This window comes from Pseudomonas sp. TKO26 (assembly GCF_003225665.1).
GTDB classification, from domain to species: Bacteria; Pseudomonadota; Gammaproteobacteria; order Pseudomonadales; family Pseudomonadaceae; genus Aquipseudomonas; species Aquipseudomonas saponiphila.
Genome location: NZ_QKLN01000004.1, coordinates 165,946 through 390,569 on the forward strand (window position 1 = coordinate 165,946; position 224,624 = coordinate 390,569).

190 protein-coding genes and 3 pseudogenes (1 of these 193 running past the window's edge) are annotated in these 224,624 nt (G+C 64.8%); 94 read left to right on the forward strand and 99 right to left on the reverse strand.

Features of this window, described 5'->3' with window-relative positions; translation table 11 throughout:
- Positions 1–199, forward strand: the end of a protein-coding gene (gene gorA / locus DNK59_RS07905; protein ID WP_110722834.1) for a glutathione-disulfide reductase. 1,160 nt of this gene lie to the left of the window's left edge; 199 of the gene's 1,359 nt are visible here — the last part of the coding sequence; its start codon lies beyond the left edge, outside the window; its stop codon occupies positions 197–199.
- Here gorA and DNK59_RS07910 read toward each other — a convergent pair whose 3' ends face one another.
- Entirely contained in the window at positions 200–1,207 is a 1,008-nt protein-coding gene (locus DNK59_RS07910) for a DNA-binding protein (RefSeq protein WP_110722835.1), read from the reverse strand. It lies immediately after the preceding gene.
- Positions 1,208–1,387: 180 nt separating this feature from the next.
- Here DNK59_RS07910 and DNK59_RS07915 point away from each other — a divergent pair, with 180 nt between their 5' ends.
- The 3 genes from DNK59_RS07915 (at position 1,388) to ahpF (ending at position 4,729) form a co-directional block, all read left to right on the forward strand.
- The gene (locus DNK59_RS07915) at positions 1,388–2,326 is read left to right on the forward strand and encodes a site-specific integrase (protein WP_110722836.1); all 939 of its coding nucleotides are present in this window, start codon (positions 1,388–1,390) and stop codon (positions 2,324–2,326) included.
- Between the two features lie 151 nt (positions 2,327–2,477).
- A complete protein-coding gene (gene ahpC, locus DNK59_RS07920; protein ID WP_011061677.1) occupies positions 2,478–3,041 on the forward strand; it encodes an alkyl hydroperoxide reductase subunit C in 564 nt (187 codons plus the stop codon).
- Between the two features lie 122 nt (positions 3,042–3,163).
- Complete coding sequence (gene ahpF / locus DNK59_RS07925; protein ID WP_110722837.1) at positions 3,164–4,729, forward strand: alkyl hydroperoxide reductase subunit F; 1,566 nt, start codon at positions 3,164–3,166, stop codon at positions 4,727–4,729.
- Positions 4,730–4,818: 89 nt separating this feature from the next.
- On the opposite strand, the gene gloA is transcribed toward ahpF, so the two are convergent.
- Positions 4,819–5,340 (reverse strand): lactoylglutathione lyase, encoded by a 522-nt coding sequence (gloA, locus tag DNK59_RS07930; protein WP_092314220.1) that lies wholly within the window; start codon positions 5,338–5,340, stop codon positions 4,819–4,821.
- A 199-nt stretch (positions 5,341–5,539) separates the two neighbouring features.
- Between gloA and DNK59_RS07935 the strand changes: the two genes are divergently transcribed.
- On the forward strand, positions 5,540–6,067 hold the full coding sequence (locus DNK59_RS07935; RefSeq protein ID WP_092314222.1) for a DUF4946 domain-containing protein: 528 nt from the start codon (positions 5,540–5,542) through the stop codon (positions 6,065–6,067).
- Between the two features lie 250 nt (positions 6,068–6,317).
- Here DNK59_RS07935 and DNK59_RS07940 read toward each other — a convergent pair whose 3' ends face one another.
- From DNK59_RS07940 to DNK59_RS07950, 3 genes are all read right to left on the reverse strand, one after another.
- Positions 6,318–6,683 carry a histone-like nucleoid-structuring protein, MvaT/MvaU family gene (locus DNK59_RS07940; protein WP_060839599.1) on the reverse strand — a complete coding sequence of 122 codons (366 nt, stop codon included), beginning with the start codon at positions 6,681–6,683 and terminating at the stop codon, positions 6,318–6,320.
- Between the two features lie 244 nt (positions 6,684–6,927).
- Positions 6,928–8,466, reverse strand: coding sequence for an EAL domain-containing protein (locus tag DNK59_RS07945; RefSeq protein WP_110722838.1), 1,539 nt, complete (start codon positions 8,464–8,466; stop codon positions 6,928–6,930).
- 79 nt (positions 8,467–8,545) lie between these two features.
- On the reverse strand, positions 8,546–9,439 hold the full coding sequence (locus tag DNK59_RS07950; RefSeq protein WP_110722839.1) for a LysR family transcriptional regulator: 894 nt from the start codon (positions 9,437–9,439) through the stop codon (positions 8,546–8,548).
- An 85-nt stretch (positions 9,440–9,524) separates the two neighbouring features.
- Here DNK59_RS07950 and DNK59_RS07955 point away from each other — a divergent pair, with 85 nt between their 5' ends.
- From DNK59_RS07955 to hpaR, 3 genes are all read left to right on the forward strand, one after another.
- Positions 9,525–10,481, forward strand: a complete 957-nt coding sequence (locus DNK59_RS07955) for a DMT family transporter (RefSeq protein ID WP_110722840.1) — start codon at positions 9,525–9,527, stop codon at positions 10,479–10,481.
- A 251-nt stretch (positions 10,482–10,732) separates the two neighbouring features.
- Positions 10,733–11,809 carry a 4-hydroxyphenylpyruvate dioxygenase gene (gene hppD, locus DNK59_RS07960; protein WP_092314230.1) on the forward strand — a complete coding sequence of 359 codons (1,077 nt, stop codon included), beginning with the start codon at positions 10,733–10,735 and terminating at the stop codon, positions 11,807–11,809.
- A gap of 129 nt (positions 11,810–11,938) precedes the next feature.
- Positions 11,939–12,361 carry a homoprotocatechuate degradation operon regulator HpaR gene (gene hpaR / locus DNK59_RS07965; protein WP_011061668.1) on the forward strand — a complete coding sequence of 141 codons (423 nt, stop codon included), beginning with the start codon at positions 11,939–11,941 and terminating at the stop codon, positions 12,359–12,361.
- 51 nt (positions 12,362–12,412) lie between these two features.
- On the opposite strand, the gene rarD is transcribed toward hpaR, so the two are convergent.
- The 3 genes from rarD to DNK59_RS07980 form a co-directional block, all read right to left on the reverse strand.
- The gene (rarD, locus tag DNK59_RS07970; protein WP_092314232.1) at positions 12,413–13,294 is read right to left on the reverse strand and encodes an EamA family transporter RarD; all 882 of its coding nucleotides are present in this window, start codon (positions 13,292–13,294) and stop codon (positions 12,413–12,415) included.
- A gap of 202 nt (positions 13,295–13,496) precedes the next feature.
- Complete coding sequence (locus DNK59_RS07975) at positions 13,497–14,510, reverse strand: aldo/keto reductase (protein WP_110722841.1); 1,014 nt, start codon at positions 14,508–14,510, stop codon at positions 13,497–13,499.
- 221 nt (positions 14,511–14,731) lie between these two features.
- Complete coding sequence (locus tag DNK59_RS07980; protein ID WP_110722842.1) at positions 14,732–15,631, reverse strand: LysR family transcriptional regulator; 900 nt, start codon at positions 15,629–15,631, stop codon at positions 14,732–14,734.
- A gap of 100 nt (positions 15,632–15,731) precedes the next feature.
- On the opposite strand from DNK59_RS07980, the gene DNK59_RS07985 reads away from it, so the two are divergent.
- Both DNK59_RS07985 and DNK59_RS07990 read left to right on the forward strand, forming a co-directional pair.
- Complete coding sequence (locus DNK59_RS07985) at positions 15,732–16,463, forward strand: SDR family oxidoreductase (RefSeq protein ID WP_092314238.1); 732 nt, start codon at positions 15,732–15,734, stop codon at positions 16,461–16,463.
- Positions 16,460–16,870 (forward strand): hypothetical protein, encoded by a 411-nt coding sequence (locus DNK59_RS07990; protein ID WP_092314240.1) that lies wholly within the window; start codon positions 16,460–16,462, stop codon positions 16,868–16,870. The genes DNK59_RS07985 and DNK59_RS07990 overlap by 4 nt, the downstream gene beginning before the upstream one ends.
- Positions 16,871–16,934: 64 nt before the next feature.
- On the opposite strand, the gene DNK59_RS07995 is transcribed toward DNK59_RS07990, so the two are convergent.
- Positions 16,935–18,245, reverse strand: a complete 1,311-nt coding sequence (locus DNK59_RS07995; RefSeq protein WP_092314242.1) for an MFS transporter — start codon at positions 18,243–18,245, stop codon at positions 16,935–16,937.
- 155 nt (positions 18,246–18,400) lie between these two features.
- Here DNK59_RS07995 and DNK59_RS08000 point away from each other — a divergent pair, with 155 nt between their 5' ends.
- Complete coding sequence (locus DNK59_RS08000; protein WP_110722843.1) at positions 18,401–19,531, forward strand: sugar diacid recognition domain-containing protein; 1,131 nt, start codon at positions 18,401–18,403, stop codon at positions 19,529–19,531.
- Positions 19,532–19,753: 222 nt separating this feature from the next.
- Positions 19,754–20,896, forward strand: a complete 1,143-nt coding sequence (locus tag DNK59_RS08005; protein ID WP_110722844.1) for a glycerate kinase — start codon at positions 19,754–19,756, stop codon at positions 20,894–20,896.
- A gap of 58 nt (positions 20,897–20,954) precedes the next feature.
- Here the strand turns inward: DNK59_RS08005 and hpaI are convergent, their stop codons facing one another.
- The 8 genes from hpaI to DNK59_RS08045 form a co-directional block, all read right to left on the reverse strand.
- Positions 20,955–21,755, reverse strand: a complete 801-nt coding sequence (gene hpaI / locus DNK59_RS08010) for a 4-hydroxy-2-oxoheptanedioate aldolase (protein ID WP_110722845.1) — start codon at positions 21,753–21,755, stop codon at positions 20,955–20,957.
- Positions 21,756–21,765: 10 nt separating this feature from the next.
- Positions 21,766–22,569 carry a 2-oxo-hept-4-ene-1,7-dioate hydratase gene (gene hpaH / locus DNK59_RS08015; RefSeq protein WP_110722846.1) on the reverse strand — a complete coding sequence of 268 codons (804 nt, stop codon included), beginning with the start codon at positions 22,567–22,569 and terminating at the stop codon, positions 21,766–21,768.
- Positions 22,570–22,571: 2 nt separating this feature from the next.
- Entirely contained in the window at positions 22,572–23,879 is a 1,308-nt protein-coding gene (locus DNK59_RS08020) for an MFS transporter (protein ID WP_092314252.1), read from the reverse strand.
- A 148-nt stretch (positions 23,880–24,027) separates the two neighbouring features.
- The gene (locus DNK59_RS08025) at positions 24,028–24,417 is read right to left on the reverse strand and encodes a 5-carboxymethyl-2-hydroxymuconate Delta-isomerase (protein ID WP_092314254.1); all 390 of its coding nucleotides are present in this window, start codon (positions 24,415–24,417) and stop codon (positions 24,028–24,030) included.
- Between the two features lie 135 nt (positions 24,418–24,552).
- Positions 24,553–25,404 (reverse strand): 3,4-dihydroxyphenylacetate 2,3-dioxygenase, encoded by an 852-nt coding sequence (hpaD, locus tag DNK59_RS08030; RefSeq protein ID WP_110722847.1) that lies wholly within the window; start codon positions 25,402–25,404, stop codon positions 24,553–24,555.
- 54 nt (positions 25,405–25,458) lie between these two features.
- Positions 25,459–26,919 carry a 5-carboxymethyl-2-hydroxymuconate semialdehyde dehydrogenase gene (gene hpaE, locus DNK59_RS08035; protein ID WP_110722848.1) on the reverse strand — a complete coding sequence of 487 codons (1,461 nt, stop codon included), beginning with the start codon at positions 26,917–26,919 and terminating at the stop codon, positions 25,459–25,461.
- Positions 26,920–27,720: a fumarylacetoacetate hydrolase family protein gene (locus tag DNK59_RS08040; RefSeq protein ID WP_110722849.1), complete on the reverse strand. Its 801-nt coding sequence runs from the start codon at positions 27,718–27,720 to the stop codon at positions 26,920–26,922.
- Positions 27,721–27,729: 9 nt separating this feature from the next.
- The gene (locus DNK59_RS08045; RefSeq protein WP_110722850.1) at positions 27,730–28,389 is read right to left on the reverse strand and encodes a fumarylacetoacetate hydrolase family protein; all 660 of its coding nucleotides are present in this window, start codon (positions 28,387–28,389) and stop codon (positions 27,730–27,732) included.
- A gap of 197 nt (positions 28,390–28,586) precedes the next feature.
- On the opposite strand from DNK59_RS08045, the gene hpaA reads away from it, so the two are divergent.
- Together hpaA and DNK59_RS08055 are read left to right on the forward strand one after the other, a co-directional pair.
- Positions 28,587–29,516: a 4-hydroxyphenylacetate catabolism regulatory protein HpaA gene (hpaA, locus tag DNK59_RS08050; RefSeq protein ID WP_110722851.1), complete on the forward strand. Its 930-nt coding sequence runs from the start codon at positions 28,587–28,589 to the stop codon at positions 29,514–29,516.
- 125 nt (positions 29,517–29,641) lie between these two features.
- Entirely contained in the window at positions 29,642–30,733 is a 1,092-nt protein-coding gene (locus tag DNK59_RS08055) for a DUF1176 domain-containing protein (RefSeq protein WP_110722852.1), read from the forward strand.
- Positions 30,734–30,742: 9 nt separating this feature from the next.
- Here the strand turns inward: DNK59_RS08055 and DNK59_RS08060 are convergent, their stop codons facing one another.
- The 5 genes from DNK59_RS08060 to DNK59_RS08080 are packed head-to-tail and all read right to left on the reverse strand — an operon-like array spanning position 30,743 to position 36,704.
- Positions 30,743–32,416: a GMC family oxidoreductase gene (locus DNK59_RS08060; RefSeq protein ID WP_110722853.1), complete on the reverse strand. Its 1,674-nt coding sequence runs from the start codon at positions 32,414–32,416 to the stop codon at positions 30,743–30,745.
- Positions 32,417–32,451: 35 nt separating this feature from the next.
- Positions 32,452–33,753, reverse strand: a complete 1,302-nt coding sequence (locus tag DNK59_RS08065) for a carbohydrate porin (RefSeq protein ID WP_110722854.1) — start codon at positions 33,751–33,753, stop codon at positions 32,452–32,454.
- Between the two features lie 51 nt (positions 33,754–33,804).
- Entirely contained in the window at positions 33,805–34,869 is a 1,065-nt protein-coding gene (locus DNK59_RS08070; RefSeq protein WP_110722855.1) for a 2,3-butanediol dehydrogenase, read from the reverse strand.
- Positions 34,866–36,137: an MFS transporter gene (locus DNK59_RS08075; RefSeq protein WP_110722856.1), complete on the reverse strand. Its 1,272-nt coding sequence runs from the start codon at positions 36,135–36,137 to the stop codon at positions 34,866–34,868. Before DNK59_RS08075 ends, DNK59_RS08070 begins: the two co-directional genes overlap by 4 nt.
- Before the next feature lie 33 nt (positions 36,138–36,170).
- Entirely contained in the window at positions 36,171–36,704 is a 534-nt protein-coding gene (locus DNK59_RS08080; RefSeq protein ID WP_092314276.1) for a 2,4'-dihydroxyacetophenone dioxygenase family protein, read from the reverse strand.
- Between the two features lie 317 nt (positions 36,705–37,021).
- Between DNK59_RS08080 and DNK59_RS08085 the strand changes: the two genes are divergently transcribed.
- Positions 37,022–37,990: a helix-turn-helix domain-containing protein gene (locus DNK59_RS08085; RefSeq protein WP_110722857.1), complete on the forward strand. Its 969-nt coding sequence runs from the start codon at positions 37,022–37,024 to the stop codon at positions 37,988–37,990.
- A gap of 9 nt (positions 37,991–37,999) precedes the next feature.
- Here the strand turns inward: DNK59_RS08085 and DNK59_RS08090 are convergent, their stop codons facing one another.
- The 5 genes from DNK59_RS08090 to DNK59_RS08110 form a co-directional block, all read right to left on the reverse strand.
- Positions 38,000–38,251 carry a hypothetical protein gene (locus tag DNK59_RS08090; RefSeq protein ID WP_110722858.1) on the reverse strand — a complete coding sequence of 84 codons (252 nt, stop codon included), beginning with the start codon at positions 38,249–38,251 and terminating at the stop codon, positions 38,000–38,002.
- 357 nt (positions 38,252–38,608) lie between these two features.
- Complete coding sequence (locus DNK59_RS08095; protein WP_177431216.1) at positions 38,609–39,730, reverse strand: class II histone deacetylase; 1,122 nt, start codon at positions 39,728–39,730, stop codon at positions 38,609–38,611.
- 57 nt (positions 39,731–39,787) lie between these two features.
- Entirely contained in the window at positions 39,788–40,951 is a 1,164-nt protein-coding gene (locus tag DNK59_RS08100) for an MFS transporter (protein WP_110722860.1), read from the reverse strand.
- Between the two features lie 24 nt (positions 40,952–40,975).
- Positions 40,976–41,848 (reverse strand): transporter, encoded by an 873-nt coding sequence (locus DNK59_RS08105; RefSeq protein WP_110722861.1) that lies wholly within the window; start codon positions 41,846–41,848, stop codon positions 40,976–40,978.
- Between the two features lie 136 nt (positions 41,849–41,984).
- Entirely contained in the window at positions 41,985–42,962 is a 978-nt protein-coding gene (locus DNK59_RS08110; protein WP_092314288.1) for a helix-turn-helix transcriptional regulator, read from the reverse strand.
- A gap of 214 nt (positions 42,963–43,176) precedes the next feature.
- Between DNK59_RS08110 and DNK59_RS08115 the strand changes: the two genes are divergently transcribed.
- Positions 43,177–44,019, forward strand: a complete 843-nt coding sequence (locus DNK59_RS08115; protein WP_158288744.1) for a helix-turn-helix domain-containing protein — start codon at positions 43,177–43,179, stop codon at positions 44,017–44,019.
- Positions 44,020–44,111: 92 nt separating this feature from the next.
- A complete protein-coding gene (locus tag DNK59_RS08120; protein ID WP_146249891.1) occupies positions 44,112–44,456 on the forward strand; it encodes a VOC family protein in 345 nt (114 codons plus the stop codon).
- A gap of 86 nt (positions 44,457–44,542) precedes the next feature.
- Here DNK59_RS08120 and hpaC read toward each other — a convergent pair whose 3' ends face one another.
- Positions 44,543–45,055 carry a 4-hydroxyphenylacetate 3-monooxygenase, reductase component gene (hpaC, locus tag DNK59_RS08125; protein ID WP_110722864.1) on the reverse strand — a complete coding sequence of 171 codons (513 nt, stop codon included), beginning with the start codon at positions 45,053–45,055 and terminating at the stop codon, positions 44,543–44,545.
- 197 nt (positions 45,056–45,252) lie between these two features.
- Positions 45,253–46,815 (reverse strand): 4-hydroxyphenylacetate 3-monooxygenase, oxygenase component, encoded by a 1,563-nt coding sequence (hpaB, locus tag DNK59_RS08130; protein ID WP_110722865.1) that lies wholly within the window; start codon positions 46,813–46,815, stop codon positions 45,253–45,255.
- 369 nt (positions 46,816–47,184) lie between these two features.
- Between hpaB and DNK59_RS32455 the strand changes: the two are divergent.
- From DNK59_RS32455 to DNK59_RS08140, 3 genes and pseudogenes are all read left to right on the forward strand, one after another.
- Positions 47,185–47,904, forward strand: a pseudogene (locus DNK59_RS32455) (MCP four helix bundle domain-containing protein); the annotation flags it as partial.
- Between the two features lie 306 nt (positions 47,905–48,210).
- Positions 48,211–48,810, forward strand: a pseudogene (locus tag DNK59_RS32460) (methyl-accepting chemotaxis protein); the annotation flags it as partial.
- A gap of 85 nt (positions 48,811–48,895) precedes the next feature.
- Positions 48,896–50,113: a pyridoxal phosphate-dependent aminotransferase gene (locus DNK59_RS08140; protein ID WP_110722867.1), complete on the forward strand. Its 1,218-nt coding sequence runs from the start codon at positions 48,896–48,898 to the stop codon at positions 50,111–50,113.
- Between the two features lie 111 nt (positions 50,114–50,224).
- On the opposite strand, the gene DNK59_RS08145 is transcribed toward DNK59_RS08140, so the two are convergent.
- The 9 genes from DNK59_RS08145 to DNK59_RS08185 form a co-directional block, all read right to left on the reverse strand.
- Positions 50,225–51,220 carry a D-glycerate dehydrogenase gene (locus tag DNK59_RS08145; protein WP_110722868.1) on the reverse strand — a complete coding sequence of 332 codons (996 nt, stop codon included), beginning with the start codon at positions 51,218–51,220 and terminating at the stop codon, positions 50,225–50,227.
- 19 nt (positions 51,221–51,239) lie between these two features.
- On the reverse strand, positions 51,240–52,535 hold the full coding sequence (locus DNK59_RS08150) for an MFS transporter (RefSeq protein ID WP_110722869.1): 1,296 nt from the start codon (positions 52,533–52,535) through the stop codon (positions 51,240–51,242).
- A gap of 152 nt (positions 52,536–52,687) precedes the next feature.
- Positions 52,688–53,650, reverse strand: coding sequence for a sugar kinase (locus tag DNK59_RS08155; protein WP_110722870.1), 963 nt, complete (start codon positions 53,648–53,650; stop codon positions 52,688–52,690).
- Positions 53,643–54,425, reverse strand: coding sequence for a sugar phosphate isomerase/epimerase (locus tag DNK59_RS08160; protein ID WP_110722871.1), 783 nt, complete (start codon positions 54,423–54,425; stop codon positions 53,643–53,645). The genes DNK59_RS08155 and DNK59_RS08160 overlap by 8 nt, the downstream gene beginning before the upstream one ends.
- A 65-nt stretch (positions 54,426–54,490) precedes the next feature.
- Positions 54,491–55,507 (reverse strand): LacI family DNA-binding transcriptional regulator, encoded by a 1,017-nt coding sequence (locus DNK59_RS08165; RefSeq protein ID WP_110722872.1) that lies wholly within the window; start codon positions 55,505–55,507, stop codon positions 54,491–54,493.
- A gap of 155 nt (positions 55,508–55,662) precedes the next feature.
- Positions 55,663–56,595, reverse strand: a complete 933-nt coding sequence (locus tag DNK59_RS08170; RefSeq protein WP_110722873.1) for an alpha/beta hydrolase — start codon at positions 56,593–56,595, stop codon at positions 55,663–55,665.
- 91 nt (positions 56,596–56,686) lie between these two features.
- On the reverse strand, positions 56,687–57,628 hold the full coding sequence (locus tag DNK59_RS08175; protein ID WP_110722874.1) for a choline ABC transporter substrate-binding protein: 942 nt from the start codon (positions 57,626–57,628) through the stop codon (positions 56,687–56,689).
- A gap of 213 nt (positions 57,629–57,841) precedes the next feature.
- Complete coding sequence (locus DNK59_RS08180) at positions 57,842–59,686, reverse strand: autotransporter outer membrane beta-barrel domain-containing protein (protein ID WP_110722875.1); 1,845 nt, start codon at positions 59,684–59,686, stop codon at positions 57,842–57,844.
- Between the two features lie 622 nt (positions 59,687–60,308).
- On the reverse strand, positions 60,309–60,950 hold the full coding sequence (locus DNK59_RS08185) for a DUF1345 domain-containing protein (RefSeq protein ID WP_110722876.1): 642 nt from the start codon (positions 60,948–60,950) through the stop codon (positions 60,309–60,311).
- A gap of 316 nt (positions 60,951–61,266) precedes the next feature.
- On the opposite strand from DNK59_RS08185, the gene DNK59_RS08190 reads away from it, so the two are divergent.
- The 6 genes from DNK59_RS08190 (at position 61,267) to DNK59_RS08215 (ending at position 69,130) form a co-directional block, all read left to right on the forward strand.
- A complete protein-coding gene (locus tag DNK59_RS08190) occupies positions 61,267–62,058 on the forward strand; it encodes an enoyl-CoA hydratase/isomerase family protein (protein ID WP_110722877.1) in 792 nt (263 codons plus the stop codon).
- A 216-nt stretch (positions 62,059–62,274) separates the two neighbouring features.
- Positions 62,275–63,435, forward strand: a complete 1,161-nt coding sequence (locus DNK59_RS08195) for an acyl-CoA dehydrogenase family protein (protein ID WP_092314322.1) — start codon at positions 62,275–62,277, stop codon at positions 63,433–63,435.
- Positions 63,436–63,456: 21 nt separating this feature from the next.
- On the forward strand, positions 63,457–65,556 hold the full coding sequence (locus tag DNK59_RS08200; protein ID WP_110722878.1) for an acetate--CoA ligase family protein: 2,100 nt from the start codon (positions 63,457–63,459) through the stop codon (positions 65,554–65,556).
- 10 nt (positions 65,557–65,566) lie between these two features.
- Positions 65,567–67,174: a 5-guanidino-2-oxopentanoate decarboxylase gene (locus DNK59_RS08205; protein WP_110722879.1), complete on the forward strand. Its 1,608-nt coding sequence runs from the start codon at positions 65,567–65,569 to the stop codon at positions 67,172–67,174.
- 27 nt (positions 67,175–67,201) lie between these two features.
- Positions 67,202–68,410, forward strand: coding sequence for a pyridoxal phosphate-dependent aminotransferase (locus tag DNK59_RS08210; RefSeq protein ID WP_110722880.1), 1,209 nt, complete (start codon positions 67,202–67,204; stop codon positions 68,408–68,410).
- 9 nt (positions 68,411–68,419) lie between these two features.
- Positions 68,420–69,130: an NAD(P)H-dependent oxidoreductase gene (locus DNK59_RS08215; protein ID WP_110722881.1), complete on the forward strand. Its 711-nt coding sequence runs from the start codon at positions 68,420–68,422 to the stop codon at positions 69,128–69,130.
- A gap of 57 nt (positions 69,131–69,187) precedes the next feature.
- On the opposite strand, the gene DNK59_RS08220 is transcribed toward DNK59_RS08215, so the two are convergent.
- The 7 genes from DNK59_RS08220 to DNK59_RS08250 all read right to left on the reverse strand — a co-directional run bounded on the left by DNK59_RS08220 (position 69,188) and on the right by DNK59_RS08250 (position 76,512).
- The gene (locus tag DNK59_RS08220; protein WP_110722882.1) at positions 69,188–69,973 is read right to left on the reverse strand and encodes a hypothetical protein; all 786 of its coding nucleotides are present in this window, start codon (positions 69,971–69,973) and stop codon (positions 69,188–69,190) included.
- A gap of 75 nt (positions 69,974–70,048) precedes the next feature.
- Positions 70,049–70,399 (reverse strand): DUF2493 domain-containing protein, encoded by a 351-nt coding sequence (locus DNK59_RS08225; RefSeq protein ID WP_060839003.1) that lies wholly within the window; start codon positions 70,397–70,399, stop codon positions 70,049–70,051.
- Complete coding sequence (locus DNK59_RS08230; RefSeq protein ID WP_110722883.1) at positions 70,387–72,102, reverse strand: Na/Pi cotransporter family protein; 1,716 nt, start codon at positions 72,100–72,102, stop codon at positions 70,387–70,389. Before DNK59_RS08230 ends, DNK59_RS08225 begins: the two co-directional genes overlap by 13 nt.
- Before the next feature lie 27 nt (positions 72,103–72,129).
- A complete protein-coding gene (locus DNK59_RS08235; RefSeq protein WP_092314340.1) occupies positions 72,130–72,330 on the reverse strand; it encodes a hypothetical protein in 201 nt (66 codons plus the stop codon).
- 139 nt (positions 72,331–72,469) lie between these two features.
- Positions 72,470–75,181 carry a magnesium-translocating P-type ATPase gene (gene mgtA / locus DNK59_RS08240; RefSeq protein WP_110722884.1) on the reverse strand — a complete coding sequence of 904 codons (2,712 nt, stop codon included), beginning with the start codon at positions 75,179–75,181 and terminating at the stop codon, positions 72,470–72,472.
- Between the two features lie 284 nt (positions 75,182–75,465).
- Complete coding sequence (locus DNK59_RS08245) at positions 75,466–75,753, reverse strand: hypothetical protein (RefSeq protein WP_092314344.1); 288 nt, start codon at positions 75,751–75,753, stop codon at positions 75,466–75,468.
- A gap of 408 nt (positions 75,754–76,161) precedes the next feature.
- The gene (locus DNK59_RS08250; protein ID WP_092314346.1) at positions 76,162–76,512 is read right to left on the reverse strand and encodes a hypothetical protein; all 351 of its coding nucleotides are present in this window, start codon (positions 76,510–76,512) and stop codon (positions 76,162–76,164) included.
- A 558-nt stretch (positions 76,513–77,070) separates the two neighbouring features.
- On the opposite strand from DNK59_RS08250, the gene ltnD reads away from it, so the two are divergent.
- The 6 genes from ltnD (at position 77,071) to DNK59_RS08280 (ending at position 83,504) form a co-directional block, all read left to right on the forward strand.
- Positions 77,071–77,976 (forward strand): L-threonate dehydrogenase, encoded by a 906-nt coding sequence (gene ltnD / locus DNK59_RS08255; protein ID WP_092314348.1) that lies wholly within the window; start codon positions 77,071–77,073, stop codon positions 77,974–77,976.
- A 10-nt stretch (positions 77,977–77,986) separates the two neighbouring features.
- Positions 77,987–79,279 (forward strand): 3-oxo-tetronate kinase, encoded by a 1,293-nt coding sequence (gene otnK / locus DNK59_RS08260; RefSeq protein ID WP_110722885.1) that lies wholly within the window; start codon positions 77,987–77,989, stop codon positions 79,277–79,279.
- Positions 79,276–79,914, forward strand: a complete 639-nt coding sequence (locus DNK59_RS08265; RefSeq protein ID WP_110722886.1) for an aldolase — start codon at positions 79,276–79,278, stop codon at positions 79,912–79,914. Before otnK ends, DNK59_RS08265 begins: the two co-directional genes overlap by 4 nt.
- A gap of 186 nt (positions 79,915–80,100) precedes the next feature.
- Positions 80,101–81,564, forward strand: a complete 1,464-nt coding sequence (locus DNK59_RS08270; RefSeq protein ID WP_110722887.1) for an SLC13 family permease — start codon at positions 80,101–80,103, stop codon at positions 81,562–81,564.
- 21 nt (positions 81,565–81,585) lie between these two features.
- Entirely contained in the window at positions 81,586–82,368 is a 783-nt protein-coding gene (gene otnI / locus DNK59_RS08275) for a 2-oxo-tetronate isomerase (protein ID WP_110722888.1), read from the forward strand.
- A gap of 68 nt (positions 82,369–82,436) precedes the next feature.
- The gene (locus DNK59_RS08280; protein ID WP_110722889.1) at positions 82,437–83,504 is read left to right on the forward strand and encodes an alpha/beta fold hydrolase; all 1,068 of its coding nucleotides are present in this window, start codon (positions 82,437–82,439) and stop codon (positions 83,502–83,504) included.
- 176 nt (positions 83,505–83,680) lie between these two features.
- On the opposite strand, the gene DNK59_RS08285 is transcribed toward DNK59_RS08280, so the two are convergent.
- From DNK59_RS08285 to DNK59_RS08295, 3 genes are all read right to left on the reverse strand, one after another.
- Positions 83,681–84,493: a DeoR/GlpR family DNA-binding transcription regulator gene (locus tag DNK59_RS08285; RefSeq protein ID WP_092314360.1), complete on the reverse strand. Its 813-nt coding sequence runs from the start codon at positions 84,491–84,493 to the stop codon at positions 83,681–83,683.
- 138 nt (positions 84,494–84,631) lie between these two features.
- The gene (locus DNK59_RS08290; RefSeq protein ID WP_110722890.1) at positions 84,632–84,901 is read right to left on the reverse strand and encodes a hypothetical protein; all 270 of its coding nucleotides are present in this window, start codon (positions 84,899–84,901) and stop codon (positions 84,632–84,634) included.
- 141 nt (positions 84,902–85,042) lie between these two features.
- Positions 85,043–85,771, reverse strand: a complete 729-nt coding sequence (locus DNK59_RS08295; protein ID WP_177431217.1) for an ABC transporter substrate-binding protein — start codon at positions 85,769–85,771, stop codon at positions 85,043–85,045.
- Positions 85,772–85,935: 164 nt separating this feature from the next.
- On the opposite strand from DNK59_RS08295, the gene DNK59_RS08300 reads away from it, so the two are divergent.
- From DNK59_RS08300 to DNK59_RS08330, 7 genes are all read left to right on the forward strand, one after another.
- On the forward strand, positions 85,936–86,970 hold the full coding sequence (locus tag DNK59_RS08300) for a lysozyme inhibitor LprI family protein (RefSeq protein WP_110722892.1): 1,035 nt from the start codon (positions 85,936–85,938) through the stop codon (positions 86,968–86,970).
- 276 nt (positions 86,971–87,246) lie between these two features.
- Complete coding sequence (gene fabV / locus DNK59_RS08305; protein ID WP_060839021.1) at positions 87,247–88,443, forward strand: enoyl-ACP reductase FabV; 1,197 nt, start codon at positions 87,247–87,249, stop codon at positions 88,441–88,443.
- Between the two features lie 335 nt (positions 88,444–88,778).
- Positions 88,779–89,477, forward strand: a complete 699-nt coding sequence (locus DNK59_RS08310; protein ID WP_110722893.1) for an AzlC family ABC transporter permease — start codon at positions 88,779–88,781, stop codon at positions 89,475–89,477.
- On the forward strand, positions 89,477–89,788 hold the full coding sequence (locus DNK59_RS08315) for an AzlD domain-containing protein (protein ID WP_177431221.1): 312 nt from the start codon (positions 89,477–89,479) through the stop codon (positions 89,786–89,788). Before DNK59_RS08310 ends, DNK59_RS08315 begins: the two co-directional genes overlap by 1 nt.
- Positions 89,789–89,855: 67 nt before the next feature.
- Positions 89,856–90,845: an SMI1/KNR4 family protein gene (locus tag DNK59_RS08320; RefSeq protein WP_110722894.1), complete on the forward strand. Its 990-nt coding sequence runs from the start codon at positions 89,856–89,858 to the stop codon at positions 90,843–90,845.
- A complete protein-coding gene (gene nudK / locus DNK59_RS08325) occupies positions 90,842–91,801 on the forward strand; it encodes a GDP-mannose pyrophosphatase NudK (RefSeq protein WP_110722895.1) in 960 nt (319 codons plus the stop codon). Before DNK59_RS08320 ends, nudK begins: the two co-directional genes overlap by 4 nt.
- Before the next feature lie 197 nt (positions 91,802–91,998).
- A complete protein-coding gene (locus DNK59_RS08330; protein WP_110722896.1) occupies positions 91,999–94,569 on the forward strand; it encodes an EAL domain-containing protein in 2,571 nt (856 codons plus the stop codon).
- A 43-nt stretch (positions 94,570–94,612) separates the two neighbouring features.
- Here the strand turns inward: DNK59_RS08330 and DNK59_RS08335 are convergent, their stop codons facing one another.
- The 4 genes from DNK59_RS08335 to DNK59_RS08350 are packed head-to-tail and all read right to left on the reverse strand — an operon-like array spanning position 94,613 to position 100,729.
- Complete coding sequence (locus tag DNK59_RS08335) at positions 94,613–96,031, reverse strand: ATP-binding protein (RefSeq protein ID WP_110722897.1); 1,419 nt, start codon at positions 96,029–96,031, stop codon at positions 94,613–94,615.
- Entirely contained in the window at positions 96,019–97,833 is a 1,815-nt protein-coding gene (locus tag DNK59_RS08340) for a DAHL domain-containing protein (protein WP_110722898.1), read from the reverse strand. The genes DNK59_RS08335 and DNK59_RS08340 overlap by 13 nt, the downstream gene beginning before the upstream one ends.
- Complete coding sequence (locus tag DNK59_RS08345) at positions 97,830–98,816, reverse strand: cytochrome-c peroxidase (RefSeq protein ID WP_110722899.1); 987 nt, start codon at positions 98,814–98,816, stop codon at positions 97,830–97,832. Before DNK59_RS08345 ends, DNK59_RS08340 begins: the two co-directional genes overlap by 4 nt.
- Positions 98,813–100,729 carry a bifunctional diguanylate cyclase/phosphodiesterase gene (locus DNK59_RS08350; protein ID WP_110722900.1) on the reverse strand — a complete coding sequence of 639 codons (1,917 nt, stop codon included), beginning with the start codon at positions 100,727–100,729 and terminating at the stop codon, positions 98,813–98,815. Before DNK59_RS08350 ends, DNK59_RS08345 begins: the two co-directional genes overlap by 4 nt.
- Positions 100,730–100,927: 198 nt before the next feature.
- Between DNK59_RS08350 and DNK59_RS08355 the strand changes: the two genes are divergently transcribed.
- Both DNK59_RS08355 and DNK59_RS08360 read left to right on the forward strand, forming a co-directional pair.
- Positions 100,928–102,283, forward strand: coding sequence for an HD domain-containing phosphohydrolase (locus tag DNK59_RS08355; protein WP_110722901.1), 1,356 nt, complete (start codon positions 100,928–100,930; stop codon positions 102,281–102,283).
- A 180-nt stretch (positions 102,284–102,463) separates the two neighbouring features.
- Positions 102,464–103,120 carry a ribonuclease T2 gene (locus DNK59_RS08360; RefSeq protein ID WP_110722902.1) on the forward strand — a complete coding sequence of 219 codons (657 nt, stop codon included), beginning with the start codon at positions 102,464–102,466 and terminating at the stop codon, positions 103,118–103,120.
- Between the two features lie 154 nt (positions 103,121–103,274).
- Here DNK59_RS08360 and dapA read toward each other — a convergent pair whose 3' ends face one another.
- The 4 genes from dapA to DNK59_RS08380 all read right to left on the reverse strand — a co-directional run bounded on the left by dapA (position 103,275) and on the right by DNK59_RS08380 (position 106,394).
- The gene (dapA, locus tag DNK59_RS08365; RefSeq protein ID WP_110722903.1) at positions 103,275–104,138 is read right to left on the reverse strand and encodes a 4-hydroxy-tetrahydrodipicolinate synthase; all 864 of its coding nucleotides are present in this window, start codon (positions 104,136–104,138) and stop codon (positions 103,275–103,277) included.
- 350 nt (positions 104,139–104,488) lie between these two features.
- Positions 104,489–105,193, reverse strand: coding sequence for an anti-sigma factor domain-containing protein (locus tag DNK59_RS08370; RefSeq protein ID WP_110722904.1), 705 nt, complete (start codon positions 105,191–105,193; stop codon positions 104,489–104,491).
- On the reverse strand, positions 105,190–105,747 hold the full coding sequence (locus DNK59_RS08375) for a sigma-70 family RNA polymerase sigma factor (protein ID WP_371920266.1): 558 nt from the start codon (positions 105,745–105,747) through the stop codon (positions 105,190–105,192). The genes DNK59_RS08370 and DNK59_RS08375 overlap by 4 nt, the downstream gene beginning before the upstream one ends.
- 107 nt (positions 105,748–105,854) lie before the next feature.
- Positions 105,855–106,394 carry a DUF3455 domain-containing protein gene (locus DNK59_RS08380; RefSeq protein WP_110722906.1) on the reverse strand — a complete coding sequence of 180 codons (540 nt, stop codon included), beginning with the start codon at positions 106,392–106,394 and terminating at the stop codon, positions 105,855–105,857.
- Between the two features lie 303 nt (positions 106,395–106,697).
- Between DNK59_RS08380 and DNK59_RS08385 the strand changes: the two genes are divergently transcribed.
- From DNK59_RS08385 to DNK59_RS08410, 6 genes are all read left to right on the forward strand, one after another.
- Complete coding sequence (locus tag DNK59_RS08385) at positions 106,698–108,389, forward strand: bifunctional diguanylate cyclase/phosphodiesterase (protein WP_110722907.1); 1,692 nt, start codon at positions 106,698–106,700, stop codon at positions 108,387–108,389.
- A gap of 46 nt (positions 108,390–108,435) precedes the next feature.
- Positions 108,436–112,890 carry a PAS domain S-box protein gene (locus DNK59_RS08390; protein ID WP_256596312.1) on the forward strand — a complete coding sequence of 1,485 codons (4,455 nt, stop codon included), beginning with the start codon at positions 108,436–108,438 and terminating at the stop codon, positions 112,888–112,890.
- A gap of 279 nt (positions 112,891–113,169) precedes the next feature.
- Entirely contained in the window at positions 113,170–114,735 is a 1,566-nt protein-coding gene (locus tag DNK59_RS08395; RefSeq protein ID WP_092314401.1) for a PAS domain-containing methyl-accepting chemotaxis protein, read from the forward strand.
- A gap of 69 nt (positions 114,736–114,804) precedes the next feature.
- On the forward strand, positions 114,805–115,737 hold the full coding sequence (locus DNK59_RS08400; RefSeq protein ID WP_110722909.1) for a chemotaxis protein CheV: 933 nt from the start codon (positions 114,805–114,807) through the stop codon (positions 115,735–115,737).
- A 62-nt stretch (positions 115,738–115,799) separates the two neighbouring features.
- Positions 115,800–116,129, forward strand: a complete 330-nt coding sequence (locus DNK59_RS08405) for a DUF6388 family protein (RefSeq protein ID WP_110722910.1) — start codon at positions 115,800–115,802, stop codon at positions 116,127–116,129.
- Between the two features lie 92 nt (positions 116,130–116,221).
- Positions 116,222–116,806: a LysE family translocator gene (locus DNK59_RS08410; protein ID WP_110722911.1), complete on the forward strand. Its 585-nt coding sequence runs from the start codon at positions 116,222–116,224 to the stop codon at positions 116,804–116,806.
- On the opposite strand, the gene DNK59_RS08415 is transcribed toward DNK59_RS08410, so the two are convergent.
- From DNK59_RS08415 to DNK59_RS08435, 5 genes are all read right to left on the reverse strand, one after another.
- On the reverse strand, positions 116,803–117,636 hold the full coding sequence (locus DNK59_RS08415; RefSeq protein WP_110722912.1) for an AraC family transcriptional regulator: 834 nt from the start codon (positions 117,634–117,636) through the stop codon (positions 116,803–116,805). The genes DNK59_RS08410 and DNK59_RS08415 overlap by 4 nt on opposite strands.
- A gap of 36 nt (positions 117,637–117,672) precedes the next feature.
- Positions 117,673–118,176 (reverse strand): VOC family protein, encoded by a 504-nt coding sequence (locus tag DNK59_RS08420; RefSeq protein WP_110722981.1) that lies wholly within the window; start codon positions 118,174–118,176, stop codon positions 117,673–117,675.
- Between the two features lie 83 nt (positions 118,177–118,259).
- Positions 118,260–120,740, reverse strand: coding sequence for a TonB-dependent receptor (locus DNK59_RS08425; protein ID WP_110722913.1), 2,481 nt, complete (start codon positions 120,738–120,740; stop codon positions 118,260–118,262).
- A 101-nt stretch (positions 120,741–120,841) separates the two neighbouring features.
- Positions 120,842–121,819 carry a FecR domain-containing protein gene (locus tag DNK59_RS08430; protein ID WP_110722914.1) on the reverse strand — a complete coding sequence of 326 codons (978 nt, stop codon included), beginning with the start codon at positions 121,817–121,819 and terminating at the stop codon, positions 120,842–120,844.
- A 6-nt stretch (positions 121,820–121,825) separates the two neighbouring features.
- Positions 121,826–122,359, reverse strand: a complete 534-nt coding sequence (locus DNK59_RS08435; protein WP_016965158.1) for a sigma-70 family RNA polymerase sigma factor — start codon at positions 122,357–122,359, stop codon at positions 121,826–121,828.
- Positions 122,360–122,681: 322 nt separating this feature from the next.
- On the opposite strand from DNK59_RS08435, the gene DNK59_RS08440 reads away from it, so the two are divergent.
- The gene (locus DNK59_RS08440) at positions 122,682–124,769 is read left to right on the forward strand and encodes a PTS sugar transporter subunit IIC/EAL domain-containing protein (RefSeq protein WP_110722915.1); all 2,088 of its coding nucleotides are present in this window, start codon (positions 122,682–122,684) and stop codon (positions 124,767–124,769) included.
- 9 nt (positions 124,770–124,778) lie between these two features.
- Here DNK59_RS08440 and DNK59_RS08445 read toward each other — a convergent pair whose 3' ends face one another.
- Positions 124,779–127,223 carry a hypothetical protein gene (locus DNK59_RS08445; RefSeq protein ID WP_110722916.1) on the reverse strand — a complete coding sequence of 815 codons (2,445 nt, stop codon included), beginning with the start codon at positions 127,221–127,223 and terminating at the stop codon, positions 124,779–124,781.
- 283 nt (positions 127,224–127,506) lie between these two features.
- On the opposite strand from DNK59_RS08445, the gene DNK59_RS08450 reads away from it, so the two are divergent.
- Entirely contained in the window at positions 127,507–128,679 is a 1,173-nt protein-coding gene (locus tag DNK59_RS08450) for an NnrS family protein (RefSeq protein ID WP_110722917.1), read from the forward strand.
- 97 nt (positions 128,680–128,776) lie between these two features.
- Positions 128,777–129,733 (forward strand): sensor domain-containing diguanylate cyclase, encoded by a 957-nt coding sequence (locus tag DNK59_RS08455; protein ID WP_110722918.1) that lies wholly within the window; start codon positions 128,777–128,779, stop codon positions 129,731–129,733.
- 263 nt (positions 129,734–129,996) lie between these two features.
- On the opposite strand, the gene DNK59_RS08460 is transcribed toward DNK59_RS08455, so the two are convergent.
- The 7 genes from DNK59_RS08460 to gloB all read right to left on the reverse strand — a co-directional run bounded on the left by DNK59_RS08460 (position 129,997) and on the right by gloB (position 139,843).
- The gene (locus tag DNK59_RS08460) at positions 129,997–131,607 is read right to left on the reverse strand and encodes an ABC transporter ATP-binding protein (RefSeq protein ID WP_110722919.1); all 1,611 of its coding nucleotides are present in this window, start codon (positions 131,605–131,607) and stop codon (positions 129,997–129,999) included.
- A gap of 1 nt (position 131,608) precedes the next feature.
- Positions 131,609–132,628, reverse strand: coding sequence for an ABC transporter permease (locus DNK59_RS08465; RefSeq protein ID WP_110722920.1), 1,020 nt, complete (start codon positions 132,626–132,628; stop codon positions 131,609–131,611).
- 1 nt (position 132,629) lies between these two features.
- Positions 132,630–133,703, reverse strand: a complete 1,074-nt coding sequence (locus DNK59_RS08470) for a microcin C ABC transporter permease YejB (RefSeq protein WP_092314419.1) — start codon at positions 133,701–133,703, stop codon at positions 132,630–132,632.
- Between the two features lies 1 nt (position 133,704).
- A complete protein-coding gene (locus tag DNK59_RS08475; RefSeq protein ID WP_110722921.1) occupies positions 133,705–135,555 on the reverse strand; it encodes an extracellular solute-binding protein in 1,851 nt (616 codons plus the stop codon).
- Complete coding sequence (locus DNK59_RS08480) at positions 135,552–137,381, reverse strand: extracellular solute-binding protein (protein ID WP_110722922.1); 1,830 nt, start codon at positions 137,379–137,381, stop codon at positions 135,552–135,554. The genes DNK59_RS08475 and DNK59_RS08480 overlap by 4 nt, the downstream gene beginning before the upstream one ends.
- A 164-nt stretch (positions 137,382–137,545) precedes the next feature.
- The gene (locus DNK59_RS08485; protein ID WP_092314425.1) at positions 137,546–138,976 is read right to left on the reverse strand and encodes a LysM peptidoglycan-binding domain-containing protein; all 1,431 of its coding nucleotides are present in this window, start codon (positions 138,974–138,976) and stop codon (positions 137,546–137,548) included.
- Between the two features lie 99 nt (positions 138,977–139,075).
- On the reverse strand, positions 139,076–139,843 hold the full coding sequence (gene gloB / locus DNK59_RS08490; protein WP_110722923.1) for a hydroxyacylglutathione hydrolase: 768 nt from the start codon (positions 139,841–139,843) through the stop codon (positions 139,076–139,078).
- A gap of 65 nt (positions 139,844–139,908) precedes the next feature.
- On the opposite strand from gloB, the gene DNK59_RS08495 reads away from it, so the two are divergent.
- Entirely contained in the window at positions 139,909–140,667 is a 759-nt protein-coding gene (locus DNK59_RS08495; protein WP_060839060.1) for a methyltransferase domain-containing protein, read from the forward strand.
- Between the two features lie 108 nt (positions 140,668–140,775).
- On the forward strand, positions 140,776–141,225 hold the full coding sequence (rnhA, locus tag DNK59_RS08500; protein WP_110722924.1) for a ribonuclease HI: 450 nt from the start codon (positions 140,776–140,778) through the stop codon (positions 141,223–141,225).
- A 5-nt stretch (positions 141,226–141,230) separates the two neighbouring features.
- On the opposite strand, the gene DNK59_RS08505 is transcribed toward rnhA, so the two are convergent.
- Positions 141,231–141,566: a DUF2388 domain-containing protein gene (locus DNK59_RS08505; protein ID WP_110722925.1), complete on the reverse strand. Its 336-nt coding sequence runs from the start codon at positions 141,564–141,566 to the stop codon at positions 141,231–141,233.
- A 181-nt stretch (positions 141,567–141,747) separates the two neighbouring features.
- On the opposite strand from DNK59_RS08505, the gene dnaQ reads away from it, so the two are divergent.
- The 3 genes from dnaQ (at position 141,748) to DNK59_RS08520 (ending at position 145,647) form a co-directional block, all read left to right on the forward strand.
- Entirely contained in the window at positions 141,748–142,500 is a 753-nt protein-coding gene (gene dnaQ, locus DNK59_RS08510) for a DNA polymerase III subunit epsilon (protein WP_110722926.1), read from the forward strand.
- Positions 142,501–142,789: 289 nt separating this feature from the next.
- The gene (locus DNK59_RS08515; RefSeq protein WP_110722927.1) at positions 142,790–145,045 is read left to right on the forward strand and encodes an Orn/Lys/Arg decarboxylase N-terminal domain-containing protein; all 2,256 of its coding nucleotides are present in this window, start codon (positions 142,790–142,792) and stop codon (positions 145,043–145,045) included.
- A gap of 14 nt (positions 145,046–145,059) precedes the next feature.
- Entirely contained in the window at positions 145,060–145,647 is a 588-nt protein-coding gene (locus DNK59_RS08520) for a GNAT family N-acetyltransferase (RefSeq protein WP_110722928.1), read from the forward strand.
- On the opposite strand, the gene DNK59_RS08525 is transcribed toward DNK59_RS08520, so the two are convergent.
- A complete protein-coding gene (locus tag DNK59_RS08525; RefSeq protein ID WP_110722929.1) occupies positions 145,644–146,537 on the reverse strand; it encodes a LysR substrate-binding domain-containing protein in 894 nt (297 codons plus the stop codon). The genes DNK59_RS08520 and DNK59_RS08525 overlap by 4 nt on opposite strands.
- 121 nt (positions 146,538–146,658) lie before the next feature.
- Positions 146,659–146,895 (reverse strand): hypothetical protein, encoded by a 237-nt coding sequence (locus tag DNK59_RS08530; protein WP_060839066.1) that lies wholly within the window; start codon positions 146,893–146,895, stop codon positions 146,659–146,661.
- 216 nt (positions 146,896–147,111) lie between these two features.
- Between DNK59_RS08530 and DNK59_RS08535 the strand changes: the two genes are divergently transcribed.
- Both DNK59_RS08535 and DNK59_RS08540 read left to right on the forward strand, forming a co-directional pair.
- Complete coding sequence (locus DNK59_RS08535) at positions 147,112–147,669, forward strand: NADPH-dependent FMN reductase (RefSeq protein ID WP_092314441.1); 558 nt, start codon at positions 147,112–147,114, stop codon at positions 147,667–147,669.
- 148 nt (positions 147,670–147,817) lie between these two features.
- Entirely contained in the window at positions 147,818–149,104 is a 1,287-nt protein-coding gene (locus tag DNK59_RS08540) for an arsenic transporter (RefSeq protein WP_110722930.1), read from the forward strand.
- A gap of 90 nt (positions 149,105–149,194) precedes the next feature.
- Here DNK59_RS08540 and DNK59_RS08545 read toward each other — a convergent pair whose 3' ends face one another.
- On the reverse strand, positions 149,195–150,166 hold the full coding sequence (locus DNK59_RS08545) for a DUF1853 family protein (RefSeq protein WP_177431218.1): 972 nt from the start codon (positions 150,164–150,166) through the stop codon (positions 149,195–149,197).
- 162 nt (positions 150,167–150,328) lie between these two features.
- Between DNK59_RS08545 and DNK59_RS08550 the strand changes: the two genes are divergently transcribed.
- The 8 genes from DNK59_RS08550 (at position 150,329) to pepN (ending at position 158,822) form a co-directional block, all read left to right on the forward strand.
- Positions 150,329–151,219 (forward strand): NAD(+) kinase, encoded by an 891-nt coding sequence (locus DNK59_RS08550; protein WP_007920913.1) that lies wholly within the window; start codon positions 150,329–150,331, stop codon positions 151,217–151,219.
- Positions 151,216–152,190: a metallophosphoesterase gene (locus DNK59_RS08555; protein WP_177431222.1), complete on the forward strand. Its 975-nt coding sequence runs from the start codon at positions 151,216–151,218 to the stop codon at positions 152,188–152,190. Before DNK59_RS08550 ends, DNK59_RS08555 begins: the two co-directional genes overlap by 4 nt.
- A gap of 74 nt (positions 152,191–152,264) precedes the next feature.
- The gene (locus DNK59_RS08560; protein ID WP_256596314.1) at positions 152,265–153,578 is read left to right on the forward strand and encodes an AAA family ATPase; all 1,314 of its coding nucleotides are present in this window, start codon (positions 152,265–152,267) and stop codon (positions 153,576–153,578) included.
- A complete protein-coding gene (locus tag DNK59_RS08565; RefSeq protein ID WP_110722933.1) occupies positions 153,578–154,063 on the forward strand; it encodes a hypothetical protein in 486 nt (161 codons plus the stop codon). The genes DNK59_RS08560 and DNK59_RS08565 overlap by 1 nt, the downstream gene beginning before the upstream one ends.
- Positions 154,063–154,986, forward strand: a complete 924-nt coding sequence (locus DNK59_RS08570) for a lipopolysaccharide assembly protein LapB (RefSeq protein ID WP_110722934.1) — start codon at positions 154,063–154,065, stop codon at positions 154,984–154,986. The genes DNK59_RS08565 and DNK59_RS08570 overlap by 1 nt, the downstream gene beginning before the upstream one ends.
- Positions 154,987–155,064: 78 nt before the next feature.
- Complete coding sequence (locus tag DNK59_RS08575; RefSeq protein WP_110722935.1) at positions 155,065–155,325, forward strand: YeaC family protein; 261 nt, start codon at positions 155,065–155,067, stop codon at positions 155,323–155,325.
- The gene (locus tag DNK59_RS08580; protein ID WP_092314451.1) at positions 155,322–156,152 is read left to right on the forward strand and encodes a DUF2797 domain-containing protein; all 831 of its coding nucleotides are present in this window, start codon (positions 155,322–155,324) and stop codon (positions 156,150–156,152) included. Before DNK59_RS08575 ends, DNK59_RS08580 begins: the two co-directional genes overlap by 4 nt.
- A 12-nt stretch (positions 156,153–156,164) precedes the next feature.
- A complete protein-coding gene (gene pepN / locus DNK59_RS08585) occupies positions 156,165–158,822 on the forward strand; it encodes an aminopeptidase N (protein ID WP_110722936.1) in 2,658 nt (885 codons plus the stop codon).
- A 44-nt stretch (positions 158,823–158,866) separates the two neighbouring features.
- Here the strand turns inward: pepN and DNK59_RS08590 are convergent, their stop codons facing one another.
- Positions 158,867–160,525 (reverse strand): SulP family inorganic anion transporter, encoded by a 1,659-nt coding sequence (locus DNK59_RS08590; RefSeq protein ID WP_110722937.1) that lies wholly within the window; start codon positions 160,523–160,525, stop codon positions 158,867–158,869.
- A gap of 394 nt (positions 160,526–160,919) precedes the next feature.
- On the opposite strand from DNK59_RS08590, the gene DNK59_RS08595 reads away from it, so the two are divergent.
- The 6 genes from DNK59_RS08595 (at position 160,920) to DNK59_RS08615 (ending at position 166,382) form a co-directional block, all read left to right on the forward strand.
- The gene (locus tag DNK59_RS08595) at positions 160,920–161,969 is read left to right on the forward strand and encodes a YCF48-related protein (RefSeq protein WP_110722938.1); all 1,050 of its coding nucleotides are present in this window, start codon (positions 160,920–160,922) and stop codon (positions 161,967–161,969) included.
- A gap of 32 nt (positions 161,970–162,001) precedes the next feature.
- Positions 162,002–164,377: an RND family transporter gene (locus DNK59_RS08600; RefSeq protein ID WP_110722939.1), complete on the forward strand. Its 2,376-nt coding sequence runs from the start codon at positions 162,002–162,004 to the stop codon at positions 164,375–164,377.
- Between the two features lie 47 nt (positions 164,378–164,424).
- Entirely contained in the window at positions 164,425–164,586 is a 162-nt protein-coding gene (locus DNK59_RS31790) for a hypothetical protein (protein ID WP_158288745.1), read from the forward strand.
- Positions 164,587–164,591: 5 nt separating this feature from the next.
- On the forward strand, positions 164,592–164,885 hold the full coding sequence (locus tag DNK59_RS08605) for a DUF5629 family protein (protein ID WP_110722940.1): 294 nt from the start codon (positions 164,592–164,594) through the stop codon (positions 164,883–164,885).
- The gene (locus DNK59_RS08610; RefSeq protein WP_060839078.1) at positions 164,872–166,047 is read left to right on the forward strand and encodes a lactonase family protein; all 1,176 of its coding nucleotides are present in this window, start codon (positions 164,872–164,874) and stop codon (positions 166,045–166,047) included. The genes DNK59_RS08605 and DNK59_RS08610 overlap by 14 nt, the downstream gene beginning before the upstream one ends.
- Positions 166,048–166,202: 155 nt before the next feature.
- On the forward strand, positions 166,203–166,382 hold the full coding sequence (locus DNK59_RS08615; RefSeq protein WP_092314463.1) for a hypothetical protein: 180 nt from the start codon (positions 166,203–166,205) through the stop codon (positions 166,380–166,382).
- Between the two features lie 177 nt (positions 166,383–166,559).
- Here the strand turns inward: DNK59_RS08615 and DNK59_RS08620 are convergent, their stop codons facing one another.
- Genes DNK59_RS08620 through DNK59_RS08630 form a run of 3 tightly spaced genes read right to left on the reverse strand, consistent with a single transcriptional unit; the run spans position 166,560 to position 168,904 of the window.
- On the reverse strand, positions 166,560–167,039 hold the full coding sequence (locus DNK59_RS08620; protein WP_110722941.1) for a YbaK/prolyl-tRNA synthetase associated domain-containing protein: 480 nt from the start codon (positions 167,037–167,039) through the stop codon (positions 166,560–166,562).
- Between the two features lie 16 nt (positions 167,040–167,055).
- On the reverse strand, positions 167,056–167,814 hold the full coding sequence (locus tag DNK59_RS08625; RefSeq protein ID WP_110722942.1) for a TSUP family transporter: 759 nt from the start codon (positions 167,812–167,814) through the stop codon (positions 167,056–167,058).
- A gap of 4 nt (positions 167,815–167,818) precedes the next feature.
- Positions 167,819–168,904, reverse strand: a complete 1,086-nt coding sequence (locus DNK59_RS08630) for a TauD/TfdA family dioxygenase (RefSeq protein WP_110722943.1) — start codon at positions 168,902–168,904, stop codon at positions 167,819–167,821.
- Between the two features lie 109 nt (positions 168,905–169,013).
- Here DNK59_RS08630 and DNK59_RS08635 point away from each other — a divergent pair, with 109 nt between their 5' ends.
- Positions 169,014–169,946 (forward strand): LysR family transcriptional regulator, encoded by a 933-nt coding sequence (locus tag DNK59_RS08635; protein WP_110722944.1) that lies wholly within the window; start codon positions 169,014–169,016, stop codon positions 169,944–169,946.
- Between the two features lie 200 nt (positions 169,947–170,146).
- Positions 170,147–170,272: a hypothetical protein gene (locus tag DNK59_RS32070; RefSeq protein WP_256596315.1), complete on the forward strand. Its 126-nt coding sequence runs from the start codon at positions 170,147–170,149 to the stop codon at positions 170,270–170,272.
- A gap of 68 nt (positions 170,273–170,340) precedes the next feature.
- On the opposite strand, the gene DNK59_RS08640 is transcribed toward DNK59_RS32070, so the two are convergent.
- Together DNK59_RS08640 and DNK59_RS08645 are read right to left on the reverse strand one after the other, a co-directional pair.
- Positions 170,341–173,439, reverse strand: coding sequence for an efflux RND transporter permease subunit (locus tag DNK59_RS08640; protein ID WP_110722945.1), 3,099 nt, complete (start codon positions 173,437–173,439; stop codon positions 170,341–170,343).
- A 10-nt stretch (positions 173,440–173,449) separates the two neighbouring features.
- Positions 173,450–174,598, reverse strand: coding sequence for an efflux RND transporter periplasmic adaptor subunit (locus DNK59_RS08645; RefSeq protein WP_110722946.1), 1,149 nt, complete (start codon positions 174,596–174,598; stop codon positions 173,450–173,452).
- Between the two features lie 199 nt (positions 174,599–174,797).
- On the opposite strand from DNK59_RS08645, the gene DNK59_RS08650 reads away from it, so the two are divergent.
- From DNK59_RS08650 to nudC, 4 genes are all read left to right on the forward strand, one after another.
- The gene (locus DNK59_RS08650; protein WP_110722947.1) at positions 174,798–175,499 is read left to right on the forward strand and encodes a response regulator transcription factor; all 702 of its coding nucleotides are present in this window, start codon (positions 174,798–174,800) and stop codon (positions 175,497–175,499) included.
- Between the two features lie 4 nt (positions 175,500–175,503).
- The gene (locus DNK59_RS08655; protein ID WP_110722948.1) at positions 175,504–176,802 is read left to right on the forward strand and encodes an ATP-binding protein; all 1,299 of its coding nucleotides are present in this window, start codon (positions 175,504–175,506) and stop codon (positions 176,800–176,802) included.
- Positions 176,803–177,071: 269 nt separating this feature from the next.
- Positions 177,072–177,884 (forward strand): crotonase/enoyl-CoA hydratase family protein, encoded by an 813-nt coding sequence (locus DNK59_RS08660; RefSeq protein ID WP_092314482.1) that lies wholly within the window; start codon positions 177,072–177,074, stop codon positions 177,882–177,884.
- Between the two features lie 6 nt (positions 177,885–177,890).
- Positions 177,891–178,721: an NAD(+) diphosphatase gene (gene nudC, locus DNK59_RS08665; protein ID WP_110722949.1), complete on the forward strand. Its 831-nt coding sequence runs from the start codon at positions 177,891–177,893 to the stop codon at positions 178,719–178,721.
- Here nudC and DNK59_RS08670 read toward each other — a convergent pair.
- Together DNK59_RS08670 and DNK59_RS08675 are read right to left on the reverse strand one after the other, a co-directional pair.
- The gene (locus DNK59_RS08670) at positions 178,689–179,468 is read right to left on the reverse strand and encodes a TSUP family transporter (RefSeq protein ID WP_092314486.1); all 780 of its coding nucleotides are present in this window, start codon (positions 179,466–179,468) and stop codon (positions 178,689–178,691) included. The genes nudC and DNK59_RS08670 overlap by 33 nt on opposite strands.
- Positions 179,469–179,625: 157 nt before the next feature.
- Positions 179,626–180,870, reverse strand: a complete 1,245-nt coding sequence (locus DNK59_RS08675) for an acyl-CoA dehydrogenase family protein (RefSeq protein WP_110722950.1) — start codon at positions 180,868–180,870, stop codon at positions 179,626–179,628.
- Positions 180,871–181,261: 391 nt separating this feature from the next.
- Here DNK59_RS08675 and sfnG point away from each other — a divergent pair, with 391 nt between their 5' ends.
- Positions 181,262–182,356: a dimethylsulfone monooxygenase SfnG gene (gene sfnG / locus DNK59_RS08680; protein ID WP_110722951.1), complete on the forward strand. Its 1,095-nt coding sequence runs from the start codon at positions 181,262–181,264 to the stop codon at positions 182,354–182,356.
- 185 nt (positions 182,357–182,541) lie between these two features.
- On the opposite strand, the gene DNK59_RS08690 is transcribed toward sfnG, so the two are convergent.
- Both DNK59_RS08690 and DNK59_RS08695 read right to left on the reverse strand, forming a co-directional pair.
- On the reverse strand, positions 182,542–183,021 hold the full coding sequence (locus DNK59_RS08690; protein WP_092314492.1) for a nuclear transport factor 2 family protein: 480 nt from the start codon (positions 183,019–183,021) through the stop codon (positions 182,542–182,544).
- Positions 183,022–183,079: 58 nt separating this feature from the next.
- A complete protein-coding gene (locus DNK59_RS08695) occupies positions 183,080–183,643 on the reverse strand; it encodes a TetR/AcrR family transcriptional regulator (protein WP_110722952.1) in 564 nt (187 codons plus the stop codon).
- Positions 183,644–183,883: 240 nt separating this feature from the next.
- Here DNK59_RS08695 and pssA point away from each other — a divergent pair, with 240 nt between their 5' ends.
- Entirely contained in the window at positions 183,884–185,227 is a 1,344-nt protein-coding gene (pssA, locus tag DNK59_RS08700; protein WP_092314496.1) for a CDP-diacylglycerol--serine O-phosphatidyltransferase, read from the forward strand.
- Positions 185,228–185,307: 80 nt separating this feature from the next.
- Here the strand turns inward: pssA and DNK59_RS08705 are convergent, their stop codons facing one another.
- From DNK59_RS08705 to DNK59_RS08740, 8 genes are all read right to left on the reverse strand, one after another.
- On the reverse strand, positions 185,308–186,513 hold the full coding sequence (locus tag DNK59_RS08705; protein WP_110722953.1) for an MFS transporter: 1,206 nt from the start codon (positions 186,511–186,513) through the stop codon (positions 185,308–185,310).
- A gap of 197 nt (positions 186,514–186,710) precedes the next feature.
- Positions 186,711–187,535: an iron uptake system protein EfeO gene (gene efeO, locus DNK59_RS08710; protein WP_092314500.1), complete on the reverse strand. Its 825-nt coding sequence runs from the start codon at positions 187,533–187,535 to the stop codon at positions 186,711–186,713.
- 35 nt (positions 187,536–187,570) lie between these two features.
- The gene (gene efeB, locus DNK59_RS08715) at positions 187,571–188,881 is read right to left on the reverse strand and encodes an iron uptake transporter deferrochelatase/peroxidase subunit (protein ID WP_110722954.1); all 1,311 of its coding nucleotides are present in this window, start codon (positions 188,879–188,881) and stop codon (positions 187,571–187,573) included.
- A gap of 15 nt (positions 188,882–188,896) precedes the next feature.
- Positions 188,897–190,096, reverse strand: a complete 1,200-nt coding sequence (gene efeO / locus DNK59_RS08720) for an iron uptake system protein EfeO (protein ID WP_110722955.1) — start codon at positions 190,094–190,096, stop codon at positions 188,897–188,899.
- 9 nt (positions 190,097–190,105) lie between these two features.
- Complete coding sequence (gene efeU / locus DNK59_RS08725) at positions 190,106–190,954, reverse strand: iron uptake transporter permease EfeU (protein ID WP_110722956.1); 849 nt, start codon at positions 190,952–190,954, stop codon at positions 190,106–190,108.
- A 266-nt stretch (positions 190,955–191,220) separates the two neighbouring features.
- Positions 191,221–192,126 carry an AraC family transcriptional regulator gene (locus tag DNK59_RS08730; protein WP_110722957.1) on the reverse strand — a complete coding sequence of 302 codons (906 nt, stop codon included), beginning with the start codon at positions 192,124–192,126 and terminating at the stop codon, positions 191,221–191,223.
- Between the two features lie 183 nt (positions 192,127–192,309).
- Positions 192,310–193,608 carry a glycosyltransferase gene (locus DNK59_RS08735; RefSeq protein WP_110722958.1) on the reverse strand — a complete coding sequence of 433 codons (1,299 nt, stop codon included), beginning with the start codon at positions 193,606–193,608 and terminating at the stop codon, positions 192,310–192,312.
- 68 nt (positions 193,609–193,676) lie between these two features.
- Complete coding sequence (locus DNK59_RS08740) at positions 193,677–194,036, reverse strand: response regulator (protein ID WP_092314512.1); 360 nt, start codon at positions 194,034–194,036, stop codon at positions 193,677–193,679.
- A gap of 254 nt (positions 194,037–194,290) precedes the next feature.
- Between DNK59_RS08740 and DNK59_RS08745 the strand changes: the two genes are divergently transcribed.
- From DNK59_RS08745 to DNK59_RS08765, 5 genes are all read left to right on the forward strand, one after another.
- Entirely contained in the window at positions 194,291–197,785 is a 3,495-nt protein-coding gene (locus tag DNK59_RS08745) for a response regulator (RefSeq protein WP_110722983.1), read from the forward strand.
- Positions 197,785–198,600 carry a protein-glutamate O-methyltransferase CheR gene (locus DNK59_RS08750; protein WP_016964143.1) on the forward strand — a complete coding sequence of 272 codons (816 nt, stop codon included), beginning with the start codon at positions 197,785–197,787 and terminating at the stop codon, positions 198,598–198,600. The genes DNK59_RS08745 and DNK59_RS08750 overlap by 1 nt, the downstream gene beginning before the upstream one ends.
- On the forward strand, positions 198,597–199,202 hold the full coding sequence (locus tag DNK59_RS08755) for a chemotaxis protein CheB (RefSeq protein WP_110722959.1): 606 nt from the start codon (positions 198,597–198,599) through the stop codon (positions 199,200–199,202). The genes DNK59_RS08750 and DNK59_RS08755 overlap by 4 nt, the downstream gene beginning before the upstream one ends.
- Positions 199,196–200,380 (forward strand): hybrid sensor histidine kinase/response regulator, encoded by a 1,185-nt coding sequence (locus DNK59_RS08760; RefSeq protein ID WP_092314516.1) that lies wholly within the window; start codon positions 199,196–199,198, stop codon positions 200,378–200,380. Before DNK59_RS08755 ends, DNK59_RS08760 begins: the two co-directional genes overlap by 7 nt.
- 126 nt (positions 200,381–200,506) lie before the next feature.
- Positions 200,507–200,884, forward strand: coding sequence for a response regulator (locus DNK59_RS08765; protein ID WP_092314518.1), 378 nt, complete (start codon positions 200,507–200,509; stop codon positions 200,882–200,884).
- Here DNK59_RS08765 and DNK59_RS32075 read toward each other — a convergent pair.
- The 3 genes and pseudogenes from DNK59_RS32075 to DNK59_RS08775 all read right to left on the reverse strand — a co-directional run.
- Positions 200,844–201,056 (reverse strand): annotated as a pseudogene (locus tag DNK59_RS32075) (hypothetical protein); the annotation flags it as partial. The gene DNK59_RS08765 and the pseudogene DNK59_RS32075 overlap by 41 nt on opposite strands.
- A 65-nt stretch (positions 201,057–201,121) precedes the next feature.
- Positions 201,122–202,177, reverse strand: a complete 1,056-nt coding sequence (locus tag DNK59_RS08770) for a lipopolysaccharide assembly protein LapB (RefSeq protein ID WP_110722960.1) — start codon at positions 202,175–202,177, stop codon at positions 201,122–201,124.
- Between the two features lie 74 nt (positions 202,178–202,251).
- Positions 202,252–203,151, reverse strand: a complete 900-nt coding sequence (locus tag DNK59_RS08775) for a bestrophin family protein (protein ID WP_110722961.1) — start codon at positions 203,149–203,151, stop codon at positions 202,252–202,254.
- A 368-nt stretch (positions 203,152–203,519) separates the two neighbouring features.
- Between DNK59_RS08775 and DNK59_RS08780 the strand changes: the two genes are divergently transcribed.
- The gene (locus DNK59_RS08780) at positions 203,520–204,191 is read left to right on the forward strand and encodes a DUF3313 domain-containing protein (protein ID WP_110722962.1); all 672 of its coding nucleotides are present in this window, start codon (positions 203,520–203,522) and stop codon (positions 204,189–204,191) included.
- Positions 204,192–204,233: 42 nt separating this feature from the next.
- Here DNK59_RS08780 and DNK59_RS08785 read toward each other — a convergent pair whose 3' ends face one another.
- Together DNK59_RS08785 and DNK59_RS08790 are read right to left on the reverse strand one after the other, a co-directional pair.
- Entirely contained in the window at positions 204,234–205,214 is a 981-nt protein-coding gene (locus DNK59_RS08785) for a DUF3829 domain-containing protein (RefSeq protein ID WP_110722963.1), read from the reverse strand.
- Positions 205,211–206,836, reverse strand: a complete 1,626-nt coding sequence (locus DNK59_RS08790; RefSeq protein ID WP_110722964.1) for a J domain-containing protein — start codon at positions 206,834–206,836, stop codon at positions 205,211–205,213. Before DNK59_RS08790 ends, DNK59_RS08785 begins: the two co-directional genes overlap by 4 nt.
- 387 nt (positions 206,837–207,223) lie before the next feature.
- Here DNK59_RS08790 and DNK59_RS08795 point away from each other — a divergent pair, with 387 nt between their 5' ends.
- The 9 genes from DNK59_RS08795 (at position 207,224) to DNK59_RS08840 (ending at position 221,829) form a co-directional block, all read left to right on the forward strand.
- Positions 207,224–207,667: an SRPBCC family protein gene (locus DNK59_RS08795; protein WP_110722965.1), complete on the forward strand. Its 444-nt coding sequence runs from the start codon at positions 207,224–207,226 to the stop codon at positions 207,665–207,667.
- Between the two features lie 55 nt (positions 207,668–207,722).
- On the forward strand, positions 207,723–208,400 hold the full coding sequence (locus tag DNK59_RS08800; RefSeq protein ID WP_092314532.1) for a type 1 glutamine amidotransferase domain-containing protein: 678 nt from the start codon (positions 207,723–207,725) through the stop codon (positions 208,398–208,400).
- A 313-nt stretch (positions 208,401–208,713) separates the two neighbouring features.
- Positions 208,714–209,214: a thiol peroxidase gene (gene tpx, locus DNK59_RS08810; protein WP_110722966.1), complete on the forward strand. Its 501-nt coding sequence runs from the start codon at positions 208,714–208,716 to the stop codon at positions 209,212–209,214.
- A 178-nt stretch (positions 209,215–209,392) separates the two neighbouring features.
- Positions 209,393–210,715, forward strand: a complete 1,323-nt coding sequence (locus DNK59_RS08815; RefSeq protein WP_110722967.1) for an MdtA/MuxA family multidrug efflux RND transporter periplasmic adaptor subunit — start codon at positions 209,393–209,395, stop codon at positions 210,713–210,715.
- Positions 210,712–213,804 (forward strand): MdtB/MuxB family multidrug efflux RND transporter permease subunit, encoded by a 3,093-nt coding sequence (locus tag DNK59_RS08820; protein WP_110722968.1) that lies wholly within the window; start codon positions 210,712–210,714, stop codon positions 213,802–213,804. The genes DNK59_RS08815 and DNK59_RS08820 overlap by 4 nt, the downstream gene beginning before the upstream one ends.
- A 243-nt stretch (positions 213,805–214,047) precedes the next feature.
- Positions 214,048–217,155, forward strand: coding sequence for an efflux RND transporter permease subunit (locus tag DNK59_RS08825; RefSeq protein WP_110722969.1), 3,108 nt, complete (start codon positions 214,048–214,050; stop codon positions 217,153–217,155).
- Complete coding sequence (locus DNK59_RS08830) at positions 217,152–218,645, forward strand: efflux transporter outer membrane subunit (protein ID WP_110722970.1); 1,494 nt, start codon at positions 217,152–217,154, stop codon at positions 218,643–218,645. The genes DNK59_RS08825 and DNK59_RS08830 overlap by 4 nt, the downstream gene beginning before the upstream one ends.
- A gap of 221 nt (positions 218,646–218,866) precedes the next feature.
- Positions 218,867–220,942, forward strand: a complete 2,076-nt coding sequence (locus tag DNK59_RS08835; RefSeq protein WP_110722971.1) for a bifunctional diguanylate cyclase/phosphodiesterase — start codon at positions 218,867–218,869, stop codon at positions 220,940–220,942.
- A gap of 140 nt (positions 220,943–221,082) precedes the next feature.
- Positions 221,083–221,829, forward strand: a complete 747-nt coding sequence (locus DNK59_RS08840; protein ID WP_060839453.1) for an SDR family oxidoreductase — start codon at positions 221,083–221,085, stop codon at positions 221,827–221,829.
- A 181-nt stretch (positions 221,830–222,010) separates the two neighbouring features.
- On the opposite strand, the gene DNK59_RS08850 is transcribed toward DNK59_RS08840, so the two are convergent.
- The 3 genes from DNK59_RS08850 to DNK59_RS08860 are packed head-to-tail and all read right to left on the reverse strand — an operon-like array spanning position 222,011 to position 224,476.
- A complete protein-coding gene (locus tag DNK59_RS08850) occupies positions 222,011–222,565 on the reverse strand; it encodes a hypothetical protein (protein ID WP_110722972.1) in 555 nt (184 codons plus the stop codon).
- Between the two features lie 58 nt (positions 222,566–222,623).
- A complete protein-coding gene (locus DNK59_RS08855) occupies positions 222,624–223,406 on the reverse strand; it encodes a PoNe immunity protein domain-containing protein (protein WP_110722973.1) in 783 nt (260 codons plus the stop codon).
- Between the two features lie 14 nt (positions 223,407–223,420).
- Positions 223,421–224,476 carry a hypothetical protein gene (locus DNK59_RS08860; protein WP_110722974.1) on the reverse strand — a complete coding sequence of 352 codons (1,056 nt, stop codon included), beginning with the start codon at positions 224,474–224,476 and terminating at the stop codon, positions 223,421–223,423.
- Between the last annotated feature and the right edge of the window lie 148 nt (positions 224,477–224,624).

Sequence of the window (224,624 nt, forward strand, 5' to 3'; positions counted from 1 at the left end):
GATGAAGCTGGTGGTGGATGCCGATAGCGACAAAGTGCTGGGTTGCCACATGGTGGGGCCGGACGCCGGTGAAATCGTCCAGGGGCTGGCGATTGCTCTGAAGGCCGGGGCGACCAAGCGTGATTTCGACGAAACCATCGGCGTGCACCCGACCGCCGCCGAAGAGTTCGTTACCATGCGCACGCCTGTCGCCGACTGATCAGGAGTCGGCTTTCTTGCCTGCCTTCGCCTTGCTGGCGGAGGCCAGGCGCAGCGCCTCGAGGCCGGCCTCGGCCTTGGCGGCGCGCAATTCCATCTGCTTGCTCAGGCGAGTCTGCTCGTCGGCTGTTTCCCTGAGTGCCTGGGTCTCCTGTGAAGCCACACGCAAGCGTTCCTGCAGCAGGGTGCTGGCGTTCTCCAGGCGCGTCAGCTGTTCGCGCAGTTGTGCCTGCAGGGCTGCGCTCTTGCTGGCGGCATCCAGGGCTTGCTGGAGCTCCTTGTGGCTGGCCCGTTGTTCGCTGAGCAGGCGTTCGTTGTCGCGATGCAATTGAGTGATTTCGTCCTGGCGAACCAGGGCGCTCTGCTGGGCTTGCCGCAGTTCGGCCTGCAACTGCTGTAGCTGGCCTTCGTGACGGCGCTGCTCCTGCTCGCGCTGTTCCTTGCTGGCAGCGCGGTAGTGTTCCAGGGCATCCCGGGCGTGCAGGTGCTTGTCTTCCAGGGAGCGGATCTGCTGCTCCTTGTCTTCCAGGCGCAGGTCGTAGTCCTTCAGTGCCTGGTTGAGCTCGGCATTGCGGGTCTGTTCGCTCTGTAGCATCGAGCGGGTGTCTTGCAGTGCGGCACTTTCACCGGCCAGGGCGCTGGCCTGGATTTGCAGTTGCTGTTGCAGCTGCTCCTCTGTGCGCCGGGCTTGCTCCAACTGTTGCTCGAATGCCTGCTTCTGCTGTTCGGAGTGGGCGAGGGCCTGTTCCAGGGGCTCCTGGGCTTGTTCCTGGAGGCGCTGCGCCAGGCGCCCGACCAGTTCGCCGAGCTCCTCGTCCAGCGCTACCGGGCCGGCCTCCCGGCGAGTGCTGCCATCGTCGAGCTCTTTCAGGTAGCGGTGGATGGTGGTTTTTGAGCCGGTATTGCCCATTTCTATGCGTACTGCGTCGATGCTCGGGTGCTCGCCGCGGGCAAGAATCGCCTGGCGCGCCTTTTTCACCACCGCTTTGTTAATGCCTCCGCGAGCCATGTGTCCTCCGACGATTTAATACTGTTATACGTGGTATGTAATTATCGATAATTGTACAGGTAGAAATGCGCATCAGATAGCGTAAATTTGACATTGGATATTGTAGTATTACCCCTTGTGATGGGCGCGGCGGTCGGTTTTCGCTCCGGGTCGCCGTACATCTGTCTCAGGGGAGTTGCCATGAGTGAGCTGGATCGTTACCTGCAAGCCGCCACCCGCGATAACACCCGCCGCAGTTATCGGGCGGCCATCGAGCACTTCGAGGTGCAGTGGGGCGGATTCCTGCCGGCCACCGCGGACAGCGTGGCTCGCTACCTGGTGGCTTACGCCGGTGAGCTGTCGATCAATACCTTGAAGTTGCGCCTCTCGGCCCTGGCCCAATGGCACAACAGCCAGGGCTTTGCCGACCCGACCAAGGCGCCGGTGGTGCGTCAGGTGTTCAAGGGGATTCGCGCGGTGCACCCGGTTCGCGAAAAACAGGCCGAGCCATTGCAATTGCAGCATCTGGAGCGGGTGATTGCCTGGCTCGATGGCGAGGCAGCGGCGGCCCGAGGCGACGAACGTCAGGCCGACCTGTTGCGGGCGCTGCGCGATCGGGCGTTGATCCTGCTGGGTTTCTGGCGAGGCTTTCGCAGTGATGAGCTGTGTCGCCTGCAGATCGAGCATGTGCAGGCCAGCGCCGGATCCGGCATCAGCCTGTATGTGCCGCGCAGCAAGAACGACCGCGACAACCTGGGTCGTACCTTTCACACGCCGGCCTTGCAACGCTTGTGTCCGGTGCAGGCCTACATCGAATGGATCAATGCCGCGGCCCTGGTGCGCGGACCGGTGTTTCGCGGGATTGATCGCTGGGGCCACCTGAGTGAGCAGGGCTTGCATGCCAACAGCGTGATTCCCCTGTTGCGCCAGGCCCTGGAGCGCGCCGGTATCGCCGCCGAACACTACACCAGCCATTCCCTGCGCCGGGGCTTTGCCACCTGGGCGCATCGCAGCGGATGGGATCTGAAGTCGCTGATGAGCTATGTCGGTTGGAAGGACATGAAGTCCGCCATGCGTTACTTGGAGGTCAATCCGTTCATGGGCATGGCACGGATCGACGAGAAACCTGTGCGCCAGTGATCAAAGGTTTCTTCTATCAATACGGTGGTCTTATAGCCAAAACCAATCGTTGGCATCAGGTTTGCCAATGAGCCAAGCGGCGACTGATTGGCTAGGATTCTCCCCATCAAGTTTTCACCCAACGTTTTCAACCACTGATGGAGAGTCAACGATGCCTATCATCAACAGCCAAGTTAAACCGTTCAAAGCCACTGCATTCAAAAACGGCGCATTCGTCGAAGTGTCGGACGCGGATCTGAAAGGCAAATGGTCCGTCGTATTCTTCTACCCGGCCGACTTCACCTTCGTCTGCCCGACCGAGCTGGAAGACCTGGCCGACAACTACGCCGAATTCCAGAAACTGGGCGTTGAGATCTACAGCGTTTCCACCGATACCCACTTTGCCCACGCTGCCTGGCACAACACTTCGCCAGCCATCGGCAAGATCCAGTACACCATGATCGGCGACCCGACCCTGGCCATCTCCCGCAACTTCGACGTGCTGATCGAAGAAGCCGGTCTGGCTGACCGTGGCACCTTCGTGATCAACCCTGAAGGCCAGATCAAGATCGTTGAAATCAACGATGGCGGCGTAGGTCGTGACGCTTCCGAGCTGCTGCGCAAGATCAAGGCCGCCCAGTACGTCGCTGCTCACCCAGGCGAAGTCTGCCCAGCCAAGTGGAAAGAAGGCGAGGCCACCCTGGCTCCGTCCCTGGACCTGGTCGGCAAGATCTAAGTCCATGCTTCATTCAAGGGCGGTCATCCGCACTTAAGTCAACCGCACCGCCCTCAAATAACGCCCGGGCGAGATTCGCTCGGGCGTTGTTTTTTATACCGAATCAATAGGAAATCGCCCGTATGTTGGACGCCAATCTTAAAGCTCAGTTGAAGTCATACCTGGAACGGGTCACCCAGCCGATCGAGATCGTCGCCTCCCTCGACGACGGTGCGAAATCCCAGGAAATGCTTGCGTTACTCAAAGACATTGTCAGTCTTTCCAACCAGATTACCTTGCTCGACAACGGCACCGACGCGCGCAAGCCGTCGTTCTCGTTGAATCGCCCGGGGAGTGATATCAGCCTGCGTTTCGCCGGTATTCCCATGGGGCACGAATTCACTTCCCTGGTGCTGGCCCTGTTGCAAGTAGGGGGGCACCCCTCCAAAGCCAGTGCTGAAGTGATCGAGCAGATCCGCTCGCTCAAGGGCGAGTTCAATTTTGAAACCTACTTCTCGCTGTCCTGCCAGAATTGCCCGGACGTGGTCCAGGCGCTGAACCTGATGGCGGTGCTCAACCCCAATATTCGCCACGTGGCCATTGACGGTGCGCTGTTCCAGGCCGAAGTCGATGAGCGCAAGGTGATGGCGGTGCCGAGCATCTATCTCAACGGCGTGAACTTCGGCCAGGGGCGCATGGGCCTTGAGGAAATCCTCGCCAAGCTCGACACCGGCGCGGTGGAGAAACAGGCGCAGAAACTCAACGCCAAAGAGGCCTTTGACGTACTGGTGGTCGGCGGTGGCCCAGCGGGTGCCTCGGCAGCCATTTATGCCGCTCGCAAGGGCATTCGCACCGGTGTTGCCGCCGAACGCTTCGGTGGTCAGGTGCTGGACACCATGGCTATCGAGAACTTTGTCTCGGTCAAGGAAACCGAAGGGCCGAAACTGGCCGCGGCCCTGGAAGAACACGTCAAGCAGTACGACGTCGACATCATGAACCTGCAGCGTGCCAGCGCCCTGGTGCCGGCCAAGGAGGTTGGTGGCCTGCATGAGATCCAGTTCGAAAGCGGTGCCAGCCTCAAGGCCAAGTCAGTGATCCTGGCCACCGGCGCCCGCTGGCGAGAAATGGGCGTGCCCGGCGAGCAGGAATACAAGGCCAAGGGCGTGTGCTTCTGCCCGCACTGCGACGGTCCGCTGTTCAAGGGCAAGCGCGTGGCGGTGATTGGTGGCGGCAACTCCGGCGTCGAGGCGGCCATCGACCTGGCGGGTATCGTCAGCCACGTGACCCTGCTTGAGTTCGACAGCAAACTGCGGGCCGATGCGGTGTTGCAGCGCAAGCTCTACAGCCTGCCCAACGTCAAGGTCATCACCAGTGCCCTGACCAGCGAAGTGAAGGGCGACGGGCAGAAGGTCACCGGTCTGGCGTACAAGGATCGCGATTCCGGCGAGTTCCATACGGTGGACCTGGAAGGCATCTTCGTGCAGATCGGTCTGTTGCCCAACACCGATTGGCTCAAGGGTACGGTGGAGTTGTCGCCCCGCGGCGAGATCATTGTCGATGCTCGTGGCGAGACTTCGCTGCCCGGCGTATTCGCGGCCGGCGACGTGACCACGGTGCCGTACAAGCAGATCGTGATCGCGGTGGGCGAGGGCGCCAAGGCTTCCCTGAGTGCCTTCGATCACCTGATCCGCACTTCAGCGCCGGCATAAGCCGTCACCGGAAAAACAAAACCCCATGAGCCCAGGCTCATGGGGTTTTTTATTGTCGTGCAGCAGGGGCTCGTTCCAGCAGCAGGGTCTTACAACGGTGCTGGCTGAATGATTTCGACCCAGTAGCCGTCCGGATCCTTGATGAACGCCAGGCTCTTCATGCGGCCATCGTTCAGGCGTTTCTGGAAATCGCAGCCCAGGGCTTCGAAGCGCTCGCAGGCGGCGACGATATCCGGCACCGAGATGCAGATGTGGCCGAAGCCGCGTGGGTCGCTGTTGCCGTTGTGGTAGGCGAAGGCCGGATCGTTCTCGGTGCCGTGATTGTGGGTCAGTTCGAGAATGCCAGGGATCGATTTCATCCACTCGGTGCGCGCGGCTGCGTCGCTCGGGATCTGCGCCTTGTCCACCAGGGCGAGGAAGTACAGGCTGAATTCGGCTTCGGGGAAGTCGCGTTTTTCTACCAGGGAAAAGCCCAGGACTCGGGTGTAGAAGTCCAGGGAGCGAGTGATGTCCTTGACCCGCAGCATGGTGTGGTTGAACACGAAGCGGGCGGTGGCGGCGTCCGGTTGGGCGGTCACGCCGGGGAAAGTGTTGAGTTGCTCGAGGCTCATGGGCCCTCCAGGAAAATATGCGGCAAAGGTTGTTCGCGAAGGCGAAGCGGCCCTTGGCAGGCAAGGGTTCAGGCGTCGTTGGGATCGGGCAATGATACGCAACCGGACGCCATGACGCCAAACCCAAAGCTCCTGATCTATTGCCCATTCCTGGCGTCGGGCTCAGACTTCCAGGCCCGTTTCCCTGGTGTGCAAATCCATGATCGAATCGTTCAAGCCGCGGGTTGCGGCCCTGCTTCTGCTGGCGTTTGCCGGGCTGGTCCAGGCTGCGCCGCAAGTCACCTGGCCGCAAGGCTGGACGGTGGAGCCGGTGCCTGCGCAAGAAGGTGACCAGGCGGCCGAGGTTTCCCGCCAGCGCGCGGTGAAAAGCGATGCCGCGGGCAATCCGCAGGTGGTCATGGAGTTGACCATGACGCAAGTCGACAGCGGGCACGTAGTCAATCTTCAGGGGGTATTGCTGGAGATGCGCAAATCCGTGCAGAAGGACTTTGCCCGAGGCGGTTATCAGAGTGTCTGTAACAAGATTCATGCGGCGCAGTTGAGTCGGCTGCAAGCCCTGGAGACCACTTGCACCATTACCCAGAATGGCCGGCATGTGCTGTCGCAAACATTGGTGGCCGCTGTGGATGGGAATAAGGCTTATGTACTTTCATACGCTGGCCAGGCACAGGCTTATGCTGAGAGTCGGGACGAAATACTAGCTGTACGAAATAGCCTTAAACTTTGAGGAAAAATCTGAAGCTGCCGGTTTGATTTCCCATGTCGAGGGCGGGCTAACGGAAAGGTATTAAGCCTGAAGTTGTAGTGAGGGGGTTGTTGCAAGACACAATCCCCGGTGGGCTTGGTGTCGTCGGGTGCGCTGGGAAATACCGGTCATCCGTGCTGAAGCCGGTCTTAGATGCAAGTCGTAATAAGAATATTCTTATCAATGTAAAAAGCCCTGCATATGCAGGGCCTTTTTCAGGTTGCGGCTTTATTCAAGCGCGCAACCAGGAGTCTACAGTGGCGGCGCCATACTGTTCTTTCCAGGCTTTCAGGCCGCGATGGTTGCCGCCTTTGGTTTCAATCAGTTCGCCGGTGTGCGGGTTCTGATAAACCTTGACCACTCGCGCGCGCCGCTGTTTAGGGGCGTTGGCCGGTGGCAGGCCGGTTTTGCCCAGGTTTGGATCAAGAATTGCGATGATGTCACGCAGACTCTTGTCATAGGACTTCATCAGGGCCTGGAGCTTCTCTTCGAACTCGATTTCCTTTTTGAGTCCGGCGTCATTCTTCAGGGATTCAAGCTGCGCGAGCTGTTCTTGAAGTGCTTTTTCTGCAGCACGAAATTCAGCAAGTCTGGACAATATCTTCACTCCAATAGTCTATTTTGGCTGATACAAACCACAAACAAAGCTATAAGCCATGAGCCGATTAAGGTTCGATTAAGTGGCCTACCTGTGAATCTTGAACAGGCGTGAAAAATTGTAGTAGTTAATGGCTTCGGAGTAAATCAGGTTGTTCTTGTTTGCCTCGCTATTGGTCGATTGAATCAAATTGCTGCGCCTTGCGAGTTGTCGAATCGAGTACTTGTTGTTCTGGTATGGCTATTTAGTGGCGCGCTAGAACGGCAACAAATTCACTACTGGGCATCGGTCGGCCAAATAAATAACCCTGTAGGAAATCTACCCCTTGCGCGGTCAGATAGTCGCGCTGTTCGGTGGTTTCTATGCCTTCGGCGACTATACCCAGATCGAGTTTGGCCGAGAGTTGGATAATGCTGTCGAGTATATGCAGGGACAGGGCATCGGCCCCGATCATGGCCACGAAGCTTTGATCAATCTTCAAGTAGTCGACATTGAACTGACGCAGATAAGCCAGGCTGGAATGCCCGGTGCCAAAATCATCGATGGCGATCATCACCCCCAGTTCGTGCAAGGCAGCAAACAGTTGTTGGGTGATGGCCGTGGGTTTGATCAACTCGCGCTCGGTCAGCTCCAGCACCAGAATCACCTTGCCGGGCGCAAAGGCGGCGAGGAACTCTCGACAGTCGTCCAGTAACTGCAGATCGTGGCAGTGACTGGCGGTGATGTTGATGCCGATATGAAAGCCGTCGCTGAAATACCTGGCGTGGGGAGCCAGGGCTTGCCGGGTCTGCTGCATCAGCGAGCGGGTCATGGGCACGATCAGCCCGGAATGTTCGGCGAAGGGAATGAACAGGTCAGGACGCACCAGCCCCTCCTTGGGGTGTTGCCAGCGCATCAGCACTTCAATCCCGGCCCACTGCAGGTTGTCGCCGCGCACCACAGGCTGGAAATAGGCAATGAACTCCTGGGCGTCCAGCGCCCGGCGCAGCTCCTGGCTGGGGGAGGCAGAGCGCTTCTGCAGCCAGTGGGCAAGAACGCCGGTGGCGACGCCGAGGAATACCAGCAGGCTGAATAGCGCCGGGTATTGGCTTTTCATGTGGCGCCACACATCCCCTTCGGCAAAGCCGGCGCTGACGCTATAGGGATAGCGCGCCGAAGTCAGGTGCTGGCTGGCTACCGCCGCCTCGGGCGCAGCACCATCGTGGACCTGGCCATCGCTGGACAGCCAGTGCGCCCCCACCTGCAGTTGCAGGTCGGCAAAGCGGCTGATCAGGCGCAAGGCGTTGGTCAGGTGATAGCCGTCGATGGTGGCCAGGGCCGCGCGCTCACCCTCACTCCAGCGGTAGACCAGCAACGCGGTGTTGGGCGTGATGGGGTTGCCGTCCATCAGCCAGAGTCGGCCATCCACATAATCCCGGGGATCGAGGGGCACCGCATAACTGCCCAGCAACGAGCTGCAATAGTTGCTGTTGCGCCACACCAGATTGGTCGAGCGCACGAAGGGCCGTCGCGTGACCTGATCGCGCAGGGCCAGTTGCCGTGTGGCGTCACAATCCTCGCCCACCCGGGGCAGCAGTGCCCTGGCGGCGATATCGGTGTTGTCCAGCATCAGGTCGAATTGGCGAATGGCCTCTTCGGCGGTTTCCAGGCTGCTGCGTTCCAGGGTTCGCTCGGCCTGGGCATAGAGGATGACGGCTCCCAGGGCAATTGGCAGGACAACTGCCAGCAAGGTCCAGAGGGTACGAGTAGAGCGTTTCAGCGGACCTTTGGCGGTCAAGGGCATGGATCGGACCTTCGGCAGAGGAGGGGGCATGAAAATCCGACCGTGGCCGCGGGCGCGACGGTCTTGGGGCGTATTTCGATCACCGCAGGATAGACGGCTTTGCCTGACCATACAGGCGCTGCGCGTGACGAATGAAGGCCAGGGTCGCCGGTGACGACTGGCGCTGATCGAGCACGGCAATTCCCACCTGGCGCGGCACCGCTGGCGCCAGGGCCCGGCTGACATAGCGGGTATCGATGGCCGAAGGCAGGGACAGTTCGGCCAGGATGCTCACGGCCTCGCCCCGAGCCACGGTTTCCAGGGTACTGAGCAGCTGCGAGCTGCGGTAGCGGATGTTGGGGCGCAAGCCGGCACCGATGAACAGGCGTGACACCTGCTCCGCCGAACCGGCCTCGGTCAGCACGAACGGGTCGTGACACAGCTGATCCAGGCGCACCTGCTGCTCCCGGGCCAGGGCATGGGTCGCGGGAATCAGCGCCACCAGTTGGTCCTCCAGCAGGGGGAAAGTGTCGAAACGCTCCTCGGGCAGCACCACGAAGCCCAGATCGATCCGTCGTTCCTCCAGCCACTGCAGGACCTGGCGGTCCGGTCCCTCGTCAATATGCACCTCGATTCCGGGATACGCCTTGCGGTACTCCCCAAGGATGTGCGGCAGCAGACGCGTGGAGGAGGTGGGGCCGAACGAGCCGATGCGCAGGGTGCCGCGCTTCATGCCTCGGGCATCGGCGGCCTCCTGTTCCAGGGTCGCGGCCAGCCCCAGCATGGCCCGGGCCCGCAGCAGGAGCTGGCGTCCTATATCGGTGAGTTCGACCTGAGCCTGATGGCGACGGAACAGCTCCACCCCCAGCTCCTGCTCCAGAGACTTGATGGCGTGGGATACCGCCGACTGGCTGATACCCAGGCGCGTGGCGGCACTGGTGAAACCGGCAAGCTCGGCCACCCGGGAAAAGATTTCCAGTTGGGTCAGGGTCATGAGTAAAAGCTCATTTTACGATGATCGATCATTAGACAAAGAATAACCCGACGGCACAAATCCACCGACACAGAGCATCACGACCATGAGCGACAGCAGTATCAACGGCCCCTTGGCGGCCGACCACGGGGACCTGGCGGTCTATTGCAAACTGGCGGCGGTGAGCATGATCTGGGGCGGCACCTTCGTCGCCGGCCGCGATCTGGCTGGCGCGCTGTCACCCTTGCTGCTGGCCAGCCTGCGCTTCGCGCTCGCCAGCCTGGCCTTGCTTGGCTTCATGGTCGCGGCCGGCATTCCTCTGGTGCGTCCCGGCTTGCGCCAATTCGGCCATCTGGCCGTGCTGGGGTTTTGCGGAATCTTTTTCTACAACCTGTGCTTCTTTTTCGGCCTGCAACAGGTCAGCGCCTCACGCGCTTCGTTGATCGTGGCGTTGAATCCGGCGGTGATCGCCCTCGGCGCCTGGGCCTTGTTCAAGGAGCGCCCGAGCCGGCGCCAATTGCTGGGCATCCTGCTGTGCCTGAGTGGCGCCGCGCTGGTGATCTGCAGCCGTGACCCTGCGGCCCTGACGTCCACGGCCGGGGGCTGGCAGGCAGACTTGCTGATCCTCGGCTGTGTTCTGGGCTGGGGCCTGTACTCGCTGTTGTCCCGGGACCTCAACCAGCGCCTGGGGCCCTTGCAGACCGTCACCTACTCGATCCTGCTGGGCACCCTGATGCTGTGCAGCGCGACCTGGCTGCGAGGCGAGTTCGACCTGCCGGCCATCGCCCGGCTGAGCCCGGTTCAGGGCCTGAGCCTTTTGTACCTGGGCGTGCTGGGCTCGGCGCTGGCCTACATCTGGTACTACGACGGGCTGCGGCGCATTGGCGCCACCCGTGCCGGGGTGTTCATCGCCCTCAACCCGCTGACCGCGGTGATACTCGGTGCGCTGCTGCTGGGCGAGTCGCTGACTCTGGTGATGGGGTTGGGCGGGGTGCTGATTCTGGGCGGCATCTACCAGTGCAACAAACCCCTTGCGGGCAGGGCAAAAAAGGCGATTTTATAGAGAATGCGGACAAAGGCTTTTACGCTGTGTAGAATCCGGTTACGCATACAATAATAAAGTCTTCTGGCAGCAGAAGCCTCGCCCCCCAGCCTGTAAGACAGGGTCGAAATGAAGATTCTCGGGTTTCAACTGATCTACGGTGACTTCCTTGCCCGCAGCGTGCGAGGCATCTCCTGCGCGCCACCGGCCTTCCTCAGCATTGCTAGCAACTAACGATCCGTTAATTCTAAAAATATGATGAGGCGCCAACCATGGCAGATATCTTCGAAAACCCGATGGGCCTGATGGGCTTTGAATTCATCGAATTCGCATCGCCCACCCCCAACACCCTCGAACCGATCTTCGAGATCATGGGTTTCACCAAAGTCGCGACCCATCGTTCAAAAGACGTGCATCTGTATCGCCAGGGTGCGATCAACCTGATCCTCAACAACGAACCCCACAGCGTTGCCTCGTACTTCGCTGCCGAACACGGCCCGTCGGTGTGCGGCATGGCGTTCCGGGTCAAGGATTCGCAGAAGGCCTACAAGCGTGCCCTGGAACTGGGCGCCCAGCCGATCCACATTGAAACCGGCCCGATGGAACTGAACCTGCCGGCGATCAAGGGCATCGGCGGCGCGCCGCTGTACCTGATCGACCGTTTCGGCGAGGGCAGCTCGATCTATGACATCGACTTCGTGTTCCTCGAAGGCGTGGAGCGCAATCCGCAAGGCGCGGGGCTGAAGATCATCGATCACCTGACCCACAACGTGTACCGCGGACGCATGGCCTACTGGGCCGGTTTCTACGAGAAGCTGTTCAACTTCCGCGAGATCCGCTACTTCGACATCAAGGGCGAATACACCGGTCTGACCTCCAAGGCCATGACCGCTCCGGACGGCATGATCCGCATCCCGCTGAACGAGGAATCGTCCAAGGGCGCCGGGCAGATCGAAGAGTTCCTGATGCAGTTCAACGGCGAGGGCATCCAGCACGTGGCCTTCCTCACCGACGACCTGGTCAAGACCTGGGACGCGTTGAAGAAGATCGGCATGCGCTTCATGACCGCGCCACCGGACACCTACTACGAAATGCTCGAAGGCCGCCTGCCGAACCACGGCGAGCCGGTCAAGGAACTGCAAGCCCGGGGCATCCTGCTGGACGGTTCTTCGGAAGCCGGCGACAAGCGCCTGCTGCTGCAGATCTTCTCGGAAACCCTGATGGGGCCGGTGTTCTTCGAATTCATCCAGCGTAAAGGTGACGACGGTTTCGGTGAAGGCAACTTCAAGGCACTGTTCGAATCGATCGAACGCGACCAGGTGCGTCGCGGCGTACTGGCCACCGAGTAACCCTCGGCAGGCTTGAACCCAGAGCCCGATCAGGCCCCGCCTGATCGGGCTTTGTTTTGCCTGTCGGCTGGCGATAGTGAATGTGTTAATGTTCGCGCCTCTGTTTCCCAGCCCTCGATCGACGCCTTGATGAACACACCCAGACCTTCCCTGACCCTGACCCTGCTGCAGGCCCGTGAGGCCGCCATGGCGTTTTTCCGTCCCTCGCTGAACCAGCACGACCTGACCGAGCAGCAGTGGCGGGTGATCCGCATCCTGCGCCAGAACGGCGAGCTGGAGAGCCACCAGTTGGCGAAGATGGCCTGCATCCTGCCGCCGAGCATGACCGGGGTACTGACCCGCCTGGAGCGCGACCAGTACGTCAGCCGCCGCAAGTCCCCGGAAGACCAGCGCCGTCTGTTCATCACCCTGACCGACAAGGGCCAGGCCTGTTTCGAATCCATGAGCGGCGACATGGAAATCAACTACCAGAAAATCCAGCAGCAGTTTGGCGAGGACAAGATGCAGGCCTTGCTGGCCCTGCTCAATGAGCTCAAGCAGATCAAGCCCTGAGCCCCAACCACGGCCGCACCTGGCCCATCCGGGCCAATGCGGGCGCGTCCATCAGTTGCGGCGTTGGCGCATCAGGTGCCTGACCCCTTCGAGCACCAGCACCAGCACCGCCAGCCAGACCGGTATGTAGGTCAGCCATTCCCCGGCCTTGATGCTTTCCCCCAGCAGCAGCGCGACCAACAGCAGCAACACCGGTTCCACATAGCTGAGCAGGCCGAACAGGCTGAAGGCCAGCAAGCGACTGGCGATGACATAACACGCCAGCGCCGAGGCGCTGATCACCCCCAGCAGGGGAATCAGCAGGTACAGGCCGGGATGGCTGTGGACCACGGCAAATCCCTGTTCGCCGCCTTGTACGAACCACAGCGCCACTGGGATCAACAGCGCCATGTCCAGCCACAGGCCGCCCAGATGATCGGTGCCCAGGCGCCGACGCAGGACGAAATACACCGGGTAGCCCACGGCCACCACCAGGGTCGCCCAGGAAAAACTGCCCACTTGATACAGCTCGTTGAGCACCCCGAGGCAGGCCAGCAGCGTAGCGACTTTCTGCAAGCGCGACAGACGCTCGCCATACACGATGCGTCCGGTCAGGACCATGGTCAGCGGCAGCAGGAAATAACCCAGGGACACATCCAGGCTGTAGCCGTTGAGCGGCGCCCACATGAACAGCCACAACTGCACCCCCACCAGGGCCGACGACAGCAGCAGCGCCAGGCTCAGCAGCGGTTTGCTGGCCACTTGTCGCAGCACTTGGCCGACCCGCGGCCACTCGCCACTGAGGATCATGAACAGGGTCATGCAGGGCAGGGTCAGCAGCATGCGCCAGCCGAAGATCTCCACCCCGGTCAGGGGCGCCAGCAGCGAGGTGTAGAAATACATGACGGCAAACAGCACCGACGCCAAAACCGATAACGCGATTCCTTTAGACACACTGTCCTCGTAATACCCGAACGCTCGGGACACACAGAAATAAGGGGGGAGAAGCGAGGGGGAATATAGAGGGTCAGGCGCGAGTTTTTTGCTCTGATTGCGCCATCGTGGCGGGATTTTTTCTCGTCTATGGCCACAGTGCAGCAGAGCCTGCCGAGCCCGAGGCCGGTGGCGCGCGCCTTTGCGCCGCCACCGGCAGGGTTCAGCCCAGGTGCGGAAAACGACCGGAGACGAAATGACCCACATCGTTGAAGCCCGGGGTCGAGGCGTGCCCCGGGGTCACCAGGGCGTCGATGAAGGCTTCATCCTCAGGGCTGATCCGCACCTCCAGGGCCCGGGTGTAAGCATCCCACTGGGCCTCGGTGCGCGGCCCGACGATGGCCGAGCTCACCGCCTGATTGTTCAAGACCCAGGCAATGGCGAACTCGACGATATCGACCCCGCGGCCCTGGGCGTAGGCCTGGATCTGCTGGGCGATGCGCAGGGATTCCACTCGCCACTCGGTTTCCAGGATGCGCTTGTCCTGACGTCCGGCGCGGCTGCCGCTGTCCGGCGCCACGTCCGGGGCGTACTTGCCGCTGAGTACGCCCCGTGCCAGCGGGCTGTAAGGCACCACGCCCAGGCCATAGGCCTTGGCGGCAGTGATCTGCTCGGCTTCGGCCTGGCGATTGACGATGTTGTACAGCGGCTGGCTGATCACCGGGCGGTCCACCCCCAGCTGGTCGGCCAGGCGAATCGCCTCGGCGATCCGCCAGCCGCGGTAGTTGGACAGGCCCCAGTAGCGGATCTTGCCCTGGCGCAGCAGGTCGCCGATGGCCGAGATACTCACCTCCAGCGGGGTGTTGTGGTCCTCGCGGTGCAGGTAGTAGATGTCCAGGTAGTCGGTGCCCAGGCGGGTCAGGCTGGCCTCGATGCCGTTGAAGATGTGCTTGCGGCTCAGGCCGCTGCGGTTGGGCACCCCATCCGCCGGGCCGAAGCCCACCTTGGAGGCCAGTACCCACTCATGGCGGTGGCGGGCAATGGCCTCGCCGACGATCTCCTCGGAGCGGCCCTGGCTGTAGACGTCGGCGGTGTCGATGAAATTGATCCCCTGGTCCCAGGCCTTGTCGATGATGCGCAACGAGTCTTCGGTACTGGTCTGCTCGCCGAACATCATGGTGCCCAGGGTCAGGCTGGAAACCTTGAGACCGGAATGGCCGAGGATGCGATAGCTCATGGGCGAAATCCTTGTGCTAGAGGGGTGGCCAGGGTATTTCCGGCCATCGGGGCGACCATCAGATACCACAACGGCGGGCTTGCGCAATGCCTGAATGGCGCCTCCTCGCCGGGGCCGGCTTTTCGGCGAAGAGGTCCGTGAGATCGCCTGCCAGGACATTGCGTAGGAGCCCGCTTGCCGGCGAAGCGCGCAGTTGCCAGCCGCCTCAGGAGCGATGCTGTTCAGGGGCACAGCGCCCGGCAGCGCTGCAACACAAAGCTGTGCAGCAGGCGCACCCGCTCCGACACTTGCAGGCGATGGGGGCACAGCAGGTTGAACGGCGCCAGTTCCCCTTGCCAGTCGCTAAGCAGCGGCACCAGGCGTCCGGCGCGAATGTCCTCGGCCACATCCAGCCGGGCCTTGTAGACAATGCCGTGGCCGGCCAGGGCCCAGCGCCGGGCCACTTCGCCGTCGTCGCACAGGTAGTCGCCGCGCACCGGCACCTCGCGGGTGTCGTCGCCACGGCTGAAGCGCCAGCTGTCATAGGGCCGGTCGTTGCGCAGGTAGAGCAGGGCGCTGTGCTGCGAGAGTTCCTCGGGCGCCTGCGGGGCGCCGCAACGCGCCAGATAGGCCGGGCTGGCGCAGGCCAGGCGGCGATGCTCGGGAAGAATCGGCAGGGCCACCAGGCTCGAATCCTCGGGCACGCCAAAGCGCAGGGCCACATCCACGGCCTCGCGGAACAGGTCGGCGCGGCGATCGTTGAGCCGCAGCTGCAGGCGCAGTTGCGGGTGCTCGGCCTTGAACTCATCGAGCCAGGGCAGCAGCGCATTGCGGCCGAAATCCGAGGGCGCCGACAGTTGCAACACCCCGGCCAGGCCCTGGCCCTGTTGCTTGAGGGCCTGCTCGCCGTCCTCCAGGGTGGCCAGGGCCAGGCGCACGCTGCCCAGGTAGCGCCGGCCTTCTTCGGTCAGGCGCATGCTGCGGGTGGAACGCGCCAGCAGGCGACTGCCGAGGCGGGGTTTCAGGCGGTTGGGGGCGATGCTGGCGGCGGCTGCGGGCAGGCCCAGGGAGCGGGCGGCGGCGGGAATGCTCCCTGAGGCCGCTGTGCGCACGGAGATTTCCAGGTCGAGGATCGAGCTCATTAGTAAAAATCCTTTAAAGATCTTTGCGTTTTAGCTGGATTTTTCTGCGATTGGCAAGCTGGGAAGATGCAATCACTTTCAATAGCAACAGGTGATCGCAATGACTCTTTCCAACTCAAGCTTGGCCGGGCAGACCGTGGTAGTGATCGGCGCCGGCAGCGGCATTGGCGCCGCAGTGGCCCGCCGGGCCGCCGAACGTGGCGCCCGGGTGGTGCTGGCCGGGCGCAGCCTCGACGCCCTGCAAAAGCAGCAGGCGCAGTTGCCGGCGTCGGCCCGCAGCCTCGCCGTGGATATCACCGATGCCGCCAGCGTCCGCGATCTGTTCAGCAGCGTGGGGGCCTTCGACCATCTGGTGATCAGTGCCGGTCCGGCGATCGTCGCCAAGCCCCTGGCCGACACCGACCTGCTGGACGCCCAGCGGGCTTTCGAGGTGAAGTTCTGGGGCGTGTGGCGCGCGGTCCAGGCGGCGCTGCCGACGCTCGCGCCCCAGGGCAGCATCAGCCTCACCTCGGGCCTGCTGTCGCGCAAAATGGTCCCCGGGCAGGTGCTCAAGACCACCCTCAATGCCGCCCTCGAAGCCCTGGGCAAGCACCTGGCCAAGGAGCTGGCGCCACGCCGGGTGAATGTCATCAGCCCCGGGGTCACCGCCACCGAAGCCTATGCCGGGATGGCCGAGGAGGCTCGTCAGGCGATGTTCGCGCGCACCGCCGCCAGCCTGCCGGTGGGCCGTGTCGGCCAGCCGGACGACATCGCCGCGGCCTTTATCCTGGCCATGGAAAACGGCTTTATCAGCGGCAGCCTGATCGACGTCGATGGCGGTGGCCTGCTGTGAACTGGCGCTTCGACCACCTGGCGTTCAACGTTGCCGAGGGCGAGGCGTTGCAGGCGGCGTTTGCCGACTTGCTGGGCCTGCAAAGGGGGCGGCGCCCGCCGTTTCCCTTTCCCGGGCGCTGGCTGTATCAGGACCGCCAGGCGCTGGTCCACGTCATCGAACAGGCCGACAGCCCCGAGCCGCAACTGAGCCACATCGCCTTCAGCACCCAGGAGCCCGCCACCGCGGTGCTGCTGCGGGTGCAGGCCAGTGGCCTGGAGCATCAGGTGGCGCAAGTGCCGGAAGACGGCATCTGGCAGATCTTCGTCCGCCTGCCCGGCGGCCTGGTGCTGGAGCTGGATGCTCCGGCGGCGGGAGAGTTGGCCATCAGCCACGATTACACCCGGCACGCGGGTGCGCCGGACTGACACCGGCAATGCCAAAAGCCCGTTCCAGCCTGGGCTCGAACGGGCTTTTGGCGTTGCCGCAGGCTCAGCGGTTGAGGGTACGGGTCATGCGCAGCGCCAGCAGGCTACCGCCGACAATCACCGCCGCCAGCAGGTACAGCGCCGCGTCGGTGGAACCGGTGCTGTCCTTGACCCAGCCGACCAGGTAGGGGCTGAGAAAGCCGGCCATCTGCCCCATGGAGTTGATCAACGCCAGACCTCCGGCCGCCGCGCCGGCACTGAGCAGGGCGGTGGGCACTGGCCAGAACATCGGCAGGCCGGTGAGGGCGCCCATGGTGGCGAGGGTCAGGCCGAAGATGGCCAGGGCCGGGTTGGCGGCGAAGTTCACCGCGATCAGCAGGCCCGCGGCGCCCATCAGCATCGGCACGACAAGGTGCCAGCGGCGCTCCTTGCGCAAGTCCGCCGAGCGCCCCACCAGCAGCATGAACAGCGCCGCCAGCAGGTAGGGGATCGCACTCAGCCAGCCGATCACCAGATTGTCGGCAAAACCCAGGTTCTTGATGATCGACGGCAGCCAGAAGTTGATCGCGTAGACCCCGCTCTGGATGCAGAAGTAGATCAGGCCGAAGGCCCAGATCGCCGGGTTCTTGAACACCGCAGCCAGGGAGTCGCTGGCGGTTTTCGGCTGGTTGGCGGCGTCGCTGGCCTGGTCGGCGGCCAGCACTGCGCGTTCAGCGGGTGTCAGCCACTGGGCGTGGGCGAAGCTGTCGCTGAGCAGGAAAAACGCCAGGGCGCCCAGGACCACCGTGGGAATGCCCTGCAGCAGGAACATCCACTGCCAGCCGGCAAGACCGCCTTGCCCGGCGGCGAAATGGTTGAGGATCCAGCCGGAAAACGGGCTGCCGAGCAAGCCGGACACCGGGATCGCCGACATGAACAGGGCCATGATCCGGCCCCGGCGGAAGGTCGGGAACCACTGCGAGAGGTACAACACCACCCCGGGGAAGAAGCCGGCTTCGGCGGCCCCGGTGAACAGGCGCAGGGTATAGAACTGGGTCGGCGTGGTGACGAACAGCAGGCAGGTGGACAAGGTGCCCCAGGTGATCATCATCAGCGCGATCCAGCGCCGCGGGCCGAACCGGTTCAGCGCCAGGTTGCTCGGCACGCCGCACAGCACGTAGCCGATGAAGAAGATCCCGGCCCCCAGGCCGTAGACCGTTTCGCTGAACTTCAGGGCGTCGAGCATCTGCAGCTTGGCAAAGCCGACGTTGACCCGGTCGAGGTAGTTGAACAGGTAGCAGACGAAGATGAAGGGGATCAGGCGCAGGGTGATGCGCTTGTAGACGGCGTTCTTGTCGTCAGCCTGGGCCAGTGGGACAGCGGCGCTCTGTGACATGGTGTGTCTCTCTTTATTATGATTTTTCGCGGTGCAAGGGTAACGTTGACCGCCCCGAGAGTCTCGGTCACGCCACGGTCGCTGTCTTTGTGCCGGCGCACAGCGATTGGCCACGGCCCCTGTGCCACTGAACAATGCCCAAGGATCTTTCCCCTATGTTCGAACTCGATCATGACCTGGCGCAGGACATCGTCGACCGCGCGATGGCCATCCTGCCCTACAACGTCAATGTCATGGACAGTCAGGGCCTGATCCTCGGCAGCGGCGAGCCGGAACGCATCAATACCCGGCATGAGGGCGCGCAACTGGTGCTGGCCAACGGCCGGGTGGTGGAGATCGACGAGCCCACCGCGCGCCAGCTCAAGGGCGTGCAACCGGGAATCAACCTGCCGCTGCTGCATGACCAGCGGCTGATCGGAGTGCTGGGCATCACTGGTGATCCGGCCTTGCTGCGTACCTACGCCGAACTGGTGCGCATGACCGCCGAGATGCTGGTGGGCCAGCGTCACCAGCAGGCCGAGCAGCAATGGCGGCGCCAGCGTTGCGACGACTTGCTGGCCCTGCTCCTGAGCGATGGCGGCGACTCGCCGCGGCTGGTGGACGAGGCCCGGCAGATGGGCCTCAAGCCGCAACTGGCGCGCACGCCTTACCTGTTCGAACTGGGCCTGGAGCAGGCCGCGGGGCAGGGCGTCGAAACCCTGAGCAGTTGGCTGATGAGCCGTTACCCGGACAGCTGGTGCGTCAGTTCGTCGAAGACCTCGCTGCTCTGGTGTCGCCCGGCGAGCCTCAGCCTGGACAACCCGCGGCTGCTGGAAAAACTCGACGCCCAGGGCTGGAACATCCTGCGGGTCGCCGTCGGCGGGCAGGCCGATGGCCTGGCTGGCCTGCGCCGTTGCTACCGTCGAGTCGGCGACCTGCTGGCCTACGGCCGCGACATCCTGCCGGACTCGCGGCTGCTGACCCTCAACCGCTACCGCCTGCCGGTGATGCTCTGGCGCCACCGCAACGACGATGCCCTGGACGAACTGCTGACGCCTTTGCGCAAGGTCCTGGCCAAGGACAGCAATGGCCAGCTGCTGGCGACCCTGCGCAGTTGGTGCGAGCACGACGGCCAGAGCCAGGCCTGTGCCGACGCCCTGGGCATCCATCGCAACAGCCTGCGCTACCGCATGGAGCGCATCGCCGAGCTTAGCGGCGTCGACCCCTTGCGCCTGGACGGCATGCTGGCGCTTTATCTGGGGGTGCAATTGCTGCCCCATGACACGGCTCCACAGGCCCCCCTGTAACCGCTACCTCGCCTGCGCGAGGCTGCGGCAATTTCCAGCCAAACCTGTATCGCCTTCAAGGCCCTCGCGCCCGTTCGCCGCCTGCGGCAGCGGTTGCAACGCTAGGCGAGGTTGCGTGGTTGTAGCAATGAACAATAAAGCGCCCTCGGACTTGTGCAGCGGCCCGGGGTCAGCGCCGGCGCCAAGTGGCAGCATGGCGGCACAAGAACCGGAGAACACCCCATGAAGATCATCATCGCCCCCGACTCGTTCAAGGACAGCCTGAGTGCCGCAGGCGTGGCCCAGGCCATTGCCCAGGGTCTGGCCGAGGTCTGGCCCGACGCCGAACTGCGTCAGTGCCCGATGGCTGACGGTGGCGAGGGCACGGTGGAATCGATTCTCGCCGCCTGCGACGGGCAACTGCGCCGCCATCCGGTCCAGGGGCCGCTGGGGGCGACGGTCGAAGCGCGCTGGGGCTGGTTGCCCCAGAGTCACACGGCGATCATCGAAATGGCCGAGGCCAGCGGCCTGCAATTGCTGGCGCTGGACCAGCGCGATGCCTGCAACAGCAGCACCTTCGGGACGGGGGAGCTGATCCTGGCCGCGCTGGATGCTGGCGCCCAACGCATCATCCTGGCCATCGGCGGCAGCGCCACCAACGACGGCGGTGCCGGGGCCCTGCAGGCCCTGGGCGTGAAGTTGCTGGATCAGCAGGGGCGGATGCTGCCCCGTGGCGGCCTGGCCCTGGCCGACCTCGCCGCCATCGAGCTGGAAAGCCTGGACCCGCGCCTGGCCCGGGTGCGTTTTGAAATCGCCGCCGACGTCAACAACCCGCTGTGCGGCGAACAGGGCGCATCAGCGATCTTCGGCCCGCAGAAAGGCGCATCAGCGCAGCAGGTGCAGCAGTTGGACCAGGCCCTGGGGCATTTTGCCCAGCGCTGCGCCGAGGTGCTGGCCAAGGACGTGCGTGACGAACCCGGCAGCGGTGCGGCTGGCGGCCTGGGGTTTGCCGCCAAGGCCTTTCTGGGCGCACAGTTTCGCCCGGGCGTGGAAGTGGTGGCGGAACTGGTGGGCCTGGAACAGGCCATGCAGGGCGCCGATCTGGTGATCACCGGCGAAGGGCGTTTCGACGCCCAGACCTTGCGTGGCAAGACTCCGTTCGGTGTGGCGCGGATCGCCCGGGCGCAGGGCGTTCCGGTGATCGTGCTGGCCGGCACCCTGGGCGAGGGTTACCAGCAGATGTACGCCCACGGCGTGGACGCGGCCTTCGCCTTGACCAGCGGCCCCATGAGCCTGGAGCAGGCCTGCCGCGAAGCTCCGCGCCTGCTGCGCGAACGCGCGACCGACATCGCCCGCCTCTGGCGCCTTGGCAATCCCCACCGCTAAACACCCCGCGCCGCGACAACGCCTTCGCCGGCAAGCCGGCTCCTACGGCCAGCGCCTGTCAGTAGACCCCGCCGTCACGGGTGGGGGCATCCAGGGTCTTGTACTGCCCGACCAGGCTCTGCAAGCCCTTCATCAACACCGTGGTATCCACCCCCACGGCGACGAAGTTGGCCCCCAGTTCGATGCAGCGCCGGGCCAGGCGCTGATCGGCGCTGAGAATCCCTGCGGCCTTGCCCGCCCGGCGTATGCGCACGATGGCGTCCTCGATGGTCGCCACCACCTCGGGGTGCCCGGGGTTGCCCCGATGGCCCATGGCCGCGGACAGGTCCGCCGGGCCGATGAACACGCCATCGACGCCTTCCACCGCGAGGATCTCATCCAGGTTGCCCAGGCCTTCGAGGTTCTCGACCTGCACCAGCAGGCACATTTGTTCATCGGCCCGTTCCAGGTAGTCGGCGATGCTGTTCCAGCGCGACGCCCGGGCCAGGGCGCTGCCCACGCCCCGTACCCCCAGCGGCGGATAGTGCATGGCGCGCACCAGCTGGCGCGCCTGCTCGGCGCTTTCGACCATGGGGATCAGCAGGGTCTGGGCGCCGATGTCCAGCAGTTGCTTGATCAGCGCGGTGTCGCCAATCGGTGGGCGGATGATGCCCTGGGCTGCGTAGGGCGCGATGGCCTGCAACTGCGCCAGCAGGCTGCGCAGGTCGTTGGGGGCGTGTTCGCCGTCCAGCAGCAGCCAGTCGAAACCGGCATTGGCCGCCAGCTCGGCGCAGTAGCCGTCCGCCAGCCCCAGCCACAGGCCGATCTGCGGTTCGCTGTGTTGCAGGCGTTGCTTGAACAGGTTCAACGGCATGTCCATGGCAGTCTCCTCAGACAAAACGGCAGGCAATGCTGCCCAACTGATCGTAGTCCACATGGAAAACATCCCCGGGACGGGCGGCCACCGGGCGGGTAAAGGAGCCGCCGAGAATGATCTGCCCGGCCTCCAGGCCGACGTCATGGGCTGCCAGCTTGTTGGCCAGCCAGGCCACGCCCTTGGCCGGGTGATTGAGCACCGCGGCGGACACCCCGGATTCCTCGATCACGCCGTTGCGGTAGAGCACCGCCGGCACCTTGCGCAGGTCCACATCCCCCGGGCGCACGGCGCGGCCGCCCATCACCACCCCGGCGTTGGCGGCGTTGTCGGAAATGGTGTCGAAGACCTTGCGCGTGGCCTGGGTCTGCGGGTCCACCTGCTGGATGCGCGCGTCGATGATTTCCAGGGCCGGGATCACCCAGTCGGTGGCGTCCAGCACATCGAACAGGGTGCAGTGAGGGCCTTTCAACGGCTTGCCGAGGATGAACGCCAGCTCCACCTCGACCCGCGGCACGATAAAGCGCTGGAAGGGAATGTCCGTGCCTTCATCGAACAGCATGTCGTCCAGCAGAGCGCCGAAATCCGGCTCGGTGATATTCGACGACACCTGCATCGCCCGCGAGGTCAGGCCGATCTTGTGGCCCACCAGCTTGCGGCCATCGCGGATCTTCTGCTGCACCCAGCTGCGCTGGATGGCGTAGGCATCCTCGATGCTGATGTCGGGGTATTGCAGGGACAACTGGCCGATCTGCTCGCGGCTGCGTTCGGCGGCATTGAGGCGCGCGGCGGCCTCTTGGATATTCGAGGGGCTGAGCATGGTTATTTCTCCCGAGGGTTGACGATATGGGCCGGCACCCGCAGCACCAGCCAGGCGCCGAGGGCGATCAGCAGGGCCAGAGCGTAGAGGGCCAGGCTGGCGCTCTGGGTGGCGTCGCGCACCACGCCGATCAGGTAGGGCGCGAGGAAGGCGGCGACACTGCCGAAGGAACTGATCAGGGCAATGCCCGCGGCCTGGGTGCTGCTGGCCAGAAAGGCCGGCGGCAGTTGCCAGAACATCGGCAGCGCGGCACTGGCGCCCATGCCCGCCACCAGCAGGCCGAACATCACCAGCCACGGATCGCTTGGGGCCAGCCCGGTGAGGATCAGGCCGAGGCTGGACATCAGCAGCGGTATCGCCAGATGCCAGCGGCGCTCGCGCAGGCGGTCCGAGGAGCGGCCGATGCCCAGCATGAACAGGCAGCCGGCCAGGTAGGGCAGGGCACTGAGCAGGCCGACATTGCTGTCCCGGGCGATGCCGGCGTGATGGATCAGGGTCGGCATCCAGAAGGCGATGGTGTTCACCGCCAGCATCACCGCGAAGTAGATGCACACCAGCAGCCAGACATGGCGCTCCCTGAGGATGCCGCTGAAGCGGGTGATCGATTTGCGCTGTTCTTCCTGCTGCAGCGCCTGCAGCAGCCGGGTTTTCTGCGCCGGGCTCAGCCAGTCCACTCGTTCGATGCTTTCCGGCAGCGCCTTGAGCACCACCAGCCCCAGCAGCACCACCGGCAGGCCTTCGATGAGGAACATCCACTGCCAGCCGCGCAGGCCACCGAAGTCGTGGAAGCTTTCCAGGATCCACCCCGACAGGGGCCCGCCAATCACCCCGGCCATGGGCACGGCGATGGCGAACAGCGCGGTGACCTGCCCCCGGCGGCTGGCCGGGAACCAGCGGTTGAGCAGCACCAGGATGCCGGGGAAGAACCCCGCCTCGGCGACCCCCAGCAGAAAGCGCAGCACGTAGAAGCCCCAGGCGCTGTCCACCAGCATCAGGGCGCTGGACAGCAGGCCCCAGACCAGCATCAGCAGGGCGATCCAGCGCCGCGGGCCGACCCGCTCCAGGGCCAGGTTGCTGGGCACCCCGAACAGCGCATAGGCAACGAAGAACAGCCCGGCGCCGAGGCCGTAGACGCTGTCGCTGAAGCCCAGGTCCTGGGTCATCTGCAGCTTGGCGAAGCCGATATTGATGCGGTCCAGGTGGGCGAAGATGTAGCAGACGAACAGCAGCGGCATCAGCCGCCAGGTGATCTTGCGATAGCAGTCGTTGACCTCGGCCACAGGAGCTTCGGCGATTGCGGGATGGGACATGGGCAGATCTCGTTATTGTTCTTGTGTGGGGCGGCTTGCTCAGGCCTGGCACAAGGCTTGAGGGGCTGTTCGCTGGCAAGCCAGCTCCTACGGGTTGCGTGGGCGTTGTGTAGGAGCCGGCTTGCCGGCGAAAGGGCCGGCACAATGCTCAGCCCTGTCCGTGCAGAAACTGATGCACGTTGTTGAGCTTGAAGTTCAACTCGGCATCCAGCTCGCTCATCTCGAACGACAGCGCCAGCAAGCGCTGCGCCTGCAGCGCAGCGAAGTGCGCGGTGATGATCTCGAACAGGCCCTTGGCGACTTTGCGGCGGATGGCCAGGTCGCGCCCGGCGCCCACTTGCAGGCGCATATGGACGAAGGCGTAGTCATGCTTGCCGTCGGCCATGCGCCAGGTGTCCAGGCGCACCCCGCGGCTGCGAATGCCGCCCAGGGGAAACTCGCCAGTGGCGTCCAGGTAGTCATGAACCTTGGCGAACAGCCCGGGCAGATCGGCGGCCTGTTCGATGTTGTCGGTGTATTCAGCGATGAAATGCGGCACGGGAGCCTCCTTGGGAGGCAGCGGCAGGCGGCAAGCTACAAGCTGCAAGAGGGTTCTCTTGCGGCTGTAGGTTGGCGACTTGCCGCTGCTGTCGATGTGGTCTTGCAGCTTGTGGCTGGAAACTTGCCGCTGCTTCTAGAAGATGGCGTTGATCTGGCCGGTGCCGGAGCTGCCGAACAGCGGCGTGACGATCTCGGCCGGGCGGTTGTAGTCAGGCCCGCCCAACAGCCCCAGGAGCATGGCCGTGTCGTGCATGCCGCCCTCGCCATGGCAGCTTCTGGCGTAGTCCGGGAGCATGGCGCAGAACTCGCGAAAGCGTCCCTGCTGCCACAGTTCCACCACCCGCTGGTCCACCTGCTTGTCGAATTCCCGGGTCCAGTTGTGGATGTTGGCCTCGGCTTCGCGGTCGTTGGAGAAACGGTGGGACAGCGAGCCGGACGCCAGCACCAGGACCTTGCGCTGGCTCTTTTCGATCGCCCGGCGCACCGCGGCACCGAAGGTGAAGCTGTCTTCCAGCTTGTGCCAGGCGCACCAGGCGGCGATCGACACCACCTTAAAGTGCTCGGCGGCGGGCACGTCCATGTGCATGTAGCGCATGGGCACCAGGGTGCCGTACTCCAGCTCCAGGCTGGGGATGTTGTGGGCCAGGGTGCGCACATCGGCGGCGTTGGCCTCGGCGGCGATCAGTTCCCCCAGCTCCGGGCAGCCCTGGTAGTCGTAGGTCATGTTCTTGATGAAGTGCGGCAGCTCGTTGCTGGTGTAGGTGCCGTTGAAGGCTTCACCACAGTTGATGTGGTAACCGCTGTTGACCAGCCAGTGCACATCAAACACCACCGCGGTGTCGGCCCCCAGGGCCCTTGCGCGGCGGGCAATTTCCTTGTGCCCGGCAATGGCTGCCTCACGGCAACCGTGGTGTTTGCCCGGCAGTTCGGACAGGTACATCGATGGAACGTGGCAGACCTTGGCGGCCATGACGACTTCGCCCATGGTGCTTCTCCTGAAACATCTTCTTGTTGGCGTGATCCGGGACGGTGCTAAACCTTACACGCCCCAGCGCGGGATGTGATGGCTGCCCATGGAGAGGCAGACGTTCTTGATCTCGGCAAACACTTCGAAGCTGTACTCGCCGCCTTCGCGGCCGGTGCCCGAGCCTTTGACACCGCCGAAGGGCTGGCGCAGGTCGCGCACGTTCTGGCTGTTGATGAACACCATCCCAGCCTCGATGCCCCGGGCCAGGCGATGGGCCTTGCCGATGTCCTGGGTCCAGATGTAGGAGGCCAGGCCGTACTCGGTGTCGTTGGCCAGTTGCAGGGCTTGGGCCTCGTCCTTGAACGGGATCAGGCACACCACCGGGCCGAAGATCTCCTCCTGGGCGATGCGCATCCGGTTGTCGACGTCGGCGAACACCGTGGGCTGGATGAACTGCCCGCGGGACAGATGCGCCGGCAGGTTGGCCGGGCGTTCCAGGCCACCGGCCAGCAGGGTCGCGCCTTCTTCCAGGCCGATGCGGATGTAGCCGGTGACCTTGTCGTAGTGGGCCTGGGTGATCATCGAGCCGACCTGGGTCTTGGGGTCTTGCGGGTCACCGACGATCAGGCGCTTGGCGCGTTCGGCGAATGCCTTGACGAACTGCGGATAGACGCTTTCCTGGATGAAGATCCGGCTGCCGGCGGTGCAGCGCTCGCCGTTCAGGGAAAAGATGGTGAACAGCGCGGCGTCCAGGGCCCGCTCCAGGTCGGCGTCCTCGAAGATCAGCACCGGCGACTTGCCGCCCAGCTCCATGGAGTACTTCTTCAAGCCGGCGGTCTGCATGATCTTCTTGCCGGTGGCGGTGCCACCGGTGAAGGAAATCGCCCGCACGTCCGGGTGGCGCACCAGGGCATCGCCGGCGGTGGCGCCGTAGCCCTGGACGATGTTCAGCACCCCGGCGGGAATCCCGGCCTCCAGCGCCAGCCGGCCCAGCTCATTGGCGGTCAGCGGTGACAGTTCACTCATCTTCAGCACCGCGGTGTTGCCCAGGGCCAGGCACGGCGCAGTCTTCCAGGTGGCGGTCATGAACGGCACGTTCCACGGCGACACCAGGGCGCAGACGCCCACCGGTTGGTACAGGGTGTAGTTGAGCATCTGGTCGTCCACCGGATAGCTGTGGCCATCCATGCGGGTGCAGACCTCGGCGAAGAAATCGAAGTTGTGCGAGGCCCGGGGAATCAGCACGTTGCGGGTCTGGTGGATCGGCAGGCCGGTGTCCAGGGTTTCCAGCTCCGCCAGGCGCGGCACGTTTTCCTCGATCAGCGCGCCCAGGCGGCGCATCAACCGGGCGCGCACCGATGCCGGGGTATTGGCCCATTTCGGGAAGGCGTCCTTGGCCGCCGCCACCGCCTGGGCGATTTCCTCGCCGCCGCCGCTGGCCACCTCGCCAATGGCTTCACCGGTGGCGGGGTTGTAGTTGGTGAACACTTCACGGCTTTCGACTTCGCGGCCGTTGATCCAGTGCTTGATCATTTATGCGTGCTCCTTGGCCGCTGTGGTGGGTTGTGTATGGGCGTGCTGGGCGAAGAATTCGCTTTCGCTGACGATGCGGTTGGCCAGCCGGCCAATGCCTTCGATCTCCACCACCACCTCATCGCCGGGCACCACGTCGGACAGGCCTTCGGGGGTGCCGGTGGCGATCATGTCGCCCGGTTGCAGGGTCATGAAGCCGGACAGGTACTCGATCAGGTAGGGGACATCGAAAATCATGTCGGCGGTGCTGCCTTGCTGGCGCAACTCGCCGTTGACCCAGGTGCGCAGGGTCAGCCGGTTGGGCTCGGGCACCTCGGCGGCGTCGATGATCCACGGGCCCACCGGGGTGGTGGCGTCGCGGTTCTTCACCCGCAGGTTGGGCCGGTAGTAGTTCTCCAGGTAGTCGCGGATCGCGTAGTCGTTGCACAGGGTGTAGCCGGCCACGTACTCCAGGGCGTCCTCGCGCTTGACGTTGCGCGCGGTCTTGCCGATCACCGCTACCAGCTCGCACTCGTAGTGCATGTAGGCGACGTTGTCCGGGCGCCAGGTCACCTGGTTGTGGCCGGTGTAGGTGCCCGGCGACTTGATGAACACCAAAGGCTCGGTGGGCGGCGTGAAGGCCAGTTCGGCGGCGTGGTCGGCGTAGTTCAGGCCCAGGGCGAACATGGTCCCGGTGGCCGGTGGCAGCCACTGCACCTGATCCTCGGCCAGGGTCCGGCCGTCTTCCAGTTGCAGGGTGTTGGGGCCGGTGACCCGAGCGTCGTGGACCTGGCCCTGATAACGGATGCGCGCGTGTTTCATGTCGGTTCCTTATTCGGCAACGATGGAGTTGGCGAGGCGACCCAGGCCGCTGATCTGCACTTCGACCCGGTCGCCGGGGCGCACATCGACCCGGCCTTCGGGGGTGCCGGTGATCAGTACGTCGCCGGCATGCAGGGTCATGAACTCGCTGATCTCGGCAATCAGCTGGGGAATGCTGCGCACCAGGTTGGCGGTGCTGTTGTGCTGCACCCGCTCGCCGTTGACGAACAGTTCCAGGCTCAGGTCGTGGGGATCGCTGACCTCGGTGGCCGGCACCAACTGCGGACCGATGGCGCAGAAGCCGTCGCGGCACTTGGCCTTGACCGCCGGGCGGTAGTAGCTGTCTTCCGGCAGGCTGAATTCGTTGACGATGGTGTAGCCGGCGACATGCTCCAGGGCGTTTTCCAGGCGCACCCGGCTGGCGCGCTTGCCGATCACCACCCCCAGGGCCGGGCCCGGTTGCAGGCGTTCGACGTCCTTGGGAAACACCACCGGTGCTTCATGGTCGTTGCGGGTGTTGGGGGTCTTGATGAACAGCACCGGTTTCACCGGGGGCTTCTGGTAGGGCGGTTGGGTGAAGCTTTGCAGATGGCTGTTCAGCAACCCCTGGTAGTTCAGCGCAACGCCGAACAGGGTGCCGCCGGCGTGATCGTTCAGTGCACGGCTCATCGGGCTCTCCTGGTGTTGGTTCCCGTGGCGGCTTGCCGCTGGCGGGTCGAGTTCGTTAATGTATTAACGTTATATTTAATATGTTAACGATCGTCAAGCGACGAGCTTGCAGATTCCATGGCCAAGTGGCGGGCCAGCGGCGAATCCCGCAGGATGCCAAGGCTTTGCCTGCTGAAAAATAACAACAGAGGGGTGCCATGAACCCACGTCAACCGATTCCCAACATCAACATCGGCCAGGTCTACGACCAGCGTTACGCCGATGCCCAGGTGCACTACGACAAGCTCAGCAACCTGGCCGGCTTCTTCGGTCGCAACATGCCGGTGCACCGCCACGACCGCTTCTTTCAGGTGCATTACGTGCAAAGCGGCGCGGTGCGGGTCTACCTCGACGACCAGCAGTACCTGGAATCGGGGCCGATGTTCTTTCTCACGCCACCGACCATCCCCCACGCCTTCGTCACCGAGGCCGACAGCGAAGGCCATGTGCTCACCGTGCGTCAGCAACTGGTGTGGGAACTGATCGGCGCCGACCCGGCACTGGCCCCGGCGCCGCAGCTGCCGCCGGCCTGTGTGGCCCTGGCGCGGCTGGGGCCGGAATTCGCCAGTGAAGTACGGCGTCTGGAGTCTCTGTTCCAGGAGTTGCAGCAGGAGATCGCGGGGCAGGGAGCCGGGCGCGAGCCGGCCCTGGAAGCCCTGACCCGGCTGCTGATGATCAGCCTGCTCAGGCTCTCGGCCAACTCCCTCAAGGCCCGCCCGGCACGCCACGAAGACCTGCAGATCTTCCATCGCTTCAACGAGCTGATCGAGGCCCGCTACCTGGAGCACTGGCCCCTGGCGCGCTACGCCAGCGCCCTGGGCGTCACTGAAGCGCGGCTCAACGACGTCTGCCGACGCATCGCCGACCTGCCGTCCAAGCGCCTGGTGTATGAGCGGTTGATGCAGGAATCCAAGCGCCTGCTGCTGTTCACCGGAAGCTCGATCAACGAGATCTGCTACCAGCTGGGCTTCAAGGACCCGGCGTATTTCAGCCGGTTTTTCCAGCGTTACGCCAAGATCGCGCCGGGTGAGTACCGGGCGCGCCAGGGGTTGACCAACCCGCCTGTGGCCGAGGCGCCCGGGCCCTGAAAAGCGGTAAGGGCCGGGTTGACCGAGGGGGCCGCGTGGCTTTGCTCAGGCCGTCGCCAATGGCTGTATTCGGAGCCTTGCGACCATGGCAGAATCCGCGCCTTTGCCCGACAAGGAGCGTCGTCATGCTGCGTGCCGTTGTGTTGTCCCTGCTGGTGCTTGGCGCCGCGTCGTGCCGGGCCCGGGAGCTGCCGGAGCTGACGCCGCTGTGGCTGCAGCAGGAGGGCTGGATCAGCGCCTGCGACAACCGCCGCGACTGCCAACTGCTCTACGCGCCGAACATCGCCTTTGCCGAGCAGGTCAACCACCTGACGCTGTTGATCCGCAGCCAGGCCGGGCCCGAGGGCCAGCTGCAACTGCAACTGGAGCATCAGGGCGCACCCTTCGAGCCGGCCGCCCTGCGCCTTGATGGCCAGCCGCTCGAGCCTGGCTTGCTGGCGGCGTTGGTGCAGGAGCCGGAGGCCCCCGACAGTACCCGTGAACAACAGTACTACCGGGTTGACGATCAGGCGCTGGCCCGGCAATGGCTGGCGCGCCTGCGCACCGCGCAGGTGCTGGAACTGCTGGGAGAGGAACCGGCTCAGGTGCTGCTCAAGGGGCTGCCGGATTTGCTGCAACGGGTGGATCAGGTACAGCAACGCCTGGGCACGGTCAGCGCCCTGGCGGCACCCGGCGAACAGCGGGCAAGTGCGGTGCCCAGGGTCCAGGCGGCCAAGGCATTGCGGCCCTATCCCGGGGTGACGCCCCTCAGTGCCCGAGAGCGCAGCGGGCTGCGGGCAGCGGTGCAGAAAACCTTGCCGCCGCCCAAGTCTGCAGAGGACGACGACTACGTCATGCCGCCGAGGATCGAGCTCTATCCCCTGACCGCGCAGCATGCGCTGGTGGTCGAGTTTTCCGACTGCGGCGCCTATATCTGCCTGTTCGATATCAGCAGCCGCTCGCGCACCGCGCCCTATGCGCTGCAACCCCTGCAGATGCAGACATTGCCGGACGGCAGCGTCGACCATGCCGGGGGCCTCAATTATTACCCCGAGACCGGCGAGCTCAGCAGTTTCCTCATGGGCCGGGGGATGGGCGACTGCGGTGAAATGGCCAGCTGGCACTTCGACGGCCTGGCCTTCCAGCTCACCGACTACCGGCGCATGCCCAATTGCAGTGGCCTGGGCTACGACAACTGGCCGGTACTCTGGAGTGCCGAGGCGCCGAAGCGCCCCTGAGCCCCGGCTTCAAGTGCATGTTGCGCCTTGAGGCACGCTGTTCGGTTGCGCCAATGCCGTACCCAGCAATAGGTCCGCGGCCTTTTCCCCGATCATGATCGCCGCCGCGTTGGTGTTGCCGGTGATCAGGCTCGGCATGATCGAGGCGTCCGCCACCCGCAGCCCCTGCAGGCCGTGGACCCGCAGTTGATCGTCGACCACCGCCAGTTCGTCGTGGCCCATCTTGCAGCTGCCCACCGGGTGGAACACCGTGCCCAGGTGCTGGCGGATCCACTGTTCGATCTGCTCCTGGCTCTGCACCTGCGGGCCGGGCACCAGCTCGCCTCGCAAGCGTTTGGAGAAGGCCCGGGTTGCCGCCAGCTGGCGCACCAGGCGCAAGCCGGCTACCAGCTTGCGCAGGTCCTCGGGGTGGCTGAGGAAGTTGGCCTCGATCAGCGGCTTGTCGTGCGGGTCGGCGGAGTTCAGGCGCACCCGACCTCGGCTGTGCGGGTGCATCACCGCCACGTGCAGGCTGATGCCATGGCCCACGGGAATCAGGCGCTGGGGCTGGTTCTTCAGGGCCGGGGCGACGATCAGCCCCAGCTCCGGCACCGGGTCTTCGGGCGTAAGGCGCAAGAAGGCCCCGGACTCCACGGTGTTCGACGTCAGCGGGCCTTGGCGCCGGGTCAGGTATTGCCAGGGCGAACGGGCCAGGGGCAGCAGGCCCCTGGGCGAGAGGCCGTAACCCAGTTCGGGATCGCTGCGGTACATCAGCACGATGTCCTGGTGGTCCTGCAGGTTGAGGCCGACCCCTGGCAACGGGTGGCGCGCCAGGATGCCGTGGCGCTCCAGTTCCGCGGCCGGGCCGATGCCGGACAGCAACAGCAACTGCGGCGAGTTGATCGCCCCGGCGCAGAGGATCACTTCCCGACGCGCCTGCAACTGCCGGACCTCGCCGTTCTGGCTGATCTCCACGCCGCTGGCGCGGGTGCCCTGCAGCAGCACCCGGTGTGTCAGGGTGCTGCTCAGCACGGTCAGGTTCGGCCGCTGCAGGATCGGGTGCAGGAAGGCCCGGGCCGCGCTGCAGCGCTCGCCGTTGATCTGGGTGACATGGAAGGGTCCGAAGCCTTCCTGTTCCGGGCCGTTGAAGTCCGGGTTGTAGCTCCAGCCCAGTTCCGTGGCCGCTTCATAGAACACCTGGTTGACCGGGCTCGGGCTGCGCTGTGCGGCGACGTTGAGCTCGCCATGCCGGCCGTGCCAGGGCGAGTCGCCCGGTTCGACGCCCGGCTCGAAATGCTCCGAACGCTTGAAGTAGGGCAAAAGCTCGTCATGGCTCCAGCCCTGGTTGCCGGCCGCGGCCCAGCGGTCGAAGTCCTGGCGATGGCCGCGAATGTAGATCATGCCGTTGATCGCGCTGGAACCGCCCCAGACCCGGCCGCGGGGGCAGGGGATCGGCACCTCGCCGCTGCTGGGCTGGGGGCAGAACCTGTGCATCCAGTTCCAGCGCGGGTTGGCGATCAGGCGGATGATCCCCGCCGGTGTGCGCACATAGGCCGCCGGCAGCAGGCTGCGATCGCTGGGCCCGGCTTCGATCAGGCACACCTGGACCTTGGGATCGGCGGACAGCCGGTTGGCCAGCACGCAACCGGCGGAGCCGGCGCCGACCACGATGTAGTCGAAGGTTTGCGTGGTGTGTTCAGTCATGGGGATACCTCTTTGGGCAGTCACAGAAATCCATCTCACAGCCCCAGCAGCGAGCCAACGTCGAGGGTCACTTGCAGGCCGACGACAAAGCCGTTGCCGCTCAGCTCGCGGGCTTCGGGGTTGTAGAAGTTGTCCGGGTTGATCAGGTACTGGACGCTGGGTTCCAGGGCCAGTTGCCGGGTCAGGGCGATATGGGCGTTGGCTTCCAGGGCATAGACATTGCGCTCGCCCAGGCGCGGGTCGCCGCCGTTGGCGCTGCGGGTCTGCTGCTGGAAACGCAGTTGATGATCGTTGAGGCGCAGGTAGCTGGCCTTGAGGTTGAGCTTGTCCCGGGGGCGGTCGAAGGGCGCCAGATAGGTCAGTCCGGCCTCGGCAAACTGGCTGAAGGGCTGCTTGTCGTCAGCCGCCGCCGACAGCGAACCGAACAGCAGCAGAGCCTGGGGCGCAGTGCCGGTGCCAGCGTCGGCGCGCCACAGCGCCTGCTGGAACTTGAAGAAGGCGCCGCCGCTGCCGAAGGCCGTGGCCCCGGTCAGCGGGTCCACCTGCTTGGCGGTGTTGTAGTAGCCGTTGAGCTCGTAATGGGCGCTGTAGGCCTCTTGGTTCTGGTTGCCGATGCCCAGCAGCAGGCTGGTGCCGCTGGCGTCGTCGGTACTGAAATCCAGGCCCTTGCGCTCCTTGAGGTAGTCCTGCGGGTTGGATTCGAAGGCGCCGCCGTGCACGTACCACTGGGGCGTCAGCTGGTACTTCAGGTAGCCGCCCCAACTGCCGTAGGGCGGCGGCAGGATGCCGGTGGAGGCGTCGATGATCGGGTCGTTGCAGGTGATGGTGCTTTCGCAGTTGTAGATATAGAAGTAGCGCCGTGCGTTGGTCCGCCCCAGGCTCAGGTCGACCCGGCCGTCGAGCCAGGTCTGCTGGTAGGTCAGCAGGCTCAGCTGGTGGCTGGTGAGGTCGTTGTGGATCGGCGCGCCGCCGAAGTAGCTGCCGGCCGCGCCTTGCCAGTTGCGTGAGGTGGGTACGCCGGTCTGCTGGTCGAGGATGAACAGGGTCTGCTCGAAATGCAGCGCCGCGCCGTCCAGGCCGGCGAAGGTTCCCAGGTCGATATCGGCGCCGACGAACAGATCGCCGCTGTTGCCGAAGCTGTGGGGGCGGGGGCCGGTGTCGAGGTTCTTCATCGCCAGGCTGAGAAACTGCACATGGGGCGTGATGCCCCGGTCGGCCAGATAGTCGCCCAGGCCGGAGAGCGGGCCGCTGCGGGTTTCGGGCGGCGTATCGGCAAGGCAATCCAGGGGCAGCAGCAAGGCTGCCAGCAGCGGGCACAGCGCATAGGAAACATTCATGTCGGGTACTCGTTTCTTGTTGTTTTTGTCTTGAGTGTTGAAAGCGATGGGTCAGGCCTCGGCCAGGGCCGGTGTCGGGTTGACCAGCACCTTGATCTGACTCTTGTCTTGCAACAGCGCCTTAAAGCCTTGTTCCACCGCCTGCTCCAGGGCCAGGCAGCGGGTCACCACCCGGGACAGGTCCAGGCGTCCGCTGGCCAGCAGCTCGATCAGCTCTGGATACACATGGCGGTAACCGACGCTGCTGAGCAGGCGCAGCTCGTTGTTCAGCAGGTGGAAGGCGTCGAACTGCACGCTGCCCATCAGGCCCACCAATACCACTGCACCGCCCTTGCGCAGGCAGTGCAGGGCATGGCTCAGGGTCTGCTGGCTGCCGGCAGCCTCGAAGGCCGTGTCGCAGCCGCCGTCGCTCAGTTGCCGCAGACGCTCCGGCAACTGTGGGTCGGCGCCGTCCAGGGCGGCCGAGGCGCCGAACTCCAGGGCCAGGCGTCGACGCCCGGGGTCCAGGTCCACGGCGTAGATCCGCTCCACGCCCCGCAGCCGGGCCAGCAGCACCAGCAGCAGACCGATGGGCCCGAGGCCAAACACCACGCAACTGTCGCCGGCGATCAGGTCGCTCTGGTTCAGGGCGTGGCAGGCCACCGCGGCTGGCTCCAGCACGGCGGCCTGCTTGAAACTGACGCTGTCCGGCAGGCGGTGCAGCATGTAGGCCGGCACCAGCGCCTGCTCGGCAAAACCGCCGTCTCCCATCAGGCCGATAAAACCCATGGACTCGCACAGGTTGTATTGGCCGACGCGGCAGTACTGGCATTCGCCACAGCGATACTCCGGCTCCACCGCCACCCGCTGTCCCAGCAGGCCCGGCTCGACCCCGGGCCCCAGGGCCACGACCTGGCCGCAGAACTCATGACCCAGGGTCAGTGGCGCCTGGCAGCCGGACAGCGGATGGGCCACGTGTTGGGGAATCGAGTGCGGCCCATCGGCGTATTCGTGCAGGTCGCTGCCGCAGATACCGCAGTAGGCCACCTGCAGCAGGACTTCCCCGGGGCCGGGCTGGCGCAGTTGTACCTGGCCCAGGCGCAGGTCCCGGGCGGCGTGCCAACGCAATGCTTTCATGGCTGGTTTCCTTGCAGGACAGAAGAACCCTTGGGTTGTCGGCGTTGTTGACGGGCCAGCACCGCCGGGGCGGTTTCCTTGAGGAACAGCGCCAGCACCGCCGCCAGCAGGGCGCCGCCACAAGACATCCACATGACAATGGACAGGCCGAGGCGGTCGGCGGCGAACCCGGCGATGGTCGGGGCGACGAAGCCGCCCACCAATTCGCCGATGCCCATGATCATGCCCAGGGCGGTGGCCATGACTTCCCGGGGCACGGTTTCCGCCGGGATGGTGGCCATGAACAGGGTGAAGCAGCCCAGGCCGGTGTAGGTCAGCAGCATCAGAGCGCCGAGCATCCAGGGTGACGAGGCGTAGAGCAGGGCGATCGGGCAGCAGGCGGCGATCAGCGAGAACAGCACCAGGGTCGGTCGCCTGCCGAGGCGGTCGGAGATCGCCGGCACGCCGAAGCCCCAGAGCACCCAGGCGCCGCCCAGGCAGCTCATCACCGTGCCCATGCTGGCCGGGCTGTAGTCGCGGACCTTGACCAGGAAGGTCGGGGTAAAGGAGATGAGGATGATGAACCAGGTCAGGAACACGCAGCTGATCAGGGTGCAGAGCAGGATATTGCGGCTTTTCAGCAGGGCCAGCCGCTGTCCGCCGTTGTTGCCTGGCGCGGCGTGCGTCCGCGGCTCTGCCGCTGAAGGGTCGGGGTGCACGTAGCGCCAGATCAGCAGGGCGATCAGCAGGCCGGGAATCAGCGAGACGATAAAGGCATGGCGCCAGCCATAGGCCTCGGCCAGGGCGATCAGTACCGGCGGGCCGATCACCGCCCCCAGTAGCCCGGCCGCCGAGCCTTGCAGCAGGCCCATGTTCAGGCCCCGGCGCTGGGGCGACGAGGCTTCCACCATCAGCGATTGCGAGAGCGGCAGGATCGGCCCCTCCGCCAGGCCCATGATGGCGCGAAACAGCAACAGGCTGAGAAAACCGGTGACCAGCCCGGAAAGGGCCGAGCACAGGGAAAACAGCAGCACCGCAACGATCAGCAGCGGTTTGCGCCTGCCGCTGCGGTCCGACCAGGCGCCCACCAGGGCCCCGGACAGCGCCCAGGCCAGGGCCAGCACCGACGACAGCATGCCCAGGTGGCGGTTGCTCAGTTGCAGTTCGTCGGCCATGAACGGGAACAGGAAGGACAGCGCCAGACGATCGAAAAAGACGAAGCCGAAGGTCAGGAACAGCACCCCGAGCAAGGTGTTCTCGTAACCGGCCTTGTTGTTTTTATAAGCCATGGTGGTTCTCCGAGGAGGCGTGAGCGGCGCAGGTCAGCGAAACAGGGTGTCGATATGGGCCGCGCCCAGGCCGATCTTTTCGTAGTGCTCGCGGCACAGGGCGATGTAGGAATGCACGTCGAAATAGCCGTCGGGCTCGCCGTGTTCATCGAGCCAGATCAGCGGGCCCTTGACGATGAAGAACACCCGCATCGGTTGTTCATGCTCATAGGCCACCAGGGTGTGGCCTTCGCCCGGGGTTTCGTAGACGAAATCCCCGGCGCGGGCGGTCCATTCGTGTTCCAGGTAGCCCCATTTGCCGGACAGGGTGTAGGCGAAGACTTCGTGGGGGTGGTAATGGCGGTTCACCAGCCCGGCGCTGCGGGCCATGAGGATGTCGCACCAGCGGTTCTCGCTGGGGGAAATCCACAGGGGCCGCGAGGACACGGTTGCGGTGAAGGGCACGTACAGGCTCAGGTCGTCGCTGGCGGCGTCCGGCAGGTAGACCTCGGGCTTGGCGTCGGGCTTGAAGCAGTGGGCGATGGGTTGCAGGTCTTTCCAGAATTCACCGTGGGCGGCTTCGGGCATGGTCGGCCTCGTTTGTCGTTATGGGGGAGCCTGGGCCGCCGGGCAGGGCGGCCGTGGAGGTTGCGAGGACGACTGTAGGCCGGTTGCGGGGCGCCGGTTTGACCGGATCGGACCGGTTGCTTGCCTGTTTCAGACGGGCTGTTTTCCGGCCGCCGACAAGGCTGCCAGGGCCGCCTGTGGCCACCACGTTTCGAGTTGACAGGTCATATGGTTCAGATGTTAATGAATGGCCGTGGCCCGCAATGCATGTGGCCTCAGGTGTCCGGACGCGGCCTTGCCGTCCGGGGAATATCCCGCCGCCCATGAGAAGAACAACAATGTCTCCATGCGCCTTGCTCGAAACCCGGCATGCCAGCACCCAGGCCGTCGACCCGGAACAGCGCCTGAGTTTCTGGGAGGACTACAACGCCACGACCCTGGTGGGGCTCAAGTGCAACTCCTACGCCGAAGACGGCTTCGCTGCCTGCCAGGACAACCTGCAACTGAGCGCCATGCGCCTGGCGCGCATTGTCGGCAACGAACACGTGGTGGAGCGCGACAGCTCGATGATTCGCGGCGTGCCCAAGGAGTCGGTCTTTGTGTCCCTGGTCACCGGCAGCGGGTCGTTCTTCTACCAGGACGGCAGCTGCCAGGTGCTGCAACCGGGCGAACTGGTGGTCTATCGCACCGACAAACCCTACCTGTTCGGTTTCTCCGGGGCGATGCGCCAATTCATCTTCGACATACCCCAGGAGCAGTTTGCCGAGCGCTGCCTGAAACGCTTCGACCGGCCATTGCGGGTCAGCAGCGAAAGCGGGGTCCAGCGCCTGTTGCTACGCACCCTGGGGGAACGTACCCGGGCCTTTTTCCAGCAGCCGTTGTGCGAGGACGCAGAGGCCTACCAGGACCAGGCCTTCGAACTGCTCGCCAGCATCATTGCCGGGCAGGCCGGGCAGCGGCCGATCAATGCCCTGAGTGCCTCCTACCTGCTGGCGGCCAAGCAATGCATCCATGAGCAGTTGGCCGACCCCGCCCTGAGTTGCGAGCGGGTGGCGGCCCAGACCGGCATTTCCACCCGGCACCTGGCCCGCTTGTTTGCCCTGGAGGGCCTGGTGCCGAGCCGCTTCATTCTCGACAGGCGCCTGCAACTGGCCCGCCAGCTGCTGTGCAGCCGCCAGGGGGCGGGGCTGGATATCAGCGAGGTCGCCTATCGCCATGGTTTTGCCAGCCAGGCGCATTTTGCCCGGGCCTTCAAGGCGCGCTTTCAGCTGACTCCCAGCCAGGCCCGGAGCCGGGGGCTGGCTTAGCCGGGGCATTCAGTCCAGCGGGTCGCGCGGTGGCGGGTTCCCGGTCGTTTCCGGTCCGTGCTGCCCAGCCCGGTCGCGAGCGCGGTGCAGGGTATCCAGGCCACACTTGTGCAACAGATCGTCCAGCAGCGCCCTGGAAACATCCGGTGTGACGGCGTCCCCCTGATGCCTGCGAAGCTGCGCCGCTTGCTGCAACAGGCGGGCGCGGGCCTTCTGCCAGAAGTCGATCTCGTCGAGGTAATCCTTGGTCTTGCGGTGCATGGACATCTCCTTTGTCTCAGCGAACAGGCAAGCCCCCGATCAGCGCAAAATCCCGGTAACCGGGGAAGGCGGACAAGCAGACGGACAGGTCCCGACGCGCGACACACCCGGTTGCGAAGGCAATGGCGCGTCGCTGCGGCACGCGAGGTTTCTTCTGGAAAGGAGTGGCGAGGAACTGGACCTGTGGGTCAGGTTGTCGAGGAGAGAATAGGAAACCTTTGGCCATTGTCGCGGTGCATGTGTCGGACCGCTGCTCTTGGCGTGGGGTGATGATGCGCAGAGATGCTACGAGGCAGACGGTGGCTGATGCCCGGCGTCATGCCGGTGAACATCAGCCCCGGGAGGAAGCAGGGCGGGTCAGCGAGCGGCGGCCGCCAGGGCCGCGGCCTGACGGTCCAGCAGTTGGCGCTGGAAGGCCGTGAACTCCGCTTTGGGCTGCTGCTGGCGCACGAACTCCAGCATCGGGTCCTGGACCGCGGTACGGATGCCCGACAGCGCTTCCAGGGTCGCCAGCCCGCAAAAAGGCACGTAGGCCTCGGAGTAGCCGCCTTCATGCACCAGCACCAGGCGGCCATGGCACAGGCGCTCGGCGGCGTCGCGCAGGCACTGGGTCATCTCGCGGAACGAGTCGCTGTGCAGCAGCATCCGCGCCAATGGGTCCACGGCGTTGGCGTCATAGCCACAGGCGACGATGATCAGCTCGGGTTCGAAGCGCTCCAGGGCCGGCACCACGATCTGCTCCATGGCGTACAGGTAGGCGTCATGGCCGCCACCGGGCAGCAGCGGGACGTTGATGTTGCAGCCCAGGCCGGCGCCGCGTCCGCGCTCGTGTTCACCGCCATAGCCCGGCGGAAAACAGCCGTCCTGGTGCAGGGACAGGGTCAGCACGTCGGCCCGCTCCTCGAAGATCGACTGGGTGCCGTTGCCGTGGTGCACGTCCCAGTCGATGACCGCCACCTTGCCCAGCCCGTGGCGGGCCTTGGCGGCTTCGATGGCGATGGCGATGTTGGCCAGAAAGCAGAAGCCCATGGCCTGGTCGGCGCGGCAGTGGTGTCCCGGTGGCCGCGACAGGGCATAGGCATTCTCGGCTTCGCCGCTGAGCACGGCGTCCACCGCGGCCACGGCCAGGCCGGCGGACAGCTTGGCGATTTCATAGCTGCCAGGCCCTACCGGTGCTTCTTCCCCCAGGTGGCCACCCCCGGCATCGCTCAGGGCCTTGAAGCGTTGCAGGTAGTCGATTGGGTGGACCCGTAGCAGGTCCGCTTCGCTGGCGGGTGGGGCGCTGCGCACCTGCAATTGTCGGGTCAGGCCGCAGACGTCCATCAGGCTTTTCAGGCGGCGCTTGGTTTCCGGGGATTCGGCGTGTCCGGCGGCGCACGGCGGTTGCACCCAGCCGCCAACCGGCAGGGTCAGCACATGGGGGCCGGCGCTGTGCCACAGGCAGAGTTCATCGAAGAAGAACGCGGTTTTGCTCGTCATGGTGATGTCCATTTTTCAGGGGAAAGAGGAGTGCTGGCCGGGGCGCTTCGCGGCTGGCTAGCGCGGGGTACGGCAACCGAGCACCAGGGCCAGGGACGCCAGGGTGAGCAGCGCGCCCCCCAGCAATAGCCCCTGGAAGCCGCCGCTGCTTTCGATCAGGCGCCCGGCGAGGGTCGGGCCTATGGCCAGTCCGGCGCTGATCACCAGATTGGAGGCATTCATCAGCCGGCCGCTGCGATCCATCTCGGCCATGCGCGCCAGGATCAGCGGCAGGATGAAGGTCCAGGTGAACTTGAACACCAGCGCCGCCAGGGCAAAACGCGCCAGCCGGGGCTGGTCCAGAAGCAGCAGCACCGAGCCCGCCATCAGGCCGTAGCCCAGCAAAAGCAGGGCGCCGCGGGGCAGGCGGTCGCCGAACAGGGTGGCGCACAGCGCCCCGACGATGCCCATCAGGGTGGCGATGGCCAGGATGTCGCCGTTGGTCTGGGCCGAGAGGCCGGACTGGCTGCCAATGGCGCCGATAAAGGTCCAGACCCCGCTGAGGCTGATGTAGAAGGTGAGGATGCCGAGAATCCCCAGGCCCGCCTTGAGTCGGGAGATCGCCGGTGCCGGCGGCGCGTCGGCGCCAGGGCCTGCCGCCCCCGCCGGAAAGCAGCGGACCAGGGGCAGGCACAGGGTCATCAGCAGCGCCAGGATCAGGTAGCAGGCGCCCAGGCCGAAGCGTTGGAAGAGCATGGGCAGCAGGCTCAGGCCGATGGCCCCCAGCACCAGTTGGCCCATCACCCAGAAACCGTAGGCACGGCTGGGCGTGGGGCTGGCGGCGGCGCTGGCCAGGCAGATGATCATCAGCGAGCCGCCGGCCAGGGCGCTGCCAAAGCGCGCCATCAACAACAGCGAATAGTCATGGGCCAGCATCGACAGCAGGTTGGCGACGATGAACAGCAGGGCGCTGCACAACGCCGCCCGGCGCCAGTCGATGTGTTTCAGCCACCAGATGGCTGGCAGGGTGGCCAGGCTCATGGCCCCCAGCTCGGCGGAAAACAGGTCGCCGATCCGGGTCGGGCTCAATTGCCATTGGCTGGCCAGTTGCGCGGCAATGGCCGGGGCCATCAACAGCACCGCGGGGGTGATGGCGGCGAACAGCACGATGGCCGCCAGCAGGCCCAGAGGCGGGTGGTTGAGGTGTGAGGTGACGCTCAAGGTGGGGTTCCGGGTGGTCATGGACAGGCTCCGCAGGCAAGGGGTTCAGAACACGTGGACCAGGCGCAGCAGGGCATCGGTGCCGGCAAAGCCGTTCTCGGTGGCGACGTTTTGCGACAGGCTGAACAGCAGCTGGTTCTGCTTGTCCAGCCAGTGCCCGAGTTCGAAGCCGACCTGGGTGTAGCGCTTGTGGGTATCGTCGATGCGCCGGTCGTTGATCCGCAGTTCGCCGCCGTCGGCGTGGATCAGGCGCAGGGCGCCATAGGTTGAGGGGGTGAAGTCGTAGGAGGCGAAGGCTTGCAGGCGATAGAGCGGGTCCTGCTTGAGGTCGCTGCCCAGATAGTCGTTGTTGCTGCCGTAGAGCTGGGCTTCGAGGTTGGCTTCCAGCACCCATTTTTCACCCAGGCCCTGGGTGTAGTTGTAGACAAAGGTCGCGCCCCAGCGGTTGGCCCCGGGTGACACGTCCGGGTTGCGGCTGTGGTACTCGCCCAGGGGCAGTGTGATCAGGGTCAGCAGGCCGCTGTAGGTGCGGGTTTGCGGCTGGTTGATGAAGAACAGCGTGCCGCCGACCTGGGGATCGCCGAAGCCGCTTTCGCTGCTGCGGTGCTCGGCGCCGGGCAGGCGGGCGCTGATGTCGGCGAAGGGCACGATGAACTGTGGGGTGCACAGGGTGCCGCACAGGTCGCTGAAGAACACCTGGCGGTAGGCCATGGCGTTGATCCGCAGATCGGCCTTGCCGCTGCTGTCGGCCGGGCCGTGGAAATCGCCGGCGCGGGTGGCGGGCAGGTACAGCACGCCGAGGCTGGTGCCCGCGGGGGCGGCGAAGAAGTCCCGGGCGTTGAGGTCCGCGGCGTTGAGCGACAGGCTGGTCAGGGCGCCAGCCAGGGCCAGGGCGGTACGGGTCGGAATCCTTGTCATGGGCGGTGCGTCTCTTGTAGGTGTTGTTATTCGGCGAACGGCTCGCCGGCACACGGCAGTGGGGCAAAAAACAGGCAAAGGCTGCCCGTGGCCGTCAAACGCGACGGCGCAAGTCAGTGCGGATCAGCGGTCTGGATCAGTCGGGCGGGGCGTGGAGCAACTGGGCGATGCGCGCCTTGTCCTTGACGCCGAGCTTGCTGTAGATGGCGCGGATGTGATGGCGCACGGTGTTGGGTGATATGCCCAGGTCCCGGGCCACTTCCTTGTAGGTCTTGCCGTCGCCGAAGCACTGGGCGACGGCGTTTTCCCGGGGGCTGAGCTTGGGTAGCAGGGCGCGGCTGCGGGCCGCCAGCAGGTAAAGGTCGCCCACGGCGGAGCAGTCGATCTGCAGGCGTTTGCCCTCGAAGCCGTTGCTGTCCAACGCCATGGGCAATTGCGGACCGTTCCAGCGCGGCCATTCATTGAGCAGCAGGTCGACAAACCCCCGTTCGGCGCACTGCAGTACCCCGCGCTGGTCGCACACCGCCAGGGCCAGGTTGCGCGGGCGACTGAGCCGTTCGCGCATCGCCACCAGGGTGCGGATCTGATTGGCCGACACCGCCGCCACCAGGTGCAGCATCAGGTTGTTCAGCAACTGGCAGTCGTCCTGGTTGAAGCGCGGGGCCCCCGGGGCGCGGTACAGGGCCAGGTGGTTGTTCAGCTGGGTATGGGGGTCGATGTGCACCACGCACAGCAGTTCGCCGATGTGGTACTGGCGGCCCAGCCAGTTGAGGCCGGCGCCGTTGTCCGGGTCGGCCATGTCGACGATCACCGCCCGGCCCGGCACCTCGTGCACCCGGTGCACGGTGACATCGGTGTGGCGGATCGATTGCCAGTCCGGCAGGTAGCTCGGCGGCAGGCGGTACAGGTAGCAGCTGTGCTCATCCGGCAGGCCGTCCACCAGAGCGGCGCGACCCCACCAGGCGCTGTCGAAGGGCAAGAGTTTGCCGATGCGCGCCAGGGCATGGGGGGGAAGGCTTTCGATGTCCTTGTGCTGCGCCAGTTGCTGCAAGTCCAGGGTCAGCTCGCTGAAGGCCTGCAACAGGCTGGCCGGAGCGTGATCGGGTCGGTTCATGGGGCTGTACCTCTGTGCGACGTTGTTATTGTTTTCGTCACGGAAGTGGTTGAGGACCGTACGCCTGGGGGACGTGGGCAGGGCCTGGGACGAGTATCGATGGCTGGGGCGGTGGCCGCCATCCTACAGATGCAGGAGGTGGCCCATGGCCCAGCGGCGCGGGTCGCTTATGCTTGAGCGGGTAAATCCGGGATTCCCATCGGGAGTGAGTTCGATGCCGAGGCTGCCTTTTTCTGTTTCGCACTGCGTCAGCGGGTTTGATGCGGTCAGGCTGCGGCCCTGGGGCGCGCGCTTGTGCGGCTTCAGCGAAACGCTGCCGGGCAGCGTGCAACGGCTTGAGGTCGCGCAGCCACAGGTCAAGCTGGTGATTGGCCTGGCATCCCCCTACGGGCTCGCCGCCAATGGGCGCGAGCAACGCTGCCAGGCGTTCGTGGTGAGCCGCCCGGCCGCTCCGGTGATCGTCGAGCAGAGCGGTGTGCATTCATGCATCGAGGTGGAGCTGCCGCCCTGGGCCGCGTACCGCCTGTTTCAGGGCGATAGCCAAGTGCTTGCCAGCCCTTGGCTGGATTTGTCGGAACTGTGGGGCGCGGCGGTTGGCTTGTTGGTCGAGGCGCTGGAAGAAAACCCTTGCTGGACCAGTCGATTGCTGCGGGTCGAAAGCTTTCTTGTCGAGCGTCTGCAGAACTCGCGCCGTAACGTGCCGCCGATGGTGCGCCTGGCCTGGGAGGAACTGCAGCGTAGCGGTGGCTGTATCCCGATCCACCATCTGAGCGAGCGGGCCGGCTGTAGCGGGCGGCATTTCGCCAGTCGTTTCAAGGCCCATCTGGGGCAAGGACCGAAGGCCTGCGCCCGGCACCTGCGCTTTGCCCGCGCCCAGCAGTTGCTGGAATCACGACCGGCGCTGGAGCTGGTGCACGTGGCGATGCTGTGCGGCTACAGCGACCAGAGCCACTTCAGCCGCGAGTTCCAGGCATTCGCCGGCTGTTCCCCAGGCGCCTATGCCCGGGGCGGCTGGGCGACGATCCCGGGCAAGCCGGCGTCGTTGCTGGAGGGCTAGAGCCCATGGCGTTCCAGGTCAGTTTTGTTCAAGACCCGGCCCCGACCCTAGGCGGACACTGGCGACTCTGTCTCGGTGAATGTGGAGGATGTATGTCAGGTCGACTGTCTCATGTGGAAATTGGCGTGTTCGATGGTGATCGGGCGCTGGTGTTCTTTCAGCAGCTGTTCGGCTGGTCGCCGCAGCCGCTGGGGGCGGTGCACAACGCTTGGTTGCAGGCGCCGTCGTTCAGCGTCGGGGTACACGGCGGCGACCCCGCGGCGCGCATGGTCCTGTACTTCCAGGTCGAGGATCTGGCCCGCAGTGTCTTGCAGGTCCGGGCCCTGGGTGGCAAGACGGGCGCGCTCAGCGAGCACGAGCCCGGCTTCGGCCGGTTCTGCCTGTGCCACGATCCCCAGGGGGTGTGCTTCGGATTGCAGCAGCCGGACCCTTCGTGAAGCGCCGTGGCCACTTCGGTAGCGGCCAGGCGCAGTGACTTCAGGCCAGCCCCAGGATCTTGCCCACGGCCGGCAAGCCAGATCAGTCAGGCGGCCGGGCGGGGGTGCTGCAGGCGGTGGAAACAGCGGCTGAAGTACACCAGCGAGTCGCCTTGCTCGCGCACGCTGATTTCATCCAGTTCCACCAGCATCACCGAATGGGTGCCGATTTCCTGGACCTCGGTGATGCGTCCCTGGAGGCTGGCCAGGGCCCCCTCCAGCACCGGCAGGGCTTGCCAGCCGTCGCGCCAGGGATGCAGGCCAAAGCGCTGGTCCATGGCCACCCCGGTCATGCCGGCAAAATGCCGGGCGACCTCTTCGTGTTCGCCGCCCAGGACGTTGACGCACAGCTGGCCGTTGCCCTTGAACACCGGGTTCAGGGCACTGCTGCGGTTGACGCAGACCATCAGGGTCGGCGGGCTGTCGGTGACCGAGCAGACCGCGGTGGCGGTGATGCCGCAGCGGCCGGCGGGGCCGTTGCTGGTGATGACGTTGACCGCAGCGGTCATGTGGGCCATGGCGTTGCGAAAGGCCAGTTGCTTGGGATCGAGTACAGGCATGACGAATTCCTCGTGGGCGCAGGGCAGCCGGGTGTCTGGCTGCCAACGCGGGGCTGACGGCGGGCTTGACCTGTAGGAGCCGGCTTGCCGGCGAAGCGGGCCTGGGGGGGGCTTTGGCGTGCGTCTTCGCTGGCAAGCCCGCTCCTACACAAGCCCGCTCCTACATGAGCTAGTTCCTACACACGCCGGCTGCGTGGCTATTGGCGGATGCGGTCGAGCATGTTGATGTCGTCGGGGTTGCTCAGGTGCGGCACGGTCCAGCCGTCGAGGTCGTAGTCCCCCAGGCACTTGTCCACCAGGTCGGTCATGGCCTTCATCGAGCCGCTGGCCTGGGCGTGACGCAGGCACTGCATGCGGATCTCGTCCTGGCTGCCGGCGTAGTTGATCTCGTACAGCTCGTGGCGGCCGCCGAACTCGGTGCCGATGGCGTCCCAGAGCAATTTGAGGATCTTGATCCGCTCTTCGTGGCCCATGCCGCCGGAACCCCGGCAGTAGGTGCCCAGGTACTGGTTGAGCAGCGGGTCCTTGAGGTCGCGGGAGCCGGAGGGCAGGTAGATCAGGCCGCTAGCCACCACTTGCTCGATGATCTTCTTGATGTCGGTGTAGGCCTGGGGCGCCAGCACCCGGTACGCCTGCAGCGCCTGGGCACTGGGCAGGTAGGCGCCGTTCAGCCATTCGCTGGCGTTGCCGTGCATGGCGTCGGTCAGCGACCAGAACAGGTTGCGCCAGGCCAGCACTTCGCCCACTTGCGCCTGGACCCCGCGAAACTCCAGGGAGCCGGTGCATTGCAGGGCCTTGACCAGCAGCCCGCTGATGAAGTCCAGCTTGACCGCCAGCCGGGTGCAGCCCTGCATCGGGAACAGCCGGCCGAAACCGCCCTGGGGGAACCACTGGCGGCAGCGCTCGAAATCGCGGTAGATCAGCACGTTTTCCCAGGGGATGAACACCTTGTCCATGATCAGGATCGCGTCGTTCTCGTCGAAGCGGCTGGACAGCGGGTAGTCGAAGGGCGAACCGGTCATGCCCGCCTGCAGCTCGTAGGACGGGCGGCAGATCAGCTTCATGCCGCGGGTGTTCATCGGCGCGATGAACATCAGGGCGAAGTCGGTGTTGTCCCCCAGCAACTGGGCCGAGCCCTGGCCGACGAAGTTGTAGTGGGTCAGGGCCGAGTTGGTGGCCACCACCTTGGCGCCGCTGACGATGATCCCGCCCTCGACTTCCTCATCCACCGAGATGAACACGTCCTTGACCTGATCCACCGGTTTGTCGCGGTCGATGGGCGGGTTGACGATGGCGTGGTTGAGGTACAGGCAGGCTTCCTGGATGCGCTTGTACCAGGTGCGGGCGTTGTCTGCGAAGCGCCCGTAGAACTCCGGGTTGGCCCCCAGGGCGCTGCCGAAGGCGGCCTTGTAGTCGGGGCTGCGGCCCATCCAGCCGTAGGTCAGGCGCGACCACTCGGCGATGGCGTCGCGCTGCTGGCGCAGTTCATCGGGGCTCTTCGCCGAGCGGAAGAACTTGTGGGTGTAGCCGCCGTTGCCGGTGTCGGTGTCCCAGCACAGTTGTTCCTTGGTGGCCGGGTCGTGCAGGGCGTCGTACAGGCGGGCCATGGAGGCCGCCGAGTTGCGGAAGGCCGGGTGGGTGGTGACGTCCTTGACCCGGTCGCCATAGATGTAGATTTCACGGTCGTCGCGCAGGCTGGCCAGGTATTCGGCACCGGTCAGCGGGCGGTCGGTTGCGGCACGAAAGTCTTCAGGTTTCATATCCAGTCTCGGCATTGTTTTTATGGACTGGGCCCATGATGGGCAGGCGCCGGCGCTGAAAAAATGGCTTTTCCGGCGAATGAGTTGCACTTTCCATGGGCGCTTTTGGCGGCAGGTGACTGGATCGGATACTGGCACTTTGCTGCTTTATCGATTCAGTGCGAACGGCGTTGTATCAGGCCTGAAACACTTGTCACATTCAGAAATATTTTTGCGAATCAGCCGTATAAAAGCTCAAGTTCGGCCGATATTTAGTACAGGCCCACGAGCCTTGGTTGCGTGGTGCCCCTCGTCGGTGCAGCCCCTGATGCGCCAGACGGTCAATGGCACGGATGCACGCCGCCCCGTTCTCCTTCGAGAGTCGCCCCTATGTCCCTGCGTAACCTGAATATCGCCCCTCGTGCTTTTCTCGGTTTTGCCTTCATTGCCTTGCTGGTCGTAGTGCTGGGGGTGTTCGCCGTCAATCGCATGTCGATCATCCGTGAAGCCTCGCTCGACATGGAAAGCAACCAACTGCCCAGCGTCGGCTTTCTCGGCAACCTCACCGAGAACGTGCTGCGCCTGCGGATTCTCTCGTTCCGGGTGCTGGTCAACCGCGACCCGGCGGGCCTGGCCGAAGCCCAGACGCGCATCGGTGTGCTGGTGGACAAGGTCCGGCAGGCCCAGTCCGGTTACGCGGCGCTGCCCATGGTTGGGGAGGAGGCCGACCTCTACAAAACCTTCACCCTGACCCTGGAAAACTACCTGCAGGCGCAGAAGGAAATGCTCGAACTGTCGCGCCAGGACAAGCTGGATGAGCTGCGCAACCTGATCAACACCCGGATCAAGGACGGCACCGACCAGATGGGCGAGCAGTTGAACAAGCTCATCGCCATCAACGCCGCCGGGGCCAGGAGCGCGTCCCAGGCCGCCGGCGAGCACTACAGCGGGGCCATTACCGGGATCGTCATCGTCGCGGTGATCGCCGCCTTGCTGACCATCGTCCTGGCGCTGTTGCTGACCCGCAGCATCGTCACCCCGCTGAACAAGGCGCTGAACGCCGCCGAGGTCATCGCCGGTGGCAACCTGCGGCAGGTCATCGAGGTCGACGGCAAGGACGAACCGGCGCGACTGCTGCGCGCCTTGTCCGAGATGCAGGCCAGCCTGCGCCGGACCATCGAACAGATCGCCGGCTCGGCGACCCAGTTGGCCTCGGCCTCGGAGGAACTCAGTGCGGTCACCGAAGAAGCCTCCCGTGGGGTGCAGCAGCAGAACACCGAGATCGAGCAAGCGGCCACCGCGGTCAATGAAATGACCGCGGCGGTGGAGGAGGTGGCGCGCAACGCGGTGTCCACTTCCGAGGCTTCCCAGCATTCGACCCAGGCTGCCCGCGAAGGTCGGGATCGGGTGGTGCAGACCGTCGAGGCGATCCAGACCATGGCCCAGGACGTGCAGGGCACTGCGCTGATGATCGAAGGGCTGGCGGCTCAGGGACGGGATATCGGCAAGGTGCTGGACGTGATCCGCGCCATCGCCGAGCAGACCAACCTGCTGGCCCTCAACGCTGCCATCGAGGCGGCCCGGGCCGGCGAGGCCGGGCGCGGCTTCGCGGTGGTGGCCGACGAGGTGCGGGCCCTGGCCCATCGCACCGCCCAGTCGACCCAGGAAATCGAGAAGATGGTGGCCGGCATCCAGAACGGCACCGGCGAGGCCGTGGAGTCGATGCAGCAGAGCAACCAGCGCACCCAGAGCACCCTGCAACTGGCCCGCGCCGCCGGCGAGTCCCTGGAGCAGATCGCCGAATCGATCAACCAGATCAATGAGCGCAACCTGGTGATCGCCAGCGCTTCGGAAGAGCAGGCCCAGGTGTCCCGTGAGGTGGACCGCAATCTGGTGAACATCCGTGACCTGGCCACCCAGTCGGCGGCCGGCGCCGACCAGACCAGCGCCGCCAGCCATGAACTGTCGCGCCTGGCGGTGGATCTCAACACCATGGTCGGGCGTTTCGTGATCTAGGGGCACGAACGGTGGGGCCGGGCACTCGACGAGCGGCCCGGCAGCACCTAGGGTTTTGCCTGAGGCATCTTTCATGGAGAAAGCGATGCGCTACTCAGCCCTGACCCAACGGATTGCCGGTGAAGGTTCCGCGGCCTGGAACATCCATTACCGGGCCCTGGCCCTGCGCGAGCAGGGCAGGGACGTGTTGCTGCTGACCATCGGCGACCCGGACTTCGACACCCCCAGGCCGGTGGTCCAGGCGGCGATCGACAGCCTGCTGGCCGGGGACACCCATTATTCGGACGTGCGCGGCAATCTGGCGCTGCGCAGCTGCATTGCCCGGCACCACCATCAGCGCAGCGGGCAGATCGTCGACGCCGAACACGTGGTGGTACTGCCCGGGGCGCAATGCGCGGTGTTCTCCGTGGCCCAGTGCCTGCTCAATCCCGGGGATGAAGTGCTGGTGGCCGAGCCCATGTACGTCACCTACCAGGGCGTGTTCGGTGCCTGCGCGGCGCGCATCGTGCCGGTGCCGGTGCGGGCCGAGCAGGGGTTTCGCGTTGACCCGCGGGAAGTGGCGGCGCGGATCACCCCGCGCACCCGGGCCATGCTGCTCAACAGCCCCAACAACCCCTCGGGCGCCAGCCTGTCCCTGGAAGACTGGCAAGCCCTGGCGCGGCTGTGCTTTGCCCACGATCTGTGGCTGATTTCCGACGAGGTCTACTGTGACCTGCTGTACGAGGGCCGGCACTTTAGCCCGGGCAGCCTGCCGCGCATGGGCGAGCGCACCGCCACCATCAACAGCCTGTCCAAGTCCCACGCCATGAGCGGTTGGCGGGTGGGCTGGGTGATTGCCCCGCCGACCCTGGCCGGGCACCTGAGCAATCTGTCCCTGTGCATGCTCTACGGTCTGCCGGATTTTGTGCAGAACGCGGCGGTGGTGGCCCTGGACCGCGACCTGCCGGAGGTGGCGCAGATGCGCGAAGAGTACCGGCGGCGCCGGGATCTGGTGTGTTCGCTGCTGAGCCAGTGCCCGGGCCTGACCCCGATCCGCCCGGATGGCGGCATGTTCGTCATGGTGGACGTGCGCAGCACCGGGCTGGACGCCCAAGCCTTTGCCGACTGCCTGCTGGAGGGCCATGGCGTCTCGGTGCTGGCTGGCGAAGCCTTCGGCCCCAGTGCCGCGGGGCACATCCGCATCGGCCTGGTGCTGGACTGCGAGCGCCTGGCCGAAGCCTGCCGGCGCATAGCCCTTTGCACCGGCGAACTCCTCGAACGCCGCCCCCTCAACCCGCCATCCGTACCCCGTAGCCTCTTGTAGGAGCCGGCTTGCCGGCGGAGCGGCCATCAGGTCTTGCATCGGCCTGGTGAACGCCTTCGCTGGCAAGCCAGCTCCTACGGTCGTCAGGGGCGCTGTGGTGGTGGCGATTGGTTAACCGGCCTGTCGTGTCCTGAGGTCCCAGGCGGCGCTGTTGACCAGGTTCGGCGGGCGCTGCCCGGACAGGGCCGCCAGCAGGTTGTCCACCGCGCAGCGGGCCATGGCTTCACGGGTTTCGTGGGTGGCCGAGCCCATGTGCGGAGTGGCCACCACGTTGGGCAGTTGCAGCAGCGCTGAGTCCGGGGCCAGCGGCTCGCGCTCGAACACGTCCAGCCCGGCGCCGCGAATCCGTCGCGCCTGCAAGGCTTCGATCAAGGCCGCTTCGTCCACCACCTTGCCCCGGGAAATATTGATGAAGATGCTCTCCGGGCGCATCAGCGCCAGTTCGCGGCGGCCGATCAGCCCCTGGGTCTTCTCGGTCAAGGGCAGGGTCAGGCAGATGAAGTCGGCCTCTTGCAGCAGTTGCTCCAGGCTCCGGTAGCGGGCGTTGAAGCGTTGCTCCACCGCCGGCTTGGGGCTGTTGCTGTGGTAGATCAGCGGCATGCCGAAGCCGAAATGCCCGCGCTGGGCCAACGCCTCGCCAATCCGGCCCATGCCGATGATGCCCAGGGTCTTGCCGTGCACGTCGCTGCCGAAATGCTGCGGACCGATGTTGCGCTGCCATTGCCCGGCGCGCACCAGGTTGGCCAGTTCCACCACGCGCCGGGCGGTCGCCAGGATCAGCGCGAAGCCGGTGTCGGCGGTGGTTTCGGTGAGCACGTCGGGGGTGTTGCTGAGCAGGATGCCGCGCCGGGTCAGGTAGTCGATGTCGTAGTTGTCGACCCCCACCGAGACACTGGCCACCGCCTGCAGGCGCGGTGCCAGGTCCAGCAGTCCGGCGTCCAGGCGCAGGCTCGCGCCCAGCAGCCCGTCGGCGCTGGGCAGGGCCTGGCGCAGGGCCTTGAGGCCGGCGGGGCCCAGGTCTTCGATCAAGGTGACCGCGGTCTGTTCCTGCAGGCGCGCCATCAGCGACGGCGAGAGTTTCTTGTACAGCACCAGGTGTTTTTTCATGTCGGTTCTCTGTGGCGATTCAGGAATGGGCCAGGCGGCGCGGCAGGGGCAGGCCCTTGGCCCGGGGCGCGCCGGCGCCGGGTGCCAGCAGCAGGGTCAGCAGCACCGAGAGCAGCAGCGCGCCGCTCATCAGCAGGTAGGAGGCCCCGGGGGAGCCGGTGGCGCTGTTCAGGTAGCCCACCAGGTAGGAGCCGCCGAAGGAGCCCAGGGCGCCCATGCTGTTGATCAGGGCCATGGCGCCACCGGCCACGTTGGCCGGGAGAATCTCCGGAACGATGGCGAAGAACGGCCCATAGGGCGCGTACATGCAGGCCCCGGCGATCACCAGCAGGCCGTAGGACCACCAGAAGTGCTCGGCGCCCAGCAGGTAGGAGGCGTAGAAGGCGAGGGCGGCCACCAGCAGCGGCGGCCAGACGAAGCGCTTGCGCTTCTGGGTCCGGTCCGAACCCCAGGACACCGCGAGCATGGCGATCACCGCCGCCAGGTAGGGCAGGGCCGAGAGCCAGCCGGCTTCGACCATGTCCATCTGCGCGCCGTGCTTGAGGATCGACGGCAGCCACAGGACAAAACCGTAGACCCCGATGCTCCAGCAGAAGAACTGCAGGGCAAGGATGATCACCTTGGGCGAGCGGAACGCCTCGGCGTAGTTCTTCACCGCCTTGATGCCTTGCTGTTCGGCGGCCAGGGCGCTTTCCAGGTCCTGTTTCTCTTGGGCGCCGAGCCACTGGGCCTGGCTGGGCCGGTCATCGGCCAGGCGCCACCAGATAAAGGCCCAGAGCACGGCCGGCAAGCCTTCGACGATGAACATCCAGCGCCAGCTGAAATGTTGCACCAGGTAGCCCGAGACCACCGACATCCAGAGCATGGTCACCGGGTTGCCGAGGATCAGGAAGGTATTGGCCCGGGAGCGTTCGGCCCGGGTGAACCAGTGGCACAGGTACACCAGCATCGCCGGCATCACCGCCGCTTCCACCACCCCGAGCAGAAAGCGGATGGCGATCAGCGTGTAGGCGTTGGACACGATCCCGGTGAGGGTGGCCAGGCCGCCCCAGAGGATCAGGCTGACGAAGATCAGCTTCTTCACGCTGCGTTTTTGCGCGTAGATCGCCCCCGGCACCTGGAAGAAGAAATAGCCGAGGAAGAACAGCGCCCCCAAAAGCGATGACAGCCCGGGGGTGATCTGCAAGTCCTCGGCCATCCCGGAGGCGGCGGCGAAGCCATAGTTGGCGCGGTCCAGGTAGGCCAGGCTGTAGGTGATGAAGACCATCGGCATGATGTACCACCAGCGGCGGGCGGCGAGTTTGAGGTTGTCCATGAAAGTTCTCCTGAGCTTGTTGTTTTTGTCGCAACAGGTGGTTCTGGTTTTTTGTTCGCATGCGCACTGCTGTTGTAGGAGCCGGCTTGCCGGCGAAGAGGCCCTTGAGCCTTGCATCGCCCTGGTGGGCCCCTTCGCTGGCAAGCCTGCTCCTACAGGGCGCAGGCGGTTTTAAGGAGCGGTGCCTGGTCCGGCAGTTCGTGGCGTCGGGGCAGGCCTTCCATGTCGCCACGGCTCTGTATCGCGCGGCTGCCGACCCAGTTGGCGCGCTGCACCGCTTCGATCACGCTGCGGCTTTCCAGCAGGGCGCTGATCAGGCCCACGGCGAAGGCATCGCCGGCACCGACGGTGTCCACCACCTGGGACACCGGCACGCCGTCGACGAAGCCGGCGTCCAGGTGGGTGCGGTAGTAGGCGCCATGGGCGCCGAGCTTGATCACCACGGCTTCGGCGCCCTGGTCCAGGTAGAACGCGGCAATGTCCGCCGGGTCGTCACGGCCGGTGAGCAGGCGGCCCTCGCCGAGGCCCGGCAGCACCCAGTGGGCCAGGGCCGCGAGGCGGTTGATCTCGCGGATCATCAGCGCTTCGCTGGCCCACAGGCCGGGACGCAGGTTGGGATCGAACGACACGCTGCGGCCGCTGGCGCGTAGGGTCTGCATCAGGTGGCCCGACAGCTCCCGGGCCGAGTCCGAGAGGGCCGGGGGAATGCCGGTGGCGTGCAGGTGACGGGCCTGGAGCAGGGCCGGGGCCAGGTCGTCGAGACTCAGGTGGCTGGCCGCCGAGCTGCGGCGGAAGTACTCGACCCGCGGGTCGTCGCCGGTTTCTTCCCGGGACTTGAGCTGAAAGCCGGTAGGGTGCAGCGGGTCGCGGCGCACGAAGCGGCAGTCCAGGCCCTCGGCTTCGAGGGTGTCGAGCACGAAGCGTCCCAGGGAATCGTTGCCGACCCGGCTCAGCCACGCCACCTTGAAGCCCAGGCGCGACAGGCCGATGGCGACATTGCTGTCGGCCCCGGCGATGCGCTTGTGAAAGTGCTCGACCCGGGCCAGATCGCCGCTGTGTTCGGCGACGAACATCGCCATGGTTTCACCGAAGGACAGGATATCGATCTCAGACATGGGCAGGCTCCAGTCGCGATTGGCCAAGGTGCGCCAGCAGCTTGACCTGTTCGCTGGTGAGCGCCAGCAGGTCGGCGCCTTGCAGCGGGTATTCCACGGCCCGGGTAATGCCTTGAGTCATGTGCCGCAGCAGGTGTTCCCATTGCCGCAGTTCCGGGGCGTCCGGCGCTATGGCCACCCGCTTGCCGTCGGTGCGCAGGCGCACGGCCTTGCAATGCACATAGGCCACATGCCGGCCCAGCAGGCGCGCGGCATCGAGGGCCGATTGCGCTTGCCATTGCCAGTTGCCGATATCGAAGGTCATGCGCAGCGGCAGGTCCAGCCCTTGCACGGCGCTGAAAAAGTGCTGGAAGGGTTCGATGCGCCCCCCGTGATCGGTCTGGTCGTTCTCCACCAGCAGCCGCACCGGTTGCGCCGCCAGCAGGCGGCCGAGGCTGTGCAGGTCGTGATGCGCGTTGAAGTGGCCGAGGGACACCTTGAGGTCGCGGGCGCCGAACGCCCGGGCCCGTTGCAAGGTGGCGGCGAGTTCCTGGTTGGGTTCGCGGCGTTCGGCCTGCCACAGCTCCAGGGGCGAGGAAAATACGCTTTCCAGGCCATGTTGCTCGGCGCTTTGCGCCAGCTGCGCGGGGTTTTCGTCGCTCAGCAGCTCTTCGCGCCATTCAATCCAGGACGCGCCGGCGGCGGCCACCAAGGGGATGAAATGCGCCTGACCGTGCTCGCGCACAAGGTCCGCGCCGTAGCTGGACAGACTGATGGAAACGGGTGATCGCTGCATGTTTCTGACCTCTGAAACCGGTTTCATTTTTGTTCGTTAAAAAACTCGTGGCGCCTGCGCCGCCGTTACAACACGGTGGAGCCGCGGACGATCAACTGCGCCGGGAAATCCATCACCCGCGGCGCTGCGGCGTCGCCCTGCAGGCGCTTGAGCAGACAGTCGAAGGCGCTGGCGCCGATGGCGGCGGTAGGCTGGGCCAGGGCCGTGATGCCGCTGCCCACCAGCGGGTACCAGTCCAGGTCGTCGAGGCCGATCAGGCCGATGCCCTCGAACAGCGGGCGCTGCAGTTCGCGCAGGGCGCGGGTCGCCGCCAGGGTCGCCACGCCGTTGGCGCAGAACAGCGCCTTGGGCCCGGGACCGGGGGTGTCGAGAAAGTTCTTCAGGTGGTGGGCCAGGGCCTCGCCGGTTTCCAGTGACTGGCCGCGCAAGGCCGGGCGCCGGGCAATCTCGGCCTGGAACGCGGCGCTGCGTTCGAGTCGCGAGCTGGTGCCGTCATGGGGTTCGCTGACCAGCAGCAGGTCGCGGTAGCCCTGGTGGTCCAGGTGCTCGATGGCAGTGTGCACCGCCGCCGGGTTGTCCAGGCCCACCAGATCGGCGTGCAGGGAGGCAAGCTTGCGGTCTACCAGCACCAGGGGCAGTTCCTGCTGCAATTGCTGCAGTTGCTCCAGGTGGTGGCCCAGGGTATTTACGATCAGGCCTTCGATGTTGTAGGCCCGCAGGTTGGCCAGGTGGCGGGCTTCCTGCGCATCGTCGCGGTCGGTGTTGCACACCACCAGGCTGTAGCCGTGCTGGCGGCAGGCGGTTTCCACGCCGTGCATCACGGCAATCGAATAGGGGTTGCGGATATCCGCCACCAGCATGCCGATCAGACGGGTGCGCCCGCGCTTGAGGCCGCGGGCCATCTGGTTCGGGCGGTAGCCCAGGTCGTTGATGGCTTGCTCGATGCGCAGGGCGGTGGCATCGGAGAGCAGGGCGCGGTCGTCGCCGATGAAGCGCGACACACTGGCCTTGGAGACCCCGGCATGACGGGCGACATCGAGCATGGTGACGCGATTGCGCTGGGCGGCGGAAAACGGATTCACGGGTGCGGACCTTATTCTTGGAATTATCGGTTTGCAGTCGTTCCGGAGATGGAGCTGAAACCGGTTTCAGGAAACCGCAAAAAGCCGTTCGCCGTCAAGGGTGCCGAAGCAGGAAATATCCCGCGCGGCGCTGGATGGCTGACCAACGGTTGCCCTCAGGGGCGCGTCAGGTGCTGCTGCAGGTAGCGCGACAGGGCGCTGTAGAGCGCGTCGACTTCGGCGGCCAGGCCCCTGGCGCGCAGGCAACCGTGCACCAGCCCCAGGCCTGGGTACAGCTGGCTGGCGACCCCGGCCGCGAGCAAGTGCCGGTGATAGCATTCGCCGTCGTCGCGTAGCGGGTCGAACTGCGCCAGGGCGATGAAGGCCGGTGGCAGACCGTCGAACTGCTGCGCCAGCAGCGGCCGGGCATAGGCCGAGCGCTGTGGCCGGCCGGGCAGGTACAGGGCCTGGAAACAGTCCAGGTCGCTGCTGCTGAGCAGCGGCGCATCGGCGTACTGGCTGCGCGAGGGCAGGTCGGCCGCGCCACCCAGTCCTGGGTAGACCAGCACCTGGGCGGCGGGCAAGGGTTCGGCGGCATCGCGCAGGGCCAGGCACAGGGCCGCGGCCAGGTTGCCACCGGCGCTGTCACCCATCACCAGTCGACGACGGCGATCCAGTGGCACCGGGCCCAGGCCCTGTTCCAGGGCGCGCCAGACCCCCAGGCAATCGTTGAAGGCGGCCGGGAACGGGTGTTCCGGAGCCCGGCGGTAATCCACGGCGATCACCAGGATCTCCAGTTCGTCGGCCAGCGCGGCGCAGATGAAATCGTGGGAATCCAGGCTGCCCAACACCCAGCCGCCGCCGTGCAGGTACAGCAGCCAGGGCCAGCCCGACGCCGGGGGCGGACGATCCGGGTGATAGGCCCGCAGCGGCACCGTTGCCAGTTGCAGGTCATGCACGGCCAGCCCGGGCGGACGGGGCGGGGTGAAGTCCCGGCACATGCGCTCATAGCTGTCGCGCAGGCCCTGGAGGCTGCTGTCGGTGCTGGTGTAGCTCAGGGTGCGCCGGACGAAGGCCGCCAGCTCGGCAGAAAGCGGGTAATGACTCATGGCAGTTCCTGACCTGTAGCAGCCGGCTCGCCGGCGAAGAGACCCTCAAGACCACGTTTGCCGCCAAGCCGGGGGCTGGCTGCGGGGGCGGTTACAGGCTGGCTTTGACCGCAGCCACGCCGTCGCGGCCGTCGAAGGTGGTCACCCCCGTCAGCCAGCGCTGCAGGTCCTCGGGATGCTCGCGCAGCCATTGCCGGGCCACGTCCTGGGGCGTCTTGCGCTGCATGATCGGCACCATCAGCTGGCTTTCCTGGGCCGCGCTGAAGCTCAGGTTCTGCAGCAGTCGATACACATTCGGGCAGCGCTCGGCGTAGTCCGGCGCGGTGACCGTGGACACCGTGGCCGCCCCCTCGTTGGGGCCGTACACGTCTTCGCTGCCGCTGAGGTAGGTGATGGCCATGTTGATGTTCATCGGGTGCGGGGTCCAGCCGACGAACACCACGAATTCCTTGCGATTGATTGCCCGCTGCACCGCCGCCAGCATCCCGGCCTCGCCGGACTCGATCAGCTTGAAGCCCTTGAGGCCGAAATGGTCGGTGTCGATCATGGTCTTGATCGTGGTGTTGGCGCCGCTGCCGGGCTCGATGCCGTAGATCCTGCCCCCCAGCTGCTCCTTGAAACGGGCGATGTCGGCGAAGGTTTTCAGGCCCGCCTGGGCCACGTAGTCCGGCACCGCCAGGGTCGCCTGGGCGTCCGTGAGGCTGGGCCGGTCCATGACCATGACCTGCCCGGCCTCCAGGAAGGGCGCGATGTTCTGGTCCATGGCCGGCTTCCAGTAGCCGAGGAAGATGTCCAGGCGCCGGTCGCGGATGCCGGCGAAGATGATTTGCTGCACCGCGCTGGTCTGCTTGCTGTCATAGCCCAGACCACCCAGCAGCACATCGGCCATGGCACTGGTGGCGATCACATCGGTCCAGTTGACCACCCCCATGCGCACGGCCTTGCAGGATGGGGGCTCGGCGGCCCAGGTGGGGGCACTGAGCAGTGCAGTGGCGCACAGGAGCAGGAAACAACGCTTGAACGGTGTTTTCATCAGAGGATCTCTTGCGGCAGGTGGCTTGTTGTTCAGAGCGGCGTCTTGTTGCGCCGTGCTGGCCACCTTACGTGGCCCTGATGGTCCGGGAAACGCTCTGCAGCGACCGGCTTTTGCCCTGTGGCGACTGCCCGGGTGCACTTCACGCCCGCAGGCTCATCCAGGTCGCGATCAGCAACAGCCCTGGCGGTTGTGCCAGGGCAGGGGCCGTTATCAGAACTGATAGGTAAAGGCGGTTTGAATACCGGTCGTGTCGTTGCCGCCAGGCTCCTGTGTCCAGAACACACCGGCATGCACGGCGCTGTTCTGGTTCAAGGCATAGCTTGCCCCGGTGCCCGCGGCAAACCGGGTGTAGTGCTGTTTATTGGCCTGGTAGGTGTAGCGTCCCAGGTCGTCCATGCGGGCTTGAAAGGCATCCTGGTCTTTGTCCAGGTCCTGGATCAGGCCCAGGTTGGCATTGAGCTCCAGCTGTTTGGTCAGGCGCTTGGCGGTCCGTACGCCGGCGTTCAGGCTGGTCACCGAGCGCTGCATTTTGGCGTAGCTGGCCGCCATTACGGCGCCGCTGTGCTCGCTATAGCCTTGGCGGCTGACTTGAGTCTGGCTGAGGCCGATGTACGGCGTCACGCTCAGGCTATCGAGCCGCAGGCCATAGCCACCCTCGATGCTGAAGGCCTTGCCGCGCAGGTTCGAACGCCCTTTACCGGCTTCGGCATAAGCCAGTTGCTCACGGCGGATATCGACCTTGGACGACAGATAGGCCGCCGCCAGACGCCCCTGCCAACCCAGGCCCTGGCCCGATTCGTCCACGGCAACAAACATCGCCACTGCCGGGGCGTTGGAGCCTGCCTTGGTGTAGTTGTCCGGCAACTGTTGATCGAAGTTCTGCTCCAGGGTGATGCCTACACGCAGGTGTTCGTCAGGACGGGCGCCCAGAGTCAGGCTTGTGGAGGTCTGGCGAGTCTCGCGGTTTGTGCTGTAGCTGGGGCCAACCCCGATACAGAACGAGCCGCTGTCGATCTGGCACTCTTGGCTCATCAACCGATCCAGTTGCGCACTGCGCAGGTCCAGGACTCCCCATGCCTGATTGGCGCTTTTGGCCATCGCGGTCCGGGTATTGTCCAGATCGAGCAGGTGAGTGCCGGTTTCCGTGATTTTCCACAGTGCGGCGTGTAGGGCGCCATTCGCCGTTTGGCTCAGGCCGACGGCAATATTGCCGTCGGCGGACACGCCAGTCGCTGCCGACTGTTGGCCGCCTAACGTGCCCAAATCGATCATGCCGCCTGCATCGGTGTGTCTGAAGGCGTGGCTATCGCCTTCTGCAGTGATGGCAAACCCGACGACCACGCGGCCGTCGGCGGACGCCGCGTAAGCACTGGAGTCGCCGCCCCAGGAACCGAGCCCGACCATGCCGTTCGCGTCAGTGTGCTTAAACGCTTGAGTAGCGCCGGTGATGGTTTCTGAACTGCCCACCACCACCAGGCCGTTGGCGGATACTCCCAAGGCTCCGGAGGTTGTTCCGCCGAGCGTGCCCAGGTCGGTCATGCCGTTGGCATCGGTGTGCTTGAACGCGTGTTGTACGTTCGAACCGGTATCGGTGTCCGCCAGCCCCACGACTACGCTACCGTCGCCGGACACCGCCGTTGCAAGGGCGTCGCCACTGTTGTCTGCCTTCAAGGTCCCCAGATCGATCATTCCGGTCGCCTCCGTGTGCTTGAAGGCACGAGTCCGCCCTTGGAGATTCAAGGAGTCGCCAACCACCACGGCGCCGTCAGCGGATACGCCATTGGCGCTGGATGACGCGCCGCCCAATGTGCCTAGATCGATCATGCCGGTCGCGTCGGAGTGCTTGAAGGCATGAATCGAGTCCGGGGTAGCTGATTTTCCCACGACCACACTGCCGTCGGCGGATATGGCATAGGCAAAGGAATTGTCTCCACCCAAGGTCCCCAGATCGACCAAGCCAGTGGCATCGCTGTATTTGAATGCGCGATCCTGGCTTGTGTGTGATGTTGTGTTTATCGCGATTACACGACCGTCAGCGGATATGCCGAAGACCATAGAGTCCTCGTTACTCGAAGAACCTAAATCAATACCGTCGATTGTAGTGAGTGCATGGGACTGCGCTGAATAAGCAACGCTGTATAGCAGGGCGATTGCTGTTATTACGGATGGGTATTTCAACGTTTTAACCTTTTGGCGAAGCAGAAAGCACAACAGCCCGTAGAAGTTACAGGCTGCTTTTGGGGGGCGGCTGATTGCTGTGGGCTCTATGGAAGGGGCGTGCGGGTGCTCTATTACAAGTGTTTTGGTCTTTTGCGCATGGCGAGGTCGGCGAATTTCAGGCGTGCAGCAGAGGGGAGTTACTTGAAAACGAGGAACTAACGTCAAGTGGTTAGTTAGCTAAGTCCTGGGCTGTAAAAGCCGGCCATTTTATTTTTAGTACGAGAGAGGGTCTTTAAGATAAATCTGAAATTGATCTTGAAGTGATGGGGCGATTTATTGGCGAGCTAGATCAGTGCAACTGACTTTAGTTGATCAGTACTGGAGGCCGTTCGCATTGGATCAACTGCGGTTATCCAGCCTCGCACTCGCTATATGGCATTGCGGATGAGGCCGTCGCGATTCTCACGGACGATCCCGCGCAGCGGCCAGGATCGGCTTCACGTTGTCTTGTACCGGTTCAGCTGAACAGTCCGGCGGCGATATTGATGGAGAAACCCAGGATCGCGGTATTGAACAGAAAGCCGATCAGCGACTGGGCCAGGACGATCCGCCGCAGCTCGCGAGTGGCCACGCCGACGTCCGAGGTCTGCACCGCGACGCCGATGGTGAAGGAAAAATACAGAAAGTCCCAATAGTCCGGATCGGTCAGGCCCTCGGCGAAGCGCAGTGCCGGCTCCTTGCCGCTCCAGGTGTAATACAGGCGCGCATAGTGCACGCTGAAAATCACCCCCACCAACAGCCAGGAGCCGATCACCGTGATACCGGTAAAGGCGTAGTGCAGCAGGCGCCGGGTGGTGTCCAGGTCCTTGCTGCCCACCAGTTCCAGGGTAATGGTCACCAGACTGGCGATGGCGGCGATGCAGATGATCAGCAGCACCAGCCCGGCGTTTTCATCTTCGGTTTCAGCGATGCGTTTGACCTGATCGGCCCGTGCTCGCACGGTGAGCCAGAACATCAACGCCAGGTAAGACCAGACGGCGGCGTTCCAGCCGATGAGGACCTTGCTGGTCAGGTTTTCGGCAGGGGCCAGAAAGCCCGCGGCGCAGCCGATCAGCACACCGATGGTCAGACGGGGGTGGGTGCGTATGACGATGGACATGATTGCTCGCAGCTTGGGGAAGAGGCGAGAACAGTAGCATCTTGGCGGACGCCTTCGCTGGCAAGCCAGCTCCTACGGAGGGGCATGCCTTGCCATCCACCCTCGCGCACTTTTGTCGAGGCTTGTTCGAAGTTGTAACAACCCCCGCGCAACAACCCCCAAAGCCCAGGTTTTTACCTAATAAAAACAAAGGGATATCTCAAGGGTTCGACCATTAGGAGCTCCAGGTCCCGGCAATTGCCGCCTTGTTGAACACTCGTTTAGTATCACCCTCAAGTCACCCCCTCACGCCAACCACAATAATTCGAGGACGCCCATGACCCCTTCATCGTCGCTGCTCAACCGGATCGAAGCCGGTGTCGCCTGGATCACCCTCAACCGCCCGGCGCAACGCAACGCCTTGGACATCCCCAGCCTCAAAGCACTGCACAGCCTGCTGGAAACCTGCAACAGCGACCCCAGTGTCCGGGCCGTGGTGCTGACGGGCAGCGGCCGCAGTTTCTGCGCCGGGGCCGATCTGGCGGAGTGGGCCGAAGCCGAAGCCCGCGGCGCCCTGGAAAGCTACGGCTGGACCGAAACCGCCCACGCCTTGATGACCCGCCTGCACAGCCTGGACAAACCCACCATCGCCGCCATTAACGGCACCGCGGTGGGCGCGGGCATGGACCTGAGCCTGTGCTGCGACCTGCGGGTGGCGGCGCAGTCGGCGCGGTTCAAGGCCGGCTACACCAGCATGGCCTACTCGCCGGATGCCGGCGCCAGCTGGCACCTGCCGCGCTTGATCGGCAGCGAACAGGCCAAGCGCCTGCTGTTTCTCGATGAGTTGTGGAGCGCCGACCGGGCCCTGGCCGCCGGCTTGGTGGGCGAGGTCTGTGCCGATGAGCAGTTGATCGCCTGCGTCAGTGAGCTGGCGGCGCGCCTGGCGGCGGGCCCGACCTTCGCCTTTGCCCAGACCAAGAAGCTGATCCGCCAGGGCGCCGAGCGCAGCTTGCCGCAGCAGTTGGCGGCCGAGCTGGCCGCCGGTCTGTTGTGCGGGCGCAGTGCCGACGGCGCCGAAGCCTTGCGCGCCGCCACGGAAAAACGCCCGCCACGTTTCCAGGGGTTGTAGGAGCGGCAGGGCGGCGTTGCGTTTGCCGGCGCAAGGACCCCTGGGCCATGCGCCCATTTTGCAGGAGCCGTCTTGCCGGCGAAGGCGCCCGCAAGAACAGCGCCTTATTCAAGGGCCTCTTCGCCAGCAAGCTGGCTCCTACGGGAAGGTTTTTTCGGCAGGCCGTCCTGCCCGATCACTGGTTTTTTGCACCGTCACTCACTCACAGGTAGCGCCATGAATTTCCAACTCAGCCAAGAACAAGAAATGCTGGTGGACGCGGTTCGCAGTTTTGTCAGCAAGGAGTTGCTGCCCCACGAAGAGGCGGTGGACCGCGCCGATGAGGTCAGCGCCGACCTCGCCGGAGAAATCCGCAGCAAGGCCATCGCCGCCGGTTTCTATGCCTTCAACATGCCGGAGGAGGTGGGCGGCGGCGGCCTGGACTACCTGTCCCAGGCGCTGATCGAGCGCGAGCTGGCCAAGTGTTCCTGGGCCTTACACGTGTTCGTTGCGCGGCCGTCGAAGATCCTCATGGCCTGCACCGGCTCGCAGATCGGCGACTACCTGCTGCCTTGTGTGCAAGGGCGCAAGGTCGATTGCTTCGCCCTGACCGAACCCGGCGCCGGTTCCGATGCCAATGCGATCAAGACCCGCGCGGTGCGCGAGGGCGGCGATTTTGTGCTCAACGGCAGCAAGCACTTCATCAGCCACGCCGGGCATGCGGATTTCGCCATCGTGTTCGCGGTCACCGGCACCTATGAGCACAACGGCCGCCAGCGCAACGCGGTGACCGCGTTCCTGGTGGACCGCGACACCCCGGGCCTGACCATCCGCCGTGGTCCCAAGTGCGTGAGCAACCGTGGCTACCACACCTTCGAGATGTTCTTCGACGACTGCCGGGTGCCGGCCAACAAGGTGCTGGGGGAGGTGGGCAAGGGCTGGGACGTGGCCAACGCCTGGCTCACCGCCGGGCGGGTGATGGTCGCGGCCAACTGCGTGGGGCAGGCCCAGCGCGCCCTGGATGCCTCCTTGCAATGGGCGGCGGACCGCAAGCAGTTCGGCCAGGCCATCGGCAGTTACCAGGGGGTGTCGTTCAAGCTGGCGGACATGGCCACGCAGATCCGCGCCGCCGAGCTGTTGACCCTGCACACCGCCTGGAAGATGGACCAGGGCAGCATGACCGACGGCGAGGCCGGCATGGCCAAGCTGTTTGCCAGCGAGGTGCTGGGCCGGGTGGCCGACGAGGCGGTGCAGATCTACGGCGGCATGGGCCTGATGGACGAAGGCCCGGTGGAACGCATCTGGCGCAACGCACGGATCGAGCGGATCTGGGAGGGCACCTCGGAGATCCAGCGCCACATCATTTCCCGTGAACTGCTGCGGCCGCTGATGCGCTGAACGCCCTGGAGAACTGCCGTCATGTCCCAGACTCTTCGTGACAATCTCAAGCGCCTGCTGGCCCCGCGGCATCTGGCCTTCGTCGGCGGGCGCAGCATGGCCCGGGCCCTCAGGCGCTGCGCCGAAGGCGGGTTTGCCGGGCCCATGTGGCTGGTCAACCCGCAGCATGCCGAGCTCGATGGCGTGCCCTGCGTGGCCAGCATCGAACAGCTGCCTTGCGGCCCGGATGCGGTGTTCGTCGCCACCAACCGCGAGCTGACCCTGAGCTGCGTCGCGGCGCTGGCGGCCAAAGGCGCCGGTGGAGCCATCTGCTACGCCTCGGGTTTTGCCGAAACCGGCGCCGAGGGCCAAGCCCTGCAGCAACAACTGCTGCAGGCGGCCGGCAGCATGGCGCTGCTCGGCCCCAACTGTTACGGCCTACTGGACTACCTGCACAGCGCCGCGCTGTGGCCGGTGGCCCATGGCGGTAAAGCGGTGCCGCGCGGGGTAGCGGTGCTGACCCAGAGCGGCAACTTTGCCTACAACCTGTCCATGAGCGACCGCTCGCTGCCGGTGGCCTACATGGCCTCGGTGGGCAATCAGGCGCAGCTGGGCATTGCCGAATTGATGGACGTGCTGCTGGACGAACCCCGGGTCACGGCCATAGGCCTGCATCTGGAAGGCCTGAAGAATGTGCCGGGCTTTGCCCGAGCGGCGTACAAGGCCCTGGAGAAGGGCATTCCGATCATCGCCCTGAAGACCGGGGTGTCGCAGATCGGTGCCGAGCTGGCCTTGAGTCACACCAGTTCGCTGTCGGGATCGGACGCGCTGTACGACGCGCTGTTCCAGCGCCTGGGGGTGATCCGGGTCAGCGGTCCGGTGAGTTTTGTCGAAACCTTGAAGGCCGCGTCCTGCGGCCAGCTGCCGGAAGGCCCGCGACTGATGGCCCTGGCCTGTTCCGGCGGCGACGCCGGGCTGATCGCTGACTACGCCGAGCGCAACGGCCTGCAGTTGCCCAAGCTTGCGGCCGGGCAATGCGCCGAGTTGGCCGAGGTGCTGCCGGGCTACGCCAACCTGGTCAACCCGCTGGATTTCACCACCGCCATCTGGGGTGATGCCCAGGCCCTGCAAACCATGCTCGACAGCGCCCTGCGCACCCCGGCCGACAGCGCCATGCTGGTGCTGGACTACCCGGCCGAGTTCACTGGCGAGCGCAAGGAATGCGACCTGCTGCTGGAGCTGTTCTGCGCCGCGCTGCAACGCCACGGCCAGCGCGGTTTCGTTACTTCGGCCTTTCCCGAACTGCTGCCGGCCAGCGCCCGCGAGCGTCTGCATGCCCAGGGCATTCCCGCCTTGCAGGGGGTGGAGGATGGCCTGGCGGCCTGGGGCCGGATCGTCGCCTATCAGCAGCGGCGCCAGGCGCTGCTGGCCCTGGGCGAAGCGGCCCTGGTGCCGCTGTGCCCGCAGGCCCTGCATGGCGCCGGCGTGCTGCTGGACGAGTGGCAGTCCAAGCAGGCCTTGCGCGGCTTCGGCCTGAGCATTCCCGACGGCGTGCTGAGCAGCCCCGAGCAGGCCTTGAGCGCGGCGGCCGCTGTTGGTTATCCGCTGGTGCTCAAGGCGGTCAGCGCGCAGTTGCCGCATAAGACCGAGGCCGGGGCGGTGGCCCTGAACCTCAAGGACCCAGAAGCCCTGAGCGCGGCCCTGCGCCTGATGCGCACGCGGATCGCCGAGCATGCGCCCGATGTGGCTTTTGAGCGGGTGTTGCTGGAGCCCATGGCCGCGCCGCCCCTGGCGGAGCTGATTGTCGGCATCAAGCGCGAGAACGACTTCGGCCTGGCCCTGGTGATAGGCGCCGGCGGGGTGCTGGTGGAACTGCTCAAGGACAGCCGCAGCCTGCTGTTGCCCACCACCGAAGGGGCGATCCGCCAGGCCGTGCTGAGCCTGCGCAGCGCCGCCTTGCTGCAGGGCTTTCGCGGGCGCCCGCAGGCCGATCTTGACGCGCTGGTGGCGGCCATTGGCGCGGTGGCGAATTATGCCTGCGAACACGCCGGGCAATTGCTGGAACTGGATGTGAACCCATTGTTGGTCGGTGCCCAGGGCACCGTCGCGGTCGATGCGTTGATTCGCCTTGGCCAGGCTTGAGGAGAGAGACATGCACGATCAGACCTTGACCGGTGGCCAGGCCCTGGTGCGCCTGCTGGCTGGCTACGGCGTCGACACGGTGTTCGGCATTCCCGGGGTGCACACCCTGGAGCTGTATCGCGGCCTGCCTGGCAGCGGCATCCGCCATGTGCTGACCCGGCATGAGCAGGGCGCGGGCTTCATGGCCGACGGTTACGCTCGGGTCAGCGGCAAGCCCGGGGTGTGCTTCGTCATCAGCGGCCCGGGGGTGACCAACGTCGCCACGCCGATTGGCCAGGCCTACGCCGACTCGATTCCGCTGCTGGTGATTTCCAGCGTCAACCACAGCGCCAGCCTGGGCAAGGGCTGGGGCTCGCTGCACGAAACCCAGGACCAGCGCGCCATCACCGCGCCGATCACCGCCTTTTCGGCCCTGGCCCTGAGCCCGGAAGACCTGCCGGAGCTGATCGCCCGGGCCTTTGCCGTGTTCGACAGCGAGCGCCCGCGCCCGGTGCACATCAGCGTGCCCCTGGATGTGCTGGCGGCGAAAGTCGCCCGCGACTGGACCGGCGAGGTGCGCCGGCGCCCGGCTCGTGGCCCGGCCGCCGCGGCAGATATCCAGCAGGCGGCGGACACACTGCGCCGTGCCAAGCGGCCGATGATCATCGCCGGTGGCGGCGCGCTGCACGCGGCCGAGCAGTTGCGCGCCTTGAGCACGCGTCTGGGCGCAGTGTTTTTCAGCAGCGTTGCCGGCAAGGGCCTGTTGCCGGAGGAGGCGCCGCTGAACGCCGGGGCGACCCTGTGCGTGGAGCCCGGCTGGCAGTTGATCAGTCAGGCCGACGTGGTGCTGGCGGTGGGCACCGAGATGGCCGACACCGACTATTGGCGTGAGCGCTTGCCGCTGAACGGCGAGCTGCTGCGCCTGGATATCGACTCACGCAAGTTCAATGACGTCTACCCCTGTGCGGTGGCGTTGCACGGCGACGCTCGCGCCACCCTGGACGTCTTGCTCCAGGCCTTGTCATCCACACCGGCCGAAGCGGGGGCGGCGATTCACGCGGTGGCCGATCTGCGCCAGGCGGTGCAGAACGGGCAGGGGCCCTTGCAGCAGATTCATCGCTCGATCCTGCAACGGATTGCCGCCGAGCTGCCGGAACACGGCTTTATCGCCAGCGACATGACCCAGCTGGCCTACAGCGGCAACTACCTGTACCCGAGCCGCGCTACTCGCAGCTGGCTGCACCCCACCGGCTACGGCACCCTCGGTTACGGCTTGCCGGCGGGCATCGGCGCCAAGCTCGGCGCTCCCGAGCGTCCGGGGCTGGTGCTGGTGGGCGATGGCGGTTTTCTCTACACCGTGCAGGAGTTGGCCACGGCGCTGGAGGAGCTGGACAGCCCGCTGGTGGTGCTGCTGTGGAACAACGACGCCCTGGGGCAGATCCGCGACGACATGCTCGATTTGAACATCGAGCCCATCGGCGTGCTGCCACGCAACCCGGATTTCGCCGCCCTGGCCCGGGCCTTCGGTTGCAGCGTCAGCCAACCCGCCAGCCTCGACGAGTTGCAGCAGGCGCTGCGCGAAGGCTTTGCCCGCAACGGCGTGAGCCTGATCGAACTCAAGCACGCCTGCGCGCGCTGACCATCCCTTTTTGCCTGGAGCCTGAGCATGCGCTTTTCTCAACTGACCCAACGTATTGCCGGAGACGGCGCCGCCGCCTGGGACATTCACTACCGGGCCCTGGCCAAGCGCGAGCGCGGCGAGCAGGTCTGGTTGCTGTCGGTGGGCGACCCGGATTTCGACACCCCCCAGCCCATCGTCCAGGCCGCCATCGACAGCCTGCAGGCCGGCCACACCCATTACGCCGATGTGCGCGGCAAGCGCGCCCTGCGCGAGGCCATCGCCCGGCGCCATCAGCAGCGCAGCGGGCAAGTGGTGGATGCCGAGCAAGTGGTGGTACTGGCCGGTGCCCAATGCGCCCTGTACAGCGTGGCCCAGTGCCTGCTGGACCCGGGCGATGAGGTGATAGTGGCCGAGCCGATGTACGTCACCTATGAAGCGGTGTTCGGCGCCTGCAATGCCCAGGTGGTGCCGCTGCCGGTGCGGGCCGAGGACGGCTTTCGGGTGCAGCCCGAGGCGGTGGCCGCGCGCATCACCGGCAAGACCCGGGCCCTGGTGCTCAACAGCCCGCACAACCCCACCGGCGCCAGCATCCCCCGGGCGACCTGGGAGGCCTTGGCGGCGTTGTGCATCGAACATGACCTGTGGCTGATCTGCGACGAGGTCTACAGCGAACTGCTATTCGAGGGCGAGCACGTCAGCCCGGCCAGCCTGCCGGGCATGGCCGAACGCACCGCGACCCTCAACAGCCTGTCCAAGTCCCACGCCATGACCGGCTGGCGCCTGGGCTGGGTGGTGGCGCCTACGGCCCTGGCCGCGCACCTGGAAAACCTCGCCCTGTGCATGCTCTACGGCTCGCCGGAATTCATCCAGGACGCCGCCATCGTCGCCCTGGAGCAACCCTTGCCGCAGCTGCGGGACATGGCCGAAGCCTACCGCCAGCGCCGGGATCTGGTCTGCGACTGCCTGGCCGATTGCCCCGGTGCCCGGCCGTTGAAACCTGATGGCGGCATGTTCGTCATGGTCGACATTCGCGCCACCGGACTCAGCGCCCAGGCCTTCAGCGAGCGCCTGCTGGACGAGCAGGGCGTCTCGGTGCTGGCCGGCGAAGCCTTCGGCCCCAGCGCCGCCGGGCATATCCGCCTGGGGCTGGTGCTGCAGCCGGATGACTTGCGCGAAGCCTGCCGCCGTATTGCCCTGTGCGCCGCCCACTGCCTGAGCCGCCGCGCCGCCCCTGTCACCTTGCCTACCGCCTGAGGAATGTCCATGAAGGTACTGATCGTCCACGCCCACCCCGAACCGCAATCCTTCACCGCCGCCCTGCGCGACCAGGCCCGCAGCACCCTGGAGGCCCAGGGGCATCAGGTGCAGGTCAGCGACCTGTACGCCATGCACTGGAACCCGGTGGCCAGCGCCGCCGACTTTGGCGCCCGGGATAACCCGGATTATCTGGTGTACGCCTTGGAGCAACGCCTTGGGGTGAAGAACCAGAGCATCGCCGCCGACATCCAGGCCGAGCTGGACAAGCTGCTGTGGGCCGACCTGTTGATCCTCAACTTCCCGGTGTTCTGGTTCTCGGTGCCGGCCATGCTCAAGGGCTGGATCGACCGGGTGCTGGTGTCGGGGGTGTGTTATGGCGGCAAGCGTTTCTATAACCAGGGCGGGCTGGCGGGTAAGAAAGCCCTGGTGACCCTGACCCTTGGCGGGCGCGAACACATGTTTGGCGAAGGCGCGATCCACGGACCGCTGGAGGACATGCTGCGCCCGCTGCTGCGGGGCACTTTGGCTTATGTTGGCTGCGACGTACTGGAGCCGTTCGTGGCCTGGCACGTGCCGTACATCAGCCAGGAAGCCCGAGAAGCATTCCTGCACAGCTACCGGCAGCGCCTGGAGCACCTGGCGGACGAGCAACCGCTGCGGTTCCCGCGCCTGGATCAATTCGACGAAGCCCTGTACCCGAAAGCAGCGGCAAGTTGAAGGCAAGCCTCAAGCTCCAAGCTTGAGGCTTGAGGCTTGAGGCTTGAGGCTTGAGGCTCAGAATCTCAGGGTTGCGCCGGTGGTCAGCCAGCGGTCGCGGGCTTCGGTCAGGTGCTGGCCAAGGATCAGGTCCAGGTCCAGATGTTGGCCCAGATGCAGGCGCGGGCCAGCCTGCCAGCCTTGTTCGCCGCCGCGCTGGCCATAGCGCTCGGCGATCAGGGTCAGGCTCGGTATCAGGTCGTATTCGACTCCGCTGCCCCAGGTCCAGCGGTGGTTCTGTTCGCCATCGTCATAGGCATGGGTCCAGCCGGCATTCAGGTTCAGGCGCAAGCGGTCGCTGGCGCTGAAGGTCAGGGGCAGGGCGAGGTCGCCACCGTCGAAGCTGTGGTTGCGCTTCAGGGCCCAGTGGGCGGAGCCGGCCAGGGCCAGTTGCAGGCCCAGGTCTTCGCGGTCCAGCAGGGCGATCTTGAGCTGGGGGCTGACCTGGGTTTCGCCCTGGCCGTCGGCCTGCTGGCGCTGCACCGCGGCCCCCAGTTGCACCCAGGGCAACTGGCTGAAGGTGCAGGCCGGGGCGATCACGCTGTTGTGGCTGGAGCCTTGATGCCGGGTGCTCTGGTACCAGGCATCGACGTTGCATTCCCCGGGGGCGTTGATGGCGCCGTCATCCACCACGTAGGCGCCGCCGGCGGCCTGGGCCTTGGAGCACAGGGCCAGGGTCGCGGTGGCGCCGGCGGTGAGGGCGAGGAACAGCAGGTTGCGTTTGAGCATGCGGCTTTTCGCGGCGGGCAGGGAGTGGCCCCAGGAGGCGTGACGCGAGGAGCGATGTGGACGGTGCTTGGACATGGCGGGTCTCGTTGTGTGGGGCGCCGGACCGCTTCACTGCTGGGCCGGCGCGGGTGGGGGCTGCTTGGGATGGGGTTACTGTGCGTCCACTGAAAGGGTCTGGATGCCGCGGACCCGGGCCTGGGCCAGCAGCTCTTCGGTGTCTTCCCCGCCGGGCAGGGCGAGGACGATGTCCGGGCGGCTGTCGGCCAGCATGAAGCTGTTGCGCAGGCGTTCGGCGTGTTTGCCGTGCAGTTGCCAGTTGGGCGGGTAGCGGACGATGTGGGCCCCGGTTTCCCGGGCCCAGTCCTCGATGTGGGCCCCGAGGAACTGGCTGCCGCCGTGGATCACCACCCGCACTTCATGCAGGCGCTGGAAGGCTTCCAAAACCCGGCGGCACAGGCGGCTGTCGGCGTAGTAGCGGCCGGCGCAGATCAGGACGCGCATGCTGCGTCCTCCTGGGTTCCGGGCGCTGGATGTTCGGCGTCCGGCGTCTCGGCCAGCGGCTCGTTGAGCAAGCCGTGTTCGATGTCGCGTTCGCCGGCGCGCTCCAGGGCCGGGTAGGCCAGGGCGGCGATGTGGTGGTGGACCCGGCGATAGTCCCGCAGCAGGCGCTGGAAGATGTCCCCGGATTCGGCCCAGGCACTCTGGTCTTCCCGCAGTTGGCGAAAGTGCTCGCGGCCGGCGGCGGCTTCCAGGCGCCGCACGTTTTCCTTGCGCCCCAGCAGCTGGTGAGCAGTGGGCAGGTCTTCACGCAGGAACACGGTGATCGCCAGACTCAGGCTGTCCAGCAACTCCTGGTGCAGCGGGTACAGGGTGCCCAGCTCGAACTCGGAGAAGGCTTCGCCACGGCGCAGGCGGCGCACCGCCAGTTGCGCCAGGCTGGTGGCGAGGATGTCGCCGGCGTGCTCCAGGTTGATCACCAGCAGCAGGATCTCCTGGGAGCGGTCGGCGTCCTGGTCGCTGATGCCTTCCTTGCCGACGTCCGCCAGGTAGGCGCGGATCGCCGCGCTGAGCAGATCCAGGGACTGGTCGATGTGCCGCACCTGCTCGGCATGGGTGATGCTTGAGGTGCGAAACAGTTGCAGCACCCGGTCGAGCATGCTCGAAAGCATGTCGGCCATGCGCAGGGCTTCGCGGGCGGCGTTGGCCAGGCCGATATTGGCCACTTCCAGGCCGGCCTGGTCCAGGTACAGCGGCATGCCCGGGTCGGTGACCGGGGCGGGGGCCGGCAGCAGCCGGGTCAAGAGTTTGCCCAGGGGGCGGGTGAAGCCGATGAACAGCAGGGCCAGTACCAGGCTGAAGGCGCTGTGCAGGTAGACCACCAGCAACTCCGGCGCCAGGGCCTGCACCGCGTCCAGGCGGGCCAGGGCGGTGATCCATGGCAGCACCAGGGCCACGCCCAGCAGGCGCACCAGCAGGTTGCCCAGGGGCAGGCGCCGGGCCACGTTGCCGCTGGCGCTGAGCAGCGTCGGCAGGGTGCCGCCCAGGTTGACCCCCAGCACCAGGGCCATGCTGGTGGCCGGGGACAGCAGGCCGGTGCCGGCCAGGGAGGCGATCAGCAGCACCACCGCGACGCTGGAGTGACACATCCAGGTCAGTAGCAGCGCCACCAGCAGGGCCAGCAGCAGATCGCCGTCGAGGCTGGTCATCACCAGCCGGAACACCGGGGTGCCTTGCACGGTGCCCAGGGTGGCGCCCAGCAGGCCCAGGGCCAGCAGCATCAGGCCCAGGCCGATCAGCGCGCAGCCGATGCTTTCGAAGCGCGAGTCGTCCCGCAGGCGCAAGGTCAGGAAACCCGTCAGCAACAGCACCGGGGCCAGCAGCGACAGGTCGAGGCTGAGCAGCTGGACCACCAGGGTCGAGCCGATGTTGGCCCCCAGCATCACCGCCAGCGCCGGGGCCAGGCCCAGGGTGCCGGCGGCGGTGAAGGAGCTGGCCATCAGGCTCACCGCGGTGCTGCTTTGCAGCACGCCGGTGATGCCAACGCCGCACAGCAGCGCCAGCCAGCGGTTGTTCAGGTGTTGGCCGAGCCAGTGCCGCAGCGGGCTGCCGAAGCCGCGCAGCAGTGATCCGCAAATCATCTGCGAGCCCCAGAGCAGCAGGGCGATGGCCCCGGCCAGGTTGATCAGAAGTGTGGTGCCCGACATGAGTGTGCTCCCGGGTCGGTGACAGGTTCAGGCGATCGCCACGCGCAGCGAGGCGCGGGTCAGGGCGGCGCTGAAACCCAGCAGAAAACGAATTTCGACCGCGCTCAGCAGGCCGCGGACATACAGCCGGATGCTCACGCGGGTGAGCAGGCGGGCGCAGGCGCTCAGGCTGCAGACCAGCAGGGCCTGGAGGCTGCGTTGCAACATGGAAAAAGGCTTGAGGTACATGGCGATGCTCCTTTCGGGCGAACCGCGTCGCCGTCGGCAGGGCGCAGGCCGCGCCGACGGTGGCATCGTTGCTCTAGGTGTATCGGGCGCGGCCGTCCGGGGCCGGCCGCGCCGGGCTCACGCCCTTAGAACCAGACCCTTAGAACCACTGCTTGAAGCGGCGGATGTACAGGGTCTTCATGGTCTGGGCGACCACGCAGTAGCTGAGCAGGGTGCCCACCAGCCACGGGAAGTATTCCCACGGCAGCGGCACCAGGCCGACCATGCTGCCCAGGGGCGAGAAGGGCACGTAGATCCCCAGCGCCATCACCAGTCCCGTGGCCAGCATCACCGGCAGGGCCGCGGTGCTCTGGATGAACGGGATCTTGCGGGTGCGCAGCATGTGCACCACCAGGGTCTGGGACAGCAGCCCCTCAATGAACCAGCCGGACTGGAACAGGGCGGCCATTTCCACGCTGTTGGCGGCGAACACGTACCACATCAGGGCGAAGGTGGTGATGTCGAAGATCGACGAGGTCGGCCCGATCCACAGCATGAAGCGCCCGATGTTGTTGGCGTCCCACTTGCGCGGCTTGGCCAGGTATTCCTTGTCCATCTTGTCCCACGGCAGGGCCAGCTGGGAGAAGTCGTACATCAGGTTTTGCAGCAGCAGGTGGATCGCCAGCATCGGCAGGAAGGGGATGAAGGCGCTGGCCACCAGCACCGAGAACACGTTGCCGAAGTTGGAGCTGGCGGTCATGTTCAGGTACTTCATGATGTTGCCGAAGGTTTCGCGGCCCTTGATCACCCCTTCCTCCAGCACCATCAGGCTCTTTTCCAGGAGGATGATGTCCGCCGATTCCTTGGCGATGTCGGTGCCGCTGTCCACCGAGATGCCGACGTCGGCATCGCGCAGGGCCGGGGCGTCGTTGATGCCGTCGCCAAGGAAGCCCACGGTATGGCCGTTGGCCTGCAGGGCCTTGAGCACCCGGGACTTCTGCAGCGGGGTGAGCTTGGCGAACACCGTGCGTTCTTCCACCAGGCGCCCGAGCACCTGATCATCCATGTGCTCGATGTCGCGCCCCAGCAGCGGCTCGCCCACTGCCAGGCCGACTTCGCGGCAGATCTTCGCGGTGACGATGGGGTTGTCGCCGGTCAGCACCTTGACCGTCACGCCGTTGTCACGCAGGGCGGCGATGGCCGGGCCGGCGGTTTCCTTGGGCGGATCGAGGAAGGTCAGGAAGCCTTCGATCACCAGCTCGCGCTCATCGCTGGCGCTGTACTGGTTGCGGGTCTGGCCCTTGGGCAGATCCCGGGTGCCCACCAGCAGCACGCGGAAGCCGTCGCGGTTGTAGTCCTCGGCCAGTTGCAGCAAGGCGGCACGGCGCTCGGCGTCGAGGCTCACGGCAATGCCGTCCTGGCGCACCTGGGTGGCGGTTTCGAGCATTTCTTCCACCGCGCCCTTGCACACCAGCAGGTGGTCGCCGCGGGCATCGGCGAGGATCACCGACAGGCGCCGGCGGACGAAGTCGAAGGGCAGTTCATCGACCTTGCGCCAGGCGGCCGGCGGGGTGAAGTGCGGGTTGCCCTCGGCGAAGGCGACCACGGCGCGGTCCATCAGGTTTTTCATGCCGCTCTGGTGGTGGCTGTTGAGCCAGGCCAGTTGCAGCACTGCGTCGCAGCGGCTGCCGCTGATGTCGACGTGGTGTTCGAGGATGATCCGGTCCTGGGTCAGGGTGCCGGTCTTGTCGGTGCACAGCACGTCCATGGCGCCGAAGTTCTGGATCGCGTTGAGGCGCTTGACCACCACCTTGCGCTTGGCCATGGCCGCGGCGCCCTTGGCCAGGTTGGCGCTGACGATCATCGGCAGCATTTCCGGGGTCAGGCCGACGGCCACCGCCAGGGCGAACATGAAGGCTTCGGCCCAGTCGCCCTTGGTGAAGCCGTTGATCAGCAGCACCACCGGCACCATCACCAGCATGAAGCGGATCAGCAGCCAGCTAACGCTGTTGACCCCACGGTCGAAGGCGGTCTGCGAGCGCGAGCCGACGATGGAGCGGGCCAGGGAGCCGAAGTAGGTGCGCGAACCGGTGGCCACCACCACGGCGGTGGCGGTGCCGCTGACCACGTTGGTGCCCATGAAGCAGATGTTCGGCAGGTCCAGCAGGTCTTGCTGATCGGCGGCCTGGGCCTTCGCGGACTTTTCCTGCACGGCGCCCAGGGTGTCGTATTTTTCCACCGGCAAGGCTTCGCCGGTGAGCACCGCCTGGCTGATGAACAGGTCACGGGATTCGATCAGGCGGATGTCCGCCGGGATCATGTCGCCGGCTGACAGCTGGATGATGTCGCCCACCACCAGTTCGCGCATCGGCACTTCGCGAACCCGGGCCTGCATGCCCATCTGCTCGCGGCGCAGCACCGCGGCGGTGGTGCGGACCATGGCCTTGAGGGCTTCGGCGGCCTTGGCCGAGCGGTGTTCCTGCCAGAAGCGCATCAGGCCGCTGGCCAGCACCATCACCAGGACGATGATCACGCCGGTCAGATCAGTTTCTTCGCCGGCTTGCAGCGGCAGCCAGAAGTCGGTGAAGAAACTGATACCGGTCAGGGTCATCAGCACATAGATGAAGGGGTTGTTGAAGGCTTGCAGCAATTGCACCAGGGCGTGGGGCGGACGGTCGTGGGCGACCTCGTTGTGGCCGTCGCGTTGCAGGCGGCCTTCGGCGTCCAGTTCAGTCAGGCCGGCGGTGCTGGAGTTGACGTTGGCCAGGGTCACGGCCAGGCCGTTCTGCGCTTCGCGGGCGGCGCGCATCGACAGTTTGTGGCTGTCGCGGCTGGCGCTGGTGTTGCGGGAAGTTGTGGTTTTTACAGTCATTGCGTGTGCTCCTGCCGCCTGACTGCGACACGACACACCGACCACTCAACTAATTAAAGACGAGCGAAAGCATGTCGAATCGCAGATTGGCGATCGATTAGGATCTGGGCGTTTTCAGGTTTTAACGTTCGCTGTCCAAACAATGAAGTTGAATGGGCAGCGAACCTACTACTGGCCTCTTCCATAACTTTCTCCAACAGAATTAGTTAACTGACAGGCAATAAGAAACCGCCGAACTTCAAACTGGAAAGTTCGTGGATAAACAACGGCGAATAACCGTTGAATCAGGCGGAAGTGCGCGCCCCGAGGTACAGGCCGAAGATCAGTCCGGCCTGCCGCAGCAGGGCTGCGCCCCGACTCTGCGGGTCCTGGCTGTCGTCCAGGCTCCAGCGTTGCTGCAGCTGGCCGGTCAACGGGCAGACGCGCCAGTTGGCCCGCAGGGCGGTGCTGGTGGTGGGCGAAGAAGAGGAGAAGGGGGAGCGCGCCAGAGCCTTGGGCTCACGGCACAGCCGGACCCGCATGGTGGCAGCGAAGGCGCGTACGCCTGGCATTACAGAAGATGTGAAGTGCATAACTTGTGCCTCGTGACCGGACTGGTTCCGGGGAGGCAAGTTACGTTGGAGCGTCAAGCCCTAGCGCAGCTTACCCGACCGCGGAGTCGAGTCCCGTCATTGTTCAGGGGTGCCTGGCGCTGCGCAGCGGCAGTGACCAGACAGCGTCTAGATACTGTGTCCATTGGCTTCTTTAGTGAGTTGAAAAAAGGCCGGATTTCCCGGCCCGCGCAATTTACTCAGGAGGGTCCCGGGAGTCAAGGTTAAATTGCCTTGAAAGAGTATTTGCCGATGAAGTTTCAGCTGAGGTTCAGCTAAGCGACTTAGTTTGGTGCCGCAATAGCCAGGCTTATATAACGAGGGACAATGAAAAAGTGCTCATGCCAAAAAACTGGATGTCATGAGCACTTGATATAACTTTGCCAATGCTCAATTGAGCACGTGCCGGGAAATGTCCTTGTAAGTGTTGCTGTCGGTGGCGGCCATCAGTTGCCGGCCATCCTTGAGGGTGCCGATGAAGGTCACCTCGTTTTCCGTCCCCGCCATCAGGTAGCCGGCAATGGCGCCCACCGGCCCCAGCAGCATGGCGCCGGCCACGCCATAACCGAAAGCGTCCTTGTTGGCGACGGGGCTTTGGGTGGCGATCTCCAGACTCTTGAAGGCCGAAGCCTTGACCTCGACCCCGGCGCTGTTGAATACCGTCTTGAGCCTGAAGGTGCCGTGCCGGTATTCGCCGGCGCCTTGCAGAAAATCGCCCGATAGAACTTCGATCTTTGCCATGTTGAATCATCCTTGTCCAAGCATAACCAGATAGGCCATTGAGCCCCCGGTCATGGGGGGCGTCAACGGGGTTGCGATGAAGGGCGCTACCGCCAGTCCACCTTCACCTGTCCTGAGCCTCGGCCAGGATCCTGCGCTCAATGCTGATCCAGATCAGGGCTGTGAATGGTTGTAGCAGTCCGCGGCGCCCGGACCGGGTTGTTCCGACCAGCGGCGGCCGCGGAGCCGGGGCGGGGGCCAGGAAATGGTGATGTTAAAAAATGTTAGATTTAAAAATGTCTTCACATAATCTGTTCATTGGTGGATGATCGTTCACAGCCAACGTTCAACCTGATAACAACAGCAACAGGATGGCCACGATGATCGATTCGCTCCTGCCTTGCATCGCACCCGCCCTGGGGGCCCTGTGCACCCACGCTGCCTGTCCGGGCGCAGCGCCTGTTGCCGCGTGTTCACTTTCGTCTACCGGGCTCGCTGCCCGGGTTTCCCTGCCTTTCCCGGTTGCTGTCCGTCGCCTGCCTGGCGTGGCCCGGCCGTGGTCTTTCACTGGAGTCCCCCATGAATAACAACAATGTCGGTGTCATCGGTCTTGGCGCCATGGGCCTGGGCATCGCCCGGTCGTTGCTGCGCAGCGGTTTCAAGGTGCATGCCTGTGACGTGCGTGCGGCCGTCACCGAACAGTTCGCCGCCGAAGGCGGAGTGGCCTGCGCCTCGGCCGCCCAGTTGGCGGACCAGTGCGACGTGATCATCACCGTGGTGGTGAATGCCGAGCAGACCGAAAGCGTGCTGTTCGGCGAGGGCGGGGCGGTGGCGGCATTGCGTCCCGGCAGCCTGGTGATCGGTTGCGCTACCGTGGCCCCGACCTATGCCGTGGACCTGGGCCAGCGCCTGCAGGCCCTGGGCTTGCTGTACCTGGATGCGCCGATCTCCGGGGGCGCGGCCAAGGCCGCCGCTGGCGAGATGACCATGATGACTTCCGGCCCGGCGGCCGCTTATGCCAGGGCCGAGGCGATCCTCGCCGGCATGGCCGGCAAGGTCTATCGCCTGGGGGATGCCCATGGCCTGGGCTCCAAGGTCAAGATCATCAACCAGCTGCTGGCCGGGGTGCACATTGCCGCCTCCGCCGAAGCCATGGCCCTGGGCCTGCGCGAAGGGGTGGATGCCGATGCCCTGTACGAAGTGATCACCCACAGCGCCGGCAACTCCTGGATGTTCGAGAACCGCGTGCCGCATATCCTCAAGGCCGACTACACGCCGCTTTCCGCGGTGGACATCTTCGTCAAGGACCTGGGCCTGGTGCTGGATACCGCCCGCGCCAGCAAATTCCCGCTGCCGCTGTCGGCCACCGCGCACCAGATGTTCATGCAGGCTTCCAGCGCCGGGTTCGGCCGCGAGGACGACTCGGCGGTGATCAAGATCTTCCCGGGCATCGAGCTGCCCGTGGCCAAGCCTGATGCCGAGTAAGGAGTTCGTGATGAGCATGTCCACTCCACGCCCGTTGCTGGGCTGCATCGCCGATGACTTCACCGGTGCCACCGATCTGGCCAACATGCTGGTGCGCGGCGGCATGCGCACCGTGCAGAGCATTGGCATTCCCAGCGCCGAAGTGGCCGCCGGCCTGGATGCCGACGCCGTGGTGATCGCCCTGAAGTCCCGCACCACCCCGGTGGGCGAGGCCGTGGCCGAATCCCTGGCGGCCCTGCAATGGCTGCGCGAGCAAGGCTGCGAACAGATCTTCTTCAAGTACTGCTCGACCTTCGACTCCACCGCGGCGGGCAATATCGGTCAGGTCAGCGAAGCGCTGCTCAAGGCCCTGGGCAGCGATTTCACCCTGGCTTGCCCGGCGTTTCCGGAGAACGGCCGGACGATTTTCCGTGGCCACCTGTTTGTCCAGGACCAGTTGCTCAACGAGTCGGGCATGCAGCATCACCCGCTGACACCGATGACCGATGCCAACCTGCTGCGGGTGTTGCAAGCGCAGACCACGCTGCCGGTGGGCCTGCTGCGTTACGACAGCGTGGCCCAGGGCGTGGACGCGGTGCGGGCGAAGATCGCCGAACTGCGGCAAAAGGGTGTGGCCATGGCGATTGCCGATGCGCTGTCCGATGCCGACCTGTACACCCTCGGCGCGGCCTGCGCCGACCTGCCGCTGTTGACCGGCGGTTCCGGGCTGGCCCTGGGCCTGCCGGAGAACTTCCGCCGCGCCGGTAAGCTGCGTGACCTGGACGCCGCCAGCCTGCCGCCGGTGGCCGGTGGCGAAGTGGTGCTGGCTGGCAGCGCCTCGGCGGCCACCAATGCCCAGGTCGACGCCTGGCTGGAAGCCGAGCGTCCAGCCCTACGCGTCGATCCCCTGGCCCTGGCGGCGGGCGAGCCGGTAGTAGCCCAGGCCCTGGCCTTTGTCCAGGCCCAGCAGGACAGCGTACTGATCTACGCCACCAGCACTCCCGAGCAGGTCAAGGCGGTGCAGCGGCAACTGGGCGTGGAGCGCGCCGGGGCCCTGGTGGAGAGTGCCCTGGGCGAGATCGCCCGCGGCCTGCGCGACCAGGGCGTGCGACGCTTCGTAGTGGCCGGCGGCGAAACCTCCGGCGCGGTGGTCAAGGCCCTGGGCGTGCGCCTGCTGCAGATCGGCGCGCAGATCGATCCCGGGGTGCCGGCCACGGTCAGCAGCGGCGGCGAGCCTTTGGCCCTGGCCCTGAAATCCGGCAACTTCGGCGGTCGCGACTTTTTCAGCAAAGCCCTGCGCCAACTGGCCGGAGGTCAGCCATGAGCCGGGAAAACGCCCTGCGCGAAGAGATCTGCGATGTCGGTCGCAGCCTGTACCAGCGCGGCTACACCGTGGGCAGCGCCGGCAACATCAGCGCGCGACTCGACGATGGCTGGCTGATCACCCCCACCGACGTCTGCCTCGGGCGCCTCGACCCGGCGGCGATTGCCAAGGTCAACCTGGCGGGGGAGTGGGTCAGCGGCGACAAGCCGTCCAAGACCCTGGCCCTGCATCGTCAGGTGTATGACCGCAATCCCGGCGTGGGCGGAGTGGTGCACACCCATTCCACCCACCTGGTGGCGCTGACCCTGGCCGGGGTCTGGCGCGACGACGACATCCTGCCGCCGCTGACCCCGTACCAGGTGATGAAGGTCGGGCACATCCCGTTGATCGGCTACCAGCGTCCGGGTTCGCCCAAGGTCGCCGAGCAGGTGGCGCAACTGGCCAACCGGGTGCGTGGGGTGATGCTCGAACGCCTGGGCCCGGTGGTCTGGGAAAGCAGTGTGTCCAAGGCCAGCTACGCCCTGGAGGAACTGGAGGAAACCGCGCGCCTGTGGTTGCTCACCCAGCCGCGACCTGCGCCCCTGGATCAACACGCCCTGGATGAACTGCGGGACGCTTTCGGCGCCGCCTGGTAAACGCAACACCACTGCCAACGCTTGATGCAAGCCCGTCCCCGGGAGCCCTGACAGGACTCCCGTGGGCAGCGGCTTGCCGGTAAAAACAATAACAACAGGACTTCCCGAGATGAATGACTGCATTTGCTTTACGGGTTCCAGCGTCACCTGCCACACCGGCCTGCCACTCTGCGGAGGGCTTGCCCAATGAGCCCGCTGATTCTGATGATCACCGCCGGGGCCGGCATCGCCCTGCTGCTGTTTCTGGTGCTCAAGTACAAGTTCCAGCCCTTTGTCGCGCTGATGCTGGTGAGCATCCTGGTGGCGCTGGTGGCCGGGGTGAAACCGGCGGAGCTGGTGGCCACCATCGAAGGCGGCATGGGCAAGACCCTTGGCCACATCGCCATCATCATCGCCTTGGGCGCCATGATCGGTCGCATCATCGAACTGTCCGGCGGTGCCGAGGCCCTGGCCAAGACCCTGATCGAACGCTTCGGCAACCGCCGCACGCCCCTGGCGCTGACCATGGCCGGGTTCATCATCGGCGTGCCGGTGTTCTTCGAGGTCGGGGTGATCATCCTCATGCCGCTGGCCTACGGCGTGGCCCGCAGTGCGCGCAAGCCGCTGTTGGTGTTCGCCTTGCCGATGTGCGCCGCGCTGCTCACCGTGCATGCCTTCCTGCCGCCCCATCCGGGCGCGGTGGCGGCGGCCAGCCAGCTGGGGGCGGACCTGGGCCGGGTGCTGATGTTCGGCCTGCCACTGACCGCGCTGCTGTGCTACGTCGGCTACCGCGTGGCGGGGCGCATGACCCGGCGCAACTACCCGATGACCGACGATATCCGTGCCGAAGTCTATGGCCCGCACGTCACCAATGAAGACCTGGCGGCCTGGAACAACGGCGCCGAACAGCCGGCCAGCCCGCAAGCGGTGGCGGCCGTGGCCCACATGGGCCTGGAGGAATCCACCGGCAGCCTGGCGGCGAAACTGCCGCCGGCGCCGCCACCGGGTTTCGGTTTGATCGTCAGCCTGATCCTGCTGCCCATCGTGCTGATCCTGCTGGGCACCCTGGCCACCTCCTTGCTGCCGGTGGAATCCGCTCTGCGCGGGGTGCTCACCGTACTCGGCGCGCCGCTGGTGGCGCTGCTGCTGGACACCCTGCTGTGTGCCTGGCTGCTGGGCTCGCGCCGCGGCTGGAGCCGCAGCCAGGTGTCCGATGTGATCGGCTCGGCGCTGCCCGGGGTGGCCATGGTGATCCTGATCGCCGGGGCCGGCGGGGTGTTCGGCAAGGTCCTGGTGGACACCGGGATCGGCGCGGTGGTTTCCGACCTGCTGCGTACCACCGGCCTGCCGGTTCTGGCCCTGGGCTTCTTGCTGACCATGCTGCTGCGCGCGGTGCAGGGCTCGACCACCGTGGCCCTGGTGACCACCGCCGGGATCATCGCGCCGCTGATCGCCACCCTTAACCTGAGCCCCAACCACATGGCCCTGTTGTGCCTGGCCATGGGCGGTGGCGGGCTGGCCATGTCCCATATCAACGACGCCGGGTACTGGATCTTCACCAAGCTGGCCGGGCTCAACGTCGCGGACGGACTGCGCACCTGGACCGTGATCACCACCTTGCTCGGCACCTTGGGGTTCTGTATTACCCTGCTGATCTGGCCGTTTGTCTGACCCTTTGCCCCTGGAGTTCCCATGCCTCGTTTTGCTGCCAACCTCAGCATGCTCTACCCGCAACACGACTTCCTTGAGCGTTTTGCCGCTGCGGCGGCCGATGGTTTCAGCGCGGTGGAGTACCTGTTTCCCTACGACTACAGCCCCGCGCAACTGAAACAGCGCCTGGACGATCACGGCCTGCAGCAGGCCCTGTTCAACGCGCCGCCCGGTGACTGGGCGGCGGGGGAGCGGGGCATCGTCTCCCTGCCCGGACGCGAGCAGGAGTTCCGCCAGGGCTTCGACCAGGCCCTGGAATATGCCGCGGTGCTGGGCAATTCACGGATCCACGTGATGGCCGGCCTGCTGCCCTCGGAAAGCCAGCGCGCCCGGCATCATGCCGTGTATCTGGAGAACCTGGCCCACGCCGCGACCCAGGCGGCCAAGGTCGGGGTCACGGTGCTGCTGGAACCGATCAACACCCGGGACATGCCGGGGTTCTTCCTCAATCGCCAGGATCAGGCCCAGGCCATCTGCAAGGAAGTGGGCGCGGCCAACCTCAAGGTGCAATTCGACTGCTACCACTGCCAGATCGTCGAAGGCGACCTGGCGGTGAAGTTGCGTCGCGACCTGGCGGGCATCGGCCATATCCAGATCGCCGGGGTGCCGGATCGTCACGAGCCGGGTCTTGGCGAGTTGAACTATCCCTACCTGTTCCAATTGCTGGACGAGCTCGGCTATGACGGCTGGGTCGGTTGTGAATACCGCCCCCGTGGCGACACCTCCGTCGGCCTGCAGTGGCTGCGCGACTGGCAGGTGCGCTAAGCCTGTGCCGCCCCTTGGTGCCGAGCGCGCCAGGGGGCTTTTCTCCAATAAAAACAAGGACATTCCCCATGCAGCGTTTTGCCTGCAAGGCCGCGCTCGGCCTGATTCTGGCCCTGGGTGTCGCCTCCCTGGCTGCGGCAGCCAGCCTGCCGACGGCCACTGAAGGCGACTGGGTCGCCCCGCAGTTCAACTTCCACAACGGTGAACAGCTCGCCAACCTGAAGCTCCACTACATCACCCTGGGCAACCCCAAGCACCCGGCGATCCTTTACCTGCACGGCACTTACCGGCCGGCCAGCGATCTCTTGAGCAAGGACTTTGGCGGTGAGCTGTTCGGCCCGGGGCAGCCTCTGGATGCGAGTAAGTACTACATCATTGCCACCGACGGCATTGGCGTTGGCCAGTCGAGCAAGCCTTCCGATGGCCTGCGCGCGCGCTTTCCCCAGTACAACTATGACGACATGGTCCAGGCCCAGTACCGCCTGGTCACCGAGGGGCTGGGGATCAAGCACCTGCGGCTGGTCATCGGCAATTCCATGGGCGGCATGCAGACCTGGCTCTGGGGCCAGAACTGGCCGCAGATGATGGACGCCCTGGTGCCCATGGCTTCCCAGCCCACCGAGATGGCGTCGCGCAACTGGATGATGCGCCGCCTGCTGGTGGAGTCGATCAAGCAAGATCCGGCCTGGGACAACGGCAACTATCGGGTCCAGCCGCCGTCCCTGCGCCTGGCCAACGCGCTGTTCGCCACCGGCACCAGCGGCGGCACCCTGGCTTATCAGGCCCTGGCGCCGACCCGGGCCCAGGCCGACAAACTGGTGGATGAGCGCCTCAAGGCGCCGCAGACCGCCGATGCCAACGATTTCATCTACCAATGGCAGTCCTCGGCGGACTACAACGCCGCGCCGGGGCTGAGCAAGATCCAGGCCCCGGTGCTGGTGATCAACTCGGCGGACGATGAACGCAACCCGCCGGAAACCGGCACCCTGCAAGCGGCGCTCAAGCAGGTCAAGGATGCTCGCCTGCTGCTGATTCCCGCCAGCGCCGAAACCCGCGGGCATGGCACCACCGGCATGGCGCGGTTCTACGCCCGCGAGCTGGGGCAGTTCATGACCGAGACTGAAAAAAAACGCTAGCGGCCACTGCGCGCTTCTTGGTGGCGAGGGAGCTTGCTCCCGCTGGGCGGCGCAGCCGCCCCAAACCTCGACGGCGCGGTGTTTCAGGGAGTGAGGGGGCAGGGATTGCGTCTGCTGCGCAGACGAGCGGGAGCAAGCTCCCTCGCCACGGACTGTTGTGTGGGGCTAGCGCTGACTCAGGCTGGCGCCGGCAGCAGCAACTCCACCCCGTGCTTGCGGATGCCGTCCGCCGCCGCCGGGGCCAGGGCGGCGTCGCTGATGATGATGTCGAACTGCTCCAGCTCGGCAATCTTGTACATGCCGAAGGTGCCGTACTTGGAGCTGCTGGCCACCAGCACCACCTGGGTCGCCGACTGCATCGCCACCTGCTTGACCTCGACCTTCAGCGCCGAGGGCGTGGTGATGCCCCGGCGCAGGTCCCAGGAACTGGTGGAGATAAAGGCCACGTCCGTGACCACCTGACGCAGGGTGGCCACCGCCAGCCCGCCGACACAGGAATGGTTGGAGTGGTCTAGCTGGCCGCCGGTGTGAATCACCGTGACCTGGGGCGCATCCATCAAGGCCTGGGCCACGCCGAAATCGTTGGTGATCACGGTCATTCCCGATAGCGCCTTGATGTAGGGCACGATCTCCAGGGTGCTGGTGCCGGCATCCAGGTAGACCGTCATGTCCGCGTGCAACAGGCCCGCCGCGAGCTTGGCCATGGCCTGCTTCTGCGGCAGCTCCACCACTGCCTTGGACTGATGGCTGGGCTCGCTGTGCAACTGGCTGGCGATGCGCACGCCGCCGGTCACCGAGTGGGCGCGGCCTTCCTGTTCCAGCAGGGCGATATCCCGGCGCACGGTCATGTGCGAGCAGTCGAACATCTCCATCAACTGGTGCACGCTGAGCACCTGATGCTTGCGCAACTGGCGCAGGATCTGCTCGCGGCGTTGCTCGGGAATCATCGGCGCGCCGCTGTCGCTGGCAAGGTCCTTGGGGGTAGGCATTGAAGCTCCGGTTTGGCGGGTCGGCAAAGGCAGAAATCGGCACGCCATAGTAGCGAATGTAGCTGCTGTGGACGAGATTTAGTGCCGTGCGCGCGTCAGAAAACGCTTCGCAGAATCAGCTGGCCAGTTGGCCACGGGTCAGGGGCAGAACGGGCAATACAGATTGTCGAGAAAGTCCTGGCTGTCGATGTTGTCGTCAAGCACCTGCACCACCACCGGGCCATGGTGTTTGCATTGCAGGAGCTGCCCGGCGCCACTGCGGCTGGGCGGCTGGTCGCTGAATTCATGGCTGCCGCACCAGGGGCATTTGCGCACGCTGGCGTCGCTCTGACCGAGTATCGCCAGGTGCCAGCCGCAGCCGGCGCAATGGAGACGGTGCAGCGGGCGGGCAGGGGTAAAGGTCGGCATGGAACATTCCTTGGTGCGGGGCTCAGCCCGGCATCAGCAGTCGTTTGAGCAGGCGGGGGTTGGCGCGCCTGGGCCGCGCATTGCGGGCAGAGGGCATGGCGCTTGATTGGGCAAGGCGAGTCATGGCTTGCATCCGCCCACCTACGGGGGCGGGTGGTCGATATGCCAGCGCTGCATGAACGCTTGTAGGCTGCCGTCGTCCTTCATCGCGTCCAGGGCGCGCTGCCAGCGGGCCACCTGGGCCGCATCGACCTTGGGCGAGAAGGCGATGTAGGCGTCCTGGTGCATCAGCGGCATCTGGTAGCGCAACTGTTCCAAGGGCAGGCCCGCATTGCTGGCGAAGGTGCTGACGCTCATGGTGTCGGCGACCACGTACTGCACGCGGCCGATCTGCAGCAGGCGCATCATGATTTCCGGGCTGTCGACGCCCCACAGGTTGTCCAGGCCCTGCTGCTTGAGGTAGCTGTAGACCAGCCATTTGCGCGGTACGGCGATCTGGCCCCGGGTCTGGTGCAAGTCGCTGATCTGCAGATCGTCGTTGCTGCGGGTGTAGAGCGCGGTTTCGGTGCGCATCAGCGGGCCGACCCATTGGTAGCGCGATTCACGCTCCTGGGTGCGCAGGATGGTAAACACCGCGGTGTCGGCATCCTCGCTAGCATCGCGCAGGGCGCGCAGCATCGGCCGTTGCTGGACCTGCACCGGATCGCCGGTGCGTTGCGCCAGGGCTTGCACCACCTCCACCGCGAAGCCGGTCATGCGCGGGCCCTGCTGAAAGTGCAGCGGCGGGTGGTTGTCGGTCAGCATGCGCAACTCATCGGCTTGAACGGTGAGGCTCAACAGCGGCAACAGTGCCTGCAGCATCCATTTCATGCAGTGCCCTTGGGGGGGATAAAGCGCAGAGCTTAGTACGACTGGTCGGCGCCTGTCGCGCTAAAACTGCGGGCCTTGGCCGGCCATGCCGGGGCGATTCTGGCGTCGGCAGATCGCTGCGCTGCAGGTATCCTTGCGCGGCCTTCATTGAATGGAATCGACCCATGTTCGCCCCCCTTGTTCATCCCCTGCGAGCCAGCGGCTTGCTGCTGGCGCTGCTGGCCTGTGGCCAGGGCGCCCAGGCCAGCAGTTTCGACTGCGCCAAGGCCGCCAGCACCAGTGAAAAGGCCATCTGCGCCGACCCCTATACCGCCGGGCTGGACAGCCGCCTGGGCAAGGCCTGGACCGCCACCCTGGCCGAGGCCAAGGACCCCAAGGCGCTGCGCCTGGGCCAGCGTGAATGGCTCAAGCAGCGCGACCAGTGCCAGGCCGACCTGGGCTGCCTGCGCAGCCAATACCTGAGCCGGCTGATGGTGCTGCGCTATGTGAATATCCCGTTCAACTGGCAGGGCACCTGGCAGCGGGTGTCGGTCAGCCCGTTCTACGGCGGTGAGCTGGTGATCCGGCGCAGCGACGAAGATCGTCTGAGCTTCGACCTGTCGGCCATGGGCGGCGCCAATTCTGGTGCGCTCGCGGGCAAGCTGCGGCTCCAGGACGGTGAAGCCCGCTACAGCGTCGAGGGCTGCAAGCTGCGCTTTACCCCGCGCAACGGCCTGTTGCAGGTGACCCAGGAAGGCGACTCCTATGCCTGCGGCGCCGGTTCGGGGGTGTACTACGACGGCCTCTATGTGGCCTCCCAGCAAATCCTGGAGAACCAGTACGATCTGCTGTCCACCGCGCTGGTGCGCACCGAGGCAGAAGATCAGCGCGCCCGGGCGCTGCTGCAAGAGGATTACCAGACCCTGCTCGACAGCGGTTCGGTGTTCTCCCAGGACACCTCGGCCGAGCTCAAGGGCGCCGAGGTCACCGATATGTGGCTGCGGGGGCTGGCCAATACCAATGCGGCGATCTTCGTGCGCGGCGCCCAGGGCCAGTTGTGGGTCGCGTTGCTGGTCGTGGCGGGTCCCACGGATGAAGTGCGGGTGCGCTATTACACCACCGAGCGCGAGTGGAAGCAGCGCCTGCCGGACGTGCTGCAGAACTGGTATGCAGCGCGCCGCAGCCAGGGCAAGCAACTGCCCCTGGACATGATGCCCTGAGGCCGTGGCGACCCCGGCCGGCCAACGATGAGGGCAGGGCGACGCATAAATTTCGCCGGGCGGATGCTGAAGCCGGCCGGTGCAGCTGCTAGAGTCTCGGCCCTGGCCGCCTGGGTATCCGCCCGAGGAAGCCGGCACCGGGGCGCCAAGCCTCGGCCGGCCGGACAAATTCCATCCGTTGGTGACGCGAAGCCATTGTGAGCGTCTACGACCTTAGCAAGTGACACTGCCGCCGCCGTTACCGGCGCCTGGCACATTGAAATTGGGAGATTGTGAATGGTCATCAAACCCCGCGTTCGCGGCTTTATCTGTGTGACGACCCACCCGGTGGGTTGCGAAGCCAACGTCAAGCAGCAGATCGATTACGTCACCCAGCAGGGCGCCATCGACGCAGGGCCGAAGAACGTGCTGGTCCTGGGTGCCTCCACCGGCTACGGCCTGGCCGCGCGGATCACCGCCGCCTTTGGCTGTGGCGCCAACACCCTGGGCGTGTTCTTCGAGCGCGGCAGCGTTGACGGCAAGCTGGGCACCGCCGGCTGGTACAACACCGCGGCCTTCCACAAGTTCGCCGAAGAAAAGGGCCTGTACGCCAAGAGCATCAATGGCGACGCCTTCTCCGACGCGGTCAAGGCCGAGACCATCGAAACCATCAAGCGCGACCTGGGCAAGATCGACCTGGTGGTCTACAGCCTGGCCGCTCCGCGCCGCACCCACCCCAAGACCGGTGAAGTGCTGAGCTCGACCCTCAAGCCCCTGGGCAAGTCGGTGACCCTGCGCGGTGTCGATACCGACAAGGAAATCGTCAAGGAAACCACCCTGCAGCCGGCGACCCAGGAAGAGATCGACGGCACCGTGGCGGTGATGGGCGGCGAAGACTGGCAGATGTGGATCGACGCCCTGCACGACGCCGGGGTCCTGGCTGAAGGCGCGAAAACCACCGCCTTTACCTACCTGGGCGAGAAGCTGACCCACGACATCTACTGGAACGGTTCGATTGGCGAAGCCAAGAAAGACCTGGACCAGAAAGTCATCGGCATGCGCCAGCAACTGGCCGACCTGGGCGGCGACGCCCGGGTATCGGTGCTCAAGGCCGTGGTGACCCAGGCCAGCTCGGCGATCCCGATCATGCCGCTGTACCTGTCGCTGCTGTTCAAGGTGATGAAGGAGCAGGGCAGCCACGAAGGTTGCATCGAGCAGGTCTACGGCCTGTACAAGGACAGCCTGTACAACAGCGAGCCGGTGATCGACCAGGAAGGCCGCCTGCGCGCCGACTACAAGGAACTGCAACCCGAAGTCCAGGATCGGGTCAAGCAGCTGTGGGACCAGGTGACCAGCGAGAACCTCTACGAAATGACCGATTTTGTCGGTTACAAGCATGAGTTCCTGCGCCTGTTCGGTTTCGAGATCGAAGGTGTCGACTACGAAGCCGACGTCGACCCGGACGTGAAGATCAGCAACCTGATCCAGCTGTAATCCGCCTCTAGCGTCACCTGACAACGCCCCTCCACCGTGAGGGGCGTTGTCGTTTCAGGCCCCGGTGTTGCGTCGCGGCCGCCGCGGCTCAGCCAGCGTGATCAGTCCGGGCGCTTGATCAAGGGTGGGAGCGAGCTGGCTCGCGGTGGTGGTTAACGAAAACGCCGCGTTCACTGGGGCAACGCGGCGTTCTGGAGTGCATCGCGAGCCAGCTCGCTCCTACGGCGTTTGGCGGTTGCAAAAAAGTGCGGCGGTGGGCAATTGCGCAAGATCGTTCAAGCCAGGCGCCGTGTCAGCTGGCACAGTCAGCGTCCGTTATCTGTGTGCAGGGTGTCATGTCCAGCGTTCTTCTACCCCGTGCCGCGTTTATCCGCGGCGCCATCGCCATCGTGCCGCTGTCCCTGGCCACCGCGCCCTGGGGCCTGCTGGCCGGTTCCATGGCCATCGAGGCCAATCTCACGCCGTTGCAGGGCCAGGGGCTGTCGAGCATCGTCTTCGCCGGTGCCGCGCAACTGGTGGCCATCGGCATGCTCAAGGGCGGGGCGGGGATCTTCTCGATCCTGCTGACCACGCTGCTGCTGACCTCCCAGCACCTGCTCTACGGCATGAGCCTGCGCTCGGTGATCTCGCCCTTGCCCGGACGCTGGCGAGTGGGCCTGGGCTTTCTGCTCACCGACGAGCTGTTCGCCTTGACCAGCGCCCACGACAGGCAGCAGTTCGACCGCTGGTACGCCCTGGGCGTGGGCCTGACCTTCTATGTGGCCTGGAACCTGTTCACCCTGCTGGGCATCGTCCTGGGCAAGAGCATTCCGGGCCTTGAGCACCTGGGCCTGGACTTTTCCATCGCCGCCACCTTCATCGCCCTGATCACCCCGCTGGTGCGCAATGTACCCACCGTGGTCTGTGTCGCGGTGTCGCTGTTCTGCTCGGTGCTGTTCAGCTACTGGCACTGGGGCTCGGCCCTGGTGCTGGCGGGGCTGGCGGGGATGAGCGCGGGTTTTGTCTGCAACAAGCTGTATCGGGGGCGCGCATGATGGTCTGGGCAGTGATTTTCGGCATGGGCCTGTTGGTCTTTCTCAATCGCTACGTGTTTCTCGAACCGCGCCTGCCGCTGCGCCTGAGCAGCAATGCCCGGCAGTTCCTCGGTTTTGCCGTGCCGGGCATGCTCACGGCGATCTGCGGGCCGATCGTGTTCATGCCCGACCACCAGTTGAACTTGCACTGGGACAACCCCTACCTGCTCAGCTCGCTGGTGGCCATCGTGCTGGTGATCTACACCCGCAATACCCTGCTCAGCATGCTGCTGAGCATGGGTTTCTTTTTCCTTCTGCGCTGGTGGCTCTGAAGCAGGATTGCGGTAGCCTGTGCAGCTTTCGGCACAGGCCGACCTTCAACCGCAACGGATGCATCGGATGAGCGACTTTCCCCACGATATTGACCTGGATGCGTTCTGGGACCATGACCTGAGTGCCAAGATCAACCAGCCACCGGCCAGCGCCGCGATGATCGCCGAGTTGCAGGCCCTGCTGGGCTATCGGCTGCCGCCGTCCTATGTGGCGTTCATGCACCGTTACAACGGTGGCTGCCCGCACCTGTGCTGTTGTCCCACGGAGCAGGGCACCTCCTGGGCCGAGGACCACTGCGCAATCGACAGTTTCCTGAGCATCGGTCGCGACACCCGCTACTCCCTGGGCGGCAGCATGGGCAGCCGCTTCATGATCGAGGAGTGGGGCTACCCGGACCTCGGGGTGTACATCTGCAATTGCCCGTCCGCCGGCCACGACATGGTGGCCCTGGACTACCGCGAGTGCGGCCCCGAGGGCGAACCGCGAGTGGTGCACGTGGACCAGGAAGGCGACTACGAGGTGACGGTGCTGGCGCCGAACTTCGAGGCTTTTGTCCGCGCTCTGGTGTCCCCCGACGTCTACGACACCTCGGAGCAGGATTACCTGGACGACCTGGACACGGTCGCCGGCGCGCCGTTTTCGCCGTTGCTGGAAGAGCTGCTCGAAGACTTTCGCGATGTGCCCGACCTGGGACCGCTGATCCGCCAGATCGCCCTGCGCATCGTTCAGGACAAGCGCTGCTTTGCCCTGCACGCCGACCCGCTGTCGCACCTGCTGTATGACCTGCAGTTCTGGCTGTACCAGAACCGCTACCCAGTCCCCGACGAAGAGGCCTACCTGCAGGTCTATCAGCACATGATCGCCTTCGCCAAGGGCTTCGGCACCGGCGGCTACGCCCCGGATTTCATCCGCGACTGGTTCCGCGCGCGGCTGGCGGACGGTCATCTGCATCAGGCGGCGGGCGGGTTGGCCCTGACTCCGGCCTACCGCGCGCAGTTGCTGGAACAATTGTCGGGGTTTCGCCCCGCCGGCCCACAGACTCAGGAGCAGCCATGAGCGAGGAAAAGATCCGCATCACTGCCGAGAAGACCCTCTCCGACAACTGGTACGTGCTGAAGAAATACAGCTTCGAACTGCGCCGCCGCGATGGCAGCTGGCAGGCCCAGGAGCGTGAGGTCTACGACCGCGGCAATGGCGCGACGATCCTGCTGTACAACCTGCAACGGCGCACGGTGCTGCTGACCCGGCAGTTCCGCATGCCGGCCTTCGTCAACGACCACAGCGGCTACCTGATCGAGACCGCCGCCGGGCTGCTGGACGACGCCAGCCCGGAAGTGCGCATCCGCCAGGAAGCGCAAGAGGAAACCGGCTGCCGGGTGGGGGAGGTGCAGAAAGTCTTCGATGCCTTCATGAGTCCGGGTTCGGTGACCGAACGGGTGCATTTCTTCATCGGCCATTACCAGGCCGAGGACCGCATCGACGAGGGCGGCGGGCTGGAGCACGAAGGCGAGGACATCGAAGTCCTGGAGCTGGATATCGACCAGGCCCTGGACATGATCAAGAGCGGCGAGATCGCCGACGGCAAGACCATCATGCTCCTGCAGTACCTGCAGTTGCATGTGCTCAAGCCTCGCAGCCTGACGGTGCTGGTGGCCGGCCCCTACCGTTCCGGCACCGGCGACGATCCGCTGTTGCTGGCGCGTAATGTCGAGGCCATGGAGCAGTGCGCCGCCGAGGTGCTGGAGGCCGGGCATTTCCCGCTGCTGGGGGAGTGGGTGGCCTTGCCCATGACCCGTCTGGCCGGGTCCCGGGCGGTGGGCGACGAGGTCTACAACCAGCGCTTCCACGCCTATGCCGAGCGCCTGCTGCAACGCTGTGACGCGCTGCTGCGCATCGGTGGCCCCTCGGCCGGCTGCGACGCCATGGTGCAGATCGCCCAGGGGCTGGGCCTGAGCATCTATCACCAGGTGCAACAGCTGCCCAAAGTGACTCCCCGCCCAGGCCAGGACTGACCCCGGCTGTCTCTTGCCGGTCGCCGGCGGCATTTCCTGACCCCCTTCGCCATGGCTGCACAGATTTCCTCCCCGGCTTTTCTTCAGGCTCGGGGGGAAATACTGTCTATCGTCTAATAGGCAAGCAGAAGCTTCATCTCAGGCCGCGTGGGCTTGGAGCACACGGGTCGGTTTTTCGCTATGGCGCTTGGAGCACTATGGAAAACCCAGGTCTTGATCTGACGCCGGTGCGCGGTATCTCGAATCAGGCGCTGGCCCGCGCCACCTTGCTCGGATGCTCGGGATTGCTGTTGGCGCTGTTCATCTTCACCGGCGTGTTGCTGGTGTACATCGCCCTCGACCAGAACCTGGCCGCCGAGCAGCACAACCGCCTGGAAATCGAACAGGCCCTGCAATCGCTGAAAAACCAAGCCCGTCGCACCGTCAAGGACTATGCGCAGTGGGGCGATGCCTATCAGCACCTGCACCTGAAGGTCGATCCGGACTGGGCCTACACCCGGCACAACTTCGGTTCGTCCCTGTACCGCGACCTGGGTTTTGACGGGGTGTTTGTCATCGACCCGGCGGATCGCACGGCCTACGCGCTGGTGGCCGGTCGCCTGGAGGCGATGGACGCCCGGGACTGGTTCGGCGATGCGCTGCAACCCTGGCTGGCGCAGGTGCGCCAGGCGCCCGATGGCAAGGTCTTCAGCCGTTATCACGCGATCGGCGGGACACCGGCGCTGGTGTTCACCAGCGTGCTGAGCCCGGGCAGCGATCCGCAAGTGCAGGTCGATGGCGGTCCGCAGTCGGTGCTGGTGTTCGTGGTGTGGCTGGATTCGAGCCGTTTGCTGGTGCTGGGCCGTGAGGCGGGCGTCGAGCGCTTGCAGCAGGTCGCCGCCGGGGCTCCGGGCCCGCAGCCGACCCTGAGCCTGCCCAACGGTGCCGGAACCCTGCACTGGCAGCCGGCGCGACCGGGGCACCAGTTGCTGGTGCTGGTGATCCCGCTGTTGCTGCTGGCCGGGCTGCTGGTGGGCCTGATGGCAATCCTGCTGCTGCGGCGCTCCGCAGTGGCGGCGCGGCTCATCGATGATCAGGTCCAGGCCCTGCGCAGCAGTCGGGGGGCGCTGGAGGCCAGCGAAGAGCGTTTTCGCGATGTTGCCGAAGCCGCTTCCGACTGGATCTGGGAAGTGGATCCGCAGCTGCGCTTCACTTACCTGTCCGAGCGCTTCGAGGCCGTCACCGGCCTGTCCCGGGAGGCCGCCCTGGGACGGCCGATGCATGAACTGCTGAGCGCCGAGCAGGGATCGCTGCGCAACTGGCTGAGCGCCTCGCAGCGGCGTTCCCAGAGCATCCTGCAATGCGCCTACCTGGACGGTCAGCGCCGACCGCGAGTCTGCCGCCTGTCGGTACGGGCCATGGACGGCGGCGGCTACCGTGGCACCGCCAGCGATATCACCGAGGAGGTCGCGGCCCGGCGGCGCATCGAGTACCTGTCCCAGCACGATGCACTCACCGGTCTGGCCAATCGCATGCGCATGCGCGAGTACCTCGAAGATCGACTGTCGGCCTTGAGGGTGCTACAGCAGCCCTTGTTGATGCTCAGCGTCGACCTCGACCGCTTCAAGCCGGTGAACGATCTGCTGGGGCATGCCGCCGGCGACCAAGTGCTGCACGAGGTGTCCCAGCGCCTGTCCCACTGCCTGCGCAGCGAGGACCTGGTGGCTCGGGTCGGTGGCGACGAATTCGTGCTGGTGGTGCCCGGGCAGATGGCCCAGTTGGACATCGACGGCCTGTGCCGACGCTTGATCCAGCGTATCGGGGAGCCGTTCTACATTGCCGAGCATGAGGTGTTCATCAGTGCCAGCATCGGTGTCGCCCGGGCCCCGGACGATGCCAGCCAGGCCGAGGAACTGCTGCGTTATGCCGACATGGCCCTGTACGAGGCCAAGGCGGCGGGGCGCAGCACCTGGCGTTTCTACGCCGCCGACATGAATGCGCGGATCATCGAGCGCCGCGGTCTGGAGCGCGACCTGCGTCACGCCATCGACCAGGATCAGTTGCGCCTGCAGTTCCAGCCGCGCTATCGGCTGGGCGACGGCCAATGGCTGGGCGCCGGGGTGCTGGTGTGCTGGCAGCACCCGCGGCGTGGGCTGCTGGGGCCCGAGGTGTTCATGCCCATCGCCGAGGACACCGGGCTGATCCTGCCGCTGAGCAACTGGGTGCTGCACGCGGCCTGTCGTGCCGCCCGCGGCTGGCCCGAACACCTGCAGCTGGCGGTGAATCTGTCGGCCTGCGAGTTCCAGCGCGGCCAGCTGGTGGCCAGGATCCGCTCGGTGCTCGGTCAGAGCGGGCTGGCTCCCTCGCGTCTGGTGCTGGAGGTGGCCGACAAGACGCTGCTGGACGACGGGCGCCAGGTGCAGGACATCATGGGCGGGCTCAAGGCTCTTGGGGTGCAACTGCTGCTGGACGATTTCGGCAGTGGCTGTTCGGCGTTGCAGGACCTGCGGACCTATCCCCTGGACGGCCTGAAGATCGACAGCGGTCTGGTGGCCGGGCTGGGTCGCAGTCCGGCCGGTCGCTCGATCGTCCAGGCGATCGTCGACCTGGGGCATGCCCTGGGCCTGAAAGTGCTCGCCGAAGGGGTGGATACCCCGGAGCAGTTCGCCGCGTTGCGTGACATTCGCTGCGATGAGGTCCAGGGGCGGCATCTGAGCCCGCCCCTGGACGCCGATGCCCTGTTGCAACTCTGCGCCCAGGCGCCCCGGGCCGGAAGCTCGATGAGCTGAGGGCAGGGGGGCCGGGTCTTTGGCCAGGGAGGGGCGCGGCGCTTCAGTCCACGTCGCCGGCCGCTGGCTGGGGGACCTGGCGGATTGGCAGTTCCACGCGAAAGGTGCTGCCGACCCCCGGCTGGCTGCGGACACTGATCTGCCCGCCGTGTTTCTTGACGATCCCGTAGGACAGCGACAGCCCCAGGCCGGTGCCCTTGCCCACCGGCTTGGTGGTGAAGAAGGGGTCGAAAATCTTCTGCAGGTGCTGCGCATCGATGCCGCAGCCGGTGTCGCTCACCTCCAGCCAGACATGCTCGCCGTCCACGCCGTTGCGCAGGGTGATGGTGCCGCGTTCCGGCCCAATGGCCTGGGCGGCGTTGACCACCAGGTTCATCACCACCTGATTGAGCTGGGAGGGCAGGCACTCGATCGGCGGCAGCTCGTGGAAGTCCTTGACCAGGTCGGCCTTGTACTTGATCTCGTTGGCGACGATGTTCAGGGTCGAATCGATGCCCTGTTGCAGGTCTGCCAGTTGCCATTGCTGATCGCTGTCGACCCGGGAGAAGTTCTTCAGGTCCTTGACGATCTGCTCGACCCGGCCGATGCCTTCCCTGGACTCCTTGATCAGCAGCGGGATGTCTTCCTGGAGAAAGTCCAGGTCGATGCTCTCCCGCAGGCTTTGCAGGCGCTTGCGCACTTCCGGTGCGGCGATGGCTTCTTCGCTCTGGCGGTAGGCGCTGAGCATCTGGCCGATCTGTTGCAGGTAGCCGCCCAGGCTGCCGAGGTTGGAGGCGACGAAGCCGATGGGGTTGTTGATCTCGTGGGCCACGCCCGCGGCCAGTTGCCCGAGGGAGGCGAGTTTTTCCGACTGCACCAGCTGGTTCTCCAGTTGCTTGCGCTCGTCGATTTCCTGTTGCAGGGCGGTTCCGGCACGCTCCAGATCCGCGGTCCGCCGGGCCACCAGGCCCTCCAGGTGATGCATCTGCAGCAGGGCTCGGGCGGTCATTTCCCACTTGCTGGTGAGGGTGCTGGCCATTTGCTGGACTTCGATATTGTCGAAGGGCTTCTTCAGGATCAGCAGGCGGTCGTGGCCTTGCAGGCGCTCCAGCAGGTCCTCCCAGGAATAATCGGAGTAGGCGGTGCACACCACCACCTGCAGGCGCGGGTCTGCCTGCCACAGCCGTTCGATGGTCTGCACCCCGTCCCAGCCCTGGGGCATGCGCATGTCGACGAACGCCAGGGCATAGGGGCGCTGCTGCGCCAGGGCCTGGGTCACCTTGTTCAGGCCTTCCTCGCCGCCGTAGGCCGAGTCCAGTTCGAAGGGCTGCTGGCGGGAGCGGGTCGGGGCGCCGAACAGCTGCGCCTCCAGATCGTCGAGGTCGGCGTTGTCCGTCTGCGGCGTGAGGATCTTGCGAAAGTCCTCGTGGATCGCGGGGGTGTCGTCGATCAGCAGAATCCGGCGGTTGATCAATGAGTCCATGTGGGGTTCTCGGCGTCGATCAGCGGGATGTCCAGAGTGAAGGTGGCGCCCAGTCCCGGCCCGTCGCTGTGCACGCTGAGCTGGCCGTCCATCTCCATGGCGGCCAGGGCGCAACTGTGCAGGCCGAAGCCGTGGCCCTCCTTGCGGGTGGTGAATCCGTGGGCAAAGATCCGCGTGAGGTTTTCGGCGGCGATGCCTTCGCCCTGGTCCTGAACCTGGATGCGCAGAGTCCGTCCCTCCAGCACCCGGACGCGGATGGTCAGGGTGCGGGACTGCTCGTCGAGGTCGGACATGGCGTATTTGGCGTTGCTGATCAGGTTGATCAGGATCAGCAGCATGCGGTGCTTGTCGCCCATCACCTCGGGTACTTCGGCGTAGTCCTTGACCACCCTGACCTGGTGCCGGACCAAGGCCCCGGAGTTCATGCGCAGGGCGTCGTCGATCAGTTCGTTGACCCGCAGGGGTTCGACCAGCCGCGAGGCGCCGGCATAGGACTGCTGGGTGGCGACGATTTCCTTGATGTGATCGATACTGCGCCCGAGCTGGGCCAGCTCGTCGCTCATGCCCTGTTGCTCGCTGGCGATGGCCTCTACCAGCTGGTTGAGGTAGCCGGGGAGCAGCTTGCCCTTTTCGTCTTCAGTGAAGAACTGCCCCAGGTCGCCCTGGTGCTGGTTGATCAGTTGCATCGCCTTGCCCAGGCCCTGGGCCTTGCTGGAGCGCAGGGTGCGGCTCAGCAGTTCGCTGGAGATGTTCACGCTGTTGAGCACGTTGCCGACGTTGTGCAGCACATTGGTGGCGATTTCCGCCATGCCCGCCTGGCGCGCGGCGTGCAGCAGTTCGCTCTGGGCTTCCTTGAGCTCGTGGGTACGTTCCTCGACCCGTTGCTCCAGGTGTTCATTGGCGCTCTGCAGGGCGGTGTTGACCCGGCGGATCACTCCGTAGCTGCGCAGCAGGTGGAACAGCAGATAGAGGATCAACAGCACCAGCAGCGTCGAGAACAGCAGCAGGTACTGATGGGACTTCTGGTCCTGCAGGTCGGCCTGGAGCTGGTCGCTGTTGAGCTGGGCGTTGATCTCGTCCAGGCGCTGGGCCACCGGGATCGAGGTGATTTTCTCCAGCAGCTGGTTGACCATCGGCTGTTCGCGCAGGATCACCGAGACGTGGTTGCTGAGGATTTCCACCGGTTCGTGCATGGCCTCGGGCAGGCGTTGCTTGTTCACCGCCAGCTTGTTCAGCCCCACCAGAATGTCGGCGGCCTTGTCGTCGCTGGATACCTGGGCGAACTCCAGGCTGCTGAGCAGCAGGTCGTAGGTGTCGATGGCGATGCTCTGCTGCGCCAGGCGCTGGGCGTCATCCAGACCGGCCAGGCGGACCTGGATGTCGTCCTCGGCGGTGGGCAGGAAGGCCAGGGAGTTGCGCAGCACCGAGTTGTGGGACTTGAAGCGCTCCACCAGGTCGGCCTTTTCCTGGAACGCGGCGAGAAAGGCCTGATGACTGGCCTGCCATCCCTGGGGGTCTACATGCTCCTGCTGCGACACCTGATCGAAGCGACTCCACAGTCGATTGATCTGCTGCACCGGCAGCACCAGGGGATCGTAGTCATGGGTGATGGCGATGCGGGACTTGAGCACCTCGGTTTCCCACTGGGCGTTCAGTTGCTTGATGTGACCGATCAGGTCCCGGGACAGGGCGTAGTTCGCCGTCTGGCCGATGACCGTCTTCAGGTAGAGGAACGCCAGCGCCAGGACCAGGCCGAGGATCAGCAGGGTGAACAGGGTGACGGGCAGGCGGGGCCGCTTCATAGGGGCTTGTCCTGCCATTGCCCGGTCAGGGTCTTGAGAAACTTGACGATCAGGCCGGTGTCCTGGGGGCTCGGGGTCCGGCCCAGCTGGTACTTGAACATCACCTCCACCGCCTGCTCCAGGGTCTGCGCCGAGCCATCGTGGAAGTAGGGTGCGGTCACCGCCACGTTGCGCAGGCTGGGGACCTTGAAGACGTTGCGGTCCTGCTCGTCGCCGGTGATCAGGAAGCGCCCCAGGTCGGCCTCGGTGGGGTTGCCCCGAGCGGCGAAATAGTCGCCCATCACACCGAATTTCTGCAGCATGTTGCCGCCGATATTGACCCCTTGATGGCAGGCGATGCAGCCGTAGTCCTTGAAGCGCTGGTAGCCGTATTTCTCGTCCAGGCTGAGGATCTCGGTGTTGCCTTGCAGGTACTGGTCGAAGCGCGAGCCGCTGCTGAGCAGGGTACGTTCGTAGCTGGCCAGGGCGTCCTGCACGTTGGCCGCGGTCAGCGCATCCGGGTACAGCTCGGCGAAGCTCTGGCGGTAGCCAGGGTCCTCACTCAAGGTGCGCAGCAGGTTGGGCCAGTTGTTGCCCATCTCGATCGGGCTTTGCACCACCTGGTCGATCTGCGCTTCGAGGGTGACGGCGCGGGCGTCCCAGAACTGGCGAAAGTTCAACGCGGCGTTGAACACGCTGGGGGCATTGACCAGGGTCAGCTGGCCCTTGATGCCCAGGGACTTGGCCTGATTGTCGGCGCCGCCTTGGTCCAGCCGGTGGCAGCTGGCGCAGGAGCGGCTGTGGTCCTGGGACAGGCGCGGCTCGTTGAACAGTCGGCGCCCCAGTTCCACGCGCCTGGGGTCGAGGTCGGGGGGCGCGGGCAGGGGCTTGAGGGGTTCGTCCAGGGGCGCCGCAATGGCTGGCAGGGCGATGCCGAGCAAGCACCAGAGCGCCACGCCCAGGTGGCAACGCCGCAGGCGGCGGGCAAGGGCTGCGCGGTTCATGGCTGGTCCTCTGCCGCGGGGCTGGCCCGCTCTTGCAGGAAGCGGGCGAAGTCCGCCGCGGGCAAAGCCTTGCTGAAGTAGTAGCCCTGGCCTTCCTCGCAGCCCTGCTGGTTGAGAAAGGCCAGTTGCTGCTCTGTCTCCACCCCTTCGGCAATCACGTTCAGGTTGAGGTTGCGTCCCAACTGGATGATGGCGCTGACCAGGGTCGCATCCTTGGGGTTGTGGCTCAGGCCGTGGATGAAGGACTGGTCGATCTTCAGCACGTCCACCGGAAACTTGCGCAGGTAGCTGAGGCTGGAGTAGCCGGTGCCGAAATCGTCCACCGCCAGGCGCACCCCCAGGTTCTTGATGGCCAGCAGGATGGCCAGGGTCGCCTCGACGTTCTGCATCAGTACCCCTTCGGTGATTTCCAGCTCCAGCAAGGTCGGGTCCAGGCCGCTGTCCTGCAGAGCACTGCGCAACTGCGCGAGCAACTGCGGCTGGCGGAAATCGCTGGCCGAGAGGTTGACCGACAGGCGGATCGGTGCGAGCCCGGCCTGTTGCCAGGCGCGGGACTGGCGGGTGGCCTCGCCCAGTACCCATTGACTGACGGCATTGATCAGGCCGCTGTCCTCGGCTACCGGGATGAACCGGGCCGGGTTGACCCAGCCCCGTTGCGGGCTGAACCAGCGGATCAGCGCTTCGGCACCCACTACCTGGCCCGAAGCCAGGTGGATTTTTGGCTGGTAGTGCAACACAAACTCCCGATGTTCCAGGGCCTGGCGAATACCTGACTCCAGGTGCTGCTGTTCCCGGGCCCGGTGGGTCATGTCCTCGGTAAAGAAGCCGTAGCTGCCCGGTGCCTGGTCCTTGCTGTTGCGCATGGCCATCTCGGCCTTCTTGATCAGGGTCAGGGCATCCTGGCCATCCTCGGGAAACAGGCTGATTCCCAGGCTGGCGGTGACCTGCAGGTCGTACCCGGCGATGTCATGCACCTGGCTCACCGTGGCCAGGAGTTTTTGCGCGATGCTGCGCACCTTGGGTGGCGGCTGCTGGTCATGCAGCAGCACCACGAACTCGTCGGAGCCGTAGCGGAACACCGAGTCCGACTCGCGCATGCTTTGCTGCAGGTCCTGGGCGATGCGCTTGAGCAGTTCATCGCCTGTCGGGTAGCCCAGGGCCTGGTTGATCCGCTTGAAGCGGTCCAGGCCCAGGAACAGCACCGCCAGCTGTTGCCCATAGCGCCGGGCCCGGGCCATGGCCTGGCTCAGGCGATCGCCCAGCAGGGTGCTGGAGGGCAGCCCGGTGAGCACGTCGTAGTGCAGCAGGTGCGAAACCTTGAGCAGCTCGGCGACCCGCTCCTCGATGGCCCGCTGCAGATCGTCGAGCTTGTGCCGCGCATCCTGGGCCATCTGCCATTTCCAGGTCAGGGCACTGGCCATCTGGCGGATTTCCAGGCTGTCGAAGGGCTTTTTCAGAATCAGCAGGCGATCACCGAAGGCCAGGCGCTCGGCCAGGGCTTCCCAGGAGTAGTCGGAGTAGGCGGTGCACAGGGCGACTTGCAGCTCGGGGTCGGCCAGCCACAGCTGTTCGATGGTTTGCAGGCCGTCCCAGCCCGGCGGCATGCGCATGTCGATGAAGGCCATGGCATACGGCGTGCCCTGGGCCAGGGCCGCCTCGACCTTGGCCAGGGCTTCGCGGCCCTGGAACGCCGAATCCAGGCTGAAGGTCGGTGCGGGACGGTACTCGGGGCGACCGAACAACTGCTCCTCAATCTGGCCCAGGTCCGCTGCCTGCCGGGGGGCGAGGATCTTGTAGAAGTCTTGGTGGATCTCGGGGCTGTCATCGACGATCAGCACCCGCCGGTTGACCCGCGCGAAGGGCGGGCCCGGGGCGTCTTGCGCGGTTGTCTGTGGGTCGCAGCTAGTATCCATGGACCGTCCCTAGTGCCCAGAGCGTGCGTTCAACGCTGTGAGCATAGTCACTGTGTTCTGCGCGGGTGGAGGTTTTTTTTACTTTGGAGCAGAGCGCGAAAGCAAAAGCTGACTAGGATTGCCACAACAATCGAGCAGTTGGCCGGTGGCCTCTCTGGGGAGCCGGCCAACCTGCAGGATCACCGGGAGATTCATCACATGGAAGAGCCGCAGTCCGTCGAACCTGGCCGACGTCCCTGCCTGTTGCTGGTGGATGACGAAGAATCGATTCTCAACAGCCTGCGGCGCTTGCTGCGCGGCCAACCCTATGACGTGGTGCTGGCCGACAGCGGCGCCAGGGCCCTGGAAATTCTCGCCCAGCGTCCGGTTGACCTGGTGATGAGCGACGCGCGCATGCCCAACATGGACGGCGCCACCTTGCTGGCCCGGGTGCGCGAGGGCTATCCGGGAACACGGCGCATTCTGCTGACCGGCTACGCCGACGTGAGCACCATCATCAACGCGGTCAACCAGGGGCAGATCCACCAGTACCTGAGCAAACCCTGGAATGACGAAGAACTGCTGCTGATTCTGCGTCAGGGGCTGGAGCAGCAGCAGGCGGAACGTGAACTCAAGCGCCTGCAGCAGCTGGTGCTGGAACAGAACCGCCAGCTCAAGGCCAGCAATGCCGGGCTGGAACAGCGGGTGGCGTCGCGCACCGCAGAGCTGCAGCAGACCGCCGACATGCTCGACCTGGCCTATGAGGAGCTCAAGCACAGTTATGTCACCGCCACCGAGGTGTTCTCGCTGCTGGCCAACCTGCGCCTGCCGCCGGACAAGCAGACCAACCGCAAGATCATCGAGCTGGTGCGCGCCTGTTGCAAAGCCCATGGCCTGGATGAAAGCGCCAGCCGCGACCTGGCCATGGCCGCGGCCCTGTACAACATCGGCAAGCTGAGCTGGAGCGATGCCATGCTGGTCGCCCCCGCGGACCTGTTGCGCCACACCGAACGGGAGCGCTATCGGGCCTATCCCGAGCAGAGCGAGTCGGTGCTGATGGCCCTGGAGCCGATGCAGGACGCGGCACGCCTGATCCTGCATCACCAGGAGCGCTGGGATGGCAGCGGTTTTCCCCGGCACCTCAAGGGCGAGGCGATTCCCTGGGGCTCGCGCCTGCTCAAGCTGGCGGTGGATTTCATCGAGTTGCAGTGCGGGCTGATCCTGGAGCGCCACATGAACAGCGACGAAGCCCTGCTGTTCATCCGCAAGTACGCCGGTCGGCTGTACGACCCCGAGCTGGTGGAAAGCTTTGTCCGGGTCTGCGCCGCCTATCTGAGCGACGTGACCGTCGACGATCCGAGCGTCAGGGTCGTGGGCACCCGGGAATTGCAGGCCGGGATGGTCCTGCGTCGCAACCTCAATGCCGACAACGGCATGTTGCTGCTCAATGCCGGCAAGGTGCTCAGCGAACCGCTGGTGCACAAGCTGATCGCCTTCGAGGCCATGGAGGGTGCGCATTACAGCGTGTTTGTCAGCGTGCCCGAGCAGGTTGCGGCACTGGATGTCGACCGCTGATCGCGCCTGGGCGCTCGTCTGTTGTATTGTCGCCGCCGCGCCTGACCGGCATTACCGGGACAGGCGCGGCGCATGTCATGTTCCTGCAACCCCGGCATGCCAAGAAGGTGGAGCGGTTTTCTGTCGGCTCCACCCTGATGGCGGGGCCGGGACGATCCGATTCCTCAAGGAGAGGTCACGATGAAAAAGTTTATTGCCCTGATGGCGACCCTGGTGCTGAGCCTGGGGCTGGTGGGCATCAGCGATGCACGCCAGCCCAGGCAGCAACGGGACTCGGTGGCGGGCACCTTCGACTATTACCTGCTGACCTTGTCCTGGTCGCCGACCTTCTGTCTGATGCACCCGGAGAACGAACAGTGCTCGGGCAAGGGCTATGGGTTTGTCCTCCACGGCCTGTGGCCGCAATACGCCAAGGGCGGCTGGCCCGAGTCCTGTCCACCCCTGACCCCATTGACCCAGCAAGAGCGGGCCAAGGGCCTGACCCTGTTTCCCACCGCCAAGCTGATGAACCATGAGTGGACCAAGCACGGCACCTGCAGCGGCCTGGGGGGCATGGGTTACCTGGACGCGGCGGACAAGGCGCTGGCGACGGTGCAGATCCCGCAAGCGCTGCAGCCTTCGACCACGGTGCGCTACTTGGAAGCCAAACAGATTGCCCAGCAGTTTCGCCAGAGCAACCCGGGGATCGCGGAAAACGGCATCGCCATTCTCTGCAGCGGTCCCGAGCTGTCCGAGGTGCGGGTGTGCCTGACCCGGGACCTGGAGTTCGGTCCGTGCGGCAAAGGGGTGAAGACCCAGTGTCGGGCCGGCGACATCCGTATCCCGCCGATCCGCTGACAGTCTCCGCGCGCCGCAGCGCTCGGCAGGCGGGATTGCCGCGCCACCGGCCCGCAGGAGCTGGCTCGCCAGCGAAAGCGTGCGCAAGGCCAATGCAAGGCTTGCGCGGCTCTTCGCCGGTACCCCGGCTCCTACGCAGCGGGGGAGGAGCCCTTCAGGGCAGGCCGGCCAGCAGGTTTTGCAGGCGGGCCGCAGTTTCGGCGCTGCATGCCTGCATCGGCGCGCGCAACTGCGGCCCGATCAAGCCCTGATAGGCCAGCAGGGCCTTCACCGGCGCCGGGTTGGGTTCGGCGAACAGCGCCTGAATCAAGGGCACCAGTTGCCGGAAGCTGGCCCTGGCCGCTTCCAGTTGCTGGTCCATGACCTGGCGCTGCAACTGCACGAACAATTCCGGACGAATGTGCGCCGCGGCCGCAATGGCGCCGCAGGCCCCCAGGCACAGGGCATTGAACAGTTGCAGGTCCTCGCCGCAGAGGACCTGCACCGCGCCGCTGGCCAGCAGCGCCAGGGTCTTGTCCAGGTTGCCGCCACAGTCCTTGACCGCGGCGATCCGCGGATGGCGAACGATGTTGAGCAGGGTGTCCTTGTCCAGGTTGACCCCGGTGCGATAGGGAATGTCGTAGACGATCAGCGACACGCTGGAGGCATCGGCGATGCTGTGGAAGAAGCTTTCCAGGGCACTCTGGGAGGGCCGGATGTAGTAGGGCGCGGGCACCAGCAGGGCTGCCACCGGGCGCTTGAGGATTTCCCGCTGCTGGCTCAGCAGCGATTTCAGGTTGTTGCCCGCCAGGCCCATGATGACGCGCCCGGCGGGGGCCTGTTCGAGCACCGCATCGAGCACCGCCAGTTGCTCGTCCTTGTCCAGGGCCGCGGCTTCGCCGGTGGTGCCACAGACCACCAGCCCCGCCACGCCGCTTTCCAGCAGATGGGCACTGAGCCGGCGCAGGGCGGCAAAGTCGATGGCGTCCTGGTGGAACGGGGTGACGATGGGGACCCAGATACCTTGAAACGATGACATGCGTGTTCTCCTGAAGGTTGACCGTCGGGTCGTCGTCAGAAGAGTAGAAGGGCGGTAAGCAGGGGGGAGGTCCGTTGCGCTTGATGTCCTGTCAGCTCATCTGACGGGACACAGCGCCCCGGTCACATGAGCGACTGTTTCTTCGATTTAGAGGTGCAAGCCACCCAGGTCCCGACCTTGGCCAGCAGGCCAATGGCGCGAGAATCGAGGGTCGGGGCTTGGGACATGGCTGGGGCAGACTCTGAAATCAGGCGCACAGTTTTAAAAGCCCGCGCGGGCTTTGTCAATCCTCGAACACGGCTCGCTGGCCTGGGGCTGGCCACGCCGGGTCGAGGATGGTTTTGTCCTGGCTACAGGGTTTTTACCGCGCGACCTATGAACTGCACCGGGCCGGTGGGCCTGCCAAGCGCCGAGCCTTGGCGGTCCTCCAGGGTCAGTTCGAACAATTGATTGGTTTGCAGGGGCGGCAGGTGATCCAGCGGCACGCGCAGCGGCTGGCCGGGCTTGACCAGTCCCAGAGACACCGGGCCCTGCCAATCGTCGGCCTTGGTCCAGAACTCCAGGGCCTTGTCCGCCGGCAGCTCGATGCTGCCCAGTGGAATCAACTGCAGCTCCCGGGTGCCACTGGCCTGCACCACCCAGCCGGGTGATTTGTCCTGGGGGGCGACCAGCACCACCAGGTAGCCGGGAGCGGGGGCGGGGCGCAGCAACAGCAGGCTGGCCAACAGGACACTGGCGGCCAGGCCGGCAGCGGCCAATCCGCGCCACAGCGCCAGGGGGTTAAAGCGCCTGCGGTTGCTGGAAGAGGCCGGCTCTTGCTCCAGGCTGCGTTCGATGCGCCGCCAAAGCCAGGGCGACGGCGTGACCGGAGCGGCTAACGCGGTGAGTGGATGCAGGCGTTGTTCCCAGCTTTGCACGGCGTCGCGCAGGGCGGGCTCATGGGGCAGGCGCTGTTCGAGCAGGCGACGTTGTTCGGCGTCCAGGGTGCCCAGGACATATTCACTGGCCAGGGCCTGGAGCGCGGGATCGCTGTCGTCCCGTGGGCCGGTATTCATCCCAGGCACTCGCGCAAAGCACTGAGACTGCGCTTGATCCAGGCTTTGACCGTCCCCAGCGGGGTGGCCATCCTGGCGGCAATCTCGATGTGTGAATAGCCGTCCAGATAGGCCAGCAGGAGGCACTCGCGGCGCTGCGAGGGCAGTTGCCCCAGGCAATGCTGAAGCTGTCCGGCGTCAGCCAGCGCGGTGGCTGGTGGCGGGTTCATGGCCGCCCCGTCAAGGGTTTCCAGGTGATCGGCATAAGGTTCTTCAATCGGTACCTCGCGGCCATGGCGCCGCAAAAAATTCAGCGCCAGATGCCGGGTGATGCTGAACATCCAGCCGCGGGCACTGCCTCGTTCGGGATCGAAACCGCTTGCGCCTTGCCAGATTCGGATAAAGGCGTCGTGCAGGATGTCTTCGGCCAGGGCCGTGTCGCGTACCAGGCGTTTGGCGACGCCGAGCAGCCGAGGCCCTTCCTCGCGATAGAGGGCTTCCAGGGCCTGGCGCTCACCTCGGGCACAAGCGGCGATACAGCCTGCGTGGTCAAACAGGGGTTCGGGTAGAGACAAGGGCATTTACCTGCGACAGATGACAGCCACCGCCAGCCTGGCGGCGCGGTGGCTGTCAGCAGCGTAGACCAGTTGCCAATGCCGGGCCTGGCCTCTTGCGTAGCGAATCAGCGGGCTGCCCAGAAGATGTAGTCCGCCTGGTATTGCACTGTTTCGCGGGCGCCCTTGTTGGCGGCGGTGCACGCGCTGCCGGGGGCCACGCCACCCTTGAGGGCCACTCGCTGAATGTAACTGACGCCGCTCATCAGCCCCTTGCCCTCGGCCGGATTGGCCTTGACCAGTTGATAGGGCAGGTTGCCGGGGCTGGACGGCGCCACGGCGACCTGGGTCCCGGTGATCTTCGAGCCGTCCTTGGCCTGCCAGGTGGCCGGTGGACCGAAGTAGTCACCCAGCACCTTGCCGCTGCGATCGCTGAGCACCGCCTTGGGGCCGACGAAGAACCACTCGGTCTCGCCCGGTGCATTGGCCTTGTCCCGGCACTCGTAGGTGATTTCACCGGTGCCTACGGTTTCCAGGGCCACTTTGTGGCCGTCCGGCACCTTGATGCTGTCGGGTAATGCGCTCTGCGCCTGGGCCGCAGGCAGGGCGCCGAGGCAGGCGATGGTCAAGGTTGCGCTGAGGCAGAGAAGACGTTGTCTGGCGTGCATGGTGGCTCTCCATCGGGGATAGGTTCGGCAGTTTTCAGAACTGTCATGGGAACTACCCCCGAGCCGGGCATCTGGATGCAGGGTCGAGAAAAAATATTTCGCCCAGCAAAATCTCAGCCGCTGCGGGTGATCCAGGGCATGGATCGAGCAGGTGCAACTGCGTCTCATTAGCTTGAGCCTTTAACAGCGCCGGCTGGCCGATCTATACCAAGGTAGCGGCGTTGTGCCGTGGATCTTGGTCTAGGATTCTTCTGGCCGGGGGGAGAGTTTTATCTCAGGGAGCCGGACAGAGGGACCAGTGTGATGCTCAATCACCAGCCGATCATTCTGATCGTGGACGATCAGGTCAATGACCTGCGGATACTCGGCCAGGCGCTTCAGGACCTGGGCGAGGTCTATGTCGCGACCCAGGGAAGCCAGGCTCTGGAAGTGGCCCGCCAATGCCATCCGGACATTGTTCTGCTGGACATCGAAATGCCCGACATGGACGGCTATTCGGTGTGCGAGCTGATCAAGTCCGACCCGCGGCTGTCCCAGGCCTCGGTGATCTTCGTCACTTCGCACCGCCAGACCGAGCACGAATTGCGCGCACTGCGCCTGGGCGGCGCCGATTTTCTGCAAAAGCCGATCAACGTGCCCATCGCTCGGGCGCGGGTCGAGGCCCACATCAAGCTCGGCGAAGAGTCCCGGCGCCTGGCCAACTACGACCCCCTGACCCAGTTGCCCAACCGTCAGTTGCTGCACGACCGCACTGAACAGGCCATTCGCCAGGCCGCCGCGGGCCAGGGGCTGGTGGGCTTGCTGTCGATCGACATCGACCACTTCAAGGTCATCAACGACACCAGCAGCCATCGCGAAGGCGACGCGGTGCTTCAGCAAATCGCCCAGCGCCTGCGCCATTGCTGCCGCCTGACCGACACTCTGAGCCGCCAGGGCGGCGATGAGTTCATGCTGCTGGTGCCCGAGCTGAACGCCGTGGACGACTTGAGCGAATGCGCCGAGCGGGTCATGCAGGCCATCGCCCAGCCGCTGGTGATCGGCCCTTCGCGCTATGACCTGACCGCCAGCATCGGCGTCAGCGTCTATCCCGATGACAGCCTGGACGCCGAGTCCCTGTTGCAGCACGCCGACGCCGCGGCGCACCAGGCCAAGCAGGCGGGGCGCGGCCAGTACCGCTTCTTCGACCATTCGACCCATCAGCGGGTGCGTGCCCGGCATCAGTTGGAACGGGAGATGCGCACCGCGCTGGAGCAGGAGCGCTTCGAGGTGTTCTATCAGGCCAAGGTCGACCTGCGCCTGCAGCGGGTGGTCGGCGTCGAAGCCCTGCTGCGTTTGCGCGATGAGCACGGCAGGATGGTTTCTCCCGCCGAGTTCATTCCCCTGGCCGAGGATTGCGGGCTGATCGTGCCCCTGGGGCGCTGGGTGTTGCGCCAGGCGTGCCAGGCCATCCGCCAATGGAATGAACAGGGGCATGCCATCAGCGTCAGCGTGAACATCTCGCCGCTGCAGTTTTCCGATCCGCAGTTTCTCGATCTGGTCAAGCAGGCCCTCGCGGAAAGCGCCATCGAACCCCGGGCCCTGGAACTGGAAATTACCGAAGGGGTCCTGGCGCTGGAGGACGGCGAGCACAGCTGTGACTTGCTCAGCGACCTGAAGGCCCTGGGGGTGAGCATCGCCATCGATGATTTCGGCACGGGCTATTCCAGCCTGGCCTACCTCAAGCGCTTGCCCATCGACGTGCTGAAGATCGACCAGAGTTTCGTGCGGGACATGATCAGCGATCCCAGCGACGCGGCTATCACCGGGGCCATCATCCAGCTGGGGCTGGCCCTGGGTTTGCAACTGGTGGCCGAGGGCGTGGAGACCGAGGAACAGGCCCGGGCCCTGTCCGCTCAGGGCTGCCATGTGATGCAGGGCTTTCTGTACTGCCGTCCACTGTCGTACCCCAACATGACTGAGTACTTGGCCGCGGGCCGCCTGCCGGCGCAGCCCTGAACCCTGCCGCCCCCGACGAGGATCGCCCTTGAAGCCTGGACGTTCTGTGCAAATCGGCTGTGTCTACCTGGCGCTGATCAGTGTCCTGGGTATAAGCGTCACCGCCGCGGTTTACTGGCTGGTGGCACGGGGCAACGCCCATCAGCTGGAACAGTCGGTGTCGCGGGCGGCCGAAGACGCCGTGCATCACGTGCTGGAGCGCGTGACCTTGTACCAATACGGTTTGCGCGGCGCCCGCGGGGTGATTGTCACGGCCGGTGAAGACGGCGTGAGCCGAGAGATCTTCCATCGCTACAGCCAGGGTCGGGACCTGAACGGGGAGTTTTTCGGCGCCCACGGTTTCGGTTTTGTCCGGCGCGTGCCCGAGGAGCATGAGCGTTCGTTCCTGGCCGCAGCACAGCTCGATGGCGCGCCGGGCTTTCATTTGCAGCAATGGCAGCCCCACCACGGTGATCGCTACGTGGTGCAGTACATCGAGCCGCTGGCGCCGAACCAGTCGGCCCTGGGCCTGGACCTGGCGTCCGAGCCGGTGCGCCGGGCGGCCGCCGTGGCCGCCATGCACAGCGGCGAGCCGCGGTTGACCGGGCCCTTGTCGCTGCGCCAGGAACCCGGCGCGGTGATGGGCTCGTTGCTGTTCCTGCTGCCGGTGTACCGCAGCGCCGAAGTGCCGCCTTCGCCGTCGCAGCGCGAGGCCCAGACCCTGGGCTGGACCTATGCGCCCCTGGTGATGAACGAGGTGCTCAAGGACTTGCCGTTGGACCCGGCCAGCCAGCGCCTGGTGTTGCGCGACATCAGCGATGACGCCGGCGCCGGGAGCTTTTTTGCCAGCTCGGCCCAGCCATTGAAGGACACGCTGAGCGTGCGTACCCGTGAGGAACAGGTGTTCGGGCGGCGCTGGGCCTTCGAGTTCAGCGTGGGCCCGGGCTTCGTCGAACCGCTACATCAGACCGCGCCGGCCTGGGTACTGGGGATCGGCGGCCTGCTGACCCTGTTGCTGGCGGTGGTGGGCACCGTGATAGCCCTGGGGGTCAACCGGCAGAACCGTTTGCGCCGTGACCAGACCCGGCTGGCGGCCATTGTCGAAAGCTCCACCGACGGCATCATTGGCAAGACCCTGGAGGGGCGCATCACCAGCTGGAATCGCGGCGCCGAGGAGATTTTCGGCTACAGCGCCGAACAGGCGCGGGGCCGCTTGTTCCAGGACCTGATCGTGCCGCCGGAGCTGGTGCTGGAACAACAGCACATCCTGCACAAGCTGCGTCATGGCGAACGGGTGCACGGATTCGATACCCAGCGCCTGCGCCAGGACGGCAGCCGGGTGGCGGTGTCGGTCAACGTTTCGCCGATTTTCGATCGGCGCGGCCAGGTCATCGGCGCCTCGATGACGGTCCGTGACATCACCGCGCAGAAAGCCGCCGAGGCGCGGATTCTCGAACTCAACGCACGCCTGGAGGACCAGGTGGCAGCGCGCACCGCCGAGCTGGGACAGATCAACCTGCTGCTCTCCAGCGTGCTGCGCTCGGCCTCGCAGGTGGCAATCATCGCCACCGATCGCGATGGCATCATCCGCGTGTTCAATCGTGGCGCGGAGCGGCTGTCGGGCTACCAGGCCGAGGAAATGGTGGGGCGGCACACCCCGGAGGTGATCCACCTGCCGGAAGAAGTCCGCCAGCGCGGCATCGAGCTCAGTGCCCAGCATCAGCGACCCATCGAAGGCTTTCGGGTGTTCGTCCAGCAGGCGGAAACCGAAGGCGCGCAAACCCGCGAATGGACCATGGTGCGCAAGGACGGTTCGCACTTCGCCGCGACCCTGGTGGTCAGCGCCCTGCGTGATGAAAATGGGCAACTGACCGGCTACCTGGGCATCGCCGTGGACATCACCGAGCGCAAGGCCGCGGAGCAGACCCTGGCTACGGCCCGCGACCAACTGTTGATGGCCGCCAAAGTGGCCAAGCTGGGGATCTGGTCCTGGACCCTCGCTGACCACTCGCTGGACTGGAACGAGCGCATGTTCGAGCTCTACGAGCAGCCGCTGGAGCTGCGCGGCAACGGTTTGAACTATCAGCACTGGCTGGAGCGGGTGCACCCGCAGGACCAGGAACGGACCCAGCGCAAGCTGGAAGAGGCGGTGGCGGGCCAGGGTGTCTACGATCCGATCTTTCGCGTGGTCAGTCCCAGCGGGCAGGTGCGCTTCATCCAGTCCGGGGCCTATGTGGAGCGCGACACCGATGGCAAGGCGCTGCGGGTGACCGGGATCAACCTGGACATCACCGCGCAACGGGAGCTGGAGTCCCGGCTGCTCTACGCCAAGGAACAGGCGGATGCCGCGAGCGAGGCCAAGTCCTCGTTCCTGGCCAACATGAGCCATGAGATCCGCACGCCGATGAACGCCGTGCTGGGGATGCTGCAACTGCTGCAACGGGCCGGCCTGGAGCCGCGCCAGCTGGAATACGCGACCAAGGCGCAGACCGCAGCCAAGTCTCTGCTGGGACTGCTCAACGACATTCTCGACTACTCGAAGATCGAGGCCGGCAAGTTGCAACTGGAGGAACACCCCTTCGACCTCGATCAACTACTGCGTGACCTGGCGGTGGTGCTGGCGGGCAATCAGGGCGTGGGCGATATCGAGCTGATCTTCGATCTCGACCCGCAGTTGCCGCTGAACCTGGTGGGCGACAGCCTGCGCCTGCAACAGGTGCTGATCAACCTGGCGGGCAATGCCATGAAGTTCACCGCCGAGGGCCAGGTGGTGGTGGGCCTGAAGTTGCTTGAGCAGGGGGCGCACAGCGTGCGTCTGCAAGTGGCGGTAAGCGACACCGGCATTGGCATCAGCGCCGAACACCTGCAGGTGATTTTCGAAGGTTTCCGTCAGGCGGAAGCCTCGACCACTCGGCGTTTTGGCGGCACCGGCCTGGGATTGGCGATCTGCAAGCACCTGGTGCAGCTGATGGGCGGACAGTTGCAGGTGCGCAGCCAGCTCGGCGCAGGCAGCTGTTTCAGCTTTGAACTGGAGCTGGGGCTGGACGGTGCCTGTGTCGCCCAGACCCTGCCTCTAGGAGGCAAGGCCTTGCGAGTGCTGGTGGCGGATGACCACCCCCTGGCGCTGGAGCTGAATGTGCGCACCTTGCGCAGCTTCGGCTGGACCGTCGAGCACGCCACCGGCGGTGCTCAGGCCTTGTCGGCCGTGGATGCCGCTGTAGCCCGGGGCGAGGCTTTCGATCTGGTCTTGCTGGATTGGCTGATGCCGGACATGGACGGCCTGCACGCCGCGCAAATGATCAAGGACATGAGGCTGGAAGCGCCGCCGACGGTGGTGATCTTGAGTCACCACGATGCCACTGCGCTGCTGGCCCGGCTGGACAGCGCCGAGGCGCCCTTTGCTCACTACCTGAGCAAGCCCTTTACCCCTCGGCAGCTGGCGCAGGCGCTGCTGACCGAGCGCTCCGCGGCCCTCGACGGGCCGCCGGCCAAGGCGCCCGCGCAGCGCTCCAGCCTCAGTGGCTTGCGGTTGCTGGTGGTGGAAGACAACGTCCTGAACCGGCAGATCGCCCGAGAACTGCTGACCCTGGAAGGGGCTCAGGTGCAATTGGCCGGCGGCGGGCTGCAGGGGGTGAAAATGACTCTCGAAGCCGAGGAACCCTTTGCCGCGGTGCTGATGGACATCCAGATGCCCGATATCGACGGCTATGAAGCCACCCGGCGGATCCGTGCCGATGCGCGCTTTGCCCGCTTGCCGATCATTGCCATGACCGCCAATGCCTCCCAGGCCGACCGCCAGAGCTGCCTGGCAGCGGGCATGAATGACCATGTCGGCAAGCCGATCAACCTGCCGCAGCTGGTCAACAGTCTGTTGTTCTGGACTGGTGGCGCGGTGCGGCTGGCGCAGGTTGCCGAGCCCTCAACCGACACCGGCCTGATCGAGGACCCGGCGCTGATTCTCGAACGCTTTGGCGGTAACCGTGACTTGCTCAATCAAGTGCTCGAGGGGTCGGAGGCCACGCTGGGAGAGCTGCTCGAACGGCTGCGCCAGAGTCTTGCCGAGGACAATGCCAAGGATGCCTGCTACCTGCTGCATACCCTCAAGGGCGCTGCCGGCAACCTCGGCGGGCGAGGCTTCGCGCAGAGCTGCGCGGTGCTGGAACAGTCCCTGCGCGACGGCGCGGCGTTGCATCTGACCCTCACCGAGGGCCATCTGGATGAACTGCAACGATTACTGGCCAGCACCTTGGCGGGCTTGCAGGCGGAGTTCGGGCGGGCCTCGCCAGAATGCGCTCACGCCCTGCAAGAACCCCTGGACCTGGGTGTGTTCCAGAGCGCCCTGCAAGAGATTCTGCCGTTGTTGCGCCAGAGCAACTTGCAGGCCCTGACGCTCACTGAGGCCTTGGCGCAACATGCGCTGCCGGTCGATAGAACAACCTTCGACGAGTTTGTGGCCCATGTTCAGCGAATGGAGTTTTCGCGGGCACAGGGTGTCTTGCAAAGAATGCTTCTCAACAACTAGCAAGCAAGCTTTCTATTTGGTTCTCAATTGTTGATGTACATCAGAAAATCTTTGATTTTCTGCCCTCTAAGTTGGATGGCTTGATGAATTTTTCACACTTTTTTTGACGCCGGAATCTAAACTTGCGCCGACTGGATCAATATTGGCCATTTGCAGTAATTCACTTGGCTCTGGAAAGTTCTGCAAGTCAGCAGAGGAAGTCTTCGAGTCATCGCAGGATGCGGAAATTTTTATTTGATACCGAATGGAAAATGAACACTTTCCTGCGAGGCTTTTTAGATGAGAAACAATCTTCCTGTGACCCAGCGCGAGCTGGTGTTTCCCGCAGAACAACGGCTGATTTCCGCCACCGATATTCACGGCAAGATCACCTACTGCAATGACGAGTTTGTCGCAGTCAGTGGTTTCAGCCGGGAAGAACTGATCGGCAGCCCGCACAATATCGTGCGCCATCCGGACATGCCCGAAGCGGTGTTCGCGCACATGTGGTCCTACCTCAAGGACGGCAAGAGCTGGATGGGCATCGTCAAGAACCGCAGCAACAACGGTGACCACTACTGGGTCAACGCCTATGTCACGCCGATCTTCAGCAAGGGCGTGATTGCCGGCTACGAGTCGGTGCGGGTCAAGCCCGAGCGCGAACAGGTGGAGCGCGCCGGCGCCCTCTATCAACGCATGCGCAGCGACAACCTGGCCCTACCCTGGAGCTACCGGGTGGCCAGGGTCTGCAGCTTCGCCTTGCCGCCCGTGCTGGGCCTGGCGGCCACCGCCGGCGCCTACTGGCTGGGGGGCGCCTGGGCGGCGCTGGGCGCGGCGGTTCCCGGGTATTTCGCGGTCCAGGGCTATGCCCTGTATCGCGCGCGGCAGATGCTCGGGCGCATCAGCTCGGTGTCCCTAGGCAGCTTCGACAGTGAGCTGATCGCCCGTACCTACACCGACGAACACGGCCCAGTGGCGCAGTTGCAGATGATCCTGATCAGCGAGTCGGCGAAAATCCGCACCGCCCTTAGCCGGCTTGGCGACTACGCCAACCAGGCGGCGTCCCTGGCTTCCACCAGCCAGAGTCTGTCCAAGCAGGCGGAAAGCGCCCTGGGCAAGCAGCGCGACGAAGCGGACATGGCGGCCACCGCAATGAACCAGATGGCCTCGTCGATTTCCGAGGTGTCGGTGCACATCCACGACACCGCCTCGGCCGCCGATCAGGTCAACAACCTGACCCAGGTGGGCTCCGAGGAGGCACAGAAAACCCGCGTGGTGATCGAGAAACTGGCGGACACCGTGGACGCCGTCAGCCAGTCCGTGGAAGGCCTGGCCGCGGAAACCCAGTCGATCCAGCAGGCGGCCAACATGATCCGCTCGATTGCCGAACAGACCAATCTGCTGGCCCTCAACGCGGCGATCGAGGCTGCCCGGGCCGGCGAGCAGGGCCGCGGTTTTGCGGTGGTGGCCGACGAGGTCCGGGCCCTGGCCTCCAAGACCCAGGAGTCGACCCAGAGCATCCAGCGCATCATCGTCACCCTGCAGGAAGTGGCCACCCAGGCGGTGGAAGTGGCGCGCCAGGGCAGCGTCGAAGCGCGCTCCGGGGTGGCCCAGGTGATCAGTACCCAGGAAGCCCTGGACGGCATCAACGCGGCGGTGGAGCGGATTCACCAGATGAGCCAGCAAATGGCCGCCGCCTCGGAGCAGCAAGCCCATGTCGCCGAGGAAATATCCGAACAGATCACCAAGATTGCCCGGGTTTCGGATCAGAACGCCGAGATTGCTGTGCATTCGTCCACCGTGGGCGGTGATCTGGAGTCCACCGCCCACGAACTGAACGCCCTGGTGACCCGTTTCAATAGTTGATCGCCAAGAGTAATCAGCAACTTTCATTTAATCGCCGATTGATCAACTAGATCAGGGCGGGGGGGTCGTATGTCCAGTGTGATGGAAACGGTTAACAGCCGTACTCAGTTGGCAGGGCAGAATCGTCTGGAACTATTGTTATTCCGTTTTAATGAGTCGCAGTTGTACGGCATCAACGTATTTAAAGTTAGAGAGGTTCTCAAGTGCCCCAAGTTGAATGTACTGCCCATGTCACATTCGGTGGTGTGTGGCGTGGCCAATGTTCGCGGTGTATCCATTCCGATACTTGATCTGGCATTGGCCACCGGCTTGCCCGGAGTCGAGGATATCGACAGCGCTTACGTGATCATTACCGAGTACAACAACAAGACCCAGGGCTTTCTAGTGAGCGCGGTGGAACACATTGTCAACCTGAACTGGGAGGAAATTCACCCGCCACCCAAGGGCAGCGGCCTGGACAACTACCTGACGGCGGTGACCCGGGTCGGCGAGCGCATGGTGGAAATCATCGACGTGGAGAAGGTCCTGGCCGAGGTCTCGCCGGTCTGCGAGGAAATCTCCCAGGGCGTGATCCCGCCGCAGACCCAGGTCGCCGCGGCGCATTGGCGGGTGCTGACGGTGGATGACTCGGCGGTGGCGCGCAAGCAAGTGACCCGCTGCCTGGAGAGCGTCGGGGTGCAGGTGGTGTCGCTGAAGGACGGCCGCGAGGCGCTGGATTACCTGCAGGCCATGCTCGATGCGGGCAAGCGCCCGGACGAGGAGTTCCTGATGATGATCTCCGATATCGAAATGCCGGAAATGGACGGCTACACCCTCACCGCCGAAGTGCGCAACGACCCACGGATGAAGCAGCTGTACATCGTGCTCCATACCTCGCTGTCCGGAGCCTTCAACCAGGCCATGGTGAAGAAGGTCGGTGCCGATGATTTTCTTGCCAAGTTCCGCCCCGACGATCTGGCCGGGCGGGTGGTGGACCGGATCGCCAGCCTGACGCCGGCGTGAGCCGGGCCCCGGGGGCAGGGCGTGAACGCGCCGCAATTGATTTCATGATGGGAGTGAGAGTCATGCAAATGTCTGAACTCAGTTATCAGCAAGCCTTGATGCTGTACCTCGCCGAGCGTCCGGAACTGGTGGCCCAGCTCGGGCTCGGACAACCCTCGGGTCTGCACTGGCGACCCGAGGACTTGAGCGAGTTGCAGATCCAGCACGCCAGTCGCCTGTTTGACGAAGAGGCCCGGTTGCGCGGCATGGGCACTTGGGAACTGGCGCTGTCGTTCATTGCCCGCACGCCCCAGGAACTGAGCCGGATGACTCTGGAGGCGCACCGGGAAATCGCCGAGATGGTGGACATGGACTGGGACCAGTACTGCCAGCTCAATCACCTGCGCTGCTAGTCGCTGACGAGGGCAGTTTTCTTCAATACGCGGCGATCCTGGCTCCCTAGTCTGGGCGGCGGTCAATCCGATCCAGATAGGAGAAACAAGACATGAGCCTGGTGTTTTCCATGGCGGCCTTTGCCCTGGCCGCTTCCATCACCCCGGGACCGGTGAACATCGTTGCCCTCAGCAGTGGCGCGCGCTTCGGCTTCAGGGCCAGCTTGCGCCACGTGACCGGAGCCACCCTGGGCTTCGTCGGGCTGCTGGTGCTGATCGGCCTGGGGCTGCACGAACTGCTGCGCCAGTGGCCGCTGCTGACCCAGGGCATTCGCCTGTTTGGCGTGGCTTTCCTGCTGTACATGGCCTGGAAGCTGGCCCGGGACGATGGTCGCCTGGATACCGATGCTGTTGCCCGGGCGCCGTCGGCCTGGTACGGCGCGTTGATGCAGTGGCTCAGTCCCAAGGCCTGGTTGGCCTGCGTCGCGGGGATGGGCGCTTTTGCCGCCGACGGGGACGTGGGCCTGGTGTGGTTGTTCACCGGGTTGTATTGGCTGATCTGCTACCTGTCGATTGCCTGCTGGGCCTATGCCGGGAGCTGCTTGCGGCACTACCTGAGCGACCCGGCGCAGATGCGTCTGTTCAACCGCAGCATGGCCGCGTTGCTGGCTGCCAGCGCGGGCTATCTGTTGCTCTAGCGCTGGCCGCGGTACTGGCCGGGAGTGGCCGCCAGGTGCTGCTTGAAGGCGCGCTGGAAATGCGCCTGATCGGCAAAGCCGGCCTCCAGCGCCACCTCGGCGATCGGCGCGCCGCTGCGCAGGCGGGCCTGGGCGAACTGCACCCGCTGGTTCACCAGGTAGGCGTGGGGCGGCATGCCGAACTGCTGCTTGAAGGCACGGATCAGGTAGGACGGTGACAGCTGCGCCGCCTGGCACAGGTCTTCCAGGCTCAGGGCCTGGGTGCAGTGGCGGCGGATGTAGTCGGCGGCTTCCTGCAGTTTGCGGTTGTCGCCCCGGGGCGTCGCCTCGGCGGGGTTCAGGCGCTGCTGCAGGTCGCTGAAAAAGCTCACCACGGCGCTGTGCTTGAGCAGCGGCTCGGCCTCGGTGGCCACCAGGGTCTGGTACAGCTGCTCCAGCTCGGCGAACAGTTGCGGGTCGCGGCTGTGCGTCTCGCGAAACGGACGAAAGCCCAGCTCGGCACTGAAGCCCAGGTCGTGCTGCAGCGCGGTCAGCCAGGGCGTGTCGACATACAGCATGCGATAGGACCAGGGTTGATCGTCGATCGGGTTGCAGGCGTGCACCACCCCCGGGTTCATCAGCACCACGGTGCCGCGGCTGACCCGCCACTGCGCGTGACCGCTGAGGTAGGTGCTGACGCCCGCGGTGATGCTGCCGATGGAAAACTGTTGGTGGGCATGGCGGCTGTAGCAGACCTTGCGGCCATCGGCGATGGCGCGGGCCTCGATGAACGGCAGGGCCGGGTCGCGCCAGAACTGCGGTTCCTGGTCACAGGAGAGGGCAGGCTTCATTGCGGTTTTCCGTCGGTGAAAGCAGGTGCGATTGTATTAGCTTTTGCCGTCGAAGGCGCGTTGCAGCGTCGCGATATCGAGCTTTTTCATCCCCAGCAGGGCCTGCATCACCCGTTGCGAACGGGCCGGATCGGGGTCGCAGATCATCGGCGTGAGGCACTGCGGCACGATCTGCCAGGACAGCCCGAAACGGTCCTTGAGCCAGCCGCAGCGCTGCGCTTGTGGCGGGCCGCCAAAACCCAGGGCGTTCCAGTAGTGATCCAGCTCGGCCTGGCTGCGGCAATGCACTTGCAGGGAGATGGCCTCATTGAAGCTGAACAGCGGGCCACCGTTGAGGGCGCTGAAGCCCTGGCCGTCGAGTTCGAAGGCCACGCTCATTATCGAGCCCTCGGGGCGTCCGTGAATCTCGAAGCCGGCCTTGCCGTAATGGCTGACGTGGGTGATGTGCGACTGTTCGAAGACCGAGCAGTAGAACTGTGCCGCCGCGTGTGCCTGGTGGTCGAACCACAGGCACGGGGTGATGGTCTGGATGCGTGGCATGGTGTCGGTCCTCTGCGGGTTGATCACGCTTGCTCAAGCGTAGTCAACCCGCCGTCGGGCCACGCGACCGTGGATCGGCGCGCTCAGAAGTCCCAGCGGGTCGCCAGTTGCAGGCTGCGCGGCTCGCCGTAGAAACCGGTGCCGAAGTTGCCGATACCGGTGTAGTACTTCTTGTCGAAGAGGTTCTTCACGTTCAGGGTCGAGCTCAGGTGCTGGCTGAACTGGTAGCGGGCCATGGCGTCCACCAGGAAGTAGCCGTCCTGGGCAATGCGCGAGTCATGCCCGCCATTGACCGCATCGTTCGGGTCGGGCTGGTAGACCTTGCCAAAGAACCGGCTCTGCCAGTTGACCCCGCCGCCCAGAGTCAGGCGGTCCCAGGCGCCCGGCAGGCGGTAGCTGCTGAACAGCCGCGCCACCTGCTGCGGCTCGGTGGTTTGCAGGACCGAGCCGTAGACGTAGTCGTGATTGGCATCGCGGGTGTGGTTGTAGCTGTAGCCGGCGGACAGGTTCCAGCCGTCCAGCAGCTCGCCGGCCACTTCGACCTCGAAGCCCTTGGTGGTCGCGCCCTTGGTCGGGCGGTAGATGGCGTCGGTGCCCCAGCCGTCCACCAGTTGCGCGACATTGTCCTGCTGCACATGAAACACCGCGAAGCTGGCATTGACCCGGCCGTCCAGGTATTCGGCCTTGATCCCGGCTTCATAGCTGTCGCCCTGCACCGGGTCGAGGATCTTGCCGCCGGCGTCCTTGCTCATCTGCGGCTGATAGATGCTGGTGTAGCTGGTGTACAGCGAGTAGTGATCGTTGAGGTCATAGACCAGGCCCGCATAGGGCGTGACCACGCCGGTCTGCTGGTAGCGCTGGCGGGCGTCGGCGCGGCCGGGGTCGAAGTAGCGGGTGTTGTCGATGCCCTTGAAGTCGCTGACCCGGGTGCCGAGGATCAGCGCCAGGTCGTCGCTGGGCTTGAGGCGGGTGGCCAGGTAGGCACCGGTCTGGCGCTGGAGGATGTCGTTTTCGCCGATCTGAGGGATGTCCGGCTTGGCGAATTCGCCGCGCCACTGGTAGATGCTGCCGCCCACCGGCGGGTACACCGAGCCGTGGACCGGGATGTCCTGCTTGGCGTTCATCAGCATGAAGCCGGCGATCAGCTCGTGTTCGCGGCCCAGCAGGCTGAAGGGGCCGTGCAGGTTGATGTCCAGGTTGTCCTGGGTCTGCTCGCCCTTGAACTTGCCCATGTACATGAACATGCCGTCGCCGCTGGCCTGATCCGGGTTGCCGCCGCTGGCCGAGCCCAGCAGGGTGTCGTGCTCGCGGCGCAGGTGGTCGTAGCTGACCTTGAGGGTCCAGTCATGGGCCAGTTGCTGTTCCAGGGAGGTGAACAGGGTCTGGTTCTTGAAGTCGCGACGGCTCCAGTCGGTGGCCGGGTTGAACGAGCGGGAAAAGTTTGTGCGCGAGCCGTTGCTGAAGTACATCGGGAAGCCGGTCCAGGTGGCGCCCCGGGAGCGGGTGTTCTGCTGGTCCAGGCCCACCGTCAGCAGGGTGTCGGGGGTCAGGTCGGCCTCCAGCACGCCGTAGGCGATGTCCTTGCTGTTCTGGTAGTGGTCCAGGTACGAGCTGCGATCCTGGTAGACCCCGACGAAGCGCCCGCGCATATTGCCGGTCTCGGTCAGTGGCCCGGAGATATCGCCTTCGCTGCGGTAGTTGTCCCAGGAGCCGAGGGTGCCGGTGACCGAGGCCTTGAAGTCCTTGGTCGGCCGCTTGCGGATCAGGTTGACGGTGGCCGAGGGGTCGCCGGAGCCGGTCATCAGGCCGGTGGCGCCCTTGATGATTTCCACCCGGTCGAAGGTCGCCATGTCGGTGCTGGTGGTGCCGTAGTCGTAGACCCCGTCGTAGGTGACGTTGACCCCGTCGTACTGGAAGTTGGTGATCGGCAGGCCGCGGCTGGAAAACTCCCAGCGTTCGCTGTCGTAGTTCTGCACGCTGACCCCCGGGGCCCGGCGCAGGGCATCGGCGATGCTGTTGCTGCCCTGGTCGTCCAGCTGCTGGCGGGTGATCACCGTCACCGATTGCGGGGTTTCCCGCAGCGACAGGTTGAGGCCGGTGGCCGAGGCGCTGGCCCCGGTGGTGTAGCTCTGGCTGTCCTCGGTGACGCTGCCCAGGCCCTGGGCGGACACCTGAGTGGTGCCCAGCTGCAACGGGCCGCTGGCGGTCGGGAGCGCTTGCAGCACATACCCGCCGCTGACGGCCTGGGCTTGCAGGCCGCTGTTGAGCAGCAACTGTTGCAGGGCTTGTTCGACGCTGTAGCGGCCTCGCAGCCCCGGGCTCTGCTTGCCGGCGGCGAGGTCGTTGTGCCCGGCGACAAAGACCGCGCTCTGTTCGGCGAAGCGATTGAGCACACTGACCAGTGGGCCGGGGCCGATGTCGTAGGCCTGGCGCTGGCTGTCCGCCTGCTGGCTGGCGGGGTTTTCGGCGGCCTGGGTCCAGGGGGCGGGCAGGCACAAAAGGGCGCTGCACAGGGTCAGGGGACGCAGGGACGGGCGCAAGCGGGGACGGTTGGGGGTTGGCATGGGGTTCCCTTGTGGATCGGCAATGTGAGAGCAGTTACCGGGTTAACCGAACCAGAAAGACAAAAGGGAACCGCAACCTGAAAAAAATCTTCTGTGGATTTTCAGGCTCGGGGTTCAAGGGTCACCCACCAGGCCGTCAGGCGCTGGACCCGCACCGGCAGGGCGGCTTCCAGCAGGGCCAGGGCCTGGTCGGAATCGTGCAGCGGGAAGGCGCCCATGACCGGCAATCGACCCAGGGCCGGGTCACAGCCCAGATGCCCCGGGCGATAGCGCCGCAACTCTTCGAGCAGTTGTGCCAGTGGCAGGTTGTCGGCCAGCAGCAGCCCGCGACTCCAGGCTTCGCGAGCGGCGCTGGCGCCTTGCAGCGGACCCAGCGCGACGGCGTCGAAGGCCAGTTGCTGGCCGGCGTCGACCCGCTGCTGCTGGCCGCTCTTGCCGCTGTGCACTTGCACCGCGCCGGCGTAGACGTTGAGCAGGGTGCGTGCGCCCTCCCGGCGCACGCTGAAGCGCGTGCCCAGGGCCTGCAGCCGTCCGTGTTCGGTGTCCACCCGCAACGGGCGCTGCGGATCCTTGGCGGTGTCGATGAGGATTTCGCCCTGGTGCAGTTGCAACAGGCGCTCCCGGGCGCTGTAGCGCACATCCAGCGCGCTCAGGGCATTGAGCCAGAGGTGGGTGCCGTCGCTGAGCCGGACCTCGCGGATCTCCCCGGTGCCGGTGGCGTAGTCGGCCCGCCAGCGGCCCAGTGCCTGGGGCAGCGGCGTGCCGCGCCAGGTGCCCCAGCCCAGGCCGAGCAACACCAGTGCGCCGAGCACCTGCCGCCGCGCCAGTGGTGCCCGCCGGCCACCGCGCAGGGCCTGGCCGGCGGCTTGCTGGGCGCCGGCTTCCTGCAGCGGCAGCAGGCACTGGCTGACCCGCCCGACGTAGCCCCAGGCCCGACGGTGTTCCGGGTGCTGCTCAAGCCAGGCCTGCCAATGGCGGCGTTGTTCGTCGCTGACGGCCTCGTCCTGCAATTGCACGTACCAGTGCGCGGCCTGTTGCAGGCTGGCATGGCTCAAGCGTTGGGCGCCGTGTTCGCTCATGGGCCGCTACTCGATCAGCAGGCCGTCGAGTTCGGCCTCCAGTAGCGCGCAATGCACCAGGGCCTGGGCCAGGTATTTCTTCACCATGCGCTCCGAGACCCCCAGTTCTTCGGCAATGGCCTTGTAGGAACGGCCATGCAACTGCGCCAGGAGAAAGGCTTCGCGCACCCGCTGCGGCAGGCGCTCGAGCAGGGCGTCCACTTCGTAGAGGGTCTCGACGATGATTGCCCGCTGCTCCGGAGACGGTTGCAACGCCGGCGGACGCGCCGCCAGGGCCTGCAGCCAGGCCTGCTCCAACTGGCGGCGCCGCCAGTGATCGATGCACAGGCCGCGGGCAATGGTGGCCAGGTAGGAGCGCTGCTGCACCTCGCCGTCCAGCTGCGGCGGGCGCTTGAGTACCCGGACGAAGATCTCGTGGGCCAGATCGGCGGCATCCCAAGCGTGGTTCAGGCGGCGCCGCAACAGTTCATAGAGCCAGTGGTGATGAGCGTCATAGAGGTTGTGGACCAGAGTGGGGCTGGCGGGCGGCGTGGAAGGCAAGGGCGTGGTCCGGTGGCGGGTGGCGTTGCAAATGGGAATTGCTCGCGATTAAAGCAAAAGCCCTGATACGCTGCAAATGATATTGATTCGCCGTTGTGTTGGGGGGCAGCCCGGCCCGAGGCGCGGCGTTGGGGTCAAGTCTGGCGCCGCAGGGGCGATAAAACACTCAAGGTAGTGCCATCGAGTGCTTGCCGACCAGGGTTTCTACAGTGGTATCTTCGCCTGCACCTCCTGTTTGCCCCACGGCCTCGCCAGACGCCGGGCGGTCATGACGGGGGCCGTCTGCAGGGGACGGACGTGCGCAGGCAGAGGGGAGAGGCCGATGCGGCAATTGGGGTTCAAGCTGTTTTTCACCCACCGCCTGGCGTTGCTGGCGGGCGCCGAGTCCTTGCGCTCGATTCGCGAAGGCCTGCTCTGGCTATTGCCTTGCCTGCTGGTGTCGGCGCTGTTCCTGATCCTTGCGCAATGTGCCCAGGCCCTGGGCGCCCCCGGCTCCCTGGTGGACTTGCTGACCGGGTTGCACAACCGCATCAGTTCGATCATTCCCCTGCTGGTGGCGGCTTCCATCGGCTACATGCTGGCGATCCAGCACCGCCTGCCCCAGCTGCCGGTGGCCTTTCTCTGCCTGGCCCATGTGGTGATCGCCATCTACCTGCTGCGGGACTATCCGCTGGCGTCGGCGACCTTCGTGCTGTTCATCGCCATCGCCTCGCCCCTGGTCAATGTCCCGACCATGGCCTGGCTGCATCGCCGACGCTGGACCCGGCTGGTGGACGAAGGACTGGTGGGGCACAACCTCAAGGGCACCATCAATATGGTGTTGCCAGGGGTGCTGACCTGCCTGGCGCTGGTGGCAGTGCTGCAAGTGCTGTTGCAGGTCCACGACTTTGCCTACATCCAGCGCCCGCTCGACATCGACAGCCTGGATCATCCCTACCTCAACGCGATTCTCCTGACCTCGACCAATTCCCTGTTGTGGTTCTTCGGCATTCACGGCACCTACGCCATGCAGCCCGTGATCGAGGTGCTGGATCAGGCGGTGGCCCTTAATGCCGCCGATCATGCCGCCGGGCAACCCCTGCGCTATGCCCTCAACAGCGGCCTCTTGGGGTGTTTCGCCTTCATCGGCGGATCCGGCGGTTCCCTGGCCCTGGTGCTGGCGATCCTGGGCTTTTCCCGCAACCGTTCCATGCGCCTGCTGGCCATGGCGAGCCTGGCGCTGTCGCTGTTCAACGTCAACGAACTGCTGCTGTTCGGCCTGCCGATCATCCTCAACCCGCGGCTGCTGGTGCCCTTCATGCTGGTGCCGATGGTCAACGCCTGCCTGGCCCTGCTGGTGGTGCAACTGGGCTGGGTCAGCCCGGCCCTGGTCAGCCTGCCCTTTACCTCGCCAGTGCTGCTCAATGCCTACCTGAGTACCCAGGGCGACTGGGGCGCGGTGCTCCTGCAACTGCTGTTGCTGGGCATCGGCACCCTGATCTACCTGCCTTATGTGCGCAGCATCCAGCGCCAGGGCGAGGGCGCCGGACAGGTCTACCTGAAGACCTTCGACACCACCTTCCGCGGCCTGGAGGAGCGCGGCAGGCTGTTCGAGCTGGACCCGATGGTGGCGGCCTACCGCCAGGCCGCGCAGCAGTCCCTGCAACTGGCGCGGATCCAGCAATTGAGCGGCTACGACTTTCACCTGGAGTACCAGCCCCAGGTGGCCAAGGACAGCGGCCTGTGCACCGGCTGCGAGGCGCTGATCCGCGCCCGGGACGGCGAGGGCAAGGTGCAGTCGCCCTGGGAGCTGTTGCAATGGCTGGGGCAGGCCGGGCTGATGCCTGAGGTGGACTTCTGGGTCGCCTCCCAGGCGGTGCGCCAGCACCTGGCCTGGAGCAAGATCGGCTTCCAACTGCCCATCACCATCAATATCTCCAGCGCCACCCTGGCTTCGGCGGAGCATGGTCGGCGTCTGCTGGAGATTCTCGCCTGGGCCCAGGGCCAGGTTTCGGTGGAGATCACCGAGGACGCGCTGGTGGGCGATGCCCTGCTGACCCAGCAATGGATCGGCAAGCTGCATGCCCTGGGGGCGCGGGTCTATATCGATGACTTCGGCACCGGCTTTTCCGCCTTGAGCTACCTGCATCAGTTTCCTGTGGACGGGATCAAGATCGACCGCAGCTTCGTCCTGGCCCAGCGCGAGCCCAAGGGCGCCCAGGTGCTCAACGGTCTGCTGCGCTTTTGCGAGACGCTCAAGCTCAAGGTGGTGGTGGAAGGGGTGGAAACCCGCGAGCAGCTTGATTTCTTGCAATCGAGCTCGGAGCTGATCATCCAGGGCTGGTACTACAGCAAGTCCCTGCCCGGGGAGCAGATCCCCGGGTTTGTCCGCCAGCGGGCCCACAACGCCCGGGTCGCCAGCGAGGATTGAGGCGCGGCTTCAGGCACTCTCGCAAAACGCCGGATGCTCCGGGCGCGGCAGGGCCTGCCAGGCGCCGGCCAGGTGCGCGTCGGCGGCAAGCAGCCACAGGCCCTGATGGGACTCCAGGGCCCGGGCGGGCAGGTCGAGCAACTCGGCCAGGGGTAGGCGCAGGCTGCGGCCCGGATCGTTGTCATCCGCGGCCTGCCAATCCCGTTCGTACAGGCGCAACTCCAGTTCCTGGTGGTCGAAGCGCTGCAACAGCGGCCGGTGGCGCAGCCACTGTGGGGCGATGCGCAGGCTGCGCTGGCGCACATCCAGCAGCAACAGCTGCCAGGCGCGGTAGCCGTCTTCGACGTCGAGGCGCAGCCGGGTCAGGGCCAGATAACGGCCATCGGCGGACCAGATCAGCGACGGCGCCAGGTCCGTCAGGGCGCAGCCGCTGGCGGTGAGCAAGTGGCCGCCCAGGCGCGGGCTGGGTTCCCGCAGCCAGCTGTCGGCGTATTCGGTTTCACTGCCGAACAGCCAGGCGGCATCCCGGCCGTCGGGGGCCGGCTGGATGAAGTCGCCTTCCGCCACCGCGGCCTGGGGCCGCTCCACCAGGCGCCAGTCGGCCAGCGGCAGCAGTTGCTGCTCGGTGATCTGCAGGTGCTGGCGTTGGTAGCACAGCTGGGAGTCGTCCTGATCGGCGCAGAACCCGGCAGCCTGGTCGGGCGCCGGCGCGGGTCGGTTGAAGCGTTGCAGGGGGCTGCTCGGCAGGTCCTGGTCGAGGCGCCCGACGATCACCGCCAGGCTCAACTGGCCATGGCGCAAGTCCAGCAGGCGTGCCGCCAGCAGCGGCGGGCTGTGCAGCAGGCGTTGCTGCTGCAGGTCGGCCACCACCGCCCGGTCGCTGACCTGGGAGAGCTGGGTAAAAGGCAGCAGGGCCAGATAGCGCTGGCAGTCGGACACCCGATGGTCCAGCCGCCAGCGCCCGGGCAGTTGCCAGTCGCCGATCCTGCAGGTGTAGGCGCCCATGCCCTGTGCATCGTCGGCCAGCCAGCTGAACAGCGCCCGCTGGCCATCCAGCAGCGGCTGTGACTCGATCTGGCTGTCACCGCGGCCGCCGCCGCTGTCCAGGGGCTGGCACAGTCGGGTTTGTACCAGCGGCAGCGGCGCGACCTGCAGGCAACCCTCAGGGTCGTGGCCGACGCCGGTTTCGGTGTCGCTATGGATGCTGTGCAGGCGATAGCCGTAGCGCCCCCGGTCGATCTCGGCGCAATCCAGGTAGGCCGCGTGACGCAGGTAACGGCTGTCCAGCTCCAGCAGGGCGCCGGGGTAAAAAGAAGGTTCCGCCGGGCTGGCGATCCAGGGCTGTGGCAGTCGGCGCCAGCCTCGGTCCGCCTGCCACAGCCAGGTACTGGGCTGATCGGCTTGCTGTTCCTCGCGGGCGCTGCAGGCCAGGGAGCAGCTGTCGCGGCTCCAGCAACGTGGGCTGTCGGCGCCGATCAGCAGGCCGCTGGGCTGGCCGTCCAGGTTCAGCTGGTAAGGCGGTGCCCGCAGCGGCTCCAGGGGTTGGGGCAAGTCCCGCAAGCAGGTGGGCAGGGCCATCCGCGCCTGGAGCCGATGACGCCCGTCCGGGGACAATTCCTCGAAGCTCTGCCGGGCCAGGTTGTCGGCCCAGGCGCCGGGCTCCAGCCACAGATCGGCCACCGCCAGCAGGTCGATCGCTTCGGCACTCTCCAACAGCGTGGCCAGGCTGGCGTGGCGCGAGCCGTTGTCCACCAGGGGGCTGTGCCGCCCGCTCAGGTGGTCTGTGGCGAAGGCGTCCAGCTCCCAGAACTCGCCGTGGTCGCAGCGGTACAGGCGGCGCAGCGAGCGGTCGAGGATCGCCAGGCCCCACTGTTGGCGGGATGGCAAGGGCGCGGCGAAGTAGCGCCCGTCGCTGGAGAAGCGCGCCGACGACCCCAGTCCTTGCAGCAGCACGCCGTCCGGGAACAGGTAGTCGCAATAGGTCGGGCCGCCCATGGCGATTTCGCCGTGGTTGAACACGCGGATCGGCAGGCCTTCCGGGGTGCTCTGCGGCTCGTTGCCGCCCCAGGCGCTGTTGCTGGCCGCGGGTGACTGGACCAGGCCCAGGCGTCGCTCCAGGTGGCTGATGGTGCCCATACCCACCAGGATGCTGACGAAGGCCGCGGCGATGTCCCAGTACGCCGGCAATGCCCGACCCAGGCTGAAACCCAGGCCGAACACCGCGCTGATCATCAGCCGGGCCATGGCGCGAGCGGTCCGGGGCCAGCCCAGGCGAGCCGTCAGGGCCATGCCGGCGGCGCAGACGAGCACCACGGCCAGGGCCAGGAGCGGCGGCAACAGGGTGACGAAGAAGATCGGGATCAGCAGGGCGCTCAACTGCCAGAGCAGTTCCAGCAACAGGCGCGGCAGGCTTTTTTCGGACGGGGCGCTGGGACGGGAGGGCACCGGGGACATCCTTGTGGAGTAGGGGGGGCGACAAGGGCTGCCAATCTACGCCCTTGGGCGGAAAAACGCAGCTGGCAAAATAGAGTCGGATTGACTTGTTGCGTGGTCTTTATGACCTGGGTTTTTCTGGTCATAAAGACTCGTGGTCGAGTGGCGGCCACGGTTTTGCCGGGCGCTGGTCTTGGCATGAAACCTGATAGTGCTGATGCATCGCTGATTGGCCAAGGAGTTCCGCGCATGACCTGTTACTGCAATTCGCCGTTGCCTGTCCCGAGCTGGGGGAGGGCTGCCTGTGTCGTTGCCTGAACGTTGGCGGCAATGGGCCGCGCAGCCGCTGTGGAGCCTGGGCTTTCGGCCGTTTTTTCTCGCCGGCGCGGCGTTTGCCTGTATCGCCCTGGTGGGCTGGGGCCTGTGGCTGCAAGGTATCTGGAGCGGCCGCCAGCCGCTGGGCGGCATGCTGGCGTGGCATCGGCACGAGATGCTGTTCGGCTTTGCCGTGGCGATCATTGCCGGGTTCCTGCTGACGGCGGTGGCCAACTGGACCGGGCGCCCGGCCCTCAGTCGCACGCCGCTGATCCTGTTGTGGCTGCTCTGGCTGCTGGCGCGGCTGGCCTGGTGGCTGCCGCTGCCGACGCCATTGTTCCTGGTGCTGCAACTGGCCTTCATACCGGCGCTGGCCGCGCTGGTGGGGCGTGAACTGTGGCGCGCGGGCAAGCGCGACAACTACCCCATGGTGCTGATCCTGGGCCTGCTGGCACTGTTTCAGGGGCAGACCCTGCTGGGCCTGCTGGCGGCGCAGGAAGTCTGGCAGCGCCACGGCGAGCTGGGGGCGCTGTGGCTGGTGGCGGCCCTGATGACGGTGATCGGCGGCCGGGTGATCCCGTTCTTCATCCAGCGCGGGCTCAATCGGCCGCCAGCGCCACCGACTTCGCCCTGGCCCACCCGCATATTGCTGCTGGGCAGCCTGCTGGCGGCGATCTCCATGGCCCTGGGCGGCGCTGATGCGCCTCGGCCCTGGCTGGCGCCGTTGTTCGCTGTGCTGGCGGCCCTGCATCTGTGGCGCCTGTGGCACTGGCACCAGCCGGGGCTGTGGCGGCTGCCGCTGCTGTGGTCGCTGTACCTGGGCTACCTGTGGCTGGCGCTGGCCACCCTGGGCATGGCGCTGTGGCACCTGGGCGGCTGGCCGTCGCAGAGTCTGGTGACCCATGCCTTGGCGCTGGGCGGCCTTGGCGGGCTGGTGCTGGGGATGATCGCCCGGGTCAGCCTGGGCCATAGCGGCCGCCCGCTGCAGGTGACCCGGGCCATGGCCGGGGCCTTTGCCTTGCTGTTCCTGGCGGCGCTATGCCGGGTGCTGCTGGTGCCGTTCAGCGCCCTGGGCCTGGGGTTGTCGGCGGCGCTGGGGGCCCTGGCGTTTGCCCTGTTCGTCGGCGGCTACGCGCGGATTCTGTTGACCGCACGGGTCTGAGTGCGACCAAGCAGAGGCGGGCACGCCCGCTCGTGGCGTGCCGGGCGCCGCTCAAACTGAACTACGCTTGCGGTCTTAGCCGCGAGTGGAGTCAGCGATGTTGTACCCAGGCAAACCCAACAATGAGGCCCTGCGAGTTCAAACCCTGAAGGAGCTGAATATTCTCGACACCTCGCCGCAAGAGCGCTTCGACCGCCTGACCCGGCTGGCCAAGCGCTTGTTCAATGTGCCGATCGCCCTGGTCAGCCTGGTGGACAGTGACCGGCAATGGTTCAAGTCGAGTGTGGGGCTGAATGCCACCGAGACGGCGCGGGATATTTCCTTCTGCGGCCACGCGATTCTTGGCGACCAGATCTTTACCGTGCGCGACGCCGAGCTGGACGAGCGTTTCCATGACAATCCCCTGGTCATCGGCGAGCCAGGGATTCGTTTCTATGCCGGTTGCCCCCTGACCGTGTCCAATGGCAGTGCCTTGGGCACCCTGTGCCTGATCGACGTCAAGCCCCGGGATCTGGACGACGAGGAGCGTGCCCTGCTGCGGGACCTGGCGCGCATGGCCGAGCAGGAGCTGGCGGCCGTGCAGATGGCCAGCATGGATGAGCTCACCCTGCTGTCCAATCGGCGCGGCTTCGAAGCCCTGGCCCGGCACGCCCTTGGGGTCTGCAAGCGCCTGGAGAAACCGGCGACCCTGCTGTTTTTCGACCTCAACGAGTTCAAGCAGATCAACGACAGCTACGGCCATGCCGAAGGCGACGGGGCATTGAAGACCTTTGCCGATGTACTGCGCATCGCCTTTCGCGAGAGTGATGTGATCGGTCGCCTGGGCGACGATGAATTCGTGGCCCTGCTGACCGCTGCCGATCACGTCGAGACGTCGGCGATCATGGCGCGCCTCGGTGAACTGCTCAATGAACGCAACGCCACCCTGAAACGCGGCTACGACATCCGCTTCAGCGTCGGCCAGATCGAGTACGACCCCGAGCGTCACGCCGGTATCGAGGACCTTCTGGCCGATGCCGACAAGGCCATGTACCTGCACAAGCAGACCCACTGAAGGCGCGCCAGGCAAGCCCCGAAACCTGGAGCGGGGCGGCCAACCAAGGATGCCGGCCGCTACTGGCTGCGCTCGATGGACGGCGGGGCATGGTTTTCCTCGATGTTCACCCCGGCGGCATTGGCCCGGCTTTGCGTTTGCGCGCCAAGGCTGGCGACGGTGTCCGCGGCGCCATTGGGGCTGTGGCTTGAGGCTGTTCGCCGCCGACGATCAGGACACGCTTCCCAGCCAGAAAACCCACAAGTTGCTGCTCCTGTTGCAGGTTATTCGGCGCTTGCCGGAACCAGAAAGGCGGCTTCCAGCAGTTGTTGTGTGTAAGGGTGTTGCGGGGCGTCGAAGATGGGGCGCGCGTCACCCTGTTCCACCACCTGGCCGTGCTTGATCACCATCAGCTGGTGGCTCAGGGCCTTGACCACCGCCAGGTCGTGGCTGATGAACAGGTAGGTCAGGTTGTACTTGCGTTGCAGGTTGCGCAGCAGTTCCACCACCTGGCGCTGCACGGTGCGGTCCAGGGCCGAGGTCGGCTCGTCCAGCAGGATCAGTCGCGGCTTGAGCACCAGGGCCCGGGCGATGGCGATGCGCTGGCGTTGCCCACCGGAAAACTCGTGGGGGTAGCGGTGCCGGGTGTCCGGGTCCAGGCCGACTTCCTTGAGCGCTTCGATGATCGCCTGTTCCTGCTCCTGTTCACTGCCGATCTTGTGGATGCGCAAGCCTTCGCCAACGATCTGGCTGACGCTCATGCGCGGGCTGAGGCTGCCGAAGGGGTCCTGGAACACCACCTGCATTTCCCGCCGCAGCGGCCGTACCTGTTGCTGAGACAGGGCGTCCAGCTGCTGGCCCTCGAAGCGAATGCCACCCTGGCTGGCGATCAGGCGCAGGATCGCCAGGCCCAGGGTCGACTTGCCCGAGCCGCTCTCGCCGACGATGCCCAGGGTCTGGCCCTGGGTCAGGCTGAAGTGGATGCCGTCCACCGCCTTGACGTGATCCACGGTGCTGCGCAGCAGGCCTTTCTTGATCGGGAACCAGACCTTGAGGTTGTCCACTTCCAGCAACGGAGGGCCGACTTCATTGCTCGCCGGCAGGCCGCTGGGCTCCGCGGCCAGCAGTTCCCGGGTGTAGGGGTGCTGCGGCGCGCGGAACAGCTCCTCGCAGGACGCCTGTTCGACGATGCGCCCCTGCTGCATGACGCAGACCCGGTGGGCAATGCGCCGCACCAGGTTCAGGTCGTGGCTGATCAGCAGCAAGGCCATGCCCAGGCGCGCCTGCAGTTCCTTGAGCAGTTCGAGGATCTTCAGCTGCACGGTGACGTCCAGCGCCGTGGTCGGTTCGTCGGCGATCAGCAGCTCCGGCTCGTTGGCCAGGGCCATGGCGATCATCACCCGTTGCCGCTGGCCGCCGGACAGTTCGTGGGGCAGGGCCTTGAGGCGCTTGTGCGGCTCGGGAATGCCCACCAGTTCCAGCAGCTCCAGGGTGCGCCTGCTGGCGACCTTGCCGGTCAGGCCCTTGTGGATGCCCAGCACCTCGTTGATCTGCTTCTCGATGCTGTGCAGCGGGTTCAGCGAGGTCATGGGCTCCTGGAAGATCATCGCGATGCGGTTGCCACGGATGTGGCGGATGGTCTTTTCCTTGAGAGTCAGCAGGTCGTGCCCGGAGTACTGGATGCTGCCGGACGGGTGCTGGGCCAGGGGGTAAGGCAAGAGGCGCAGGATCGAGTGGGCGGTCACCGATTTGCCGGAGCCGCTTTCCCCGACCAGGGCCAGGGTTTCGCCGCGCTTGATGTCGAAGCTGATGCCTTCCACCACGCGCTGGCACTGGTCGCCGGCGACGAATTCCACCGCCAGGTCGCGGACTTCGATCAGAGTGTCCTGGGTCATGTCATTTCCTCGGGTCGAAGGCATCGCGGGCGGATTCACCGATAAACACCAGCAGGCTGAGCATGATCGCCAGCACCGCAAAGGCGCTGATGCCCAGCCACGGCGCCTGCAGGTTGGACTTGCCCTGGGCCACCAGCTCGCCGAGGGACGGTGCCCCCGGCGGCAGGCCGAAGCCGAGGAAGTCCAGGGCGGTGAGGGTGCCGATGGCGCCGGTGAGGATAAAGGGCATGAAAGTCATGGTGGACACCATGGCGTTGGGCAGGATGTGGCGGAACATGATGGCGCCGTTCTGCATGCCCAGGGCCCGGGCCGCGCGCACGTATTCCAGGTTGCGCCCGCGCAGGAACTCGGCACGTACCACGTCCACCAGGCTCATCCAGGAGAACAGCAGCATGATCCCCAGCAGCCACCAGAAGTTCGGCTGCACGAAACTGGCGAGGATGATCAGCAGGTAGAGCACCGGCAGCCCGGACCAGATTTCCAGGAAACGCTGCCCGGCCAGGTCCACCCAGCCGCCGTAGAAGCCCTGCAGGGCGCCGGCGATCACCCCGATGATCGAGCTGAGGATGGTCAGGGTCAGGGCGAACAGCACCGAGATGCGAAAACCGTAGATCACCCGGGCCAGCACATCGCGGCCCTGGTCGTCGGTGCCCAGCAGGTTGTCCGCCGAGGGCGGCGCCGGGGCTGGCACCCGCAGGTCATAGTTGATGCTCTGGTAGCTGAAGGGGATCGGCGCCCACAGCACCCAGGCGTCTTTCTGTGCCAGCAGCTCGCGGATGTAGGGGCTCTTGTAGTTGGCTTCCAGGGGGAACTCGCCGCCGAAGGTGGTTTCCGGGTAGCGCTTGAGGGCCGGGAAGTACCAGCCGTCTTCGTAGTGCACCACCAGCGGCTTGTCGTTGGCGATCAGCTCGGCGCCCAGGCTGAGGATGAACAGCACCAGGAACAGCCACAGCGACCACCAGCCGCGCTTGTTGGCCTTGAAGCGCTCGAAGCGCCGGCGATTGAGGGGGGACAGGTTCATCTCAATGCTCCCGGCTGTCGAAGTCGATGCGTGGGTCGACCAGGGTGTAGGTCAAGTCGCCGATCAGTTTCACCACCAGCCCCAGCAGGGTGAAGATGAACAGGGTGCCGAACACCACCGGGTAGTCGCGGTTGATCGCCGCCTCGAAGCTCATCAGGCCCAGGCCGTCGAGGGAGAAGATCACTTCCACCAGCAGGGAGCCGGTGAAGAAGATACCGATGAAGGCCGAGGGGAAGCCGGCGATCACCAGCAGCATGGCGTTGCGGAACACATGGCCGTAGAGCACCCGGCGCTGGGTCAGGCCCTTGGCCTTGGCGGTGACCACGTACTGCTTGTTGATCTCGTCGAGGAAGCTGTTCTTGGTCAGCAGGGTCATGGTGGCGAAGTGGCCGATCACCAGGGCGGTGACCGGCAGCGCAAGGTGCCAGAAGTAGTCGAGGATCTTGCGTCCCCAGCTCAGTTGGTCGAAGTCGTTGGAGGTCAGGCCGCGCAGCGGGAACCAGTTGAAATAGCTGCCACCGGCGAACACCACGATCAGCAGGATGGCGAACAGGAAGGCCGGGATCGCGTAGCCGACGATGATCGCCGAGCTGGTCCAGACATCGAAGTGGCTGCCGTGGCGGGTGGCCTTGGCGATCCCCAGGGGGATCGACACCAGGTACATGATCAGCGTGCTCCAGAGCCCGAGGGAGATGGACACCGGCATCTTTTCCTTGATCAGGTCCACTACCTTGGCGTCGCGGAAGAAGCTGTTGCCGAAATCCAGGGTGGCGTAGTTCTTGATCATGATCCACAGGCGTTCCGGCGCCGATTTGTCGAAGCCGTACATGTGCTCGATTTCCTTGATCAGCGCCGGGTCCAGGCCCTGGGCGCCGCGGTAGCTGGAGCCTGCCACCGAGACTTCGGCACCGCCGCCGGCGATGCGGCTGGTGGCGCTGTCGAAGCCTTCGAGCTTGGCGATCATCTGCTCCACCGGGCCACCCGGGGCGGCCTGGATGATCACGAAGTTGATCAGCAGGATGCCCAGCAGGGTGGGGATGATCAGCAGCAGTCGGCGAAAGATGTAGGCCAGCATGTCATTGCTCCCTGTCGGCTGCGGCCGCCTGGTCCGGGGCCGGTTCTACGGCGGGCTTGGCATCGGGCTTGATCCACCAGGTGTTGATGCCGATGTCGTACTTGGGCGCGACTTTCGGGTGGCCGATGTGATTCCAGTAGGCCACGCGCCAGGTCTTGATGTGCCAGTTGGGGATCACGTAGTAGCCCCATTGCAGGACCCGGTCCAGGGCCCGGGCGTGGGCCACCAGGCTGGCGCGCGAATCGGCGTTGATCAGGCTTTCCACCAGGCTGTCGATGGCCGGGTCCTTGAGGCCGATGTAGTTGCGGCTGCCGGGCTTGTCGGCGCTGGAGGACATCCAGAACTCGCGCTGCTCGTTGCCCGGGGAGTTGGACTGGGGGAAGCTGCCGACGATCATGTCGAAGTCACGCGAGCGCACCCGGGTGATGTACTGGGATACGTCGACCCGGCGGATCACCAGGTCGATGCCCAGGTCGGCCAGGTTGCGCTTGAACGGCAGCAACACCCGTTCGAACTCGGTCTGGGCCAGGAGGAACTCGATCACCAGCGGCTTGCCCTGGGGGTCGACCATCTTGTCGTCGACGATGCGCCAGCCGGCTTCCTGCAACAGTTGGTAGGCCTGGCGCTGCTGGGCGCGGATCATGCCGCTGCCGTCGCACACCGAAGGCGAGAAGGCCTGGTCGAACACCTGGGGCGGGATTTTGCCCCGCAGCGGTTCGAGGATCGCCAGCTCCTCGGGGCCCGGCAGGCCGGTGGCGGCCATTTCCGAGTTCTCGAAGTAACTGCGGGTGCGGGTGTAGGCCCCGTTGAACAGCTGCTTGTTGCTCCATTCGAAATCCAGCAGCAGGCTCAGGGCGTGACGCACCCGCACGTCCTGGAACATTGGCCGACGGGTATTGAAGACAAAGCCCTGCATGCCGGTGGGGTTGCCGTTGGCGATCTGTTCCTTGATCAGCCGGCCCTGGGCCACGGCCGGGGTGTTGTAGGCGTTGGCCCAGTTCTTTGCGCTGATCTCCAGCCAGTAGTCGAACTGGCCGGCCTTGAGCGCTTCCAGGGCCACGGTGTTGTCGCGGTAGTAATCGCTGGTGATCACGTCGAAATTGTAGAAACCGCGGTTCACCGGCAGGTCGCGGCCCCAGTAGTCCTTGACCCGCTCGTAGCGGATCGAGCGCCCGGCCTTGACCGCGCTCACCCGGTAGGGGCCGCTGCCCAGGGGCACTTCCAGGTTGCTCTTGGCAAAGTCGCGGCTTTCCCACCAGTGCTTGGGCAGCACCGTCAGCTGGCCGAGGATCAGCGGCAGCTCGCGATTGTTGTTGTGCTTGAACTTGAACAGCACCCGCAGCGGGTCTTCGGCGATCACCTGGTCGACGTCGGCGTAGTAGCCGCGGTACAGCGGCGAGCCGGCGCTCATAAGAGTCTGGAAGCTGAACACCACGTCCTCGGCGCGAATCGGCTGGCCGTCATTGAAGCGGGCTTCGGGCCGCAGGTAGAAGCGCACCCAGCTGTTGTCCGGGGCTTTCTCGATCTTGCCCGCCACCAGCCCGTATTCGGTGAAGGGCTCGTCCAGGCTCTGGGTCATCAGGGTGTCGTAGATCAGGCCGATGTTCTGCTCGGGCACGCCCTTGCTGATGAAGGGGTTGAGGCTGTCGAAACTGCCGAAGCCGGCCATGCGAAAGGTGCCGCCCTTGGGCGCCTGGGGGTCGACGAAGTCGAAGTGCTGGAAGCTCGCCGGGTATTTCGGCGCTTCGTTGTACAGGGTCAGGGCGTGTTGCGGCGCAGCCTGGGCATAGCAGGCGATGACGCCGAACAACAGGCCGCCGGCGCGCAGGAGCAGGGCTCGCAGAGGCATCATTGGGGAGTCTCCAGGGACTTCAGCCACCAGGCGTTCAAGCCCAGGTTGTAGGGCGGCGTGGCGACGAAGGCGAACCGGTTGCGGTAGGCCAGTCGGTGATAGTTGAGGTACCAGTTGGGAATCATGTAGTGCTGCCACAGCAGCACCCGGTCCAGGGCGCGGCCGGCGGCCAGTTGTTCGTCGCGGCTCTGGGCGGCCAGCAGTTGCTCCAGCAGGTGATCGACAATCGGGTTGTTGATGCCTGCATAGTTCTTGCTGCCCTTGACCGAAACCTGGCTGGAGTGGAAGTACTGCCATTGCTCCAGGCCCGGGCTCAGGGTCTGGTTGAGGGTCATGAGGATCATGTCGTAGTCGAACTGGTCCAGGCGCTGCTTGTATTGCGCCCGGTCCACGGTGCGCAGGCGCGCCTCGATGCCGATGCTCGCCAGGTTCTCCACGTAGGGCTGGAGAATCCGTTCCAGGTTGGGATTGACCAGCATCAGTTCAAAACGCAGTGGCTGCCCGGTGCCGTTCTGCAGGCGCTGGCCGTTGAGCTTCCAGCCGGCTTCGGCCAGCAGCCCCAGGGCGCGGCGCAGGGTCTGGCGGGGGATGCCGCGGCCCTCGGTGCGGGGCAGGCTGAAGGCCTGGGTGAACAGGCTGGCCGGCAGTTGCTCGCGGTAAGGCGACAGCAGCAGCCACTCCTGTCCCACCGGCAGGCCCGTGGCGGAGAATTGGCTGTTGGGGTAGTAGCTCAGGGCGCGCTGGTAGGCACCGCTGAACAGGGTGCGGTTGGTCCATTCGAAGTCGAACATCAGGCCCAGGGCTTCTCGCACTCGCACGTCGGCGAACAGGTTGCGCCGGGTGTTCATGAACAGGCCCTGGGTCTGGGTGGGGATCTGGTGTGCCACCTGGGCCTTGATCACCTCGCCGCGATTGACCGCGGGAAAGTTGTAGCCGTTGGCCCAGTTCTTGGCCTGGTGTTCGATGTAGATGTCGAATTCGCCGGCCTTGAAGGCTTCGAAGGCCACGTCGCTGTCGCGGTAGAACTCCACCTCGACCCGGTCGAAGTTGTTGAAGCCGCGGTTGACCGGCAAGTCCTTGCCCCAGTAGTCCTGGACCCGTTCGAACACCAGTTGGCGTCCAGGCTGGACCTGGGTGATGCGATAGGGGCCGCTGCCCAGGGGCGGGGTGAAGGTGGTGGCCTTGAAATCGCGGTCCTTCCAGTAGTGCTGGGGCAGCACCGGCAGCTCGCCCAGGCGCAGGATCAGCAGAGGATTGCCGGCGCGCTTGAACACGAAGCGGATGCGCTGCGGGCCGAGGATGTCCACCCGTTGCACTTCCTGCAGGTTGGTGCGGTATTGCGGGTGGCCTTCCTTGAGCAGCAGGCGGTAGGAAAACGCCACGTCATAGGCGGTGATCGGCTGGCCATCGTGAAAGCGCGCTTCAGGGCGCAGATTGAACACCACCCAGCTGCGGTCCTCGCTGTATTCCACCGAGCGGGCGATCAGCCCGTAGCTGGAGGTGGGTTCGTCACCGGAGGGTGCATACAGGCCGGTGCCCACCATCAGCGGTTCGTTGAGTTCGTTGACCCCGTATTGCAGGAAGTTCGGCGTGGCGACCGGGCTGGTGCCCTTGAAGGTGTAGGGGTTGAGGGTGTCGAAGGTGCCAAAGGCCATGACCCGTAGGGTGCCGCCTTTGGGCGCAGCGGGATTTACCCAGTCGAAGTGGGTGAATCTGGCCGGGTACTTGAGCGTGCCAAACTGCGCATAACCATGACTTTCGGTGATCGTCGCGCTTGCGGGAAAGCTCAAGGCCAGACTGAAGAAGAGCAGGAGGAGGGGACGCATCGAGTCAGAGATCCGTACCAGGCGGCTTGGGCTTAATGCTCCGTACAGTAACAGCTTGTATCAGCAGGAAAAAGTACGCTGGTGCAAGCGTTGTGCAATTGAAATCTCCTGTAGCAGCCGGCCTGCCGGCGAAGGCTGTTCGCCGGCTCCTACAGGGGGATATTTCAGTGCGGCAGGTAGACCGTGAGCGTCTGGCCGGGCTTGAGGGCCTGTGCCGCGCGGGGGTTCCAGCGCTTGAGGTGCTGCATCTCGACGTTGAAGCGCTTGGCCACCATGTACAGCGAGTCGCCTTGCTTGACCTTGTACTGGGTCGACTTCTTCTTGCCGTTGCTGGCAAGGCTGGTTTTCTTGCCGGCCACCTTGCGGGTGTCCTGCATTACCAGGGTCTGGCCGACCTTGAGGTTCTTGCCGCTGAGTTTGTTCCAGCGTTGCAGATCCTGGACCTCGACCTTGTTGGCCTTGGCGATCAGTGCCAGGTTGTCACCACTCTTGACCCGGTAGATGCGCTTGGGACGCAGCGAATCACGCCCTTCATCACCGTCGAAGACCGGTTTGAGGGAGCGCTTGCTGATCAGCTCTTCGGGTTTCATGGTGGACAGGCTGGTGGTCAGCAGCTGGGCCTTGGACGTGGGCACCAGCAGGTGCTGCGGGCCGTCGATGGTGGTGCGCTGCTTGAACGCCGGGTTGAGCTGGAACAGCTCGTCCTCGTCGATGTTGGCTACCGCCGCGACCTTGGACAGGTCCATGCGCTGGTTGATTTCCACGACCTGGAAGTAGGGTTCGTTGGCGATCGGGTTGAGGTTCACGCCGTAGGCCTGAGGGGCCAGCACCACCTGGGACAGGGCCAGGAGCTTGGGCACGTAGGCTTGGGTTTCCGCTGGCAGCGGCAGGTTCCAGTAGTCGGTGGGCAGGCCGAGCTTGTCATTGCGCTCGATGGCCCGGCTCACGGTGCCTTCGCCGGCGTTGTAGGCGGCCAGGGCCAGCAGCCAGTCGCCGTTGAACATGTCGTGCAGGCGGGTCAGGTAGTCCAGGGCCGCGGTGGTGGAAGCGGTGATGTCGCGGCGGCCATCGTAGAAGCGGGTCTGGCGCAGGTTGAAGTAGCGCCCGGTGGCCGGAACGAATTGCCACAGGCCCACGGCATCGGCCCGGGAGTAGGCCAGCGGGTTGTAGGCGCTTTCGATGACCGGCAGCAGCGCCAGTTCCAGCGGCATGTTGCGCTCTTCGAGACGCTCGACGATGTAGTGGATATAGAGGCTGCCGCGCTCGCCGGCGTTTTCCAGGAAGGAAGGGTTGCTGGCGAACCACAGGCGCTGTTGTTCAATACGTGGGTTGACGCCCAGGCCTTCCTGCAACTGGAACCCCTGGCGCATGCGTTCCCAGACATCCTGGGGAACTTGCGGGCTTGGCTGGTTGCTCAGCCAGATGGGCTTCTGCTTGATGCGGGCGTTGAAATTCTGGGTGTGTGTCGCGTCGCTCTGCGGGGCATGGCCGGTGCTTTGGCAGCCCGCAAGAGTCGCTGACACAGCTACCGCGATGGCCTGGGCCAAGCGCGTCAATGCGTCTGAACTGATGGAATAACGAATAGATGACGACATTGGCTGGAAGTAAGTTCCGGGCAAAAATGTCGGGCGATTCTAGAAAGCACCCGGGGTGCGGTCAACCATTCAGAATTTTTGTACCAATAGATAGCTTGCTTAGAATTTATCTTTCCAAGCCCTCAGGGCCGCAAAGACCGCACTCTGCGACGGGTTATCCAGGCCGGTCCGTTCGTCCGCTTTTTGTTTAACGGATGTTTCACCGACCCGCAAAAAGGGATTGGTCAGTTTCTCCAGGGCCAGGGTTGATGGCAGGGTCATGCGTCCTTGCTCACGCATCTGCGTGACCTTCTCCAGGCGCTGGGCGATGTCCGGGTTGGCCGGCTCCACTGCCTGGGCGAAGCGCAGGTTGCTCAGGGTGTATTCGTGGGTGCAGTAGACCAGGGTGTCGTCCGGCAGCGCGGCGAGGCGCCCGAGGGACTGGTGCATCTGTTCCGGGGGGCCTTCGAACAGGCGTCCGCAACCGGCGGCGAACAAGGTGTCGCCGCAGAACAGCAGGCCGTGATGGTAGTAGGCGATATGTCCCAGGGTGTGACCGGGCACGGCCAGCACCTCGAACTCCAGGCCGAGGACGCTGATGCGCTGAGCATCGTCCAGGGCTACATCGCGACCGGGGATATTTTCCCGCGCCGGGCCATGCACGGTGGCGCCGCTGTGCTGCTTCAGACGCTCGACACCGCCGACGTGGTCGTGGTGGTGATGGGTCACCAGAATGTCGCTCAGAACCCAGCCCGGGTGCTGTTCCAGCCAGGCCAGGACCGGCGCCGCATCGCCCGGATCGACGACCGCGCAGCGCTGGCTGCGATGATCTTGTAACAACCAGATGTAGTTGTCGGTGAAGGCGGGCAGGGCACTGATCTGTATCATCTTCGGATTCGCCAAGCGGAAAACAATGGCGCATCTTAGAGCTTCTTGGCGTGTTGGAGAATGCAATGACCGATAAAGCCTTCGCTCAGGCAGATCCCGACTGGCTGGCCCTGATCAGTGCGGCCCGGGACTGGCTGTCCGGTCCCCTGGGGCAATTTTTGCTGGACGAAGAACGGCGCATGCTCGAAGAGGAACTGGGGCGCTTCTTTGGCGGTTACCTGGTGCATTACGGGCCTTCGGCGCAAAACCCTCCGGTGGCGCCGCAGGTGCAGCGCAACGTGCGCCTGGGGGCGCCGTTGCCCGGGGTGGAAATCGTCTGCGAGGAGCAGGCCTGGCCCCTGAGCGAACATGCCGCCGATGTGGTGGTGCTGCAGCACGGCCTGGATTTCTGCCTGTCGCCCCATGGCCTGCTACGCGAGGCCGCCAGCAGCGTGCGCCCCGGCGGCCATCTGCTGATTGTCGGCATCAACCCCTGGAGCACCTGGGGCCTGCGCCATGTGTTCGCCCACGACGCCTTGCGCCAGGCCCGTTGCATCTCACCTTCGCGGGTTGGCGACTGGCTCAACCTGCTGGGCTTTGCGCTGGAGAAACGCCGCTTCGGGTGCTATCGTCCGCCGCTTGCCTCGCAGGCATGGCAGGCGCGACTGGCGGGCTGGGAGCGCAAGGCTGGGCAGTGGCAACTGGCCGGCGGCGGCTTTTACCTGCTGGTGGCGCGCAAGATCGCGGTCGGCCTGCGCCCGGTGCGCCAGGTGCGACGCGAACCCATGGGCAAGCTGGTGCCGCTGCCCATGGCCAAGGTCAATCGCCGTAACAGCGAACCCTGACGACCTGCAGCAACCTTCTTTTTATATGGACCGGCCGAGTGACCTCGGCCCAGGGCGCTGTCGACCGTGATCGGCAGGCCAATGGCAATTTTCTGATGGAAGGCGTGGATGAGCGATAGCGTAGAAATCTTTACCGACGGTGCCTGCAAGGGCAATCCCGGCCCCGGTGGCTGGGGCGCGTTGCTGTTGTTCAAGGGCGTCGAGAAGGAACTCTGGGGAGGCGAAGCCAACACCACCAACAATCGCATGGAGCTGATGGCGGCGATTCGCGGCCTGGAAGAGCTCAAGCGCGAGTGCGAGGTGCTGCTGGTCACCGACTCGCAGTACGTGATGAAGGGCATCAACGAGTGGATGGCCAACTGGAAGAAGCGCGGCTGGAAGACCGCGGCCAAGGAGCCGGTGAAGAACGCCGACCTGTGGCAGCAGTTGGACGAGCAGGTCAACCGGCACAAGGTCACCTGGAAGTGGGTCCGCGGCCACACCGGTCACCACGGCAACGAGCGGGCCGACCAGTTGGCCAACCGTGGCGTGGATGAGGTTCGCGGCTACAAGGGCTGAGGGCGTTACAGGGTGAGAATCGCCGCCGCCAGCTGTTCGTCGTTGTAGGGCGGGTTGTGCAGGGTCTGGCGAATGTGCTGCAACGCCGATTCCAGTCGCGCCCCGCGAATCGCGCCGGCGCTGGCGACGAAGGCCGCGGCGTCGCTGCGGGCTTCCAGGACAACCTTGTCATCCTTGAACGAGCTGCTGATCTTGGCCGTGCCTTGGCTGCTGCTCAGCAGTCCGCTCATGCTCAGGTCGGTGCTGATCACCAGGCTGGTGGCATGGCTGGAACTGCCGGACATTGCAATGAACAGGGCGATGAACAGCAGGCTTGGCAGACTGCGCCGGAGAGTCTTCATGACTGCGGGTTTTCCTGGAAAAGATCGGCGGCACCCTAGCAGCCGGGCCTTGGGCTAACCTCATCAGCTTTGCGAATAACTGTTAAAAAGTGCGCGGCAGCGGCCTGTTCCCTGCGGCGCGCTGTCCCTGGGCCGGGCATGCTAAAATCCCGCCCTTTGCCAGATTGAGAACGGACCACTGATGGCCAACAGATCTGTTGTACTCGATACCGAAACCACCGGTATGCCGGTGACCGACGGCCACCGGATCATTGAAATCGGCTGCGTCGAGTTGATCGGTCGGCGCCTGACCGGGCGGCACTTCCACGTTTACCTGCAACCGGATCGCGAGAGCGACGAGGGCGCCATCGGCGTCCACGGCATCACCAACGAGTTCCTGGTGGGCAAGCCGCGCTTTGCCGAGGTCGCTGACGAGTTCTTCGACTTTATCCAGGGCGCTCAACTGATCATCCATAACGCGGCGTTCGACGTTGGTTTCATCAACAACGAATTCGCCCTGATGGGGCGCCACGACCGCGCGGACATCACCCAGCACTGCAGCATCCTCGACACCCTGTTGATGGCCCGTGAGCGTCACCCGGGCCAGCGCAACAGCCTCGATGCCCTGTGCAAGCGCTATGGCGTCGACAACTCCGGCCGTGAACTGCACGGCGCCTTGCTCGACTCGGAGATCCTCGCCGACGTCTACCTGACCATGACCGGTGGCCAGACCAGCCTGTCCCTGGCGGGCAACGCTTCGGACGGCAACGGCTCCGGCGAAGGCTCGGGCAACCGCGCCACGGAAATCCGCCGTCTGCCGGCCGATCGTCCACGGGGACGGATCATCCAGGCCAGCGAAGCCGAATTGGCCGAGCACCAGGGGCGCCTGGAAATCATCGCCAAGTCTGCCGGCGCCCCGGCACTCTGGACCCAGCTGCTCGAAGCCCAGCAGTAAGCTGCCTGCCAGCGGCGGATCAGCTGGCGAACGGCCTGCACGGGCGCAGCGATCCCTGGGGCGAGCGCGGTCAGGCCGGCGCTCGCCCGACAAGATCCCGCCGACCTTCGCGCAGCCTCGCAGGCTCGGCAGCCGCTGCCGGCCAAGGTCGCGGCGGATGGGCAGGGCAATTGTTTCAGTGCGACCTTTTGTTACATCGAGCCCGGGCTCGGGGTGACAGGCAGCGCCAGGAGCTTCTACCCTGAGTCCATTGGCGGGGCACCCCCGCCGCCTCAGGATGCCCGGCCCCATGTACAAAGACCTGCAGTTTCCGATCCTGATCGTGCACCGCGATATCAAGGCCGATACGGTGGCCGGGGACCGGGTGCGGGGCATCGCCCGGGAGTTGGAGAAGGACGGCTTCAGTATCTTCTCGGCGGTGAACTACGCCGAAGGGCGCCTGGTGGCCGCGACCCACCACGGCCTGGCCTGCATGTTGATCGCCGCCGAGGGCGCCGGGGAAAACACCCATCTGCTGCAAAACATGGTGGATCTGATCCGCCTGGCCCGGGTGCGGGCGCCCCTGTTGCCGATCTTCGCCCTGGGCGAGCAGATGACCTTGGAGAACGCCCCGGCCGATGCCATGAGCGAGCTCAACCAGTTGCGGGGCATTCTCTACCTGTTCGAGGACACCGTGCCCTTTCTGGCTCGGCAGGTGGCCCGGGCCGCGCGCAATTACCTGGACGGGCTGCTGCCGCCGTTCTTCAAGGCCCTGGTGCAGCACACCGCCGACTCCAACTATTCCTGGCATACCCCGGGGCACGGGGGTGGCGTGGCTTATCGCAAGAGCCCGGTGGGGCAGGCGTTCCACCAGTTCTTCGGTGAGAACACCTTGCGTTCCGACCTGTCGGTATCGGTGCCGGAACTGGGCTCGCTGCTGGATCACACCGGGCCCCTGGCGGAGGCCGAGGCGCGGGCGGCACGCAATTTCGGCGCCGATCACACCTTTTTCGTGATCAACGGCACGTCCACCGCCAACAAGATCGTCTGGCACTCCATGGTCGGTCGCGACGATCTGGTGCTGGTGGATCGCAACTGCCACAAGTCGGTGTTGCACTCGATCATCATGACCGGGGCCATTCCCCTGTACCTGTGCCCGGAGCGCAACGAGCTGGGAATTATCGGCCCGATTCCCCTGAGCGAGTTCAGCCCCGAGTCGATCCAGGCCAAGATCGACGCCAGTCCGCTGACCCGTGGCCGCCCACCCAGGGTCAAGCTGGCGGTGGTCACCAACTCCACCTACGACGGCCTGTGCTACAACGCCGAACTGATCAAGCAGAGCCTGGGCAACAGCGTCGAGGTGCTGCACTTCGACGAGGCCTGGTACGCCTACGCGGCCTTCCACGAATTCTTTTCCGGGCGCTATGGCATGGGCACCTCGCGCAGCGCCGACAGCCCGCTGGTGTTTACCACCCATTCCACCCACAAGCTGCTGGCGGCCTTCAGCCAGGCGTCGATGATCCATGTCCAGGACGGCGGCGCCCGGCAGCTGGACCGGGACCGGTTCAACGAAGCGTTCATGATGCATATCTCCACGTCGCCGCAATACAGCATCATCGCCTCGCTGGATGTGGCCTCGGCGATGATGGAAGGGCCGGCGGGGCGCTCGCTGCTGCAGGAAATGTTCGATGAGGCCCTGAGTTTCCGCCGGGCCCTGGCCAACCTGCGCCAGCACATCGCCGCCGATGACTGGTGGTTCTCGATCTGGCAGCCGGAGCGCGTCGAAGGCATCGATCAGGTGCGCACCGGTGACTGGCTGCTGGAGCCCGAAGGAGAGTGGCACGGGTTTGCCGGCGTCACCTGCGACTATGTGCTGCTGGACCCGATCAAGGTGACCCTGGTGATGCCCGGGCTGACAGCCGGCGGGGCCCTGAGCGAGCACGGGATTCCGGCGGCGGTGGTCAGCAAGTTTCTCTGGGAGCGCGGGCTGGTGGTGGAAAAGACCGGGCTCTATTCGTTCCTGGTGCTGTTCTCCATGGGCATCACCAAGGGCAAGTGGAGCACGCTGCTCACCGAGCTGCTGGAGTTCAAGCGCAACTACGACGCCAATGTCAGCCTCGCCAGTTGCCTGCCCAGCGTCGCCAGCCAGGACCCGCAGCGCTATCAGGGCATGGGCTTGCAGGACCTGTGCGACCAGTTGCATGCCTGTTACCGCAGCAACGCCACCGCCAAGCACCTCAAGCGCATGTACACGGTGCTGCCGGAGGTGGCGATGAAGCCCGCCGATGCCTACGACCAACTGGTGCGGGGCGAGGTCGAGGCAGTCTCCATCGATCAATTGCAGGGGCGTATCGCCGCGGTGATGCTGGTGCCCTATCCGCCGGGCATCCCGTTGATCATGCCCGGCGAGCGCTTCACCGAGTCGACCCGTTCGATCATCGATTACCTGGCTTTCGCCCGGGCCTTCGACAGCAGCTTCCCGGGCTTTGTCGCCGATGTGCACGGCCTGCAGCATGAGGATCTGGGCGACGGGCGCCACTACACCGTCGATTGCATCAAGGCATGAGGAGTTTTCCCGCTATGCAGCCTGTTGTGAACCCTGTGCACCCGGGGCTGGCGATCCGTGTGGCCGACCAGGGGTTCGCCGCCTATGTCTGGGGCAGTGATTTCAGCTTCGAGGTCAGCGCCTACGCCGAGCCCGCGCCAGGACTGGCTGTGGCGGACTGGCCGCTGCGCAAGGTCGTGCCGTATCGCAAGTGCTATGGCATCGATCCCGAGGAATTTGGCAGCTACCGCAATGCCGCGGACAGCGAGATCTTCATGGCCTATCTCGACGACCAGCCCGTGGGGCATGTGGTGGTCAGCACCAACTGGAACGGCTACGGGCATGTCGACGAGCTGGCCGTGCATGCACCGGCCCGACGCCATGGCGTGGCCCGGGCGCTGCTGGAGGTGGCGCAGTTCTGGAGTCGCAAGAAGCAGTTGCCGGGGGTGATGCTGGAAACCCAGAACAACAACCTGGGAGCCTGTCGCTTGTACGAGCGTTGCGGCTATGTGCTGGGCGGGGTGGATCACATGCGTTATCGCGGCATCGATCCGCAGACCCGCGAAGTGGCGATCTTCTGGTATAACCTGTTTGCCGATCAACCCCAGGTCCGCCAGCCTTAGCTCGCCAGCAGGGCCTCGGCCTGTTGCGTCAGCAGTTCCAGCAGGGCATTGAGCAGGGGCGAGACTTCGCTGCCCTGGCGGCGCAGGGCGTACAGGGTGACGACGATCGGCGGCGACAGCGGGCAGGCATCGAGCCCGGCACCGCGGGCGCCGACGGCGGTGAAGGGGTCGACAATGGCCAGCCCTTCGCCGGCTTCCACCAGGCTGCGCATCATCTGATAGGTCTGCACCCGGGTCTGGATCACCGGACTTGGCCGCAGATTCTGCAATTTGCTGGCGAGCATCACGCTCAGCGGGTCCTGGCCTTCCAGGCCGAGCATGGCCTGGCCGGCCAGATCCTGCAGGGCGACGTATTTCTGCCGGGGCTGCAGCCAGCCATGGGGGGCCAGCAGGAACAGCTTGCCCTGGGCCAGGGCCTGGCTGTGGATGTCCGGGTGTTCGGGGTCATGCAGGCTCAGGCCCAGGTCGCAATCGCGCAGCAGCAGGCGCTCGACCATGTCCCGGGTGCCGTAACTGAGGAGGCTGCAAGGGGTATCGGGAAAGCGCCGGCGCAGGGCGGCGATGCACTGGGGCAGCAGTTGCTGGACCAGCGGCGGGGTGCCGATGATGCGCAGCGGCGGTGCCTGGTGAAAGCGCAAGCTGTCGGCCAGGCGTTGCAGCGGCTCGAAGGCGTCGTAGACCCGGGTGATCGCCGGTTGCAGTTCACGGGCTTCGCGGGTGGCCTGCAAGCGTCCGCGCACGCTGGCGAACAGCATGAACCCCAAGTGGCTTTCGGCATCGCGCAGCAAGGCCTCGACCTCGGCCACCGAGAGCTGCAGCAGCTCGGCGGCGGTGCCCAGGTGGGCGGTTTGCAGGAGGGCCTGAATCACTTCGATATGACGTAGACGCATGCTTGAAGTCCATCTCCAGCCGTTGGGCGGTCAAGCATCGAATCCTACCCCAACTGCGGGTCCGGAATCTGTAGCCGCCCCCCCCCCCTTGGCCGGACCGGACCGCCGGAGCCGGGTGCGCCTATTCGGTGACGTAGGTTTCTGGCTCACGAACGATGGTCACATCCGATTGCACCAGCAGGAACTGATTGTCGTCGAGCTTGCGCACCCGGTCGCCAATCGCCAGGCGGTAGGTGGTGACGGGTTCCGAGCCGGTCGTACCGTCCTGCGCGGGCATGGATTCCTGGAACTCGTGCACTGAATACACCCGTCCTTCGGCATCTCTTGCATGGAATTGTCCGACAAGTACTGCAGCCATCTTTAGAGCCTCTGGAGATAAAACACGCAAATTTCGCTGCTGTAGACCCGGTGGGCGCCGGGGAAGTTTTGCCGCCTGGAAAAAATAATCCACGGTCGCCCCCGGCGGTGGGGTACGGCAGGATTTATCTGCGCAAATGGCGCTCGCGGGGTAGCAGGCACCCCCCGGGCTCATCTATAACTAGCACCTTCTTCACGCCAAGGGTTGGAAACTCCAATGAGCAATGTCTACAAGGTTGCAGTGCTGGTCGGCAGTCTGAGAGCGCAGTCCCTGAACCGTAAGGTCGCCCTGGCTCTGGCCGAGCTGGCTCCGGCGAACCTGCAGTTGGGCATCGTCGAGATCGGTGATCTGCCGCTCTATAACGAAGACATCGATGGGACGCCGCCGGCGACCTACACTCGCTTTCGCGAGCAGATCGCGGCCGCCGATGCGCTGTTGTTCGTCACCCCGGAATACAACCGTTCGGTGCCGGCGGCCCTGAAAAACGCCATCGACGTTGGCTCGCGGCCCTATGGCAAGAGTGCCTGGGGCGGCAAGCCGGGCGCGGTGATCAGTGTGTCCCCGGGGGCCATCGGCGGCTTCGGTGCCAACCACCACCTGCGCCAGTCCCTGGTGTTCCTCAATGTGCCGTGCATGCAGCAGCCCGAAGCCTACCTGGGCGGCGCGGGTTCGGCGTTCGATGATACGGGCAAGCTGTCGGAGGCCACCCGGCCGTTCCTGCAGAGTTTCATCAACGCCTACGGCCAATGGGTCGAGCAACAGAAGAAAGCCTGAACACCTTCCTCCCTCCACATTCCCCTGCTGTTGCAGGAGCCGGCTTGCCGGCGAGCAGGTTCCTGAGCCTCATGGAGGCCTCAGGGACAGCTTCGCCGGCAAGCCGCTTCCTATGCTGGTCAGCTTTTTTATTCAAGATTCCTTAATCATGTTGATTGCAGTATCGATCTTCCTGCTGACCATCACCCTGGTGATCTGGCAGCCCAAAGGCCTCGGCGTCGGCTGGAGCGCGGTGTTTGGCGCGCTCCTGGCGCTGCTGTGTGGCGTGGTGCAACTGGCCGACATCCCGGTGGTGTGGCAAATCATCTGGAACGCCACCGGCACCTTCGTCGCGCTGATCATCATCAGCCTGCTGCTGGACGAGGCCGGGTTCTTCGCCTGGGCCGCCTTGCACGTGGCGCGCTGGGGGCGCGGCAGGGGGCGACGCTTGTTCGCCTTCATGGTGTTGCTCGGCGCCCTGGTGTCGGCGCTGTTCGCCAACGACGGCGCGGCGCTGATCCTCACCCCCATCGTCATTTCCATGCTGCTGGCCTTGCGCTTTTCTGCCGCTACCACCCTGGCATTCGTCATGGGGGCGGGCTTCATCGCCGACACCGCGAGCCTGCCGCTGGTGGTGTCGAACCTGGTGAACATCGTCTCGGCGGACTTTTTCAAGATCGGCTTCAACCGCTATGCGGCCGTGATGCTGCCGGTCAACCTGGTGAGTGTTGCCGCGACCCTGGCGGTGCTGCTGTGGTTTTTCCGCCGGGATATCCCCGAGCAGTACGACCCGCGGCAGTTGGCCGAGCCGGCCAGTGCCATTCATGACCGGGCGACTTTCATGGCCGGCTGGTGGGTGTTGCTGATTCTGCTGCTGGGCTGCTTTGCCCTGGAGCCGCTGGGGATTCCCATCAGCGCCATTTCCGCGGTCTGCGCCACCTTGCTGCTGGTGATCGCGGCGCGTGGGCACAAGATCTCCACCCGCAAGGTGCTCAAGGAAGCGCCCTGGCAGATCGTGATTTTTTCCCTGGGCATGTACCTGGTGGTATACGGCTTGCGCAATGCCGGGCTGACCGGGCACCTGGCCGCCTGGCTCGATGCCTTTGCCGGCGGCGGAATCTGGGGCGCGGCCCTGGGCACCGGCTTGCTGACCGCCGGGTTGTCGTCGGTGATGAACAACCTGCCGACGGTGCTGATCGGCGCCTTGTCCATCGATGCCAGCCAAGCCACCGGGGTGGTCAAGGAGGCGATGATCTACGCCAACGTCATCGGCAGCGACCTGGGGCCGAAGATCACCCCCATCGGCAGCCTGGCGACCCTGCTCTGGCTGCATGTGCTGGAGCGCAAGGGCATTCATATTGGCTGGGGCTATTACTTCCGGGTCGGCGTCGTGCTCACCGTGCCGGTGCTGCTGGTGACCCTGGCGGCCCTGGCGTTGCGGCTTTCCCTGGTGTAGCGAAACCCCAGGGCGGGAGCCGGCTTGCCGGCGAAGAGGCCCGCGAGCCCAGCGTCGTTCGTGGAGACGCTTTCGCTGGCGAGCCAGCTCCTATGCAGGTTGGTCTTTGGGGGGCTGGGGGACGGGGAGGTTGGGCCACAGATCGGCCACCAGGAACAGGCGTTCGGCCTCTTCCCAGTCACCTTCCGGGGTTTCTTGCAGGCGGACCAGCAATTGCGCCGGGGCGTGGGGGGCGAGGGCGTCGAGCCATTGCGCCAGTTCCGCGGCCGTCCAGGCCTGTTCGGCCGGATAGTGAGCCGGGGCCAGCCAGGCGTGGCGGGGCAGGGGCTGCCAGCGCCCCGGGGCGCCCTGGGCCAGGTAGGCCGACCAGTCCCGTTGATGCAGCCAGCGCCCCCGCAAGTGCTGCGGATGGGCGCCTTCGGGCGGTTCGGCGTGGCCCGGCCAGGGATAGAGCAGGTAGCCGCCCAGCCACAGGTGGGCGCGAAACTGCTGGATATCCAGCGCCGCCAGGGCCTCGCGGCTTTCATCACGAGCGGAAATCGGCAGTTGGTGGGCGTCCAGGTGCGCCAGCTTGAGGTCCAGGCGATCGTGGCAGCCGGGCCCCAGCCATTGCGCACTGTCACTGCCGTTGCCCCGTTGCGGGCCCAGGTAGAGCTTGATCGCCAGTTCCAGGTGATGCACGCCTTCGCGGTCGCGCAGCAGCATGTCCAGTTCGCCCAGGGTCTGGCCGTCACGGCGGATCGGCAGGTTGGCCGCCAGCAGTTCGACGCCGGGGGCGTGCTGTACGGCAAACTGCCAGAGGCGTTCGTAGTACAGGCCCAGGCGCCGTGTCTGGCTGCGGTTGAGCCAGTGGCGCAGTGCGCTGGGGTCCAGGTCCAGGCGCTGCAACCAGTGCGCCAGCAATTGCGGCGCCTGCACCCAGTCGCTGCCGGACAGGGGGTGGCGCTGCGGCCAGGGCGTGTGGCTGAGCATCGGCGGCGCGAGGATGACCCAGGCGAGGTCGCGGACTTCAGGTTGACGCAACTGGCGTGGAAGGCTGAGCAGATCCGGGAACAGGAGCATGCTGCGAGCATAGACGCAAACCCTGGCGCTTCGCGATAAATGCGTGCCACTCGGCGCTCGTGCTGCGGTTCCTAAGCCCGCGTGGCTGAAAGGATTTTGTCTAACGCCGGGTTTCGCCCATAATCCTCCGTTTCGCCCGTACCCGAACCTCGCAGGAGCCCCATGGAGCAATTTCGCAATATCGGCATTATCGGTCGCCTGGGCAGCTCCCAGGTGCTGGACACAGTTCGCCGACTGAAGAAGTTTCTGCTGGCGCGCCACCTGCACGTGATCCTTGAAGACACCATCGCCGAAGTGCTGCCGGGCCACGGCCTGCAAACCTCCTCGCGCAAGCTCCTGGGCGAGGTCTGCGACATGGTCATCGTAGTTGGCGGCGACGGCAGCCTGCTGGGCGCCGCCCGGGCCCTGGCGCGGCACAATATCCCGGTGCTGGGGATCAACCGCGGCAGCCTGGGCTTTCTCACCGACATTCGCCCCGATGAGCTGGAGGTCAAGGTCGCCGAAGTGCTGGACGGCCATTACCTGGTGGAAAACCGCTTCCTGCTGCAGGCCGAGGTCCGCCGTCACGCCGAGGCCATCGGCCAGGGCGACGCGCTGAACGACGTGGTGCTGCATCCGGGCAAGTCGACGCGGATGATCGAGTTCGAGATCTACATCGACGGCCAGTTCGTCTGCAGCCAGAAGGCCGACGGCCTGATCGTCGCCACGCCCACCGGCTCCACGGCCTATGCGCTGTCCGCTGGCGGGCCGATCATGCATCCCAAGCTGGATGCCATTGTGATCGTGCCGATGTACCCCCATACCTTGTCTGGAAGACCGATTGTGGTCGATGGCAACAGTGAGCTGAAAATCGTCGTGTCCAAAGATATGCAGATCTATCCGCAAGTCTCCTGTGACGGGCAGAACCATTTCACCTGCGCGCCGGGGGATACCATCACGGTCAGCAAGAAGGCGCAGAAACTGCGCCTGATCCACCCGCTGGACCACAATTACTACGAGGTCTGCCGGACCAAGCTTGGCTGGGGCAGCCGACTGGGCGGTGGAGGCGACTGATGCTCGATCCCGCGCGTAGCTACGACCTGATCGGTGACGTGCACGGTTGCGCCCTGACCCTGGAGCACTTGCTGGATCGGCTCGGGTATCACAAGCAGGGCGGCGTCTGGCGGCATCCGTCGCGCATGGCGGTGTTCCTCGGAGACATCATCGACCGCGGCCCGCGAATCCGTGAGTCCCTGCATATTGTCCACGACATGGTCGAGGCCGGTCAGGCGCTGTGCATCATGGGCAACCATGAGTTCAACGCCCTGGGCTGGAGCACCCCGGCGGCGGCCGGCAGTGGCAAGCAGTTCGTGCGCGAGCACACGCCGCGCCATGCCCGGCTGATCCACGAAACCCTGACCCAGTTCGAGCACCACCCGGGCGACTGGCACGACTTCCTCCAGTGGTTCTATGAACTGCCGCTGTTCGTCGACGCCGGGCGTTTTCGCGTGGTGCACGCCTGCTGGGATGCCGGCCTGATCGCCCCGCTGCGCCAGCAATACCCCAACGGCTGCATCGACCGCGAGTTCCTCCAGGCCTCGGCGCTGCCCGACAGTTTTGCCAGCACCGCCTTCGATCGCCTGCTGCGCGGCACCGACATGCGCCTGCCCCATGGCCTGACCATGACCAGCGGTGACGGCCTGACCCGCTCGTTCTTCCGTACCAAGTTCTGGGAAGACAACCCGCAGACCTACGGCGACATCGTCTTTCAGCCCGATGCCTTGCCCGATCCGGTGGCGCGCACGCCGTTGTCCCCGGCCGAAAAAAATAGCCTGCTGCGCTACGGCGCCGAGGAGCCGATGCTGTTCGTCGGCCACTACTGGCGCAGCGGCAAGCCGGCGCCAATCCGGCCCAACCTGGCGTGCCTGGATTACAGCGCCGTGCTCTACGGCAAGCTTGCCGCCTATCGCCTGGACCAGGAAACCCGCCTGGATCCGAATAAGTTTGTCTGGGTCGACGTTGAGCGGCCGGAAGTACTGAAATAAGCCTATTTGCAGCGCCTACGCGATTTTGAGGTAAGACCATGGATGATTCGACGTTCGACCAGCTGGAGGCCGCATTGCAGGCGGCTCCCGGCAATATTGCACTGCTGACGATGCTGCTTGGCGCCAGCCTTGAACGTGGTGAACATGAACGCGGCCTGAAGCTTCTACCTGCCGACCTCGAGCAGTGGAATGATGCCCCGGCGCTGAAGTTGGTAGCTGCCAGGCTGTGCCTCGCCGCGGGTGACGCGTCACGCGCCTTGCAGTTGGCTGAAGGTACAGAGCCCGCCGCGCGGATGCTTAAGGCCCAGGCCCTGGCTGCACTGGAACGCCTGAAAGAAGCGCAGGTGGAATACCGTGCAGCCGTCGAGGCCAACCCCGCCTTGGAAGACATGGCGCTGTGGCGCCGCTTGACGGTTTCGGTGGTTGATTTCCCGAGCACTGAAGGCCGCCCGCGGCTTCGGGTCATCTCCAACGACAACACCGATCAGAGTGAAGTGGTACGGCTGCTGGTTCCGGAAAAGGAATCCCTGACCTTCGACGATATCGGTGGGTTGGATGAGCTGAAAAAGACCATTCATAAAAAGATCATTCTGCCGTATCAGAAACCCGGCCTGTTCCAGCGCTTTCGCAAGAAAGTCGGCGGCGGGGTCTTGCTCTACGGTCCACCCGGTTGCGGCAAGACCCTGCTTGCCCGCGCTACGGCCGGGGAGTGCAAAGCAACGTTTTTCAATGTGGCCATTTCTGACGTGCTGGACATGTATATCGGCGAGTCCGAGCGCAAGTTGCACGCATTGTTCGAGCAAGCGCGGGCCCAGGCGCCGGCAGTGATGTTTTTCGACGAAGTCGAGGCATTGGGTGGCAAGCGCTCCAACACTCGTGAGGCGACCTCGTCCAAGTTGGTCAGCCAGTTCCTGTCCGAGATGGATGGGTTCAACAATGACAACCATGGCGTGCTGATTCTCGCCGCCACCAACGTGCCGTGGTCGGTAGATTCGGCTTTCCGACGTCCCGGTCGCTTTGACCGGGTACTGTTCGTACCACCGCCTGACCGTCCGGCGAGGGAAAGCATGCTCAAGATGATGATGAAGGATCGGCCGATGACCGAGGATATCGACTTCGCTTTCCTGGCCAAGAGCACCTCGGGTTTCTCTGGCGCCGATCTCGGTGAGTTGGTGGAAAGCGCCGCCGATGAGGCGATCGAAGAGTCGATCAGCAGCGGTGCCGAGCAGTTGATCTGCGACCGGCATTTCAAGCAGGCGCTCAAGGAGGTACGGGCCACTACCCTGGAGTGGCTGACCACCGCGCGTAACTACGCGCGCTATGCCAACGAGGGCAATCAATACGACGAGGTGCTGGCATTCCTCGACAAGCACGGGAAGGGACGCTGATGGCGCAGTACGGTGGATATCGCATCGAGGACGAACCGCGTCCCGGTGCACTGGCCAAATGGGCGGTTTCGCCGCTTTGGCCTCTGCTGGGGCTGATGCTTGGCGGCGCCTGGCTTGGCTTGCCGTGGTTTGTCTTCAACTCCGTCGCCGTTGGCAGTCCCACACGGGTGCGTGAATGGGTGTTGGCAGCAGTGGCACTGGCCGGCAGCCTGGTGATAGGCCTCGTACTGTTGCAACTGGTGGGGGCGGGCTATATCGAGACCCAGGCGCAGATCCAGTACGCCTTGCTGGTGCTGGTGGTATGGAAGCTGAGCCTCGGTTATCTGTTGTACATCCAGCAGAACGCAACCATCGAGATCTATCAGTACTACGGTGGTGTACTGAACCGCTTCGGTTTGCCCTTGGCGTTGATCGGCGGGTTTGTGCTCAAGGGCATGGTTGTCAAGTTGTTGCCCTACACCCTCTGGTTCCTGGTGGTGAGCTGATGAATACCGATTACCTGTTGCAGCTGGCTTATCAGCGTCTGCAAGCTGGCCATAATGACGGCGCGATCGATGCATTGCGGCAACTGCTCGCCAGCGATCCGCAGTCGGCCGAGGCCCATGCGCTTCTGGGCATCTGCCTGATGAATATGCGCCGCATACATGCCGCCAGGCACGAAGTGCAACTGGCCCTGGCCGCTGACGCACATTTGCCCCTGGCCCACTACGCTGCTGCGCAGGTGGCCATTGCCTCGCGCAAGTTCAAGCTGGCTCAAGAACACTTGAACCAGCTGTTGGACATGGAGCCGCTGAACCCGATCTACCACCGCTGCCTGGCCGAGTTGTATCAGTTGACCGGCCGTTTGCAGCAGAGTCGGCAGCCCCTGGAGAAAGCTCTGGAACTGGCCCCGGACGACGCCGCGAACCTGACCGCCCTGGCGCAGTTCTATCGGGCCAGCAACGATTGGAACAAGGCTCAGCAGTTCGCCCGCCAGGCCTTGCAGGCCGACCCCGGAAACGCGGGCGCGGTGGTGGTGCTCGGACATCTGCTGCTGCGCGAGGGTGATGTGCATGGCGCTCGGGAGCACGCGATCTGGGCGTTGCAGGAAAATGCCAGTGATGTGGCGGCCTTGCATCTGCTGACGGCGGTAAAGGCTCGTCGCAGTGTTTTTCTCGGCGCCTGGTGGCGTTTCAACAACTGGATGAGCGAGCGCAGTACCACGGGTGCCATTGTCCTGTTGCTGTTTATGTTTGTGATCTACCGGGTGCTGGTCATCACGCTCGCGGCCCAGGGTTACCCGCAGGCGGCCGAGATGATTGACTGGGTGTGGCTGGCTTTCGCCGCCTACACCTTTGCCGCACCGCAGATATTTCGGCGGCTGCTGGAAAAGGAACTGGTGCAGGTCAAGTTATCCAAGGAATTCTGACTGCTTGGCGTTACGCCAGGTCGTGAGTTTTAAATAGTGCATGCGCTGAACCAGCGGCATTTATCAGAGGTTGTTCATATGTCGTCTTTTGCTCAAATGATCGAAAACATCACCCCCGAGATCTACCAGAGCCTGAAGCTGGCGGTAGAGATCGGCAAATGGGCCGATGGTCGCAAGCTCACCGCCGAACAGCGTGAACTGTCCCTGCAGGCGATGATCGCCTGGGAGATGCAGAACCTGCCCGAGGACCAGCGCACCGGCTACATGGGCCCGCAGGAATGCGCCTCGAAGTCGGCGCCGGTGCCGAACATCCTGTTCAAGTCGGATGCCATCCATTGATCGAGATTGGCCGCGGTTCCATCAGCAAAATGTCGGCCCGCCTGGATGGGCCGAACGTTCAGTACGCCTTTCGCCTGGGCGACAGTGAGGTACCGGTCAACCCGTTGATCGGCAAGACGCTGCGCCTGGAATACCTGGGAGCGATCCACTGCACCCATTGCGGGCGCAAGACCAAGACCAGCTTCAGCCAGGGCTATTGCTACCCCTGCATGACCAAGCTGGCCCAGTGCGATGTTTGCATCATGAGCCCCGAACGCTGCCACTATGACGCCGGCACCTGCCGCGAGCCGTCCTGGGGCGAGCAGTTCTGCATGACCGATCACGTGGTCTACCTGGCCAACTCCTCGGGGATCAAGGTCGGTATCACCCGCGCCACCCAGTTGCCGACCCGCTGGCTCGACCAGGGCGCCAGCCAGGCGCTGCCGATCATGCGCGTGGCGACCCGCCAGCAGTCGGGCTTCGTCGAGGACCTGTTCCGCTCCCAGGTGGCCGACAAGACCAACTGGCGCGCCTTGCTCAAGGGCGATGCCGAGGCCGTGGACCTGGTGGCGGTGCGCGAGCAGTTGTTCGAGTCCTGCGCCGAGGGCCTGCTGGGCCTGCAACAGCGTTTCGGCCTGCAGGCGATCCAGCCGGTGAGTGACATCGAACCCCTGGAGATCCGTTACCCGGTCGAGCAGTACCCGACCAAGATCGTCAGTTTCAACCTGGACAAGAATCCGATCGCCGAAGGCACGCTGCTGGGCATCAAGGGCCAGTACCTGATCTTTGATACCGGCGTGATCAACATTCGCAAATACACGGCCTATCAGCTCGCCGTGCATCAGTAGAAGGAATTCGCCATGCGCACCGAACAACCGAAGATGATCTACCTGAAGGACTATCAGGCCCCCGAGTACCTGATCGACGAAACCCACCTGACCTTCGAGTTGTTCGAGGACCACAGCCTGGTCCATGCGCAGCTGGTGATGCGTCGCAACCCCGCGCGCGGCGCCGGCCTGCCACCGTTGGTGCTGGATGGCCAGCAGCTGGAGCTGCTGTCGGTGAGCCTGTCCGATCAACTGCTGGGCGCCAGCGACTACCAGCTCGATGACAGCCACCTGACCCTGCACCCGACCAGCGCCAGCTTCACCGTGGATACCAGCGTGAAGATCCACCCGGAGAGCAACACCGCCCTGGAAGGCCTGTACAAGTCCGGCGGCATGTTCTGCACCCAGTGCGAGGCCGAGGGCTTTCGCAAGATCACCTATTACCTCGATCGTCCGGATGTGATGAGCAAGTTCACCACCACCGTGGTGGCCGAGCAGCATAGCTACCCGGTATTGCTCTCCAACGGCAACCCGATCGCCAGCGGCCCCGGTGAAGACGGCCGGCACTGGGCGACCTGGGAAGACCCGTTCATGAAGCCGGCCTACCTGTTCGCCCTGGTGGCCGGTGACCTGTGGTGCGTGGAAGACAGCTTCCGCACCCAGAGCGGGCGCGACGTGGCGCTGCGCATCTATGTCGAGCCGGAAAACATCGACAAGTGCCAGCACGCGATGAACAGCCTGAAGAAGTCCATGCGCTGGGACGAAGAAACCTACGGCCGTGAGTACGACCTGGACATCTTCATGATCGTCGCGGTCAACGACTTCAACATGGGCGCCATGGAAAACAAGGGCCTGAACATCTTCAACTCCAGCGCCGTGCTGGCCCGTGCCGAAACCGCCACCGATGCCGCGCACCAGCGGGTCGAGGCGATCGTTGCCCACGAATACTTCCACAACTGGTCGGGCAACCGGGTGACCTGCCGCGATTGGTTCCAACTGTCGCTCAAGGAAGGCTTCACGGTATTCCGCGATGCCGGTTTCTCCGCCGACATGAACTCGCGCACCGTCAAGCGCATCCAGGATGTGGTCTACCTGCGCACTCACCAGTTCGCTGAAGATGCCGGCCCCATGGCCCATGCCGTGCGCCCGGAAAGCTTTATCGAGATTTCCAACTTCTACACCCTGACCGTGTACGAAAAGGGCTCGGAAGTGGTGGGCATGATCCACACCTTGCTCGGCGCCGAAGGCTTCCGTAAGGGCAGTGACCTGTACTTCGAACGCCATGACGGCCAGGCCGTGACCTGCGACGACTTCGTCAAGGCCATGGAGGATGCCAACGGCGTCGACCTGAGCCAGTTCAAGCGCTGGTACAGCCAGGCCGGTACGCCACGGCTGGCGGTCAGCGAGTCCTACGACGCCGCCGCCAAGACCTACAGCCTGACCTTCCGCCAGAGCTGCCCGCAAACCCCGGACAAGGTGGAGAAACTGCCGTTCGTGATCCCGGTGGAGCTGGGCCTGCTGGACTCCAAGGGCGCGGGCATTGCCCTGCGCCTGTCCGGTGAAAGCGCGGCCCAGGGCACCTCCCGGGTGATTTCGGTGACCGAGGCCGAGCAGACCTTCACCTTTGTCGATATCGCCGAACAGCCGCTGCCATCGCTGCTGCGGGGCTTCTCGGCGCCGGTGAAGCTGAGCTTCCCCTACAACCGCGACCAGCTGATGTTCCTCATGCAGCACGACAGCGACGGTTTCAACCGTTGGGATGCTGGCCAGCAGTTGGCCGTGCAAGTGTTGCAGGAGCTTATCGCCCAGCATCAGCAGGGCCAGGCGCTGGTGATGGACGAACGGCTAGTGACCGCCTTGGGTACTGTGCTGGCGGACGACAGCCTGGACCAGGCCATGGTCGCGGAAATGCTGTCCCTGCCGGGCGAGGCCTATCTGACTGAAATCAGCGAAGTGGCGGATGTCGAGGCGATCCACGCGGCTCGCGAGTTTGCTCGCCAGCAACTGGCCGAGCGCCTGTTCGACGGGCTGTGGACGCGTTATCAGGCCAACCGCGAGGTGTCCAAGGTCACCGCCTACGTGGCCGAGTCCGAGCATTTCGCCCGCCGCGCGCTGCAGAACATTGCCCTGTCGTACCTGATGCTCACCCACAAGCCCGAAGTGCTGGCGGCGGCCATCGAACAGTTCGACAGCGCCGACAACATGACCGAACGCCTGACCGCCCTGGCGGTGCTGGTCAACTCGCCGTTCGAGGCCGAGAAGGCCAAGGCCCTGGCGGTGTTCGCCGAGAACTTCAAGGACAACGCCCTGGTCATGGACCAGTGGTTCAGCGTGCAGGCCGGCAGCCCGTTGCCGGGCGGCCTGGAGCGGGTCAAGGCGCTGATGCAGCACCCGGCGTTCAATATCAAGAACCCGAACAAGGTGCGTGCCTTGGTGGGGGCCTTTGCCGGACAGAACCTGATCAACTTCCACGCCGCCGACGGTTCGGGTTATCGCTTCCTGGCGGATCTGGTGATCCAGCTCAACGGCTTCAACCCGCAGATTGCCTCGCGGCAACTGGCGCCGCTGACCCGATGGCGCAAATACGACAGCGCCCGCCAGGCGCTGATGAAAGGCGAGCTGGAGCGCATCCGCGCCTCTGGCGAACTGTCCAGCGACGTGTACGAAGTGGTCAGCAAAAGCCTTGCCTGAGGCTTCCAGCGCCCTTGACGTCGTTTTCGCTGGCAAGCCAGCTCCTACGAAAGTGGAGGCGCGGTGGCGGGGGCTGTGTTTTGCAGCGCTTCGCTCAAGTCTCTGTGGTAATTCTGCATGCCGATGGCGTGCAGAATGCCGACTCGCTCCAGCTTGGCGTGCACCTTGAGGTTGGCTTCGCACAACTTCACCACTATCCCGCGTTTGTGCAGTTGGCCGACCACTTCCTCAAGGGTCTGCAGCCCGGTGATGTCCATGAACGGCACATGCCTGAGGCGGATGATCAGCAACTGTGGATCGCTGTGGGTCTGGGCCAACGCCCGTTCGAAGGTTTCCGCCGCGCCAAAGAACAGGGGGCCTTCGATGGTGTAGATCAGCACCCCCGGCGGCAGGGGGCCGCGGCCTTTGCCGCGCAGTTCGTTTTCCAGGTCTTCACCCACCACCTGCTGCACCTCCACCGAGGAGGCCATGCGCCGCAGGAAATGCAGCATCGCCAGGATCACCCCGATATTCACCGCGATCACCAGGTCGCTGAACACCGTGAGCACAAAGGTGCACAGCAGGATCGCCACGTCCGCCCGCGGCGCGCGCTGCAGCATGCGCTTGAAGTGGTGCAGTTCGCTCATGTTGTAGGCCACCACGAACAGGATCGCGGCCAGGGCGCACAGCGGGATATTGGCCGCCAACGGGGCGAGAAACAGGATGATCAGCATCAGCACCGCGGCATGCACGATGCCGGCCAGGGGGCTGGTGGCCCCGTTGCGGATGTTGGTGGCGGTGCGGGCGATGGCGCCGGTGGCGGCAAAGCCGCCAAACAGCGGCGTGGCCAGGTTGGCAATGCCCTGGCCGATCAGTTCCTGGTTGGAATCGTGGCGGGTGCCAGCCATGCCGTCGGCCACCACCGCCGACAGCAGCGACTCGATGGCCCCGAGCATGGCGATGGCGAAGGCCGGGCCAATCAGGTCCAGTATCCGTGGCAGGCTGATCTGTGGCAGTTGCAGGCTTGGCAAGCCCTGGGGAATGCCGCCAAAGGCGCTGCCGATGGTGGCCACGCCGTCGAACTGGAACAGCGACTGCAGGGCGGTGGCCAGGGTCATGGCTACCAGCGGCGCGGGCAGGCGCTTGAGCCAGGGGATCTTCGGTAACCACAGCAACAGTCCAAGGCTGAGCAGGGCCAGCAGGGTGGTGGCCGGGTGCAGCCCGGGCAGGGACTGCAACAGGTGCCAGAGCTTTTGGTGAAAATGCTCGCCCTGGGCCGCGGGCAAGCCGAAGAAGTCCTTCCACTGGCTGACCCAGATGATCACCCCGATGCCGGCGGTGAACCCGAGAATCACCGGGTCGGGGATGAATTTGATCAGGGCGCCGAGGCGGCTGATGCCCAGCAGGAACAGAATGACGCCGGCCATCATGGTCGCCAGTTGCAGGCCGTCGACCCCGTACTGGGCGGTGACCCCGGCGAGAATCACGATAAAGGCCCCGGTGGGCCCGGCGATCTGCAAGCGGCTGCCACCGAACAGCGACACCAGCAGGCCGCCGACGATGGCGGTGTAGATCCCCTGTTCGGGCTTGACCCCGGAGGCGATGGCGAAGGCCATGGCCAGGGGCAGGGCGACCACGCCGACAATCACCCCGGACAGCAGATTGCGGGCCCAGTGGGCGCGCCCCAGCAGCCCGGCTTTCCAGGCCTCGCGTATGGCAATCATGCGGCACTCCTCAAGCTCGTCGGGTTGGCGTCCCATGCCGCTCATCATAGTCAAGGGTGGGGGCCGGGGATGCATGCGCTGGATCAGTCTTTGCTCGCGTGACGGCAGGCCAAGGACACAAATCGCTGGACGCACTGGAGGGGGGCGTCCACCTGTATCGATCAGCCCAGCGAATGCCCGAGTATTCAGGCGCCTGACCAGGCGCGCCGATTAACAAAAGATAACGTGGCGTTGATTGTCAGACCTTTCCAAAGCCCGATAGGATAGCCCGCAGCCAAAGGGGCTCTAGATTGCAGGTTTCAGGACGATCGTCATGGTCGATCCAGGCCAGGCAAACCCCGCAAGGCGCCCTGAGAGGTCAAGTGACCTGACAATAATAATGGGGGAATGGTCTATGAGTGAGCCTGTCATGGGCGTGGTTGTTGGCCGCCCGCCGGCGCTGCGCACGTTCGCATTGCTGGCTGCAGCGCTCTCGCTGTCGGGTGTCGTGACGCTGTCGACACCGGTCCTGGCCGCTGCCTCCGCAGCGGATACAGTCTTTTCCATCGAATCGCCCAAAGCGGCGAAAAGCCTGATGCTCGATGTGGTCCACGCCGGCAAGCGCCTGGTGGCAGTGGGCGATCGCGGGCACATTCTCTATTCCGACGATCAGGGGGCGTCCTGGGTTCAGGCCAAGGTGCCGACCCGGCAGTTGCTGACGGCGGTGTACTTCGTCGACGACCAGCATGGTTGGGCGGTGGGCCACGATGCCCAGGTCCTGGCCAGCACCGATGGCGGTGTCACCTGGACCCAGCAGTTCCAGGACCTCAAGCGTGAAGCGCCGTTGCTCGATGTCTGGTTCAAGGACACCCGCAACGGCTTTGCCGTCGGAGCCTACGGCGCCTTGCTGGAAACCACCGACGGCGGCCAGCACTGGGAGGACGCCAGCGACCGCCTGGACAACGAAGATCAGTACCACCTCAACGCCATCGCCGAGGTCAAGGACTCTGGCCTGTTCATCGTCGGCGAGCAGGGCAGCATGTTCCGCTCGGTCGATGGCGGGCAGACCTGGGAACGCCTCGAAGGCCCCTATGAAGGCTCGCTGTTCGGCGTGATCGGCACCGGCCAGCCGGCGACCCTGCTGGTCTATGGCCTGCGCGGCAATCTCTATCGTTCCACGGATTTCGGCGGCACCTGGGAGCAGGTGGAGTTGAAGGCTGCCCGTGGCGCCCTGGAGTTCGGTCTGTCGGGCGCCACCTTGCTGGACGACGGTTCGCTGGTGATCGTCGGCAACGGCGGCAGCGTGATCCGCAGCACCGACCACGGCCAGACGTTCAGCGTGTTCAACCGCCAGGACCGCATCTCGTTATCGGCGGTGACCGCTGCCGGCAATGGCAACCTGATCCTGGCCGGGCAGGGCGGGGTGCGGGTTTCTGCGGCAAGCGGCGCTGAACTCGGCCAGTAGGCCGGGCACATAACAAGAAGGTGGGGAATTTCATGAGCAGTCATCACCAGGACAAGGCGAACTTTCTCGAACGCCTGATTTTCAACAACCGCCCGGCAGTGATCTTTATCTGCCTCTTGGTCAGCGCTTTCCTGTTCTGGCAAGCGACCCTGATCCGCCCGTCCACCAGTTTCGAAAAGATGATCCCGCTCAAGCACCCGTTCATCGAGCGGATGATGGAGCACCGCAACGACCTGGCCAACCTGGGCAACACCGTGCGCATCTCGGTGGAAGCCCGCGACGGCGACATCTTCACCCAGGAGTACATGGAGACGCTGAGGCAGATCCACGACGAGGTGTTCTACATCTCCGGCGTCGATCGCTCCGGGCTCAAGTCGCTGTGGAGCCCCAGCGTGCGCTGGACCGAGGTGACCGAAGAGGGCTTTGCCGGTGGCGAGGTGATCCCCCAGAGCTACAACGGCTCGGCCGAGAGCCTCGACAAGTTGCGCAACAACGTCCTCAAGTCCGGCCAGGTCGGGCGTCTGGTGGCCAATGACTTCAAATCCAGCATCGTCGATATCCCGTTGCTGGAGTCCTACCCGGACCCGCAGGACCAGGGCAAGCTGCTGGCCCTGGACTATCAGAAGTTCTCCCACCAGCTGGAAGAAAAGATCCGCGACAAGTTCGAGGCGCAGAACCCCAATGTGAAGATCCACATTGTCGGCTTCGCCAAGAAGGTCGGCGATCTGATCGATGGCCTGATCATGGTGGTGATGTTCTTCGGCGTGGCCTTCATCATCACCCTGGTACTGCTGTACTGGTTCACCTGGTGCATCCGCAGCACCATCGCGGTGTTGATCACCACCCTGGTGGCGGTGGTCTGGCAACTGGGGTTGATGCACGCCTTCGGCTTTGGCCTGGACCCTTACTCGATGCTGGTGCCGTTCCTGATCTTCGCCATCGGCATTTCCCATGGGGTGCAGAAGATCAACGGCATCGCCTTGCAATCGAGCGATGCGGATAACGCCCTGACGGCGGCGCGGCGCACTTTTCGCCAGCTGTTCCTGCCGGGCATGATCGCCATCCTGGCCGACGCCGTGGGCTTCATCACCCTGCTGATCATCGACATCGGGGTGATCCGCGAGCTGGCCATCGGCGCCTCCATCGGTGTGGCGGTGATCGTGTTCACCAACCTGATCCTGCTGCCGGTGGCGATTTCCTACGTTGGCATCAGCAAGCGCGCCATCGAACGCAGCAAGAAGGACGCTTCTCGCGAGCATCCTTTCTGGCGCCTGCTGTCGAATTTCGCCAGCCCCAAAGTCGCGCCGATCTCGGTGGCCCTGGCCCTGGTGGCCTTCGGCGGCGGCCTCTGGTACAGCCAGAACCTGAAGATCGGCGACCTCGACCAGGGCGCCCCGGAGCTGCGTCCCGACTCGCGCTACAACAAGGACAACAACTTCATCATCAGCAACTATTCCACCAGCTCCGACGTGCTGGTGGTGATGGTCAAGACCGCGGCCGAAGGCTGCTCGCGCTACGAGGCCATGGCGCCCATCGATGAGCTGATGTGGAAGATGCAGAACACCGAGGGCGTGCAGTCGGCGATTTCCCTGGTGACCGTGTCCAAGCAGATGATCAAGGGCATGAACGAGGGCAACCTGAAATGGGAAACCCTGTCGCGCAACCCTGACGTGCTCAACAACTCCATTGCCCGGGCCGATGGCCTGTACAACAACAACTGCTCCCTGGCGCCGGTGCTGGTGTTCCTCAACGACCACAAGGCCGCGACCCTGGACCGCGCGGTGCATGCGGTGCAGGAATTCGCCAAGGAGCACAACCGGGACGGCCTGGAATTCATCCTCGCCGCCGGCAACGCCGGGATCGAGGCGGCCACCAACGAGGTGATCAAGCAGTCCGAGCTGACCATCCTGATCCTGGTGTACATCTGCGTGGCCGGCATGTGCATGATCACCTTCCGTTCCTGGGCAGCGACCCTGTGCATCGTCCTGCCGCTGGTGCTGACCTCGGTGCTGGGCAACGCGCTGATGGCCTTCATGGGCATCGGGGTCAAGGTGGCGACCTTGCCGGTGGTGGCGCTGGGGGTGGGCATCGGTGTCGACTACGGCATCTATATCTACAGTCGCCTGGAAAGCTTCCTGCGTGCCGGCCTGCCGTTGCAGGAGGCCTACTACCAGACCCTGCGCTCCACCGGCAAGGCGGTGCTGTTCACCGGCCTGTGCCTGGCCATCGGCGTGTGCACCTGGATCTTCTCGGCCATCAAGTTCCAGGCCGACATGGGCCTGATGCTGACCTTCATGCTGCTGTGGAACATGTTCGGCGCCCTGTGGCTGCTGCCGGCCCTGGCGCGGTTCCTGATCAAGCCGGAAAAGCTCGCCGGGCAGAAGGGCAACTCACTGTTCGCTCACTGATCCTGGCGCTTTGAACAGCAAGCCGCACCCTCGGGTGCGGCTTTTTCATGCCTGCCCAGGGCATCGACCGGCTGGCGCGGCAAAGCATTTTCAAGTCCCTGCGCCAGCGCTCCCTTGCAACACCGGCGGCAAGCGATGATTGCGCGCAATACGGGCCCGATCCTTGGGCGCCGATCAGCTATGATTGCGCCTTTCCAATTGATGATTGATCGCTATGACCGCTGCTACCGACACCTTGCTCACTGCCCTTGAAGCCTGCGACATGCTGGAAATCGACGGCCTGCACGCCTTCGACTTCACCCTCGACGAACAGCGCCTGCTGATCGAGTGCATGGATGGTCGCGCCGCCAAGCGCTGGAGCTTCACCCTGGCCCAGGTGCAGGCCGCGACTTTTGATCAGGCGCTGCAGAGCTGGACCCTGGTCGCTGATTCCGGCGAGCACCGCCTGGTGTGCATGAGTGCGTTCAGTGCCCGCGACGAAGAGGAGGATGAACATGAAGATGCGTAATTTCTGGCCGCTGCTGATGGCCGGCAGTGTTGGCGCCATGGCGGTCCAGGCGGCTCCCGCGGACAGCCAGGAGTTGCTCGTGGGCTCCTACACCCAGGGCCAGAGCCAGGGTCTGTATCGTCTGCATTTCAACGAACGCACCGGGCAGATCGATGCCAAGCCGCTGCAAGTGGTGAAGAGCTCCAACCCGTCCTGGCTGACCCTGTCCAAGGACCTGAAATTCGTCTTCGCGGTGAATGAAAACAGCCCGGGGCAGACTGACCCCATCGGCCGTGTCAGCAGCTACAGCCTGGCGCCCAAGACCCATCAACTGAGCCTGATCAACCAGGTGCAGAGCCAGGGCAACGAACCCACGCACTCCAGCCTGAGCGCTGACGGCAACTACCTGTTCGTCAGCAACTATTCGGTGGATGTGGACCCGGGCGGCAGCCTGGCGGTGGTGCCGGTCAGTGCCGATGGTCACCTGTCGCCGGTGGTGCAGCTCACCAGCCATCCGGCCAGCCGGGTCGACCCCGAGCGCCAGCAGTCGGCCCATGTGCATTCGTCGGTGTCATCCCCGGATGGCCGGTTTGTGTTCGCCAACGACCTGGGCGCGGACAGGATCTTCGTCTACCGCTATGACCCCAAGGCCAACCCGGAACATCCGCTGACACCCGCCGAACCGGCCTTTGTCCAACTGCCCCCGGGCAGCGGCCCGCGCCATCTGCTGTTCAGCGCCGACGGCAAGCGGGCCTACCTGACCCTGGAAATGAGCGCCCAGGTAGCAGTCTTCGACTATCAGGACGGCAAGCTGACCCAGCGTCAGCTGGTTGATCTGGCGGCCAGTGGCAACAAGGAGAAAAAGTCCGCGGCGGCCTTGCACGCGTCCAAGGACGGTCAGTACCTCTATGTCAGCAACCGCGGCACCGCCAACCAGTTGCTGGTGTTCGCCATCGACCAGAGCAATGGCCAGCTCAAGGAGATCCAGCGTCGCTCCGTGGAAGGCGATCACCCACGGGAGTTCAGCCTCGATCCGAGCAACCGCTACGTGTTGATCGGCAACCAGAAAAGCAACGAGATCGTGGTGATCGAGCGTGACGCCAAGACCGGTTTCCTCGGCAAGACCGTGCAGAAACTGCCGTTCGAAGCCCCCAGCGACATCAAGTTCCTGGTGCGTCAATAAGCCACAGGCCCCGTGTTTCGGGGCCTGACTGCTTCTATCAATGACGCTGATAATGGCTACTGCTGCAAAGCATTTTTTCCCGCCAACCCTCGGGAGTAAGTTTGCTTCAACGCCCACACGGGCAAGCAAGCCAACTGAATTCGAGGGTTACCCACATGAACTTCAATCTCTTCTCCGTGATCGCAGCGTCCGCCATTTCTGCCAGCGTGGCCCTGCCCGCCAGCGCCAGCGTGGAAATCAGCCAGAAGAAATCCAGTACCAACACCTACACCCAGAAATACCTGCAACAAAGCGCCCACTTCTACGCCGCCCTGGATCACAAGAGCCACGGCTGATCGGGTCGCTTTACGCCCATGCTGGCGAGCCAGCTGGCCTGTCCAGCGCGATATCTGCGTTGCCCCTTAGCCATTCGGGTCCTCACACCCTTTGCGCCCAAGCCTGCTGGCTGGCCGAGCTTATGATCGACAAGGCCTGCTCCATGTCACAGGGGAGGGCGCAAGGGCAAGGTTGGCTCAGGCCTGGCTGATATCCAGCAATTGAGGCCTGGCAATCGCCAGATAATCCTGCGTATCGAGCACCATCGACGCATCCAGCCGCCCCGCATTGAAGGCTATTTCTGCGTAGCCTGTGGTCAAGGCCGGATCGACGATCAATTGAATCCGCTCATCGAACACAAAAGGTGGAATGGCGCCGATCCGGCACCCGGTCAGTTCCATGGCGGTTTCGGCCTTCACCAGCTCGGCTTTTTTCCCGCCCAGGGCCGCTCCGACTTTCTTCATGTCCAGCTTCTGGTCGCCCGGCAGTATCACCAGGGCATAGGGGCCGGCCTGCCCCTTGAGGGAGCAAAGCATGGCCTTCGCGCCTTGACCGGGCTCGGTGCCACGGATTTCGGCGACGCGCGCCGACTGGCCCTCGGCATCGTGCAGCAACACCCGGTAGGAGGCTGAGCGGGCATCAAGTAGCGCCACGAGGCGATCAAACATGGGATGCATGTAGTTTTCCTCTGGTTTACAGGAGCAGGTCGTAGGTCAGTTTGCTGATCAGAATCACCAGCAACACCAGGAATAGAGCCCGGACGAAGGGCACGCCCTTATGAACGGCCAGCCAGGTGCCAGTGAGCGCACCCAGGATGTTGAATGCCGCCATGGGGATGGCGATCAGGTAGAGCACGTTACCCGTTGGAATGAAGAACATCAGTGCCGCTACGTTGGTCGCGATGTTCACCAGCTTGGCCGATGCCGAGGCATGCAGAAAGTCGAAGGCGAAGCAGCGGATAAACAGGAAGATCAGGAAGCTGCCAGTACCGGGACCGAACAGACCATCGTAGAAACCGATGGCGCCACCGATCACCACCGCCAGCAGTTTTTCCTTGGTCCCGATGCGCATGGGTTTGTGCAGGGCGCCGAAGTCTTTTTTCCAGAAGGTGTAGATCGCCATCAGAACGATCAACACCAGCACCGCCGGCCGGATCACCGACTGGGGGACGAACGACACCGTGGCGGCTCCGCAGAAGGCCATGACAAAGGCCGCGCAGGCGGCGGGGATCACCAGCCCCCAGTCGATCACCACCTTGCGCACGAAGGAGCGGGCCGCGAAGGTGGTGCCGCAGGCGGCCGCGACCTTGTTGGTACCCAGCAGCGCCGCCGGTTGAGCGCTGGGTAGAACGTTGAACAGCGCGGGAATCTGGATCAGTCCGCCGCCGCCCACCGCCGCGTCGATCAGGCCGGCGGCGAAGGCGAACACGCAAAGGATGGCAATATCGACCATGTAATCAGGCTCTGGCTATGTAGGGTTGATGAGGGTTCAGCGGCACCACGCGTGCCGGATCATTGACCCCGAAGACCCGCAACATCCAGCGATCACGGCCGTCGTAGCGGGGGGTAAAACCATCCCGGGCATGCAGGGTTTGCTGGTTCTTGAAGATCAGCATGTCCCCGGGTTGCAGCAGTATGTGGTGCACGACATCGGGATGATTGGCGGCGGCGGCGAACAGTTCGAGGGCAAGCTGCGCATTGGCAGAGGTCGCTTCGACACTCGCTTTGTTGTAGCGGCAATACAGGCCGTCGGTTGCGCTTCTGTGCAGCAAGGGGACGTTTTCCAGCACATTCCCCTGTTTGCCGAAGGAGGCCGGCCGGCGGACGTTGAAGTTCGGGCGGGACAATTCTTCTTCGACGCAGTCCGGCAGCATGGCCAGCACCTCGTCAATGGCGACGATGCGCGTCGGCACGTCGAGCTCGCAGCGCAGGCCGGTCAGGGTCAGGTACTCCGGGCAGGCCGACAACTGCGAGACGGGTTCGCAGGTCAAAGGCAGGTGAGGGTTGTCGACATGCATGCCCAGATCCGCGCGCGAGCCATAGGAGCTCTTTTCGGTTTCTCGCTTGTGCTTGGGCGATACGTGACGGAACACGGTGTCGTTGCTTTCACCCTCGTAGGCCAGCGGATGGGTTTGCAGAGTTTGCAGCACCGACAAAATAGCCCCGGCCAGCGTCGACACGTTCTCGATACCCGGCTCCAGGTCATAGGGCGTGGCCGGCAGTTGCGGGTCCAGCGGTAGCCCCCTGACGATCATCGCCACTTCACGGGCCTGTGGAAAATGGCGTAGCTGCTGGATCTTCTCAGGGCACAGGACACTTTCCAGCAACCGCCCCAGGGCCGGCATGTGGCTGATCCCCGAGGCGCTATCGGTCACGTCCAGCGATGCCAGACCGGCCTGAAGCGTGCGTTGTTCTTCGAGTGACAGATGAATTTGCGGTATCTCCCGTCGGGTCGAAGTCACTGATCGTTTTTCCAGCCATTCATGAGTGACTTCATCAACACAAGCTGCGGCTTTCCCGAGTACTTCTTCCAGCTTTGACACGTCCTTGCGCTCCTGTTTGCCCCATCCTTGTGGGTTGAGCGGGAAGGTTAACGGAAGAGCCTTTTTTGTGTTGCAATGCCGCGTTGTGAAAAATGCAATGAGGTGGACAGTGGCATTGAATATGTTGGGGGAGCTGGAAGCCTTCGCGACCGTGGCTCGCAAGCGCAGTTTCGTCGCCGCGGCACGCACTCTGGGGCGTTCTCCCAGTGCGCTGACCCGTGCCATTCAAGCCCTGGAGGAAAGTGTGGGGCTCAAGTTGTTCAATCGCTCGTCCAACGCCGTGAGCCTGACCGAAGCGGGTGAGTGCTTGTTGCCCCACGCGTACAAGATGCTCGATCTGCAACGCGAGGTGGATGAGGACCTGGCCGGTCTCGGTGGCCTGGCCTCCGGCTGGATTCGTTTTTCTGCCCCCGAGCTTCTCGGAAACGGAGTATTGCCGCGATTGATCGCGCAATACTGCGAGCGTTATCCAGACGTCAACATCGATGTGATTTTCACCGATGAGATCATCGACCCGGCCAAGAGCAAGCTGGACTTCTCGATTCGCGGTGCGTTTCCACAATCCAGCGACTTGATCGGCTTTGCGCTCTGGAGTTACTCACGTCATCTGTATGCCAGCCCCGGCTACCTGGAGCGCTACGGCATGCCCGACTCTATCGAGGCACTGGAGTCGCATTCGCTGATCCTGCATACGGCGCCGCGGATTCTCAAGGAGTGGAATTTTCGCAGTGAGACGCAGGCCATCAGCTTGCGGGTTCATCCAAAATTTCGTTTCAGTTCCGGCCTGGCGGTATTTCAGGCAGCCCTGGCGGGCGTCGGGATCGCTCGCTTGGCGGATTGGATGGCGGAGCCCGAAGTGCAAGCGGGGCGCCTGATGCGGGTTTGTCCTGAGTACAAGCTGACCTCCAGCGGCGGTGAGAGCCCTCAGATGCACGCGGTGTACCCGGCCGGAAACTTGCCGCTGCGGGTGAAGGCGTTGATGGAGATGATCCGCGACTTGGGTGAAAGCCTTGAATGTAGACGCGGCGCAGCACTGATATGAGCTTAGGGGGCGCTTGGCCCTGTCGTCTGGCTCTTGCGGCGAGGCCCTGTTGTGGCAGGCGCTGCCATCGATGACGCAAATGGGGGGTGTGTTTGCGACGCAATCCACACGGCCGGCAAATTTCGCTTGGTAATGTCACATAGCCATATGTTTAAATTTGACGCTGAATTATTGACTCTTCCCGAGCAAGGATCGAACGCATGTTGACGCGTCTGGCTGTGGTGCTGCTGTTGCTCTATTCCACTCCCATCCTGTCTTCCGCGCAGCCTGTCGAAGGTGAGCCGGAAACTTCCCGCGAGCGCCTGGCCAGCCTGTTGCAGGACTGAAGCGCCTTTTAGCAGGAACTCTCAGAGAACCAGCTGCGGGCCCCGCCATGGGGCCCGCCGTGAGGGTTTCAGCCCTTGGCCGAACCGCGCTTGACCAGTTTCATCACCACCACGAAGAACACCGGCACGAAGATCACCGCCAGGGTTGCGGTGATCATGCCGCCGATCACCCCGGTGCCGATGGCTTGCTGGCTGGCGGAGCTGGCGCCGGTGGCGATGGCCAGGGGCACCACGCCGAGGATGAAGGCCAGGGAGGTCATGACGATCGGCCGCAGGCGCAGGCGCGCAGCCTGCACCGTGGCGTCGATCAGGTCGTGGCCTTCGTCGTACAGGCTCTTGGCGAACTCGATGATCAGGATCGCGTTCTTCGCCGACAGGCCGATGATGGTGATCAGGCCGACCTTGAAGAACACGTCGTTGGGCATCCCGCGCAAACTCACCGCCAGCACCGCGCCCAGCACCCCCAGGGGCACCACCAGCAGCACCGAGGTCGGGATCGACCAGCTCTCGTAGAGCGCCGCCAGGCACAGGAACACGATCAGCAGCGACAGGCCCAGCAGCATTGGCGCCTGGCTGCCGGAGAGGCGTTCCTGCAGTGACAGGCCGGTCCATTCCAGGCCCAGCCCGGCAGGCAGCTGTGCCACCAGTCGTTCGATCTCCTGCATGGCTTCACCGGTACTGTGGCCGGGGGCCGGCTCGCCGGAAATGGCGATCGCCGGGTAGCCGTTGTAGCGGGTCAACTGCGCCGGTCCGAGGGTCCAGTTGGCGCGGACGAAAGCTGACAGCGGCACCATCTTGCCGGCGTTGTTGCGCACCTGCATGCGCAGCAGATCCTCGACCTGGCTGCGCTGGTCGCCTTCGGCCTGGACCACCACCCGCTGCATCCGTCCCTGGTTGGGGAAGTCGTTGATGTAGGCCGAGCCCAGGGCCGTGGACAGCAGGTTGCCGATATCGCCGAAGGAGACGCCCAGGGCATTGGCCTGCTTGCGGTCCACCTCCAGCTGCACCTGGGGTGCTTCGGCCAGGGCGCTCTCGCGGACGTTGGCCAGGATCGGGCTCTTCTCGGCGTTCATGAGCAGCTCGGTTCGGGCTTGCATCAAGGCGGCGTGGCCGACACCGCCGCGGTCCTGCAGGCGGAACTCGAAGCCGCTGGAGGTGCCCAGGCCATCGATCGGCGGCGGCAGCACGGCGTAGACCACGGCGTCCTTGATTGCGCTCAGCGCGGCGTTGGCCCGGTCGGCGATGGCCATGGCCGAGTCGTCGCTGCCCCGTTGCGACCAGTCCTTGAGGGTGGTGAAGGCCAGGGCCGCGTTCTGCCCGCTACCGGAGAAGCTGAAGCCGAGGATGATGGTGCTGTCGCCCACGCCCGGTTCGCTGGCGTTGTGCGTTTCGATCTGCTCCACCACCTTGACCGTGCGGTTCTGGCTGGCGCCGGGCGGCAGCTGGATATCGGTGATGGTGTAGCCCTGGTCCTCCACCGGCAGGAAGGAGGAGGGCAGGCGGCTGAACAGCAGCGCCATGATCGCCAGCAGGGCGACGTAGATCAGCAGGTAGCGCCCGCTGCGCTTGAGGGCATAGCTCACACCGCCCTCGTAGCTGTTGCTCAGGCGTTCGAAGCGCCGGTTGAACCAGCCGAAGAAACCGCTGCGCTCATGGTGTTCGCCCTTGGCAATGGGCTTGAGCAGGGTGGCGCACAAGGCCGGAGTCAGGGTCAGGGCGAGGAACGCCGAGAACAGGATCGAGGTGGCCATGGACAGGGAGAATTGCTGATAGATCACCCCCACCGAGCCCGGCATGAAGGCCATGGGAATGAACACCGCCACCAGTACCAGGGTGATACCGATGATGGCTCCGGTGATCTGCTGCATCGCCTTGCGCGTGGCGTCCTTGGGCGACAGCCCTTCAGTGGCCATGATCCGCTCGACGTTCTCCACCACCACGATGGCGTCGTCCACCAGGATGCCGATGGCCAGCACCATGCCGAACATGGTCAGCACGTTGATCGAGAAACCCAGGGCCAGCATGGTGGCGAAGGTGCCCATCAGCGCCACCGGCACCACCAGGGTCGGGATCAGGGTGTAGCGGATGTTCTGCAGGAACAGGAACATCACCAGGAACACCAGGGCCATGGCTTCCACCAGGGTGTAGATGACCTTGGTGATCGAAACCTTGACGAATGGCGAGGTGTCGTAGGGGATCTTGTATTCCACCCCGGCCGGGAAGTAGCGCGACAGCTCGTCCATCTTGGCGCGGATCAGCGTCGCGGTGCTCAGGGCGTTGGCCCCGGGCGACAGCTGCACGCCGACCGCGGTGGACGGCTTGCCGTTCAGGCGCGTACCGAACTGGTATTCCTGGCTGCCGACTTCCACCCGCGCTACATCACCGATGCGCACCGTGGAGCCGTCCGGGTTGGCCCGCAGCACGATGTCGGCGAACTCCTCGGGGGTAGTCAACTGGCCCTTGACCAGGATGGTCGCGGTGATTTCCTGGCTGGACGGGTTGGGCAGGTCGCCGATGCTGCCGGCCGGCACCTGGGCGTTCTGCGCCGCCACCGCGGCATTGACGTCCGCCGGGGTCAGGTTGAAACCCACCAGCTTCTGCGGGTCGAGCCAGATCCGCATGGCCCGTTCGGCGCCGTATAGCTGGGCCTTGCCGACGCCGTCGACGCGACGGATCTCGTTCATCACGTTGCGCGCCAGGTAGTCGCTGAGGGCGACGTTGCTCAGGCGCCCGTCGTTGGAGGTCAGGGTGATCAGCAACAGGAAGCCGGCGGACACTTTCTCTATCTGCAGGCCTTGCTGAGTCACGGCCTGGGGCAGCCGCGGCTCCACCGCCTTGAGGCGGTTCTGCACATCGACCTGGGCCAGTTCCGGGTTGGTGCCGGGCTGGAAGGTCGCGGTGATGGTGGCGCTGCCCAGGCTGCTCTGGGAAGAGAAGTACAGCAGGTGATCGGCGCCGTTGAGCTCCTGCTCGATCAGGCTGACCACCGACTCGTCCAGAGTCTGCGCCGAGGCACCCGGATAGACCGCGTAGATCTCGATCTGTGGCGGCGCCACGTTGGGGTACTGCGCCACCGGCAACTGGGGAATCGCCAGGGCGCCACTCAGAAGAATGAAAAAGGCGACCACCCAGGCAAAGACCGGGCGGTCGATAAAGAATTGCGGCATGACGTACTACCTACTGGCCAGGAGGCTGGGCGAGGGGAGAGGCGTCGATCTGCACCTGCTCGCCGGGACGGGCGTGCTGCAAGCCTTCGACAATGACTCGGTCACCGGGCTTGAGGCCCTCGGTGACGATCCAGCGGTCTTTCAGCACCCCGCCCAGTTGCACCGGGTGCTGCACCACGCGGTTCTCGGCGTCCACCAGCAGCACCTGGGCGATACCGGCGCTGTCACGCTGGATGGCTCGTTGCGGCACGCTGATGCCCTGGCGGTTGACCGCCTGTTCCAGGCGCACCCGCACGAAGCTGCCCGGCAGCAGGTCGAGGTCCGGATTGGGGAACTCGCTGCGCAGGATGATCTGCCCGGTGCCCGGGTCGACGCTGATATCGGCGAACAACAACTTGCCCGGCAACGGGTAGAGGCTGCCGTCGTCCTGGATCAGGGTGGCCTTGGCCTGGTCCTTGCCAACCTGTTGCAACTGCCCGGCGCGAAAGGCCCGGCGCAGTTCGTTGAGCTCGCGGGTGGACTGGGTCAGGTCGGCGTGGATCGGGTTCAACTGCTGGATCAGCGCCATGGGCGTGGTTTCGTTCTGGCCCACCAGGGCGCCCTCGGTGACCAGGGCGCGGCCGACACGCCCGGAAATCGGCGCGGTGACGGTGGCGAAGTCCAGGTTGAGCTTGGCGCGCTTGACCGCGGCATGGTTGGCCGCCACCTCGGCGTCGGCCTGGCGCCGGGTCGCCCGTGCATTGTCGTATTCCTGGCCGCTGATGGCCTGGTCGGCGATCAGCTTGGCAAAGCGCTGCTCTTGCAGGCGCGCCTGGAAGGCACTGGCCTCGGCCTTGCGCAGGTTGGCCCGGGCGCTGTCCAGGTCGGCCTGGAAGGGGGCCGGATCGATGCGAAACAGCACGTCGCCCTGCTTGACGTCGGAACCCTCGCGGAAGGTCTGCTGCAACACCACGCCGGCCACTCGGGCGCGTACTTCGGCACTGCGCGGCGCGGCGATGCGTCCGCTCAGTTCGCTGGTGATGGACAGGGCCTGGCTCTGTACCGTCTCGATCCGCACGGTGGCGGTCGGCGGTGCCTGTTCGCCTTCGGTCTTGCTGCAGGCGCTCAACGCCGTCGCCAGAACCAGCAGGCAGAGTGGCGCGAGGAGTTTATTCGACATACTGATATCCCAATAATGACCTCGGCATGCTAAGGGCATGGGTCAAGGCCTGCTGTGAAGCTGTGTAGGTGCTGTGTGAAAAAGTGTGAAGCGGGCGCGCTTGCGCGGTGAGTGTTGTATATCCTTGGCGCCTTGCTGTTGCCCGGTGCTCTATAAGGAACGCCGCGACTCTGTACTTCTTCAATAAAGACTCCTTGTCATGCCCAATATTCTTCTTGTCGAAGACGACACCGCGCTCTCGGAGCTGATTGCCAGCTACCTGGAGCGCAACGGCTACCAGGTCAGTGTGATCAGTCGCGGTGATCAGGTACGCGAGCGGGCCAAGGCCAACCCGCCGGACCTGGTGATCCTCGATCTGATGCTGCCGGGCCTGGATGGCTTGCAGGTCTGTCGCTTGTTGCGTGCCGACTCGGCCAGCTTGCCGATCCTGATGCTGACGGCCCGCGATGATAGCCACGATCAGGTGCTGGGTCTGGAAATGGGCGCCGACGACTATGTGACAAAACCTTGCGAACCGCGAGTGCTGCTGGCCCGGGTGCGTACCTTGCTGCGCCGCAGCAGCCTCAGCGAACCGCAGACCGCCAGCGACCAGATCCTCATGGGCAACCTGTGCATCGACTTGTCGGAGCGCACCGTAACCTGGCGCGAGCAGTTGGTGGAGCTGTCCAGCGGCGAGTACAACCTGCTGGTGGTACTGGCCCGGCATGCCGGCGAAGTGTTGAGCCGTGACCAGATTCTCCAGCGTCTGCGGGGCATCGAGTTCAACGGCACCGATCGTTCGGTGGACGTCGCCATATCCAAGTTGCGGCGCAAGTTCGACGACCATGCCGGCGAAGCGCGCAAGATCAAGACCGTGTGGGGCAAGGGCTACCTGTTCAGCCGTTCCGAGTGGGAATGCTGATTCCATGCTGCGTATCCTGGTCCGTCTGTACCTGATCACCATCGTTGCCTTCAGTGCCGCCATCTACCTGATTCCGGACCTGGTGATCAAGGTCTTCCACGAGCGTTTCCAGGACTACAACCTGGAGCAGTCGCGGGGTTTGCAGAGCCTGATCGTCAAGCAGTTCCACGCCCTGCCGGCGGAGCAGTGGCCGACCCTGGCCAAGGAAATGGACCAGGAATTCCATCCGTTGCAGGTGGCCCTGGTACGCATCGACGACGCGGATTTCAGCGACTACGAGCGCGAGCGCCTGCAACGCGGGGAAAAGGTCGTGCGCCTGGGTGACTGGGGCTGGCGCACCCTGGCGGTGTCGCCGCTCGATGAGCAGTTGGCGGTCAAGCTGGTGGTGCCACCGGACCCGCTGGACGTCAACCTGCTGTACTGGAGCATCAACGTACTGATCGTCGCCGTGCTGCTGGCCTGCCTGCTGCTCTGGGTCAGGCCGCACTGGCGCGACCTGGAACGCCTGAAGCGCACCGCCGAGCGTTTCGGCAAGGGCCACCTGAGCGAGCGCACGCAGCTGCCCGGCAGTTCCAATATCGGCAGCCTGGCCCATGTCTTCGACACCATGGCCGGGGATATCGAGCAGTTACTCAATCAGCAGCGGGACCTGCTCAACGCTGTGTCCCATGAGCTGCGCACCCCCTTGACCCGACTGGATTTCGGCCTGGCCCTGGTGCTCTCCGACGATCTGCCGGCGGCCAGCCGCGAGCGCCTGCAGGGGCTGGTGGCGCATATTCGCGAGCTGGACGAGCTGGTGCTGGAGCTGCTGTCCTACAGTCGCCTGCAGAACCCGGCCTGCCTGCCGGAGCAGATCGAGGTGTCGCTGGACGAGTTCATCGACAGCATCCTCGGCAGCGTCGATGACGAGCTGGAGTCGGAGCTGGTCATCGATGTTGTACTGCACGGCACCCTGGAGCGTTTCACCCTGGATCCGCGGCTCACTGCCCGGGCCCTGCAGAACCTGCTGCGCAACGCCACCCGCTACTGTGAAAAACGCATCCAGGTCGGGGTGCTGGCGAGCGACGAGCGCTGCGAGATCTGGGTCGACGATGACGGCATTGGCATTCCCGACGATGAGCGCGAGCGGGTGTTCGAGCCGTTCTACCGGCTGGATCGCAGCCGCGACCGCTCCACCGGCGGTTTTGGCCTGGGGCTGGCCATCAGTCGTCGTGCCCTGGAAGCCCAGGACGGCACCCTGACCGTGGAAGCCTCACCCTTGGGCGGCGCGCGTTTTCGCCTGAGCCTGCCGGTACGAAGCTAGCCCCGAGCGGCTGTAGGAGCCGGCTTTGCCGACGAAGGCGCCTTCGAGCCTTGCGCCGTACTCGCGCACGCCTTCGTTGGCAAGCCAGCTCCCACAGTTTTCCTCCGAGCTTACGGCCTAACCCGTAGGAGCCGGCTTGCCGGCGAAGGCGTCCGCCTGCTGGGTGCGTTGCCCAAGTCCCGCTTTTGGCCAATGCGCTGCCTTACGGGGCGGCGACGCCACTTGCTATAGTTCGGCCCTTATTTTCTGCCCAGTAAAGGATCGCTGCCATGTCCGAATACCAAGCCTTTCGCGTCGAACTCGCTGACAACATCGCCCATGTGCAGATCAATCGCCCGGAGAAGATCAACGCGATGAACGCCGCGTTCTGGAGCGAAATCGTCGAGATCTTCCGCTGGATCGACGACACCGACGCGGTGCGGGTGGTGGTGCTCAGCGGCGCCGGCAAGCACTTTTCCTCAGGCATCGATCTGATGATGCTGGCCGGGGTGGCCAACGAACTGGGCAAGGACGTGGGCCGCAATGCGCGCCTGCTGCGGCGCAAGATTCTCCAGCTGCAATCCTCCTTCAATGCCGTGGACAACTGCCGCAAACCGGTGCTGGCGGCGATCCAGGGCTACTGCCTGGGCGGCGCCATCGACCTGATCAGCGCCTGCGACATGCGTTATGCCGCCGATGACGCGCAATTCTCGATCAAGGAAATCGATATCGGCATGGCTGCGGATGTCGGCACACTGCAACGTTTGCCGCGTATCATCGGCGACGGCATGTTGCGCGAGCTGGCCTACACTGGGCGCACCTTCGGTGCCGAGGAGGCGCGCCGCATTGGCCTGGTCAATCGCACCTACAGCGATGCCACCAGCCTGCTGGACGGGGTCATGGAGATTGCCCGGGAAATTGCCGCCAAGTCGCCGATCGCCGTCAGCGGCACCAAGGAAATGCTCAGCTACATGCGTGACCACCGGATCGACGACGGCCTGGAGTATGTCGCCACCTGGAACGCCGCGATGTTGCAGTCCAACGACTTGCGTGTGGCCATTGCCGCCCACATGAGCAAACAGAAGCCCGAATTTCTGGATTGATTGACGATGATTGAACGCTGGACCACCGCAGTACTGGATACCGAACTTCCTGGCGGCTGGGCCGTGGCCCGTGGCCCGGACGGCTTTCTCCATGACGATAACGGCGCGCTGTTTCCCCGGCACTGGCTCAAGGGCCAGGACCTGCCGCTGCTGGCCGAGCACGGCATCGGCCACCTTGATGGCGAGCCGGTGTACTTGCTGGAACTCAGTGGCCGCGCCGAGGTGCCCGGCTGCGGCTGGAAAAGCCTGCGGGCCTTCATGCTGGAGGGTGATCACACCCTGTACAAGGTCCTGGGCTATGCCGCGCAGATCGGCACCTGGGCCCGCGAGCATCGTTTCTGCGGCAGTTGCGGCCGGGCCACGGTGCAAGTGCCGGGGGAGCGGGCGATGTACTGCGAGCCCTGCGACCTGCGCGCCTACCCGCGCATTTCACCGAGCATGATCGTGCTGGTGACCCGTGGCGATGAAGTGCTGCTGGCCCGTTCGCCGCGTTTTGTCAGCGGGGTCTACAGCACCTTGGCCGGCTTTGCCGAGCCCGGCGAGTCGGCGGAGGACTGCCTGGTCCGCGAGGTACGCGAAGAGGTGAGCATCGAGGTCAGGAACATCCAGTACATGGGCAGCCAGTGCTGGCCGTTCCCGCATTCGATGATGCTGGGCTTCCATGCCGAATACGCCGGCGGCGAAATCGTGCCCCAGGAAGACGAGATCGAGGACGCCCAGTGGTTCAACGTCCATGCGCTGCCGCCGTTGCCGGCCTCGCGCTCGATTGCCCGCTACCTGATCGATCTCTACGTGGCGCGTCGCCTAGGCCACGCTGAACCAGTGCTGCCAGGCTAGGCGCACGGTCAATCCCAGAACCACGGTGATGAACACCGGGCGAATGAACTTGGCACCACCGCTGATCGCGGTGCGTGCCCCGAAGAAGGCCCCGACCATCACCGACAGGCCCATGCACAGGCCGATGATCCAGTCCACCTGCCCGGAGAACACGAACACCGACAGCGCCGCGATGTTGCTGACGAAGTTCATGCTGCGGGCCACGCCGCTGGCCTTGACCAGGTCGATGGGGTAGAGCAGCAGGCTGCTCACGGTCCAGAACGCCCCGGTGCCGGGCCCGGCCACGCCGTCGTAGAAGCCCAGGCTGAAGCCCTGGCTCGATTGCCACTTCTTCTTGATCGGTGCGTCGCTGTCCAGCGGCGCCTTTGGCGTGCCGCCGAACAGCAGGTACAGGCCGCAGGCGAAGACAATCACCGGCAACATCTTGTTCAGCCACTCGGCCGGCAGGTAATGGGCGACGATGGCTCCGGTCAGCGCGCCCACCAGGGTGCCGATGATGGCGTGCATCCACTGCCGCGGGTGGAACAGCTTGCGCCGGTAGAAGGTGAAACTGGCGGTGGCCGAACCGAAGGTCGAGCTGAGCTTGTTGGTGCCCAGCACCAGATGCGGCGGCAAACCGGCGGTGAGCAGGGCGGGCGTGGTCAGCAGGCCGCCACCGCCAGCAATGGCGTCGATGAAACCGGCGATGAAAGCCACGAGGGCGAGGATGGCGAGGGTGGTCAGGTCAACGCTGAGATCGAAGGGCATGGATTCGGCTTATGGGTCGGCGGGAGGCGCAAAAGACCGCCATCTTAAAGCTGCAAGCCGCCAGCTCCAAGCGCCAAGTGGCAAAGCGGCGCTGGACAATATCGCCACCAGCGCCGACCCCGCTTACCGCTTACCGCTTACCGCTTACCGCTTGCTACTAGCTGCTGCTCCTCTGCGGACCGTTGCCGATCTGCCAGACAAAGGGCGGCTCGTTGCCGTTGATCTGCCAGTCGCCGACGATCCGCGCCTTGTAGATCACCGGGTTGTGCGAAGACACGGTCCGCGCGTTGCGCCAGTGCCGGTCCAGGGCCTTGCCCTGGCGAATGTCCGAGGCGCCGAGGGCGTTGAACAGTTCGCTGGTGGTGCGCTGAATCAGTTCGGTCACCACCACCTGGGCCGTGGCCGATTCGATTTCCGCCGCCACATTGGCCGCTCGTTCCTGCACCTCATCCCCGGCAAAGCGCGCCAGGTAGGCCTGTTGCGCCGGTGCCGCCGCGCGGACCGCCGCGGCTTCGGCCGCATACACCAGGGCGGCAATCTCGCCCACCACTTGCTGCACCTGGGCGTCGGCGCTGACCTGGGGCGCGTTGCCGTGGCTGTAGATGCGCTTGCGCACCCGCACTTCGTGGGCCACATCGCGCAGCGCGGCGCGGCCGATCCCGGCCAGGGTCGCCAGCAGCACCAGTTGATAGAAGGCGGTCTGGTATTTGAAGCGGGTGGCGAAATCGATGATGTTCTCGGCCTCGACTTCGGCGTCGTTGAAGCGCGAGGTGCCACTGCCGGTGGTGCGCTGGCCGAAACCGTCCCAGTCATCGCTCTGCTGGATCCCCGGCTGGCGGGTACGCACCGCCGCGATCACATCGCCGCCGGTGTCGCTGCGCTGGGCGTAGACGTCGATCCAATCGGAGAAAATGCTTCCGGTGCTGTAGAACTTCTCGCCGTTGAGGCGCCATTTTTCGCCGTCCGGCGTCACCTTGGTAATCACCTGGCCAATCTCCACCGCGCCGATTTCGGTCCAGGCGCAGCCGACGATATCGCCCTCGACAAAGCGCTTGAACCACAGATCCCGACCCGGCCCAGGTGGGGCGTTGAGGCGGTCCTCGGCAAAGGCGAAGTGCCCGCGCAGGGCCTGGGGCACATTGGCGTCGGCTGCGGCCAGCTCGATCAGCAGTTGGAACAACTGGGGCAGGGAGGCACCGCCGCCGCCATATTCCACGGGCACTCGCAGGGCGCCGAAACCGGCCTCCTTGAGCCATTGGATGGGTTCATGCGGCAAGGTGCGACTGTGCTCGCGCTCCACGGCTCCGGCGGCGATGCGCTGGAAGATCGGTCGGAAGCGCTCGGCCAGAGGCTCGTAATCGACCCCCAGGGACAATGGATTGATTACCTGGTGTTCAGTCATGGCGTAGCTCCTGGGTTCGGCAGAAAAAACAGTGGGTGTCTGGGCAGCTCTTTGCAGCTCTTTGCACACAGCATGCCGACATCCCGCAGCCCGGTCTGCCTGGGGCTGGGCTCATGGCGGGGCCAGTCAACTGTTGTCCGGGCAACAGTTCATCAACAAATCGTCTGTTTATGCAGTGTTTCGGTGGCGCGCTCGCCACGGCTAGAGGCCACGGCCAACCCAGGACTCCAATGTGCAGGCGCCGACCGCCAGAGGTCCGGCAGGCTTGGCTGGGCGCGCTTCCAGCGCGATCTTCGAAGCGCCGGGGGCACATCGAAACCGGGCCACCGACGGTCCCTGGCACGCTTGCTGCTCTGGTGATCGCACCTTTATCTGTCCCGAGGACCGAGCCATGAGTCAGCAAGCCGTGAAATTTGCCTACTGGGTGCCCAACGTCAGCGGTGGTCTGGTGGTGAGCAAGATCGAGCAGCGCACCCACTGGGGCATCGATTACAACCGCAAACTGGCGCAGATCGCCGAGGAGGCCGGCTTCGAATATGCCCTGACCCAGATCCGCTTCACCGCCGGCTACGGCGCCGAGTACCAGCACGAGTCGGTGGCCTTCAGCCATGCGTTGCTGGCTGCCACCAGCAAGCTCAAGGTGATCGCGGCGATTCTGCCCGGGCCCTGGCAGCCGGCGCTGGCGGCCAAGCAACTGGCCACCATCGATCAACTGACCAACGGCCGGATCGCGGTGAATATCGTCAGCGGCTGGTTCAAGGGCGAGTTCCAGGCCATTGGCGAACACTGGCTGGAGCACGACGAGCGCTATCGCCGTTCCGAGGAATTCATCCGTTCCCTGCGGGGCATCTGGAGCCAGGACCACTTCACCTTCAAGGGCGACTTCTATCGTTTTGACAACTACAGCCTCAAACCCAAGCCCCTGGGCCGGCCGGAGATCTTCCAGGGCGGCAGTTCGCGGGCGGCGCGGGACATGGCGGCCAGGGTTTCGGACTGGTACTTCACCAATGGCAACAGCGTTGAAGGCATCAAGGCCCAGGTGGACGACATCCGCGCCAAGGCGGCGGCCAACCAGCACTCGGTGAAAATCGGTGTCAACGCCTTTGTGATTGCCCGGGATACCGATGAAGAGGCACAGGCGGTGCTGGCGCAAATCATCGAGCAGGCTGACCCGGAGGCGGTGAACGCCTTTGGTGACGCCGCCAGGCAGGCCGGCAAGGCCTCGCCCGAAGGCGAGGGCAACTGGGCCAAGTCGAGTTTCGAGGATCTGGTGCAGTACAACGACGGCTTCAAGACCAACCTGATCGGCACCCCACAACAGATTGCCCAGCGCATCGTCGACCTGAAGGCAGTGGGGGTGGACCTGGTGCTGGCGGGGTTCCTGCATTTCCAGGAAGAGGTGGAATATTTCGGCAAGCGGGTATTGCCCCTGGTGCGCGAGCTGGAAGCCCAGGCCCGGCTCAAGGAGCAAGAAGCGGCGGCTTGAACGGCGCCTTGCTTGCCGGCGACGCGGTTCACCAGCCCGATGCAAGGCTTGTTGCGCGAGATTGCCTTGTAGGAGCCGGCTTGCCGGCGAAAGGGCCTTTGGCCTCGGTGCAGGGCTTGAGGACGCCTTCGCTGGCAAGCCAGCTCCTACGACGGGTGCGCTAGGTAAAAGAACCTTGGGCCGGGTTACAGGCCCAGGTCGCTAAGGCTTGGATGGTCATCCGGGCGCCGGCCCAGGGGCCAGTGGAACTTGCGCTCGGTTGACTTGATCGGCATGTCGTTGACGCAGGCGAAACGCCGGGCCATCAGGCCGTGTTCGTCGAACTCCCAGTTCTCGTTGCCGTAGGAGCGGAACCAGTTACCGGAGTCGTCGTGCCATTCATAGGCGTAACGCACGGCGATACGGTTGTCGGTAAAGGCCCAGAGTTCCTTGATCAGACGGTAATCCAGCTCCTTGGCCCATTTGCGGGCGAGGAAGGCCTTGGCCTCTTCGCGGTTGTGGGCGAACTCGGCGCGGTTGCGCCATTGGGTATCCAGGGTGTAGGCCAGGGATACCCGTTCCGGGTCCCGGGAGTTCCAGCCATCTTCGGCCAGACGGACCTTTTCAATCGCCGACTCGCGAGTGAAAGGCGGAAGGGGCGGGCGCACTTGAGCGTTAGACGACATGATCTGTCTCCAATGAAAGTTGCTGTTCAAACAAAGAAGTTGCTCTTATTTAAAACAATCAGAGGTCCAATAACTTTCGCGCCATGCATTGCGCATTATCAGCAGCACTGTGATCGCCCATGACAAGGGCAACGGTAATGGCGCCATCTATCAGGATCAGCAGTTGCGCTGCCAACTCATCGGGATGTTGTACGCCATGTTCCTGGCAAAGCTCGGTCACGTAATCGAGCAGTTTCTGTTTATGTTGTTTCGCCACCTGGCGCACCGGGTCCAGTGGATCGCCGGTTTCGCCGCTGGTGTTGATAAAGGCGCAGCCGCGGAAACCTTCGGACTCGAACCAGTCCTTGAGTACGCTGAACAGCGCCAGCAGCCGTTGTGCGGTGCCCGCGGCCTTGCCCACTTCAGTCCTGTACCAGTGCATCCAGCGCTGGTCGCGACGTTCCAGGGCGGCCACCACCAGTTCGTCCTTGGTGCTGAAGTAGCGATAAACGCTCTTTCTCGACACCCCGGCGGTTTTCACCAGCAAATCCATGCCGGTGGCGGCAATGCCATTCTTGTAGATCATTTTCTCGGTGACATCGAGGATGATGTCACGTGTTTCAGAGGGAGTAATTTCGTTCATGGAGCAAAGAGTAGAACGATCGTTCTCCTTGGTCAAATAATTATTTTATTGACCATCGAATTTCCCCCGCCATGTAGGAGCTGGCTCGCCAGCGAAGGCGTCATCAGGTCTTGCGCAGCATCCGAAGATTCCTTAGCTGTTCAGGACGGGGGAGTGGCCTTGTACATGTCCGGCAGGGGACTCAGCCTGTTGCATGGTGTAAGCTCTTGCGCTCTTTGGATTTGAGCCACTGCGAGCCCTATGCCGTCGCTTTTCAAACGTTCCCTGCTGCCCAAGCTGCGCAGCTTTCCGCTGGCCGCCGAGGCCTTCACCACGCTGACCGGTGCTGCACAATTTCGCCGCACATTGCTGGAGCAAATCGCCCAGGCCAGCCGGCGCATCTACATCGTTGCCTTGTATCTGCAACAGGACGAAGCCGGCCAGGAGATCCTGGATGCCCTGCACGCCGCCAAGGCCGCCCGCCCGGAGCTGGACGTGGTGGTCGTGGTCGACTGGCTGCGGGCCCAGCGCGGCCTGATCGGTGCCGGCAAACAGCCGGGCAATTCGGCCTGGTACCAGGAAATGACCCGCACCCACGCCAGCGAAGTGCCGATCTACGGCGTGCCGGTGCAGACCCGGGAGCTGTTCGGGGTGCTGCACCTCAAGGGTTTCGTCATCGACGACTGCGTGCTCTACAGCGGCGCCAGCCTGAATAACGTCTATCTGCACAAGTTCGACAAGTACCGCTTCGACCGTTACCACCTGTTGCACAACCAGGCCCTGGCCGATTCCATGCAGCACCTGGTGCAGCACGGCCTGGTGGCGTCGCGGGCGGTGCATCGCCTGGACCTGCCGAACCTGCCCAGCACCCGCAGCCTGCGCAACGACATTGGCGATCTGCGCAGCCGTCTCAAGCACGCCACCTACGACACCACCGCCGGCAGCCTGGACAAGAGCGAGCTTTCGGTCAGTCCATTGCTCGGGGTCGGCAAGGGCAACCCGCTGAACCGGGTGATCTGCGAGCTGATCGCCGGCGCCCAGCGCCAGCTGACCATCTGCACGCCATATTTCAACCTGCCACTACCGGTGACCCGGGAAATCAACCGGGCCCTGGAGCGCGGGGTGAAGATCGACATCATCGTCGGCGACAAGACCGCCAACGATTTCTATATCCCGCCCAGCGAGCCGTTCAAGGTCATCGCGGCGCTGCCGTACCTGTACGAGATCAGCCTGCGGCGCTTCGCCAAGCGGCATCAGAAAGTGATCGACAGCGGCCAGTTGAACCTGCACCTGTGGCGTGACGGCGACAACACCTATCACCTCAAGGGGATGTGGGTCGATGAGCGCTACACCTTGCTCACCGGCAACAACCTCAACCCCCGGGCGTTTCGCCTGGATCTGGAAAACGCCCTGTTGCTGGACGACCCCAAGGGCCAGTTGCTGCAAGCGCGCAGCGCCGAACAGGCGCTGATCTATCGCCACACCCGGCGCATCGAGCACTTCCAGTACCTGGAAAGCCTGGTGGATTACCCCGAGGCCGTGAGCAAGTTCCTGCGCCGGGTCAGCCGCGTGCGTATCGAGCGTCTGCTCTACCGCATGCTGTAACCCATCGCCGCGACCCTGGGCCCAGGGTCGTGGGCCCCCTGGCAATCTCCAGCGCGGCGCTCCCCAGCCTGGGGCGGCGGCTAGCGGTTTGTGCGTGGCGGGGCTGGCCAGATTGCAATCAGCACCAGCAGTACCGCCGCCAGCAGGTAGGGCAGGCGCGGCTCGATGGCGTAGATCAGGCTGCCGGCCAGCGGCCCGATGACCACGCCCAAGCCCTGGGCGGCGCCGATACTGCCCGCGGTCGCGCCCTGTTCCGAGGCCTCCACGGCATTCGCCGCCAGGGCCGAGAACGACGGAAACACCCCACCCATGCCCGCCGCCGACACAAAGAACGCCAGCCACAGGCCCCAGGCGCTGTCCACCAGCATGCTGCCGGCATAGCCCAGCGCCGAGAGCAGCGCGCCGTAGCGGATCATCCGCAATGGCGGCCATTCCAGCTTGCGCACCACCAGCTGGGCGCAGATCAGCGCCACGCCGACCATGGCCAGGGCCACCCCGGCGGTCTGTGCCGCGGCGGCCGGGTCCAGTTGCAGGCGATCCATGGCGTAAAAACTGACGGTGATCTGGGCGATGGACACACACAGCATGGCGACAAAGGCCACGGTCATCGGTCGCAACAGCCGTGGGTCATTCAAGGGCACCCGGCTGGGGGCGTGCTTGAGGTGCAGTTCCTGGCGCGGCAGCTTGTAGCGCAGCACCAGAAACGCCAGCAATGGCAGCACCGCCATGGCGTAGAAGGGCAGGCTCAGGCTGTAGTGGGCCAGCAGCGCGGCGACCGCCGGACCGACCACCAGGCCCACGGCGTTGGCCGCGCCGAGGGTGGCCATGGCCCGGGCGCGATGCTCGGGTTCGACGTTGTCGGCGATCAAGGCGAAGCCGCCCACCGGAATCGCCGCATAAAAGGCACCGATCAGGCCGCGTCCGAGCATCAGGCCGAAAAAGGCCATGGCGACGCTGGGCAGGCTTTGCAGCGACAGATCGATGAACAGGCACAGGGCCCAGTAGGCGAGGGTGAAACCGGCGGTGCCCAGCAGCAGGACCCGGCGCCGGCCGAAGCGGTCGCTGGCCTGGCCCCAGGGGCGCGCCAGGAGCATCCAGACCACCCCGGAAACGGTGACCACGGCGCCCGCGTGCCAGGTCTCCAGGCGCAGCGCCCGGGAGATCGGGCCGATCAGCGAGACGAACGCCATCATCGACATGGTGCAGGCCATGTAGGCGGCCATCAGCGGCAAGAGCGAGAAGGGCGTGGCAGTCAGCGGCGCGCTGGCCGCTAAAGGGCGAGACATGCTGGGTCTTCCATGAAAGCGATTGGGCCGTGAACGTTATCGGGATAACGCGTCACAGCCCAGTCTTATCTGCATCAGTGATGCTGCCGCTGGCGAAGAAGGCCTTGAGGCGGGTTGAGCTCAAGAACGCCTTCGCTGGCAAGCCAGCTCCTACGAGGGGTGCTGGGGGCAGCGGTGCGGCAGCGTGGGCGTCGGGTTCAGTTCAGGCCCAGTTTGCCGCGCAGGGTCGAGAGATCCTCGGCCAGGGTGTTGACCGGGCCCACCAGGGCCTTGCGGTCGTTGTCCTTGACCTTGTCGTAGGTCATGAAGCCGCCGTCGGCGGTTTTGTACTTGGCCAGGATGCCGTTCACCGTGGCGAAGTTCTTGTCCACCTTGGCGACAAAGGCCTGGTCCTGCTTGGCGATCTGGCCGCGGAACAGGTCGACGATTTTCTTCGCCCCGTCGATGTTGCCCTGGAAGTCGTACAGGTCGGTGTGGCTGTAGCGGTCCTCTTCACCGGAGATCTTGGTCGCGGCCACTTCTTCCAGCAGTGCGGCGGCGCCTCCCACGACCTTTTCCGGCGGGAAGGTCAGGCCAGCGACGCGGCTCTGCAGGTCCTTGACGTTGTTGTTCAGGCCGTCGGCCAGTTGCCCCAGGCCTTCGGTGCTGTTTTCCGAGAACAGTGAGTACTCCAGGCGGTGGAAACCGGTGAAGTCCTCGGCCTTGACGCCTTGCTCATGGTCATTGACCCGCGAGTCGATGGCGGCGTCGAGGTCACTGAAGAGTTCGGCGATCGGCTCGATCGACTCGTAGTAGACCCGGGTCGGCGCGTAGAGCTTCCTGGCGGTGGCCAGGTCGCCCTGTTTCACCGCGTCGGTGAACTGCTGGGTGTGGCTGGCCAGTTCGTCGAGCTGTGCGGTGACGTAGATCTTGTAGTCGGAGATCGGCCCCACCAGTTCCAGGGGCGCGGTGGCGGCGAACGCCGACAGTGGAGCGTGGAGCAAGCCAAGGGTCAGCAACACAGCGAGAGGCGACTTTTTCATGGGACGTTTCCGTGGGGGTGGTGGTGTTGGGGGTGTCAGGCCGTGGTGGTCGCTCGGGTGGCGTCGAGCAGCGAGCGGCCGATGAAGTCCTCTGCGCCGCTGACTCCCGGCAAGGTGAAGAAGTAGCCGCCGCCGGTGGGCTTGAGGTACTCCTCCAGGGGTTCGCCGTTGAGGCGGCTCTGGACTGCGATAAAGCCTTTTTCCAGGTCGGCCTGGTAGCAGATGAACAGCAGGCCCATGTCCAGCTGGCCGTTCTTGTTGACGCCGTTGGAGTAGTTGAACGGACGGCGCAGGATCAGGTTCTGCCGGGTTTGCGCGGTGCGCGGGTTGGCCAGGCGGATGTGCGCGTCGAGCTTGGTCAGCTTGCCGTGGGGGTCCTTGCTGTAGTCGGGCACCTGGCTTTCCTTCTGGCCATCCATGGGCGCGCCGCTGCTCTTGATCCGGCCGATGATGCTTTGCTGTTCTTGCAGCGGGGTGCGGTCCCAGCGTTCGACGAAGTTGCGGATGATCCGCACCGCCTGGTAGCTGCCATGGGCCGCCCAGGCCGGTTCGTCGCTGCCGGGCTGGACCCAGACGATCTGCTGCATGGCCTGCTGATCATTGGAGTCGGGGTTGGCCGAACCATCGCGAAAGCCCAGGAAATTGCGCGCGCTCTGCGCCGGCTCGCCGGGTTTGGCCGGGGCCTGGGGCGGCACGCTGCCTTCCTGCTTCCAGCGCACCAGCAGCAGGTCGGGCAGGTTCTTCACGATGTCGCGCAGGGCGTGGATGTTGGTGTCGGCGGTGTTGGCACAGAACTGCAGGCTCAGGTCGCCGTGGCAGCAGGCCGGCTCCAGGGCGTCGTTGGGGAATCCCTGCATGCGCGTCAGGCGCTTGGGCTTGGCCGCGGCCAGCCCGAAGCGTTCATCGAACAGCGAGGCGCCCACCGACACGGTGATGGTCAGGTTGTCCGGGGTTACCACCGGGCCGAGGATGCCGGAGTCCAGGGGCGGCAGTTTCGGGTCGACCTGGCTTACCGGACCGCCACTCATGAGAAAGGCGATTCGCTGGTTGAGGGTGCGCAACAGCCGCTCCAGTTCGTCACGGTCGCTGGCCAGTACATCGAAGGACACCAGCATGCCCGCCGTCGGACGTGGGGTGACGATGCCGCTCTGGTGCTGGCCGTGGAAGTCGTGACGATCCAGGGTCCGGTCGCTGCTCGGGGCTTCGGCGCCCTGGGCCGGTGCGGCGGCCATGGCCGGGCAGCTCAGGCTGCTGCCGGCCAGGGCCACGCCGGCGGCGCCCATGCCCAGCAGTACGCGCCGGCGTTGGGCGCTGAAGGAGGGGTTGGCTTGATCTGAATCGTTCATGAAGGGCTCGTCTGGTTACAGGCCGGAAAGGCCGAGGGCGGGGTCGATGGTGTCCAGGGCATCGGCCAGGGCCTGGGCCTTGTCGGCGATGTCTTGGCGTTGTGCGGCGCTGACGCGGTCGTAGTCCACATAGCCGAAGCCTTGGCGCAGGCTGTCGAGGCGGGCCGCCAGGGCCTGGTTGGCGCCATCCACCTGGGTCAGCAAGGGGGCGGCGGACTTGCTCAGCAAGGGGCGCAGCAGGTCGATGACCTTGCGCGTGGTTTCCAGGTTGGCGGTAAAACCGTTGAGGTCGCTGTGGCTGTAGCGTTCCTCTTCACCGCTGCCGGCTCGCTGCTCGGCCAGGCTGCGGATGTTGCGCGCCACCACGCCGACCAGCTGTTGCGGCGCCAGGGTCTGGGCCAGCAACTGCTCCTTGAGGCGGGCCACGTCGTTGGACAAGCCCTGTGCCACCGGGGCCAGGCCTGCCAGGTCGCGTTGTTCGAACAGGCCGTATTCCAGGCGATGGAAGCCGCGAAAGCCCGGGTCCTGTTCGCGCTGCTCGAAGTAGTCGGCGCGGGCATTGATGGCGTTGTCCAGCTCGGCCAGGCGCTGGGCCGCGGGGGCCAGGCGCTGATAGGCGGCACGGGCCGGCAGGTACAGGGCCTGGGCTTGTTTCAGGTCGCCGGCGTCGATGGCTTGCTGCAAGGCGCTCACCGCCTTGACCAGGGCGCTGCCGGAAACGCTCAGGTAGACCCGGAACTCCGACAGCGGGCCGACAAAGGCCACTAGCGAGGGACCGGCCTTGGCCTGGGCATCGGACTCGGCAGTGGCCGTCACATGCAGGGTGCCGCGCGGGTTGCTCAACAGCCCGCAGGTGATGCTGTAGTCACCCGGTTGCAGGTTGGCGTTGATCACCTGGCTCAGGCCCGGAGCGATGTTCTCCCGTTCCTCGACCACCAGCACGCCGTCGAGGATTTCCCATTCCACGGCGCGATCCGAGCGGTTGACGATGCGGAAGCTGGCGTGTCCGGCCGGAACGGTCAGGGCGTTGGGCTGGCAACTCTTGGGGTGGATGGTCACGGTGACTTCGCCCTGGTGCGCCTGACGCTGGTCGGCGGCCAGTTGCGCGGCGTAATAGAACAGCCCGCCGGCGGCGATCATCACGATCACCGAGCCGGCAACCGCCCAGGGCAAGGCGCGGGGTGGCGAGGCCTGGGGAGAGGCTTGCTGGGTCATGGGGGAGCCTTACTGACTGGAAACGGAAGAGGTCGGGGCGGGCGCCTTGGCCGCGCTGCGGGCGGGCAGGAAGAACAGCGCCAGGGGCACCGTCAGGGACAGCCCATAGGCACCGAGGGTGCTGAGGGGAGGGGCGTCCTGGTAGCCGAACATGCCGGCCAGCACCGAGCCCAGCGGACCGTCCATGGGGAGGCTGGCGCTGAAGTCGAAGAGCACGGTCTGCCAGTGATTCCAGATCCCGGCTTCATGCAGGGCCTGCACCGAGTTGGCGAGGATGCCGGCGGCCACCAGCAGGATGAAAAGCCCGGTCCAGCGGAAGAACGCCCCGAGGTTCAGGCGCATGCTGCCGGTATAGATCAGGAAGCCGACGATGATTGCGGCGATCAGGCCCAGCAGGGCGCCGATGGGCGCGCCAGGCCCTTCGCTCTGCTGGAACACCGCCAGCAGGAAGAACACGGTTTCCAGGCCTTCCCGGGCCACGGCGAAGAACACCATGGCGATCAGGGCCATGACCTGATGCCGGGAGCCGGTCAGGGCCTGGTCCAGGGAGGCCTGCAGGGAGTGCTTGATCGAGCGGGCCACCTTGCGCATCCAGAACACCATGGAGCTGAGGATGCCCACGGCCACCAGGCCGACGATGCCTTCGAACAGTTCCTGCTGTTTCTGCGGGAACTCGGCGCTCATCAGTTGCAGAGCGCCGCCCACCAGCAGGGCCAGGGCCGTGGCGAGGAACACCCCGATCCACACCGCGGGCATCCACTGGCCGCGGCCGGTCTGTTTCAGGTAACTGGCGATGATGCCAACGATAAGCGCGGCTTCAATCCCTTCGCGCAGCATGATCAGAAATGGAACGAGCATTCAGCACCGGCGGAACAATGGGTAGGGAAGTAATTTGTAACATAATGATACTCATTGCTAAATGAAGATGATTAGCATCCGCTGAACCTAAGCTGAACGAGATTTGTTTACTTCTGGAGTGGGGGGTTGCGCCCGTCTCCATCCCGCATGGGGCGGCTGGCGAGGAGAGACGCAAGAGATGCGTTGAATGGGCTGGCGCCTTCGCTGGCAAGCCAGTTCCTACAGGTGGAATTGCGCAGGGTTTTTGCGGGAGGTTGCGGGCCGGTTCAGCCGTGGTTCTGCTCGGTCAGGCGTTGCACCGCCAGGCGCCGGTAATGGGAAGGGGTCATGCCCTTGAGTTGCTGGAAGCGGCGGTTGAAGTTGGAAATGTTGTTGAAGCCCGATTCAAAGCACACGTCGGTCACCGGTTTGTCGCCAGCGGCCAGCAGTTCGCAGGATTTGCTGATGCGCAGGCGATTGACGAACTCGATGAAGCAGCGGCCGGTGGCTTGCTTGAACACTCGGGAGAAGTAGCTGGCTTTCATCCCCAGGTATTCGGCGACTTCCTCCAGGGGCAGTTCCCGGGCGTAGTGGGCAAAGATGTAGTCCACTGCGCGGTTGGTGCGGTCGACGCTGTGCTCATCCGCCAGTTGCCCGCGGGTGGCGCTGGACAGCAATTGGTAGTCGTCGCAGGCCGCCAGCAGTTCCATGAGGATGAAGAAGTGGCCGAGACGGCTGATGCCGCTGGAGTCGGCGATACGCTGCATCAGCGGCAGGGCCTGGGCAATGGTTCGCGGGCAGCGGAACTCGATGCCGTATTGCGCCCGCTCCAGCAGGGGGCTGAGGTTCTTCAGTTCGCTGAAGACCTGGCTGCCGCTGTCGAAGAGTTCGTCGGTGAAGTTCACCAGCATGTCGCGCTTGGGCACCACTTCGTCCTCGGCTACCTGGCTGATCCAGTTGTGGGGCAGGTTGGGGCCGGTGAGGAACAGGGTGTGCGGATAGAAGTTGCCGATGTAGTCACCGATGAACACCTTGCCGGCGCTGGCGACGATCAGGTGCAGCTCGTACTCCTTGTGGAAATGCCAGCGCACCAGTGGGCTGGGGAAGCCGTGCTGGCGATAGATGATCGACAGGCCGTTGTGGTCGTCCATCAATTCATAGGAAGGGTCGGTGATCTTGCCGGGTCGGCTCATGGCGGAAGACAGTTCTTGTTGTTGGCCCGCCCGATAATGCCTCGCGGCCTTCCCGCGCACCAGTAGGAGCTGGCTTGCCAGCGAAAACGCCGGTCCGTTCAGCACATGCCTTGCGCCCCTCTTCGCCGGCAAACCGGTTCTCTCCCAGAGGATTGCGCGGCTCCTGCGCTGAGGGCGGCAGGGTCAGGGAGCCGGGCGGTTCTTCGCCTCGATCCACTGCGCCATGTATTGGGTGCTCTTGTGATGGTGGTGGCGCAGCATGGCGCCGGTGAAGTTGTCGCGGCGCTGCTGTTCCAGGTGCTGGCGGCACTGCTGCAGGCGCTGGATCAGCGCCGGGCCGTGGAGCTGCTGGCGGTAGCGCGCCTCCAGCAGGCGGGCTCCCGCGGCCTGGGCCTGGTTCCACAACGCCTGGTCCTGATACAGGCGCACCGCCGCCGTCGCCAGGGCGCTGGCGGATTCGGCCACGGCCCCCGGCCACGGCAGGTCGTCCTGGGACATGGATTCGCTGCCCACCGGGGTGGTCACGCTGGGGGTGCCGCAGAGCATGGCGTCCAGCAGCTTGCCCTTGATCCCGGCGCCGAAGCGCAGGGGCGCCAGGCAGATCCGCGCCGCGCTCATCACCTGCAGCGCGTCTTCGGCCCAGTTCATGATGTGAAAGCCCTGGGCCGGGTTGTGCAGCGCCGCGGCCTTGGGCGGGGTGTAGGCGCCGTACAGCTGCAGTTGCGCGCCGGGCAGTTGCTGGCGGATCAGCGGCCACACGCGGTTTTTCATCCAGAGCACGGCGTCCCAGTTCGGTGCGTGACGGAAATTGCCGATGCTGAGGAAGTGCGCCCGCTGTTCGAAAGGCGTGAACGCGTCGGGCAACCGGTCCAGCATCAGTGGGCACCAGTGCAGCAGGGCCGGGGGCAGGCGGAACTGCTGCACCAGCAGGTCGATCTCCACTTCGGAGATCATCAGGCTCAGGTCGCAGCGGTAGATGGCGGCGATCTCGCGCTTGGCCAGGTCGGTGTCGGCCATGTGGCGGAACTCTTCCAGCGGCGCCCGGCGAAACAGGGCACTGCAGTCATCCTCGTCGGCGCCGGCCTTGAGGTGATCCTTGAGTCGCTGGTGGCGGGCGTGGCGCAGGCATTGCAGGTCCGAGGTTTCCAGGACCCGCAGGGCATTCGGGCAGTGCAGCTCGACGCGCCAGCCGAACTGCTCTTCCATCATGAACTGGTCGAACAGCACGATATCCGGCGCCAGTTCGGCGACGAAGCGGTCAAAACTGCTGTTGTTGAGTTCGATCGGGCACTCGCGGATGCCCAGCGCCGCCAGGTCCTCCTTGTGCTCGCCCTCGTTGGCCGGGCTGCTGAAGGTCAGCTCCCAACCCTGATCGAGAAAGCTCTGGAGGATCTGCATCATGTGCCCGCCGGCGGCGGAGGAGCGGGGTTCTGGCCAGACGTAACCAATGATCAGGACTTTGGTTGCGGCGGAGGGACTCATGAGCGGGCATTCCTGGCAGGCGGGGGCAAAAAAAGGTCGCCATTAAACCACAGCCGGCCGCCAGCGGATCAGCCGAGGATGCTGCGCACCTTGTCCCGCAACTGATCGATGGAGAAGGGCTTGCCGATCACCGCCATGCCGGCCGGCACCTCGATGGATTCGGCGTAACCGCTGGCGAACAGCACCGGCAATTGCGGGCGCAACTGTCGGGCCCGCTCGGCCAGTTCGCGGCCGTTCATGCCGGGCAGGCCGACATCGGTCATCAGCAGGTCGATGCCTTGTTCCCGGTCTTCCAGCTGGTGCAGCGCGGCGTCACTGCCATCGGCTTGCAGGACATTGAATTCGAGCTCTTCGAGAACATCGACAATCAACATGCGCACGATGGCATCGTCTTCGACGACTAGGATGGTGGAAGCGCTGGCGGGCATAAGGACACTCTCAAAAAATGAATTCGGCGGGGCGGCGTTACAGGCGGCCTTGTGCATCAGTAAGTGGCGGCTGGCCACAAGTTCCCGAAGCTGTACAAAAAAATGCTCTTGTACAAGCCTCGGCAAGAATAACCGCTTCTTTTGTTCCAGCGCAGCTTCAATTGCAGTTGTGAACCCAGCGGTTATAAAAAATAGCTGCAATGGCCGAATGTGGGGCAAACTTCGTTTTTTTTACCGGCGTCCAGGTCCATCAAATGATTCGTCCGACTTCGATTGATGAACAGAGTTTTCGCAAGCTGCTAACCCGCAATATCAGCCTGCCCCTGGGTGTGGGCGTGCTCAGCGCGGTTTTTTTCGTGTCCCTGATCACCTACCTGCTCTCGGTGATCCAGTGGGTGCAGCACACTGACCGGGTGATCAACAACCTCAACGAGGCGGCGCGCCTGACCATCGACCTGGAAACCGGCATGCGCGGTTTTCTGATCACCGGCGACGAGCACTTTCTCGACCCCTACGAAGTGGCCAAGCCGCGCATCGTCAGCGAGCTGCGCAGTCTTCAGGAACTGGTGAAGGACAACCCGCAGCAGGTGGACCGGCTCAAGCGCCTGGAAGCCCTGCAGGCCGAGTGGAACAACTTCGCCCAGGGCATGATCGAGCTGCGGCGGGAGAACGGCGACTACCGTGGCGCGGTACAGGCCGGCCGTGGCAAGCGCCTGACCGACGAGATCCGCAAGGAGTACGACGACGCGGTGGTCATGGAGCAGCAACTGCGCCTGGAACGCAATGAAGACGTCAGTCGCACGACCATTTTCAGCGTGATCCTGTACCTGCTGTTCGTGGTCGGCATCAGTGGCCTGCTGGCCTACATCGGCCGCCGCGACCTGCTGGCACTGTCGAAAAGCTACAGCGACAACCTTGAGGCCCAGGACCAGAGCGCGCGGCGCCTGGAGCAGCAGGCCTGGCTGCGCAACGGCCAGAGCGAGCTGGCCGAACAGATGCTCGGGCAACCGAGCCTGAACCTGCTGGGGCGCAACATCCTGCAGTTCTGTGCCCAGTACCTGGGGACGCCGGTAGCGGCGCTGTATGTGCGCGAAGACCACGGCAGCCTCAAGCGCGTGGCGTCCTACGGCTTCTCCCGGGAGCAGGAGCAGCAGGAGCAGTCGCTGTATGGTGACGAAGGCCTGGTGGGGCAGGCCGCGCAACACAAGCGCCTGATCCGCCTGGACAATGTGCCGGTCGATTACTTCAAGGTCAGCTCCGGCCTGGGTGAAGGCGCGCCGCACAGCGTGCTGGTGGTGCCGACCCGGGATGACGATCGGGTCAACGGCGTGATCGAGCTGGGCTTTCTGGGGGCCTTGAGCGAACGCGATGTCGAGTTGCTGGAGCTGATTGCCGGCAATATCGGTACCTCCATCGAGGCTGCGCGCTATCGCCAGCGCCTGCAGGAAGTGCTGGCCGAAACCCAGCAGCTCAACGAAGAGCTGCAGGTGCAGCAGGAAGAGTTGAAGACCGCCAACGAAGAGCTGGAGGAGCAGTCGCGGATTCTCAAGGAGTCCCAGGTGCACCTGGAAACCCAGCAGGTGGAGCTGGAGCAGACCAACGAACGCCTGGCCGAACAGGCGCAGATCCTCGCCGAGCAGCGCGACGCCATGGACCGCAAGAACAACGAGTTGAACGAGGCGCAGACCCAGCTCGAAGAGCGCGCCGAGGAGTTGCAGCGTTCCAGCCGGTACAAGTCCGAATTCCTCGCCAACATGTCCCACGAGTTGCGCACGCCCCTCAACAGTTCGTTGATCCTGGCCAAGCTGCTGGCGGAAAACCCCCAGGAGAACCTCACTGCCGAACAGGTCAAGTTCGCCGAATCGATCTACTCCGCCGGCAATGACCTGCTGAACCTGATCAACGACATCCTGGACATTTCCAAGGTCGAGGCCGGCAAGCTCGAAGTGCGTCCGGAAAACGCCAGCGTGTCGCGCCTGGTGGATGGCTTGCGCAACCTGTTCCAGCCGTTGACCGTGGACAAGGGCCTGGAGTTTCGGGTGCAACTGCAGCCTGGGGTGCCGCAGATGCTGTTCACCGACCGCCAGCGGGTCGAGCAGATTCTCAAGAACCTGCTGTCCAATGCGATCAAGTTCACTGAACAGGGCCAGGTCAGCCTGAGCGTTTCCGTGCAGCCGGGGACGGGCATCGCCTTTGCCGTGCAGGATTCCGGGATCGGCATTGCCCAGGACCAGCAGCAGAGTATCTTCGAAGCCTTCCGCCAGGCCGACGGCACCACCAGCCGGCGCTATGGCGGCACCGGCCTGGGGCTGTCGATTTCCCGGGACCTGGCGACCTTGCTGGGCGGCTCCATCAGTGTCAGCAGCGAGCCGGGGCGTGGCAGCATCTTCACCCTGGTGTTGCCGGAGTACTACAACGAGGCGGCGCAGCCGTTGATCGTGGCCCAGCCGGCGCCGTTGCCGGCGGCACCGGCGCAGCCTGCGAGCATGGCGCCGGCGCCGACCGAGACAGCCGCTGTCGATATCCCGCGATTCATCGATGACCGGGACAAGGCGCCCTTCAGCGGACGCTGCATCCTGGTGGTGGAAGATGAGGCGAACTTTGCGCACATCCTCTTCGATCTGGCACACGAACTGGGGTATCACTGCCTGGTGGCCCACGGCGCCGACGAAGGCTTCAGCCTGGCGGAGCAGTTCGTCCCCGATGCGATCCTGCTGGACATGCGCCTGCCCGACCATTCCGGGCTCACGGTGCTGCAGCGGCTCAAGGAACACCCCCAGACCCGGCACATCCCGGTGCACGTGATTTCCGTGGAAGACCGGGTGGAGGCGGCCATGCACATGGGCGCCGTGGGCTACGCGGTGAAACCCACCACCCGCGAGGAGCTCAAGGACGTGTTCGCCCGTCTCGAAGCCAAGCTGACCCAGAAGGTCAAGCGCGTGCTGCTGGTGGAGGACGACGACTTGCAGCGCGACAGCATTGCCCGCCTGATCGGTGACGACGACATCGAGATCACCGCCGTGGGCCTGGCCCAGGATGCCCTGGACCTGCTGCGCGAGAACGTCTACGACTGCATGATCATCGACCTCAAGCTGCCGGACATGCTCGGCAACGACCTGCTCAAGCGCATGTCCACCGAGGACATCTGCTCCTTCCCGCCGGTGATCGTCTACACCGGGCGCAACCTGACCCGGGACGAAGAGGCCGAGCTGCGCAAGTATTCGCGCTCGATCATCATCAAGGGCGCTCGCTCGCCGGAGCGCCTGCTGGATGAAGTGACGTTATTTCTGCACAAAGTCGAATCCCAGTTGTCCCATGAGCGGCAAAAGATGCTCAAGACTGCCCGCAGCCGCGACAAGGTGTTCGAGGGACGCAAGATTCTTCTGGTGGACGATGACGTGCGCAACATCTTCGCCCTGACCAGCGCCCTGGAACACAAGGGCGCGGTGGTGGTGATCGGCCGTAACGGCCATGAGGCGATTGCCAGGCTTAATGAAATCGAGGACATCGATCTGGTACTGATGGACGTGATGATGCCGGAGATGGACGGTTTTGAAGCCACGGTGCAGATCCGCAAGGACCCGCGCTGGCGCAAGCTGCCGATCATCGCGGTCACTGCCAAGGCCATGAAGGACGACCAGGAGCGCTGCCTGCAGGCCGGCTCCAACGACTACCTGGCCAAGCCCATCGACCTTGACCGGCTGTTTTCCCTTATCCGCGTGTGGCTACCGAAGATGGAACGAATTTAGTGGAGCGTAATACCGAGATCGAACTGCGTTTGCTGATCGAAGCTATCTACCTGAAATACAGCTACGACTTCCGCGACTACTCCGGCGCTTCGATCAAGCGCCGGGTCAACCACGCCCTGCGCCAGTTCGAATGCAAGACCATTTCCGCGTTGCAGGAGCGGGTACTGCACGACCCGACCGCGTTCATGCAACTGCTGCAGTTCCTGACCATTCCGGTGAGCGAGATGTTTCGCGATCCGTCGCACTTCCTGGCCATCCGCCAGGAGGTGGTGCCGCTGCTCAAGACCTACCCGTCGATCAAGATCTGGATCGCCGGCTGCAGCACCGGCGAGGAGGTGTACTCCATGGCCATCCTGCTGCGGGAAGAGGGGTTGCTGGAACGCACCATCATCTATGCCACCGACATCAACCCCAGCTCCCTGGAAAAGGCCAAGCAAGGCATCTTCTCCCTGGAGAACGTGCGGGCCTACACCCACAACTACCAGCAGGCCGGTGGCCAGCGCTCCTTTGCCGACTATTACACCGCGGCCTACGACTACGCGATCTTCGACAAGACCCTGCGCGAGAACGTGACCTTTGCCGACCACAGCCTGGCGACGGACAGTGTCTTCTCCGAAACTCAATTAATTTCGTGTCGTAACGTATTGATTTATTTCAATAAAAAATTGCAGGATCGGGCTTTTGGGTTGTTCCATGAGTCGCTTTGTCACCGTGGTTTCCTGGTGCTGGGCAGCAAGGAAACCCTGGAGTTTTCCGCCTATGGCAAGCATTTCGAACCCTTGGTCAAACAAGAACGGATCTACCGCAAGACATGAGCCAGGAAATTGACGCGCCCCATCGCCGGCCTCGGGTCGAGGCGGTGGTGGTCGGCGCCTCCGCAGGGGGCGTCGAAGCCTTGTTGAGCCTGTTCAATGAAATCAGCGCCGGTTTCAGCCTGCCGGTGATCGTGGTCCTGCACCTGCCCGACGAGCGTCGCAGCCAATTGGCCGACATCTTCGACCGACGCCTGGCGCTGAGGGTGAAGGAGGCCGACGACAAGGAGTCGATCGTTCCAGGCACCCTGTACTTCGCGGCTCCCGGCTACCATCTGTCGGTGGAGCAGGACCGCACCTTGTCCCTGAGCCAGGAGGAGCGCCTGCATCACTCACGTCCAGCCATCGATTACCTGTTCGAGTCCGCCGCCGACGCCTACGGCGAGCACCTGGTGGCTGTGTTGTTGACCGGGGCCAATCAGGACGGCGCCCAGGGCCTGGTCGAGGTCAAGCGCCAGGGCGGGCTGACCATTGTCCAGGACCCCGGTGAAGCCCATGTCTCCACCATGCCGGAAGCGGCCCTGGCCCTGCAGCAACCGGACTACATCCTCCCTTTGCGCGGCATCAGCCGTCTGCTCGCCGAGCTGGAACGAATCGCATGTTAAGTAATATTCAAGCCAAGCTGCTGATCGTCGACGATCTGCCGGAGAACCTGCTGGCCCTGGAAGCGCTGATCAGGCGCGAGGACCGCACGGTGTACAAGGCGCTATCGGCCGACGAAGCCTTGTCATTGCTGCTCCAGCACGAATTCGCCATGGCCATTCTCGATGTGCAGATGCCCGGCATGAACGGCTTCGAGCTGGCCGAACTGATGCGTGGCACCGAGAAGACCAAGAACATTCCCATCGTTTTCGTCAGCGCCGCCGGGCGCGAACTCAACTACGCCTTCAAGGGGTACGAGAGCGGGGCGGTGGACTTTCTGCACAAGCCGCTGGATGTCCATGCGGTCAAGAGCAAGGTCAATGTCTTCGTCGACCTGTACCGCCAGAGCAAGGCCATGAAGCAGCAGGTCGAGGCCCTGGAGCAGAGCCGGCGCGAGCAGGAGGCGCTGCTCAACAAGCTCCAGGCCACCCAGAACGAGCTGGAGCAGGCGGTGCGCATGCGCGATGACTTCATGTCCATCGTCGCCCATGAGGTACGCACGCCGCTCAATGGCCTGATCCTGGAAACCCAGCTGCGCAAGATGCACCTGGCCCGGGAGAACGCCGCGGCCTTCAGCCTGGACAAGATGCAGGCCATGGTCGATCGCGACGAGCGCCAGATCAAAAGCCTGATCCGCCTGATCGAGGACATGCTGGACATCTCGCGCATCCGTACCGGCAAGCTGTCGATCCGGCCATCGCGGTTCGACCTGGCGCAACTGGTGCGCGGTCTGGTGGAAAATTTCGCGCCCCAGGTGGAAGCCGCGCAATCGTCCCTGACGCTGCAGGCCGAGCAGCCTCTGGAAGGCCAATGGGATGAGTTCCGCATCGAACAGGTGATTTCCAACCTGCTGACCAATGCCCTGCGTTACGGGGCCAAGAGTCCCATCGAAGTCAGGGTCTATGCCGAAGATGGCGAGGCCCGGGTCGAGGTGCAGGACCACGGCATCGGCATCAGTGAAGACAACCAGAAACGCATTTTTCAGCAGTTCGAGCGCGTCAGCGCCAGCCACGTGGCGGCGGGCCTCGGGCTTGGGCTGTTTATTTCCGAACAGATAGTCACCGCCCACGGCGGCACCATCGCTGTCGAGAGTCGCCTGGGCCAAGGTGCGCGGTTTCGCGTAAGCCTGCCCCTGGCCTGACTGCAGGAGCCGGTTCGCCGGCGAAGCGCGCCAGGCCATCGGGAATCGCGAAAAGCGTAATCTGCACGCAACCTCTGCGTGACCCAATGGTCGAAGGGGCAGCAATTGACCGAGCAAAGGTTTTCCATGAGTGAAGATGCACAAGACGTCGTACTGATCGTCGAAGATGAACCGGTGATCCTGATGCTTCTGGCCGACTACCTGTCGGGCCTGGGCTACCGGGTGCTCCAGGCCGAGAATGGCGAGCAGGCGTTCGAGATTCTCGCCAGCAAGCCGCACCTGGACGTGATGATCACCGATTACCGGCTGCCGGGCGGGATTACCGGGGTGATGATCGCCGAGCCGGCGGTGAAGCTGCGCCCGGACCTCAAGGTGATTTTCATCAGCGGCTACCCCAATGAAATCCTCGAATGCGCCAGCCCCATCACCCGCAAGGCGCCGATTCTGGCCAAGCCGTTCGACCTCAACCGCCTGCAGGAACAGATCCAGCAACTGCTGGCTTGATCCGCGCCGGTGGAAGGGAAAGGGCTTGGATCAGTTGCATGCCGGGCTTGGTAAAGCCGCCACGGACCGCTGCGTGCCCGGTGGCGTCGGTGATGAGCAGGACGTTCAATCGCGGCCCGATCTTGGCCCGTTGCCGGCCGTTCCTGCTCGGCATACCGATGTAGCAGACTAAGCAGCCTTTAGGGCGCGCCAGGCCCAGGGGGGCCTCTTCGCAGCCTTTCAGGCTCGGCCGCAAGGTTACAGGCCTTGCTGCAGGGCCGGGTCGTCGGGGTTCTGCTGCTCCAGCTGGGCCAGCAGCACCTGGACGTTCTGCAACTGGCCGCTTTCTTTCCAGTAGTTGATCAGGAGCACCCGCGCCTTGCGGTTGTAAGGCTGGCGCTGGACGATTTCTTCCAATTGCTTCTGCGCCGCCTCCAGCTCCTGCTGGCTGTACAGGGTGGTGGCCAGGTCGTAACGATAGGCGGCGTTGTTGGGTTCCAGCTCCACGGCCCGGGACAGGCCCAGCAGGGCGAATTCACCCTGGCCATGGTGCAGCAGCCAGAGGCCCAGGGCGTGTTGCAGGTAGGCCGAGTCCTGCTGGGCCTGCAGTTGCTTGGCCAGCAATTGGCGGGCGGCGTCGCTCTGGCCCTGCTTGTCCAGCACCTCGATCTGCAGCACCACCGCCTGCAGGTTGTCCGGCGCCAGGCGCAGGGCCTGTTCCAGGGTCTGCTGGGCCTTGAGCAGATCGGCGTTGTGCAGGTACAGGCGCGCCAGCTGGTACTGGGCGTCGACGTTGTCTCCCTGGGTCTTGAGCACCTGGGTGTATTCGTCGATCACCTGCTGCAACGGGCCGAAATACAGGCCCTGATCATCCGGGGACAGGCCCAGCAGAGCGTCCACCGCGGCAAAGCGCACGCTTTGCTCGTGATCGTCGAGCAGCGGCCCCAGCAGCAGGCTGCGCTGGCCGCTGGGCACCAGGCCCAGCACGCTGTCGATCGCCGCCTTGCGCACAGCCGGCGAGGCGTGGTGCAGATCGGCATCTGCCAGTTTCAGGGCTTGCGGGCTGGGGTAGTTGGGCAGCACCGCCAGCAGGCGGATGCGCTGCGAGTCGCTGAGGTCGGGGCGCGCCAGTTGCTGGTACAGCACCCGGGCCGCGCCGGGCTGGCCATTGCGGGCTTTTTCCAGGGCCGGGCCATAGCCGTGCTTGATGGCCTCGGGGATCACCGGCGGACTGCTGCGCAGGAAGTTCCAGGCCAGGGCCAGGGCAATGACGAGCGACAGGCTGATCAGCAGGTAGCGACGGGGCAGTGACATGGGGAAATCCGGAAGCTGGCGATTTTTGCAAGGCGCAAGCTTCGGTCAGGAGTCGGCCCGAGTCAAACCCGCAATCAGCTGAGCAGGTATTCCACCGGTTCCAGCGCCGGCGGCAGCTCGCGCTGTCCCAGGGCCGCCAGGACTTCACGCTGCAGACCGCGCAACAGAGCGTTGCAAGGCAGATCGTTGTCGTCGTAGCCGAAGGGGTCTTCCAGGTCGTTGCCGATCTCGTCGAGGCCCAGGAAGGTGTAGCTGACGATGGCGGTGAAGATCGGCGTCAGCCAGCCCAGGGGCTCGGCCATGGCGAACGGCAGGAGGATGCAGAACAGATAGATGGTGCGGTGCAGCAGCAAGGTATAGGGGAAGGGCAGCGGGGTGTTCTGGATCCGTTCGCAGGCGGCCTGGACCTGGCTCAGGCTGACCAGCCGGGTTTCCATCAGGGTGTAGCGCCATTCGCTGATCAGCCCCTGTTGTGCCCACTGCGAGCAGCGCTGGCCGATGCGTTGCAACTGCCTATCGGTGAGGTTCGGGTGTTGCGGGTCGATGCCGGCCTGGGCCCAGGGCCGCAGGGCGGCGGCCTCGTCTTCGTGACGCAGGCGGGCGATCAGGCTGTGGGCGAAGCCGCACAGGTCACGCAGCAGGCCCTCGCGCTCGGGATTGCCGTCGATGACCTGGCTTTCACGGATCAGCGAGCGCACGTCGATGATCAACTGGCCCAACTGCTTGCGGCCCTCCCACCAGCGGTCGTAGCAGGCGTTGTTGCGAAAGCTCATGAAGATCGACAGCGACAGCCCGAGCAGGGTGAAGGGCGTGGCGTTGACCTTGGAGAAGTAGGTGGGTTGCAGGGTTTCCACCAGCACGATGACCGAGGCCAGCAGGGTGATCAGCACGCAGCGCAAGGCAATGCGCTTGGCGATCGAGCCCTTGAGGGCGAAGAGGATGCTGATCAGGTTCGGCTTGGGGCGGACAATCATGGACTTGAGGCCAGGGCGACTACGCGGCGAGTGAAGAGTAGGAGCGCGCCGTTGGGCTGTCCAATCGCTATGACCGACTGCGTGATCGACTGCCTCTATCAGCGCACTTGAGCCGTGTAGCGTTCTAGCGTGCGCCTTCGCTGGCAAGCCAGCTCCTACGGAGGCAGGTGGTGCGCGGGTTGTTGTAGGAGCCGGCTTGCCGGCGAAAGGGGCTTCGATCCATGCCCCTGGCTGACGGCCTCGAAGGAACGAGGGCGCTCCAGGTCGCCCGGGGGGAGGCAAAAAAACACTCACCCACCAACCCGTCTTGGCTATACCTGTAACTCCCCCTGGCCAGTTCCTGGCTGCTTCACCTACAGGAGTGACCCATGAAGCTTGCACTGATGATCGGCACCGCGTGCCTGGCCTCCCTGGCACTGGTCGGCTGTTCCAGCAACCTGACTCAGCCCGACGAGTATTCCGGGTTTCTCCAGGATTACAGCCGCCTCAAGGAGGCCAAGTCACCCTCCGGGGTGGAGGTGATGCGCTGGGTCGATCCCCAGCTGGATGTCAGCCGCTACCGGGCGATCTACATCGAACCCACCCAGTTCTACCCTCAGCCCAAAGCCACGGCGAAGATTCCCCAGAGCACCCTCAATGCGATCAATCAGTACTACGACCAGGCCCTCAGGCGCGAGGCGGCGCGCAGCCTGCCTTTGGCTCAGGGCCCCGGTCCGGGTGTGGTGGTGGTACGGGCGGCCATCACTGCGGTCAGCAGCAAGACCGAAGGCCTGAAGCCTTATGAAGTGATTCCCGTGGCGCTGGTGGCGGCGGCGGTGAGCACTGCCACCGGGATTCGCGATCAGCAGACCACCCTCGGCACCGAGGCGGTGTTTCTCGATGGCAGCAGCGGCAAGGTGATCGCCCAGGTGGTGCGCAAGGGCACCGGCAAGCCCCTGGCCAATGACAGCCAGGTGATGAAGGCCGAGGACGTGAAAAACGTCATCGACGGCTGGGCCGCGGACTTCCATCAGTCGTTCGCCAAGCTCAAGGCGCGCTAGCCGCCGTCCATCCGGCGGCGGTCCAGCGCACGGCCGCCCCGTTCAGTAATCCACCTGGGCCTGCTTGTTGTAGTAGCTGAGCAGCGAGTCGTAGGCCCGCACCACGCTGTGATAGTCCTCGCTCAGGCGCTCGGGCGCGGCTCGTTCCTGCCAATCCTGGTGCAAGGTGTGCAGGGCCTGCTGGTAGCGCTGGGCCGGCCGGGTGATCTGGCTCCACAGGTAATGGGCTGACTCGCTGCGGCCGTTCTGCGGCTGGTTGCGCAAAGGTTGTCCGGCATCCCAGGCCTGCTGCAGATCCTGGCTGGCCCTGGCCAGTTGTCCCGGGGTCAGGGTTTTCTCGCGCACGCCTTGGTCGAGCTGCTCCACCGTGAGCCGCGCCTGGATCATGTAGTCCAGCAGGTGCCAATGGATGTCCCGCCCCAGGCGCTGTTCAAGCAGCCGCTGTTGTTCGCGCCGGGCGCCGATGTCTGCGCTGGCCAGGGCTGTGCGCAGGTCGGCGGAAGCTTGCAGGTAACGCTCGAAGTCGGGCTGGAGCCGGGCCACGGTGGCCGGATCTTCCTCGGCCGGCATGTAGGCGCCGGGCACTGCGCTGGAATGGGCGCGACGGGCCAGGTTGGCCTGGTGCAGTGCGTCTATGTAGCGCTCGGCCAGGCCGATCAGCGGCGCATCGGGCTGCAGGTGGCGCAGGCGATAGAGCATGCGCGGCTCGCATTCGCGAGCGGGCAGGGTGTCCATGTCGGTTTTCGCGCTGTCGGCAAAGTCCCTGGCATTGTTCAGCAGGTCGGCGAATGCCATGCGCCAGGCCGATTGAGCGCCGTAGGTGTAATAGCCCAGGCGCCACGGCACGTCGTACTGGTTGACGCAGTCGATCAGTGTCGCTCGGGCCGAGGCCTCGGCGCTGGCGCGGCTGTCCAGGCCGGCCAGCCAGACTTCGAAGCGGGCGATCTGGGGGGCGCCCCCCAGAAGGGCGAACAAGCCGAAAATCAGCGCGCAACCGAAGATCAGCAGCGGACGTTGGCTCATGGCCGGGCCTCCTTGGGGTACCACTGGGCTTGGGTGGCTGGCGCCGCGCACTCGGCGACCTGGGCCGGCATGCGCGCACACAGGCGCTCGGTCCAGGGCTGCAGGCCCTGATAGCGCCCGGCGGTGTGGCGCTCGTCGAACCACTTGAGGGTGGCGATGGCGGCCACCAGCAGTATCAGCCCCGTGCCCAGCAGCAGGCGGCGTGGCCAGGGGTTGATGCGTTGCCAGGCGCTCAGCGGGTCGATCCGCCGTTGGCGGGCCAGGGCGACCAACAACTGGACCCCGAGATACACCGGGGTGGCCAGCGGGTGGAGCACCGCGCCCAGCAGACCACCGAGCAGCAGCTCAGGCAGCAGATCACCTATGAGCAGCACGCCGTGGTAGGGCACATGGCGGCGCGGCAGGCGCCGGCTGAGGCGTTCGTCCCACGGCAACAGGCGCTGGCTCAGGGGCTGCCAGAGCCGCTGCAGCCCTTCGCCCGCGGCGCAGAAGCACAAGGACCAGACCAGCGTCACCCCGACTATCTCCCAGGGGCTGGCATCTTGCCCGCTGTAGTGGCCCACGGCGCCGGCCAGGCAGGCCAGGAGCACGCCCAGGAGCATCGGCCAACTGTCGATGGCGTGCTCCCAGTCACGCCAGAAGTAGGGATTGCTGGCCGGCATGCCGGCGGCGATGTCCGGGTAGTCGGCGGCCAGGCTCGCCGCCAGCTTGTGGCAGGCCTCCCAGTCCCGGGTGCCCAGGTGCCGGGCCCAGGCACGGCGCTGGCTGAAGCTCAGGGATGCCAGCAACAGGCGCGCGGCGCGGTGTTCCGGGGTCATGGGCGGTTCGCTGGCCAGTTGTTGCTGGCGGGCCAGGTACAGCGGGGCCTTATGGCGTTTGAGCAGGCGCGGCCACAGCTCTTCCGGGCACGGGTTATCGGCGGCGGAGCGCCAACCCTGGCCGGCGCACAGCGCCTGGAAAATCGCCACCGACCAATAGGGACTGTCCGCCAGCAATTGCGCCAGCCAATGGTTGAACCATTGGCGATGTTGCAGGTGCAGCAGCCAAGGGTGCGCTGAGCGCTGGGCGTAGGCCTGCAGGAATGCTGTTTCATCCCTGGCCTGCAGTGCCGCGGCCAGCGGCGCCTGGACCTGTTGATACAGCTGTTGCTGCAGCTCCAGCACCAGGTATTCCGGCAGATCCAGGCGCTGCCAGGCGCTCATCCAGCGCAGATGCTCGAAGCCCCAGTGCAGGACCGCGTCGGCCTGTGCCGGGCGTTCGACGCAATGGCGCAGCAGGGCCAGTTCGAACTCGTAGGCGCAGTCCTGTTCCTGGGCCTGCTGATAACGCTGGTCGAGCTGCTCGACGTGCAGCTCCTTGAGCAGGACGGCCACCCGCTGCACGGGCGACAGCGTCGACAGCACCGGCTCGCTGGCGGCCGGGCCATGGCCGGTATCGGTTTCCAGGGGCTGACTCTGTTCCCAGTCCTTGTGCGCCAGGGCTTGTTCATAGGCCTCGCGCAAGCGCTGGAAACCTTGCGGATCTTCATCCGGGCGGGTCTGCTTCAGCAGCTTGGCGTAGTGGCGCTTGATGGTGCGGGTATCAGCGGTGACCGGCAGGCCGAGTAGGGTCCAGCAACTCATTGGGCGATAGAACTCCATGCAACCCTTGGCAACATCCAGACATGACTGGAGGAAAGGGCGCACCCTACCGGTTTCCGGAGTAAAAGTCCCTCGACTCGAATTCGTCTAATGAACAGCGGCAGGCGTATGGCGATTCAGCGCAGGTGGTATGGCGTGCGGGCCAGGGTGTGCGGCACTCTGTTGCGTCGGTCGGGCGTGGGGCAAGTCCGGCCGGGTTGCGGTCAGTGGAGATGGCTGTTAAAGCGATTTGTGATTATTTCCATGCTGTTTGCAAGGTTTAGTTAATGTTGTTTATTGATTTAAAAAAACAAATAAAAACAATTATTTATAATCGTTATGTGATGTTGTTTATAACTTTATCTTGGGTTGAGCAAGGAGCTGTCAGCTATGCCTGTAGTGGAACGCACGACTTTTCTGCCGGGCCGCAGCCCGGCCCAGGTGCTGGATTTTTGCCTTGAAGGGGCCAACTTTCCGAAGATCTTTCCCGAGCGCGTGACAGCCTTGGGCGGCATCGACATCAATGACCTGCGCATCAGTGTCGGACGCCAGTTCAGCTTCCTGCACTGGATGTTCGGTGTCATACCGGCGAAGTGGACGGTGGTCATCCGAGAGGTCAGCGACCGGCATTTTGTCGATGAGATGCTCAAGGGGCCGCTGCGCGCCTTTCGTCATGAACATCGGGTGGAGGCCGCCGAAGGGGGCACTCTGTACACCGACCGCGTAACTTATCGGGCCATCGGTGGCGCACCTTTGGAACGCTTGGTGGTCAACGCCTACATGGCGCGGATTTTCGATGCCCGGCACCGCAACATGTTGCGCTTGCTGGGGTGATGGCGGCGCGGTGTTGTGTTTTCCCATTCCTATTCAAAGTTCAAGGAGCATGCCCATGAGCAAGAAGATATTGGTGGTGCTGACCAGCGTGGCCAAATACCCCAACCTGAGCCGGGCCACCGGTCTCTGGTTGGGAGAGGCGGTGCATTTTGTGAAGAAGGTGCAAGCGGCCGGGTTCGAGGTGGATTACGTCAGTCCCAAGGGCGGCTACGTGCCGATCGATCCCCACAGCCTGGCCATGGCCGACGACACCGACTGGCAGTGGTACCAGGACAGCGCCTTCATGAGCCGCCTGGGCGCGACCTTGAAACCGTCGCAGGTCCAGGCCCGGGACTATGTGGCCATCTATTACGCCGGTGGACATGGCGTGCTCTGGGATTTCCCCGACAACCCCGAGTTGCAGGCCCTGAGTCGCGACATCTATGAGCAGGGCGGTTACGTCAGTTCGGTCTGTCATGGCGCAGTGGGCTTGCTGAACATCAAGCTCAGCGATGGTTCGCTGTTGATCGCTGGCAAGCAGGTCACCGGGTTCTCCAATGAAGAGGAGAAGCTCGCCGAGCTGGACGCCTATGTGCCGTACCTGACCGAAACCGAACTGCTCAAGCGCGGCGCCCTGTACCAGAAGGCCGCCGAGCCCTGGGCGTCGTTTGCCGTGGAAGACCGGCGGGTGATCAGCGGGCAGAACCCGGCGTCCGGTGGCCCGGTCGCGGACCTGCTGCTGGCGCACCTGTAGGAGCCGGCTTGCCGGCGAAGGGGGTCTTGAGTCTTGCGGCGCTCTGGCGGACGCCTTCGCTGGCAAGCCAGCTCCTACGCAGGCAGATGGTGCGCGGGTTGTTGTAGGAGCCGGCTTGCCGGCGAAGGGGGCCTTGAGCCGGATGCCAGCTTCGAAACCGCCTTGGCTGGCAAGCCAGTCCCTGCAATCTGCCAGGTTGTTGGACGATTTATCCGCCTGGCAATAGGTGCTCGGGCCGTTTCATGCTTAACTTCGGCCTCTCAAGAATTTCTCATTGCTGTTCCATCATCACTGTTCAATAAGGACTCCGTTCATGGCTCAAGTCACTCTCAAAGGCAATCCGGTGCAGGTTAATGGCCAACTGCCGCAAGTCGGTTCCAAAGCGCCTGCGTTCACCCTGGTGGGCGCCGGCCTGGCCGATGTTTCCCTGAGCAGCCTCGCTGGCAAGCGCAAGGTGCTGAACATCTTCCCAAGCGTCGACACCCCGACCTGCGCCACCTCGGTGCGCAAGTTCAACGCCCAGGCCAACGCACTGAACAACACCGTGGTGCTGTGCATCTCCGCCGACCTGCCGTTCGCCCAGGCGCGCTTCTGCGGTGCCGAAGGTCTGGAAAACGTGCAGAACCTGTCGACCCTGCGTGGCCGCGAGTTCATCGAGAACTACGGCGTGGCCATTGCCGACGGCCCGCTGGCCGGCCTGACCGCCCGTGCCGTGGTGGGGCTGGACGAAAACGACACCGTGCTGCACAGCGAGCTGGTCAAGGAAATCGCCGAAGAGCCGAACTACGACGCGGCCCTGGCCGTGCTCAAGTAACAGCTTTTACAATTATTCACGGCCTGGCTCTGTCCAGGCCGTTTTTATTTGTGCTTCAGTGGCTTAGCGCCGCACCTTGAAACGTCAGTCAAAGGTAAATTGCCGGTAAAGGCGCTTTGCTAAAACCGCTCCAGTGCTTATCTTTCAGCCTTCCCCAAAGAAGACTCCCACGCGCCCAATGGTTGATCATTCCATGCAATCCTCTGCTCCCCGCAACTCTCGTCGCTGGCTGTTCGGCCTGTTTGTCCTGCTGCTGGTGGGCGGCCTGTGCTGGAAGTTCTGGCCCGCCGGCAGCGCCCCCAAAGAGGCTGCACAGGCGAAGGCCGCGGCGGGGCATACCGGGCGCAGCGGTAGCATGCGCCCCGGCTTCGGCGGGGCCAGCGGGCCGATCCCGGTGCGCGTGGCGCCGGTGACCCAGGGTGATTTCGCGGTGTACTTCAAGGCCCTGGGCACGGTGACTGCGTTGAACACCATCAATGTGCGCAGCCGGGTGGCGGGGGAACTGGTCAAGGTCAATTTCGAGGAAGGGCAGATGGTCAAGGCCGGCGACCTGCTGGCACAGATCGACCCGCGCCCCTATCAGAACGCCTTGCTCCAGGCCGAAGGCACCTTGCTGCAGAATCAGGCCCAATTGAAGAACGCCCAGGTCGATCTTGAGCGCTACCGCGGCCTGTATGCCCAGGACAGCATCGCCAAGCAGACCCTCGACACCGCCGCGGCGCTGGTGGGCCAGTACCAGGGCACGGTCAAGACCAATCAGGCGGCGGTCAACGACGCCAGGCTCAACCTCGAATTCACCAATATCCGCGCACCGATTGCCGGCCGCGTGGGCCTGCGCCAGCTGGACGTGGGTAACCTGGTGTCGGCCAATGACACCACGGCACTGGTGATCATCACCCAGACCCAGCCGATCAGCGTGGCCTTCACCCTGCCGGAAAACACCCTGGACACCGTGCTCAAGCGTTACCACAGCGGCGCCAGGCTGCCGGTGGAAGCCTGGGACCGGGGCGACGTCAAGCTGCAGGCCAGCGGCGTGCTGCAGAGCCTGGACAACCAGATCGACACCACCACCGGCACCCTGAAATTCAAGGCGCGCTTCGATAACCGCGACCAGGGCCTGTTCCCCAACCAGTTCGTCAATGTGCGGCTGCTGGCCGACACTCTGAAGAACGTAGTGTTGGCGCCTTCGGCGGCGATCCAGTTCGGCACCAACGGCACCTTCGTCTACGCCCTGGATGGCGACAACAAGGTGAAGATCCGTCCGCTCAAGGTGGGCGACAGCAACGGCGAGTTGACGGTAATCCAGGACGGCCTCAAGGCCGGTGATCGCGTGGTGATGGAAGGCACCGACCGCCTCAAGGACGGTAGCGAAGTGGAAGTGGTCAACGACGGCGCGGCGGTGCCCGTCACCCCCACCGAGCACCTGCAGGGCAAGCCCGCCGGCGCGCCGGCCGCGGATGGCAAGCCGGCTGATGGCAAGGCGCAAAAGGTCGGCGCATGAACTTCTCGCGGCTGTTCATCCTCCGTCCGGTAGCCACCACCCTGAGCATGCTGGCCATTGTCCTGGCCGGCCTGATCGCCTATCGCCTGTTGCCGGTGTCGGCCTTGCCCCAGGTGGACTACCCGACCATCCGGGTCATGACCCTGTACCCCGGGGCCAGCCCGGACGTGATGACCAGCGCGGTCACCGCGCCCCTGGAGCGCCAGTTCGGGCAGATGCCCGGCCTGACCCAGATGGCCTCCACCAGTTCCGGCGGCGCCTCGGTGCTGACCCTGCGCTTCAGCCTCGACATCAATATGGACGTGGCCGAGCAACAGGTGCAGGCGGCGATCAACGCTGCCACCAACCTGCTGCCCAAGGACCTGCCGGCACCGCCGGTGTACAACAAGGTCAACCCGGCGGACACCCCGGTGCTGACCCTGGCCATCACCTCCAAGACCATGCTGCTGCCCAAGCTCAATGACCTGGTGGACACGCGCATGGCGCAGAAGATCGCCCAGATCAGCGGCGTCGGCATGGTCAGCATTGCCGGCGGCCAGCGCCAGGCGGTGCGGATCAAGGTCAACCCCGAGGCCCTGGCGGCCAACGGCTTGAACCTTTCGGACGTGCGCACCCTGATCGGCGCGTCCAACGTCAACCAGCCCAAGGGCAACTTCGACGGCCCGACCCGGGTGTCGATGCTCGATGCCAACGACCAACTGACCTCGCCCAAGGACTACGCCGAGCTGATCCTGGCCTATAAAAATGGCGCACCCCTGCGCCTGAAGGATGTGGCCGAGATCGTCGACGGCGCCGAGAACGAGCGCCTGGCGGCCTGGGCCAACGAGAACCAGGCAGTGCTGCTGAATATCCAGCGCCAGCCCGGGGCCAACGTGATCGAGGTGGTGGACCGGATCAAGGCGCTGCTGCCGAGCATCACCGACAACCTGCCGGCGGGCCTGGACGTCACCGTGCTCACCGACCGCACCCAGACCATCCGCGCCTCGGTCAAGGATGTGCAGCACGAACTGTTGATCGCCATTGCCCTGGTGGTCATGGTGACCTTCCTCTTTCTGCGCCGGGCCAGTGCCACGATCATTCCCTCGATTGCCGTGCCGCTGTCGCTGATCGGCACCTTCGGCGTGATGTACCTGGCCGGCTTTTCGGTGAACAACCTGACCCTGATGGCCCTGACCATCGCCACCGGCTTCGTGGTGGACGACGCCATCGTCATGCTGGAGAACATCGCGCGCTTCATCGAGGAGGGCGACAGCCCGCTGCAGGCGGCGCTCAAGGGCGCCAAGCAGATCGGCTTCACCCTGATCTCCCTGACCCTGTCGCTGATTGCCGTACTGATCCCGCTGCTGTTCATGGCCGATGTGGTGGGCCGGCTGTTTCGCGAGTTCGCCATCACCCTGGCGGTGGCGATCCTGATTTCCCTGGTGGTGTCCCTGACCCTGACCCCGATGATGTGCGCGCGGCTGCTCAAGCGCGAACCCAAGGAAGAGGAGCAGGGGCGTTTCTACCGTGTCAGCGGGGCCTGGATCGACTGGCTGATCGAAAGCTACGGGCGCAAGTTGCAGTGGGTGCTCAAGCACCAGTTCCTGACCCTGATGGTGGCCGTCGGCACCCTGGGCCTGACCGTGCTCCTTTATCTGGTGGTGCCCAAGGGCTTCTTCCCGGTGCAGGACACCGGGGTCATCCAGGGCATTTCCGAGGCGCCGCAGTCGGTGTCCTTCGCCGCCATGAGTCAGCGCCAGCAGGATCTGGCCAGGATCATCCTGCAGGACCCGGCGGTGGACAGCCTGTCGTCCTACATCGGTGTCGACGGCGACAACGCCACCCTCAACAGTGGCCGCCTGCTGATCAACCTCAAGCCCCACGGCCAGCGCGACCTGAGCGCGGCCCAGGTGATCGCGCGGATCCAGCCCGAAGTGGACAAGCTGCTGGGCATCCGCCTGTTCATGCAGCCGGTGCAGGACCTGACCATCGAAGACCGGGTCAGCCGTACCCAGTACCAGTTCAGCCTGTCGTCGCCGGATGCCGAGCTGCTGAGCCTGTGGAGCAATCGCCTGGTGCAGGCCCTGGCCCAGCGCGCGGAACTCACCGACGTGGCCAGCGACCTGCAGGACAAGGGCCTGCAGGTGTACCTGGTGATCGACCGCGATGCGGCGTCCCGGGTCGGGGTTTCGGTGGCCAACATCACCGACGCCTTGTATGACGCCTTCGGCCAGCGGCAGATCTCCACCATCTACACCCAGGCCAGCCAGTACCGGGTGGTGCTTCAGGCCCAGGCCGGCGAGCGCATCGGGCCCCAGGCCCTGGAGCAGATCCACGTCAAGACCACCGATGGCGGGCAAGTGCGGCTGTCGAGCCTGGCCCATGTCGAGGAGCGTCAGGCGCAGTTGGCCATTGCCCATATCGGCCAGTTCCCGGCGGTGATGATGTCCTTCAACCTGGCCCCGGGCGTGGCCCTGGGCAAGGCGGTCGACGTCATCGAACAGGTGCAGCAGGAAATCGGCATGCCGGTGGGCGTGCAGACCCGCTTCCAGGGCGCCGCGGAAGCCTTCCAGGCCTCGCTGTCGAGCACCTTGCTGCTGATCCTGGCGGCAGTGGTGACCATGTACATCGTGCTCGGCGTACTCTACGAGAGCTACATCCACCCGATCACCATCCTTTCCACCTTGCCCTCGGCGGCGGTGGGCGCCTTGCTGGCGCTGATCCTCAGTGGCAATGACCTGGGCATGATCGCCATCATCGGCATCATCCTGCTGATCGGCATCGTCAAGAAGAACGCGATCATGATGATCGACTTCGCCCTCGACGCCGAACGCCACCAGGGCATGGCCCCGGAGCAGGCGATCTACCAGGCGGCGCTGCTGCGCTTCCGGCCGATCCTGATGACCACCCTGGCGGCGCTGTTCGGCGCCGTGCCGCTGATGCTGGCCACCGGCTCCGGCGCCGAATTGCGCCAGCCCCTGGGCCTGGTGATGGTCGGCGGCCTGCTGGTCAGCCAGATCCTCACGCTGTTCACGACGCCCGTTATCTACTTGGCGTTTGATCGGTTGGGGCGGCGGTTTGCCAAGCCCGCCGTAGGAGAAGTGGTGTGAGGGGGGGCAGCGGCAAGCGGCAAGCTACAAGCTTCAAGTTAGAGCAGAAGCAAGAGCGTGCATTGCTCGCGCTTTTCTCTTGCAGCTTGAGGCTTGCAGCTTGGAGCGGTCGCCCATGAATCTCTCAGGTCCTTTCATCAAACGCTCCGTGGCGACCATGCTGGATCACAAGCAAAGGCAACAGCGTGCGCAGTCCCCGCTTTTCTCTTGCAGCTTGAGGCTTGCAGCTTGGAGCGGTCGCCCATGAACCTCTCAGGTCCTTTCATCAAGCGCCCCGTGGCGACCATGCTGCTGTCGTTGGCAATCATGTTGCTGGGCGGGGTGAGCTTCGGCCTGCTGCCGGTGTCGCCGCTGCCGCAGATGGATTTTCCGGTGATCGTGGTCCAGGCCAGCCTGCCCGGGGCCAGCCCCGAGGTCATGGCCTCAACCGTGGCCACGCCGCTGGAGCGCTCCTTCGGCGCGATCGCCGGGGTCAACACCATGAGCAGCCGCTCCAGCCAGGGCTCGACCCGGGTGATCCTGCAGTTCGACCTGGACCGCGACATCAATGGCGCGGCCCGGGAAGTGCAAGCGGCCATCAACGCCTCGCGCAACCTGTTGCCCAGCGGCATGCGCAGCATGCCCACCTACAAGAAGGTCAACCCGTCCCAGGCACCGATCATGGTGCTGTCGCTGACCTCCGATGTGCTGGAGAAGGGCCAGCTCTACGACCTGGCCTCGACCATCCTGTCCCAGAGCCTGTCCCAGGTGCGGGGCGTGGGCGAAGTACAGATCGGCGGCAGCTCCTTGCCGGCGGTGCGCATCGAGTTGGAGCCGCAGTTGCTCAACCAGTACGGCGTGGCCCTGGATGACGTGCGCAATGCCATCGCCAATGCCAACCAGCGCCGGCCCAAGGGTTCGGTGGAGGACGACCAGCGGTTGTGGCAGATCCAGGCCAACGATCAGTTGGAAAAGGCCCGTGACTACGAACCGCTGATCATCCACTACAAGGACGGTGCGGCCCTGCGCCTGAAAGACGTGGCCAAGGTCAGCGACGGGGTGGAAGACCGCTATAACAGCGGTTTCTTCAACGACGATGCGGCGGTGCTGCTGGTGATCAACCGTCAGGCCGGGGCCAACATCATCGAGACGGTGAACGAGATCAAGGCCCAGTTGCCGGCGTTGCAGGCGGTGCTGCCGGCCAGCGTCAAGCTCAACCTGGCCATGGACCGCTCGCCGGTGATCAAGGCCACCCTGCACGAGGCCGAGATGACCCTGCTGATCGCCGTGGCCCTGGTGATCCTGGTGGTGTTCCTGTTCCTCGGCAATTTCCGCGCGTCGGTGATTCCGACCCTGGCGGTGCCGGTGTCGCTGGTGGGCACCTTCGCCGTCATGTACCTCTATGGCTTTTCCCTGAACAACCTGTCGCTGATGGCGCTGATCCTCGCCACCGGCCTGGTGGTGGACGACGCCATTGTGGTCCTGGAGAACATTTCCCGGCATATCGACGAAGGCATCGCGCCGATGAAGGCCGCCTACCTGGGGGCCAAGGAGGTGGGTTTCACCTTGCTGTCGATGAACGTTTCGCTGGTGGCGGTGTTCCTGTCGATCCTGTTCATGGGCGGGATCATCCAGAGCCTGTTCCGCGAGTTCTCCATCACCCTGGCGGCGGCCATCGTGGTGTCCCTGGTGGTGTCCCTGACCCTGACCCCGATGCTCTGCGCGCGCTGGCTCAAGCCTCACACTCCGGGCCAGGAAAACACCCTGCAACGCTGGAGCCGGTGCAGCAACGAGTGGATGGTGGGCAAGTACGCCACCAGCCTGGACTGGGTGCTGCGGCACAAGCGCCTGACCCTGTTCAGCCTGCTGGTCACCATCGGCGTCAACGTGGCCCTGTACGTGGTGGTGCCCAAGACCTTCATGCCGCAGCAGGACACCGGCCAGTTGATCGGCTTCGTCCGGGGCGACGACGGCCTGTCCTTCAGCGTGATGCAGCCGAAGATGGAGATCTTCCGCCGCGCGGTGCTCAAGGACACGGCGGTGGAAAGCGTGGCCGGCTTCATCGGCGGCAACAACGGCACCAACAACGCTTTCATGCTGGTGCGCCTGAAGCCGATCAAGGAGCGCGATATCTCGGCGCAGAAGGTCATCGAGCGCCTGCGCAAGGAAATGCCCAAGGTGCCTGGCGCGCAACTGATGCTGATGGCCGACCAGGACCTGCAGTTCGGCGGCGGCCGCGAGCAGACCACCTCGCAGTATTCCTACATCCTGCAAAGCGGTGACCTGGGCGAGCTGCGCCAGTGGTACCCGAAAGTGGTCAGCGCGCTGCGCGCCTTGCCCGAGCTGACCGCCATCGATGCCCGCGAAGGCCGCGGTGCCCAGCAGGTGACCCTGGTGGTCGACCGCGACCAGGCCAAGCGCCTGGGAGTGGACATGAACATGGTCACCGCGGTGCTCAACAACGCCTACAGCCAGCGGCAGATCTCCACCATCTACGACAGCCTCAACCAGTACCAGGTGGTGATGGAGGTCAACCCGAAATACGCCCGGGACCCGATCACCCTGAACCAGGTGCAGGTAATCACCAGCGAGGGCGCGCGGATTCCGCTGTCGACCATCGCCCATTACGAAAACAGCCTGGAAGACGACCGGGTCAGCCACGAAGGGCAGTTCGCCTCGGAGAGCATTTCCTTCGACATGGCCGAAGGCGTGACCGTGGAGCAGGGCACCGCCGCCATCGAACGGGCGATCGCCAAGCTGGGCATGCCCGAGGACGTGATCGTCAAGATGGCCGGTACCGCCGATGCCTTCGCCGCCACCCAGAAGGGCCAGCCGTTCATGATCCTCGGCGCTTTGCTGGCGGTGTACCTGGTGCTCGGGGTGCTCTATGAAAGCTACATCCACCCGCTGACCATTCTCTCGACCCTGCCGTCGGCCGGGGTCGGCGCCTTGCTCTCGATCTACGTGCTGGGCGGCGAGTTCAGCCTGATCTCGCTGCTGGGGCTGTTCCTGCTGATCGGCGTGGTGAAGAAGAACGCGATCCTGATGATCGACCTGGCGCTGCAACTGGAGCGCCACCAGGGCCTGGACCCGTTGCAATCGATCCGCAGTGCCTGCCTGCAACGCCTGCGGCCGATCCTGATGACCACCCTGGCGGCGATCCTCGGCGCCTTGCCGTTGCTGCTGGGGGGCGCCGAAGGCTCGGAAATGCGCCAGCCCCTGGGCCTGACCATCATTGGCGGCCTGGTCTTCAGTCAGGTGCTGACCCTCTACACCACCCCGGTGGTCTACCTCTACCTCGATCGCCTGCGCCACAAGTTCAACCACTGGCGTGGGGTCCGTACCGATGCCGCTCTGGAAACGCCGCTATGACCGACCAATCGTCCCGTCCCGTTACTCTGCTGTCCGCCCAGTGCCTGGCCATGGCCCGGGGTTCGCGGGCCTTGAGCCTGGGCCTGTGCGTGGCGCTGCTCAGTGCCTGCGCCATCGGTCCCGACTACCAGCGCCCGCCAGTGGCCGAGCCGGTGCAGTACAAGGAGGCCCAGGGCTGGCGCCAGGCCAATCCCAGCGATGCCCTGGCCCGGGGTGCCTGGTGGGAGCTGTACGGTGACGCCCAGCTCAACGGCCTGATCGAGCGCCTCAACAGTTCCAACCAGAGCGTGGCCCAGGCCGAGGCCCAGTACCGTCAGGCCCAGGCCATGGTGCGCAGCTCCCGCGGGGCGTTCTTCCCCAGTGTCGACCTCAGTGCCGGCAAGACCCGCGCCAGCCAGGGCACCGGCAGCAGCAGTTCGGGGCTGAGCAGCTCCAGCAGCGGCATTCGCGACACCTACAACACCCAACTGGGGGTGAGCTGGGAGGCGGATGTCTGGGGCAAGCTGCGCCGTGGCCTGGAAGCCGACCAAGCCAGCGCCGAGGCGAGCTTCGCCGATCTGGCGGCCATGCGCCTGAGCCAGCAGTCGGAGCTGGTGCAGAACTACCTGCAACTGCGGGTGATCGATGAACAGAAGCGCTTGCTGGAAGCCACGGTGGCGGCCTATCAGCGCTCCCTGACCATGACCCAGAACCAGTATCAGGCCGGGGTGTCCGGCAAGGATGCCGTGGCCCAGGCCCAGACCCAGCTCAAAAGCACCCAGGCCGACCTGATCGACCTGATCTGGCAGCGGGCGCAGTTCGAGAACGCCATCGCGGTGCTGATGGGCGTACCGCCGGCCGAATTCAACCTGGCGGAAACCACCCGGATTCCGCTGCTGCCCCAGGTCCCCCTGGCCGTGCCCTCGCAGTTGCTGGAGCGGCGTCCGGACATCGCCTCGGCGGAGCGTTCGGTGATGGCCGCCAATGCCAAGATCGGCGTGGCCAAGGCGGCTTACTATCCGGACCTGACCCTGAGCCTGGCCGGCGGTTACAGCAGCAGTACCTACGCCAACTGGATCAGCCTGCCCAACCGCTTCTGGTCGGTGGGGCCGAAACTGGCCATGACCCTGTTCGACGGCGGCCAGCGCTCGGCGGAAGTGGATCGCACCGAGGCCGTGTATGACCAGACCGTGGCCAAGTACCGGCAGACCGTGCTCGACGGTTTCCGCGAGGTGGAAAACTACATGATCCAGCTCAAGGTCCTGGAGGACGAGGCGGGGGTACGCCAGCAGGCCCTGGATTCGGCCCGCGAGGCCCTGCGCCTGACCGAGAACCAGTACAAGGCCGGACTCATCGGTTATCTGGACGTGGTCACCAGCCAGACCACCGCCCTGAGCAACGAGCGCAGCGTCCTCAGCCTGCTGCAGAGCCGGCTGATTGCCAGCGTGCAATTGATCGCCGCGCTGGGTGGCGGCTGGGACGGCCAGCTGCAGGTCAGCGAGCAGCAATAAGTCGCCGCTGGGCCCTTGCGCAGGGGCGCGCGAGGGCCGCCGAAAACGTCGCGCAAAGCCCATGCCCACAAGCCCTGTAGGGGCATCAAAGGCCCGGGCCAGACGTTCTGTCTGACTACTGGCTTTTTGCTCACTTTGTAGATGCGTTCTTCTGCGCAATCAGTACAATCTGCGCTTTTGCCCGCCGGGCAAACATCGGCACAACGGCCAAGAGATGCCCCATGCTCATCGGTAGTTATTCACCCGCCCTGGTCGTGATCTCCATTTTCGTGGCGATCCTCGCTTCCTATACCGCCCTCGATCTCACCGGACGCATCACCACCACCAAAGGCCGCGCAGCCTACCTGTGGATGTGCGGCGGCGGACTGGCCATGGGCATTGGCGTGTGGTCCATGCATTTTATCGGCATGCTCGCCTTCGAGCTGCCCATCGAGCTGGGCTACGACGTTGCGCTGACCGCCTTGTCGCTGCTGATCTCGATCCTGTCCTGCGGCTTCGCCCTGTGGCTGGTGAGCCAGCCGCGCCTGCCGCTGGGGCAACTGCTGTTTGGTGCCTTGATCATGGGCGTCGGTATCAGTGGCATGCATTACACCGGCATGGCGGCGATGCGCATGCAGCCGGGTATCGACTACGACCCGAGCCTGTTCAGCGCCTCGTTGCTGATTGCCTTTGGTGCTTCGCTGGCGGCGCTGTGGATCGCCTTTCGCCTGCGCCAGAACACCCCCCATGTGCGTCTGGCCCGCGCCGGCGCGGCGATTGTGATGGGCTTTGCCATCGTCGGCATGCACTACACCGGCATGGCCGCGGCGCGTTTCAGTGACGGCAGTTTCTGTGGGGCCCTGGGCAACGGCCTGAGCGGCAGGGGCCTGGACAATCTGGTGCTGATCACCACCCTGGCGGTGCTGATCATCGCCTTGCTGACCTCGGTGCTGGACGCCCGCCTGGAAGCCCGCACTGCGGTGCTGGCGCAGTCCTTGACCGAGGCCAACAAGGAACTGACCCAGCTGGCTCTGCACGACACCCTGACCGGTTTGCCGAACCGCATTCTGCTGGCCGACCGCATCGATCAGGCCATGCACCGGGTGACCGCCCATGGCGGCTGCTTTGCGCTGATGTTCATCGATCTGGACGGCTTCAAGCCGGTCAACGATGCCTTTGGCCATCACATGGGTGATCAGTTGCTGCGGGAAGTGGCCCTGCGCCTGCGCGAGGACCTGCGCAGCGAAGACACCCTGGCACGGATCGGCGGCGACGAGTTCGTGCTGCTGGTACAGCTCGGCGAGCCGGATGACGCCTTGCGCCTGGCGGCGCGGCAGGTGGGCCTGGTGTCCCGCTCGTTCCGCGTGGCCGACCACGAGCTGCAGATTTCCGCCAGCATCGGCATCGCGGTGTACCCCGGCAATGGCCTGACCGCCCAGGAACTGCTGATGAACGCCGACGCGGCGATGTATCACGCCAAGGCCACCGGCAAGAACGGCTACAGCTTTTTCGATGCCTCGATGAACAGCAACGCCCGGCGCCAGCTGCAGCTGCTCCAGGATTTGCGCAATGCCCTGGAGCACAATCAGTTCCGCCTCTACTACCAGCCCAAGTTCGATGCCGGCAACGGTCGCCCGGTGGGGGCCGAGGCGCTGTTGCGCTGGGAGCATCCGCAGCACGGCCTGTTGCTGCCGGACAAGTTCATCGAACTGGCGGAGAAGAGCGGGCTGATCATCGCCATCGGCGATTGGGTGCTGCACGAGGCCTGCCGGCAGATGCGCCAGTGGTATGTCCAGGGCTATACCGACTGGCGCATCGCGGTGAACCTCTCGGCCTTGCAGTTCTGCCATGTGGGGCTGGTCAAGAGCGTGGCCCAGGCCCTTGAGAGCAATCAGTTGCCGGCCAACAACCTGACCCTGGAAATCACCGAGACGACGGCGATGAACGACGCCGATGTCAGCATGATCGTCCTGCAGCAGCTCTCGGACATGGGGGTGGACCTGTCCATCGACGATTTTGGCACCGGCTATTCGAGCCTGATGTACCTCAAGCGCCTGCCGGCCAACGAGCTGAAGATCGACCGTGGTTTCGTCCGTGACCTGGAGCACGACAGCGACGACGCCGCCATCGTCTCGGCGATCGTCGCCCTGGGCCAGGCCCTGGGCCTGCGCATCGTCGCCGAGGGGGTGGAGAGCGGGGTGCAGCAGAGCTTCCTTACCCAGTTGGGCTGCGACTCGCTGCAAGGCTATTACCTGGGCCACCCGCTACCGCCCGAGAGCTTCATGCAGGGTATCCAGCAGGCTGAACGCAAGGCCTGACTCGGCATCGGGCGGATATCGCCGGGGGCGAGCTCCTGCGACCTTTGGCTAGAGGCGGATTGATGTCACTGCGGTTTTCATCGCTACCTGTGGGGTGTTTAATGGCGGGCGTTGAAATGATCAGTCAGGGAGTCGGCAGTATGGACAAAGTCATCGTCATCACCGGTGGCGGGCGGGGAATCGGTGCGGCCACGGCATTGCTGGCCGCGCAGCAGGGTTTCAAGGTGTGCATCAATTACCAGGCCGACGAACAGGCGGCTCACCAGGTGCTGGAGCAGGTTCGCGCCCTGGGCGTCCAGGCCATCACTGTCCGGGCCGACGTCAGTATCGAAGATGAAGTCATTGGCTTGTTCCAACGGGTCGACAGCGAACTGGGCCGGGTCACCGCCCTGGTCAACAACGCCGGGACCGTGGGGCACAAGTCCCGTCTCGATGAAATGTCCGAATTCCGCATCCAGAAGATCATGAAGACCAATGTCATGGGGCCGATCCTCTGCGCCAAGCACGCCGTGCTGCGCATGTCGCCGCGCCATGGCGGCCAGGGCGGCAGCATCGTCAACGTCTCTTCGGTGGCGGCGCGCCTGGGTTCTCCGGGCGAATATGTCGACTACGCCGCGTCCAAGGGCGCCCTGGACACCTTCACCATTGGCCTGTCCAAGGAAGTGGCGGGTGAGGGCATCCGCGTCAACGCGGTGCGCCCGGGCTACATCTACACCGACTTTCATGCCCTGAGCGGCGACGCCGACCGGGTCAGCAAACTGGAGTCGGCGATTCCCATGGGCCGTGGCGGACGTCCCGACGAAGTGGCCGAAGCCATTCTCTGGCTGCTATCGGACAAAGCCTCCTACACCACCGGCAGCTTCATCGACCTGGGCGGCGGCCGCTGAGCCCCGACCTTGCGCACGCTTTCGCTGGCAAGCCAGCTCCTACAACCCCTCGGGGTTCGCGCTACACCCCCTCGGGGCTTGCGGTACAACCTGTAGGAGCCGGCTTGCCGGCGAAGAGGCCCTTGAGTCTTGCGCAGCACTTGCGGACGCCTTCGCTGGCAAGCCAGCTCCTACGGTTTCCTCAGCGGGCGCGGCGCCGGCCGGGGCCGATCAGCAGGGCCAGCAACAGCCCCAGCACGCTGATGCCAAAGCTCATCAACTGTGGCATCAGGTAGCCCTGGGTTTCCCCCGGGCGGGTGCAGCTGTAGCCATATCCGTAGCCTTGTTCATGGGCCCAGACGCCCGGTGTGGCGCTCACGTCCACGGGCGCCGAAGGCACGGGTTCCTCATTGGAGAACCCCAGGTTCGAATGACTCGCGCTGCGCCTTTCCAGCTGCTCGATGGCCTGCAGTTGGGCGTCGTTGCAACGGCTCTGCGCCCAGTTGCCGACCACCACCAGGGTCGACAGCAACAGCAGCAGCGGCACCGGGTAGTAACGCCGGGTGCGCAGCATGGGCGCCACCACCAGCCCGGCCAGGAAACCGGCCAGCAGCAGATTGACCCAGAACCACGGGACGCCTTCCCAGCTCGGCGGTATCAGCTGCACCATCAGCGGGGGCAGCACAACGCGGGAGAACAGCAGGCACAGGGCGGCCGCGAGCAGGGTGATCAGCAGGGTCTTGATCCAGGATTTCATGGGCAATGCATAACCTTTAAGAAGGGGCGGTAAACGGGGCCTATCAGCGCTGCGCCAGCTATTGGGGCATCGGCGGTGGGGTAAAGCGCCGGGCGTATTCGAGCATCTCCCGGGGGAAGACCATGTGTTTCACCGCGCTGTCGTCCAGGCCGAACAGGTAGGCCACCGCCGCAGCTTCAAAGGCCCAGTAGCCGAAGTAGGAGCCCTCGTCGCCGTACAGGTGGCTGTCGTGCCACGGGGCCTGTTCGAAGGCCTCGTACCACTGGTTGCAGTACTCCACCAGCAGCTCCCGGGGTTCCTCCGGGTCTTCGGTGTAGATGGCCCTGATCAGGGGGGTAGAGACGTGATGGAACCACTGGTCGACGTCTTCACGATCCGGCAGGTAGGCCTTGAGCAGGTCCTCGATCAGGGTGTCCTGGCCGCCAAAGCCGGCACGGTCCTGCAGCAGCACCAGACGCGGTAGCAGGTCGCTGCGTTGCAGCAGGATGCACAGGCTGATCACCTGGACATATTCCTCGTACTCGTCGGGGTAGTCTTCGATGTTCAGCGGCGCGATATCTGGCCGTTCTTCATAAACACCCATTTTGCGCTGGTAGTCCTCGTAGCCTTCGATCACCCCATCCAGCTCCTGGGCCAGTTGCTCCATGGGCGCACCGCCGGTGTAGCCCAGGATCAGGTGCTGCAGGCGCGCGCTGCGCACACTGGAGGCCTTGAGGGAGGCTTCCTGCTCGGGGCTGTCGGCCATCATCGAGTGGGTCTGCCAGTGCGCCTCTTCGCCGGCCAGGCTTTCGAGGAAGTCGTGGTACTGCTTGTGGCTGAGGAACACTTGTCTGCGGTTCATCTCGGTGCCGGGCCTCAGTAGACGGGAATCAGAGTGAAGGGAGCTTTGCGCTGCGAGGTTTCCAGCAGCAGGGTCGCCAGGTCGACTTCGGCGGGATCCAGGTCGAGCTGTTCCAGCTCTTCTTGCAACTGCTGTGGATCCGCGGGCAGGGCAACGATTGGCCGACGCAGGTATGGGCGCGGGTCTTCGCCGTAGTAGACCTTCACCGGGCCCTCGGGGATGCCTTCCAGGCGGGCAAATCCTTCCTGGTCGAGGTTGCCCTCGGCTTGCGAGCCGTCACTGAACACCGCTCGGTAGGCGGCGCCGGACACCGGCTCCAGGTTCGGGTAGTGCAGATTCAGCTCCAGCCAGTTGCCCTCACCGGTGAGGTGTTCCAGGCCCTGGTTGACGTCCTGGGCGAGGCTGGCGGCGTCGTGGGCGCCGGGTTGTGGTGCGGCGGTGATGGTCGTTGGGCGCGGTTCCAGGGACGACTGCGGCTTGGGCACCAGGGCCGGGCCGCGGCTGTGGGCGGCGGCCGAGTTGTTGCGCTGCTCGGCGATCCACGGGGCGATGCGCTCTTGCACCGTCACCATGAGAAATTCGCTGTGTTCGCAGGCTTCGTTGAGGTTGTGCAGCACCAGGCGCTGCTGCTGGGGCGTGAGGCCGTTGAAGGTGCTGGAGGCGCTGACGCCGCGGATGATCTCGGGCAGCTCTTCGGCCAGGCGCACAGGGTCCAGGCACTTTTCCAGCAGCTGTTCGGGGCTGGTTTTCAGGCGGCAGGCCAGCAGGGTGTGGCGGATCAGGTCGAAGAGTTTTTCGGCGTGGCGCTTTGGCGCGCGGTTGATCAGGCGCAGGAGGATTTTCAGGCCTTGTCCGGGGCCTGGGATCCAGCCGATCAGGGCCAGGGCCAGGTCGAAGAAGGCGTCTTCCTCGTCCTTGGGGTTGTTGATGGCGTCCAGTTCGAAGATCGCCTGGATGCAGTCGTAGGCGTTGAGTTCCTGGGTCAGCAGTGGCAGGCGGCCGCGTTCGATGGCCTTGAGCAGTTCGGCCTTGGCCTCTGGGTAGTCGTCGTAATACAGGTCTTCGACCATGACGTGTTCCTTTCCCTGGAAAAATTGAGCGCGGATGCTGAATGAAGTGAGGGGGTGGGGCAAGGTGTTTGGGCGGTTTTTTTGGGTTGGCAGGTGTTTGTTGTTGCGGTCATGGGGTGGTGGTGGTGGTGGTGGTGGTGGTGGTGGT

Excerpts from the sequence above, each read along its gene's own strand:
- DNK59_RS31790 (WP_158288745.1), top strand. The coding sequence starts at position 164,425 with ATGCCTGCCCAGGGCATCGACCGGCTGGCGCGGCAAAGCATTTTCAAG.
- DNK59_RS08215 (WP_110722881.1), top strand. The coding sequence starts at position 68,420 with ATGAAGGTACTGATCGTCCACGCCCACCCCGAACCGCAATCCTTCACC.
- DNK59_RS08440 (WP_110722915.1), top strand. The coding sequence starts at position 122,682 with ATGCGGCAATTGGGGTTCAAGCTGTTTTTCACCCACCGCCTGGCGTTG.
- DNK59_RS08180 (WP_110722875.1), bottom strand. The coding sequence starts at position 59,686 with ATGGTCTTCGGCATATCCGCTGACGGTCGTGTAATCGCGATAAACACA.
- DNK59_RS08530 (WP_060839066.1), bottom strand. The coding sequence starts at position 146,895 with ATGGCTGCAGTACTTGTCGGACAATTCCATGCAAGAGATGCCGAAGGA.
- DNK59_RS08040 (WP_110722849.1), bottom strand. The coding sequence starts at position 27,720 with ATGAAACACGCGCGCATCCGTTATCAGGGCCAGGTCCACGACGCTCGG.
- DNK59_RS08430 (WP_110722914.1), bottom strand. The coding sequence starts at position 121,819 with ATGAGCGAACACGGCGCCCAACGCTTGAGCCATGCCAGCCTGCAACAG.
- tpx (WP_110722966.1), top strand. The coding sequence starts at position 208,714 with ATGGCTCAAGTCACTCTCAAAGGCAATCCGGTGCAGGTTAATGGCCAA.
- DNK59_RS08235 (WP_092314340.1), bottom strand. The coding sequence starts at position 72,330 with ATGTACCTCAAGCCTTTTTCCATGTTGCAACGCAGCCTCCAGGCCCTG.
- DNK59_RS08395 (WP_092314401.1), top strand. The coding sequence starts at position 113,170 with ATGAGAAACAATCTTCCTGTGACCCAGCGCGAGCTGGTGTTTCCCGCA.
- DNK59_RS08615 (WP_092314463.1), top strand. The coding sequence starts at position 166,203 with ATGAACTTCAATCTCTTCTCCGTGATCGCAGCGTCCGCCATTTCTGCC.
- DNK59_RS07985 (WP_092314238.1), top strand. The coding sequence starts at position 15,732 with ATGACTCTTTCCAACTCAAGCTTGGCCGGGCAGACCGTGGTAGTGATC.
- DNK59_RS08690 (WP_092314492.1), bottom strand. The coding sequence starts at position 183,021 with ATGTCGTCTAACGCTCAAGTGCGCCCGCCCCTTCCGCCTTTCACTCGC.
- efeB (WP_110722954.1), bottom strand. The coding sequence starts at position 188,881 with ATGAACGATTCAGATCAAGCCAACCCCTCCTTCAGCGCCCAACGCCGG.
- DNK59_RS08085 (WP_110722857.1), top strand. The coding sequence starts at position 37,022 with ATGTCTCCATGCGCCTTGCTCGAAACCCGGCATGCCAGCACCCAGGCC.
- DNK59_RS07945 (WP_110722838.1), bottom strand. The coding sequence starts at position 8,466 with ATGCCCTTGACCGCCAAAGGTCCGCTGAAACGCTCTACTCGTACCCTC.
- ahpF (WP_110722837.1), top strand. The coding sequence starts at position 3,164 with ATGTTGGACGCCAATCTTAAAGCTCAGTTGAAGTCATACCTGGAACGG.
- DNK59_RS07915 (WP_110722836.1), top strand. The coding sequence starts at position 1,388 with ATGAGTGAGCTGGATCGTTACCTGCAAGCCGCCACCCGCGATAACACC.
- DNK59_RS08220 (WP_110722882.1), bottom strand. The coding sequence starts at position 69,973 with ATGTCCAAGCACCGTCCACATCGCTCCTCGCGTCACGCCTCCTGGGGC.
- DNK59_RS08115 (WP_158288744.1), top strand. The coding sequence starts at position 43,177 with ATGCCGAGGCTGCCTTTTTCTGTTTCGCACTGCGTCAGCGGGTTTGAT.
- DNK59_RS08780 (WP_110722962.1), top strand. The coding sequence starts at position 203,520 with ATGAAGCTTGCACTGATGATCGGCACCGCGTGCCTGGCCTCCCTGGCA.
- ahpC (WP_011061677.1), top strand. The coding sequence starts at position 2,478 with ATGCCTATCATCAACAGCCAAGTTAAACCGTTCAAAGCCACTGCATTC.
- DNK59_RS08475 (WP_110722921.1), bottom strand. The coding sequence starts at position 135,555 with ATGATGCCTCTGCGAGCCCTGCTCCTGCGCGCCGGCGGCCTGTTGTTC.
- pssA (WP_092314496.1), top strand. The coding sequence starts at position 183,884 with ATGCCGTCGCTTTTCAAACGTTCCCTGCTGCCCAAGCTGCGCAGCTTT.
- DNK59_RS08280 (WP_110722889.1), top strand. The coding sequence starts at position 82,437 with ATGCAGCGTTTTGCCTGCAAGGCCGCGCTCGGCCTGATTCTGGCCCTG.
- DNK59_RS08105 (WP_110722861.1), bottom strand. The coding sequence starts at position 41,848 with ATGACAAGGATTCCGACCCGTACCGCCCTGGCCCTGGCTGGCGCCCTG.
- DNK59_RS08675 (WP_110722950.1), bottom strand. The coding sequence starts at position 180,870 with ATGACTGAACACCAGGTAATCAATCCATTGTCCCTGGGGGTCGATTAC.
- DNK59_RS08370 (WP_110722904.1), bottom strand. The coding sequence starts at position 105,193 with ATGAATACCGGCCCACGGGACGACAGCGATCCCGCGCTCCAGGCCCTG.
- hpaA (WP_110722851.1), top strand. The coding sequence starts at position 28,587 with ATGAACCCACGTCAACCGATTCCCAACATCAACATCGGCCAGGTCTAC.
- DNK59_RS08605 (WP_110722940.1), top strand. The coding sequence starts at position 164,592 with ATGACCGCTGCTACCGACACCTTGCTCACTGCCCTTGAAGCCTGCGAC.
- DNK59_RS08525 (WP_110722929.1), bottom strand. The coding sequence starts at position 146,537 with ATGCGTCTACGTCATATCGAAGTGATTCAGGCCCTCCTGCAAACCGCC.
- DNK59_RS08110 (WP_092314288.1), bottom strand. The coding sequence starts at position 42,962 with ATGAACCGACCCGATCACGCTCCGGCCAGCCTGTTGCAGGCCTTCAGC.
- DNK59_RS08310 (WP_110722893.1), top strand. The coding sequence starts at position 88,779 with ATGTCCAGCGTTCTTCTACCCCGTGCCGCGTTTATCCGCGGCGCCATC.
- nudC (WP_110722949.1), top strand. The coding sequence starts at position 177,891 with ATGATTGAACGCTGGACCACCGCAGTACTGGATACCGAACTTCCTGGC.
- mgtA (WP_110722884.1), bottom strand. The coding sequence starts at position 75,181 with ATGACTGTAAAAACCACAACTTCCCGCAACACCAGCGCCAGCCGCGAC.
- DNK59_RS08565 (WP_110722933.1), top strand. The coding sequence starts at position 153,578 with ATGGCGCAGTACGGTGGATATCGCATCGAGGACGAACCGCGTCCCGGT.
- DNK59_RS08380 (WP_110722906.1), bottom strand. The coding sequence starts at position 106,394 with ATGCACGCCAGACAACGTCTTCTCTGCCTCAGCGCAACCTTGACCATC.
- hpaR (WP_011061668.1), top strand. The coding sequence starts at position 11,939 with ATGAACACACCCAGACCTTCCCTGACCCTGACCCTGCTGCAGGCCCGT.
- efeU (WP_110722956.1), bottom strand. The coding sequence starts at position 190,954 with ATGCTCGTTCCATTTCTGATCATGCTGCGCGAAGGGATTGAAGCCGCG.
- DNK59_RS08650 (WP_110722947.1), top strand. The coding sequence starts at position 174,798 with ATGCCCAATATTCTTCTTGTCGAAGACGACACCGCGCTCTCGGAGCTG.
- DNK59_RS08150 (WP_110722869.1), bottom strand. The coding sequence starts at position 52,535 with ATGGACAACCTCAAACTCGCCGCCCGCCGCTGGTGGTACATCATGCCG.
- otnK (WP_110722885.1), top strand. The coding sequence starts at position 77,987 with ATGAGCATGTCCACTCCACGCCCGTTGCTGGGCTGCATCGCCGATGAC.
- hpaE (WP_110722848.1), bottom strand. The coding sequence starts at position 26,919 with ATGATCAAGCACTGGATCAACGGCCGCGAAGTCGAAAGCCGTGAAGTG.
- DNK59_RS08460 (WP_110722919.1), bottom strand. The coding sequence starts at position 131,607 with ATGACCCAGGACACTCTGATCGAAGTCCGCGACCTGGCGGTGGAATTC.
- DNK59_RS08000 (WP_110722843.1), top strand. The coding sequence starts at position 18,401 with ATGTTCGAACTCGATCATGACCTGGCGCAGGACATCGTCGACCGCGCG.
- DNK59_RS08550 (WP_007920913.1), top strand. The coding sequence starts at position 150,329 with ATGGAGCAATTTCGCAATATCGGCATTATCGGTCGCCTGGGCAGCTCC.
- DNK59_RS08335 (WP_110722897.1), bottom strand. The coding sequence starts at position 96,031 with ATGGACTCATTGATCAACCGCCGGATTCTGCTGATCGACGACACCCCC.
- DNK59_RS08770 (WP_110722960.1), bottom strand. The coding sequence starts at position 202,177 with ATGTCACTGCCCCGTCGCTACCTGCTGATCAGCCTGTCGCTCGTCATT.
- DNK59_RS08175 (WP_110722874.1), bottom strand. The coding sequence starts at position 57,628 with ATGAAAACACCGTTCAAGCGTTGTTTCCTGCTCCTGTGCGCCACTGCA.
- DNK59_RS08020 (WP_092314252.1), bottom strand. The coding sequence starts at position 23,879 with ATGTCCCATCCCGCAATCGCCGAAGCTCCTGTGGCCGAGGTCAACGAC.
- DNK59_RS08660 (WP_092314482.1), top strand. The coding sequence starts at position 177,072 with ATGTCCGAATACCAAGCCTTTCGCGTCGAACTCGCTGACAACATCGCC.
- DNK59_RS08185 (WP_110722876.1), bottom strand. The coding sequence starts at position 60,950 with ATGTCCATCGTCATACGCACCCACCCCCGTCTGACCATCGGTGTGCTG.
- DNK59_RS08060 (WP_110722853.1), bottom strand. The coding sequence starts at position 32,416 with ATGACTGAACACACCACGCAAACCTTCGACTACATCGTGGTCGGCGCC.
- DNK59_RS08265 (WP_110722886.1), top strand. The coding sequence starts at position 79,276 with ATGAGCCGGGAAAACGCCCTGCGCGAAGAGATCTGCGATGTCGGTCGC.
- DNK59_RS08200 (WP_110722878.1), top strand. The coding sequence starts at position 63,457 with ATGTCCCAGACTCTTCGTGACAATCTCAAGCGCCTGCTGGCCCCGCGG.
- DNK59_RS08045 (WP_110722850.1), bottom strand. The coding sequence starts at position 28,389 with ATGAGCCGTGCACTGAACGATCACGCCGGCGGCACCCTGTTCGGCGTT.
- DNK59_RS08755 (WP_110722959.1), top strand. The coding sequence starts at position 198,597 with ATGAGCCAGGAAATTGACGCGCCCCATCGCCGGCCTCGGGTCGAGGCG.
- DNK59_RS08610 (WP_060839078.1), top strand. The coding sequence starts at position 164,872 with ATGAAGATGCGTAATTTCTGGCCGCTGCTGATGGCCGGCAGTGTTGGC.
- DNK59_RS08205 (WP_110722879.1), top strand. The coding sequence starts at position 65,567 with ATGCACGATCAGACCTTGACCGGTGGCCAGGCCCTGGTGCGCCTGCTG.
- gloB (WP_110722923.1), bottom strand. The coding sequence starts at position 139,843 with ATGATACAGATCAGTGCCCTGCCCGCCTTCACCGACAACTACATCTGG.
- DNK59_RS08740 (WP_092314512.1), bottom strand. The coding sequence starts at position 194,036 with ATGCCCGCCAGCGCTTCCACCATCCTAGTCGTCGAAGACGATGCCATC.
- DNK59_RS08745 (WP_110722983.1), top strand. The coding sequence starts at position 194,291 with ATGATTCGTCCGACTTCGATTGATGAACAGAGTTTTCGCAAGCTGCTA.
- DNK59_RS08210 (WP_110722880.1), top strand. The coding sequence starts at position 67,202 with ATGCGCTTTTCTCAACTGACCCAACGTATTGCCGGAGACGGCGCCGCC.
- DNK59_RS08825 (WP_110722969.1), top strand. The coding sequence starts at position 214,048 with ATGAACCTCTCAGGTCCTTTCATCAAGCGCCCCGTGGCGACCATGCTG.
- DNK59_RS08705 (WP_110722953.1), bottom strand. The coding sequence starts at position 186,513 with ATGTCTCGCCCTTTAGCGGCCAGCGCGCCGCTGACTGCCACGCCCTTC.
- DNK59_RS07910 (WP_110722835.1), bottom strand. The coding sequence starts at position 1,207 with ATGGCTCGCGGAGGCATTAACAAAGCGGTGGTGAAAAAGGCGCGCCAG.
- DNK59_RS08155 (WP_110722870.1), bottom strand. The coding sequence starts at position 53,650 with ATGTCTGAGATCGATATCCTGTCCTTCGGTGAAACCATGGCGATGTTC.
- DNK59_RS08505 (WP_110722925.1), bottom strand. The coding sequence starts at position 141,566 with ATGAAGACTCTCCGGCGCAGTCTGCCAAGCCTGCTGTTCATCGCCCTG.
- DNK59_RS08145 (WP_110722868.1), bottom strand. The coding sequence starts at position 51,220 with ATGAAAAAACACCTGGTGCTGTACAAGAAACTCTCGCCGTCGCTGATG.
- DNK59_RS08860 (WP_110722974.1), bottom strand. The coding sequence starts at position 224,476 with ATGGTCGAAGACCTGTATTACGACGACTACCCAGAGGCCAAGGCCGAA.
- DNK59_RS08850 (WP_110722972.1), bottom strand. The coding sequence starts at position 222,565 with ATGAAATCCTGGATCAAGACCCTGCTGATCACCCTGCTCGCGGCCGCC.
- DNK59_RS08480 (WP_110722922.1), bottom strand. The coding sequence starts at position 137,381 with ATGCGTCCCCTCCTCCTGCTCTTCTTCAGTCTGGCCTTGAGCTTTCCC.
- DNK59_RS08620 (WP_110722941.1), bottom strand. The coding sequence starts at position 167,039 with ATGCATCCCATGTTTGATCGCCTCGTGGCGCTACTTGATGCCCGCTCA.
- DNK59_RS08775 (WP_110722961.1), bottom strand. The coding sequence starts at position 203,151 with ATGATTGTCCGCCCCAAGCCGAACCTGATCAGCATCCTCTTCGCCCTC.
- DNK59_RS07950 (WP_110722839.1), bottom strand. The coding sequence starts at position 9,439 with ATGACCCTGACCCAACTGGAAATCTTTTCCCGGGTGGCCGAGCTTGCC.
- DNK59_RS08190 (WP_110722877.1), top strand. The coding sequence starts at position 61,267 with ATGACCCCTTCATCGTCGCTGCTCAACCGGATCGAAGCCGGTGTCGCC.
- DNK59_RS08295 (WP_177431217.1), bottom strand. The coding sequence starts at position 85,771 with ATGAAATGGATGCTGCAGGCACTGTTGCCGCTGTTGAGCCTCACCGTT.
- ltnD (WP_092314348.1), top strand. The coding sequence starts at position 77,071 with ATGAATAACAACAATGTCGGTGTCATCGGTCTTGGCGCCATGGGCCTG.
- dapA (WP_110722903.1), bottom strand. The coding sequence starts at position 104,138 with ATGTCATCGTTTCAAGGTATCTGGGTCCCCATCGTCACCCCGTTCCAC.
- DNK59_RS08080 (WP_092314276.1), bottom strand. The coding sequence starts at position 36,704 with ATGCCCGAAGCCGCCCACGGTGAATTCTGGAAAGACCTGCAACCCATC.
- gloA (WP_092314220.1), bottom strand. The coding sequence starts at position 5,340 with ATGAGCCTCGAGCAACTCAACACTTTCCCCGGCGTGACCGCCCAACCG.
- hpaD (WP_110722847.1), bottom strand. The coding sequence starts at position 25,404 with ATGGGCGAAGTCGTCATGGCCGCCAAGGTCTGCCACGTTCCATCGATG.
- DNK59_RS08410 (WP_110722911.1), top strand. The coding sequence starts at position 116,222 with ATGAGCCTGGTGTTTTCCATGGCGGCCTTTGCCCTGGCCGCTTCCATC.
- efeO (WP_110722955.1), bottom strand. The coding sequence starts at position 190,096 with ATGACCCAGCAAGCCTCTCCCCAGGCCTCGCCACCCCGCGCCTTGCCC.
- DNK59_RS08465 (WP_110722920.1), bottom strand. The coding sequence starts at position 132,628 with ATGAACCTGTCCCCCCTCAATCGCCGGCGCTTCGAGCGCTTCAAGGCC.
- DNK59_RS08830 (WP_110722970.1), top strand. The coding sequence starts at position 217,152 with ATGACCGACCAATCGTCCCGTCCCGTTACTCTGCTGTCCGCCCAGTGC.
- DNK59_RS08540 (WP_110722930.1), top strand. The coding sequence starts at position 147,818 with ATGTTGATTGCAGTATCGATCTTCCTGCTGACCATCACCCTGGTGATC.
- DNK59_RS08070 (WP_110722855.1), bottom strand. The coding sequence starts at position 34,869 with ATGAAAGCATTGCGTTGGCACGCCGCCCGGGACCTGCGCCTGGGCCAG.
- DNK59_RS08815 (WP_110722967.1), top strand. The coding sequence starts at position 209,393 with ATGGTTGATCATTCCATGCAATCCTCTGCTCCCCGCAACTCTCGTCGC.
- DNK59_RS08800 (WP_092314532.1), top strand. The coding sequence starts at position 207,723 with ATGAGCAAGAAGATATTGGTGGTGCTGACCAGCGTGGCCAAATACCCC.
- DNK59_RS08315 (WP_177431221.1), top strand. The coding sequence starts at position 89,477 with ATGGTCTGGGCAGTGATTTTCGGCATGGGCCTGTTGGTCTTTCTCAAT.
- efeO (WP_092314500.1), bottom strand. The coding sequence starts at position 187,535 with ATGAAAAAGTCGCCTCTCGCTGTGTTGCTGACCCTTGGCTTGCTCCAC.
- DNK59_RS07995 (WP_092314242.1), bottom strand. The coding sequence starts at position 18,245 with ATGTCACAGAGCGCCGCTGTCCCACTGGCCCAGGCTGACGACAAGAAC.
- DNK59_RS08655 (WP_110722948.1), top strand. The coding sequence starts at position 175,504 with ATGCTGCGTATCCTGGTCCGTCTGTACCTGATCACCATCGTTGCCTTC.
- DNK59_RS08445 (WP_110722916.1), bottom strand. The coding sequence starts at position 127,223 with ATGTCCCCGGTGCCCTCCCGTCCCAGCGCCCCGTCCGAAAAAAGCCTG.
- DNK59_RS08345 (WP_110722899.1), bottom strand. The coding sequence starts at position 98,816 with ATGAACCGCGCAGCCCTTGCCCGCCGCCTGCGGCGTTGCCACCTGGGC.
- DNK59_RS08765 (WP_092314518.1), top strand. The coding sequence starts at position 200,507 with ATGAGTGAAGATGCACAAGACGTCGTACTGATCGTCGAAGATGAACCG.
- DNK59_RS08485 (WP_092314425.1), bottom strand. The coding sequence starts at position 138,976 with ATGTCGTCATCTATTCGTTATTCCATCAGTTCAGACGCATTGACGCGC.
- nudK (WP_110722895.1), top strand. The coding sequence starts at position 90,842 with ATGAGCGAGGAAAAGATCCGCATCACTGCCGAGAAGACCCTCTCCGAC.
- DNK59_RS08270 (WP_110722887.1), top strand. The coding sequence starts at position 80,101 with ATGAGCCCGCTGATTCTGATGATCACCGCCGGGGCCGGCATCGCCCTG.
- DNK59_RS08285 (WP_092314360.1), bottom strand. The coding sequence starts at position 84,493 with ATGCCTACCCCCAAGGACCTTGCCAGCGACAGCGGCGCGCCGATGATT.
- DNK59_RS08625 (WP_110722942.1), bottom strand. The coding sequence starts at position 167,814 with ATGGTCGATATTGCCATCCTTTGCGTGTTCGCCTTCGCCGCCGGCCTG.
- DNK59_RS08520 (WP_110722928.1), top strand. The coding sequence starts at position 145,060 with ATGCAGCCTGTTGTGAACCCTGTGCACCCGGGGCTGGCGATCCGTGTG.
- DNK59_RS07975 (WP_110722841.1), bottom strand. The coding sequence starts at position 14,510 with ATGAGCTATCGCATCCTCGGCCATTCCGGTCTCAAGGTTTCCAGCCTG.
- DNK59_RS08400 (WP_110722909.1), top strand. The coding sequence starts at position 114,805 with ATGTCCAGTGTGATGGAAACGGTTAACAGCCGTACTCAGTTGGCAGGG.
- hpaB (WP_110722865.1), bottom strand. The coding sequence starts at position 46,815 with ATGAAACCTGAAGACTTTCGTGCCGCAACCGACCGCCCGCTGACCGGT.
- DNK59_RS08075 (WP_110722856.1), bottom strand. The coding sequence starts at position 36,137 with ATGGCTTATAAAAACAACAAGGCCGGTTACGAGAACACCTTGCTCGGG.
- DNK59_RS08340 (WP_110722898.1), bottom strand. The coding sequence starts at position 97,833 with ATGAAGCGGCCCCGCCTGCCCGTCACCCTGTTCACCCTGCTGATCCTC.
- DNK59_RS08330 (WP_110722896.1), top strand. The coding sequence starts at position 91,999 with ATGGAAAACCCAGGTCTTGATCTGACGCCGGTGCGCGGTATCTCGAAT.
- DNK59_RS08730 (WP_110722957.1), bottom strand. The coding sequence starts at position 192,126 with ATGAGCCGACCCGGCAAGATCACCGACCCTTCCTATGAATTGATGGAC.
- hpaC (WP_110722864.1), bottom strand. The coding sequence starts at position 45,055 with ATGCCTGTACTCGATCCCAAGCAACTGGCCTTTCGCAACGCCATGGCC.
- DNK59_RS08160 (WP_110722871.1), bottom strand. The coding sequence starts at position 54,425 with ATGCAGCGATCACCCGTTTCCATCAGTCTGTCCAGCTACGGCGCGGAC.
- DNK59_RS08835 (WP_110722971.1), top strand. The coding sequence starts at position 218,867 with ATGCTCATCGGTAGTTATTCACCCGCCCTGGTCGTGATCTCCATTTTC.
- DNK59_RS08290 (WP_110722890.1), bottom strand. The coding sequence starts at position 84,901 with ATGCCGACCTTTACCCCTGCCCGCCCGCTGCACCGTCTCCATTGCGCC.
- fabV (WP_060839021.1), top strand. The coding sequence starts at position 87,247 with ATGGTCATCAAACCCCGCGTTCGCGGCTTTATCTGTGTGACGACCCAC.
- DNK59_RS08590 (WP_110722937.1), bottom strand. The coding sequence starts at position 160,525 with ATGATTGCCATACGCGAGGCCTGGAAAGCCGGGCTGCTGGGGCGCGCC.
- DNK59_RS08790 (WP_110722964.1), bottom strand. The coding sequence starts at position 206,836 with ATGAGTTGCTGGACCCTACTCGGCCTGCCGGTCACCGCTGATACCCGC.
- DNK59_RS08005 (WP_110722844.1), top strand. The coding sequence starts at position 19,754 with ATGAAGATCATCATCGCCCCCGACTCGTTCAAGGACAGCCTGAGTGCC.
- DNK59_RS08355 (WP_110722901.1), top strand. The coding sequence starts at position 100,928 with ATGGAAGAGCCGCAGTCCGTCGAACCTGGCCGACGTCCCTGCCTGTTG.
- DNK59_RS08515 (WP_110722927.1), top strand. The coding sequence starts at position 142,790 with ATGTACAAAGACCTGCAGTTTCCGATCCTGATCGTGCACCGCGATATC.
- hpaI (WP_110722845.1), bottom strand. The coding sequence starts at position 21,755 with ATGGACATGCCGTTGAACCTGTTCAAGCAACGCCTGCAACACAGCGAA.
- DNK59_RS08170 (WP_110722873.1), bottom strand. The coding sequence starts at position 56,595 with ATGAGTCATTACCCGCTTTCTGCCGAGCTGGCGGCCTTCGTCCGGCGC.
- sfnG (WP_110722951.1), top strand. The coding sequence starts at position 181,262 with ATGAGTCAGCAAGCCGTGAAATTTGCCTACTGGGTGCCCAACGTCAGC.
- DNK59_RS08645 (WP_110722946.1), bottom strand. The coding sequence starts at position 174,598 with ATGTCGAATAAACTCCTCGCGCCACTCTGCCTGCTGGTTCTGGCGACG.
- DNK59_RS08425 (WP_110722913.1), bottom strand. The coding sequence starts at position 120,740 with ATGCCAACCCCCAACCGTCCCCGCTTGCGCCCGTCCCTGCGTCCCCTG.
- DNK59_RS08535 (WP_092314441.1), top strand. The coding sequence starts at position 147,112 with ATGAGCAATGTCTACAAGGTTGCAGTGCTGGTCGGCAGTCTGAGAGCG.
- DNK59_RS08570 (WP_110722934.1), top strand. The coding sequence starts at position 154,063 with ATGAATACCGATTACCTGTTGCAGCTGGCTTATCAGCGTCTGCAAGCT.
- DNK59_RS08405 (WP_110722910.1), top strand. The coding sequence starts at position 115,800 with ATGCAAATGTCTGAACTCAGTTATCAGCAAGCCTTGATGCTGTACCTC.
- DNK59_RS08495 (WP_060839060.1), top strand. The coding sequence starts at position 139,909 with ATGACCGATAAAGCCTTCGCTCAGGCAGATCCCGACTGGCTGGCCCTG.
- DNK59_RS08350 (WP_110722900.1), bottom strand. The coding sequence starts at position 100,729 with ATGGATACTAGCTGCGACCCACAGACAACCGCGCAAGACGCCCCGGGC.
- DNK59_RS08230 (WP_110722883.1), bottom strand. The coding sequence starts at position 72,102 with ATGTCGGGCACCACACTTCTGATCAACCTGGCCGGGGCCATCGCCCTG.
- DNK59_RS08225 (WP_060839003.1), bottom strand. The coding sequence starts at position 70,399 with ATGCGCGTCCTGATCTGCGCCGGCCGCTACTACGCCGACAGCCGCCTG.
- DNK59_RS07935 (WP_092314222.1), top strand. The coding sequence starts at position 5,540 with ATGATCGAATCGTTCAAGCCGCGGGTTGCGGCCCTGCTTCTGCTGGCG.
- DNK59_RS08600 (WP_110722939.1), top strand. The coding sequence starts at position 162,002 with ATGAGCAGTCATCACCAGGACAAGGCGAACTTTCTCGAACGCCTGATT.
- dnaQ (WP_110722926.1), top strand. The coding sequence starts at position 141,748 with ATGGCCAACAGATCTGTTGTACTCGATACCGAAACCACCGGTATGCCG.
- DNK59_RS08300 (WP_110722892.1), top strand. The coding sequence starts at position 85,936 with ATGTTCGCCCCCCTTGTTCATCCCCTGCGAGCCAGCGGCTTGCTGCTG.
- DNK59_RS08100 (WP_110722860.1), bottom strand. The coding sequence starts at position 40,951 with ATGACCACCCGGAACCCCACCTTGAGCGTCACCTCACACCTCAACCAC.
- DNK59_RS08785 (WP_110722963.1), bottom strand. The coding sequence starts at position 205,214 with ATGAGCCAACGTCCGCTGCTGATCTTCGGTTGCGCGCTGATTTTCGGC.
- DNK59_RS08545 (WP_177431218.1), bottom strand. The coding sequence starts at position 150,166 with ATGCTCCTGTTCCCGGATCTGCTCAGCCTTCCACGCCAGTTGCGTCAA.
- hppD (WP_092314230.1), top strand. The coding sequence starts at position 10,733 with ATGGCAGATATCTTCGAAAACCCGATGGGCCTGATGGGCTTTGAATTC.
- DNK59_RS08320 (WP_110722894.1), top strand. The coding sequence starts at position 89,856 with ATGAGCGACTTTCCCCACGATATTGACCTGGATGCGTTCTGGGACCAT.
- pepN (WP_110722936.1), top strand. The coding sequence starts at position 156,165 with ATGCGCACCGAACAACCGAAGATGATCTACCTGAAGGACTATCAGGCC.
- DNK59_RS08090 (WP_110722858.1), bottom strand. The coding sequence starts at position 38,251 with ATGCACCGCAAGACCAAGGATTACCTCGACGAGATCGACTTCTGGCAG.
- DNK59_RS07980 (WP_110722842.1), bottom strand. The coding sequence starts at position 15,631 with ATGAGCTCGATCCTCGACCTGGAAATCTCCGTGCGCACAGCGGCCTCA.
- DNK59_RS08470 (WP_092314419.1), bottom strand. The coding sequence starts at position 133,703 with ATGCTGGCCTACATCTTTCGCCGACTGCTGCTGATCATCCCCACCCTG.
- DNK59_RS08140 (WP_110722867.1), top strand. The coding sequence starts at position 48,896 with ATGCGCTACTCAGCCCTGACCCAACGGATTGCCGGTGAAGGTTCCGCG.
- DNK59_RS08120 (WP_146249891.1), top strand. The coding sequence starts at position 44,112 with ATGTCAGGTCGACTGTCTCATGTGGAAATTGGCGTGTTCGATGGTGAT.
- DNK59_RS08855 (WP_110722973.1), bottom strand. The coding sequence starts at position 223,406 with ATGAACCGCAGACAAGTGTTCCTCAGCCACAAGCAGTACCACGACTTC.
- DNK59_RS07955 (WP_110722840.1), top strand. The coding sequence starts at position 9,525 with ATGAGCGACAGCAGTATCAACGGCCCCTTGGCGGCCGACCACGGGGAC.
- DNK59_RS08065 (WP_110722854.1), bottom strand. The coding sequence starts at position 33,753 with ATGAATGTTTCCTATGCGCTGTGCCCGCTGCTGGCAGCCTTGCTGCTG.
- DNK59_RS08360 (WP_110722902.1), top strand. The coding sequence starts at position 102,464 with ATGAAAAAGTTTATTGCCCTGATGGCGACCCTGGTGCTGAGCCTGGGG.
- DNK59_RS08735 (WP_110722958.1), bottom strand. The coding sequence starts at position 193,608 with ATGAGTCCCTCCGCCGCAACCAAAGTCCTGATCATTGGTTACGTCTGG.
- DNK59_RS08840 (WP_060839453.1), top strand. The coding sequence starts at position 221,083 with ATGGACAAAGTCATCGTCATCACCGGTGGCGGGCGGGGAATCGGTGCG.
- DNK59_RS08095 (WP_177431216.1), bottom strand. The coding sequence starts at position 39,730 with ATGACGAGCAAAACCGCGTTCTTCTTCGATGAACTCTGCCTGTGGCAC.
- rnhA (WP_110722924.1), top strand. The coding sequence starts at position 140,776 with ATGAGCGATAGCGTAGAAATCTTTACCGACGGTGCCTGCAAGGGCAAT.
- DNK59_RS08250 (WP_092314346.1), bottom strand. The coding sequence starts at position 76,512 with ATGGCAAAGATCGAAGTTCTATCGGGCGATTTTCTGCAAGGCGCCGGC.
- DNK59_RS08795 (WP_110722965.1), top strand. The coding sequence starts at position 207,224 with ATGCCTGTAGTGGAACGCACGACTTTTCTGCCGGGCCGCAGCCCGGCC.
- DNK59_RS08760 (WP_092314516.1), top strand. The coding sequence starts at position 199,196 with ATGTTAAGTAATATTCAAGCCAAGCTGCTGATCGTCGACGATCTGCCG.
- DNK59_RS08820 (WP_110722968.1), top strand. The coding sequence starts at position 210,712 with ATGAACTTCTCGCGGCTGTTCATCCTCCGTCCGGTAGCCACCACCCTG.
- DNK59_RS08695 (WP_110722952.1), bottom strand. The coding sequence starts at position 183,643 with ATGAACGAAATTACTCCCTCTGAAACACGTGACATCATCCTCGATGTC.
- DNK59_RS08640 (WP_110722945.1), bottom strand. The coding sequence starts at position 173,439 with ATGCCGCAATTCTTTATCGACCGCCCGGTCTTTGCCTGGGTGGTCGCC.
- DNK59_RS08055 (WP_110722852.1), top strand. The coding sequence starts at position 29,642 with ATGCTGCGTGCCGTTGTGTTGTCCCTGCTGGTGCTTGGCGCCGCGTCG.
- DNK59_RS08575 (WP_110722935.1), top strand. The coding sequence starts at position 155,065 with ATGTCGTCTTTTGCTCAAATGATCGAAAACATCACCCCCGAGATCTAC.
- DNK59_RS08595 (WP_110722938.1), top strand. The coding sequence starts at position 160,920 with ATGAGTGAGCCTGTCATGGGCGTGGTTGTTGGCCGCCCGCCGGCGCTG.
- DNK59_RS08455 (WP_110722918.1), top strand. The coding sequence starts at position 128,777 with ATGTTGTACCCAGGCAAACCCAACAATGAGGCCCTGCGAGTTCAAACC.
- otnI (WP_110722888.1), top strand. The coding sequence starts at position 81,586 with ATGCCTCGTTTTGCTGCCAACCTCAGCATGCTCTACCCGCAACACGAC.
- DNK59_RS08195 (WP_092314322.1), top strand. The coding sequence starts at position 62,275 with ATGAATTTCCAACTCAGCCAAGAACAAGAAATGCTGGTGGACGCGGTT.
- hpaH (WP_110722846.1), bottom strand. The coding sequence starts at position 22,569 with ATGCTCAGCCCCTCGAATATCCAAGAGGCCGCCGCGCGCCTCAATGCC.
- DNK59_RS08245 (WP_092314344.1), bottom strand. The coding sequence starts at position 75,753 with ATGCACTTCACATCTTCTGTAATGCCAGGCGTACGCGCCTTCGCTGCC.
- DNK59_RS32070 (WP_256596315.1), top strand. The coding sequence starts at position 170,147 with ATGTTGACGCGTCTGGCTGTGGTGCTGCTGTTGCTCTATTCCACTCCC.
- DNK59_RS08385 (WP_110722907.1), top strand. The coding sequence starts at position 106,698 with ATGCTCAATCACCAGCCGATCATTCTGATCGTGGACGATCAGGTCAAT.
- DNK59_RS08420 (WP_110722981.1), bottom strand. The coding sequence starts at position 118,176 with ATGCCACGCATCCAGACCATCACCCCGTGCCTGTGGTTCGACCACCAG.
- DNK59_RS08670 (WP_092314486.1), bottom strand. The coding sequence starts at position 179,468 with ATGCCCTTCGATCTCAGCGTTGACCTGACCACCCTCGCCATCCTCGCC.
- DNK59_RS08415 (WP_110722912.1), bottom strand. The coding sequence starts at position 117,636 with ATGAAGCCTGCCCTCTCCTGTGACCAGGAACCGCAGTTCTGGCGCGAC.